This is a genomic window from Peribacillus sp. B65 (genome assembly GCF_058513295.1).
The window spans coordinates 2,779,175-3,009,860 of record NZ_CP195840.1 but is presented as its reverse complement, the minus strand read 5'-3'; the positions used below and the strand labels follow the sequence as shown (position 1 = coordinate 3,009,860).

The following is a 230,686-nucleotide window of genomic DNA, read 5'->3' as shown; positions in this document are numbered from 1 at the left end:
TTTATTTGCAGATGATTTTATATCAGTAATGGACAATATAAATATTTTTCATGTTAAAATGGAATGCGAATTCATTTAATCAGTCCGGGTGGACATAAAAAGGAGCAAAATCATTGTGAAGATACTATTTCCGTTGCTTGCGGTCCTAGGCGGCATCACCATTGCCATACAAGGACAAATCAATGGTGGATTAGGGAAAAAAGTGGGGGTCATTGAGGCTTCTTTCATTTCGTTTGGAATCGGGACACTCGCTTTATTATTTATTGTTTTGTTTGCAGGAAATGGAAATATTTCTGCGGTAGCTTCTGTACCAAAATGGCAATTGATAGGCGGACTGTTAGGGGCTATTTATGTCATTGTTATTATATTGGTTGTCCCTCAGATTGGAGTGGCACCTGCATTGGTCGGGGTTATCGCAGGCCAGATACTAATCGGGGCTGTCATTGACCATTTCGGTTTATTTGGAGGGGTACGCATCCCATTGGACGCGAAAAAGGTGGCAGGCATATGTTTACTTTTCGTGTCATTATATTTATTTAATCATAAATGAAGAAGGGTCATTTTTCATTGAAACGACGGGTACATATAGGGGAGAATGAAGGGATATTTCTATTCTACTATAGTTATTAACTATTATTTGGATATCGATTAAAAAGAACTAAATATTTTAATGAAGTAATGCATTATCCTACTAAAATATATTATTTGAGAGTGGATGGTTTGCTAGGAAGGTGGTCTTAGTAACCAACCTAACATTAATTATTAGAATATTTAGAAATAAATAGACAAGAGAACCTATATGAATACTGATTTAGAGGTGTTTGGAAAAACACCTGGAAGTCGGAAGTCCTTTCAGGTGATCATTTCTATTTACCTAGTATCTAGATCGAATTGATTAGCAATTAATTACTATATTGTGAAAAAGTACTCACTGGTTTATTGATTTTTTGATTTATTCGTAATATACTTAAAATTCAACATCTTTAATTCGAGGTATAGTACCCTTAGCGAGGTTGAAAAGAGGGTGATTTTTAACTAGTAAACTGCATTAATTGCTTTTATAGGTAGAAATACAGATTTATGCAAACGGTTCGCTAGTTGTTTTTTGGTGAATTCCTGCAATGAATGCTTCTAACTTTCCTCGCTGACATTATTTGTACTATACGAAAGATTAATAGGTGTTAGAAGGATAATCTCTTAAATGTGATTATTCTAAGAAAGATTAAAGATGAGGGGGAATATTTTTTGAAAAAGTCTAAATTTTCAGTGCTTGCTCTTCTTATGGCCATCATGCTTATGCTTGCGGCATGCAATGGCGGTTCGAAGGAAACTTCGAATGAAAAAGAAGGTGGCTCGGGTGACTCATCCGGATCAAAGGTATTAAATGTAAACAATTCGAGTGAACCTGGTTCGCTTCACCCTGCAAATGCACAAGGCACTCATGAATCATGGATCCTTGAACATACGTTTGAGGGACTGACAAAGAAAACGGAAGAAGGCAAAATCGTACCTGGTTCTGCAGAATCATGGGAAATCAGTGAAGATGGATTAACTTGGACATTCAAATTGAAAGATGGTTTGAAATGGTCAAATGGAGATCCGCTTACAGCCAATGACTTCGAATATGCTTGGAAATATGCTTTGAAACCGGAAACGGCTGCTGATTATGCTTACCAACTTTATTATCTTAAAGGCGGGGAAGCTTACAACAGTAAGAAAGGGAAGGAAGAGGACGTAGGGGTTAAAGCGACAGACGAACATACATTAGTCGTTACTTTGGAACAGCCTACACCATATTTCCTTGACTTGACTTCTTTCTATACTTTCTATCCAATCAATAAAAAGGTACAGGAAGAAAATCCAAAATGGGCTTTGGATGCAAAAACTCACGTTTCAAACGGGCCGTTCAAATTAACGGAATGGAAACATAAAGAAAGCCTGAAAATCGAAAAGAATGAAAATTACTACGATAAAGATAAAATCAAATTGGATGCGGTTAACTTTGCTCTAATTGAAGATGAAAATACAGCATGGCAAATGTATCAGAGTGGCGAATTGGACCTCGCTTATCCACTGCCAGTGGATATTCAAGGTCAAATGGTCAATTCTGATGATAAAGAATTCAAAATGGGCAAAGAACTTGCCGTTTACTATTACAACTTTAATACAGAAGTGAAACCTTTCAATAATGCTAAAGTAAGGAAAGCGCTTTCAATGGCTATCGAGCGTCAAAAAATCACCGAAAATGTTGCTCAAGGCGGACAAAAGCCTGCTTTCGGCGTAGTCCCTCCGGGTATTCCTGATGCATCTGGAGATTTCCAGGAAAATACAGGTAACCTATTTAAGGAAGATGTTACCGAAGCTAAGAAATTGTTAAAAGAAGGACTTGCTGAAGAAGGCATGAAAGAATTACCTGAGTTTTCAATTTTGTATAACACTTTAGATTCACACAAGAAAATTGCTGAAGCGGTTCAAGGAATGTGGCGTGATAACCTGGGTGTTGAAGTGACACTTGAAAATGCAGAATTCCAAGTTAAGCTTGACCGTGAAAAAGCTGGTGACTTTGAAATTTCCCGTGCAGGATGGGTTGGTGACTATGTTGACCCGATGACATTCATGCTTTGGGAAACGGACGGCGCCTATAATGATGCAGGTTGGTCAAACAAAGAATATGATAATTTATTAAAAGAAGCAAAATCTACAATGGATCCAAAAGAACGCATGGATGCTTTGCATAAAGCAGAGAAAGTCATGATTGACGAAATGCCGATCCTTCCGGTTTACTTCTATACAAAACCATATATGGTTAAATCGAATGTTACTGGAGTTTTTGCTCCGATTAACGCTTATCCGAACTTTATTTACGCGGATAAAAAATAATAGAAGGATAATAGTGAAATGGGAGGTATGTCCGATTAAGGACATACCCCATTTTTCAATTGCGAATTTGAATATTTCATGCATTCATTTCCGTTTTCAACTTCTTAGAAAATCGATGATTGGGGTGATTACCATGTTGAGATATACATTAAACCGTTTTAAATGGGCGATTATTACTTTATGGGCTGTTATTACATTAACGTTCATCATAATGCATACGATTCCGGGAAATCCATTTGCAAAAGAAGGAGCCATGCCTCCTGCTGTTTATGAAAACCTTCAAGTCCACTATGGATTGGACAAGCCGTTGTTGACCCAATATGGGAATTATTTATTGGAAGTCGTTCAATTTGATTTTGGTCCTTCATTGAAATCTTCATCCATTTCCGTGAATGATTACATTTTGAAGGGGTTTCCGGTGTCCTTGCACTTAGGGGCACAAGCTTTGGTGATTGCCATCTTCTTTGGCCTCATTTTGGGTGTCGTGGCATCACTGAAAAGAAATAAATGGCCCGACTATTTATCAATGATCATTGCCATCGTAGGGATTTCCGTTCCTAACTTTATCCTGGCGACTATTTTAATCAATTATTTTGCAATTAAATGGAATATATTCCCTGTTGCTACATGGGCGACATGGCAGCATACCATTTTACCATCCATTGCCCTTTCTATGATGCCGCTTGCTTTCATCGCGAGACTGATGCGGACAAGCATGCTTGAAGTAATGGGGCAGGATTACATTTTGACAGCAAAAGCCAAAGGATTGAAACGGAGCGGTGTCATAATCAAACATGCGATTCGGAATGCGTTATTGCCGATTATCACGATTCTGGGCATCCTTACGGCTAATATCGTGACAGGAAGCTTCATCATTGAACGTATTTTTGGTATTCCGGGCATGGGAGATATGTTCGTAAAGGGAATATCCAACAGGGACTACCCGGTGATTCTTGGTTCCACAATTGTGTATAGTGCGGTGCTTATTCTATTGATATTCATCGTTGACATAGCCTATACGTTGATTGATCCTAGAATTAAAGTGACGGGGGAGAAGAAATAATGGCAGATAAAGTGCATTTAACCGAAGATATGTTCCAACCCGCCGAAGGCAACTTTAAGGAAGCTGAAAAAATAGCAAGACCTACAGTTTCATATTGGTCTGACGTCTGGCGTCGATTTAAAGAAAATAAGCTGGCGATGACTGGATTTGTTCTTATAATCCTCTTGGTCTTGATGGCGATTTTTGGTCCGTACATTAACGGATATACTTATTATGGACAAGATTTCGAGAATAAGAATCTTAGCCCAAATAGCGAGCATTGGTTTGGAACGGATTCATCAGGAAGGGATCTATTTACGCGAGCTTGGTACGGTGCAAGGATATCTTTGTTCATTGGATTGATGGCAGCGCTGATCGACTTTTTAATTGGTGTCCTTTATGGCGGGATTTCTGCCATTCGCGGTGGACGCACGGATAATATCATGATGCGGTTTGCCGAGGTTATCTATGCGATTCCATACCTATTGATGGTTATCTTAATGATGGTCGTATTAAAACCTGGTATTCTGCCGATCATCATTGCGATGTCGATTACGGGGTGGATTCCGATGGCGCGACTGGTACGGGGACAGGTTTTACAACTGAAAGAGAATGAATATATCCATGCTGCAACAATCTCTGGAGCCAATACGAGCTGGACTTTAAGAAAACACATGATTCCTAATACAATGGGACCGATCCTTGTCAATTTAACGTTGACTGTACCTACTGCCATTTTTGCCGAAGCTACACTTAGCTTTTTGGGACTGGGAGTTCCGGCACCTCAGGCAAGCTGGGGAACATTGACAAGTGATGCACTGGGAAGCATTCTGGTAGGGAATTTCTATCAACTGTTAATCCCGGCAATATTGATTTCCTTAACGATGTTCGCGTTCAATGTGGCTGGTGACGGGTTGCAGGATGCCTTAGATCCAAAACTACGGAAATAAATGAGTCCTAACATAATGATTTGATATTACTAGAATAGGAGGGACGATGATGGAGAACCTATTAGAAGTCAACGATTTACAAATCACCTTCCATACTTATGCAGGTAAAGTGCAAGCGGTTCGCGGTGTGAACTTTGGCGTGAAAAAGGGGGAAGCCGTTGCGATTGTTGGGGAGTCCGGATGCGGCAAAAGTGTTACAGCGAAATCTATCATGAGATTATTGGAAACACCCCCGGCAGAGTATGGAAAAGGGTCGATAAACTTTGGCGGTAAAGATCTTCTTAAAATGAGTGAAAAGGAAATGCAGAGGATTCGCGGAAATGAAATCAGCATGATTTTCCAGGATCCGATGACTTCGCTCAATCCAACGACAAAAATCGGCAGCCAGATCATGGAAGGCATTTTAAAGCATAATAAAAATATGTCCCGAAATGATGCATACGAACGGGCGTTGGAAACACTGAAACTAGTAGGTATTCCACAGCCGGAAAAAAGGATGCAGCAATATCCGCATGAGTTTTCAGGTGGTATGCGCCAAAGGGCGATGATAGCGATGGCCCTTGCTTGCGAACCGAAATTACTGATTGCCGATGAACCAACAACTGCATTGGATGTAACGATACAAGCGCAAATTTTGGAACTGATGAAAGATATCCAACGAAGAATGGATACTTCCATCATTTTAATCACTCATGATTTAGGCGTGGTTGCAGAAACTTGTGAACGGGTAGTCGTCATGTATGCAGGCAAGGTTGTTGAGACGGGTACGGTAGAGGCTATATTTTCAAACCCGCAGCATCCTTATACAAGAGGTCTGCTTAAAACGGTGCCAAGGCTGGATATGGAAAAAACGGCTCCGTTGGTTCCGATTATCGGATCACCACCGGATTTATTGGATCCGCCAAAAGGATGCCCATTTTACCCAAGATGTGAATCAGCTATGAAAGTGTGCAAAGACCATGATCCGGAGCTTGAAGTAGTGGAAGAAGGTCAGACAGCCGCATGCTGGCTGCACCACCCGATGGCCAAGGCAGCACAGGTACAAGCACCGACTAATGTATAAAGGAGGAGAACCAATGGTTTCACTGAAAAATAAGGCCGTAAAAGAAAAGACATACAACGAAAATTCTCCTCTTGTTGAAATAAAGAATCTGAAGAAGCATTTTCCTATCGGTTCTCAATCGCTTAAAGCGGTAGACGGTTTGGATCTCAAAATCTATCCAGGGGAAACTGTCGGTCTTGTTGGGGAAAGCGGTTGCGGTAAGTCGACTGCAGGTCGTACAATCACTCGATTATATGAACCGACTGATGGAGAAGTTCTTTTTCAGGGGAAAAATATTTTCGATTACAAACCCGGGGAAATGTCACATATCCGCCGTGAAATACAAATGATTTTCCAAGATCCGTACGCATCCTTGAACCCAAGGATGAAGGTGGAGGAATTGATAGGGGAACCACTTGCCATTCATGGAATTTCAAAAGGTAAAGAGCGAAGAAAACGGGTGGAAGACCTGCTAAAGCTAGTTGGTTTAAGTCCGGAACATATCACTCGTTTTCCGCATGAATTCAGTGGTGGACAACGCCAGCGTATTGGAATTGCAAGGGCATTGGCTTTAAATCCTAAATTCATCGTTTGTGATGAACCAATCTCTGCCTTGGATGTTTCGATACAGGCCCAAGTGGTCAACTTATTAAAAGAACTGCAAAAAGAAATGGGATTGACTTATTTATTCATCGCGCATGATTTATCGATGGTCAAGTATATTTCAGATCGCATTTTAGTCATGTACCTTGGAAGAATGATGGAACTTTCGGATAGTGATTCTTTAACGAAAGATCCGCTACACCCATACACACAGGCCTTGCTATCCGCAGTGCCGATACCAGACCCGACTATTAAACGGGAAAGGATCGTCCTTAAAGGCGATGTACCAAGTCCGATCAATCCGCCGAGCGGCTGTGTATTTCGGACGCGCTGCCCTAAGGCGATGGAGATATGCTCCAGTGCTGTACCTGAATGGAAAGAACAAAAACCAGGGCATTTCGTTGCTTGTCATTTATATTGGTAAACAAAAAAACCAGTTGCATTTGCGACTGGTCTTTTTTTACGCATTTATGTAAAATATTTTTAGAATAGAAACGATTATCAAATTATTTATCAGCATGTCAAAATAAAAAACTAGGAATCTGAAAATAAAACATATAAAATGTAATTATATGTAAATATAAAATTCTGTTGAATGTATCAATTTGTGAGAGAAGGAGGGGCTGTTATTGTATTCCACGATAACTAGTGAGATCGTCGATCGTGTCATGATTGTTACTCTTAATCGTCCAGAGAGAATGAATGCTTTCAATGAAAAGATGTGTGAGGAGATGATTCGCGCTTTTAATGAAGCAGATGAAAATGATGACGTAAGAGCCGTCATATTAACTGGCGCTGGGGATACTTTTTGTGCTGGAATGGATTTGGAAAAAGGTGCAGAAACGTTTATGGATCACACTCCTTTGGTTGAATACCGCGATGCAGGGGGAATGTTGTCATTACGGATTTTCGAGATGAAGAAACCTATGATTGCTGCCATTAATGGAGCGGCAGTCGGGATTGGGATAACAATGACTTTGCCCATGGACATTAGAATCGCTTCAACAGATGCAAATATGGGTTTTGTATTTGCGAGGCGGGGGATAACGATGGAGGCATGCAGCGGCTGGTTCTTACCCAGGCTTGTCGGAATGGGTAAAGCTTCCGAATGGATTTTTACCGGCAGGATGATTTCGGCCAGTGAAGCATATGAGGGAAGGTTGGTAAACAAGATCGTCGAGCCAGAAGAATTGATGTCTGCTGCTATGGAAATTGCAACAGACATTGCGGAAAATACATCTTCCGTTTCTGTGACGTTATCCCGGCAATTAATGTGGACCATGCTCGGTGCAAACCATCCTGTTGAATCACACAAAATAGAATCGAAAATGATTCATTGGACCGGAAAACAAGCGGATGCACTAGAAGGGATCGAAGCTTTCCTCGAAAAAAGGAAAGCTGATTTCAAGATGAAAAGCAGTAGTGATATGCCTCCGTTTTATCCTTGGGGAACGGATCGAACATATGAAGTGGATAAGAAATGATTGAATGGAATGGCCCAGGGAAACCAGGGGAAGTGCGTGATAATTTTTACTTTTCGGATAAATTAGGGTTTCTATTCTTAGTGTGTTATACTGGGTTTACCATTTACTAAACTTGTTTCATGTTCCCTATTCCCCGTGAATAGGGTTTTTTTATGATTGCTTTTTTAATCAAAAAAAACAGACCCTACAAGTAGGGTCCGTTATATATTGTATTTAAAATTATGCTTTTTGAACGTTAGTAGCTTGGGGTCCACGTTGACCTTGCTCAACTTCAAAAGTAACTTCTTGACCTTCGTCTAATGATTTGAATCCTTCGCTTTGGATAGCTGAGAAATGTACGAATACATCGTCTCCGTTTTCGCGTTCGATGAAGCCAAATCCTTTTTCTGCGTTAAACCATTTTACTTTACCTTGTTCCATTGTTGTTGCCTCCTAGTGTGAATCCACACATTGTGTTACTACCCTTGCTCAATCATTAGACGAAAAGTTTTTCACTTATCAATCTTCCCGAACAAAAATAATTCTTTTTAAATATAACAGATAATGTCGGAATCTGCAAGCTAACATGGGAAGATTATTTATGTACACATTCGATGAACAATTTTTAATACCCTTTTTTGTAATCAAGTAAATTTGTTGAAGGTTTTTTACCATTTAGATAGTTCTTTAAATTCGGCATGAAAATATCATGAATGAGCCTTTGGTCGTAAAATTCCGTATTTCCGGATGTGTGCGGAGTGATGATTACATTGTCCAACTCCCATAGTGGGCTATTCTCAGGAAGTGGCTCCGTTTCAAACACATCAAGTCCGGCACCCGCAATTTCTTTGTCCATAAGCGCTTGAACCAAATCGTTTTGAATGACGAGATTTCCCCTTCCTATATTAATGAAAAAAGCGGAGCGCTTCATTAACATGAATTCCTTTTTCCCGAACATATACCTTGTTTCTGGGGTCAAAGGTAATGTCACGACAATATAATCACATCTTGGAAGAAGATCATTCAATTGTTTTTGTGTGAACATCTCATCGACAAATTCTTCTGATTTATCCGAATGGCGCATTCCTAACACTGTCATGCCAAAAGCCTTGGCAATTTTTGCGGTTTCCTTTCCGATTTTTCCGACACCGATGATTCCGATGGTCTTTTCATGAATTTCCTGCTTCATATGTGCGTGATGCCAAGTCTTTGTCTGCTGTTGTTTAATATATGTATCTACTTTTCTTGTTAAGGCAAGCATTAACGCGAAAATAGTCTCTGAAATGGGATACGCATGAACACCGTTTGCAGTTGTAATCTGAACATTCATTTGTTCTAAATTTTCCAGGGGTAAAGCATTCACTCCGGCGCTCCATGTCTGGATCCATTTTACTTCGCTTGCATCAATCGATACAGACATTTCCGCTTTCCAGCCTGCGATCACTTCAGCATCGGCTATATGATTTCTCCATATTTCCGGAGATCTTCCGGTGATAACCGTCCAATCGGGAACCAATTCTTTAATTTTCTGTAGTAAGAGCTCATTCAAATTTTGGCTTATTATTAGTTTTCTTTTTGGCATAACTAACCTCCTGTATCTTTTTTTCTGAATTATACGTAAGTTTTGAAAATCTTTCAATCGGGAAAGCGATTGCTTAACAATCTTGCTATAATACTAATAATCAATGGAATGGGGTGTATTCATGAACGTGAAAGACATATATGGACAGCTGCCTATTATAGAATCAAAACGTTTGGTCATGAGGAAAGTCACCATGAATGATGCCGAAGACATGTTCGCTTATGCATCCAACAGTGAAGTTTCCCGTTACGTCACATGGGAAGCTCATCGTTCCCTATGTGATACAAAAGATTTTATCAGGTTTATCCTGCAAAATTATGAGGATAAGAAAATAGCTCCATGGGGCATAGAACACAAGGAAAGTGGTAAGTTGATTGGTACTATTGATTTTGTTTCATGGCAGGTTGATCATCATAGTGCAGAAATCGGGTATGTGCTAGCACCCGAATATTGGGGGAATGGCTTGATGACGGAGGCAGCGCAAAAGATAATCGCCTTTGGCTTTGAAAATATGAACCTAGTTCGTATACAAGCAAGGTGCTTCGTTGAAAATATGGGTTCAGAACGCGTCATGCAAAAGGCTGGTATGTCTATTGAGGGAATCATTAGAAAAGGAATGTTTGTAAAGGGAAAGCATCAAGACTTAAAGCTATATTCCATTATAAAATGATGGCTTTGGAGTCTGCTGATTAAAGAAGAAATAAGGAAAAATACATCGGTTTTGAAATTATAAATATTGGAAAATCAAAAACAAACAATATGTGCAAATATTGAATCAAAAACTATACAAAACGTCTAATGTAAAAAGTCCGTTTGAAAAATATAATGAAACTATAAAATCGTGTTGAAATGGAGGGTTTCTTTAATGGCAGTAATAAATGAAGTAAAAACGTTGAAAAATTATATCGGTGGCAAATGGGTGGATTCCACAACATCGAAACATGAACAAGTGCCTAATCCGGCAACAGGAGAAGCTTTGGCGATCGTTCCCCTTTCAACAAAGGAAGATGTAAACCAAGCAGTGCAGGTTGCTAAAAAGGCGTATAAAGAATGGAAAAAGATCGCCGTTCCAAAAAGAGCCCGCTTCTTATTCCGTTATCAGCAATTATTGATAGAACACTGGGATGAGCTTGCAAAGCTGGTCACAATCGAAAATGGAAAAAGCTATACAGAAGCATATGGTGAGGTTCAGCGGGGGATTGAATGCGTGGAATTCGCAGCAGGTGCGCCTACCTTGATGATGGGCAGCCAGCTTCCTGATATTTCTCCAGGTATTGAATCTGGCATGTATCGTTATCCTATGGGTGTCGTTGCAGGGATTACGCCGTTTAATTTCCCGATGATGGTACCATGTTGGATGTTCCCGCTGGCAATAGCTTGTGGAAATACGTTTATCTTAAAACCTTCAGAACGGACTCCGCTATTGGCCAACCGTCTTGTGGAATTATTGACAGAAGCCGGTGTTCCGGATGGAGTTGTCAATATTGTCCATGGTGCCCACGATGTCGTGAATGGGATATTGGAACATGAAGACATTAAAGCGGTATCATTTGTTGGATCCCAGCCTGTCGCAGAGTATGTATACAAAACGGCAGCTGCCAATAAAAAACGTGTCCAGGCTTTATCAGGAGCGAAAAATCATTCAATCGTCATGCCTGATGCGGATTTGGATAATGCGGTAACGAACATTACGAATGCCGCTTTCGGATCTGCAGGCGAGCGCTGCATGGCTGCGTCAGTGGTTGTTGCGGTGGGAGAAGTGGGAGATTCGCTCGTTGAGAGATTAAAGGCTGCAGCGGATGACATAAAGATAGGAAATGGAATGGATAAGGACGTTTTCTTGGGGCCTGTGATTCGTGATACTCATAAAAAGAGAACAGAACAATATATTGAAATCGGGGAGAAAGAAGGAGCTGTCCTCCTTCGTGATGGCAGGAATGAAGGTGATCAGGAAAATGGCTATTACGTTGGACCGACATTATTTGATCATGTAAAAACAAACATGAAAATATGGAGTGATGAAATTTTTGCTCCTGTCTTATCCATAGTACGGGTCAATACCCTTGAAGAAGCAATCGAATTGACCAATCAATCAGAATTTGCCAATGGTGCCTGCCTCTATACGGATAGTGCAAAAGCCATCAGGGAATTTCGCGAAGAAATTGATGCAGGGATGCTTGGCATTAATCTTGGGGTACCCGCGCCAATGGCATTCTTTCCATTTTCCGGCTATAAAAGTTCCTTTTATGGAGACCTTCATGCCAATGGGAAAGACGGAGTGGAATTTTACACTAGAAAGAAAATGTTAACGGCAAGATACTGATAGGAAAAAGGGGGTCGGCTCAAATTGTGGTCGGCCTTCCTTTATACATCTTTTTAGGAGGAGTGTAGCTTATGCAGGTTGAAAAGAAGGGTCAGGATCTTAAAGCGATGGATGGTAAATATGTGTGGCATCATATGAAAGGGGCTGAACCCACCCCTGGGGCAATGGTGATAAAAAAAGGGCAAGGAGCATGGATTACGGATGTTGATGGGAATCGATTCCTGGATGGGATGTCAGGTTTATGGTGTGTCAACGTTGGTTATGGCCGCACGGAACTGGCTGAAGCCGCTTACGAGCAACTGAAGGAACTTCCTTATGCCCCTTTAACGAATAGCCACATTCCTGCTATTAAGCTAGCAGAGAAATTAAATGAATGGCTTGGTGGGGATTATGTGATTTTCTTCTCTAACAGCGGTTCAGAAGCAAATGAGACTGCCTTTAAAATTGCGCGGCAGTATCATCAGCAAAAAGGTGAACATGGACGCTATAAATTCATTTCGCGTTATCGTGGCTATCATGGCAATTCAATGGGTGCCCTGTCAGCGACCGGGCAGGCGCAGCGAAAATACAAATATGAACCGCTGGCCCCAGGTTTTCTTCATGTATCACCGCCGGATTCTTACAGAAATCCAGAGGGTGAAAGCGGTGAAGTAAGTGCAGCGGAAATTGAACGTACCATTACATGGGAGCTGAGCGAAACGGTTGCTGCGGTCATCATGGAACCAATCATCACTGGGGGCGGAATTTTAATGCCACCTGATGGTTATATGAAACGTGTCAAAGAAATTTGTGAGAAAAATGGTGTCCTTCTCATTTCGGATGAGGTCATTTGCGGGTTTGGCCGTACTGGTAAGAGATTCGGATTTATGAACTATGATGTAAAACCAGACATCGTAACAATGGCTAAAGGAATTACGAGCGCTTATCTGCCATTATCCGCTACAGCCGTCAAACGTGAAATTTATGAAGCGTATATTGGCTCAGATGTATATGACCGCTTTCGGCATGTAAATACATTTGGCGGCAATCCGGCTGCATGTGCCGTCGCTTTGAAGAATATTGAAATATATGAAAATGAAAAACTTATAGAACGGTCTAAGGAGTTAGGGTTACGTTTTCTGCAAGAGTTTGAAGAAATTAAAACTCATCCCAATGTTGGGGATGTGCGAGGGAAAGGTTTGTTGGTAGGGATTGAACTAGTGGAAGATAAACTGACAAAACAACCGATCGAACTTTCCAAAATCAATAAAGTGATTGCATCATGTAAAGAAAAGGGGCTGATCATAGGTAAAAATGGTGATACTGTAGCGGGTTTCAATAATGTCCTGACTCTTGCTCCCCCACTTAGTATAACTGAAGAGGATTTTTCATTCATCATAACGACGGTAAAGCGAACGCTAGCTGAACTATGAAAATAAGTGGAAAAACCTGAATATTCAATTAAGTTTACGCGTGTACTGTTGATACGCAAACATGCTTTTTAAATGAGACTGATGCGTTTAGTTTTAGCACCGTTTTAGAACTTTGAACGGTGCTTTTGTCTATGATCAAGGAAGAATAAGAGGAAAAGGAATCTAGTAGAAATTATAGGCAATATTTTGGAATCGTTTTCCTTGCTTAGTTATAGCAGATGTTCGAAAATGGAATGATAAGGAGTGGTAGAAACTCAATATTAACCGTCAGAAGAGGTGAGGGACATGAATAATGAAGATATAACAAAAAAACTAACATTACATATCCCTGAAATTTTAGGGAGTGGGAATTTTTCAAAGTATGCTGTATTGGTACCGCTTCTAGAGAAAGAAGATGGAATTCATGTTCTTTTCGAAGAACGTTCACACAAACTGAGGAGGCAGCCAGGGGATATATGTTTTCCCGGCGGAAAAATAGACAAGCTGGACCATGATGAACAGGCGGCGGCCCTAAGGGAAACATATGAGGAACTTAATTTGAGAAAAGAAGATATCGATAATGTCTTTCCTATCGATTATTTGGTATCTCCATTTGGGATGATCGTCTATCCTTATGCAGGGTTTGTTCGTAACCATCAACGGATAATACCTAATCCAGCTGAGGTAGAAACCATTTTTACGGTCCCGCTATCCTTTTTCATGGAAAAACCGCCAGAAATTTACCATGTGGAATATAAAGTGGAACCGCATGAAAACTTCCCCCACGATTTAGTCGTTGGAGGGGAGAATTATAAATGGCAGCCGAAACGGATGGAAGAATATTTTTACTTATATAATGGTCGGGTAATCTGGGGAATGACGGCGAAAATCCTTACCCATTTTATTGAAATTCTTCGTTAGACACTTCTAAAGCACCTTTTTTTTTCAGTCTTTTTCTATTAAGCTTTAATTATGGTAAATGTTAGGTTTTTAATAGAAGCGGGGGGATGAGTGGATGAAGTATAGTTTTGAAGTACTTGAAAAAGAACGGGAAATGGCAATGGCTGCACTAGTCAACTTCAATGAAAACCGCGAATACTATGATGAAACCAAAGATCAGGAACTTAAGCTAGCATACTACAAAGATGGTTCCTTGGACCGGGAAGGATTGAAGGACCTACTTGTGGCAACCCATAAAAACCAGCTGAACTACTCACCACATCGTCATGTTTACCCATGGGTGGACTTACAGGAAAATGGCCAGCTGAAAAGTCTGTATTCCGGTAAAGGGATGGATCCTGTACAAGTGATTGAGGAAGATATCCGTATACTGGAAGTGTTGTCAAGAGGTATTGAATCAATAAATTCGGAGAACATTCTCGTTAATTGTGAACATGTAGTACCTCAATCATGGTTCGATAAAAAAGAACCGATGAGGGGGGATTTGCATCATCTGTTCGCTTGTGAACCAACGTGTAATAGCAGCCGGAGTAACTATCCATACCATGATTTTGAGGATTATATCCCTGAGAGATCGGCTGCCGGTATAAAAGCGGGTTGCGGAAAATCAGACGAAAGTAAATTCGAGCCTGAATACGGAAAAGGGATCGTGGCGAGGGCAACTTTGTATTTTTTACTCAGATATGAGGGAATCATCGATAGCAGCAAAATCGACCTGGCACTGCTTTTGGAATGGCATCAGCTTTTTCCCGTCAGCACTTATGAAAAACATAGAAACCAGGCTATACATGAAATGCAGGGTAATCGTAACCCATATATAGATTTTCCCGAAATGGCGGAGAAATGGAATTAAAGAAGAATATAAAAAAGAGGATTGAAGCTGTAGTACAAGCTTCAATCCTTTTTTTAAGATTATAAGAATTTTACGCAAACAGGGAAGGGAACTTGAACATCCTTTTGCAATAATGTTAATTTTCCGTCATGCTCATTCCGTGCATATAGTGTCAGGTTTCCTGATTGTTCATTAGAAGCGATCAGGAATTTTCCGCTAGGATCCAATGAAAAATCACGTGGCCAGTGACCTTCGGTAGAAACCAGTTCCACGAATGCCAGTTTGCCTGTTTCTTGATTGATTTGGAAAACGGCAATACTGTCATGTCCGCGGTTCGCAGCATATATGAATTGCCCGTCATCAGAAATATGAATTGCACTTCCTTGGTTATTTTCCTTGAAATCTTCCGGGACGGTCCGAACCGTTTGTAATTCAGAAAAACTTCCAGTTTGACTATCGAAGCTCAAAACAATGACTTCGGGTACCAATTCTGCCATAACATACGCGAATTTTCCGTTTGGGTGGAAGGTCAGATGCCGTGGTCCGCTGCCGGGAGCAACAGATAAGCTGTTTACTTCTTCCAAAATCCCACTATGTATTTTATAGGTTATCACTTTATCTATCCCGAGGTCGACTACAGCAATGAACCTTTCATCTGGTGTGAAACCAGCAAAGTGAGTGTGTGCTTTTTCCTGACGTTCTTCATTCGGTCCTTGACCTTTATGTTGAACAGTTGATGAAACAGGCAAAGGGGTCGCATCGTCATGAAGCGGATATGATTCAATCACGCCTTCACCATAACTGGAAGTGACCAAGACCTGTTTCTTGCTGTCAACACTAATATGGCAGGAAGAACCGTTTGGTGTCAGTTGTTTCCCCAAGAAGGTAAGCTCACCTGAATCTTCATTAATCGAATAGGCTGAAACACCTCCACTGCCCGATTCTTTTAAAATGGCGTAGAGATTCTTTTTGTCCTGGCTGATGGCGACATAAGTCGGATCGGTCAATTCTGCTGCAAGAACCGGTGTGCTGAGTTTTCCTTCTGCTGTATCTAAATTAAATCGGTAAACACCTTTGCTGTTTCCTTTTGTGTAAGTGCCTATGTATCCAATAATGTTCTGTTGATCATGTTTTACCATATTTATCTCCTCCAAGAAAGATTTGTGTTTATTTTTATTTTAACATAGATGATACCTTATATCCTTTTCCCGTATTCTGTTGATTTGGAACCTATTTATTTTGGAGGTTTTTGGGTGCGAAGAAAAAAACCCCGACTAGGGGGTCAAATTTAATCGACTGGCTTTGAGGCTTCGATAGGAATATGCCTAAACTCAGAAACGGAAAATAAACCCTGATCCGTCAGTTTGATTTCAGGGATGACAGGTAACGCCAAGAAGGCAAGTGTAAGAAAAGGGTTGAAATGCCTGTTAGCACCGAGTTTCAATAGGGCCTCATCGATTTTATTCAATGAATGGACCACATCCATATAATCACATTCACTCATCAATCCAGCTATTGGCAGGGGAAGGGAAGCGAGTATTTCCCCATTTTGGATTACGGTCAATCCACCCTGCATTTTTTTGATTTCCTTTGCTGCCAGCAGCATATCCTGATCATTCGTTCCGGCAATGATTAAACTAGTGGCAATTGTGCCTGATTTCAAACCGAGCCGTTTGACTACTCCAAGATTCCATGTGATGCCGTTCAATAACAGCAAGCCTGAAGTCGTCAACAAGTTCATAGAAGTGGAATAGCCCATCATGTTTAAGTGCAACCGGTTCAAGCAAATGTTTGGTAATCAAGCTGTTGGATTAATCTAAATAATATTAGCGAGATTACTAATGAATCTTTTTCTGTAATTTTTCTGTTTATTATTAAGGGTAATTTTTATACATAATTTATTCAACTGTGTAAAATTTACCCAATACGAGAGTCCTGTAATTCCCGTAATGACAAGTAAAACATTAATATTATTGAAGTTTAAACAAATATCAATCTTGGCATAATTCTTGCATTATTAATTAGTAATTAGTGAAAATTTTTTTTACAAGGAGGAAGTGAAAGTGAACACAATTGGTGTTTTTAAAAATCCAACTCAAATTTTGTACGGTCTGGGAGTAACGGATCAAATTCGAAAAATAATTGACGAACAAAATTATAAGAATATTTTGATTATTACTGATGCTGGAATTGTAAAGACTGGTCTCATTAATCAAATCACACGTCAATTGGATAATATCAACTATTCAATCTATGATCAAACACAGCCAAACCCAACGGTGAAGAATTGTAATGATGCATTGGGTATGCTTCGTGAAGTTGATGCTGATGCGGTTATCGCAATGGGAGGCGGAAGCTCTATTGATGTTGCAAAAGCAGTCTGTCTGCTTGCCACAAACAGCGGATCCATTGAGGAATATGAGGGAATTGATACGTGCGTCAATGAACTTTTGCCATTAATCGCCATTCCAACAACTGCAGGAACTGCAAGTGAAGTCACGACGTTTACTGTTATAACTGATGAGGTACGACAATACAAGCTGACAGTAGGAGGCGTAAAGATTGCACCAAAATGGGCATTAGTTGATCCATTAGTTACCTTATCGTTACCAAAACATATTACCGCTTCAACTGGATTAGATGCCTTAGTCCATGCGATTGAATCGTATACTTCAAAAATGGCTAACCCAATATCGAAAGCGCTTGCAAGAGAAGCGATTCGAAAAATCAGTAACAATTTAAGGCAAGCCGTTTACAATGGGGACAATATAACAGCACGCGACAACATGCTTATGGGAAGCCTATTAGCCGGATTAGCCTTTAATAATACGAGATTAGGAAATTGTCATGCATTAAGTCATCCAATGAGTGCCATTTATGGTGTGGCGCATGGTGTAGCAAACTCCATTTTAATACCACATGTTATGGAATTTAATACATTAGCAGTACCAGAATTGTTTAGCGATATCGCAGAGGATATGGGAGAAAACCTTGTAGGATTAACATTAATGGAAAGAGCGGCTGCTGCAGTAGATGCTGTAAAAAAGCTTTCAAAGGATATAGGAATCCCTACAACCTTTTCAGAGTACAAAGTTGACGAGTCTCAAATTGACCGTATGGCAAAGGATGCTATGTTAAGTGGAAATATTGCAGCAAATCCTAGAATAACTACATACGAAGATGTAATTGAACTATATCGTAGATCAATCGGGGGTGTGTTAGTTGAAGTTATTTGATTTAAGCGGTAAAACTGCGTTAGTAACGGGTGGGGGTCGAGGAATAGGTAAGTCGATTGCATTGGCATTGGCAGAAGCAGGTGCGAACGTAGCAATAACGAGCAGAACAGAAAGTGAGCTTAAAGAAACCGCTGAGACCATTACAGGATTTTCTAGAAAGGCTTATTATGCAGCAGTGGATGCCCGAAATCCAGAAGATATAAAAGGATTTGTACAAGATATCATGAAACAAGAAGAGAAAATCGATATTTTGGTGAATGGTGCGGGTTCAAATAAACGCCTTTCATTTTTAGATATAACTGAAGAAGATTGGGATTTTGTCATGGGAGTCAATTTAAAAACAGCACTATTTACAACACAAGCTGTAATACCATACATGCAGAAACGAAAATATGGAAAAATCATCAATATTGCTTCACTAACAAGTGAAATAGCTTTTCCTAACATGTCAGCATACGCAGCAAGTAAGGGGGGGGTATCACAATTAACAAAAGGATTAGCAGTTGAGTTTGCAGATGATGGAATCCTGGTCAATGCAATTGGACCGGGCTATTTCAAAACTGAAATGACAAAAGTTCTTTTTGAAGACGAAAAAAAAGTAGCCTGGATGAATTCTCGCATCCCATTAAAGAGAACCGGTGAGGTTGAAGAATTACAAGGAGCAGCAGTATATTTAGCTTCACGTGCTTCTGATTATGTAACCGGTCAAACAATCTATGTCGATGGCGGTTGGTTATGCAGTTAATTATAAGATGGGGGTTCGATTTATGAAGAAGTTTTTTTCTTTAATGGTGATAAGTTTTCTCCTGATATTGACTGCTTGCGGTGGATCAGATCAGACCAGTGGAGAAAACAAAGGCTCCGAGACTCTAAAAATTGGTGCGATTTTTCCTTTATCAGGTGGGTTAGCTATGCTTGGTGAAGAAAGCTATCGCGGAGTAGAGCTTGCAATTGAACAAAGAAACAAAAGTGGGGGAGTGGCAGACGGTAAAAAAGTTGAACTTATTAAAGGGGACGCTCCAGACCCAGACTCTGCACAATCAGAGGCAAACCGTTTAATTAATCAAGAGAATATTAAGACAATTGTTGGTTCTTATTCTTCTGGCATCGCGCAGGCAGCCAGTGAAGTGACTGAAAGAAATGGTGTCTTGTTTTGGGAGTATGGTGCCGTTGCCGATTCAATTACAGACCGTGGCTATAAATATGTGTTACGTACGAACCCTCCTGCATCTTATCTATCAAAAACTCACATTGATTTTATCAAAGACTATGTGGCAGCAAAGCTTGGAAAAGACTTAAGTGAGATAAGAGTAGCGATTGCGCATGAGGATTCCTCCTATGGATCAACAATTGCTGACGAAGCAGAGAAACTAGCAAAAAAAGAAGGTATCAACGTCGTAACAGTTCAGCCCTATAGTGCTGCAACAAACGATTTAAGCTCTGTAGTTCTTAATCTAAAAAAGGCTAAGCCAGATGTACTCATTGCAGTATCTTATTTGAATGACGGAATTCTATTACACAGACAAAGTCAAGAATTAGGGTTAAAAGTTCCAGTTGTTGTTGGTTCAGGAGGTGGCCATGATATGGCTGATTTCAGAGAAGGTGTTGGTGACATGGGAGATGGAATCTTAGATGTAGCATTCCCACAATATCAAATTAATCATGAATTTACGCCTGGAATGGAAGAGTTTATAAATCTTTATAAGGGAAAATATGGAGAAGAACCTCGTTCTGGGCACTCACTCGTACATTTTATGGGTACGAATGTCCTTCTGGATCTAATCGATGAAGTTGGAGACATTAATCCTGACAAATTACGTGAAGCAGCTTTGAACTACAAAGTAGAAGCGGGTAAAACAGTAACAGGATGGGGTGTTGAATTTGATTCGAAAACGGGCCAAAACAAGCTAAGTGAGCCGTATGTGCATCAGTGGATTGACGGAAAGCTATTGACTGTGTGGCCAGAAAAAGTGGCTGTACAGGAACCACAGATAAATAATAAATAGTAATAAAAAGGGGGAAAATACATGAAAAAAATTGTAAGCGCTATTATGGTTAGCTTTCTAATCTTTTTATCCGCTTGTAGCTCTGAAGGTTCAAGTGGTGGAGAAACTGATTCTAAAACATTGAAAATTGGTGCATTATTTCCTTTATCCGGTGGATTAGCACTTCTTGGTGAGGAAAGCTTCCGTGGTGCAGAACTTGCCATTGAATATGCAAATAAAAATGGCGGTGTTGCAGGGGGGAAACAAATTGAACTCGTTAAGGGGGATGCAGTTGATGCAGATGCTGCTCAAGCAGAAGCAAATCGTTTAATCAATCAAGAAAACATAAAAACCATTGTTGGATCATTTTCAAGCTCTATTGCATTTGCAGCAAGTGAAGTAGCTGAAAGAAGTGGAGTGTTGTACTGGGAGCTTGGCGCAGTAGCTGATACGGTTACTGACCGTAAATATAAATATGTACTACGTACAAACCCTCCTGCCTCTTATTTTTCAAAAGTGCATTTGGATTTCATTAAAGAGGTTGTTACAAAAAAACTTGGAAAAGAACTAGGTGATATAAAGGTCGCAATTGCTCATGAAGATTCTTCTTATGGTACAACGATTGCAGACGAAGCTAGTAAACTTGCAAAAAAAGAAGGAATCAACATAATAACAAACCAAGGCTACAGTGCCGGAACGAATGATTTAAGTTCAGTAATATTAAATATTAAAAAAGCTGAACCTGACGTTTTGATTGCAGTTTCCTACTTAAATGACTCAGTTCTTCTTGCTAGACAAAGTGAAGAGTTAGGACTAAACGTTCCAGTTTTTATCGGCTCCGGTGGTGGTCATACAATGACTGATTTTAAAGATGCTATGGGGGAAAAAGCGAATGGAATATTGAATGTTGATTTCCCACAATACCAAATTAATAAAGACTTTACACCTGGAATCGAAGAATTTCTTAAGCTATACAAAGAAAAGTATGGTACAGAACCACGTTCAGGTCATTCTTTAGCAAACTTCATGGGAATGAAAGTAGCCTTGGACGTAATTGATAAAGTCGGCGAAATTGACCCTGACAAGTTAAAAGAAGAAGCTTTGAAATACACAGCTGAAGCAGGTACAACAGTCACTGGATGGGGAGTAGAGTTCGACAAGGAGAGTGGACAAAACCAGTTGAGTACACCTTATGTCCATCAATGGATCGATGGTGAGCTTAAGACCGTTTGGCCGGAAGACGTAGCTGTGGAAGAACCTCAAATAGTAAATCAATAAGGAATTAGTTTTCGAATTTAATAATATATGGGGATAAGGAAACTTAGAAGCATGGCAACATAAGTAGATACACATTGTAAGCTTGAGTATTAGGCTCCTCACTAAAGCGTAACTGCAGATGTATGCCGGGCTTTGTGAGTAATTCCCATAGAAATATCAAATAGTGAGGTGTGAAAATGACATTAGTTCAAACACTTATATCCGGCCTTTTGTTAGGTGGTATCTACTCTTTAATCAGCATGGGCTTGAATCTAATTCTTGGAGTAGTAAGAATCGTAAACTTTGCCCATGGTGAGCTGCTTATGATTGCCATGTATATTAGCTTTTTATTTTATACGACTATGGGGTTAGATCCTTATATATCTGCCATCCTGGTAATAATCTGTTTATTTTTGCTAGGTGTTGTTACTCAGAGATTTATGATACAGCCAATTTTAGATACACCTGCATCAACAAAAATATTTGCAACGTTAGGATTATCAATCGCACTTCAAAACTTAGCTTTAATGACCTTAAGTGCCAACCATCTTTCTGTCAAAACAAGTTATCAAACAGAAGTTATTAATATTGGGGAACTGGCTATTAGTGTACCAAGGTTAGTTGCTTTTTGCACGGCAATTGCTGTTGCTGTTATTTTATATCTGTTTTTACAAAAAACAATGACTGGAAAAGCGATACGGGCGGTCGCTATGCAAAGGCACGCAGCATTTCTGATGGGGATAAACGTAAAAAGAATTTATCTCTTAGCCTTTGGAATCGGGTCAGGTTTAGTTGGTCTTGCAGGTGCAATGCTCATGCCAATTTACTCCGTCTATCCAACTATTGGAACATCATTTGTATTAATTTCCTTCGTTGTTGTTGTATTAGGCGGAATGGGAAGTATGTTCGGTGCATTCTTCGGCGGGTTAATCATTGGGGTAGTGGAAGCTCTTTCCGGTGTCATTTTTGATCCGGGTCTAAAAGAAGCAGTATACTTTGTGATTTTCATTATGGTTTTATTGGTTCGCCCTTCCGGTATTTTCAGTCTTGGTAAAGGGGCAGAGGAGGTTGGCTTAAAATGATGCACCTATTATCTAAACAAAAATTTCTGCTTCTATTTGGGATATTGCTATTTGTAATTCCATTTGTTTTTCAAAATAAATTCTATTTAAATATCTTCATTCTCATCTTGCTATATGCGACTATTGCGGGAGCGTGGAATATCTTAGGGGGTTACGGTGGTCAATTATCACTCGGTCATGCAATCTTCTTTGGATTAGGAGCTTACACCTCGACGATATTATATCTTAACTACGGTGTGAGTCCTTGGTTGGGATTCATAATAGCTGCAGTGATATCCATCATAGTTGGTGCATTAATTGGCTGGCCAGCTTTCAGATTAAGAGGAACATATTTCACTTTAACAACTATTGCATTTGCAGAAGTTATTCGTCATTTAACGTTATATTTCAAAGACCTAACAAATGGTGCTATTGGAGTTAATATTAAATTTGAGCCGAGTTTTACGAATTTGGTTTTTAGGGAATACAGCGCTTACTATTTTTTGGCTTTGGTATTATTCTCCATAAGCATATCCATTGCATTTTGGGTTGATAAAACGAAGGTTGGTTATTACTTGAAAGCTATACGTGAAGATGAAGATGGTGCTGAAACGCTTGGAATAAATGTAACGAAGTATAAAATGATTGCCATGGCTATAAGCGCTGGAATGACAGGGATTGCAGGTGTATTTTACGCTCAATACATGTTGTTCTTTGAACCGACGTCTGTTTTTAACATGAATTTATCCATTGAATTTGCTTTGATAGCAATTATTGGTGGGGTAGGTACGGTATTTGGACCTGTTTTAGGTGCATTCATTATCATCCCATTAAATGAGATTTTACGTTCTACTTTCCCATCCTTGAATGGAATGAATTATCTAATTTATGGAGTTGTATTGATCTTAATCGTTTCGTTTTTGCCGAATGGATTGCTTCCACTTCTTAAACGGATTCCTGGAAAATTGAAAAGTTTGAATAGAAAGAAAAACGAGGTAAAGGATGGTGAAAAAGTTGATTATTCAGGTTAAAGAAGTTTCCAAACATTTTGGAGGGTTAAAAGCAGTGAATCGTATTTCTTTTGATATAAAAGAAAAAGAAATAGTTGGAATTATTGGTCCAAATGGTGCTGGTAAAACCACATTGTTTAACCTGATCTCAGGTTCGCTTCCGGTAACAAGTGGACAAGTAGTTTTTAATAATGAGAATATTACAAGTCAAAAGCCTTATATTATTTGTAAAAAAGGAATTGGGAGAACTTATCAAATCGTAAAGCCATTTGGCAATATTTCTGTACTTGAAAATGTTATGGTAGGAGCGTTTAATAAAGCATCCAGTACTAAGGAAGCAAAACAATTTAGCCTGGAAATTTTATTTAAAGTAGGTTTAGAAAAAAAGAAAGACCAAATCGGAAAAAGCTTAACCATAGCTGATAAAAAGCGTTTAGAGGTAGCGAAAGCATTAGCAACTCAACCTACACTACTTCTGTTGGACGAGGTTATGGCTGGATTGAATCCAAGTGAAGTGAAAGAATTATTGCCGATGATAAAAGGATTAAGAGACAGTGGAATTACTATTATCCTTATTGAGCACATCATGGAAGTTGTCATGACTGTATGTGATCGCATCGTCGTTGTTCATCATGGCGAAAAAATAGCCGAGGGTACGCCGAAGGAGATTGCAAACAATCCAGAAGTAATTAAAGCTTATCTTGGGGAGGAATTGAGCTTTGCTTAAACTACACAATGTAAACTTATTCTACGGCGAAATCCAGGCATTATGGGACTTATCATTAGAAATTAAAGAAGGTCAAATTGCAGCATTATTAGGTGCAAATGCTGCAGGGAAATCAAGTACAATTAATGCTATTTCTGGAATCGAAAAAATTACCAGTGGAAAGATAACATTTTTTGGAAAAGAAATCCATAAAATGAGCCCTAATGAAATTGTTGAAGAAGGGATTATCCAAGTACCAGAAGGAAGGAAGCTTTTTAACTTTATGCCGATTCAAGAAAATCTGGAATTAGGTGCTTATTCAAAACGAGCAAAAAAAGATTACAAAAAAAATCTCCGCTTCGTGTATGATCTGTTTCCAGTTTTAGAGGAGAGAAAAAGTCAAATGGCAGGGGACTTGAGTGGTGGACAGCAGCAAATGGTTGCTATTGCTAGAGGATTAATGTCCAATCCAAAACTACTAATTATTGATGAGCTTTCTCTCGGATTAGCACCAATTTTGGTTCAACAGTTAATAAAGGATTTAGTGAATATACGAAATACTGGAATTACGATTCTATTAGTAGAGCAAAATGTTCAGCAATCATTGGCTATAGCTAGTGAAGCCTATGTGCTGGAAAATGGAAGACTTGCATTATCCGGAAATGCAGAAAAATTAATTAAGGATCCACATTTGAAAAAAGCGTACCTTGGAATGTAGGGGTGACATGTATGAGAGCGGCCATTAAGACAGATAAGTCAGGAGAAATTATCCTTCAAGAAAAAGAACTGCCAAAGCTCAACAGTGATGAAGTGCTTGTTCAAGTAGATTATTGTGGTGTTTGCGGAAGTGATCTTCATGCATATAAGCATTCAAAAGGCTATGAGTTTGTTTCTAAACCCATTATTTTAGGTCATGAATTTTCGGGAGTTGTCGTTGATTGTTTGGATGCTTCTTATGAACATTTAAAAGGGAAAAGCGTAATTGTTGAACCAATGAATTATTGTGGAAAATGCGAAAACTGCGTCAATGGCCGCAAATCAATATGTACTCAAAATAAAGTAATGGGCCTTCATTTTGATGGCGGCATGGCGCAATTTGTTAAAACAGAGGCGCGCTATGTAAGGGAAATTCCAAATGGAATTCCTCTCCAACTAGCAGCATTGAGTGAGCCGATGTCGGTTGCCGTTCATGCCGTTCGTCAATCAGGAGAAATTTCAAAATCTGATACGATACTCGTCCAAGGACCAGGAATTATTGGTTTTTTTGTAAGTGTAATTCTCGCTCTGAAAGGGGCGAAGGTTTATCTTTCTGGACTAGAGAAAGATTATGAAAGCAGATTGTCAAAATGCCAGAAATTCGGAGTGATCCCACACATTGTTGAATCTGGGAGTTTAGGAGAAAAGGTGGATATTGTGTTTGAATGCTCCGGATCAAACGCAGCAGTAAAATCAGGATTTAGCAGCTTGAAAAAAGGTGGAAAAGCAATTTTTGTTGCATTGTATGAAAAAGAAACAGCCCTCTTTTTAACAGAATTAGTAAGAAATGAGGTATTCATTAATACTAGCTATGGTTCAAACCCAGAAGATTTTAATGAAGCGTTTGTAGTGTTGAAATTATTATCTGAACAGTTGATGGACATTATGACGATTTATCCATTAACAGACGTATCTCAAGCCTTTGAAGATGGGCTGAATCAAGTTGTATTAAAACCAGTGATTTCATTATGTTAATAAGTGTGGAGGTAATTGAATGTCTCTTGAGAATCAAATAAATTCAACCCTTAATCTTTTACGAAGTCATACTTCCATAAGGAACTATAAAAAGGAAAGCATTTCGCCTGAAGATCTAAAAAAGATGTTAGTTTCTGCACAGTATGCTGCATCATCAAACTTTGTTCAAGCTTATTCGGTCATTCAGATTACGGATCCTGAGAAAAAAGAAGCAATTGCTACTTTATCAAAAAATAGAAGGCAAATCGAATCTGCACCTGTTTTATTGTTATTCTGTGCTGATATGAAACGCTTGGAGTACGCTTGTAAGGTGCAGGGAACGAGTATCGAACACAAAATCCTTGAAAATTTCCTTGTAGCAGTCATTGATACAGCACTATTCGCTCAAAATTTTGCAGTTGCTGCAGAATCTCAAAAATATGGAATTTGCTACATTGGCGGGGTACGAAATAATCCAGAAGACATTAGTAGAGTTATAGGCTTACCTGATAAAGTAATCCCTTTATTCGGTATGACAGTTGGGATTCCGGATGAAAATCAATCGGTTAAACCGAGATTACCAGTACATGCAATCCTTCATGAAAATGTATATAACGAAGAAAAGTACGATGCGCTTTTGAATCAATATGATTCTCAATTAGAAGATTACTACAAAAACCGTGCTACAAATCAGAAAAAGTCAAATTGGACAAAAGAGATGAGTGACTTTCTTTCCGTACCAAGAAGAGAACATATGAAATCCTTCGTGAATTCAAAAGGTTTTTATTTAAAATAACTTATCTGAAATAAGGTGATCAAATGAATAAGAATAAAGTAGCTCTGGTTACTGGTAGCGGTGCAGGTATTGGCAGAGCGATTGCTCTTCGGTTAGCGAGCGATGGTTTTGATGTAATTGTAAATGACATAAGTGAGGCTTCTATAAAAAATGTATCAAACGAGATTGAACAGCTAGGGCAAAGATCATTGGCTATTGCAGCAGATGTCAGCAACAGGGGCCAGGTTTTTTCCATGGTAGATCAGACGGTTGATTATTTTGGTAGACTTGATGTCATGGTTGCAAATGCTGGGATTGTACAGGTAAAGCCACTAATGGAAATAACAGAAGAAGATATGGAAAGAATCTTTCGTATTAATGTATTTGGCGTCCTTAATTGCACACAGGCAGCAGCAAAACAAATGATAAAGCAAAAAAATGGAAAAATCATTAATGCAAGTAGTACATCTGGAAAAAGAGGTGTTGAATTACTAGCGCATTACTGTGCAACTAAGTTTTCGGTCATTGGGTTAACCCAAGCTTCTGCGAAAGAACTTGCACCACACGGCATAACAGTGAATGCATATTGTCCAGGTATCGTTGGTACGGGAATGTGGGAAGAAATTGATCGTCAAATGAGTGAATACCATAATGTCCCACTTGGTGAGTCTTTGAATAATCGTATAAAAGATATCCCTTTAGGGAGAATTGAGGAGCCGATTGATGTCGCTAACTATGTTTCATTTTTGGCATCCAAGGATTCAAATTATATGACAGGGCAAGCAGTCGTAATTGATGGTGGAATGGTATTTTCATAAAAAGTAATGCAAGGGATTTATATTATAAAAATATTTCCAGGGTTTGATTTGTAAAAAAATGGATCTTGCGATTCGTATAATAGTAGGAGGTTTTACAATGTTGCAAGCTACAAAACAATTATCTTTGATTGACTTTGGAAATGTTAAATTATTCATTAATGGTGAATGGACATCTGCTAGCAATGGTACTACATTTTCAGTGAAAAATCCAAACACTGGTGAAGTCGTTGCTCAAGTTCCAAGAGGAGCAAAAGAAGAAACCAAAGCTGCTATTGAAGCAGCAAATGGAGCATTACCAAACTGGGCAAAGCTTACTGCAAATGATAGAGCGGACTATTTATTAAAAGTACGCGATCTAATGATAGAACATGAGGCAGAACTGGCTACAATTATGAGTATCGAAATGGGGAAGGCATACACGGAAGCTTGTGGTGAAGTAAAATATGCTGCTAGTTTCTTAACTTGGTATGCAGAAGAAGGCCGTCGTGTTTATGGTGAAACAATTCCAGCATCTTCTCCAAACAAAAGATTGTTTGTCGTGAAACAACCAGTTGGTATAATTGCCGCCATTACTCCTTGGAATTTCCCTTTGGCAATGATGACTAGAAAACTTGGCCCTGCTTTGGCTGCTGGTTGTACAGGTATTGTCAAGCCTGCAAGCCAGTCACCACTTTCTGCTCTTGCTTTTGCAGCGCTAGTCAAAAAAGCTGGTCTACCAAAAGGGGTAGTGAATATTGTGGCAGGTGCTACAGCAGAAATTTCTGATGAAATCTTTGAAAACCCTGAAGTAAAGAAAATTTCTTTTACTGGATCCACAGAAGTTGGAAAGAAATTAGTAGAAAAATCCGCGAATCAATTGAAAAAGCTTTCTTTAGAGCTAGGCGGACACGCTCCGTTCATCGTATTTGAAGATGCAGATTTAGAAAAAGCAGCTGAAGGAGCTGTAGCTAGTAAATTTAGAAATGCGGGCCAAACATGTGTGTGTGCAAATCGCATTTATGTTCATGAAAATATTAAAGAAAGATTCACAAAGCTTTTTGTTGAAAAAGTTCTAGCATTAAAAGTGGGAAATAGTTTAGATCAAACTGTACAAATTGGACCATTAGTAAGTAAAGAGGGACTTGGGAAGGTACAAGAGCATGTAGAAGATGCTATATCAAAAGGTGCAGAAGTATTAACTGGAGGTAATGTAACTGGTGATCAGAAAGGTTTTTATTACGAACCGACTGTTCTTGGTAATGTTACAAAAGACATGATTATCATGTCAGAGGAAACTTTCGGACCAGTTGCTCCGATCACTACTTTCCAAAATGACCAAGAGGTTATTTTCGAAGCTAATAATACGGAATATGGATTAGCAGCTTATCTATATACGTCAAACATTCAACGTGCAGTTACAGTTTCCGAAGCATTAAACTTTGGTGTAATTGGACTAAACGATGCAGTTCCTGGAGTTGCTCAAGCTCCATTTGGTGGTATGAATCATAGTGGATACGGACGTGAAGGCGGACACCAAGGAATTAGAGATTACTTAGAAGAGAAGTATATTTCTCTTGAACTATGAGTGATCAGAAAGTTCCTTCTGGAAGGGCAATCGGTTCTTTTAGGAGGATATTTCCCCTCAATTATAGGGGTAAATTAAATATTGTGTTAGCACCTTTTAGAATGAATGGTACACCAATTTTATATAAGCGAGTGGATCTAGAGATGAAAGCACTTATGAAGACGAAGCCTGGTTTTGGAAATTTACATTTACTTGATATACCTGAACCGGTTTGTGATGCTACTGGAATAAAAATAAAAGTGCGGTATTCAGGTATCTGCGGGACAGATATGCATATTTATCATGATAGCTATAAGAGCTATCCACCAGTTGTGATAGGACATGAATTTTCAGGAGAAGTCGTTGAATCCGGTAAGAACGTAAAAAATATTAATCCAGGAGATATTGTAATGGTGTTGCCTTCGATTGCTTGGACTTGTAAGAATTGTAGGTACTGCAAACAAGGCTATTATATGTTTTGTTCTGAACGCAGAAGTATTGGGAGTGGGGTAAATGGCAGCTTTACAGAATATGTGGTAGTCAATGAAGAGATGGTTTATAAGGTACCATCCGCAATCTCATTACAAGAAGCAGCTCTAGCAGAACCATTAGCATGTGCAGTACAGGCGATTGAGGAATTGACAGAGTTTCATGCAGGTGATTGGGTCTTGCTTTCAGGACCGGGACCAATTGGCTTACTTTGTTTGAGTTTACTAGTGAGAAAGGGATGCAATGTAATTGTTACAGGGACAAGTCATGATTTGACAAGGCTGAAAATTGCCAAAGAACTTGGAGCGCATACTATAGTTGATGTTTTTATAGAAGATTTACAGGAAATTGTGGAAGAATTGACTGAAGGTGTAGGTGTTGATATTGCAGTTGAGTGCTCTGGAGCTCCTTCAACGGTCAATGCGGTCATAAAAGCAATAAAGAAAATGGGCAAATATATCCAAGTTGGAATCATCGGAAGCGATGTCGAGATGGATATGGACTCCATTTTGTATAAGCAAATTCAACTATTCGGATCATATGCTCACTCCATGAAAACATGGGAAAAGGTTAAAAAGATTCTTTCAACGAATAAGATTGATTTAAAGCCCATTATTACAGATGTTATTCCGCTTAGCGAATGGGAAAGAGCTTTTGAAATTATTGAATCAAGAGAATGCGGGAAAGTTTTGATGTATTACGACTTTGAATGAAGAGATGGTTTTGATCAAGTATCGTTAAAGCAATAAAAATGGAAATGAGATGGGGGTTTCCCTAATGGAGACAAGCATGTTTGGAAGCTTACAAAAGATAGGAAAAGAAAAATCGAAGGATTTATTATATCAAATGATACTTATTCGCGATTTTGAAGAAGCGGTTGAAAAACAATTTATGCAAGGGAAAATTCACGGAACGATGCATCTTTGTATCGGCCAAGAACCAAGCGCTGTTGGTGCATGTGCGGTATTAACCAATCAGGATAAAATTACGAGTACTCACCGTGGACATGGACATTGTATTGCCAAGGGCTCAGAAGTGAAATATATGATGGCTGAGCTATTAGGGAAAGAAACAGGTTATTGTAAAGGAAAAGGCGGTTCCATGCATATTGCCGATTTAGAAATAGGAAATATAGGAGCAAATGGTATTGTAGCAGGAGGCCTGCCGATTGGTTGTGGGGCAGCCCTTACTTCTAAGAAGAAGGATTTAGGCTTTGTCGTTGTTTGTTTTTTCGGTGACGGTGCGACGAACGAAGGAGCCTTCCATGAATCTGTTAATATAGCTTCTGCTTGGAAATTACCAGTGATCTTCTTCTGTGAAAATAATCAGTACGGAATGTCTAGTTCCATCAAAGAAATGACGAATATCAAGAATTTAGCAGACCGTGCAAGTGCGTATGGAATTCCAGGCGTTACAATTGACGGCATAGATGTTATTGCAGTAATGGAAGAGACAAAAAAAGCAGTAGATCGTGCTAGAAATGGTGAAGGCCCTACCTTAATAGAAGCAAAAACTTATCGGTGGAGAGGACATTCCAAAAGTGATGCTAGAAAATACAGAACCCGTGATGAAGAACAAGATTGGATGACAAATCGAGACGGAATCAAGCAGTTCAAAGAAAAATTATTGAACGAGGGTTTTATCACAAGTGGAGAGATTGTTGAAGTAGAAGAAAAAGTGAAGAAAGTGTTGGCTGAAGCGATTGAGTTTGCGGAAAATAGTCCTGAACCTTCACTTAGCTCGCTTGAAGAAGACATATTTGCATAAGAAAATGTAAGAAGGGAGGAATATTCATGCGTAATATAACATATGCAGAAGCAATTAATGAGGTTATGTGCCAAGAAATTGAATCAAATGAAGATGTTTTTATTTTAGGGGAGGATATTGGGATATATGGTGGAGCGTTCGGATTAACTAGAGGAATGATTGAAAAGTTAGGGCCAGAAAAAGTATTAAATACTCCTATTTCAGAACAAGCCATTACAGGAGTTGCCATTGGGGCAGCCTTAATGGGCATGCGTCCCATTTTAGAACTCCAATTTTCTGACTTTGTGACGGTTGCGATGGATCAAATCGTAAACCAAGCAGCTAAATTACGTTATATGTATGGTGGAAAGGGAAAAGTTCCTATGGTTATTCGTACTCCAGGAGGTTCTGGAGCTGGTTTTGCTGCCCAGCATTCACAAAGCTTAGAGGCTTGGATGACACACATTCCAGGTTTAAAAGTAGTACAGCCATCAACAGCCTATGATGCAAAAGGTTTGTTTAAAGCAGCGTTAGATGATGACAACCCAGTTATTTTCTATGAGCATAAGCTTTTGTATGGAATGAAGGACGATGTACCGGAAGAATCCTATGTGATTCCACTGGGCAAAGCTGATGTTAAACGTGAAGGTAAGGATGTTACAGTCGTTGCTACTTCAATAATGGTTCATAGGGCTTTGCAAGCAGCTGAAGAGCTTGAAAAAGATGGAATTAGTGTTGAGATCATTGACCCACGTACGTTAGTACCGCTTGATACGGAAACAATCGTTAAATCAGTGAAAAAAACTGGGCGTGCTGTCGTCGTATATGAAGCAGTTCAACGAGGTGGATATGGAGCAGAAATTGCCAGTATGATTAACGAAAGTGAAGCATTTGATTATCTTGATGCACGAGTAATCAGAGTAGGTGGAAAGGCTGTTCCGATTCCGTATAATCCAACACTTGAAAAGAAAGCTGTTCCACAAGTTGAAGATATTAAGAAAGCTATTAAATCAACGTTAGTAACGTATGCCTAATGGGGGTGGGAAACAATGGCTGAACAAGTTTTGATGCCAAAGCTCGGAGCAACCATGGAGAGTGGAACGATATTGGATTGGATGAAGAGTGAAGGGGATAGAGTTGAAAAGGGTGAACCAATTCTTGAAATCATGACTGACAAAATTAACCTTGAAGTGGAGGCCACAACCTCAGGAATCCTGTTAAAGAGATTGTTTGATGTTGATGTTGAAGTCCCTGTTTTGGAGGTAATTGCCTATATTGGCGAGCCTGGTGAAAAAGTTGAGGATATACAAAGCTATCAAAAAAACAGTGTCAAAATTGAGGGGGCATCCGAACCAGTAGTAGAAAGTACCGGTTCTTCAAGTTTGGAAATGCAAATGGATATCACGGTTAATAGACCAAGAAGAACACCAGCAGCGAGGAAGTTGGCAAGAGAAAATGGCATTAACTTGCATAAAATTAAAGGTACGGGTCTAAACAAACGCATCCATGTAAAGGATGTTGAATTATTTATCAATAGTCAACAAAGAGTCAGCCCACTTGCTAGTAAGCTTGCGAATGATCAAAATATTGATTTAGCAACCATCCAAGGTACGGGGGTGAACGGAAAAATTATAACAGAAGATGTAGTGAAAAATCGTCTTATCCCCCAGAGCCATACAATTCAATATACTGGCATGAGAAGGGTGATCGGAGAAAAAATGGTACAGAGTGTTACTACTGTGCCTCATGTAACACTAACAACTGAAGTCGAAATGACGGCGGCGACAGAAATAAGAACGAAACTTTTAGACAAAATTAGCAAGGTCACAGGATATCGTTTATCCTATACTGAAATTTTCATTAAAGCGACAGCACAAGCATTAAAAGCACATAAAATGATGAATGCTTCATTAAACGGAAATACAATCGAACTTCATTCCGAAGTCAATGTTGGAGTAGCTGTTGCTATACCCAATGGTTTAGTCGTTCCAGTTATCAGAAACGCAGATATCATGGGGCTCTCAGATCTCACAGAAAAAAACAAGAGGATAGTCAAACTTGCACGGGAAAATAAGCTGGATCCGGAACACTTGGTGGGTGGAACGTTCACCATCAGTAATTTAGGAATGTATGCTGTCGATGTTTTTACGCCAATTATTAATAAGCCACAGTCTGCTATTCTTGGAATCGGGAGAATATTGGAAAAAGTCGTAGCTGACAACGGGTCATTTGCGGCCAAGCAATTCGTAAATTTAAGCCTTTCCTTTGATCATCGAGTGATTGATGGAGCTCCTGCAGCCGAGTTTCTCACTGAACTTAAAAATTTATTAGAAAATCCTTATGAATTAATGATTTGAGGTGATTGATATGAAGAAGTACGATTTAGTAATTGTCGGTGGAGGTCCTGGCGGCTATATTGCAGCAGTGCATGCCGCAAAACAAGGTTTGTCAGTGGCACTCATTGAAAATCAATACCTTGGGGGAACGTGCCTTAATACTGGGTGCATTCCTTCAAAAACGCTTTTACGGCATTCAGAATTTCTCGATATGTTAGAAAAAGCAAAGAAATGGGGCATAGAAACAGAAAATGTCACACTTTCTTTTGAAAAGATGATTCAACGGAAAAAAAGTGTTGTTGAGAATTTGCGCAAAGGCGTAGAATCCCTGCTATTAAGCACTAATGTCGATATATACAATGGGGTGGCAACCGTTCTTCCTGATTATCGCATTGTAATAGAGGAAAAGAATTCACAATCAGAATTGTATGGTAAAAAAATTATCATTGCTACTGGTTCAAAACCATTCATTCCTCCAGTTAAGGGGATTGAACTTGTAAAAGCCCATACAAGTGATACGATTTTTGAATTGGACTATATTCCAAAATCAATCGTCATTATTGGTGGAGGTATTATAGGAGTCGAGTTTGCTTGTATTTTTTCAAGCTTAAACGTGGACGTGACCATCATTGAAATGCGAGACAGGCTTATTGCCACAGAAGATGAAGATGCGTCGAGGTTAATGACCAAAGAACTTAAGAAAAAAGGCATCGCCATTCTTACATCTGCAAAATTGAAAGAGGCAGGAGAAAATGATTCGGAAAAGACATTAACTGTTGAACTTGCGAATTCCGAGCTGTTGACAGTTTCTGCCGAAGAAGTTCTGTTTGCCTCTGGTCGAAAGCCAAATTTAAACGGTACAATAAAGTTGGGGTTGGCAATGAATGGACCGTTTATCGCAGTGAATAAGCAAATGGAAACAAGCTTTCCGAATGTATATGCTGTTGGAGACGTTATTGGTGGCTGGCAATTGGCGCATGTTGCCAGTGCCGAAGGTATAGTGGCAGCCGCAAACGCATCTGGTATATATCAGGAAATTGATTATAAAGTGGTACCTCGCTGTATCTATACTTTTCCTGAAATTGCTAGTGTTGGATTATCAGAAAAAGAGGCAAAAGAAAGCGGATATTCTTATCGGTGTGAAACAATACAGTTAAGAGCAAACGGCAAAACATTGGCAATGGATGAGCCAAGCGGTTTTATCAAGCTTATTGCAGATGACAGCTACGACGAAATTCTAGGAGCGGTAATGGTTGGTCCTCATGTAACCGAAATGATTTCTGAGGTATCAACAGCTATTTTTCTAGAAGGGACTGTAGATGAACTAGCATCGTTGATCCATCCACATCCCACTGTATCAGAAGGAATCTGGGAAGTCGCAAGAACTTGGCTAGAGAAAAAGAAATTTTTAATACATCAATAATCTATTAAATTGGTTTCTTTCTAATAGTTCGTTGTAATAGAGTAATAATGATAGAGGCAATCAACTAAGTGCCTGACACTTTCAGCTACAAGCTACCGAGTGCAGGCTTTTTTGTTTAAGTAATTACTAAAATTACGAAATCCAGGACAAAATTCTTATAAACAGTATTATTAAATAATAAGGGGAATTTCAGTACTTATTAATAGATAATATACTTTTGAAATTGAAGAAAATCTGTTATTATGTGGAAATGTACAAATACATAATTTTTAGTTTAACAAAACCCTATTTAAAAAAGGGGGATATCATTGTGACAACTGAGTACTCATACAAAGAGATGTATAATAGATGGGAAATATTTATTAACGGTGGAAACGATACTTCACATTTGAGGAAAGAAGTTGCTGATTCTTGGAAGCGATGCAAAAAATTGAATGTGAATCCCTTTAAAATACCACCTATAATGGATGAATATGAAATTGAAGAGATCATAAGTAAAAACCAATACTTAATTAATGTCGTAGGACCATTTATTAAGCTAATTAGTGATCTAACTAAAGAAACAAATTTTTTATATGTGTTAACAGATCAAAACGGAAATGTGATAGAGGTTAGAGGTGAAAAACACGTTGTCGAGCAAGCCAAAAAGAGTAATTTTGTAATTGGTGCAAACCGTTTCGAAGGTGCTGGAACAAATGCAATCAGTGTCGCGATTATTACTGGAAAACCTATACACATTGGAGGACCTGAACATTATAACGTCAACTTTCATCAATGGTCTTGTGCAGCAGCTCCAATCCACGATAGCAAAGGGGAATTAAGGGGTGTCCTCACTCTTTCAGGGCATTATTCACTCAAGCACACTCATACTCTTGGAATGGTTGTCTCTCTTGCCAAAGTCATCGAACAAGAACTTCTTTTTAATGAAAAAAATTTAGAGAAAGAAAAGAAGAACAAACTATCATCCAATAACTATTTTACTTTTGAAGACATTATTGGAAGTGGAGAAGGGATTCAATCTGCAATTAATTTGGCAAGAGTGGTTTCGAAAACGAGCACAAGAATACTTGTTGAAGGCGAGAGTGGCACGGGAAAAGAATTATTTGTCCAAGCCATACATCATGCAAGCGAGAGAAGTGAATATCCTTTTGTTGCAGTAAACTGCGGAGCCATTCCAGCTCAACTAATTGAAAGTGAACTATTTGGATACCATGACGGTGCTTTTACCGGAGCGAAAAAGGGTGGAATGCCAGGAAAGTTTGAACTGGCAAATAACGGTACGCTATTTTTGGACGAAATTAACAGTATGCCTGAAGACATGCAAGTTAAGTTACTGAGGGTGTTACAGGAGAATGAAGTGACACGTGTGGGTGGTACAACACCCATTCCAATCAATGTGCGAGTAATTGGAGCATCTAATGAATCACTGGAAACATTAGTAGACAAAAAGGATTTTCGAAGAGATTTATATTATAGATTAGGAATTATTGTACTCCAAATCCCACCATTAAGAGAAAGAACGGAAGACATTCCTGAATTATTTATTTACTTATTAAATAAGATTTGTAAGCGACTAAATGAAAAATGTCCTGAATTCGACCCTGATATTTTGGAGTATTTGAAATTATTCCATTGGCCAGGAAATATAAGAGAGCTAGAAAACTATATTGAGAGGGCGGTAGTGCTATCCCAAGGTAAAAAACTAACAATGGAATATTTTCCATATAAAGTGATTGAACATGTTTTTATGCCTAAAAAAATTGAATTAACCTCTTTGGAAAATATGGAAAAACAATTCATTCAAAAAGCATTAGATGTCTTTGACGGAAATATGTCAAAAACATCTCAGCTCCTCGGGATTACAAGAAAAACATTGTATAACAAAATGAAAACGTTTAATCTACAAAAAAATAGTAGAGAAAGAATTTTATAATTAACTAATACTACTCCTTGCTTCAATGTTTATGACGTTGACATAGATCAGCCCAGCTTACTTGAAAATATCGTTTTTCGTCTGTAGTTGCTTACTGTCTATTACGTAATCATTAACTCAAGTACCGTAAAAATTAGGTATATCCTCTCCCAGCGTAATTTATTTTACTAAGTGTTTGTTTCAGAATTCGGATTAACAAGTTTAATTTTTAATAGAAGTAGTGACTTAGGGCGATGGTGCAATGCATATAAAGTGAATTTTCTTGTAATTCTGTGAAAACACATCCATCATATCTCCATCGTCCATTATTGTCTGAGTACTGACGCACGCGCTGGAATTAAATCATCTACCTTGATTTCAGGAGTTAAAGGCTTTCGTAAATTGCGTATTGCAGAGCGGAGTATTCATCCATCCCTTCTTTCATAAATATACTCGTGCTTTCCCAATCCCCTGTATCTTAACACTTCCATTAAATCTTTAGTATTGAATACTGTTTTGTATTAATCGTTCACTTTTCACGAATAACTCAGCACTTGGCACAGCATTATTTTCTCCGCTAGTCATGCTGGTAAAATACACACCTAAAAAAATAGGAATTGCGGATTAGATACAGGATAAATTAATGTTTAACAAGATAATGTTTTTCTGTTATCAATTAATAATCCTCAGTTCGGATCTGCACAATTTTGGGATTTTATACCCAGCAGATGCAGCTATACAATCACTGTGCATGCTGGTACAGTTAACCACGATATGCGCTTTTAACTTACCGCGACTCTACTCAATCATCGTTTAGTATTTCACTTTTTCAACATAGGTTTCCCAAGTGCGGAATGGTAAATCATGGTCATTAAAAGACAATTGTTTCATTTCAATCGTGCGATTTTCCATTGGCAGGGCAAGTTCTTTGTATATAAAGTGATCATCAAAGCCGATAATTGCAGCGTCTTCTTTAGTGCATGCGTAATAAATGGCTTTTGGACGTGCCCAATAAATAGCACCGATGCACATGGGGCAAGGTTCGCAGCTAGTGTATATTTCACAATCTGTAAGCTGGAAGCTGTCGAGATTCCTGCATGCATCACGAATCGCCTGTACTTCGGCGTGAGCAGTAGGATCGTTGGCTGTTGTCACATTATTACATCCTCTGCCTACGACTTTGCCATCTTTTACGATTATAGCACCGAAAGGTCCTCCGTTCTTTGCCAATACATTTTCATATGCAAGCTGAACAGCCATCTCCATGAATTTTACATCCACTAAAAACACCCCTTCATATATATTTATAACCTAAAGTACTGATGTTACGTTTATTAACGTAAATATAATAAACAATATACCATATGCATGGGGAAATGGAATATTGTTTTCTGAAAATAGAGAAAAGTCAGTTTGTGTTAGAATATATGATGTGCAATCAAAATGGTTTAAAAGAATTTTTACAAATAATAATAAAACTGATATTGTTAAAAGAAAATCATTAAGATTATGAAGGTGAAGTGCATGGGGTTTTTGGGAGTTCTTTTACCGATATTCGGTATTTTTGTTTTAGGGTTCATCGGTCAGAAAAAGTTCAAACTTGATACAAAATCGATTTCCACGATGGCATTATATTTAATGTCACCTTTTCTTGTGTTCCGGACTTTTTATTCCGCAGAATTTACGATTAATTATTTCTACCTGTTCTTATTCACGATAGTACTTTGTCTTTCTCTTATACTGGTAGTCTACATCATATCTTATTTTCGCAATTATACAGTCACTGAGACAAGCGGCATGATATTGGCATCTGCATTCATGAATAACGGAAATTACGGAACACCCGTCATTTTCCTGTTATTCGGAGCCGCAGGACTCGATTATGCAATCATCCTTATGGTGGGACAGCAGTTAGTAATGTGCACGATCGGCATTTATTTCGCAGCGAAGGGCAGCCCGGAAGGTAACGGAGTTCAAACGGCGATTAAAGCAGTATGTCGAATGCCAATTGTTTATGGAGCCATTGCCGGTACAGTATTTCAGTTCGTTAACGTACCTTTAAGCAATTCGGTTATGGAAGCTATTAACCTTGTTGCAAATGCAGCGATTCCCACAATAATGATTACACTGGGAATGCAGCTGGCCAACATTTCGCTGAAAAAAATAGCCTATCGGAAGCTATCAGTTTCGCTGCTCCTTAAACTTGCCGTGTCACCGGCCATTGCCTTCCTGCTATCTCTTGCCTTGCCAGTGAGTGATATGGTCAGGCATATCATGGTCATCGTAGCTGCAATGCCAACGGCGGCCAACACTACGATGTATGCGCTCCAATTCAATACGGAGCCTGAATTCGTATCAAGTGCTACGTTCATAAGTACATCATTAAGCCTGATTACGCTTCCAATCATCTTTTTCTTTGTATTATAGGAGATTATCATTCTAATTATGTGGGCAAACTTATTATATACAAGAAGCGGAAGAATCCTGGCTAATTAAAAGAGGGATCCGGAAAGATTATATGAATTACCTTTGACCTCGCGGTTAGTGAACGACTTGTGGACTTGGATTTAGGTGTCCAAAACATTTTCATTTAAAATTAAAGGGCAAGCTTGTTAACTGGTGTTTACTTTTTTTAATGCCTGTATTTGATTGGAGGGGTTTTATGTTCCAGACTAAAATTGAACTGACTAATACTGGAAAGATTGATGCCATTTTAAAGGGAATCGTTCTGAAAACCTATGAAGAGTCACTGGAAGAAAAACTCTTGCTATGCATGGAGTGCGGTGATGTTGATTTTTATATCGCGTATTCAAATAATGAGGAACTTCAGGATGCGATAAATGAAAACTTTGAAATTGATGAATATGGCGAAATCGTGAAAATAGATGAACATCAGGAACTTATGGATGATTTATACGATTATTTCTTGATCATACATAAGGATAGTGATTTGTTTGATTTTTTTCCAGTAGGTCCATATACTCACGGAGGGGAAACCCGTGAATCGGATACGGATATGCTGGCGCCAAGGGGTTTATATTCAGCGCCATTTGAAGACGCGATAAAGGAATGATGAAAAAGACAGCGATAGCTGTCTTTTTGTATTTTTAAGAGCGTATTAAGCCTTCGGGAAATAAATGCATTTTTACAAAAAGAGGGAATTTTTTTTATGGATATCAGTTTAAATTTATCAGTTTTATGAAATATAGCAATAATATCATGAAATATAATATCGTTTTTAACAATTTAAAGTTTATATGGTAATTTTAAGAAATATTATATATAATAAAAATGTGAATATTGAATATATTATTTGAATTACTAGTTTAAAATAACAATAAAAATGGACTTTTCACGATGAATTATGAAATATTGGGAAATAATTTTTGAAGAAAGGATTATACATAAGATTTGTTTCGAGTTAAGAGAGTGATATATTACGCTTTTAGAATTCTGATTATTATAAATTTTCAGTTTTGGGCAGGGGGCTAATTATGATAGTTTTTGACCGAGTGAATAAGTATTATGGCGATTTCCATGTATTGAAAGAAATTAATCTTACAATTAAGAAGGGGGAGGTGGTAGTGGTCATCGGACCTTCGGGTTCAGGGAAAAGTACACTGCTTCGATGCATTAATCGTCTAGAGACCATTTCGCAAGGTTCCCTTTCAATAAATGGTCTAAATGTAGCGGATAAAAAGACGGACATAAACAAACTTCGTCGGAATATCGGTATGGTTTTCCAGCATTTTCACTTATATCCTCATAAAACAGTGCTCGAGAATATCATGCTTGCTCCCAGGAAAGTTCTAGGGCAATCCGAAGAGGAAGCGAAAAAGATTGCACTGAAGTATCTGGACAAAGTGGGGATTGGAGATAAAGCGAATTCATTTCCTTCTCAGCTTTCAGGTGGACAGCAGCAACGGGTAGCGATTGCCAGAGGTTTGGCAATGGGACCTGAAATCATGCTATTTGATGAACCTACCTCAGCCTTGGATCCAGAAATGATTGGCGAGGTACTGGATGTAATGAAAGCACTTGCCCATGAAGGTATGACGATGGTGGTGGTCACGCACGAAATGGGATTTGCCCGTGAAGTAGCGGATCGAATCGTATTCATGGACGAAGGCAGGGTTTTAGAAGAGGCATCACCGGCTGAGTTTTACGCCAATCCTCGTGAAGAGAGGGCTCGTTTATTCCTTAGCCGTATATTAAATCATTAAAAAAACAGGGGTGAATTACATGTTGAAGAAAAAGAAATGGTTAAAATTATCTTTGCTATCCTTACTGGCTGTCATTTTATTAGCTGGATGCGGCGGGGGGAACGATTCAGACAAAGCTGAAGAGGGTGGAGGCAAAGACAAAGAAAAAGATGTTCTCGCACAAGTGAAGGAAAAGGATAAGATCGTTTTTGGGGTGAAAAATGATACAAGACTATTCGGATTGAAGAATCCTAGTACTGGAGAGGTTGAAGGCTTTGATATTGATATTGCCAAAGCTCTTGCAGCAGAAATCCTTGGTGATGAGAATAAAGTTGAATTTAAAGAAGTGACTTCTAAAACCAGGATGGCATTATTGAATAATGGTGATATCGATGCGATTGTAGCGACCATGACAATCACGGAAGATCGTAAAAAAGAAGTAGACTTCACTGATGTTTATTTCGACGCAGGACAATCTTTATTAGTCAAAAAGGGCAGCGATATCAAGGGTATTGATAGTTTAAAAGGGAAAAAGGTATTGGCTGTCAAGGGCTCTACTTCTTCCATAAATATCCGTGAAAAAGCTCCTGAAGCACAAGTGCTTGAATTTGAAAACTATTCCGAAGCGTTCGCTGCACTTAAATCCGGACAAGGGGATGCATTGACCACGGATGATTCCATCCTTTATGGAATGGCAGATGAAGATCCAAGTTATGAGCTTGTTGGCGGTACATTTACGGAAGAACCTTATGGTATTGCCGTGAAAAAAGGAAATGCTGAATTTGTTGAAGAGTTGAATAAAGCCCTTAAGTCTCTTAAAGATTCAGGCAAGTACGATGAAATCCATGATAAATGGATTAAACATTAAACATTTTAGCAAATGGATAAGGGAAGCTGACCTTAAATAACATTTGAACATTTGTCTATGAGGATGAGCGTTTTGCTCATCCTTACTAGTTAAAGGAGTGTATGCCGTGCTTGATTTCTCCATTTTAACAGAGAATCTGGATATGTATTTATTAGGCTTTAAAAATACGATCATGTCGAGTTTGGTCGCGTTGATAGCGAGTTTGATTCTTGGTGTGCTAATTGCCATCATGCGGATTGCACCATTAAAGCCACTAAACTGGCTGGGTACCGCCTATGTCGAGTTCATTCGGAACATACCGTTATTGATCATAACCTTTTTCTTCTTTCTCGGTCTTAAACTAAGCGGACTATACGCCGGGACATTAGCCTTGACCATTTACACTTCATCTTTCATAGCTGAGGCAATTCGCGCAGGCATACTTTCTGTGCCAAAGGGTCAAATGGAAGCTGCCCGTTCATCAGGTCTGACTTATGGACAGGCAATGAGGCTCGTCATTCTGCCGCAGGCCGTTAAAATAGTCATTCCTCCTTTAGGAAACCAATTTATCAATCTAGTAAAGAATTCTTCCATTTTAGCCGTTGTTGCAGGACTCGATCTTATGTACCACGGGGATTTGATTTCTTCAAGGACTTTTGTCGTGTTTGATGTGTACATTTTCGTTGCAGCGTTTTACTTAATTCTTACCATTCCTTTAAGTTTTGGCGTTGGTTATTTGGAAAAACGTCTGGCTAAGAGTAATTGAGGGAGGTATAAGATATGGATTTTGCAGGTGCCTATACACCAGATAATCTTAAGTTTTTATTAGAAGGATTTTGGGTAACGCTCCAGGTAGCTTTTATATCCATTATTCTAAGTTTCATTATTGGCGGTCTTGTAGGTATAATCCGATACGCAAAAGTGCCGGTGTTATCACAAATATTAGCTTTGATTGTAGAAACGGTGCGTAATTTGCCTCTGTTATTGATAATATTTTTTACCTATTTTGCTTTGCCGGAGATACGGATTAAACTGGAAATCATTCCAGCAGCCATAGTTGCCTTGACAATTTTTGAGTCAGCCATGCTTTCTGAAGTCATTCGAAGTGGGCTAAAATCCATTGATAAAGGCCAAATGGAAGCTGCCCGTTCATCAGGTTTGAGCTATACACAGGCATTGATACATATTATTCTGCCCCAAGCGCTGCGCCGCATGGTTCCTCCCATTGTCAGCCAATTCATTTCTTTATTAAAGGATACCTCTTTAGCGGTTGTCATCTCTTTGCCGGAGCTGACCCATCATGGTCAAATCATATATGGACAAAGTCAAAAGTATTTAATACCGATTTTGATCCTGGTGGCTCTCATGTACTTCATTGTGAATTATAGCCTTTCTTTGGTAGCCCAGAGACTTGAATTGAAACGAACCTAAAAAAACGGCTCAGAAATGAGTCGTTTTCTACTTGTCTACGAGGTTCGGAAGTGTCTCACCCCTAACTATGATTATAAAACTATACTTGGTTATCCTTCATGTAATTTCCTTATGAACCCCAAAAGATTGAAGAAATTTGCGACACTCCTGCCGAATAACTGGCTAGCCGAGACCCCACAGGCACGTGCTTTGATGAGGCTTGGCATACAGTCGGCGGAAAAGGCGTGGATTTCTGGTATGGACTGGAATAATAGTGATGAATGAATACACAAAAAATGAATCTTTTACTTTTAATAACCGTATATATAAAGGAAGAAAGAAGGTGGAATATATGTCGGAAATTAAAAGAAGCAATAGCAAAGCGATTGTATCATTGATCATGGGTGTATTATCTTTGTTTATTCCATTCATAGGCATCATATTAGGTATTCTCGGTTTAATATTTGCATCGAAGAGCAAACAAGAAATTAAGCTTACTGGTGAATCTGGAGATGGATTAGTGACAGCTGGAAAAGTGTGCAGCATTGTTGGAATAATCTTGAATGTTCTCGTGATTCTGATTTTCCTGGTGTTTTTTTATTTCGCAGTAAATACGGACATAACAACCTATTGAGTGCAAAAATTAACTTGACAAACAAAGAAAAGTAAATTAAACCTATATAAAATGGAAATTCATGTTATAATTAATATAAAAACCTAAATTTTGTATGAAGGGATGATATTTTGACCATTCAAATCTTTGAGTACCCAGCCGTATTCTATTATGAAAAACACCCGTTGATTATCGACTCTTTTTCCGTTCAGGTTTGTTTCCCGGATTTTAGGCGAGAAGGAATTATTTCTTCCGTTAGCGGTAGGAATCGGGTAGATGCCTTAGCTTGTGCTCAAGAACTGCTGGAATCCATGGTCGAACATTTTATTCACGATAAAAAAAGAATCCCGGATGCAAGTGAAATGGAAAAGGTAAATCTGGATAGGGGAATCAATATTTGTGAGGCTGCACCCTTCAGGATTGAAATAGAAAATATCACATATGCAAAATAAAAAACCTTGCCGGTTAAAGGACAAGGTTTTTATTTTGCATTTCTTGAGATTCAATGAAAATTTTGTAACCCGGATTGTCAGGCACTTAATACGTACATAGAATATTATTTTTTGTATAAGGTGAACTCGACAGTGACCATTGTATAAAATACTCCGGATTGGCTTCACTTTCATTTATGATTTGGTTAAAAATATGTTATCAGAGTAGGACGCCCAAGTATTTTTCCAGTAGAAAGCGTCCCCATCACCTCAAGTTTTAATCATTCTATTTAAAACAATGAAGACTTTTGGGCAAAAGGGTTCTATCTAAAAGTTAAACAAAGTTGATTGGAGCGGGTGTGCGAGACCCCTGCGGGAAAAGCGAGAGCCTGGTGGAGAGGAAATTAACGTTTAAATTGCACAAACCCCTAAAAAAACAGTAGGCAAACTCGATTTTCATAGGGGATGTCTTCAGTCTGTAACCATCATGACCTGTAGAGGAATGATGGTTTTTTGTTTCGCTTGAAATTTCGATTTAATTATTTTTTAATTTTGGGGAAAGGATATTGCGTTCTTTATAACGAATATGTATAGTATAGGTAACGTAGGTAAAAAGTATCAATAGTTATATATTTTGGAGGTGTATGTGTGAAATATTATATAGCATCAGACGAAAAAAATTTGAAGCAAGTCAAATCATTGATCAAGAAATTGACTTCAAAAGGGTTTACATGTGTGAATGACTTGAATTTAATTACGAATGATGAGAAAAACCAAATAACGGACGGCATTGGAGAATATGAGAAAAAGGGGATTGAGGAAGCCGATTTCATGCTGATCTTCCTAACCGCAGGAAAAGGTAATCTATATGAGCTTGGCTATGCTTTATCTTTAAATAAGAAAATAATTGTGTATTCGCCTGAGAAAGACAATTATCATATTAATAAAAAATCAATATTTCATAATCTGCCCGAGGTAACAATCTGCAGCGGGACCTTTTATAAGCTGGTTAAATTGATACATACGCTTTCTCCGGAAGGATCTGAACAAGATTCACTGCATCTTAAATAAATGTCAAATGTAAAATTTTAAGGATACCCTCTAATAAAATTTCTTTTGAACGAATTGTTTATAGTATTAAAAATGAGGGTAAAGACCATTAAAAAAGGGAGAGGACTGTTTTGGCCATTATTGATATCGACCAATTATTGTTAGCCACTGAAGCGATAGCAGAAGAGTCAGTTCCATTCCATCTTGATACATTTGACATCGATCAACTTTTAGATAAAACGGATAATTGGTAAGGAAAAGCATGCCCAGAGAGGATATGCTTTTTTTCTGACTAAAAATAACCTGAGTACCGGTATGAAAAAAATACAAGTAATCAGGCAAGTGAGGATATTTTAAAGAATTGGATAAAGTTAAAACCGGCGTCCTTTTACGAATCCTAATATCACAAACATCGAGATGGTGCCAATAACAAAAATTGCTTTAATGGAATTTACGAGAATTTCATCGTACATTTGTATTACCTCCTTTTATGTAATGACAGTGCGATTATGATTAGCTGTTGATGTATAAATTATAACATAAAGTCAATAACCGGTGGTGGGAAATTAAAGACGATATGGGTAATAATGTATAGGTTGGAAAGTTAAAACACAAAAAAAGATATCCTCTAAAAGTGGATATCGGCAATGAAAATTATTTAAGTCCAAGCGCTTTTTTCGTTTTTGGTCCGACGATTCCATCAGAAGTAAGCTTTTTGGAGCTTTGGAATTTTTTCACAGCTGTTTCGGTGTTTTTTCCAAATGATCCATCCACTCCTTTAGTGCTGAATCCAAGTTTAGTTAATCTTTTTTGCAGTTCAATTACTTGGGGGCCACTGCTTCCTTTTTTTAGGGTAGAGTTGGTATTTACAGGTAGGCTCACAGATCCGCTCACTTTATATCCATTCGTGGCAGCTATGGTGGCAAATGATCTATTCGAACTGGCAATCAAGACTACAGTGTTCATTCTCACCCTATCGTACAGCCACTGAACTTCATTGTTATACATCCGAATACAACCGGCACTTATATATTTCCCAATGGTTGTAGAATCATTATTGCCATGTATTGCGTACGTATTTCCTGGTGTGTTCCTTGCATTGATCCCCAGCCATCTTTTACCTAGAGGGTTTTTTGGGTCTCCGCCTCTAATGTTGCCTTTATAATAGGGACGATTCACAATCTTTGTCACTACCTTGAACTTTCCTTCAGGAGTGTAGGAGGCTTTCTTTCCTGTCGCCACGATGAATACCCTCACCAACTTATCATTTTCGTAATAGGCAAGCTGATTATTGGCTTTATTGATGATAATCAGTTGTCTTGCTGCCGCACCTGAAGTATTACTGAACCCAACAAAAGTAAAGGCGAATATCAATATAAATACAATTAATTTCCTCATGTTTTTCCCCGTCCCTCATTTAAGCAACCTACTTTTACACATATACTATCCTATGCATGAAGTGGGGCTAAAGTGACAATTTTTTAAAGTGGGGGTAAACTAACAATGGGTATTTTAAACCCAGAGTACTTTCTGATTGTTTGCATACCTAAAGAATGATGGGCACTATTTTTGGCCATATTACATACATTATTGAAGTGAAAGCGGAGGTGGAAAAGAATTGTCACGCCTAAATGTGGAGGACTATCTAGAACAAGGAATCCATGGTCCAAAAGAAATAAAGCCTGGTGAACGAAGGGAATTTCTGGGCACATTACGGGAGCGCGTCGTCATCGTACTAAAAAAAAGCCAAGTCTTTGAAACGAATGTATATCCGGAGATAGAGCAGATGATGAAGCAGTATCCCCGTTCAAATTTGTTTTTAAATGGTCAGATGGACTATCAATATTTAGGGAAATATATAAAATTGGCAATGAGTCATAATATTCCTTATAAAATTGTCCTAAACAAAGATCACAACTCCGATTTGGGTCTGGTATTGGCAGAAAATAATGCCATAAACAAAGAGGAAATTCATATCGAGAAGAAATATCATGCCCAGCAAGTCATCAAAAAGAAAAGCTTCAAAGCGTTTTTCAAGCGCTTTGTTAAAAAATTATTAAACAAACGTTGATAGAATTATCAACGTTTTTAGTTTGTCTATAAAAAGAGGCACGAAAGAGATTTAAAATCAAGAATAGGTTATCCTTCTTGTTTTTTACCGTTATATGTGGATGAACTGGAACGTTTTGAAAAACAAAAAACTGCAGGCAAACTCTCTTATCCTAAAGTTTGTCTACAGTTTGAAAAGTTGATGAATGATTTTTGTTTTATTTTCAAGCGTCTTTAATTAATTGTGTAGACAACCATTCCTGATTATGCAACCCTTTTCCGTAAGCTATAAAACTTCCTGAAATTCCCTATGATTGTTTTTACTACGGAATACGTGGGGATAGCGATTAAAATGCCAATGAAACCGTATATTGATCCTGCAGCAAGCAGCAATAAGATAATGGTAAGTGGGTGAATGTTAAGACGTTTTCCCATAACATTCGGTGTAACCAAGTGCCCTTCGACCTGTTGAACAACGGTAAGGACAATGAGTACTTTCACTGCCAGCCCAATGTCTTGCTGTAAGGCAATGAAGAGGGCAGGGATGATGCTTATTAATGGACCAAGGAATGGTACAACGGTAAAAATCATGGCGAATAGGGCTAGTACAAGTGCATAATCGAGACCGATAATAAGGTAGCCAATATACATCAAAGTTCCAATGACGATTGATATGATGAATTGACCGATAATATAAGTTGAAAGGGTTTTATCGACGTCTTTTAAAATCGTGTTTCCCTCTGATTCTACATCGGTCGGAATATATTTTAATAGAAATGGTCTTAATTTATCTCCATCCTTCAAGAAATAGAATAAAATGAATGGTGTAATGACCAATACTGTTAAAACACTAGTGATCGTGGAAAAAATGGTATTGACATTCACTATGAGTTTTTCGGAGTAATCTTTCAAATGTGTGACCGCTTTTTCTTTCAATTCTTCCATATTGACCATGCCAAAATCATTTTTTTCAATCATGACTTCAGATTCTTTAGACAATGCCTTGACTTTGCTGGGGAGGTTTTCAGATAACTTTTGAAATTGGTCAACGATTACAGGACTGCCAAAGTAACCTACCATCCCAATCATACTAAATATAATTAAAAAAACGGTAAAGATGCTAGCTGACCTCGGGATAAATTCAGTTAAAAAGTTAACGACCGGACGTAATATATAGTATAAAAGCCCAGCCACAATAATAGGGAAAAACATCGCAGCAATGATTTTTTGTAGCGGCTGCAGAACATAATCAATCTTACCTAGTAAAAAAATAATTAAAATAATCAAAATGATCGCGCATGCATATTTGAAAAACGGTTTATTGATCCACAAGACAATCCCCCCTAATTCCATCTCTTACTTGATTCCCTGATTTAGCTTAATGTTAAACTAAATAACTTGTTCTAATTGTTTGGTGTAAAATGATCATTCAACTTTTTTCGATATAGCTGACCAGAAGGAAATGGGAATACAGTCTGTTAATATAGCGGCAAGCAAACAAAAACAGACTTTCACTGAAATATGAAAGTCAACTTTAAAAAAATATTTGGTCACTTTGACTTTTACCTGTCCTCACGATCATAAGTCGATATGCCCAATGAATGCATTTCCCTAGACTACTGCGGTTAAGTTTAAGCAATGCGCAAAACTGCACCAGCAAGAAATCCTGCTGGGATGATAAATCGTAAAAAGTTCCAAAAAGACATCGATCCGAAAGATATCCGAAAGTTTTTTAAAAGCAGCCGCCGGTTAGGCCAAAACAAAAAAGGCATCATCAAAGGTAAATTCCGGTTATGGAACTTTACTTGATAATGCCTTTTTACAAGGTTTTAAATTAGGATATTTTACTGAATGTGTTCGTTACTCCTTGTTTCTGTTCTGTTTGCATTTTTTTAATGTCCAGACGCAACCAGATGGAGATGGCAAATGCTATCGCAATTAATGCTGCGAAAACATAGAATACGGGGATGTAACTGTTCGTACTTTCCCTGATTGCGGTAACTAACATAGGTCCGCAAACCCCGCCTAGAGACCATGTAGTTAAAAGGTAACCGTGGATGGCCCCAATTTCCTTAGTTCCAAATAAATCCCCGGCAAATGCTGGGAGATTTGAAAATCCTCCTCCATAACAACTCACGACCAGCAAGATGAGTCCTTGGAACAATAGTGTATTTGTAGTGGTAGGAAGTAAAAGGAACGCTCCGATTTGAATGATGAAGAAAATGACGAAAACATTTGGACGTCCTATATAATCCGATGCTGCTGCCCAGCCAAGTCTTCCTCCGCCATTAAAGATTCCCATAATACCGACTAATGTTGCTGCACCTGCTACAGACAGACCAACAACGTCTTGAGCCATAGGTGAAGCTACCGAAATCATCATGATCCCTGCACTTGTATTTATCAGTTTCATGGACCATAACATCCAGAAGTGTTTAGTTTTAACCGCTTCTTTTGCAGTTAATTGCCTTAGGTCTTTCTTCAGTTCTTTCTTACCGGACTCAATATCTTTCTTCATTCCTTCAGGTAGCCAGTTGGCCTTTGGAGGTGCAATATAGGATGCTCCTAAGAACATCAATATGAAATAGCCTGCGCCTAAAATATAATATGTAGTATAAATGCCAACGGATTCCATAAGGCTTGCAGCTACTGGGGCTGTAATGAGTGCTCCGGCACCAAAACCTAATACGGCCATTCCTGTTGCCAATCCCCTGCGATCTGGGAACCATTTGACTAAAGTGGATACTGGTGAAATGTACCCAATCCCCATACCAAGTCCACTTAAAACCCCATATGTCATTAGGTAAAGCGGAAGTGAATCAACCATTACTGCTAAACCGGAACCAGCTTGACCTAAACCGAATAATACGGCAGCGACCATAGCTGACTTCCTTGGACCATTTTTTTCTACGAATTTGCCAAAGAAGGCAGCAGAAGTTCCTGCAAGCGCCATCATTATTGTGAATGCTAACGTTACTTCAGTTTCTGACCACCCCATAGTCTCGACTAATGGTTTTTTGTAAACGCTATATGCGTATGCACCACCAATGGAAAGGTGAATGGCGATAGCGGATAAAGCGATTAACCATCTGTTTTTTGTCATGTTGTTACCCCTTTTCGTTAAAAAATAAGAAAGTTGCATGCGTTTTATCTATAATATATCGTTTTGCATGCGTTTTATCTATCTTGTGGGATAAGTATATAAGAATATTATTTAGTAGTAAACTACTAAATTGAATTTCATGTAAAATTTTCCTCTGTGCTTAGAGTTGGGAAAAAACATTTTATGGATTCGGATTAAAAATGTTATATATTCTAAGGATTTTAATATACATATAAGGTTTGCAGGTATTAGCTTAGGTGTTTTATTCACGAATCTGCCAAAAGTCTTTTCATTTATCGATTTTCCTGGTTACAAAAAGGGAAACGATTGAATTTACTCTTAAGGTGCGATGAACCAGAATTATTCTCATTGGCTTTATAGTGATTATTTTGATAAAATTAATCTAATATTCAAGACATCTTAGCGTACCACCCGGAATTGATATTTTTAGTGGTTTCAGGAATAATTGATTCTTTTTTCAGGAATCATAGTCTGGAAATCAAAGAAAAACCCATTTATTTTAAAAAATTCCGAAAATTTCGTCTTAAAGGCTTGAACTATGATTCCTTATAGGAGTAAACTAATTAAAGATAGATTTTATGGAAGTGAAATCTTGTAAATTTAATCAACAAGGGGTTTTGGTAATGAAGGAACATGACATGCAAATCACGCTTAGTACAACAAAGAAAGAAAAACCACAAGCGGACCAGCTTGAGTTCGGTAAGCAGTTTACCGATCATATGTTTATTATGGATTACACACAAGGGCAAGGGTGGCATGATCCAAGAATTGTTCCTTATCAACCGCTCTCATTGGAGCCGTCAGCTATGATTTTTCACTATGGTCAATCCGTTTTTGAAGGATTGAAGGCATATGCAACACCAGAGGATGAAATTATCTTATTCCGTCCGGAAAAGAATTTCCAACGCTTAAATAGTTCGAATAGCCGATTATGCATACCGGATGTCGACGTTGATTTCGCGTTGAAGGCCTTAAAGACTTTAATTAGCGTTGATAAGGATTGGGTTCCCCAGGTAGAAGGGACATCTTTATATATCAGGCCATTCATTATAGCTACTGAGCCTTATCTTGGAGTATCTCCATCGAATAAGTATCAGTTCATCATCATCATGTCACCAGTAGGTTCGTATTATAAAGAAGGCATCCATCCAGTTAAAATTGCAGTGGAGTCAGCTTTTACACGTGCAGTTAATGGAGGTACAGGTGAAGCCAAAACGGGCGGTAATTATGCATCGAGCCTAAAAGCCCAGGAAGTATCCGAAAAGATGGGTTATGCCCAAGTTCTTTGGTTAGACGGAGTGGAGAAAAAGTATATCGAAGAAGTTGGAAGCATGAATGTTTTCTTCAAAATTAATGGTGAAATCATCACCCCTGCTTTAAATGGAAGCATCCTTCCGGGTATTACTCGTGATTCCATTATAGAATTGCTGAAACATTGGGGTCTTCCCGTGTCGGAAAGACGCATTTCGATGGAGGAAGTCCATGAAGCCCATAAATTAGGTCACTTGGAAGAGGCCTTTGGAACGGGAACAGCCGCGGTCATATCACCAATTGGTGAATTTTTGTGGAATGGTGAAGAAATGATTGTTCAAAGCGGGGAAACTGGCGAACTTTCCAGAAAGCTTTATGATACACTGACAGGTGTCCAAACAGGTAAAGTCGCAGACGAGTTGAATTGGACTACGAAAGTAGAAGAAAAAGTGACTCAATGAGACTTAAACAAAAGGGGTTCGGAATTTAAAAATTCCGAACCCCTTTTGAAATTCCCTTTGAATTTTGGCCTAAAATTAAGTGTTGAGGCTCAACGAGACCTCCGTGTTTTCGCTGAATAGAATCATGTTTTAGAAAGCATCCTCTCCTCATCACCTCAAATGAAGACTTTAGGCAAAAGGGTTCTATTTAAAAGTTAAAACAAAGTTGATTGGAACGGAGGGTACGAGACGCCTGCGGGAAAAGTGAGTGCCTGGAGAGGAAATCAACGTTCAAATTGTACAAACCGTAAAAAATTCGATTTTATAGAGTTTGTTTACAGTCTGAAACCTTCTTTGAAGGTTTTTTTTGTTTCACATAATCATTTTGTGTCTTATGGCAACAGCGACGGCCTCGGTCCGGTGATTCACTCCCAATTTCCTGATAGCAGAAGAAATATGATCTCTGACTGTAAATTCACTAACGCTCATCTTTGGTGCCATTTGCTTTAATCCCAATCCATTGGCTAAATATTGAAGGACCTCCACTTCACGTTTGCTTAGAAGGTAAGTGGGAGGGGCGGAATCCAATGTCGAACCTACGGCTAATTTTAAATAATGGGAAAGCTTCATTAAATCATTCTTGGTAACAGGCTCGTTAGCGTGAATGGGATCAACCAACACTAAACCGATGGCCATGTCATTCACAATTACCGGAATGATAGCCAATGAAGAGATGGAAAACCTTTTAACGTATTTTGCAGGGATGGAGGATTTCGCATGTTGGATGGTTAAGTATATGGGTTTGTTATGGATGACTGCTTGGTGGATGGGATATATATCATGAATATTTTCTTTAACATTATGTAATGAAAAGGTATCTTCACTCGTACATGCACATATTCCTTCACCCATTCCTGTTAAACATGAGTAACTGAATAAAGAAGCGCGTTGAAATGAAAAAAAATCCACACAGCCCTTTAAGATCATTTGTGCTTTATTTGCCATATCTTTTTGATGGGAAATCTTTTTTACATGATTCATCATAGTTTCCTCAAGCATTCGACTTTATTCCTCCCTACATTTTCAGTGCTAGGATAAATGCTACTAATATCTTACAATATAATGAAAACTCTTACAAATTTAATAAATCCTTGGATACAAAAGTTTAAAGTTCTTAATTTTAAGGAGGCATTACCATGAAAAGAAAGAATTTAACGACCACCAGCCGGAGTTTTAGAGAAGATACCCTGCCATTTAAACTTTATCAAAAGGCCAAAAGATTCGGTATATGGAATCCTCGTGACATTGATTTCAGCCAGGATAAAGAAGATTGGAAGTCATTTACTGATATTGAAAGGCAAGTGTTATTACGGATCATTTCACTTTTTCAGGGCGGGGAAGAAGCGGTGACTTTGGATTTGCTGCCTCTCATTATGACGATAGCCAAAGAAGGCAGGATTGAAGAAGAAATGTACTTAACGACATTTCTGTTCGAGGAAGCGAAGCATATGGAGTTCTTTCGTTATACATTAGATCAGGTTGGTGAAACGGGTGATTTGACAGTTTATCATTCAGATACTTATAAATCGATTTTTTACGAAATATTGCCTGAAGCGATGGAGAAACTTTTATCCGACCAATCCCCTGAAGCATTGGCAGAAGCAGCCACTGTTTATAATATGTTTACCGAGGGTGTTCTTGCAGAAACTGGATATTTCGGTTTTTATCAGACGCTTGAAGCTAATAAAATGATGCCTGGTTTATTAAAAGGCGTGGGTCTTTTGAAGAAGGATGAATCGCGCCATATTGCTTATGGGACCTTCCTGCTGCAACGTATCATCAGTGAACATCCACATATCTTTAAACAGGTTGAAAAGAGAATGGAGCAACTTTCTCCTCTGGCCATCGCGTTAAATACGGAGGGGTATGATCAGTTAGGAAATCCATTTGGCAATGACCAACAAGCTATATTGAATTTTACCATGAAACAATTGACGGTGCGGATGGAGATTTTAGCCAGGGCAAAAGGGAAGGGGATTGAAGAAATCTATCAAAGTAACGAAAAGGAATATGGGGTTTTGTAAAGCCGGTAAAAGATAAAAGCTTACTATTTAGTATGTTTGTTAATGAATGGCCATCAGGAACTTTGAGACAGGGTATAAACAATCCTTATCTAAGAATATAGACTAATATATCTGAGGTGATCTGTATGAACGTAAACGCTCAATCGAATTTTTGGCTAAGGACTTCGGTTTACAGTGGCACTAACACTCGTTCACTCATTCCAAACCTTTTCAATGGTCTCGGGGCCAAAAGGATTCTACTCGTAAGTGATGCGGGCTTGGAAAATGCAGGTGTCGTTAATAAAGTTGCCGAAACTTTTGATCAGGAGAATTTAGGTGCCAGAGCTGAAATAGTTGGACAGTTTCTGGGTGTTACACAAGACGCAGCGAGTGAATGTGTAAATGAAGCATTGAAATATGCACGCGAAGTGAATGCCGATGCCATACTTGCCATCGGTGGAGGGAGTGTCATTGATACCGCAAAGGCATTGAAATTCGGATTATACAAAGGAATTACGGATATTAAAGATGCCATTCCAAGCGGCTATCTGTATGAGGGTTTTCCAAAAGCCCAATCCATGAATATCCCGCATATTTCCGTAGCCACAACAGCAGGAACCGGTTCTGAAGTATCTCCGATAGCAGTCATATATAACGAACATAAAAAAGTAAAAATGAATATATACAATGTTTTTTTAAGTTCGGATGTTGCCATTCTAGATCCTGAGTTAACAGTCGGACTGCCGAGTGACATTACGGCGTTTACTGGTGCAGATGCATTGACACATGCAATGGAAGCGATCGTTTCACCTGCGGCTACATCAATAACCGATGCTTATGCATTTCAGGCCATCCGAGTTATTGATAGAAATTTACAGGGGGCCGTAAAGGACGGAACGAATATTGAGGCCAGAATGGAAATGCTTCATGGAAGCATGATGGGAATCACTGCATTTTGTAGTGCATTGAATGCGATCCCGGTTCATAACTTTGCCCACGCATATGGGGCGTTATTCCGTATTCCTCATGGATTGGCCAATGCTGTGTTATTACCGGTCGTAATGGAATCAACCCCGGATTTATATCTTCCAAAGGCCCATTTGATAGCCGAAGCCTTTAGTGTGAAAATCCATGATGAAGATTCAAAAAGAACCTTAGCGAAAGTGGTGGAAAAGCTCCGTGTTTTCCTATCCGATCTTGGGCTGCCCTCTGACTTCAGCGCCTATGAAATTAACCAATCCGATATGGAAAGAATTCTTAAAGCAGTAAGGACGGATCCAGCTGCCACTAATTACCCGATGTCGGAGGAATTAATAATGTCAGTAGTTTCAAGAGTTTCACCCGTGAGAATTAGTTAATTTTAAAAAAGCCAGCCCGTTAAGGTTGGCTTTTTTATGGTTTAATGCCATCCAACGTGTTAAGTCCAGTTTCTATATATGAGCTTTTAAAGGGGAGCACTACCAAACGGGATCGAATCTTGTTAATGTTTTTTCCCTAAGTTTTCCTGTGCCATCTTTACAAGTTCCTTGACCATGCCTCCGCCTAATTTTCCGCCTATTTTTCCATTCTGCTTGGATGTCAGTTCACCGTTATAGTCTTTTTTCAGTGGTACGCCAATTTCCTTTGCCACTTCAAACTTTGCTTCTTCGGGATTCTTTGTACCAGCAACTTTGGCTTTTAAATCATCGAGTCCTTTTCTCGCTTCAGATACTAGAATTTTCCTTCTCCTTGCCATTTAGCATCACTCCTATTTTTTTCTTAGGTTATCCTAATGTAAAGAAAATGATTAACATGCAGATCGAATGTTTTTTAATTGAATTCCGATGAACATGGAGGAAGTCATAATCCCTTAAATAAAGAAGTAATTATATAGGGTGCACAGGTCCGTAGAAGTTTTAGTTTATTTAAAGCGGGTAACATATAATAAAACGATTTAAGGAGAAAAATGATGCTGACTGCTAATTCAAGTTTGTTAACAAAAGAAGATATGACAAATCCCGATCGAGTGCCGCAATGGCTAATTAAGGAATATCAAACATTCCATAATACAGTGACCGATAAAACCTTTCCTTGTTATTTTGGTATGAAAGCTGAAAATAAAGGGGAACTTCGGTATGCTTATATCACACAGAAAGATTGGTCCAATCTCCCAAAAGCAGTGGAAAGTTTTCTTGATTTATTTCAGGAACCACCATATATCAGGCACGGTCTTTTCGTCTTTATGGAGCCTGAATCAATAGAGGGTAATATAGAATTTTACCGTGAAAGGTTTTGGGATATCCTGCAATACTTACATAAAGCGGATGAAAAGCCTTGGCCAATTGAAAAGCCGAAAGATCCCGAGCATTATTTATGGGACTATCATTTTGCAGGGGAACCAATCTTTGTCTTTGGTAATGCACCTGCTTATAAACAGCGTAAAACGCGTGATTTAGGAAATAGCCTTGTACTTGGATTCCAACCCCGGATGATCTTTGAAGGCTTGGAGGGAACGGAAAAAGGGGGAATCATGTCACGTGAAAAGGTTCGTGAACGAGTGGAGAAATGGGATAACCTTCCTAAACATCCAGATATCAGTCACTTTGGAGATGTAAATCATAATGAATGGAAACAATTTTTCATAGGGGATGATATAGAACCGATAAAAGGTAAGTGCCCCTTCCATCATAAAGAGTTAACTTAACCGAGGGCAAATTGCTCTCGGTTTTTTTCACGTCCTGCTTATAAAGCCTCGGGATAAAAAAATAAAGGCTCGCAAAATAAAAAACATATTTCTTGCCTTATAAGATTTTCAGATTTATAATGTGAAAGTAGCAATTGCAGTTAATTCGAGATATATGGATTAAATGCTATTTTTAAAAAAACATACAATAATAACAATTGGGGGAACAAAAATGTCTAAAGTATTATTTGTTAAATCAAATGACCGTCCAGCGGATCAAGCAATCAGTGTCAAAATGTATGAAACGTTTTTGAACACATATAAGGAAGCAAATAGTAACGATGAAATAACTGAATTGGATTTATTTAAACTGAACTTACCTTACTACGGAAATACAGCGATTACTGCCCTATATAAACGCAACCAAGGCATGGAATTGACTGAAGAAGAAGTGGAGATTGCCGATATCGTGCAACAATACTTGAATCAATTCCTTGCTGCCGACAAAGTGGTATTTGCCTTCCCGCTATGGAACGCAACGGTTCCGGCACCATTGGTAACTTATATCTCTTATCTTGCTCAAGCTGGAACAACATTCAAATATACAGCTGAAGGCCCAGTCGGTTTAGCTGGTGGTAAAAAAGTGGCTTTACTTAACGCACGCGGATCAGATTATGCATTGCCTGGAATGGATGCTGCCGAAATGGCAGAGAAATACGTAACGATGAATTTAAACTTATGGGGCATAACAAACCCAGAAACAGTTGTAATCGAAGGACATAATCAATATCCAGATCGCTCACAGGATATCGTTGCAGAAGGATTGGCGAAAGTTGCTGAAACTGCAGCAAAATTCTAATTGTAAAAAGAAAAACCAGTATGTATTTTTAGCATACTGGTTTTTCTATGCAGATTTTTCTGAAAGTCGATTATAATAAAGGGTAAGCTATAAAGGATGAAAGGAAGTGCAGATAATATGCAAACGTTTAAATCACGTGACGAAATAAAAATAGAAGAAACATGGAACTTAGAGGATATTTACGATGATCAAACTATCTGGGAAAAGGATTATCAAGAAGTCCTGAAGATGGCAGAAAAATTAAAAACTTATGATGGTCGGATTCAGTCAGCTCAAGATTTGTTCGATTATTTACGATTAAGTGAAGAACTTGGGTATATTTATAACAAGCTATATGTATTTGCCATGCTGCAAGCTGATTTGGATACTCGGGTAACCTCATCACAAGCATTATTGGATCGGGCTGGTAAGTTAGGGCAGAAAATCAGTAATGCTTCTGCATTTTTCATGCCGTTTCTTTTGAGCCTGGAAGAACACACATTAAAAGGGTACATAAATGAAATCGAGGGTTTGAAATATTTTGAGGAGGATTTACTTGATTCCTTCCGCTATAAAGCCCATGTGTTAACGAAAGAACAAGAAGAGGTGCTTTCCCAAATAGGCGAAGCCTTTTCAGCACCTCAAAAAACGTTCGGGATGATAAACAATGCTGATATAAAATTTGGGGAAGTTACGAATGAAGACGGCGAGAGGGTAGAGCTGACAAGGGGAATGTATTCCAAATTGATTGAAGACGATGATCGCGATAAAAGAAAAGAGGCTTATTTCGCCTATTATCAGCCATATGTACAATTGAAGAATACAATCGCTTCCACACTTTCCACTGCAATCAAGAATAATGTGAATCTTTCAAAACTAAGAAATTATCCATCAGCCTTGGAAAAATCTCTATTTGGAGATCAAGTTCCAAAAGAGGTTTATGATAATTTGATTATGTCTACTAAACAAAATATCGGGCCCATGCATAAATATATTCATTTAAGAAAAAAATTGCTTGGTGTAGAGGAATTGCGTGCCTATGATTTAAGTGTGCCATTAGTCGAAGGCGCTAAAGAGGAGATTTCTTACGATGATGGTTTTTCTTTGATGGTTGAAGCACTGAAACCTCTTGGCGAAGAATATATCACAATCCTGAAAACCTTTAAGGAAAAAAGATATATCGACGTAAGGGAAACACCTGGAAAACGGTCAGGTGCTTACAATTTAGGACTTTATGGTGTTCATCCTTTCATTTTATTAAATCACCGTGATGATTTAGACAGTGTGTTTACACTTGCACATGAATCTGGACATGGAATGCATTCATACTATAGTTCAAAATATCAACCGCAAATAAGTGCTGGGTATTCCATTTTTGTCGCTGAAGTTGCTTCCACTGTGAATGAAATCCTTTTGATTCGCCATTTGATTAAGACTACAAAAGACGTGCAGAAGAAAAAACACTTACTTAACCATTTCATAGATAGTTTTAAAGGAACATTCTTCACACAGGTGATGTTTGCGGAGTTCGAAAAGGTCGTACATGAAAAAGCTGAAAATGATGAACCTCTAAATGCCGAGGTTTTTAATACAGCCTATGAATCAATATTTCGTGCTTATAATGGAGATGAAATAATTTTCGATGAAGAAGTGAAGTATGGCTGGTCACGAATCCCACACTTTTATCGTCCATTTTATGTCTACAAATATGCTACTGGTTACGTTTCAGCCATCACCATCGCTGATAAAATCCTCTCAGGGGACCAAAAAACACTTGAAAGTTATTTGACCTTCTTGAAAAGCGGGAGTTCCGATTTCCCATTGGAGCTGCTTAAGAAAACAGGCGTAGATTTAACTAAACCTGATCCAATCGAAAACGCAATGAAGATTTTCAGCGATCTTGTCGACCAATTCACTGAGTTGACAGAAGGCTAATCTAAACCATTTCTTCCAAAAGAGCCCATGGTATGATTTTATAAAAAATGCTATAGTTAAAACATTGGCGTAGGAGAGGCCCAATCTATTGATTGGGCCTTATTTTATATGCTTAAGAAACAGGTATCGCGCAAAAAGTCTTGGTAACAGCGTTATTTCCTACTTCGGAGCCTAGCCAATGGGCCAGTTTCTTTGTACTTCAATGGCATATTTTGTGAGGAAAGTGAAAAATGAATTCGACAGTTAATTATATAAAAGAATGGCAGCAGGCGCTTCAACTTGAAATCCTGCATTTGAAAAAATATGGCAGCACAAAATACCTGATTTCGAACGGCCATCTGCTTACAGGTGGCGATTCTTTCAACTATTATTTCGAAACAGGTTCATCGATAAAAATCCCTGTCGGTTCCCTCGTTCGACTGGAATGGGGAGGGATTAAGCAAGAGGGGAGAATCCTCTCATCGGAAGGAAAAAGTATAATCATTGTTTTTGATCGCTCGCTAGGCGATATGATCGATGAAGCCTTTTTATACCACGATCCTTGGGAATTGCTTGAGCAATTGATCATCCGCCTGGATGAAATCAAGAGAAGCAAAAGGAAAAGGCTTCGGATCAAGCGCCTGATGGATCCGTCCATGCCGCAAAAACATCCTTTAATTGAAAAACAAAGCAGCGTAAAAGAATTATATGCCCGCTCGAAATTCAACCCTGTCACTTTTGTTTGGGGACCCCCTGGAACAGGAAAAACCTATACATTGGCTCGTACAGTAGCCAATCATTATTTACAGGATAAAAAAGTTCTGGTTTTGTCCCATAGCAACCAGGCTGTCGATGTTTTGATGGCTGAAATTTCGTCATTCATTAAAAAGAAAGATCGTTTCAAAGAAGGCGATGTGCTTCGCTATGGATCTCAAATCGGTGAATCACTAGCCATCCATGATGATATTGTTACAGGGCAATTATTAGGTAAACATGAACCGACATTAGTTAAAGAAAAAGAAGAGCTTGGCGAAGAGAAACGTCTGTTAAAGCATGACTTGGCAGGGTCCTTCAGTAAAAGGGATACAGATCAATTAATTGAGATAGAGAAAAAGCTGGCCAAAGTCTTGGAGAAAATCCGCCAAAAAGAGATTCAATTCGTAAAAGAAGCAAAAGTCATCGGAACGACCTTGGCTAAAGCCGCAAATGATGAAACGGTTTATCAAAAGGAGTATGATCTGGTCATTTTGGACGAAGCGAGTATGGCATACGTACCTCAGGTGGCTTTTGCTGCAGCGTTAGCCAAGCATATTATCGTTTGTGGTGATTTCAAACAATTGCCACCTATTGCTTCGGCTCGTGATTCCCTAGTGAAACTTTGGCTGAAGGAAGACATTTTTCATCGCGCTGGTGTCGCCCAGTCTGTTGAAGAAGGAGAACTTCATCCCCATTTATTCCTATTAAAGGAACAGCGCCGCATGCATCCGGATATTTCAGCATTCACTAATCGTGTCGTCTATAACAATTTTGTTGGCGATCATAAAAGTGTTGCGACCAGCAGGGAGGGAATAATGCTGGCGGAACCATTTGCCAATAAGGCAGCGGCACTGCTCGATACTAGCCTAGCAGGGGAATATTGCATCACTGAACGGACATCCCACTCGAGAATGAATCTATGGCAATTGCTTTTATCTTTTCAACTGATTCATGAAGCTTATGTGGGCGGGGCAAGGTCAATCGGTTATGTCGCCCCATATCGTGCCCAGGCAGATTTGATGGAAAAACTATTGGATGACTTATATGACAAAGAACGGCAAACGGCGGATATCATCGCTGCAACTGTACACCGTTTCCAGGGAAGTGAACGGGAGATGATGATTTTTGACACAGTTGATAGTTATCCGCAAAACAGGGCTGGAATGTTATTGACAGGGAGAGAAAGTGAAAGGCTCATTAACGTGGCCATAACAAGGACTAAGGGTAAGTTCGTACATGTATGTGACACTTCATTTGTTAACAAACACGTTTATCGCAGCAAAACACTTCGTCAGCTTGTCGATCATCAAATTCAAAATGATCAGATTGTATCAAAGAAAGACATTGGAAAATGGGTTAAACATCAGCATCCGAAATTACAATGGATGCATGCCCGTAAATTGGGGGACTTTCAGGAAGATATTGAATCAACAAAACTAGAGATGGTTTTTGCTGTTCCGGATTTGAACAGTTTGTCAGAAGAATGGCAGCAATATTTAATGAAACGAAACCCTGCAGTGAAATTGACGATCATTTCAGCAAAAAGAAACCCTGATATCCACTCTGATCAATTTATTTGTTCACCTGTTTCCTTTTCGTTTATCATCTTGGATAAACGAGTTGTCTGGCTAGGGTTGCCCGTAGAGTCCAATAATCGGGTCCAGCCTCCATATATAGCGGCTCGTTTGGATTCAAAAATCATGGCAGATGAATTACTATCTCAATTCAAAAAAAGTGAATAGCTCGGAAAAGGCCCTTAATAAGGGCTTTTCTTCATTTACATATATATACTTAAAAAGACCTCGATAGAATAAAGTGATAAGTCCTTGATCTACCTGCCGTTAATAATATATTAAAGCAAACACCTCGTTAGAATATATGATAGCTCCATACTCCCCAATTTGAATTCAACTCCTTATATTTTTTGCTAAAGGCTGCAAACTAAAATAACAAAGCAAGCATTTCAGGGGACTTTCGAATAGTTATGATTTACCATTAAGCTACGAAAGACAAGAAAGGAGGTAACAAAATGAAACTTAGCATTTTGGATCAATCACCAATTGCATCAGGACAATCAGCACAAGAAGCCTTGCAAGCTTCACTGCAACTCGCACAAGAAGGAGATAGACTTGGTTATAGCAGAATCTGGTTAACTGAACATCATGATCTCCCGGGATTGGCATGTTCCGTTCCAGAGGTTTTGATAAGCTATATTGGTGCACAAACAAAAAATATCCGGATTGGTTCAGGGGCAGTGCTGCTTCCACATTATAAGCCATACCGTATAGCAGAGACTTATAATATGCTAGCTACTCTTTTTCCTGGCCGGATTGATATGGGAATCGGGCGTGCTCCTGGTGGATCTGCCGAAGCAACGATGGCATTATCCGATAATTTTCTGCAGAATGTTTACAAAATGCCTGAACTAGTTCAAGAACTGTTGAATTTTCTAAAAGATGAATTTCCGAATGAACATCCATTTTCAAATGTCTCTGCTGCTCCTATCCCAAAGGTGCCGCCTGAACCATGGATTTTGGGAACAAGCGGGAAAAGTGCAAAACTTGCGGCTGAGAATGGAACTGCATACGCATTTGGTGAATTCATGAGTGAAAATGATGGAGTTCAAAGCTTTCATCAGTACCGTGAACACTTTCAAACAAAAGGGTTTGTTAAAGAACCTAAAACTATTGTTACAGTTTCGGCCATTTGCGCAGAAACGGAGGAACATGCGAAAGAAATCGCCCTTAGCAACATACTATGGAAAATTCAAAGTGGACATGGTGAAAGAAAGCAGGTTCCAAGCATAGAAGAGGTAAGGAACCATGATTGGACTGAAAAAGAAAAAGCACTGATGGAAACCATGCATGAAAAACTGATTTTTGGTACCCCTTCACAAGTAAGGTATCGTCTTTTGGAGATTCAGGAGAAATATCAAGCAGATGAAATCATGCTGATAACCATCACTCATAAGTTGGAGGATAGGCTTAATTCGTTTCGTTTGATTGCCAGGGAAATTCTTAACAGTTAACTCCTTCGAGCATTTTGTGTGCATTTTGTGTGCATTTTCTATATGATGGCTTTGCGTCCAATTTATCATAATTGAAAGAAAGAAGATGAAGATATGAATGCTGATCAACATGCAAAAAAACTTAGCGACATTTCTTTTTCCGTTCTGGACCTAGCTTCTATTGTTGAAGGTGGTACAGTTTCGGGAGCTTTTAAAAATACAGTAGAATTAGCCAAGCATGTGGAGCAATGGGATTATAATCGTTTCTGGGTTGCAGAACACCATAGCATGCCAGGAATCGCAAGCTCTGCAACGTCAGTGCTTATAGGCTATGTGGCAGGAAAGACGGAAAGAATTCGTGTCGGTTCTGGAGGCATTATGCTGCCGAATCATGCACCGCTCGTTATCGCAGAACAATTTGGTACATTGGAAGCAATGTATCCTGGTAGAATAGATTTAGGACTGGGCCGTGCACCGGGAAGCGACCAATATACAGCCATGGCACTCAGGGGTGATGTACGTAATAACGGTCAGGATTTTCCTGAACAATTGGCGCAGCTCCGTAGTTATTTAGATGCGGATTCCAAACATAACCGTGTTCGCGCCATCCCTGGCGAAGGACAGGATATTCCGATTTGGCTGCTTGGTTCAAGCGGCTTCAGTGCAGCATTATCAGCACAGCTGGGATTGCCATTTTCATTTGCAAGCCATTTTTCCCCTGAAAATACTCAACCGGCTTTAGCCCGTTACCGCAATAATTTCCAGCCATCCGACGTTCTTGATAAACCTTATGTCATGGTTGGTGTCAATGTATTTGCAGCTGATACTACAGAAGAAGCGCAAAGGATTGCTACTTCTTATCAACAGCAGTTCTTGAATTTAATACGTAACACGCCCGGTCAACTTGCTCCTCCAGTTGATACAATGGAAGGCCTTTGGACAGAATATGAAAAGGCCATTGTCATGAAGCAGCTGAACGCCTCCATCATAGGAAATCCAAAAGAGGTAAAAGAGCAGTTGCAGGCTTTTTTAAATGAAACACAGGCGGACGAAATGATTATAAACTCTGCCATTTATGATCAGGATGCACGCCTTCGTTCTTATGAAATCATTGCAGAAGTTACTGGAATGAAATAAGTGTCAAAGAATGAGCTTGCAGATTCCGTGTCTGCAAGCTTTTTTATAAAATACATACCGATTTACTTCATAAACAAAGTCAGGAGAGAAGAATGAAACGAGAAGATCCTTTATCCTTAATATTTCACTTCACAGATAAACAAGGTGACAGCAGGCCTCTATATTTTATGAACCCGAAAAAAGTGTTCACCGCCCATACAATTGAGGATGTCATTCCCCAATTCCAAAAAGTCCAGGAAGCGATAGAACAGGGGCATTATGCAGCGGGATACGTTTCCTATGAAGCGGCACCTGCTTTTGAAAAATCTTTTAAAGTAAAAGATGGAGCCAAAATGCCATTATTATGGTTCGGGATTTTCGATAAACCTGAAGAAGAATTACCTGAAAAAATGACAGGGGCTTTTAATTTAGCTGAATGGCAATCAGAAACGGACTCACATAACTATCATTCCGGGTTTCAAAGGATAAAATCGGAAATCGAGAAAGGCAATACATATCAAGTCAATTACACGATGCGTTTACAATCCAGGTTCGAAGGAGATGACTTCGCTTTCTTTGATCGCTTGAAGAGAGCTCAACGCTCAAACTATAGTGCATATTTGAATGTGGGGACACATCGAATCCTATCGGCTTCACCCGAATTGTTTTTCCGTTGGGAAGATGGTCAGCTGATTACTCGGCCAATGAAGGGAACGGTAAAGCGGGGAACGACACTGAAAGTGGATCAGCTTAATGCAGACTGGTTAGCAGCCTCGGAAAAGAATCAAGCTGAAAACTACATGATTGTTGACCTGCTCAGAAATGATTTGGGAATGATTGCAGAACCAGGAAGCGTCAAGGTTCCACAGCTAAAGGCAATTGAAAAATATCCGACTGTTTGGCAAATGACATCCACGATTACGGCCGATACGAATCCAGGAACAACAATCATCGATATATTCAAGGCCCTTTTCCCTTGTGGATCGATAACAGGGGCACCTAAAATTAAAACGATGGAAATCATCGCTGATATCGAGAATTCACCACGTGATGTTTATTGCGGTGCAATCGGGTTCATCACACCTGAATCCGAAGCAATCTTTAATGTGCCGATTCGTACGGTCGTGATCGATAACGAAACTGGGAAAGCCGAGTATGGGGTAGGCGGGGGAATCACTTGGGATTCCGAGCTATCGGAAGAATATGACGAAGCTTTTTTAAAAGCCAAATTATTGACGGTGGAAAGGCCAGCTTACAAACTATTGGAATCGATGAAGCTCAGTGATGGCGAATATTATTTGTTGACTGATCATATCGATCGGATGAAACAAGCCGCTGATTACTTCGATTACCGGTTCCCTGAATTGAATCTTAGATATCAACTCCAAAAGTATGCGGATATGAATCAAGGGACGTTACAAAAGGTGAGGGTATTACTTCATGAAAATGGTGAAATTGAAGTCTCTGGACAAGCAATCAAGCCCCTTGATTCAGAATTTACGGCCATCTTGGCTGAAACTCCAATATCAAGTGCAAATCCATTTCTATTTCATAAGACCACCAATCGTGATGTATATGAAGGCTTTCAAATGAATAATCCTGACTTCCATGATGTTTTGCTTTGGAATGAAGAAGGATTCATAACGGAATTCACGAACGGAAATGTAGTGGTGAAGATAAATGGTGACCTCTATACCCCTCCGGTGGAAGCTGGTCTGCTTGCTGGAACATTTCGTCAAGACCTGATCAGGAAGAAGGAGATCAAGGAAAAGCCCATTTCAAAAGCTGACCTTAATAACGCTGAGGAAATTTGGTTTATTAATAGTGTGCGTGGGAAATTAAAGGTGAATTTGACTTTCTAAGCTGATTATTCGTAAAAAAGTGAAAATTGTAATCTTTATTGCTGTTTGTTGAGTTATAGTAGATGATGAAAACTACATTTCCGGGAGGGACTGCTGTGGAGATGCATAAAATCGCAGGCTTATCGATCATGGATTGGAAAGCGAAGGATCCTATACTTAATAATGTGATAAAGATGAACGAAGTCTTCTGGACGAATCCAAATTACGGTAACAAGCAAGAAAACCCAATCGTCCAAGCTGAACAAGTTAAATCTGCTGAAGAAAGATTAAATAGATTTGCCGATTATATAATTATAGCCTTTCCAGAAACCGAACCACTGGAGGGGATCATTGAATCACCACTAGTCGAGATTCCTTCCATGCAAAAAAACTTGGAAAAATCCTATGGAACTAAAATGGCTGGGAATCTTTTGCTAAAATGTGACAGTCATTTACCAATATCAGGTTCCATCAAGGCTCGCGGAGGTATTTATGAGGTCTTAAAACGTGCTGAGGAAATAGCAATGAAGCATGGTGGATTAAAACGGACTGATAATTATGGGATACTTGCAAGTGATGAATACAAAGAGCTTTTTTCAAAATATTCGATTGCAGTCGGTTCAACCGGCAATTTAGGAATGAGTATTGGAATAATAAGCGCTAAGCTGGGATTCAAAGTAACGGTCCATATGTCGGCAGATGCCAAACAGTGGAAAAAGGATAAATTAACAAGTCTTGGAGTCATTGTAAAGGAATATGATGATGATTATAGTAAAGCTGTAGAAGAAGGCCGTAATGAAGCATTACTTGATCCCGATTGCCATTTTATTGATGATGAAAATTCAATGGATCTACTGCTAGGTTATGCGACAGCTGCAACGCGCCTGAAGAAACAACTGAAAGATATGTCCATACCAGTAGACGAAGATCACCCTTTGTTTGTGTACTTGCCATGCGGAGTCGGCGGCGGGCCCGGTGGTATTACATATGGGCTCAAGCTAGCCTTTGAAGATAATGTACATTGTTTTTTTGCAGAGCCGACACATTCACCATGCATGACGCTCGGATTGATGACAGGCCTTCATGACAAAATCTCGGTGCAGGACTTTGGCATCGATAATAAGACGGAAGCTGATGGTCTTGCTGTCGGAAGGCCTTCAGCATTGGTTTCCCGTATGATGACGACCATGTTAAGCGGTAGCTATACCATAGAGGATAAAAGGTTATTCGATCTGCTCAGGGGAATGGCAGAGACGGAAGGTCATTATTTAGAGCCATCTGCCCTCGCAGGAGCATTCGGTCCGATACAACTTTTTAAAGCTGCAGAAGGAAAGAAATATCTCATGGACCAAAAACTGGTGGATAAAATGAACCAGTCCACACATATCATCTGGGCGACCGGCGGGAGCATGGTACCAAAGGATATGATGGAACAGTATTTATCTAAAAGTTAAAGATTCACTAGAGTTAATTAATCAGACTGTAGACAAACTCGAAGAAAAGCGAGTTTGCCTGCAGTTTTTTTAGCCAAAGCAGTTTATTCGACCTAACCGCAATATATTCGACCGATCACGCAGTTTATTCGACCTACACCACAGTTATTCGACCGTTCACACAATTTATTCGACCTACACCGCAGTTATTCGACCTACACCGTGCATTATTCGACCTACACCGTGCATTATTCGACCTACACGCAATATATTCGACCTTCACCACACATTATTCGACCGTCAACGCATTTTGCGGTCCCCGAGCCTTCCTGCCCAGCCTCCTCGCGGCTAACCAGTCATTCGGCAAGAGTTTGTTCAATCCATTATGGTTTCATTCCAAATAAAAGTCTTGTTTAAAATCATGAAAGGAACCAGAATGAGACCTTTCCGAATCCCATTTTATCGACAAGCTTAAAGAAGCTCACGAAAGTGAGCTTCTTTTTTCTTTATAAACCCCATGAGTTCAATAAAAGGTGAATGGCTTTTTCCAATTCGGATTCAGGAATCCCTGCAAAGCCCAATATAATTTTTGGAGGATGTTCGTCAATTTTCTCGATTGAATATGTTGATAATCCATAAATTTTAATATGGTCTTCGTTTGCCTTTTGAATAAGTGTCTGTTCATCCATGCCGTTCTTAACGATGAGGACTATATGCAATCCTGACCGCTCTCCAATGATTTTTATTTGTTGATGGGGTTTAAATAGATCAATCACTTTATCCAACTTCCGACGGTACACTTTCCTCATCCGATTTAAATGCTTTTCAAAATCCCCTTCCTTCATGAACTGTGTCAACACATGCTGATCAATCCGTGAAACGGTTGAATGGTAAAAAGATAATTCCTGTTGATGCATTTGTAACAATGGAGCGGGAAGAACCATATAACTGATCCGAATTGATGGCATCAATGATTTTGAAAATGACCCTAAATAAATCACCTTATCACCAGCATCCATACTTTGTAAGGAAGGAATTGTTTTTCCACTATAACGAAATTCACTATCATAATCGTCTTCGATAATATAGCGGTTTGCTGCCCCTTGAGCCCAGTTCAACAATCGCGTCCGTCTGTTAACGGATAGGATTGTCCCATTGGGGAAGTGATGTGAGGGAGTGACATATACAACGTCGATGTTTGAATCTTCAATTTGGTTCACCTTTACGCCTTCTTCATCAATTTGCAGTGGATGGACTTCATTTGGGTAGCTGCGTAAAATCCGATGAATCAAGTGATACCCGGGATCTTCAACACCATAGATGGCATTTTTATCGAATAGAAGGACAAGCTGCTGTAATAAAATTTCCATTCCTGCACCGATGATGATCTGTTCTGGAACACATTGTACACCACGTGCATGATACAAATAATGGGCAATTTCACATCGTAATTCATATTCCCCTTGAGAATCCCCAAGTAATAGAAGATCTTGATGTGATTCATCGATTTTGCTTTTCATGTATTTTCTCCATTTTTCAAATGGGAAATGTTCCGTGTCAATTTGGCTGGGATGAAAATGATATAGCAATTCCCCTTCTTTATGATTGATTTGTTCCACTACTTGGTTAGTTTGTGTATACTCTAAATCCTCGAATGTTTGAATATAGTACCCTTTTCTTGGTATGACTTCAACGTATCCTTCAGCAGTCAATTGTTCATATGCAGTCTCCACAGTATTTTGACTTATTTGAAGGAACTCTGCCAATTTCCGTTTGGAAGGCAGTTTTGTGCCGTAAAGAAGACGGCCTTCAATGATTTCTTTTTTAATATATGAATATAATTGTTCGTACAAAGGTACTTCACTTAACCGATTTAAATCGCAAGAAAGCATATTCATTTTGTTGCCACCTTTTTGATAAATTTTTACTGACCCCATTAAATTTATTAAAACTGACACTTTCAATGCGGTCAACTCTTTTTTATACTAAGCCTAACAAATCTAAAAAATGCAAATATTAGGGGGAAGAAAAAAATGGAAAAATTATTAGGAACTGACACAGTAAAAAGAGGAATGGCACAAATGCAAAAGGGTGGCGTAATCATGGACGTCATTAACGCAGAACAAGCAAAAATCGCAGAAGCATCTGGTGCTGTCGCTGTCATGGCATTGGAAAGGGTTCCTTCTGACATCCGTGCGGCTGGCGGCGTAGCAAGAATGGCAGATCCGCGTATTGTCGAGGAAGTAATGAATGCAGTGTCCATCCCGGTCATGGCTAAAGCAAGGATTGGCCATATCGTTGAATCAAGGGTCCTGGAATCAATGGGAGTGGATTATATAGATGAAAGTGAAGTGCTGACTCCTGCGGATGAAGAATATCATATTCTAAAAAGTGATTTCACAGTACCTTTCGTTTGTGGCTGCCGTGATTTAGGCGAAGCTGCGCGACGTATTGGTGAAGGAGCATCAATGCTTCGTACAAAAGGAGAACCAGGAACAGGTAATATTGTGGAAGCTGTGCGTCATATGAGAAAGGTACAGTCACAAATTCGCAAAGTGAGCATCATGAGTGATGATGAATTAATGACAGAAGCAAAAAATCTTGGAGCCCCTTATGAAATTTTAAGAGAAATCAAACGCACAGGTAAATTGCCTGTAGTTAACTTTGCAGCCGGCGGAATTGCCACTCCAGCAGATGCTGCATTGATGATGGAATTGGGAGCAGATGGCGTTTTCGTTGGGTCTGGTATTTTTAAATCTGAAACTCCAGAAAAATTCGCCTCCGCAATCGTTCAAGCGACTACATATTTCACGGATTATGAATTGATTGGCCGGTTGTCCAAAGAGTTAGGAAGTGCAATGAAAGGAATTGATATTTCCAAACTAGCTCCGGCAGAACGGATGCAGGAACGTGGATGGTAATATGATAACTATCGGTGTTTTGGGATTACAGGGAGCGGTTGAAGAACACTTGAATCAAATCAAAGCTGCCGGCGAACAAGCAGTTATAGTAAAAAAGCCGGAGCAGTTACTTGAAATCGATGGTTTGATCATTCCGGGCGGAGAAAGCACGACGATGAGGAAGCTAATGGATCGTTATGGATTTATGGAACCGGTCAAAACTTTCTTCGAAGATAAAAAGCCAATTTTCGGTACATGTGCTGGGATGGTATTGGCGGCCAATGAATTGACTGGCGATGAGAAGGCCTATCTTGGACTAATGGACATTTCCGTGAAAAGGAACGGATTTGGACGTCAAAAGGATAGTTTCGAGGCTGAACTATCAATCAAAGGAATGGAAACTCCTTATAAAGCAGTTTTCATCCGGGCGCCATTTGCTGATGGAATTGGAGAAGGTGTAGAAGTATTGGCTGTTTATGAAGAGAATGTAGTGGCTGCGAGACAAGACCATGTCCTCGTTAGTGCGTTTCATCCAGAATTAACAGGTGATGATCGTTTTATGCAGCTTTTCATTGAAATGGTGAAGACATCCATAAGTAAGGCCGAATTGAAAACCTGTTAAAAAATGAAGCTGTCCTATTAATAGGACAGCTTTACTTTTGAAAGCTCAAAACCCTATATAAATACATATTGCTTGAATTAAATATTCCTTACTTTTATAATTAAAAAAAGTAAGTAAACACTCACTAAATTTTGGTGTTGAAAGGGGAATGTATATGACAACAAGAGTTGCAGTTATTACAGGAGGAGCAAGCGGTATTGGCCGAGCCACATGCTTGAAATTCGCAGCAAAAGGGGACAAGGTCGTTGTTGCGGATTTTAATGAAGAAATGGGACAGGAAACCGTTGAACAGATAACAGCGGATGGCGGAGAGGCCATTTTTGTAAAAACGGATGTTTCTAAGCAGGAGGATGTTGAATCCTTAATCAAAAAAGCAGCGGAAAGATTCGGAAGGATCGATATCATGTTTAATAATGCCGGCATCGGTGCAGGCGGTATGATCCTCGATCAAGATATGGAGGGTTACTTCAAAACGATTGGAGTGAATCAGCACGGAGTTGCCTTTGGAATCATGGCAGCAGGACGGAAAATGAAGGAGCTAGGTAACAAGGGGGTCATTATTAATACCGCTTCTGTGTTTGGCTACTTAGCTTCCCACGGAACCTTTGCCTATCAGGCGACTAAAGGAGCTGTAAGAATGATGACACAGACCGCCGCTTTGGAATTGGGTGCTTATGGCATACGGGTAGTGGGCATTGCGCCAGGCGGGGTTGACACTCCTATTATTCAAGGCTATAAAGATATGGGAATCATCGATAAATTGAATGCAAGTCAAATGCGCGGTAAATTAATTAAGCCAGAAGCCGTTGCAAATGCCGTCTATCTATTATCGTTAGAGGAAGCGGATGCGATCAATGGAAGTGTAGTCATGGTCGATGATGGCTATGCATCCTTTAAGTGATTTTCTGTAAAAGAAAACTTCGTCCCAATTTAGACGATGTTTTCTATTTATGATATATGGGAATATTGAATTCTAATGAATCAAAGGTAATATTGACCGATTGATACCATCGGGATATCATGTTAAATAGATTGGTGACACCGGTCTTATCATCATAAAAGAAGGTTGATATTTTTGAAAAAAGGGCAGCAAACGAAAGAACGAATCATAAATGTAGCCCGGACTCTTTTTGCCACTAAAGGTTTTGACATGACAAGAACGAATGAAATTGCCTCTGCATGCAATGTTTCCGAAGCTACTATTTACAAATACTTTGACAGCAAAAAAGATTTGCTATTAGCTACAATTACCCCTGATGAGAAAGAGGAAACTGAAGATGGGACTAGCCATCTATCCACGGATGATCTAGTGGAGAATCATGTTTGCACCATGATAAATAAAATTCTTGATAATAAAGAACAATTTTCGATACTATTCAGGGAAACACAATTCGATCAAGATATTTCGAAGCAATATGTAGATCAGATTTTCAAGCCGAATGCCAGGCATATTGAAATACAGAAGAGAATAGATAGTGGAGAGATACAATATATCTCTGATATTATCCTATTTAATGTAGGGATCATTTCTTTTACATTGGCATTATCTACACATTATGAGATCCACCAGCAGAAAAAGGAGCCATATTTTACTTCTGAACGAATTAAGAGCATTGCTCAACTTTTGGTATATGGTATTCATGGCAAACAAAAACATACATAATGAAACGGTCATATTTAAGGGCATGAGCATCAAGCCGTAAATATGACCGTTTCTTGTTTCATTCAGAGTAGATGTCCAGAGTGTAAGATTTGACTTATATTTTTCAGACTATTACGATAAATGCATACTGTACGAAATGCTTTACGAAGATTTTATCTGGCAATCATGTAATATTGGAGGGGTATATTAAATGAGCGATATCGTAATTTTATCAGGAAGTCCGGCTATTCAGTCCAGAACGGACATTTCACTAAAACATATTCAATCATTAGTCGAAAACGAAGGATTTACCACAGCTTATTTCTCAATCACGGATTTCTCAGCAGATGATTTATTCCAAGGCAAATATAATAGCGAAGATATCTTAAAGCTTTCAGAGAAAATTCAAGCAGCTAGAGGTGTCATTATTGGTTCACCGGTTTATAAGGCTTCTTATACAGGTGTATTGAAGGCCTTGATTGATTTGCTGCCAGAAGGTGCTTTTAAGGGTAAGCCAGTACTGCCAATCATGATTGGCGGAAGTAACAGGCATCTATTGGCGATTGACTATGCACTTAAACCATTAATTTCAATATTAAAAGGCGAGCCGCTGCAGGGCATTTATTTTGTTGATAAGGAAATAGATAAACAGAATTCAGAAAAACAGATAAATGATTTGCATTTAATTGATCGGGTCCAGAGTCAAGTTCAAGAATTTGTAGAAGCGATACAGTTAAGAAATTAATGAATTCGAGTAATCCCTTCGTTTAAAAGGACTGGAATTCGAGAAATTATTTTTTCAGATGATGACTGGCGCCAATTATAGGCTTGTTAATGAAAATAGACTCATTTTTTTGGAGTCTTTATCTAAAAAGACGAGTCTATTTTCATATTTACATGAACATAAAATCATAATCGGAATAGTGTGTATAAAAATAACAGTTCATCCATAATATTAAACCAAGTTATTTTATAAGAAAACTCCATTGACAAGGATTAAATATATGTTAATATTTAAAATAATAAAACTTATCCAGAGCGACGGAGGGAATTGGCCCTTTGAAGTCCAGCAACCTGCATGGTCGATGCAAGGTGCTACCTCCAACAAAATGTTGATCATTTTGGAAGATAAGGTAAAGATATTTACCTTGGGATCTTTCCATCATGGAAAGATTTTTGTTTTTTGGAAAGTTGTAGGCAAACCATAACAATGTAAGGTTGTTTGGAATTATATAAATCTAAGAAATTCATTTGATCAGCGGTGAAAATAAGAAATTCGCGGATTTTCTTAAAGGAGGAACAGGCTTGGATAAAGAGAATCAGCTTGAAGAAATATTTGAACGACTTCAAGAAATGCTTAATTCTATGAAATATGGGTCCATTACACTTATTGTCCAGGATGGTAAAATCATTCAAATGGAAAGAAATGAAAAATTAAGAATTAAATAAGGTATCTGCTGACTAGAAAAACTAGAGGCGGATTTAACTGATATAAAGAGAGTATTGGTTAGATTCGTCTCTTTTTTCCTAGAGTCAAATAAACTGGAGAAGATTACAACGGGTATTGATCAACAGTTACTCTAACCTGATACAGCAAGTTTTAGAGGGGGCTACAAAGTTGGCTGCATTAATAAACTATGAAAATTTCAACACTGGGGATTTCCCTGTATTTCCCGAAGACAGTGAGACAAAAGGTGCTTTGGAAGTTCTGCAATGGGCGAATGACCATTATGGAAACGAACTGATTTATGCTTGCAGTTTTGGCATTGAAGGCATCGTGCTTACGGATTTATTGGCGAAGGTCAATCCTTCTGCCAAAATAGTTTTCCTTGATACAGATGTTCATTTTGAGGAAACTTATCAATTGATCGAGCAAGTGAAAAAGCGATATCCAAAGCTTTCGATAGAAATGAAGAAACCTGCCTTGACGCTTGAGGAACAAGCAGCGGAATATGGGGATGAATTATGGGTTAGAGATTCAAATAAGTGCTGTAACATCCGTAAAATCATTCCGCTTACCGATGTGCTTTCAACGGCAACAGCATGGCTTTCGGGACTGCGGAGGGAGCAATCCGAGACAAGGGCTTCGACCGAGTATATCAATAAGGATAATAAGTTCAAGTCAGTTAAAATATGTCCACTCATACATTGGACATGGAAAGATGTTTGGCGCTATGCCCATAAAAACGGACTTCCATATAATATCCTGCATGATAATGGATATCCGAGCATTGGATGTAAAACATGTACAGCACCAGCCTTCAATGCAGATGATTTACGCTCTGGCCGTTGGCAAGGAGCTCAAAAAACGGAATGCGGATTGCATTTATCTTAAATAAATAGAAACCATAGGGGGAAATTAGCATGACAATCAGTTTACCGCACGGAGGAACACTAATCGATCTTTGGGAACCAAATTATGATATTAGTAAAATAACAAAGTCAATCGAAATCGATGAAATTGCTTTAAGTGATCTTGAATTGATAGGCACTGGTGCCTACAGTCCAATTAAAGGATTCTTTACAAAAAGTGACTATGAGACAGTGGTCAAGGATATGAGGCTTAGCAGCGGTCATGTATGGAGCATCCCGATTACGCTGCCTTTGACCGAAGAAACTGCCGAAACCCTTACTATAGGTGAAGAAGTAACGTTGACTCATGAAGGTGAAACATACGGGGTTCTCTCCGTTTCCGATATATACACACCAGATAAGCAATTGGAAGCGACACTAGTTTATCAAACGGATGATGAGAAGCATCCAGGAGTGAAAAATTTATATAACCGCGGTGATGTATATGCCGGCGGGGAAATAAAGTTGATCAAGAGAATAGAGCGTCCGCAGTTTCAAGCTAATTATTTGGACCCGGTCGAGACAAGGAAAGCTTTTGCTGAAAAGGGCTGGGAAACGGTTGTCGGCTTCCAAACCAGGAACCCTGTTCACCGTGCACATGAATACATTCAAAAGACAGCATTGGAGATTGTCGACGGCTTATTCTTAAATCCTCTCGTAGGTGCCACTAAATCAGATGACATTCCGGCAGATGTAAGAATGGAAAGCTATAAAGTGCTGCTTGAAAAATATTATCCTAAGGATCGCGTCTCCCTTGCAGTTTTCCCTGCTGCCATGCGTTATGCAGGACCTAGAGAAGCCATTTTCCATGCCATGGTCCGTAAAAATTATGGTTGCACCCATTTTATCGTCGGACGTGATCATGCGGGTGTGGGCGATTATTATGGCACATATGATGCTCAAAAAATCTTTGGGAATTTCAACGCAGATGAGTTAGGGATCACGCTATTATTCTTTGAACATAGTTTTTATTGTAAAGAATGTGGCAATATGGCTTCCGCTAAAACTTGTCCTCATGGCAAGGAAGACCACGTCATCCTGTCTGGAACGAAGGTAAGGGAAATGCTGCGTAACGGAGAAATTCCTCCAGCTACCTTTAGCCGTAAAGAAGTCATCGAGGTATTGATCGAAGGTCTAAAAAAGAATGAAGTTTATAACTGATCGGACATAAATTGAAGGACCACATGAAGAGGGGGATTATTAATGAGTAAAAGTACGAATGTCACTTGGCATGAAACGTCATTGACCAAGGAGCTCCGCCGGAAGCAGAACGGCCATGAAAGCACAGTTCTATGGTTCACTGGTCTCTCGGGCTCCGGAAAATCAACGATTGCGAACGCGGTCGCTAAAGAGTTATATAATCGGAATATTCGAAGTTATGTTTTGGATGGTGATAATATCCGCCACGGATTAAATAAAGATTTAGGTTTTTCTGAAGAGGATCGAACCGAGAATATTAGACGAATAGGTGAGGTTTCCAAGTTATTCGTGGATAGTGGGCAGTTCGTATTGACCGCCTTCATATCACCTTTCAGGGCAGATCGGCAGATTGTACGTGATTTACTCGATGAAGGGGAGTTTATTGAAGTATACATAAAGTGTCCGATCGAAGAGTGCGAAGTGCGTGATCCAAAAGGTCTTTATGACAAGGCGCGTAAAGGAATCATTAAAGATTTTACCGGAATCGACTCTCCATACGAAGAACCTGAACAACCGGAAATCACTTTAGAATCCGACCAATACAGCATTGAAGAGTGCGTTGAACAAGTAATCGGCTATTTGACAGCAAAGAAAGCGATCTAATCAAGGAGGAAATGTAATGGTTTACGAGAAATTTTGGTCGGAAAATCCACTAATCGCTAAAAATAAAACGGAAATCTGGAAATTAGAAAAAGATGGATTGAAGATATTCGATGATATTCCACATTACGCTGTAAATGGTTTTGATTCCATCCCTAAAGAGAATTGGGATATGTTCAAGTGGGCAGGTCTATACCTGCAACGGCCAAAAGAAGCAGGTTACTGGATGATGCGTGTCGTTATTCCCGGAGGTATCCTGACTTATGATCAACAGATAACTCTTGCTAACATCGCTAAAGATTATGGGAGGGGTGTATATGACATTACAACCCGTCAAGCCGTTCAATTCCACTGGTTGACCATCGAACAAGTCCCGGATATCTTAAACCGTTTGGAAAAGGTCGGAATGACTACGGCCGGTGCATGTGGTGATATCACACGTAATATCATCGGTAATGCATTGGCAGGCATCGATCCTGACGAACTTTTTGATACACGCGAGGTACTTTATGATGTATTTGAGTATTTCCGCCTTAACGAAGACTATTCAAACCTTCCGAGGAAATATAAAATGTCCATAAGTGCTAATATCCATAATGCTTCAAATGCTGAAATCAACTGTGTTTCATTCAATCCGGCTACTAAAGTAATTGATGGAGTAACGGAAGTTGGTTTTCACGTAAAAGTAGGCGGTGGGCTATCCTCCGTTCCGATGCTGGCAGAAGAACTTGACTTATTCATTTTACCTGAAAAAACAGTCGAAGTAGCGGCCGCCATCACGACGATATTCCGTGACTTTGGGTACCGTGAAAAACGTCATCGCTCGCGTTTGAAATTCCTTGTAGCTGATTGGGGTCCTGACCAATTCAAGGAAAAATTGCTGGAGTACACCGGTCCGCTTCCTGAAAAGGGTGAAAGTGCGGTGAAGGAATGGAATGCAGGTTATTTCTACGGCATCCATAAACAAAAACAAGATGGTCTGAACTATGTTGGTGTCAATATACCAGTTGGTCGTCTAAATCCAGACGAAGTGATTGAGTTTGCCGAACTTGCGAAGAAATATGGAAATGGTGAAATCCGCAACTGTAATTCTCAAAATCTTATCATTCCAAATGTGCCGGATGCAAAACTTGAGGAATTAAAACAGGAATCCATCTTTGAAAGATTTCCATACCACCCAAAAAAATTCATTGGTTATTCCGTTTCTTGTACAGGCATCGAGTATTGCAACCTGGCACTCGTTGAAACAAAAGAACGAATGAGGACCATTTCTGAATCATTGGACAAGGAAATAGATCTCGATGTTCCTGTAAGGATGCATATGGTGGGTTGTCCGAATAATTGCGGTCAAAGAGCCATCGCCGAAATTGGACTGCAAGGCATAAAAATGAAAAACCAGGACAAAAAGATGGTCGAAGCTTTTGAGATATACGTCGGGGGAACGCTGAATGAAGGCGGTAAGTTCAATGAAAAACTTAAAGGGAAAGTGGAAGCTGAACAGCTCTATCATGTTCTGAAAGAACTGATCCTATTTTTCAAACAAACAAAACTTCTATCCGAAACCTTTCTTGATTTTGTGGAAAGGGTAGGGATATCCCAGTTACAAAGTAAGCTAGATGATATATTAACGGAAGTGGCCGTTTAATAGGGGAAGGTAAGCAATCCATGAATCTATACCGTTTCGAAGTCACTATCAAGGAAAAACCAATCCATGTCATCATTGTTGCCGATTCGGATGAAAAGGCGTTTGACCTTGTTGATATCGAGCTGGAAAAACATTTTTTGAAAATGCCTGAAGTGGATGACATCTCATTATATGAAAAAAGGAAAATTAAAAATGGAGCAGGTTTCGTTTTATCGGAATTCGAAACGATTCTCTAAGGGAAGGCAGGTTGCATAAATGGGGAAAGTATATCTAGTAGGAGCCGGTCCCGGAGATCCAGATTTAATTACATTAAAAGGATTAAAATGCATTCAAGAAGCTGATGTCATTTTATATGATCGACTTGTCAATAAAGAACTTTTGAATCATGCAAAAGATGGTGTAGAGCTGATTAATTGCGGTAAACTGCCGGATTATCATTTATTGCAGCAGGATACCATCAATCGGTTCCTGGTCAAATATGCAAAAAAGGGAAAAGTGGTCACCCGTTTGAAAGGCGGAGATCCATTCGTCTTTGGGAGAGGCGGGGAGGAAGCGGAAGCCCTTGCCAAAAGTGGCGTGAGCTTTGAAATCGTTCCAGGAATTACGGCTGGAATCGCCGCTACAGCTTATGCGGGAATCCCAGTTACACACAGGGACCACGCTTCATCTTTTGCAATTGTTACCGGCCATCGGAAAAAGGATGAAGAGGATAATATCAAATGGGAATCCCTTGCAAAAGGAATCGATACATTAGCCATTTACATGGGTGTTAAAAACCTGCCCTATATTCAAGGGAAACTTTTGGAGCATGGAAAAAATCCAGAGACTCCGGTAGCCCTTATCCATTGGGGGACATTAAAAACACAAAGAACAGCTGTCAGTACGTTGGCTAATGTAGTGGAAACCGCCAATAACGAACAGATTTCCAATCCTTGCATGATAGTCGTGGGCGATGTCGTTAATTTACGGGAAAAAATCAAATGGTTTGAAGGAAAACAAACCGAAAATTTGTTGGCGAATGAGGCCTTTTAATGGAAGCCATTTTATATATTTGCCATGGAAGCCGCGTTAAAGAAGCTTCAGCCCAAGCCATTGATTTTATTAAAGTTTGTATGCAAGCACAGCCGAATTCCATTCAGGAGTATTGTTTCCTGGAATTGGAAACTCCTACGATAGAAGAGGCCTACGACCGATGCGTACAAAAAGGTGCGACGAGAATCATTGCCATTCCAGTTCTATTGCTAACGGCTGTACATGCAAAACATGATATTCCGGTCATCCTGAACAAAATGAAAGAACGGTACCCTGCCGTTGAATTGAAATACGGAAGGCCGATTGGTGTCAGTGATAAAATGGTTGACATTTTAGTGGAACGGTTGGAGGAAACAAATGTAAGGGTTACGGAGGATTCCTTGGTTTTATTGGTTGGAAGGGGCAGCAGTGATCCCGACGTGAAAAGGGATTTGTCTAGACTGGCCGATTTGCTAAGGAACAGGTTTCCTAAAATCCGAGTGCAAGAATGTTATTTGACAGCTGCCACTCCAAGCTTTGGAGAAGCATTGGAATTAGCAGGGGAATCTCGATCAAACCAAGTATTTATCATTCCTTACCTATTGTTTACCGGTCTCTTAATGCAGTCGATTGAAAAAAGTATAAAAAAGCTCCAAAAAAAGGGGAAGCAAAAAATCATTCTTTGCCGATATCTAGGTTATCATCCAAAGATCGAACAAGCAATATCTGAACGAATTCAAGAAGTGAGTGGGGAGGGAGCCTATGTATCCAATTACGCTTAATATTGAGAACAGAAAGTGTGTCATCATCGGCGGTGGTAAAATAGGTTACTTTAAAGCGGGCCCCTTATTGGAAGCAGGTGCCGAAGTGACCGTCGTAAGCCCCGAGATATGCACGGATTTTCAACTGTTGGGGAAAGAAGGTAAGATTCGAGTCTTACTTAAAGAAGTGGAAGAAACTGACTATAAAGATGCGTTTTTAATCATTGTTGCAACGAATTCTACGGAAGTTAATGAACGAGTGTACGAGAATGCATCCCAAAGTCAGCTGGTGAACGTAATCAGCAATCATGAGCTGGGTAACTTTCATATACCGGCCACATTGAATAGAGGCATGCTTTCCATTAGTGTTTCTACAAATGGAGCAAGTCCAACTCTCGCTAAAAAAATTCGGAATGACCTAGGTAAAGTATATGATGAATCTTATGAAGATTATCTTGAATTCCTTTTCGAAGCAAGGATGATCATTAAAAGTGGTTCCTTTTCAAAAGAAGAAAAATCTAAGTTATTGAAAGATTCAATAGAGGATATTTATAAATATTCCCTAAAAGAAAGATATCGTTTCTTAGCTAGGCTTATGCCAGTAGAAGCTGAATAAAAAAATCATGGGCTGATCAGAAAAACTGAAGGCACCTAACCAACATGTTATTTCATTTTGGTTAGGTGCCTCTTTGTGTCTTAAAGATCAAACTGATCTATACAGGCAAACGGTGGTCGATGTTATCTAGGTTCTATTTTAGTTGAAAAAGGGGAATGTCATGAAAAAGTTAATCGTTTTAGCCTTTATCGGGTTTTTAGCCCAATTAATCGATGGTTCGCTTGGAATGGGGTATGGAGTGAGTTCCACCTCCTTATTGTTGACATTCGGAATTGCCCCTGCAGTAGCATCAGCATCCGTACATTTATCGGAAGTAGTGACCACAGCAGTTTCCGGAGCTTCACATATAAAGTTTGGGAACGTGGATAAAAATATGGTCTATCGCTTGATCATTCCAGGTTCAGTTGGTGCATTTGTAGGTGCATGTTTCCTGAGCAACCTGCCAGCAGAATTAGCTAAACCGTATATTGCCATATTTTTATTTGGCCTTGGTGTATACGTTTTATTCCGCTTTTTATTTATTTTTAAACCGTCAAAGGACACTGAAACCGTAAGGCCATTGACCGCAAAACAATCCATTCCGTTAGGCCTTTTTGCAGGCTTTTGTGATGCAACAGGCGGAGGCGGTTGGGGACCTATTGCAACGCCTGTTTTATTGTCAAAAAAAGGAATGACGGCGAGAAAAGCCGTAGGGACTGTTGATACGAGTGAATTTGCCATTGCTTTCTTCGGAAGTCTTGGTTTTATCATTTCGCTTGGATGGGAAGCAGTCAATTGGCTTTGGGTCGTAGCGTTGATAATTGGTGGGGTGGTTGCTGCACCAATTGCAGCCTGGTTAGTCCGGATGCTTCCTGCTCAATTAATGGGTGTTTTAGTCGGTGGTTTCATTATTTTGATTAATGTACGAACATTATTAGCTACATGGATTCCGATTGAAGCACACATATATATTTATACAGGCATCGTGATTATATGGCTTTCTGGAATACTTCTTACCATCAATAAGATGTCCAATGCGAGAAAATATGATCATATCGAACAACGGCAGAATGTTTCCTGAACCCCGAGTTTGATAGAATCGAATTTGCGATACGTAACATAAAAACTCGTAGGTACATAAATACCTACGAGTTAAGCCATTTGACAAATGGGAGCGCCTTTAAATTTTTATAAGGTTCTAAACTCTATTTAATAGATTAATTCATTTTCTAGAATCATTTATTGGCTGTTATTAATCGAGAGATCTATGCCTCCAATTTCTATGTAGTTTATTCCCCTAATAAAGAATTAATAGAACCCTTGATGGCCATTGTGAGAGATTGAATAGCAGCAGAACCATTAATTTATGGCCTGCTGCTGTTCAAATGATTGAATTGTACTTTCATATAATTCAATTAGCGGTAATATATTTTTTTTACTATCGAATTGTTTCAATACCAATTTCCTTAAATCCCTGCCTGTTTGAACCCCGGCGTTTGATTGATGAAGGTTGCGTAAGTCCCGATAAAGAATGGCTTGGCTGCAAGTCTGTTTTGCAGCGTGATCCCCAAAGTAGCATTCCCAGGCTTGTTGAAAGTTTTTCTTATTCACTTCCCCAAAATACCCTAGATTTCCACATGAAATAACGGGTCTTTCACATGCCATAGCCTCCAAAGCAACCCTGCCCGTACCTACAACATAGTCTGCAAGTGCATAATAGTCTCTCACATTCTTTTGTTCCCCAGTGAAATGAATGAACTCTTCTTTATATAAAGATTGGATGCTCGCAGCCACATTCTTAATGTCCTTGAGCTGGCTGCCGTTACCGATGATGATTACATGAAGGTTGGGGATATCCTTTAATTTTAAATCCCTGCAAGCTTTGATTAAAAGCATGCAGATTTTTGCTTTATGCCGAGTTATCCTGCTGCAGTAAAGAATTACTTTTGCATTCAAGGGAATATTCATTTTTTTTCTTAATTCCAAAGAAGGGGAAGGGGAAAAATCGGCTGTATCAATTCCATTTGCAATGACTGAAATATTCTTAGGGAAAAATGGCTGAATATGTTCTTTTACCGGTTCACTAACTGCAACCGCAGCATCTGTAAACTGTAACACACTTTTTATATCCGATTTCTGGAAGTATGTCCCATGCAGGGTGAAGACGAAGGGAATATTGTAGAGCTTAGCTGCCTTTGCAGAGAGGTAGCCGGATATAATTTGGTGCCCGTGCACTAGTGTAATCTGTTCTTTTCGTAACAATTCTACCAAGCTATTCAATAATGGAGATTCCTCATTCGAGTTAATCGTCAATGTTTTAGGGAAATTCATTTGGTGAACTTTACATCCCGTTTCTCGTAACCGGCTAATCATACTGCCTTTTCCAGTAACAACTGCTGTATATATTCCTTTAGACTGTAATTCATTCACAAGACTCAATACATGCGTTTCCGTTCCGCTTACATCCATTGTATCTAACACCATCAGGACTCTTATTGATTTCATGATGCCTTACCTCTTTGGGAAAATTCATCAGATCCAGTAACTGTATGATGATGAATTTTATTTGAATTTAATGGTGAAAGTAACAATTTAATGTGGGAACCTGGCTCATTTATTGATGCACAACAATTAGTATCGTCCGCTTCAGAAAAACCTTTATTAATAGGAAGTGAACAATTGAAAAAAGGGGATTTTGCTTGTTCCATACGTTCTGCTTTTAATGCAGACTTTTTGTGACATGAAGGGATTACAATGCCTATGTAATCCTTTTTTTGTTTGTTCGTCATAGTTATCACCTCAACCGTATCATATTCATTCATTAGAGAAATGGACATGATTTCGTAAAACCTTCAAAAAAAAGTAAAGTAATTTAAAAAAAGGTTGATTAGTCCAAGCCGAAAACATCAGTCATCAATATACTACTTTTGAAGCGATATAGAAGCAGCAGCAAATTGTCAAGATCCTCAAAGGAATCAAATGTATCTGGTGGATCAATGAATTCAGGGGAAATCGAATCAAGGCAAAAATATTAGCAAGGTCGAAAATTCATTTTCGGTTTGAACCATACCAGGATTCACATTATCGATCGACAATGAGTTCAGTGCTGCATGAAAGATAAGAAGGGGGGACCGTTTCAAAAAGGAGAAGGTAAAGAAATGAGAGCATGGGGATGAAGGAAAAAAGAAGAGAACCATGACGAAGGTAATAAAATAGACAATATAAAGGTGGTAAAATAATGAGCACTGAGAAGCAAAGTGAGAAGCAAAGTGAGAATCAAAGTGAGAAGCAAAGTGAGAAGCCATGTAAAAAGAATAGTTACGACTATCTCTACTATAAATGGCTTGTTGAAAATGGTAAACCAAGACCAGGAACACCTGACACTTCAGGAGATCCATTCATTGATTTAAGAGGTGCTTTAGCAGCATTACTAGGAAGAACGGTAACGGTTTCAACTGATTTTGCCCCGGTAACGGGAATATTGAGTTCAATTCAAACTAATTATATCGTAATTACTGAAGCTGCGGGAACTGTAGTATTTGTTCCGTTCAATTCCATCAATTCTTTTAGAGAGCCTATATAAGGAGGAGAATGCATTGTTAGCTAGTATTTTTTATGTACAATTAAAACATTACATTGGGAACACGGTCGAAGTGGCAACGAGCAGTGATTTATTCGAGGGAGTGCTATTTGAAGTAACAGATGATATTTGTCAATTAACAGAAACCTCTCCAGGTTATGAAGGCAATCTTGATATCATAACCATTCCACTAAGTGAAATAAGCTTTGTTCGCGTTAGTCACGCACAATAAGATATATGAAGAAGCAGCCATCTATAAGGTGGCTGTTTCTTTTTGAACGTGTAAAATGCTTGTAATTTAAAAGCGGAATCATATGTCATCAATATTAGAGTTATTAATTTGAAACAATCATCCCACATTCTACAAGAAACGTGTTTGAATTTTGGATATATGTTGTGAAAATGGCGGAAAAGGTAGTTAATTATTTTTCAGTTTTGTACAATGATTAAATATGAATTTGAAAAGGAGTTTTAAAATGGAAGGCATCTCTGATCATTTAAGGGAAAATTTGGATGTTTTGTTCGTAGGTTTCAATCCAAGCATCCGTTCAGGCGAGACTGGCCATCATTATGCGAATCCAAACAACCGCTTTTGGAAAATCCTCTTCGAGTCCGGGCTGACACCAAGGAAATATGCTCCAACCGAAGACTCGTCATTACTGGATTTAGGTTATGGTTTTACCAATATCGTTTCCAGGCCTACAAAAGGAGCGGAAGATATCACTAAAGAAGAGTACATAATAGGAAGGCAGCAATTAAAAAGGAAAATTGAAAAGTATGAACCTAGACTTGTCTGTTTTGTAGGCAAGGGTGTTTATCAGGAATACCGTCAATTACGAAAAATCTCTTGGGGGCTGCAAGAAGAACCTTCATCGAATCAATCCATGGAATTCGTTGCCCCTTCTTCCAGCGGCTTAGTTAGAATGCCGATAGATGAGATCATCGAAATATATAGTGAGTTGCCCATTCTGCTTGGCAAGCTGAAAAGCAATTAAAGGCACTTATTAATATAAGGGTGGATTGGAAAAACGATGACTTTTCCGATGATGGGGAAGGCTTTTTGCAAGGAGTAAAGGATTGTATACCTAAGTATCGGTTTTGCTGAAGGGGTCGCGAAAGAAAGTCATGATTAAGTATGATTGAAGTGGCACTAATGTCGCTTTTACTCTATGCAGGGTCTGGACAATTCATGGCGGCATGGATTATGGCCGCAAGTCATCCGATCTCGGCCATGATTTTTACGTATATTTTTGTTAACAGTCGTCATCTATTGCTGCATTAGCTCCTTAATTCAGGCAGCAAGGTTTGAAACAAAAACTGATAACTGGAGCCTTACTAACGGATGAAACATTTGGAGTTGGCGGCCACAACGGCACAGAAGAGGAAACGGTTTGATTTTAGTATGCTTGGTACAATCTTGAAGCCTATATAAATTGGTTACTAGCAAAAGCGGTTTCTGCCCTGACAGCCATGTTTACCGGCCTTCTTAGTTTTGAATATTGAGTAAAAAAGACTTTTTTATAGATCTTGCAGTCGTTTTTTGGCAGCATATTAATCGTTGTTGCATTAGGGTTTCTTCTTTCCTGGCAGTACTGGCGTCATAGTTGCAACGGTTATAGCTTCAGCGATAGGGGATGGTGATTGACAGATGGAAATAAGCAGGTATATCCTTGGGGCTTCATTTGTGACTTTCATACCTAGAATCGTTCATTTGATGCTGAGATTAGTAATATGCAGATTCCAAGGGCATAGATTGGCTAAAGCATGTACGGTGGCCGTAATGGAGGCGTCATTGGTTCAAGAACTTCTATTATCGGAACAGGTTTTTTTAATTAAGGGTAATGCTTTAAATTTGGCCTCAGCTTTTACCAGCTTTCCTGGTTGCCATGTTTACGAGAAGTCTATGGAGTACGGTAATGATTGGCATGCTTTCAATGATGATACGATTATTCTTTTAATAACTACTAAACATTTGAATGATAGGCCGATATAACCAGTAATGGATTGCCATTACTGGTTTTTTATTTTCCAAAGAACATATTTCATAACGGCAACTTCATTACGGGTAGGCAAATGACGCTTTTTTATTGAACATTGGAAGCTTGATTATCAAAAACGGCAGTGATTACATAAACTGTGGTGAATGAACTTCTGAAAAAGTCGTTATGGCTAGCTGAATTGAAAGCGCTTTTAATTGAAAAATGAAACAACCAACGTTTAGAAAATGGGAGTCTGTCAACAATGGGAATAAGCAAATAACTATGGAGGTGTTCAATTAATGAATGTAAATGGTGCCCTAGAGGTTCTTGATCGCATGCGGCTTCCTAATGGCGCATATACTGCAAGTGTTTCCGATGATTATAATTATGTCTGGATAAGGGATGTCGTTTATACAGTAATACCTTTTATAAATGATCCGTCCAATCGTTACGAGAAAGCATATCATGCTTTATTCGACTTATTTCAATCCTATGAGTGGAAGATAGATATTCATACGGAACAGAAACCCCAATTTCTATTTGAACATATCCATGCACGGTATTCCACTGAGCTTAAAGAACTGCCAGATGAGTGGGGCCATGCCCAAAATGATGCGATAGGTGCGTTTTTATGGGGTGTCGGTGAAGGATATAGGCATGGGAAAAAGGTGATAAGAAATCAACGTGATTTAAAGATCGTTCAAAAGTTGGTCAGTTACTTGGAATGCCTGCAATATTGGCAAGCGGAAGATAACGGGATGTGGGAAGAGAATATCGAAATCCATGCTTCAAGCATAGGGGCATGTGTTGCCGGTTTGAATTCAGTCAAAATGCTGGTCAACGTCAAGGAAGGACTCATTAAAAAGGGAGAAGAAGCTCTTCGTTTCCTGCTTCCAAGGGAAAGTTATTCAAAAGAGACGGATTTAGCCCTTTTATCCTTAATTTATCCTTATCGTCTGGTAGACCGTGAAATAGCACTTAAAATATTGAAGAATGTCACAGGGCGCCTAGAAAGAACAAAAGGTTGCATTAGATATGAGAATGACCTTTATTACAATGACGGTCAAGAAGCGGAATGGTGTTTCGGGCTTCCGTGGCTGGGATTATGCTACCTTGAACTTGGCATGATGAACAAAGTTAAGGAATATATAGATAAAACGAAAATGATCATTCCAGAAAATTGGGAAGTTCCTGAGTTATATATAGGAGGCAGTAATATACCAAACAGGAATACTCCTCTGGCATGGTCAGTCTCATTATCCTATTTATTCTTGACGAAGACTCACAGTATTCGAACTGAACAAATAACATGAAGCATTCATACTTGATACCTTAAAGCTCTTCCTAAAAAATGGGAAGGGTTTTATTGGTATAATAATATTTTTACAATAAATGACTATTTTTCACAAAAAAATGTTTTATTTATTAAAAAAACGGGCATTTATTACAATAACTTCACCTCCATTTGAAGGATTAATACCATTTTTACCGAATATATATAATAACTGGGGAAGGATGGGTAAAATACTATCGAGTTAATACTGATGGAGGGGTTTTATTGAGTACAATTATGGACCAGCTGCAAGAGAATTATCCAAGCGATTTCGATTTATATTTGTTTCATGAAGGCACCCTTTATGAAAGCTATAAGATGCTTGGGGCACACATTATGACATCATTAGGTAATGAAGGAGTACGCTTTGCCGTTTGGGCCCCCCATGCGAAGCAAGTTTCAGTAGTCGGTAATTTTAATAATTGGGACGGAAAAGATCATGCGATGAAACGGATCGAGTGTTCAGGTATCTGGGTGTTGTTCGTACCAGGACTACAAGAAGGGGAACTCTATAAATATGAAATACATACACCTGGAAATAAACGTATCCTAAAAGCCGATCCATATGCCTTTTATTCGGAAGTCAGACCAAATACAGCCTCTGTCATTAAAAAGCTGGATAATTTTGAATGGCAAGATTCGAAGTGGATAGCCGATAGGAAAAAGGAAAACATTTATCATAAACCCATGTCCATTTATGAAGTGCACCCAGGAACATGGAAACAGAAAGAAGATGGCGAATTTTATACGTACCGTGAATTGGCTGATAGATTAGTTGATTATGTGATTGATAATAGTTTTACACATATTGAAATCATGGCCATAATGGAACACCCATTTGATAAATCGTGGGGATATCAGGTCACGGGCTATTATTCCGTAACCAGTCGGTACGGTTCACCTGAAGATTTTAAATATTTAATTAACCTTTGCCATCAAAAGGGCATAGGTGTAATCCTTGACTGGGTTCCCGCCCATTTTTGTAAAGATGCGCATGGACTTTCCCGTTTCGATGGTACGCCTCTCTATGAACCAATTGAACATACTAGAGCAGATCGCCCGTTATGGGGGACGTACAATTTTGACTTTACCAAACCGGAAGTAATCAGTTTCCTTATTTCAAATGTTATGTTTTGGATGGATGTATACCATATAGATGGGATCCGTGTCGATGCGGTATCATCCATGGTTTATCTTAATCATGATAATCCGTTGCCGGTCAAGCTGAAAAACCAGTTTGGCGGTGAGGAAAACCTTGAAGCTATACAATTTTTGCAAAAACTTAACGAAGTGGTTTTCAAAAAATATCCCAATGCATTAATGATGGCTGAAGAAGCAACAGACCGGCCGCTCATAACTTCTCCTACCGATATAGGCGGACTGGGCTTTAATTACAAATGGAATATGGGATGGACTAACGATATCCTTCGTTATATGAAACTTGAAACACATGAAAGGCCATATCATCATAACCTATTAACATTTTCATTTTTCTATGCTTTTTCAGAAAATTTCGTCTTGCCCTTTTCACATGATGAAGTGGTTCATGGCAAGAAGTCGTTATTGAATAAGATGCCAGGTGACTACTGGCAGAAATTCGCAAATTTACGGTTACTCTTTGGGTATTTCATGACGCATCCTGGAAAGAAGCTTCTATTTATGGGCAGTGAATTTGGCCAATTCATAGAATGGAAAGATGAGGAACAATTGGATTGGCTGCTTTTGGAATATGAATCACACGAAAAGCTGGCCCATTACTTCCGAACTCTCCAGGATTTTTATCGGCAAACTTCCTCACTTTGGAGATTGGATCATGTCCCGGAGGGTTTTGAATGGATAGATCCGAACAATAGTAATCAGAGTGTCATTACCTTTATGAGAAAAGGTAAACGGAAAGGCGATTATTGCATCGTTGTCTGTAATTTTTCTGCGCAGGCTCATGCTCAATATCTAATAGGTGTACCATCCCAAGGCAAATATATAGAGGTTTTCAGCAGTGATTCAGCCGCTTTCGGAGGATCGGGTCAAATCAATGAAGAACCCATTAATGTCAAAAAGGAACCATACCATAATCAACCATACAGCATGGAAATAACTGTACCTCCATTAGGCATTTCTATTTTTATGAAGCAAACAAAAAAAAGACGGGGGAGAGTGAACGAATAATGGGAGCAAAAAAATGGATAGCAATGTTATTGGCAGGAGGCCAGGGTTCAAGGTTAGGTGAATTGACAATCGGTTTGGCAAAACCAGCTGTTCCCTTTGGCGGTAAATATAGAATCATCGATTTTCCATTAAGTAACTGCACTCATTCTGGTATTGATACGGTTGGGGTACTAACCCAATACCAGCCATTGATTCTAAATGATTATGTTGGTAATGGGAAAGTTTGGGACCTTGATCTTGATGTTGGCGGAGTTTCCGTACTTCCTCCTTATCAAGGGAAAGAAGGCGGTGAATGGTATAAAGGGACGGCAAATGCTGTTTATCAAAATATCCAATACATTGATAACTATGATCCGGAACATGTATTAATTCTTTCTGGTGACCATATTTACAAGATGGATTACAGTAAGATGCTGGATTATCACATCGAAAAAAATGCCGAGGCGACCATAGCTGTCATTCAAGTGCCGTGGCAGGAAGCAAGTCGTTTCGGAATCATGAATACCAATGATGATGATAAAGTCACTCAATTCGATGAAAAACCAAAGTATCCAAAGAGTAATCTTGCTTCCATGGGAGTTTACCTTTTTAATTGGAAAACCTTAAGACGGTATTTAATAAATGATGAAAAAGATGAAAATTCTTCCAATGATTTCGGCAGCAACATCATTCCAAAGATGCTTGAAGACCGAAAAAAGCTATATGCCTATCGTTTTAATGATTATTGGAAAGATGTTGGAACGGTCGAAAGCCTTTGGCAGGCCCATATGGACTTATTGGAGGATAAGCCGAATTTCCAGTTGGATGATCAGCAATGGAAAATTTTTGCCCGCAATGCAAATCACCCGCCGCAATATATATCACCGGATGCTAAGGTCAGTCAGTCGCTTATCAATGAAGGGTGCATGATTCATGGGAACATTGAACATTCGGTTTTATCCTATAATGTACAGGTGGGCTATGGGTCAACCATAAAAGATTCTGTCATCATGCCTAATGTTACGATTGGTGAAAATGTTCATATAGAAAGAAGCATCATAGCCAGCAATTGTGTTATTGAAGATGGTGCCGTAGTTGGCAATTCAGCGGTTACATCAGATATTACCTTAATTGGTGAAAATCAGACCATTATCAATCCAAACAAAAAAAAGATTACTCTTAACTAGAAAAAGGGGAAGATGCTATGGAAAATGTGTTGGGTATTATTAACTTAATCAATGAAAGACAACATTTAAAAGATCTGACTGCTCACCGTAATGTAGCATCCGTGCCATTTGGTGGACGCTACCGTTTGATTGACTTTACGATGTCGAACCTCATTAATGCAGATGTATCAAAAGTAGCCGTTTTTCCAAAAGAAAAGTATCTTTCAGTTATGGATCATCTGGGCTCAGGGAAAGAATGGAACTTGGATCGGCGTGCAGGAGGCTTATATATCTTGCCCCCTATCCATCCGGATGAAACGGTAACAGGCGATATGAAGCAATTTTATGATCATCTCAGCTTTTTCGAACGTGCAGAGGCAGATACTGTCATCATTTCCCCTGGCAGCCATGTATGCAAATTGGATTTTAATGATGTGCTTGATTATCACAAAAAACATAAAGCGGATATCACGGTCGTATATAAGGATTATGAAGGGGAATTGATTGAAAAACCAATCTATCACACCTGCTCGGTGGATTCGGATGAAGACATTACTGACATTAGCTTTTATACCATCCCTAGACCTGGTGACCATGTTTGTCTGGAAACCTTCATCATAAGTAAAACGCTATTGGTGAATTTGATCAAAAGCTGTGTTGCGAGTGGGGAATATGACTTTTTGAAAGACGCCGTGAAAGCCAATCTTCATCGTTTTACCGTCAAAGGCTACAATTTTACTGGAGATATGCCATTCATCCATTCCATTGAAAGCTTTCATTCCAGTAATATGAATTTCCTGAACCCATCGGTAATCCGTTCTTTCTTCGGGGATACTTGGGATGTTTATACAAAAATCAAACATGAGGCACCGACCAAATATTCAAGTTCTTCGAAGGTTACCAATTCATTGATAGCAAACGGTTGTGATATTGAAGGGACTGTGGAAAACAGTATACTCTTCCGTGGGGTAAAGGTGAAAAAGGGAGCGATTATAAGAAATAGCATCATCATGCAAAAAGGCGTGATTGAAGAAGGAGCTATCGTTGAAAATATCATAACTGATAAAGAAGTGAGAATTACTAGTGAAAAATCAGTTATTGGTTTAAAACAACCTACTGTAATAAAAAAAGCGAAAGTAATTTAATAGAGGAGGTGCGGCAATGAATGTTGTATTTGCTGCTTCAGAATGCGCCCCTTTTATAAAAACGGGAGGGCTCGGAGACGTTATAGGCGCGCTCCCGAAAGCGCTGAAAAAACAGGGAGTCCATGTAAGTGTCATCCTTCCTAAATACGGGGATCTTCCTTACCGATTCAAACAGGAATTGGAACATATGACGAGTATTGAAGTTCCTGTTGGTTGGCGCCAGCAATTTTGTGGCATCGAAAAACTTGTTGCTAACGGAATTACATATTATTTTCTGGATAATGAATATTATTTCAAAAGACATGGTAGTTATGGTTTCTTTGATGATGGCGAAAGGTTCGCCTTCTTTTCCCGTGCAGTTTTAGAGGCTTTACCTTATTTAGAAGTAAAACCGGATGTCATACACTGTCATGATTGGCAAACGGGCCTTGTCAGCGTTTTGCTGAAAGCTCATTATCATAACCATCCATTCTATCAGGATATTAAAACGATATTTACCATACATAATTTACGCTATCAAGGAGTTTATCCTAAAGCTGTTTTAGCGGAATTACTCGATTTGAGTGAGTTATATTTTAATATCGATGGTCTTGAATTCCATGGGAATGTCAGTTATTTGAAAGCCGGCCTTGCATTCTCTAACATAGTCACAACTGTAAGCCCAAGTTATGCGGAAGAAATTCAGAGTCCTTATTTTGGGGAAAATCTTGATGGGTTTTTACGCAAAAGAAATGGTGACCTTAAAGGGATCATAAACGGAATCGATTATGAGGAATATAATCCTGCGGCAGATGAACATCTTGCAGTTCCGTTCGATTCCTATGACGATAAAATGGAGAATAAACGTCAGCTACAGGAAACACTGGATCTTCCTGTCAATGATGGGGTCCTGGTTCTATCCATGGTGACCAGGCTTGTTGATCAAAAAGGAATAGATCTTATTCTCCATGTTTTTCATGAAATAATGAATCAAGGAGTTCAATTCATCCTTTTAGGTACGGGTGAAGAGCAATATGAATCGGCATTTCGCCATTTAGCTGACCAATATCCAAATCAGGTATCAGTCAATACTTATTTTGATGAGGGGTTAGCAAGACAGATATATGCAGGTTCTGATATATTCCTGATGCCGTCCCAATTCGAACCATGTGGCATCGGCCAGCTATTGGCACTCCGTTATGGTACCCTGCCTTTAGTGAGGGAAACTGGCGGACTTCGTGATACGGTCATCCCGTATAATCAATTTACTGGTGAAGGCAATGGCTTCAGTTTTACGAATTATAATGCACACGATATGCTTCATACAATTGAGCAATCTGTTGGCCTGTACAAATTCCAGCCGAAAAGATGGAGGGAAATGTCCGAAAGTGCAATGAAGTTAGACTTCAGTTGGACATCATCTTCCAGAAAGTATATTGAGCTATATGAAAGTTTGATTCCTGTCATGAAGTGATAATTGGATAGGTAATACACAAAAAACACTTACGAATATTGTTTTCGTAAGTGTTTTGTTTCTTTTACCATCAAATATGGGTATATGTTTAGATATATAAAATATTGCTGTGTAGGAGAATGAAACGATGAAAAGAAGAAGAATGGAATTTGTATTTTTATTTATTTTGATTGCTGCAGTTTATATGATCCTGTTCACTCATGTTAGCTTCGACGTGAAGCTATTTTTTATTGGATTGTATATTTTTGTGATGTTTATTACCTTGTTTTCACTCATGCTGGAAAATAGATTTGCCCACGAGACCCTTTTATGGATGTATGTACTATTGTTTTTCCCGGTATTTGGATATGTGTTTTATCTATTTTCAGGTCAGCTTTATTTAAAAGGGTATTTATTTCGAAGTAAAAGGAAAAAAGATCGCGAAGAATGGAAGAGTCTTGTTACACATGTATCATCGCCAAATCTATCATTCTTGAATAATCATCAGCAATCATTCGCAGCTTTTGCCAAAAATGCTTCTGAGACCACCATTAGTACATCATCGCAAACGGAAGTGTTGAAAAATGGTAACGAAACGTTCAGCGAAATCATTAAACAGTTAAAAAAAGCTGAAAAGTTCATTCATATAGAATATTATATTTTTCGTTCCGACAGGCTTGGTACTGAAATTATAGATATCCTTATTGAAAAAGCAAAAAATGGTGTTGAAGTTTTATTCATTTTTGATGCTGCCGGTAGTTTAAGCCTTTCAAATAATGAAGTTAAACGGATGAAAAATGCAGGGATAAAGGCTTATCCCTTTTCACCATTGAAACATGGTTTTTTTAATCAAAAGTTTAATTTTAGGAATCACCGGAAAATAATCATCATAGATGGGGAAGTTGGCTTTGTTGGAGGCTTAAACGTAGGAGAGGAATACTTGGGGCGAAATAAAACGATCGGATTTTGGAGAGATACACATATGGTCCTTAAAGGTGAAGCGGTATATATGCTTCATACTGTTTTCCTTTTGGATTGGGAATATGTCAGTGGGGAAGATGTATTAGAAGAGCGTCCAGAAATCAACAATACAGTGGAACAAGGGGATGGAGCTGTCCAGGTGGTGGCAAGCGGACCTGATACACAACAGGGAATCATGAGTGATTTTTACTATTCACTTATTACTAGCGCCACAAAATCAATCTGGATTGCAAGTCCATACTTCGTACCAAATCAAGCGATTAAAGCAGCAATTAAACATGCCGCAATTAAGGGGATACAAGTTAGGCTTATGGTTCCGGCAGTAAATGATGGGTTTTTAACACAATACGGCAGTCGCTCCTATTTCGGGGAGCTGCTTCAATTCGGTGTAGAGGTATACACTTATAAAAAAGGATTTCTACATCAGAAACTTATTATCGTAGATGGTGATATGGCTTCCATAGGCACGGCAAACATGGATATGAGGAGTTTTCATCTGAATTTTGAAGTGAATGTCTTTCTAATGGGCAGCCGTTCCATTGAAGATCTCATCACTCACTACAAAGAGGATATGCTGGATAGTGACAAACTAGATCCTATTAGGTATAACAATCGGGGGTTGCTGGAACGTTCAAAAGAATCATTTGCCAGATTGTTTTCGAATGTACTCTAATGGGAAAAATAGCAGATAAATAGTATAGTTGAAATGTAAAGAAATTAATTGGCCATAAGGAGAATTTAAGAGAATATGAAATTGGTTTCCTGGAATGTGAATGGAATTAGAGCTTGTGTTAAAAAAGGATTTTTAGATTACTTTAAAGATGTGGATGCAGATATTTTTTGCCTGCAAGAAACTAAGCTTCAAGAAGGACAGATTACACTTGAGTTGGAAGGGTACCATCAATATTGGAATTATGCACTGAAAAAAGGGTATTCAGGTACAGCCATTTTCACGAAGGAAAAACCGCTTTCCGTGAAATATGGTATAGGGGAGCTGGACGAGGAGCCGGAAGGCAGGATCATAACACTTGAATTCGAAAATTTCTATATGGTGAACGTTTATACCCCAAATGCTAAAAGGGATTTATCAAGGCTTGATTACCGTCTCGAATGGGAAAATCGGATGATAGATTATCTTAGTGAACTGGACTTGGTGAAGCCGGTTATCTTTTGTGGGGACCTCAATGTTGCTCATCGGGAAATCGACTTAAAAAACCCAAAATCCAATATTGGAAATTCCGGTTTCACTAATGAAGAGCGTGGAAAGATGACTGAATTACTTGATGCAGGGTTTATCGATACATTTCGCCATTTTTATCCAGACCAGGAAGGGGCCTACTCTTGGTGGTCATATATGGCAAAAGTTAGGGAGCGGAATATAGGGTGGAGAATCGATTATTTCATTGTTTCAAAACGTCTGGCGGATTCTTTAATAGATGCTAATATTCACTGCGATGTCATGGGCAGCGATCATTGCCCGGTCGTCTTGGAAACAAATCTATAAATGGAATAAATTCGGTTAAATGGGGATACTAATGGTTATCCATATTCAACAGGGGGTTTGATTATGAACACATTTATCGTGGGCTTTCATCAAGAAGATAATGTAGACAGCATGCAAGTGCAAAAATTGTCGGCGGCTGAGTTTGAAAAAGCAACATCACGCGGTTTTCGCAGACTATTTGAACTGGATACAAATATCGGATATTTTGTATTTTTTGATGCTGAAGATGATGAGGGTGATTTATCTCATCTAGTTTTACAGTATGAAGAAGATAATCAGGATCCAAGTGATTGTTACTCTTTTACTAAAAATGATTTTTATGAGTTCATGGCACTTTATTTACAAGGCATGGATGAAGTGGAAGTGGAAGATGAAGAAGATGATGCCAATGAAGAGTATGGACCAATCCATCATCTTGCCCATTTGATGTTTCATATTGTTGAAGAAGGAAAATCCGTTAAGCCTTAACGGCCGATCAATGAGATGAAAGGTACTTGTGAGCTTTGTGACAGGGGTGAGATAGAACTGACCATCCATCATTTAACACCTAGAGAATTAGGTGGCAGCCATTTACCCATTGCCTATCTCTGTAAATCTTGTCACAAACAGATTCACGCACTGTATTCAAACCGAGAGCTGGCCATCCGACTATATACCGTGCCTTTGTTAAAAGATGATGAAGCACTAAAAAAATACTTAAAGTGGATCAAAAAACAGCCGGTAACGAGGGCAGTGAGAATTAGAAAATCAAAAACGAAATAATGCAAAAGCCCATCATAACAAGATGGGCTTTTGCATTTCATTCAGCTTGCTTTATTTTTCAACCGGTCCAATAAAAAACCACCTTTAAAATAACGTGGTTCATATGAAATGATGAAAGCCTTAGGTTCAAACTTTTCAACGGTTGCTATCAATTCTTGTTCCCGATTGCGTTTTGTCAAGATTTCCATCCGATAACGGTTGCTATCCCTGCCCTCGCCCGTATAAAGAGTTACACCAAATCCGTTATTCCTCAATGTATCTACCAAAAGTTCATTTTTGGTTTGAGTATTAACGGTTACATTAATAAAACCGATGGCAAGTTTTTGCTCAATTTTCGTACCAAAAATTATTCCGATTCCAAAACCGACTGCATATACAACCATGGCGAGTATGCTTTGGTCACCGCCAAATACTAAGGATAATCCAAAAACGTATATTAACATTTCTGCGATACCCAGTATCGAGGCAAGTATGGTAATATTTTTTACTAAGAAAATGGTTCGCAACGTATAAATCGGAACATAAATAAGTTGTAATAGTAGAATCAGAAGTATTTCTTTCACTTGAGCACCTCACCAACATCTTCCAGTTTGATTAGACGTTCACCTTGGGGATTGTTCATTCCATAAGTAACATCTTCCATAATCTAACCACATCATAATAGGGGAATTCAATGGGGAATATTATGTATTTTTTGTGTCATTTTCTGGACACAGAATTAACAATCCTATAAGATTTTTGAATATTCATTTTTTGATTAATTTGGTATCATTATCCTTATTAATTCATATGGAGGAATGATGATGTTTAATTATGATGGTAGGATTTTCAAAGCTCTAGTCAATTCTGAAAATGGAGAAGTATCGGGAAATACTTCCTTCCACTATTCACAAGAAGGCTCAATTCTTTCAGCAAGTTATCATGGTGGTGAGATTGTTAAAGGAACTTTAATAGGGCTTGTCAATATGGATGGTTCCTTGGAATTCAGGTATAATCATATCAATGAAAAAGGTGAAATTAGAGGCGGCAGCTGTCTTTCCACTCCTGAATTATTGCCAGATGGCAGGATACGCTTGCATGAAAAATGGAAATGGTCAGATCTAGATCAGACTGAAGGACACTCCATCATTGAAGAAGTGAAAAAATAACAATCTACATAGAAGGGTTTGAGGACAATTACTACTATCTGTTTAGTGCGGCATGGTCAAACAGATTGGAATGCACTAGGGAAACTGCAGGGGCAGACTGATATTCCTTTAAATGAACTAGGAAAGATACAGGCACGGCAATGTGGTGAATTCTTGTCAAAAGAAGCTTCTTGGGATGTGATTATTTCGAGCCCTCTAAAAAGGGCAAGGGAAACGGCAGATATCATTTCGCATTATATTGAAGTCCCGGTCATTGAAAAAAAGGAATTCATTGAAAAAAACTTTGGCGTTGCCGAAGGAATGACAGCAGCTGAAAGGGCGTCAGCATTCATTGATAAAGAATATCCTGGTCAGGAAAATCAGGAATCTTTACGAAACAGGCTGATGAATGGGCTTCAGGGAATTCAGAAGGAGTATCCTGAGAAAAAAGTTATACTTGTTGCACATGGTGCAGTCATTCATTTTATTTTACGCTTGATGTCAAACGAGTCAATCGTATCAAATGAAATGCGCTTGTTCAATGCATGTTTGAGTACGATAAGATTTGAAGTCGATTCTTGGATAATTGATGATTTCAATCAAGTGCATCATTTATCTTAGTCCTATATTATTAAGCAGCTAATGAAGGAAAGTGGGAAATCATGATTAATAAGACGGCATTGATTTTAGGCGCTACAGGTGTGGTAGGCACCCAGTTGGTTAAACAGCTAAGCAACAGCAAAATCTATAGTGAAATCCATTTGCTGACAAGAAGGGAAATGAAATTCACGGAGCCCAAGTGCACAGGACATGTTGTGGATTTCGATAATTTGTCCCAGTATGCCTATTTATTCAACGTCACCGATGTTTTCATTTGTTTGGGTACAACGATCAAAAAGGCTAAATCAAAAGAATCTTTTCGTAAAGTTGATTATGACTATATAATCGAAGCAGCTAAAATGGCGAAGACATCGAATGTTGAAAAATTACTCGTCATTACGGCCATGGGAGCCAATTCCAAATCAAAGTTTTTTTACAGTCGTGTCAAGGGAGATCTGGAAGGAACACTACAACGCTTGGAAATGAATACTGTACATATATTCCGCCCTTCCTTACTTCTAGGAGAACGCGAGGAATTCAGGGCAGGTGAAAAGATTTCTGGGCTGCTAAGTACTTTTGTGAAATTTGTCTTTGTAGGCCCTTTACGTCCATATCGTGCAATAGAAGCAAACAAAGTAGCTGCTGCAATGTACGCTGCAGCCCAAACGACGGCAAAAGGATATCATTTTTATAATTCTCATGAAATAGAGAAACTTGCACAAAGGGTTAACTAGTGAAACGAGCCTGCAAAAGGCTCGTTTTTTAATCTAAAACGCTTAAAAGGAAAAAGGAACGGATGAACATTGCTACAGAAAAAAGGGAGTGGAGTGTAATAGAGGTGGTTAACCAGAAGAAACAGCAAGGTCAAAAGATTTTTAAGTTGCTGCCATTAGCTGGGTTAGCTCAATAAGAAAACCGGGTAAAAAACCCCTCATCTGTTAGTACTATTAAATCTGTATTAGCTGTTGCAATGATACATCCGTTAGCTTCTGTCTTTTTTATATTCATCTTCAATCCTCCATTCAAATATAATTATATATTTCTTATCTATACAAAAAATTTGAGGAAATGGAGGACAAAGGATTACTATTAATTATTGAAACGTGCCTGTAAAAGGCTCGTTTCAGACTGTAGTCAAACTCGAAGAAAAACCAGTTTGCCTACTGTATTTATTTATAACGTTCAAATCTTCCAGATGAAACTTGATTGTAACAGTGATATCCACTACAATTTGTAGTGGGAGGTGGTAAAGGATGAATATTAAAAATTTTAAATATGATGAAGTTGGACTGAATCGTTTCTTTGGTCCATTGGAAGCAAATATCATGGAATATTTATGGGATAAAGATGAACAGAGCATCAAAGCGGTTCAGCAATCATTGGAACTTGACAAACCTATCAATTTCAACACTGTAATGACCGTCATGAATCGTTTAGTCGAAAAAGGCATTCTTGAAAAGAGGTCTGAAGGAAGGCTCTCATTATTTCGCCCAGTTCAATCCAAAGCGGAGTTTTTAGAAGAGCAGTCAAAGAAACTGACTGAGAATTTGCTCGATGAATTTGGTGGAGCGGTCATAAGCCATATGCTGGATGCCATGAAAGATGCTGACCAAGGTTTAATTGAAAAATTGGAACAAAAAATTCAATCGTTAAAAAAGGATAAATTATAATGTGGAAGAGTAAGTCTTATTTTGTGATAAGCCTGAGTCTTTTAATTGCCTGTGTAGTATGGTGCCAAATGGGAGCGTTTTTGGTACATATCTTTTTTGGTGTGAATATTAAAGCCAACTTTTTTAAATTTTGCTTTAGTCTATTCAAGGAAGATTCAGTATACTATTTTGTAGTCGTCACCCTGCTCAGTATAATAATATCCTATAGCATATTGAGCACCCTTTTCAAAATTGCAGAGCAATATTTCTTATCCAGAAGGTTTAAACAAAAGCTTTTTCTTTCCAAAAATTTTGAAAAGACAAGGTTTATAAATGAAACATTCAACCGGGTCAACAATGATATCTTAGTTGTGAATGCTGATCAGCCTCTTGCGTTTACGCTTGGTTTTTGTCGGCCATTCATTGTGTTTAGTTCTGGTTTAATTAAATTATTGGACCAGGATGAGCTAGAAGCGGTAGTAGAGCATGAAGCCTTTCACCAAAAAAAATATCATCCGCTGGTAATATTTATTTTACAGTTGATATCAGATGCTTTATGGTTTGTCCCACTTACAAAATGGTGTCATAAAAATTACAAAATAATAAGTGAATTATCAGCCGATGAAAATGCGATAAATAAAATGGGGACTGAATTAGGCATAAGTACTGCTTTGTTGAAGTTAATTAAACATGGTTACACTGATAAATCCTCGCCCGTCCTTGTCCACTTCTCCAATGAATCAGTTAACTATAGACTTCAGCAATTAATCGATCCCCATAAAAAAATTCCTTTGAGGGCTGAAACTACTACGATTTTTGTTTCTATTTATGTTTTGCTTATACTTTTGGGAATGACTATAGTGATTGTCTGATGACTTTCACTTGATTTTTTTACCACTCTGCACTACACTTTGTAGTGTGAAATAAAAAAAGGAGATGTGACATGAATAAACAAGAGATCGGTACCTTTTTATTAAGAGTTATGTTGGGAATTTCATTTTTGCTACATGGATTGTCAAAATTCCAAGGTGGGTTGGAGAACACATCAGGATGGTTTCAAAGTATAGGCATACCGGGATTTATGGCCTATGTAGTCGGTGTTATTGAATTGTTTGGAGGAATTGCTTTAATATTAGGTCTTGGAACAAGAATAATATCTGCCCTCCTTGTATTCATCATGGCTGGTGCAATTGTTTATGTGAAATTCCCTGCAGGTTTTATGGGGAATGGAGAAGCTTCAGGGTACGAACTGGATCTCGTTCTTATGATTATTGCACTTCATCTAGTTTTAAATGGAAGTCGATTCCTATCGATAGATTCTAAGTTACCTAATCTTAAAAGAGGACAAGATTCAGAAATGAAAGCAAGTTAATAAAAATAAACAATATCACAGTGTTAAGTTTATAGCTCACCAAATTGAAACGAATAGACTAAAGTCAAAAAGGACCTAATCGATTAGGTCCTTTTTTTTGATGGAGCGTTATTCTGTTGAAATGCACCAGAACCTCTGATTTTTTCTACTATTGTATGCAAATAATCGATAAAGAAAATCGAGTCAGGGTTTAATGGTTTGGAATTTCAAAATTGGGCTATTGTGTTTTTTCCTTTGTAAAAGGTTCTACATTCTCATTTCACTTTTCTATGTTCTAAAAAATAATGGACTTTAAAATGATGATGAATGCTGTTGCGAAGATTGTACTTGCTGAATAAATTAATAAATAGATATGATTGTGTATTACACTTTTTCTTCCTATAACACAGCATATTATTAAGGAGGATTTATAATGAAAAAAGTTGAATTCAATAATGAATATTTGGAAATAATAGGAAATTTACCTGATTCTCTTGAGGAGTATCAGTTTTACCTTGGACTGAAAGAACGGAAAATTTATTATAATTATGATGTGGATACAACCATTGTAAATAAAATTGTTTATTGGATTCAAGAATGGAATCGAGAAGATGAAGAGTTAAATATTCCAATAGATAAAAGAACGACAATACAAATATATGTAACATCTGATGGTGGAGATGTAGTGGCTGGTTTTTCTGCCATTGATGCAATTAAATCAAGTAAAACGAAAGTTGAAACCATTGGTGTAGGATCTTGTGTTTCTATGGGTGCGTTACTGTTGATTAGTGGACATTATAGAAAAGCATATCCCAATACAATAATTCTTATTCATGATGGAAGTATGTCTGTTCAATCAACTTCTAAGAAGGCTAAAAATACAATGAATTTCTATGACCGTTTAGATAATCGTATTAAGAAGTTTGTTGTGGAAAATACCAACATTTCAGAAGAATTGTATGCTGAAAAGGAAGATGAAGAATGGTACATGTTTGCAAATGACGAAGGTTTGAGTTTAGGAATTGTACATGAAATAATTTAATACTTATAGTTAATTGGGAAGTGAAATTGGTTATAATTCTTCTATTATTTTTAGAAGAAAAACTTTGATTTTTTTCGGTTATATAGTTATATCTGTACTACAAACAATAAATATCTTATTTTTTCAAGATTAATTACCTCTTATATCAACATTCTATAGCTATTTTCCATCTTTTTTAGAACGTGAGAATTTAAACGAGATGGGTAACTTATATAATAGTGGGATACAAATTTAGTCTGAGAGCCATTAATCAACCAGGGGCAAATTAGCATGATTCTAAGCTACAAAAGATAAAAGACTAGACAAACTTTCAAAAATTCAGGAATGAAAAGAACTGATAGTCCGAATATATGACTGACTACTCAGTATTTAAGTAAACGTCAAATAGCCCCAAAATATACTACATAAGTGGTGTATTTCGGGGCTACTTTTTGTTCGCTTCATTTTTTTATTGGTACTCTGCATATGGAAGGCAAAGTGCAGGAGAGAAAATCTAGCATTTACCGGGCGGGGAATTTTAAGACGAAATTGCTGCGGAAGAAAAAGAATTGATTGGTCTATGCAATCCATCAGGTTCCTTTTTTAGTTAAGTAAGGCTAAAAGAGAAACACTGAAGGATTTTTCTATTAGTCCAGCAATGAGATTCAAGAACTTCCATATTAAACGTAATTGGGTGTTATGATCATTAGGCTTGATAAGGACCGTGGTTTCTCCTGCTTCTATAGCTAAAATAGATTATTTTAATGCAAAAGCATTTGTTGGTGTTTAATCGAAGAAAATTCCAAGGTAAATGGTTCAGTTTTTGTAACAATGTGGTCATGAACAAAACAAACACTTTAAGCTAGTGGGATAATCATTTAATATTTTATTTACACCAGTCTGTCATCTGAAAAATTGTTAGTATTCAAGTGATTTTCGTTGACGAACACACGTTCTTTGTTATAAAATACAGTCATGGGTAATAATGGTTATTGTCCACAACTTCAAAAAGAGGCTTGGAAGTTACTCATGCTTTCTAACAAAAATTAAAACAAAAGGAGCTATTTATGACCATGCGACTGTCTCCCTATTTAATGATGAACGGAAATGCAAAAGAAGCGATTCAATTTTACGAAAAAGCACTTGATGCAAAAGTCCTTTTTAATCAAACTTTTGGAGAAATGCCTGAAAACCCGGAATTTCCTTTGCCAGAAGAAGCAAAAAATCTTGTGGCACACGCAATGTTAAGGGTTGGGGAAACGGATCTCATGTTTTCCGATACGTTTCCAGGTCAACCTAGTCACTCTGGAGATCAAGTCACGATCTGTATTTCAATAAACGATATTGAAAAATCAAAAAGAATCTTTGAAACATTGTCTCAAGGCGGAGAAGTGACAATGCCGCTGCAGGAAGCTTTTTTCAGCCCTGCATATGGAATTGTAACAGACAAATTCGGTGTAACCTTTCAAGTGTATACAGAGGGTAAACAATAATCTCTAGTTAACTAATAGCAGCTGCTTTGGTGACTTAGTTGCAAACCCAATTTCTCAATTATATATCACTGAGAGATTGGGCTTTTTAATATTGGCATATCCTTAACATTGTAAATCCACGTGTTGCTTGCGGTACTCCTTATGGAATTATAGGTATGATACCTATCGTTTTTCCTATGCTGTCTAAGTTCATTCCGCCCCTTCAGAAAGATTCAAAAATAAAACACTTTTCCTCCGGGTCAATTCACGTGCTTTCTTCACTGCCATACGGGGTCTTGCTGTCATTTTCCCTTTATCTACAATTTTACGGGCCATGTTCTGGTCCCACTTTTAAGTTTGATACCTTATCGTTATCTCTCTGTGATATTCGTCATATATTCTTCATCTGTTTGTTCTTTGTTTAGAAAATGGCTATGCTATCATTTAAAACATTGGTATATAAATTAGCCGCATTGTTTGCAAAATATATTCCTTTTAATAGGCTAATATCAATCGAAGTAATATTACGTTGCGTAATAAGGGGGAAGGGGGAACAACGTGAACACAGATCAAGCTTTCGACCTGTTAAAGGACGCAGGAGTAACAGAAAGCAGCAGTATACAAACTGTTAGACGTTGGCTCCGTGAAGGTAAGATTAAATATGAGGGAGGAAACGGGATTAGAGAAACTGGATACATATTGGATGACACAGATCAAGCATTTGAAATGTTAAAAGATGCAGGAATAAAAGAAAGTAATAGCATACAAACTGTTAGGCGCTGGCTTCGTGAAGGTAAAATTAAAAATGCGGGAAACGGAAAGAGGAACACTGGATACATAAGCGATGAAACTGCTTCAAAGCTGGCCATAAATGATTTCATAGATCAAAATAAGGACGAAATCATACATCGATTAAAATTGAAAATACAAACTCAAGATAAGCATATAGAAGGAATCGAAGAACTTCATGAAACTGCAAAAAGAATATTGATTCAGCAAAGGGATATGTTCAAAAAGGAAGTTGCCATACTAAAGAATGAGAAAAGTGAATTACAAAATGAAACAAAGGATTTATTAAAAGAAAATATTGAATTACGTAATGAATTGATAAAATTAAAAGAAAACATCAGAAATAATTACAATATTGATTCCACTGCTCAATCAAATGATTATAGTAAAAAATTAGGGCTTTCTAAAATGGCGAGCAATAAAGAAGTGTTAGCAGAATATAAAGGGTTATTAAAAATAACTCATCCTGACCATAATGGCAACGCGAAGGTATTTCATTACATTAAGACTGATTACGATAATTTTAGAAAGAGCAACAAAGGTAAATGAGAGCGTTTTAAAAAAAAGTATAATCAAATCAAACTTAACGAGAATTCCAGGGCAAAAGTATGTTTTGAAACGAATCAATTGTTTAGGATCAAGAAAGCTATGAAGTTCAAGGGAACATTATTTTTTTGATTCCATTCGTTTGGTCATTTTAAGTAAACAGTTTCCAAATGAACAAATAGGTGCCTTAGATCATTTGGCACCTAAAATTGAGGTATTTATAGTCCAGCGTTTACATTATCAAGCTGCAGACTATTTTTTTTGTCGCCTCATCCATTGTGTTGCAACCCATTTTTCACCAGTGATAACTGGCGCTCCACTGTGTAAAGTTAGTTCGTTTAGGTTTTTATCGTTATAGAAATATTCGAAATATACAGCCATTCCTTTTCGCGGTGACACTGAAAAATTCAGTTTAGGAAAAAAAGTTTCCCCTCCATGCTCCACATCATTTAAATACATGATGATTGTGCTAATTCTATTATTTTTTGCTGCCAGACTTGTAGATGTGAAAAAATCAAAATGAGCTTTATATTCTTGACCAGGAGTATATTTAAGAATTTGAATACCATCTCCATGTTCAATGGGGATACTCATGATGGATGATATTCTTTTTTCAATTTTAGTTATGACGTCATATTCTTTTTCTTGAAAAAACATGCTACTGCTTGTTCTTATTTCATTTACCTCGTGTGTAACTCCAATTTTGGAACGGTGCATTTTGTCTTTTGACAATCTAATAAGTTCGTCACATTCATCGTCACTTAAAACATTTCCTAAAACTACAATTAAAGGTTCTTCTAATCTAGCAATTACGTTAATTTCTCGATCTTCTGTTATAATTTTATTTCCAATATGATTAAAGATGGTTTGTTCTTTAACTGTCAACTTTCATCGACTCCTAGAAGAATGAATTTTCCGAACAATTAGTTTCTCTTTCTTTGTAAACGTTTTCTCTGTTAATTATACCATAAACGTTGTTATATAACTGTTTCTTATTCTGCTAACCTCCATATTGAGTTAATTAAAACGAACATTTTGACGAAAAAAAGGGATAATTGATTTTTACAAAAGAAGTCGTTTTATTGTAATCCCGGCAATATTCCAAAAATAACCTCGGTAGAATATATGGAAAGCCCATATTCAAAGCAGTTAAGTAATACATAATTAAAATGGTAAAAAATAGATTTGTTAAAGGGAATTCAATACTTTTGTTGAACATGAATATTGTGGAACATTTTTACTGTTTAATGATTTGTTATTGTAATCGTTTACATCGAGGCGTTTAACATATTTTCATGGAAGTGATTATAAGTTATTTTGACATTGATGTATTTAATAAACCCATTAGCGAATGGAGGTTAACCTATGGTTAGCACACTGGCAATCAATAAAGATGATTCCCGTTCCTTCCTAACGGAAGAACACTTATTATTTAAACAATCAATTCGTGAATTTCTCGCAAAGGAGGCTGTCCCCTTTTATGATCAGTGGGAAAAAGAGGGGGGAATACCTCGCTCCTTTTGGAAAAAAATTGGAGATAATGGGTTTTTATGTCCTTGGCTTGATGTGGAATTCGGTGGAATAGGAGCGGACTTTGGATATTCAGTTGTGCTGGCAGAGGAATTGGAAATGGTTGGTTCAGCTTTAGGGGGAATATCCATTCATTCGGATGTTGTAGCCCCTTATATAGCTACATTCGGAACAATAGATCAACAACAAAGGTATTTACCAAAGTTCTTTACAGGAGAAATGATTTCCGCCTTTGCGTTCACAGAGCCGGGAATGGGTTCGGAAATAGCGGATATTCAAACCACTGCCATCAAGAAAGATGGATATTATAATGTTAATGGAGCTAAAACGTTTGTCATAAATGGCTTTACAGCTGATTTCATGATAGTAGCATGCAAAACTGATCTTAATGCTGTTCCTTCTCAGGACGGTATCAGTTTGCTGCTCATTGATAAAGATACGCCAGGATTTTCGCGAGGAAGAAAGCTTGGTAATGCAGGACAGGGAAGTTCAGGCATAGCCGAGCTATTTTTCGATGATGCTTTAGTACCTGTTGGCAACCTCCTTGGTGAGGAAGGGAAGGGTCTTTCATATATCATGCAAAAACTGCAACAGGAAAAACTAATGTGTGCGATTGGGTCTTTAATAGCAGCGAAGGACATGCTTCACTTAACGATGAATTTTATAAAAGGACAAAAAGCATTTGAAAAGAAAATAAGTAAATTTAAAAATGCACAGTTTACCATTGCTGAAATAGCGACCGATATTCAACTGGGAAGGACGTTTGTTGATGGGTTGATCTGTAAACATATGACTGGGGAGAATATCATAACTGAAGTATCGATGGCTAAATATTGGATAACAGAGATGTCTAAGCGAATATCTGAAAAGTGCATGCAGTTACATGATGGATACGGACATATGGAAGACGATAATATTACCCGGCGTCACCGGGACATTCCTTTTTCAAAATTCTTTACAGGGACAGATGAAACCGTAAAAATTCTGATTGCTAAAAATATCGGGTTTTAATTCATTATTAATACTTTAAATCAATCAACTGCCTCAATTAATATGAGGTAGTTTTTTTATGACATTTTTTCAATATAATTACATATGACTAGTTTTTTAAATAAAAAGGTTTATACAGCTTATCTAATGGGTACAAGAGACTGTGCATATGAAAAATTAATATATTTGTAAAATTTGTAATTGTATGCGAATGATGGAGGTGCTTGTTATGTTAAAAATCGAAAATGTATCGAAAATCTATAAGGGAGGAAAGAAAGCTGTAAAGAATATATCTTTGGATATTAAAAAAGGGGAGTTCATTTGCTTCATTGGTCCGAGTGGATGTGGTAAGACAACGACAATGAAAATGATTAACCGCCTTATCGAACCATCGGAAGGCAAAATACTTATTAATGGTGAAAATATCATGGATAAAGATCCAGTCGAGCTAAGAAGACAGATTGGGTACGTTATCCAGCAAATCGGACTTTTCCCTCACATGACGATTCTTGAAAATATCACCCTCGTTCCAAAACTTCTAAAATGGAATGAACAGAAGAAAAAGGAACGCGCACTGGAATTGCTTAAGCTTGTCGATATGGGGCCTGAATACCTGGAAAGGTATCCTTACGAATTGAGCGGCGGGCAGCAACAAAGGATAGGCGTTCTCAGAGCACTTGCTTCCAATCCTCCACTCATTTTAATGGATGAACCTTTTGGCGCATTAGATCCAATCACCCGCGATGCTCTTCAGGAGGAATTTAAAAATTTGCAGCGCACACTTGATAAAACGATTGTTTTTGTTACCCATGATATGGATGAAGCCATTAAGCTAGCCGACCGGATCGTCATCTTAAAGGCTGGTGAAATCGTCCAAGTGGGAACACCGGATGAAATCCTCAGAAACCCAGCCAATGAGTTCGTGGAAGAATTTATCGGAAAAGATCGTTTGCTTCAAACAAGACCGAATGTTGAGTTGGTCGAACAAATCATGAGTCGAAATCCAATATCCATTACAGAAGAAAAATCCCTTACCGATGCAATTACAATAATGCGAGATAAAAGGGTCGATTCTTTACTTGTGGTTAATGAGCAAAATATTTTGAAAGGGTTCGTTGATGTTGAAACGATCAGTGAATATCGAAAAAAAGCTAAATTTATCAGTGAAGTCATCAATACTGAAGTCTACTCAGTCAAACAGGATACTTTAATCCGTGATTCCGTTCAGAAGATTTTAAAGCGAGGGTTCAAATATGTGCCGGTGGTCGACCAGAATAAACATTTGGTCGGAATTGTCACTAGGGCAACATTGGTCGACATCGTATATGACAGCATCTGGGGAGAGGAAGAAAATCAAATGGCAGAAATGGCAGAAATGTTTTAGGAGGTGAATCAGATGGAAGCTTTGCTCAATTTTTTACAAACGAACTGGCAAGAATTGATTTATAAGGCGTGGGAGCACTTATATATATCCATGATCGCTGTTTTCCTCGGAATAATAGTTGCCGTGCCACTAGGAATTATGTTGACCCGAATGAAAAGGAGCGCTTCGATAATAATCGGAATTGCAAACATAATGCAGACACTGCCGAGCCTAGCAGTCCTGGCCTTTTTCATTCCTTTCCTCGGTGTTGGGAAAACTCCCGCAATCATTGCGTTATTTTTCTACTCTGTTTTACCCATACTCAGGAATACATATACAGGCATTAAAGGCGTGAATGAAAATCTGCTTGAATCCGGCCGCGGCATCGGGATGACAAGCTGGGAGAGGATTCGTCTGGTAGAATTCCCGCTAGCACTTTCAGTCATTATGGCTGGTATCCGTACGGCTTCCGTCTATTTGATCGGGTGGGCCACCTTGGCTTCCTTTATTGGAGGCGGAGGACTTGGAGATTACATTTTTATCGGTTTGAATTTATACCAAACAGAATATATCATCGCAGGTGCAGTTCCGGTAATCATCATGGCTATCCTTGTGGATTATGTATTCTCGATCATTGAACGAAAAGTCGTTCCAAAAGGATTGAAAGGTATGAAGGAAGTTGCTTGAGGAGGATTACCATGTATAAAAAAATGAGACGTACAATTTTAATGGCCCTTTTAGTTTGTTCATTAATGATCACCGGCTGTTCTTTGCCTGGTTTAGGGTCATCTTCTGAAACTACTGTAAAGATCGGTGCCCAAAGCATGACCGAATCCGAAATACTTGCGAACATGATTGCTCAACTCCTTGAAAGGAATACGGAACTTGATACGAAAATCATCAAAAATCTAGGTTCCAATTTCGTTCAGCAAAAAGCGATGGAGACCGGTGATATAGACATAGCAGCAACTCGATATACAGGGACGGATTTAACGAGTGTCCTGGGACAGGAAATCGAAAAGGATCCAGTAAAGGCGTTGGAAATTGTTCAAAGGGAATTCAAAGAACAATATGGGTTCAAATTTTTTGATTCCTATGGGTTCGATAACACGTATGCCTTTACGATTTCAAATGAATTGGCTGAGGAAAAAGGGTATCAGAAAATATCTGACCTAGAAAAGGATGCAGATAATTTAAGGTTAGGTGTAGATAGTGCTTGGCTGAAAAGGAAAGGGGATGGTTATAGAGGGTTCGTCGATACATATGGATTGGAATTTGGAGAAACTTATCCGATGCAGATTGGCCTGGTATACGATGCAGTCAAAAATGGACAGATGGATATTGTTCTTGCATACTCATCAGATGGACGGATTAAGGTTAATGATTTGAAGCTTTTAGAAGATGATAAAAAATATTTTCCACCATATGACTGTTCACCGGTCGTTACCGAAGAATTATTGGAGCGATATCCTGAAATTGAAGATGAACTTAACAAGTTAATTGGCGAAATCACTACTGAAACCATGCAGGAACTGAACTATGAAGTTGATGGGAACTTGAAGGAGCCATCGGTCGTAGCTTCAGAGTTCCTTAAAGCACATAAATATTTTGAATAAATGGGAGGTGCAAACTAATGGAAACCTTGCAACAGCTGGGAACTTATTATTCACAGAATTGGATGTATGTACTTACTGAATTTTATCGCCATTTTTTAATGTCAGCTTATGGGGTTTTATTTGCAGCAATTGTAGCCATCCCGATAGGCATTTTCATTGCAAAACATAAGAAATTGAGTAATTGGGTATTTTCGATAACGAATGTCATACAAACCACACCAGCATTGGCTATGCTCGCACTCTTGATGCTAGTAATGGGGTTAGGAACAAATACAGTAATCTTATCATTGTTTTTATATTCCTTACTGCCGATCCTGAGGAACACTTATGTCGGTATTACAAGTATAGATCATGCTTATTTGGAATCTGGAAAGGCAATGGGGATGACGAAGCTGCAGTTACTTAGAATGGTCGAACTGCCATTATCTCTGTCTGTCATCATGGCTGGCTTACGTACAGCGCTTGTCGTTGCAATTGGAGTAACTGCTGTCGGTACATTCGTAGGGGCAGGCGGACTGGGGGATATCATTGTCAGGGGAACGAATGCCTCAAATGGAACGGCAATCATACTTGCTGGAGCAATCCCGACGGCATTGATGGCCATTCTCTCAGATCTTGTACTCGGATGGCTGGAACGAATTCTTTCACCGATAAAAAAGAAAAAAATTCATACTGCATAGAACAAATCAGGATAATAAAAAAGCCGTTGCATGTTAATGTTATGGCTTTTTCTTGGCTTATCGATAAAAAGGCAGAAGCTTAGGCTCGCAGACTTAGTTTTTTATTTCAGAAAAAGGGTAACTATAAGGATAGTCCTAAAAAAATATAAGGGGAATCAATCATGAAACTTACACCAGAGCAGCGTATTGAACTTCATGGATTTAATAATCTTACGAAATCTTTAAGCTTTAATATGTATGATATTTGTTACACAAAAACCAGGGAAGAGAGGGAGGCCTACCTGGATTATATCGATGAACAATATAATGCAGAGCGGCTTTCGAAGATCTTGCACAACGTTTCTGATTTAATAGGGGCACATGTTTTAAATACGGCCAAACAGGATTATGTCCCTCAAGGCGCCAGTGTAACCATTCTTGTTTCAGAAGGTCCTGTCGTCGAGGTACCTATGGGGACTTATGAGGAATCACCAGGGCCTTTACCTGATAATGTGGTCATGCAACTGGATAAAAGCCATATTACCGTACATACATACCCTGAATACCATCCGAATGAAGGCATTAGCACATTCAGAGCCGATATCGATGTCTCTACTTGTGGGGAAATATCACCACTTAAAGCCCTTAATTATCTCATTCATTCCTTCGATACCGACATTATCACGATCGATTACCGAGTGAGGGGCTTTACGCGAGATAAAGATGGGCAAAAATTGTTCATTGACCATGATATTAATTCCATTCAAAACTATATTCCTGATGAAGTAAAGGGTTTATATGACATGATTGATGTGAATGTATACCAGGAAAATATATTCCATACAAAATGTAAGCTGAAAAGGTTCGATATTAATAATTACTTATTCGGTTATACAGAGGAAAAGCTGAATAAAGAGGAAAGGCAAGAAATTATAGAAAGACTTCAAACGGAGATGGATGAAATTTTTTATGGTGCCAATGTTCCGCATCCAATAGTAAAAAACAAGCATGCCGATTAAGGGATGCTTGTTTTTTTGAAAAGTTAATTTAAATGGAATGCCTGCACCAATACATACCCGAGGCATGTCAATAAGATAGAGCCGATCAGTCCAGCTAAAAAAGGTTTACCGCCATATTTTCTAAAAGTTACAAGGTCAATATTCAATCCTAGTCCTGCCATGGCCATAGCCATGAGGATATAGGAAAGCATAACAAGTTTATCAGCTAAAGGTTCGGGAACTGCACCAGTAGAGTAAATGGCACTCATTAATAAAAATCCAAAAATGAACCACGGTATCTGAATGGACTTCCAGGAAAATTTCTTTCCGGTAACTGTTGATCGGTCTTTCCAATTCATGATGAACCCAATCAAAATGGCGACGGGAATGAGCAGGGCCACCCTTGTCAATTTGACCACCACTGCCAAGTCGACTGCCTCATTTCCCCCTGGTGCTGCAGCAGCGATGACATGAGCAATTTCATGAAGTGTCGCACCTGAAAAAATACCATATCCTTGATCGGATAACTCCAATAATGGATATAGGATCGTATATCCGAAAGTGAAGGTTGTGCCTAAAACAGCAACCGTCGCTACAGCTATTGCTGTATCTCTTTCCTTTGCTTTTATTTGGGAGGAAATTGCCAGGATGGCAGCAGCTCCGCAAATACCCGTTCCGCAAGCTGTCAATATGCCTAGCTTTTTCTCGACTTTAAATATGCGGGTCATTCCATAAACTACTAATATAGCAAATACCAGACTAATGGCACCAACTGCAAATGTTTTCGGACCGGCATTAAAAATATCCTTTAGGTTCAAGCGCATGCCCAATAAGATAATGCCCACTCTCAAAAGGACTTTACTTGAATAATTTGTTCCTGCAATGGCGTAGGCTGGGACGCCAATCAGTGATTTCCAAACAACACCAATCAGTATCGCAATGACTAACTGTCCCATTATATGAAGGAATGGAAGCTCTGCTAAGTATTTTGCTGCAATGGCAATTAGCAAAGTCAATGCTATCCCTTTTGTAAAACCGAGTTTTTTAGTTTCAACGTTTGTTTGTTCCAGTGTGATCACTCCATCTATGTTGATGGCTTAACTTTAAAGCTAAATTAAAAATAAGTGAAATATATTTTTGCTATTTCAATGATTACTTCTACTTATGATAAAATGAAAGGCATAGGTATATAGGGAGGTAACCATGGATCCATTAAAAGTATTCGTAACCGTAATCGAACAGAAAAACTTTTCAAGGGCTGGGGACATTCTGAACCTGTCGCAGCCAGGAGTCAGTCTTCACATAAGGAATCTGGAAAATGAGTTAGGAACAAAATTAATTTATCGTTCTCCCAAACAAGTTCAAATAACAGAGCCGGGAAAAATTTTGTATAGACATGCAAAGCAAATGCTTAATCATTATGAGACAGCAAAAAGAGAAATAAATGAATTTAATAACGTGGTTAGCGGAACGATGAAAATAGGAGCAAGCTTCACGATAGGGGAATATTACCTTCCAAAAGTATTAGCAGAATTTGCGGCTCAATATCCGATGGTGGACATACAAATCATCATCTCGAATTCAAATGATGTCATTCAAGGAATACGTTCGAATAAGCTTGATATAGGCTTGATTGAAGGTGAAACGAATTATAAAGATATAGATGTCAGGCCATTCATGAATGACGAGATGATAGTTGTCGTTCCCCCGGATCATCCACTTTCACAAATGGATCTCATCGAGGGCAATATGCTCCAAAACCAAACATGGGTACTTAGGGAGCAAGGATCGGGGACCCGTACATATTCCGATAAACTTCTAAGCAGTCTGGAGTTAAACATAAAGAAAACCTTTATTTTCACCAGTATTCAAGGAGTGAAAGAAGCGGTGATGGCTGGGCTTGGCATTGCCCTTTTATCCCGATTGACTGTACAAAAAGAATTGAAGTCCAATGAATTGAAAACCTTTCATTTGAAAAATGAACCCATTATAAGACCTTTTTCGATCGTGAAAAAGTTGGACTTCGAAGCATCAAAAGCCATGGAGTTGTTTTTAAGGAAGGTCGAAGAATTTGCGATAAAGGGCCGTCCTAAATAAAACCCTAAACATTTGCTCAACCTTTCATTTTCAATGAAGAGGTTGGGCATTTTTAACGGCGAAATATTATTAATTTTAATGAAAACGTCGAAAGTAAATTGGAATATGTCAATGATTAAACGAATTATACGTATTTTAACATAATAGCAAACATATAAATTTAATAGGCAGTCTCCAGGAAGTTTTAAGTCCCTGTAGACTTTTCCTGATATTAATAATCTTAAAAGGAGCAACCACATTGGCTATAGAGGAGCAGAAAGATAAACGGGTTTCTGTTTTCGACAGGATTATTGGATTCATGCCAAAATTTTATGTGATTGGAACAATTTTAATTTTTGTTTATACACTAGTTGCGATGGCTCATTTAGGTATCCAAACTTTGAAAAAGCCAGAGGAAACCTTTGTACCTGCGCCACCTGTTTCTCAGGGCTTTGAACATACATTGATATCGTTAATCATCGAACCGATCGTAACGTCTGAATTTTATCAAATCATCTTTAACACGTTATTTCTTTACCTAGTTTGGATATTGCTTTTCCTATTAGCACCGATTGCTTTTTACCGTTTAAAACACTTTAAATTTTTTAATATCGAAATTGAAATTGAAAAACAAGATGCAGCCGTTTATGAAGTATTCAGCATGAGCAGTTCAAAGATGAAATTTGCTGCGTATTTAACATCCGAGGAATTTCAATTGGAGATATCAGAGGAAATTGCCAACAGCAAGGACTTTAAAACACCATTAATCTATACATTGGACTGTGCCGTGGATTTTTATTCCAATCAATTAGGACTTTCCTTTACCTATGATATCTATACCCTGAACCAGTTCAAAAAAGCAAAGCTGCCTAAATCCATCAAAGCGATGCTTGATAAGTCCATTCAAACCGGCGATCCGTGCATTACGAATAAAAGCAACAGCGATAGTGAATATTACAAGAATTTCCTTCTCTTTTATTTCGAAAACATGGAAGGGAAATTCGTCACTGTCTTAAATAGTTATCAAACTGAATTCGATACATTCGATAAATCCCTGCTTAAAATCCTGCAAAACGTCATTTACGATTACTATTTACAATATAACTATATTTACGAAGCGAGCGAGAAGTTGGAAAAGAATGAAACCATTTCCCATAATAATTAAAAAAACCACCCTACAAGTGGTTATTTTTTTTGGAAAGGTGATTGTTAATTATATTCTGGACAATTTCATTGTTCCCAATGAGCTCAGACGATTTATTTACATGCTGTTCCCGAAAATCCATGTTCTTTATTTTCTTAGACTTTTTCCCTTTTTTAAAATTATTGAAGGCATTTAAAAAAGCTATCTGAATCACTCCCCTTATAGATTAGTATATTCATATGATGGATAAAATTTCATGAAAAACCTCAATTTAGAGAAAAATATTTTGCGGATTTAGAGTGTGGAAATTACCTAAACAAAGCAATTATAGAAATTTAGAAGAATTGTTTTTAATGTATAACTATTGGTTATCCTGGCTTTTTTACAAGAATTAAAGAAATTTCCCCCAAAATATTGTATAGTTAGAATGTAGGGATTCGAACAAACATTCGTTTCTTGGGAACAAATTACTTCTTTGAGGGACAGGAGAGAGACAGTGAACGGTACAGCACACATGGCTATAGGGGCCACAGTTGGATTCTTGACGGCAAACACACTTCAAACAGATCCGACCACCACTTTATTCTTGGTTGGCATTGGGGGTGTTTCTGGCCTTATGCCCGATATGGATATTGATGGGAAGTTAAGTAATAGGATTACTTTTTCACATAAGTTTATCCGAACGATAGCACAAACGATTGGGATATTAATGATCATTTATAGTCTATTGGAAGGCACAAATACGGAAAAGTGGATCGGTGTAGGAGCAGGAATCGGAATCATCATTATTTCATCATTCATTAGACAAAGGCATATGCTGACCCTGTCTGGATTAGCGGTTTTAGGTGGCGGTTTATCTTTGCAGGAAAGCTGGTTGTGGCTGTTAGGCGTCTATATTATCCTGGCATCCTTTACACCACATAGAAGTTATACCCATTCGATTGCCGGTATCGCTTTCTTTGGTATCATTGCCTTTCAATTCGAAGCCTTTATGGGGATTGACGGAATTTTCGCCACTTGTTCATTAGGATACATAAGTCATTTAATTGCAGATTTGAAATGTTTACCTTTTAATAAACGTGGGGTGAAATTATTTCTTCCATTTTTCTCAAAAGAATTTTAACAGTGTTTTTTTTATCGCTGTTCAGACTGTAGACAAATTGGAGAAGAGCCAGTTTGCCTGCAGTTAGTTGATACCAGAAATCCGCTCCGTTTCCACGACCATTTGCCAAGCCCATCAAAGCAAGCGGCTATGGGTTCTCGGCTAGCCAGTTTTGCTGCAGGAGTGTCGCAAATTTCTTCATTCTAGAGCGGGATCCATTCGTATAAACAAAAAACATGAATGATATTAATATTCTCTTTTAAATCATGGTTCGGGGTGAGTGCATTCCTAATCTTCCTTAATCGATAAATGCACAGTGGTTATCTAACTACTGTTTTTTCTATGAGAAGCTAAATGGACACATCATTCGACTAATTTTTATGTTTTATATGGTCATTCTTCCTGAATCTACTAAATGTAACATATTTGTAAAGATCCTGTGATGCGAGTGATATACCTTTTCTAGTATATTAGGTTTAGCAAATACATCAGGGGGTAAAATAATTTGTTTAAGAAAATTGTCGTCGGATTGTCATTGGCTATTACGCTTTTAACCGCCTCCTTTGCTGGAGACCAAGTGGAAGCTGCTTCATATCATACAAAAGCGATTAAAGTGGCTAAAAGTGAATTAGGTACTAAATATAAAATGGGTGGCATTTCTTCTTCAGGTTTTGATTGTTCCGGTTTAGTGAAGTATTCATATCAAAAAGCTGGTAAGAATTTACCAAGAACTGCTGCTGACATATATAAAAAAGGTAAGAAAGTTAAAAGCCTGCAAAAAGGTGACTTAATGTTTTTTGCACCAAATAAAGCGAAAAAACCTACACATGTGGCTATATACATAGGAAACAATGAATTCATTCACTCTTCATCATCTAAAGGAGTGTCATACGCTAAAACCAATAATACCTATTGGAAGCCAAAGTATATTGGTGCGAAACGTATATAATAGAAGAAAATCAATCTTAATATAAAAAAGCTAAGAGACTTAATGAAGTCTCTTTCAATTTGTAGACAAAAAGGTTTCGGAAGGTTTCATTCCGAAACCTTTTTGATTTTTTATTGGAATTGAAGCAGCTATAGCGGAAAGGAAAGCATGGCATGGGTTGAACAACGAGGGGACTTTTAAGAAAGTATCGATATCACCTCAAGTATTAATACTACTTAAAAACAAAAAAGACTGTAGGCAAAAGAGTTCTATCTTAAAATTAAAACAAAGATGATTGGAACGGAAGGTGCGAGACTCCTGCGGGAAAAGCGCGTCAAGGGGAGACCCCACAGGTGCGAAGACGCCGAGGAGGCTCCCCGACCGCCCGCGGAAAGCGAGTACCTGGAGTGGAAATCCAACGTTTAAAAATTGTACAAACCTTAAAGAGACTTAATAAAGTCTTTTTTTGTTTTAAAAAATAAGAGTGAATGAGGCACATGGACAAGAGAATTGGCGTTTTGTTAATAGTTTAAGGTTATGGTGAGTCCTGAAGTGGGTGATCAATACTAATTGAATATTCTAAGGGGCATACATAGAATCTTTTTATTTGACTGGAAATCGATAGTTTAATATGCTTAGCAAACCAATTCAAGGTAATTTCTTTTTTATCAAAAAAATTCCCAAACAAAATTATTGAAAGTCAAAGAAGGTCAATGTATAATAAAGTCAGAAAGTCAAAGAAGGTCAAAGTTTTTTAAATTCATTTTTTAAAGGAGGAGTACTACATGCTTTGTGAAAAATGCCATGTAAACCAAGCTAATATTCAAGTTCACCTAAATATGAATGGTCAGGAGCATGATGTGAAACTGTGCTCCACTTGTTATAAAGAAGAGCGAAACAAACTTGGAGCAGCTATGGGCGGGATGGATATAGGGAAATTCCAATTTAACGGAACTCCAAATTCATTCAATCCATTTAATTATAATGGTGTACCAAAACCGGATTCAGCTGAACATGGCGATGACGGAGGATTGCTTGAGGAGTATGGCCGAAATTTGACCGATGCTGCTAAAGCAGGACTTATAGATCCGGTTATCGGACGAAGTGAAGAAATTAAACGCGTCATTGAAGTTTTAAATAGACGCAATAAAAATAATCCAGTTTTAATCGGTGAACCTGGTGTCGGTAAAACAGCCATTGCTGAAGGTCTTGCTTTAGCGATTGTTGAAGGTTCAGTGCCAGTTAAATTACGTAATAAGCTTGTATATATGCTTGATGTAGCGTCCCTTGTGTCGAATACTGGAATTAGAGGGCAATTCGAAGAACGTATGAAGCAATTGATCAGCGAATTACAGGAAAGAAAAAATGTCATACTATTCATCGATGAAATTCATCAACTTGTGGGAGCTGGTTCGGCAGAAGGATCAATGGATGCAGGAAATATCCTGAAGCCTGCACTTGCACGCGGCGAACTTCAGCTTGTCGGAGCAACCACTTTATCAGAATATAGGAAAATTGAAAAAGATGGTGCCCTTGAAAGGCGCTTCCAGCCTGTACACGTTAATGAGCCGACAACGGCTGAGGCACTTGTCATCTTAAGGGGATTAAAGGATAGTTACGAATCTTATCATGGTGTGACATATAGTGAGGAAGCCCTTAAAGCTGCTGTTGAACTTTCTAACCGCTACATTCAAGACCGCTTCCTGCCTGATAAGGCAATAGACTTAATGGATGAAGCTGGTTCAAAATTGAACTTGACCATCGAAGACGGCCAAGTAGAAAACATGAAAGAACGTTTGGCTCAAATCTATAGAGAAAAAGAAATGGCCTTAAAAGAAGAAGCATATGAAAAAGCTGCTATTCTTCGTGATGAAGAAGAAAAACTGGAAAAGTCATTGCAGGCTGGGGAAGATGCAATTAAGCCAACCGTTACCGTTGAAGACATTCAAAACATCATCGAACAAAAGACTGGTATACCTGTAGGTAAGCTCCAAGAAGATGAGCAAGAAAGGATGGTTCACCTCCAAGCGGAGCTTATGAAAAAAGTAATCGGGCAGGAGGAGGCTGTCAAAAAGGTTTCCAAGGCCGTTCGAAGAAGTCGTGCCGGGTTAAAATCAAAAAACCGTCCTACCGGTTCTTTCCTTTTCGTTGGTCCAACAGGAGTAGGTAAAACCGAATTGGCAAAAACTCTTGCTGAGGAGTTATTCGGGGACAAGGAAGCGATGATTCGTCTTGACATGAGTGAATTCATGGAGAAACACAGTGTTTCTAAATTAATTGGTTCTCCTCCTGGATATGTAGGACATGAGGAAGCTGGACAATTGACGGAAAAAGTTCGCCGCAAGCCTTACAGCATCATCTTATTGGATGAAATCGAAAAGGCGCATCCGGATGTAATGCATATGTTCCTGCAAATCATGGAAGATGGCCGCTTAACCGACAGTCAAGGACGGACCGTTACTTTTAAAGATACCGTGATCATCATGACGAGTAATGCTGGAGTCGGTGAGAAACAAAAAGTAATGGGATTCGGTACAAGTTCAGCTGTGGAGGAAGCATCAATCCTACAATCTTTAGGCAGCTTCTTCAAACCGGAATTCCTGAACCGATTCGATAGCATCATTGAATTCTCGGCTTTGAAGAAAGAAGATCTTCTGCAAATCGTTGATATCATGATTCACGAGCTTGACGAAACACTTGCTGCAAATGGTTTATCGTTAGATGTAACTAATGAAGCGAAACAAAGGCTAATTGAACTCGGATATCACCCAACTTTCGGAGCGAGACCGCTTCGCCGTGTTCTACAAGAACAGCTTGAAGACGGCATCACTGACTTTATCTTTGAGCAACCTGAAATTAAGAACTTCACTGCAATTGTTGAAGATAACTCTGTGAAAATTATTAAAACACCATAAAGAGTACTAGAAATGCCTCCAAGACCGTAAAACTGTTATGGAGGCATTTTTTTATCTTTTTTGGCTTCGTTTTCATAAAAGGATAGTTAAGGTTCAGCTAAATGACCTACAGCTTTCGCTCAAAATATAGATTTCTGAATTTTCGACATAATTTGCCGATCGAATGTTTTGATGGGTAATGCCTGTGGAATCATAACATAAGGGAAAATTCGCTCATGATTATAAAAATTAATAATTCCTGTTCTAAAATGGGAATTTCAATGGAGGAATGACCTATTAAAGATTCACTTTCTTATTTTGAAGAGGAAAATAAAAATAATCGAAAACCTACGGGTAATGAAACGGAAAATCAGTTGGAATCCCTGCCGATTGCAAATATTAATCCAGTAAACCCGTCGGAATTGGATGAACTATATTTCTATGAAGGCAAAGATTTAGGAAATTCCTATCTTAAAGATAAAACGGCATTCCGGTTATGGGCACCACTTGCATCTGAAGCTAAGCTAGTTACTTATAAACATTGGGAAGATTCAGATGGAATAGAGATTCCGATGGTGCGTTCGGAAAAAGGTACCTGGACGATTGAGTTGAACGGTGATCAGGATGGATTGATTTATACATATAAAGTGAGAGTGGGAGAAAACTGGAGTGAAGCCGTCGATCCATATGTTCGTGCAGTTACTGTTAATGGTATTAAAGGAGTCGTGATAGATATAACAGATACGAACCCTGAAAGGTGGACACGAGATAAACCACCTCTCGAAAAAGCTGAGGACATAGTCATTTATGAATTGCATACACGGGATTTATCTATTCATCCTGAAAGCGGAATCCATCATAAAGGTAAATTCTTAGGAGTGATTGAAGCCGGAACCAAAGGTCCAGAAGGAGTGAAAACGGGTCTTGATCATATTAAAGATCTAGGCGTTACCCATGTTCAGTTTATCCCGATATTCGACTTTGCCACAGTCAATGAAATGAAATTGAATGAACCACAATATAACTGGGGATATGATCCACAGAATTATAACGCTCCCGAGGGCTCTTATTCGTCTGATCCGTATCAACCAAAAGTCAGGATTCGTGAGTTAAAGGAAATGATTCAAGGTTTACATGATCACGGTTTACGAGTAATCATGGATGTTGTCTATAATCACGTTTATTCTGTGGAGCACTCAAACTTCCATAAACTCGTTCCCACTTACTTTTTTCGCTATAACGCTGACGGCTCCTTATCTAATGGAACTGGTGTAGGAAATGACACCGCGTCTGAACGTAAAATGATGCGCAAATTCATTGTTGAATCCGTAACCTATTGGGCGAAGGAATTTAACCTTGATGGTTTCCGTTTCGATTTAATGGGGATTCATGATGTGGAAACGATGAATGAAGTGAAAAAGGCACTGGCAGAAATTGATCCGACCCTCATTGTTTTGGGTGAAGGCTGGGATATGGATACCCGCTTGGCCCAAGAGCTGAAAGCAAATCAAAAGAATGCTTTTAAAATGCCTGGAATCGCTCACTTTAATGATGCGATCCGTGATGGTTTAAAAGGGTTTGTAATGAATGAACATGATAAAGGATTCGTGAATGGAAAACCAGGAATGGAAGATATTATCAAAAAAGGAATTGCTGGTGGTTTGAAATATGATGATGATATCGCAACATATCAAAGACCAGATCAAGTGATCAATTATGTTGAAGCACATGATAATTATACTCTATGGGATAAGCTTCTCATCACTAATCCAGATGCGACGGAAGAGAAAAGGAAACAGATGCATAAATTAGCTTCGGCAATTGTCTTACTGTCACTGGGAATTCCAATGATACATGCTGGACAAGAGTTCATGCGCACGAAGGATGGAGATGAAAATAGCTATCAATCTTCTGATTGGATTAACCGATTGGATTGGAAAAGAAGAGCGGAGTTCAATCGGGAAGTGGAGTATATGAAAGGGCTAATTTCGCTCAGGAAAAATCATTCTGTTTTTAGGTTAAGCACACCCGAAGAAATAGAAAAGCATTTACAATTCTTTGATGCTCCGCCAAATGTGGTTGCATTCTCTTTAATAACTGAAGATTCAACAATTGCAGTGATTCATAATGCAAATTGGGACGCGATTACGATTTCTCTTCCCCACGAAGATAATTGGACCGTTTTAGTGGATGGACAGCGGGCTGGCCTGGAAGAAATAGAAAGGATTAAAGGGAGTCAGATAACCGTTGCCCCTTTAAGTTCTTTTGTATTGAAAGCAAAATCTAACCAATGACGATAAAGTCGAAGTGAGTGAATACTATGTCTCACTTCGACTTTGTTCATTTCTGATATGAAATTGGTTAAAAGGAGTCTTCCATTTTTTACTTTCGCAAGTTTGAGAAAAAATGTGCGGGGGTAGAAAATATAAAATGATGAATTTTTTCGTTGTGTAAGAGGGGAGCGATTAGTTTGCCAGAGAAAGTGCATATAAAAATCAATGGTGCAGAGACCAGTCTGGAAGGTAATCAAACAATATTACAAATGCTGACGGATAGCTCCATTGAAGTCCCGAATGTTTGTTACCATCCTAGCCTAGGTCCTATCGAAACATGTGATACATGTTTAGTGAGCGTTAATGGAGAACTTGTAAGGTCTTGTTCAACCAAGATCAACGATGGTGATGTAATTGATACAGTTGCACCTGATGTAAAAGAAGCACAGGTCATGGCTATGGACAAGATATTGTATAACCATGAGCTTTATTGTACGGTTTGCGATTATAATAATGGCGGCTGTGAAATACACAATACGGTTAAGGAAATGAAGGTAAATCATCAAAGTGTTCCTTTTGATCAAAAACCATATGAAGTGGATCGGTCGAATCCATTCTATCGATATGATCCTGATCAATGCATCCTTTGCGGCCGTTGTGTTGAAGCGTGTCAAGATGTACAGGTCACCGAAACATTGACCATTGATTGGGAAGCAAAACGCCCGCGTGTCATTTGGGATGATAATGTTCCGATCAATGAATCTTCATGTGTGTCATGTGGACACTGTTCAACTGTATGTCCGTGTAATGCAATGATGGAAAAGGGAATGGAAGGGGAAGCCGGATTTTTAACCGGCATTGCCAAACAAACACTTCGACCAATGATAGAAATCACGAAAAATGTTGAAACGGGTTATGGTTCGATTTTAGCGATTTCAGATATGGAATCCGCCATGAGGGATGCAAGGATCAAGAAGACAAAAACAGTTTGTACATACTGTGGGGTAGGATGCAGCTTTGACGTTTGGACCAAAGATCGTAAAATCCTTAAGATCGAACCGCAAGTGGAGGCACCTGCAAATGGAATTTCGACTTGTGTAAAAGGGAAATTCGGATGGGATTTCGTGAATAGTGAAGAAAGACTCACAAAACCATTAATTAGGGAAGGGGATGCGTTCAGGGAAGCTGAATGGGAAGAAGCCCTTGAATTGATTTCCCGTAAATTCACTGAAATCAAAGATTCTCACGGTCCGGATTCGATGGCTTTCATAACGTCTTCCAAATGCACCAATGAAGAGTCCTATTTAATGCAAAAGCTGGCTAGGGGAATCATTGGCACCAATAATGTGGATAACTGTTCCCGGTATTGTCAGACACCGGCTACTTTAGGACTATTCAGAACGGTTGGATATGGCGGAGATACAGGGGGCATAAAGGATATCGAAAAGTCCGAACTTGTATTGATCATAGGCTCCAATACATCCGAATCACACCCCGTGTTGGCTACAAGAATCAAACGTTCCCATAAACTAGGTAAACAGAAGCTGATAGTGGCGGACATCAGAAAGCATGAAATGGCTGAACGCTCCGACCTCTTCATCCAGCCTGCTCCGGGAACGGATATCATTTGGCTGTCGGCCGTGTCTAAATATATCGTCGACAAAGGATGGGCAGATACAGACTTCATCAAAAATCGTGTAAATGGAATGGAAGAATACATCAAGACTTTGGAACCTTACACAATGGAATATGCAGAAAAAGTAACAGGTGTAGCTAAGGAAGATTTAATTACGTTGGCAGAGGCCATTCATGATGTGGAAAGTGTTGCAACGCTTTGGGCCATGGGAGTTACCCAGCATGGAGGAGGAAGCGATACAAGTACTGCAATTTCCAATCTAATGCTAATAACAGGCAACTACGGAAAACCTGGAACAGGTACTTACCCATTACGCGGCCATAATAATGTTCAAGGAGCCAGCGATTTTGGCAGTATGCCGGATCGCCTGCCAGGTTATGAAAAAGTAACAGATGAAAAGGTCCGCTTGAAATATGAAAACACCTGGGGTGCAAAAATACCAGAAAACCCTGGCCTGAATAATCATGAAATGGTCGAAGGGATACATGCCGGTACCATCAAAGCAATGTACTTAAAGGGTGAAGATATGGGTCTGGTCGATTCGAATATCAATCATGTCCATAAAGCATTTGAAAAACTGGACTTCTTTGTGGTACAAGATATCTTCTTATCAAGAACGGCTGAATTCGCGGATGTCGTCCTTCCCGCAAGCCCAAGCTTTGAAAAAGAAGGTACTTTCACGAATACGGAACGCCGTATTCAACGTCTTTATCAAGTCTTTGAACCGCTTGGCGACTCAAAGCCTGATTGGCAAATCATAATGAATGTCGCTAATTCGTTAGGAGCCGGCTGGAATTATGAGCATCCAAGTGAAATTATGGAAGAAGCCGCTAAACTATCACCGTTATATGCAGGAGTAAGGTATGAACGCTTGGAGGGTTATAACAGTCTTCAATGGCCAGTGACGCCAGTTGGTAAAGATACGCCACTGTTATTCACGGAAGCTTTTCCTTTCCCTGATGGAAAAGCAAGGTTATTTCCAGTCGAATGGACCAAACCGATTGACTTTGGGGATGAGTTCGATATCCATGTGAATAATGGCCGTTTATTGGAACATTTCCATGAAGGAAACATGACCTATAAATCAAAAGGCATCACTTCCAAAACGCCAAAAGTCTTCCTTGAGGTATCCAGGGAATTGGCAAAAGATAGAGGGCTTGAGGATGGCACTCTTGTTCGGCTTACTTCACCATATGGAAATGCAAAAGTGCAATGCCTGATTACGGATCGTGTAAAAGGTAAAGAAGTTTATCTGCCAATGAACGATTCAGGTGACGGGGCAATCAACCAATTGACAAGCAGCCATTCAGATAAAGATACTGATACTCCTGCCTATAAGGAAGTTCAAGCAAAAATGGAAGTGCTCAGGGTTAAAGGAGACAATCCATTACCGAGTATCAACCATCGTAATGGTAATCCACAACCGCAGATAGGTGTACAAGTACAAAAAAAATGGGCTCGCAAAGATTATATATTCCCTGGTGACCTCTTGAAGATCAAAAAGGAGGAGAGGAACCGTGGCTAAAGCGACAAAAGTGATCAATCGAATCTCCATTAGCGATGAAGAAAGAAGAAGAATTGAACTCGAGGATATCGAGCGTACCCTTTTGGAAAATAAAGAAGTGATTAAAGAAACGTTTGAAGTCATGAAGGGCATGCGGGATCGAGGGATTTTATCAATGGTTAACAGCTTGTTGAAGGAAGGGGACAAAGTGCTGAACATTCTTGTCAAGACAGCAGACACCCCAGAAACGGCAAATACGCTAAAAAATCTGCTTCTCATACTTGGCACGTTAGGAACACTTAATGTTCAGCAGCTTGAACCGCTTATCCTCAAGATCAATTCAGGGATTGCCCGTGTGGCAGAGTCTGATAAAATGCCGGAAAAGCCAAGCTACCTATCATTGCTGCGTTCCTTGAATGACCAAGAAGTCAAACAAGCTATGACTTTTCTGATGACCTTTCTTAAAGGAATGGGAGAAGATACAAGCGATTTGGAAAGAACAACCCAATTACCAGAGAATCAGCATTTGCATAAAGCGAATGAAATAGCGGACATAGAACGGCCGACCTCCAGAAAATCATATGGGTCGAGTATACCCAGTAAAAGCGGAAGCGAAAAAAAACGAAACACCAGCTTGTTTTGGATCGCAGCAGGAGTTTCTCTTGTAACCATTCCGCTAGCCTTATCTAAAAGTAAGAAATAAAGTAGCTCGTTAATATTATTGAAACGGACGTAAAATCGAACTTACTTTGACTTGAGAGATGGTGAATAATTCCCACCAAAATATAAAAGCCGATGATTCCCTTATACGGAAACATCGGCTTTTATATACCCTTACTCATTGGAATCCCCATTTTATTATTGATAACCGCATATATAAAACAAAAAATTAAACCAGCTGCTTCATGAAGAGGGAGGCTGCCGGTTTTTGATGGCTGAGATTAAGATCAAATATAAAAAGATTATGGTGAATAACAAGAGCAGAAAGTAATCTTCTCCACGACCTACTATCAAATATTGTTTGATGCTATAGAAAGAGTGCAATATATTCAAGCCCTGTAGGTCATCAAGGAGGATAATAAGGAAATATGTGCCTAATAAAATTAACAATGATGGTAGTGGCGCTCTCACAACAATATCACCTCATTCTTTTTTTCTTAAAGTGTGTGGTTAATACTTTAAAATATGCACGAAGTCGTGTCATTTTAAATCCTTATATTTAGGAACCTTATGCTTGTAATAAGCCTTTGTGTGCCATAAAATGGGAGTATGAAAATGACCAAGGAGTGTATAAATGAAGCTAAAATTAATGACCGTCACTTTGGGAATCTGTTCTTCATTAATACTTTCAGGCTGTTCAAGTGAAGAGGGAAATGTTGTGAAAAAAGAAAGCAGTCATGAAGGACATTCAGAGCATACGGTATCTGGAGACCTTCAGGAGGAGACCAGCAGTAAGGAAATAGCACCGGATTTCTTAGCTGAAAAACCGGAGGATATGAAGACAATCTATTTAGCTGTTGCACAAAATAAAGATTTACTAGAAAAAATACCTTGTTACTGCGGTTGCGGAGAGTCAGCTAACCATAAAAATAATTACGATTGTTTTATCCATGAGAATAAAAAAAATGGTGAAGTGGTTTGGGATGACCACGGGACAAGATGCGGAGTTTGCTTAGAAATTGCTGCGCAATCCATATTGGACTTGAATGACGGTATGAGCGTCAAAGAGATCCGGAATAAAGTCGATGAAAAATATAAAAGCGGATATGCCAAACCAACTCCTACTCCTGAAGTGTAAGTACAAAAAAAGTATGAAAAATTCAAGCGAAAATGAGTGTTTGGAAAATACGGCTTTTGCCCGATATTCATTCGGAAAAAGGCCGTTTTTTTAATTTCTCGGAGTCATGGATGCTTTCACATTTATAATATTGGTCTCATAGGGGAATACTTCCATTAAACATTCAACGTGAAAGGAGCTATACTTTGACATTAATCCGTCTTGGTTATGTAGCCATGAGTAATCATGTGCCAAACTGTTCACCATCCCAAACGATGACTTTTGCTCAGTTTTCTAAAATTAAGGACAGAGATGCAGCGATAAGGAAGCTCGAACGCATTTCAATATCCAATCTTCATAATTGCTGGCGTTTACTGATTCATAACGAAGCTAATAATATTCAGTTCTTCAGGCTTTCTTCAAAACTTATCCCTTTAGCCAATCATCCAGAAATTCCAGAATGGGATTACATAGATCCTATTTCAGAAGAACTGGCTAAATTAAAAACATTCATAAAGAATCACCCAAAAATGAGGATAGATTTTCACCCAGATCATTTTGTCATCTTGAATAGCTCAAATATCGATATACTGAAGACATCCTTAAAAACATTAAGGATGCACTTTACTTTATTAAAAAAAATGGGAGTGGATCCCGAGCACCGCTGTGTTTTGCATGTTGGCGGCGGTTATGGCGAGCATGTACAGGCATTAGAGCAGTTTATCCATAATTGGGGTTTGATTCCGGAATCGATTCAAAGAATGGTCATTCTTGAGAATGATGATACTACCTATACTTTGTCGGAAACACTTTATTTATGTGAAAAATTAGGCATACCAATGGTTTTTGATTATCACCATTACCTTGCACATCAGTTACCAAATGAAGATTGGAAAGATCATTGGGACCGAATATTGAATACCTGGAGTAATTCCAAGCTACCCCCTAAAATGCATATTTCAAGTCCAAGGTCCGATAAAGAATTTCGAGCACATGCTGATTTTGTGGATACTGGAATGTTCATGGAATTTTTGCAACAAATAAAGGGAAGCTTACCACAGCTGGATTGCATGATTGAAGCAAAACAGAAGGATGGAGCACTTTTCCAGTTGATGGATGAGCTGAAAAGTCACAAAGACATAGAGATTATTGATAATGCCAGTTTTTATATTCATTAATTGATTGGGGGAATATATGACAAAGGGAAGTAAATAAGATTCTCTTTATCAAATATCCAGTGTTTACATAACATTATTATCGTCAATAGATTGGTCGCTATTCCTGTATTCGAATTCCGTTATCAATGAAAAATTGTTTAGAAAGAGCGAGGGGGTAAAAAGTCATAAAAGTTATTGCAAAACTTCTTCATTAACAATCTGGTTAGCAGGGGGGCAGTGGCAATTTTTTTATAATTGAGGATACGATAGTTGTTCTGTTGTCTGTTTGAGCAGCTTTCATTTTCCTTTGGAAGAAATCGCTGCCTCTCTCCAAGGTTCATTTGTTTTTACAGGAATATATTGAAATCAAGGCCGAATATTCCATTGCATGGTGAAATCGAAATTTTTTTATATAGAAAGCAGACTATGTTAAAAATTGGGAAAATAGTTATTTTTAATAGTGCATGTACAAAAATATAATAAATGTCATAAAAAACAAGCTCCATATTTAGCTTTTAAAGCGTTGTTTTACTTTATTGGAGTCATAAATCAAGAAGGAGTTAAAAAGGCTCTATGAATCTATATAGCCGGTTAATGGCGGTTGGTAGATTATAGGTGCTTTCTGGTTTATTTTTATAAGAATATTCTGAATGTAACAAAGGACCTGTATTGATACATTCAAAAACGCATTAAATCAAGGTTTATAAGGGTATTAAAATTTATAAAACTTGCCTTTTTTTCACCTGTTCACGTACAATGAAAGAAGGGGAAAGGAGAATGAGCCATTCATGCAATCAGCCTCTCAAAGAATTAAAAATGTCCAGCCTATACGCCGGTTGGATCACATAGAAAAAATGAAAAAGTCACTATTAAAATATTGCAGCTACAGGGATTATATGATGTTTTCAATCGGGATAAACATCGGGTTACGTATAGGGGATCTTTTACAATTGCGAGTGAAAGACATTCTTGAGGGTACGCATATTGTCATTGTGGAGCAAAAAACAGATAAAATTAAGCGGTTCCTTGTCAATCCTCAACTTCGTAAAGAAGTTAGGAAGTATGTCCGGAAATTGAACCTGAAAAATGATCAGTATTTATTTCCAAGTCGAAAGGGTAATGGTCCAATCACCAGGGTACAGGCCTATCGGGTTCTGAACAAAGCGGCTGAAATGGCAGACATTCCGGATGTAGGTACACATACCCTTCGAAAAACCTTCGGCTACTTACATTACCAAAAATTCAAGGATATCGCTTTACTGCAGCAAATCCTTAATCATTCCAATCCAAAAGATACGATGATTTACATAGGACTCACACAGGATTTAATGGACGAAACATTAATGGATTTCTATTATTAACTGAAAAGGACGAAGTACAACTCCTGTAGTACTCATTATTTTTATATGGATATCACATTCCTTCAATGGGGAGTTATTTCGGAGAAAACATTATTTCGATATATCTGAATGGGTAGATAAAACTAGAATCATTGGTGTGGATAGGTGAAAGGGCACTCGGAATGAGATACGCGCCTTTTGCTAGGAAAATCTACTTCACTGAGGATTTTGAAAATTATAAGAGTTTTGGCCAGGTAATGGACAGAGTTTTAAATCAACCGAATGACTTCTCAAAAAAGACTAGAATACATAGTCTTTTTTTTTGATACCACCGTACTGATTTTTATAAAGAGTCACTCGATTTAGTATATTAAAAACATTTACTTTTCTGAAATTCTGTTATTTTCCTGTTTAAAAAATAATGAAACAGAAAGTTATCAGAAATGAATGGTTGCTGCAAAATGAAATCACCATAATAATATTATGTTAACTAAAACTCGATATTCTCCTACTGTCAAAGGACTCGAACTGCACCTCAATCGTTATAGAAAATCTCATAATTGGGGTGCAGTATGGAGTGGTTACCACTAAAATAGGTAATTAGTTCGGTTATAAGGTACTCATATTCGTCATCTTATCTAGCTCCAAAGGCAAAAAAGCATATTCTCCGTCCTTGATTATCTCACATTTACGAACGGTAATTGGCTGTTTAAAAATGGGCCCGTCTATTACGGTCGTATGGAACTCTCCGCCTTCTCCGCAGGGGTCAATACCGCGAGCTTCAAGTTCCTTCACGTATTCATGGGTTAACGTTCGCCCTAAATCATCCTCTGTCATTCCCAATGATAAATTAACGGTTACGATGATCGTTACAAATCCCAGATTCATGAACTCTTCGACAGCTTCACGATGATTCATTTCCCATAAAGGCATTCCAAGCTTCAACCCGGCATTCTTCGTAACCTTATCATGCCAACAGCCATGGGCAGGCATATCCAAGTCTCCTGTTACTAAAACTTCTGCTCCTTGATTTTTAGCATTTTCTAAAAGGTGCATAAATACTTTTTCATAATCAGTCCAACTGGCAGCTGCAGTATATACAGGCAATCCTATTGATTCAGCTTGGGCATGTATGAGTTCCGGAGGCATTCCATGGGATCTGGAACGTTTTCCTTCTTCCTCCAGCATGACGATAAGTCCTACAGCTTCTCCAATCTTCATTGCTTTATAAAGGGCTAAGACACTATCCTTTCCTCCGCTAAAAGATGCTATGAACTTATGACCGCGAGCACTATTTTTCCAATCGATTAATTCTGACATTCATATTTTCCCCTTTATTCTAATGACTTTTTGCCAATTTCCTATTTTATAGATGAATTATGATAACTATATTTGTTTGATTTTATCACGGTTGAAGCCTTCAGATAAGATATTAATGCATCCTGATACAAAAAACTTGATTTAAAGGGAAGTTCTTCCCGAAAAAACTACTCTATAATGAACTGAACAATATAACGTGATTAATCCCTAGGGTACAAAGCTGAAATAAAAAGGCATGAGTCTCGGTGGGGGACCGATTCATGCCCTTAAGGCTAGCTAAATTGTATAGCTATTATGGGTTTATTTCACATAGTAGCTTCTTTTTATAAAACTGCAATATGTATTTCCACTTTTCCATCAGGGTAATATTTTTCAAAATCCAGGCTATATTTCCTGTTTATTTTTTTCTCTTCCTCCAGCTGCCATATCTTTTTCCAGGTTTCACCTATGGAATGTTCATCTTGTAAACACTCAAACACCGCGTATTCTTGATCTGGAATGACAAAATTTTCATTCGATACGGGGGTTTCGGTGGCTATAGCTAATGTATAATCTCCACGATAGTTACTTTCGTACTGATGGTATATCCCATATTTCATATCATTTTCAATATTATAATCATTTATTTTGCTCCAAAGGGATCCGATTTTCTCGAAAAGATTTTTATCGGTGAAATTATTAGTCCTTATTTCGCCAATCATGTAGACTTCTTTACTCATTAACTAGCAACCCCTTATTTAAATAAATTTGAATACCACAATAATGATATCATAATGATGAGATTTTTTGGAAAGTTTTGGCGTTAGTTCCTGGTTTGGATTTTGTGAATTGAAGTTAAATATAAATGGAGGAACCAATTTATATTCAGATGTGAATTAGTTGTTTACCCTATTTATTGTATCCAGTGTTATTTAAATTGGATACAATATATTAAAAATTTAGTATTGTAATCGCTTTATATAGTTGATATAGTTTAAATTGTATCCAATATCGAAAGGTGGACGCTGAATTGGATAATGCTAATTCTAAAAGAGATAAATCTACAATCGTAAAAAATGTAACGAAAAGTCTTAGGAAGGCGATTTTGAATGGGACGTTGAAAAAGGGGGAGCGACTCATTCAAGAGGAGTGGGCAGATCGCCTGGAAGTAAGCAGAATGCCCATTCGTGAAGCCCTTACACAACTTCAAATGGAGGGGTTGGTGGAAATGGTTCCTCATAAAGGAGCAATCGTCACACCGATTACCCGGGATGATATTGAAGAAATTTATCATACCAGGTCTCTGCTTGAAGGCCTTGCTGTAGAAAAGTCGCTTCCTTATTTAACAAAGGAGGATAAAGAAAAATTAAAGGGAATTTTGATTGAAATGGAAGGGATTCAGTTATCTGATGAAACCAATGAACATTATATCCTTTTGAATGCGGCTTTTCATGAAACCCTCCGAAAAGGGTGCCCGTGGCCAAGAGTTCAAAAAATGGTAGAAACGTTGGGTATCTCACCCATTGCGCCGAATTTGCTGATTGATTATTACCCAGAAACGCAACGGGAACACCGGATGATATATGAAGCGGCACTAAGAGGGGATCCTGCAGAACTAAGGGCAGCAGTAGAATTTCACATCTTACGGACTAAGAACAATTTAATTACGTATATGGAGTTGCTGAATACTAATAATCATCAATAAAAGGAGTGTTAATTGTGTATGATTTCGCAATTGTTGGCGGGGGAATTGTAGGTTTATCGACGGGAATGGCCCTTTATCAGCGGTTTCCTAATGCTAAAGTGGTAGTCATTGAAAAAGAGGCTGTTGTTGCAGATCATCAAACGGGGCATAACAGCGGCGTCATCCATTCAGGAATTTATTATAAACCAGGCAGTTTCAAAGCACGGTTTGCCCGTCAAGGAAGCAAATCAATGACGGAATTCTGTAGGATGCATGGAATTGATCATGATATTTGCGGTAAGGTCATTGTTGCAACAAAACCAGAAGAGTTGCCCCTTCTTGATGATTTATTTTCACGCGGTTTACAAAATGAGCTAGCTATCCAAAGAATCGGTGTGGAAGAGTTAAAGGAAATTGAACCGCATGTTAATGGACTTGGAGCGATTCGCGTCCCGCAAGCTGGCATCGTCAATTATCGTCAGGTAAGTGAAAAGATGGCGGATATCATCCGAGGCAACGGCGGTGAAATCAAGCTGAATACAAAGGTGGAGAAGATTGACGAGGATTCTGATGAAGTCATCATCGCTACGAACAACGGGACAATAAAAGCAAGGATAGTCATTAATTGCGCTGGATTGCACAGTGACCGTATCGCAGCAGCCGCGGGGTATAAAACTGATATGAAAATTGTCCCGTTTCGCGGTGAATATTTTAAATTGAAGCCCGAAAAGCGCTTTCTTGTCAATCATTTAATTTATCCGGTACCTAACCCTAAGTTTCCATTTCTAGGAGTTCATTTCACACGGATGATTAGCGGCGAAGTAGATGCTGGCCCAAATGCTGTACTAAGTTTCAAACGTGAAGGTTATAAAAAAACTGACTTCAATGCGAAGGATTTAACTGAAGTTTTAAGCTATAAAGGTTTTTGGAAACTGGCCAGTAAATTCATGAAGGAAGGGATGGATGAATATGTCCGTTCTTTTAGTAAAAAGCAATTTACGAAAAGCCTGCAGGAATTGATTCCGGAAATTCAAGAAGATGATTTAATCCCTGCACCTGCCGGAGTCCGGGCACAGGCGTTACAGGATGATGGTAATATGGTGGATGATTTTCATATTATAATGGGGAAACGGACCATTCATGTTTGTAATGCACCGTCACCTGCAGCAACAGCCTCCATTGAAATTGGAAAAGAGGTTGTTACCCGCATTCCGGAACAATCACACTTATTGGAAGCAGTATTGACAAAATAATATTCGTTAAAGAGAGGAAGAGGCCTCATGTTCAATGGTAAAACAATTTTTATTGCAGGTCACGCACGTTTACCTCAAGGGATGGCGGCGAAAAGTGTCTTTGAAACATTGACCATCACCGCGGAAGTCGATGCTAAATATGGTGTTGTCCTGGAGGCTTCTTGTACACTGGCAACAGAGCATGGACGGGAATTTATTGGGCGTTTATTAAAAGGGATCAGTTTAAATGATGGTGTTGATGAAGCGATAGAATCGATTACATCTTATTATCGGGGGAAAGCGGCTAATGCATTGATTGCTGCCTTGAAGGACCTGGATCTCCATTTTCAGCAAATTAAAGCGGCAGAAAAAACGAAACTACCAAGTTAGTAAAATGATTTATCAGAATAATTTGTAAAAGATGTTGACATTTTTACGGAAAAACGTTTTAATGTAATTAAGCCAATATTATGACATTAACACCTTTTGGAAAATACCTTTTCAGAATCGTGTAAAGATCTTAATGATTGGAAACAGGAAAAATAAATCATACATAAACTGCATATTCGCTGTGACTCTATTTGCATAGAGCAGTGAAGTGAATATAAGCCAGTTGTACAGTTGGATTCCCATTTTATTTGGGGATCATGTGCGACTGGCTTTTTATATTTCCTGTTAACTTTGTCACCTATATTACAAATAACAGGAGGAATCATTCATGAACATTGCAGAAAAAAAGAGAGCGAAGTTTGAAAGGAAAACAGAAAAATACGAGGTGAAAGTTCACCCTCAATCCAGCCGTTTATATCATATTGAAATTTCAAAAGAGGCGATTGCTGCTTTTTTAGAAACGGTATCCAAGGATAATCAGTCTGTTCAACATCTGGAATATACGCCATATGCACGACTCATCATTGCTTCATATCTTTTGGATCAAGTGGGGGAAGACTTTGGTGAATTGCTTCGTAACATCGTTCATGATCGAGAATCCGGCGGCTTCACCCTTGGCTTGGAGGGTGTCACGGAGAATACAGATGAATATGTCATTTTTGCAACGGCCATTTCATACTTGCTCGGAACTCCAAATCATGATGCCATGTCAGGAAAATATTATGCCCGTTTTAGTGTTCAAGACACGGATAGCAGTGATTCATATTTGCGTCAGGCCTATCGTTTATTTACACTTCATACGGACGGAACCTTTGTTGATGAACCAACGGACTGGTTACTGATGATGAAGATGATCGAACAAAATGCCCGCGGTGGCGAATCACGCTTATTGCACCTAGACGATTGGAAAGAGCTTGATATGTATGTAAATCATCCATTATCAAGCCAGAAATTCACGTATAAGGCACCGAAAAGCAAGAACATTGATCAGGAAATTGAAAGATTGACATTCTTCAATCATAATAACAAACCTGGTATATGTTTTATCGATCAATTTGTTTATCCTGATTCGATTAAACAAGCCAAATACTTACGCGATTTATCCAATTCATTAGAAAACGATGAAAGTGTACTTGAACTGGAACTGCCAGTTGGAGATTTAGTTGTCGTCAACAATATATTTTGGCTTCACGGCCGGGCTGCATTTGAAAAAGATCCGAACCTGAATCGTGAATTGCTTCGCCAGCGCGGAAGATTCAATCAATAGTTTCATTTTGTAAACCCAAATTTTTTCATCCCCAAATACCATTTTTAAGATAAATTCTTTTCAACCCAAGGGTTGGAAGCAATTTATCTTTTTTTTTGAAAAGGTTCATTCTTTTAACTTTATCTCGTCTGAGTAAAACTTTTTAAGTACGGTATCAGGCATACTACATTACGTTTTTATCATGATGGAGAGATCAAACAACACTTTATAAACGACTAGTATTTTCAATTTCCGTTAAGGAATATACGGATTCAAAAAGATTCATAATGCTCCAATGTTCGGTGCGAAACTGAATTTCTGATATACTGATATGGCCAAAATATATAGAAAGAGGGGATAGTACTTTATGGGGATCGCTAATTTTTCTAATTTTACGCAATTTAAAAACTTAATTAATGCTTTACCTGCTGCCTATACAGATGAAATGATACTGAGCGAGCAATTTTTGCTTGAAAGAGATGAAAAGAAGAAGCTCGAAATCTATTACGCACCTTTTGAATATGTAAATGAACGGGCCAAAGTGGTGATTGTCGGAATCACTCCTGGATTACATCAAATGAAAAAATCTTATTCTACAGTAATTAATGCAAAAGGGCACATACATAGTGATGAAGAGATCCTGAACGAAGTAAAAAAGAATTCCAGTTTTGAAGGAACGATGAGAAAAAATTTGATTCAAATGTTAGATGAGCTTGGATTACACACATACTTAAACATATCGTCCGCACTGGATCTTTTTAACGAAGCAAATCACCTCGTTCATACTACCTCTGTTTTAACCTATCCAGTTTATAACGGTAAAAACTACAGTGGGACAACTCCGAACATATTAAAGACCGAGTTGCTTAAAAAAAATATAATGGAGGGCTTTGCTGCCGAAATAGGTACGATTGAAAGCCCGCTTATTATTCCTTTAGGCGTTAATGTTTCCAAGGTCTTAAATTATTTAGCAGGTCAGAATTATTTGGATGCTAACAACATGCTTCTAGGATTTCCTCATCCATCTGGAGGAAATGGTCATCGTCATAAGCAATTTGCAGCAAATAAAGAGCAAATGAAAATGATGTTACAGCACTATTTTTCAAAGGGAATGACCGTTGGTTAAATGGGGGCTGTATGCTCACTAGTAAAATTAACTATTTACTAGTGATATTTTGGAGATTATAATAAGAACAAATGTTCTTTATTATAGGAGGCATTAACATGGATGAACTAGAGGAATTTTTAAAATCACTTACTATTGAAGAGTTAAAAGTTATTTATGAAGAAGTAAGTGAATCAGATATTAATAAATAAATGAAATAAATTGAAATTGAAGATTCTTATTTTTTCATTTCAAAGAACAGCATGATTTTTTCCGAACGTGGAGTAGGAGGTACTTTATCATGAAAACCATAGCCTAAGAACCAGCGGTAAGCCATATTAATCGTTTACCCAGGGAACGAATACCGAATGTACATTGAATAAATGTCAATTCAACTAAAATACTGGATTAATACTTGGGCGTCCTAACTTTGAATACATATCTTTCACCAAGTCATAAATGAAAGTGAAGTCAATGGAAGCCTCCATTTTACGAACCAAATGGTTCGCCGGCACCAGTCGATCTAAAGTAATCATTTCAAGTTGATCTCGCTGAATAGAATCATGTTTAGAAAGCATCTTCATCACCTCTAGTTTTAATACTTCTATTTTAAAACAAAAATGACCCTAGGCAAAAAGTGTTCTATCTAAGAGTTAAAGCAAAGTTGATTGGAACGGAAGGTACGAGACTCCTGCGGGAAAAGCGCGTCTAGGGGAGACCCCGCAGGCGAAAGCCAAGGAGGCTCCCCAACGCCCGCGGAAAGTGAGTGCCTGGAGTGTAAATTAACGTCCAAATTGTACAAGCCATAAAAAATAGACAAACTCGATTTTCCTCGAGTTTGTCTACAGTCTGAATCAAGGACTCATTAAAGGTCCTTGATTTTTCTTATGAAAAGGACCCATTTGAAAAAAACTGATCTAGTGATTTTCAGATCAGTCGAAGTTCATACAGCAAGTTAGGTAATGGGAAGCTAAATTTATAGAGCACCTCTGACATCATAATTTTCTATATCGATTTCGATTTTTCTATCAAGTGCGAGATTTGCCAATAGTGAGCCTATATATGGGCCCATTGTTAAACCGGATGCTCCAAGACCATTGGCTACGATTATTCCTTCCCAGTCAGGCAAGGGACCAATGACCGGAAGGAATCCCGGCGTGAATGGACGAAATCCGACCCTTGCTTCAACAAACGTACTATCTGTCAAACCGGGAGCGGTTTGCAAGGCTTTATCGAAAACCTCCTGGAGTCCTCCTGCGGTCATTCGAGTATCGAAAACTTCCGTATTTTCGTGAGTCGCCCCAGCAACGATTTTATTATTATCGAAAGCCAAAAGATATTGATCACTGGGAGGCATGACTACAGGCCAGTCATTAGTATTGTCATTTGGCGTTTCCAGATGAATGATTTGAGCCTTTTGGAAGGTGACTTGAAAATTCACGCCGAGTGGCTTCAGTAATTGCGGTGCCCAAGCGCCAGCACAAACAATCACTTTATCGGCAGATATGAATTCATCTCCAAGTGTTACACCTGTCACTTGTGCACCGTTATATGTAAGTATGGCCTCACCATACATAAGTTTTGCACCGTTTTTTTGTGATGCCCGCAATAAGGAATCACGTAGTGCGCGTCCATCCACCCGGGCGGCACCACTCACGTGAACGGCTGCATATTCACTGGAAAGAGGCGGAAATAAGGCACGTGTTTCCTCTGCAGAAAGTATTGTGATCGTCCCTATCTCCGGTGCATCTTCTTTCCGTTTTGCAGCCCGGTTCTTCATGGCATTCAGTTTATCTTCATCGGTATGTAAACTTATAGCTCCGACCTGGGCATACCCAGTCTCGGTTTCCCCGTCCCGTTCAAGTTCTTCAATTAAACCCGGATAAAAAGCAGCACCATTTTTGGCAAGGAGATACCAAGCTTGGTTGCGTCTTTGCGAAATCCAAGGGCAAACGATTCCTGCAGCTGCAGATGTTGCCTGACCGATATCTTGTCGGTCAATAATGATCACTTCAACCCCATTTTTAGCCAACTGATAGGCAGTGGAAGCTCCCAAAATTCCTGCACCAACTACAATGATTTTTTGCATGATTCAACATCTCATTTCTCTCATATGTATAAACGCTTACCACTACTATATCGAAGACACGAAATGATTGCCACAACTGATATTGTAATTTCTTTCACAAAGTTATTTTATCTATAGTGAATATGCTATGATTGATATTGCGAAAGCTTGAAAAGATACTAGGAGGACATATCATGCTAAAAAAACAAATGGAATCATACATATCAAAATCCGTAATCGAAAACAAGGTTGAGTTATTTAAAGAAGAAAAGGATTATGTCGAAAAGCATAAATTAATCGCCGATGATATCATTTTAGTGGAAAAAGAAAATGCATCCCGTTTTACAGATGCTTATATGGAGCGAAGTAATAAAGAAAGCGAAGAGTTAATCTCTGAAGAGAACTCTGCATTTTTATCACAACCGATCGAGTATTTGAAAAATAACAAAGATGAGTTCCTTTACTTTGAATCACAATGGTTCGAATTAATCGGTGTTGAGGCACTTTCTTTAGAAGTCGATGATGTTTTTGGTACGTATAACGCGATGTTCGGATTGAAATTCCAGAAAAAAATGGGAGAAGTTTTAAAAACGTATTTAACTAAGGAACTTCAAGCTGAAATAGGTTCGTTCAGTTTAATGTTTAACCAGGGCGACGGGCTATGGGATGTGAATTTAGCCCTGGATAACATAAAAGGATTCCGAGAAGACATGACATTAGAGGAAGCTTTTAATTTAATCTATCATTTTCTTTTTATCCTTGTTCAAACAATCGAGGAAAATATGTAAAACGAGGTGCCGCCATAAATTTTAATGGCGGTTTTTTTTATTTCTTGATTTAACCAATGCCCCTAGGCTTTGCTTCTGGATTTTAATCGCTGGCTCTGGATATTGATAACAGGAAATCGAAAAAATTCGTCGAATTGATTAATGATATACATTTATTTAATAAACTTAAATGTTTTGTTTTTAGCAATTTCGATTTTTTGTTTTATGTAAATGAAGTTACATCGGAAGGGGAAGTTATACTTGCTGAATGAACTGAAAGTAACTCAAGTTACCATTCCATTGCCTTTTAGGTTGGATCATGTCCATTGTTTCCTAGCGGAAGGTGAAAAAGGGTGGACAATCATTGATTCGGGATTAAATAACAAAACGACAAGGGATTTATGGAACCCGATTATCGAAAAACACGATATTACCGATATTATAATCACCCATTATCACCCTGATCATTTCGGGTATGCAGGGACATTACAACAATTGACCGGTGCGGATGTTTGGATGACACAAGTGGATGAACAAGCGGGAACTACGTATTGGGAAGCGGATTCGCTGAATCTGCTTAAAGAAAATTATAAAGCATGTGGTATGGAAGACGATTTATCCGTGGCCTTATCCAGTGACGAAAGCGGATTCATGCCACAAGTAAAACCCTATCCTACCGTAAATCATCATCTTGAAGAAGGAATGAAACTGCACTTTGGCAAATATGAGTATGAAGTGATTTTCACGCCGGGACATTCTGATGGCTTGATATCCTTATACAATAAGGAAAAAAGTGTCCTTTTTTCGACAGATCATATATTGCCCAGGATATCTCCAAATATTTCTTATTGGTTTAAAGGTTTCAGCAACCCATTGGAAGAGTTTTTTAATTCTTTGAAAAAAATACAAAAGCTGGACGTTGAATATGTCATCCCTTCACATGGGAAACCGTTTCAAAATGCCAATAAAAGAATTTTTGAATTGTTGGAACACCATCAGGACCGTTTGCATATTATTCATGAAAACATGAAAGAGCCGATTTCAGTAAATAGTGCTTGCCAGATCTTATTTAGAAATCTGTCCATTCACGAGACCAGGTTTGCAGTTGGTGAAACATTGGCACACCTAGAATACCTTCTTTTAAATGACCAATGCAGAAAGTTTAAACGTGATGGCAAATGGTATTATCAATCCATTTGATATTTTAGATGACAACGTATCGAAACTGATTTTAGCTCATGTCATCTAAAACTGCTTAAATTGCTGCAGCTAATGTTTATTATCGCCATGGGGAGCTAATGGGGAAGGGAAAAGTGGAGATATTCCCATTACATGCCTGATACATTTTTGCAGCCTATAATGGCTTCATTCAATTGTTTTCAAGAAAAATCCACCGCCCATCAACATGAGCGGTGGATTTTTCATTGCCTGACACCTATTTGTCCCTTAACTTCATTCATAATATCTTCAAGGGATGTGACAATTCCTTTATCGTCCTTATAGCTAATGTGCTTAGGTTGAAAATGGATAGGCGAATCTAAACCAGCAGCGGCTGAGATTCGAAATAGTCCTTTTCTAAGGGTTACAAGAAAGTTAACAACGCGGTATTTCTTTTCATCGATGACAAGCGCTTTTTGCAATTCCGGATCAGTGGTGGCTACTCCGACAGGACAAGCATTGGAATGGCATTTCATCGTCTGTATACATCCTATCGCAATCATGAAACCTCGAGCTATGTTTACAAGGTCTGCTCCCATGGCTAGGGCTATCGCAATTCTATCAGGCGTGAACAATTTACCGGAGGCGATGATTTTAACGCGATTGCGTACACCGTATTTTTCCAATGTCGATACTAAAATCGGCAAAGCGGATTTTATCGGCAAGCCTACGCTATCGATCAATTCCTGATAAGATGCACCCGTGCCGCCTTCACCGCCATCCAATGAAATGAAATCCGGACCTTTCCCGGTTTCTTTCATGTAGCTAGCAAGCTCTTCAACACTGTCAGTGCCGCCGATGACCATTTTGATGCCGACCGGGATTCCTGTATGTTCCCTGATTTTTTCGATAAAATCGCACATGGATTTTACGTCATGGTATTGATGAAACCGATTCGGACTATCAATTGCTTTATACGGAATGACCTTACGGATTTCAGCGATTTCCGGATTCACTTTTTCAGCATCGATATGCCCTCCGCGAGTTTTGGCACCTTGAGCCAATTTGATTTCAAATGCTTTGATTTGGGGTATTTCACTTTTTCTTTTTAACTCATCCCAATCCATTTCGCCGTTACTATCACGAACTCCAAACATGGCTGGACCGATTTGCATGATTATATCGACACCGCCGATTAGATGATAAGGAGACAGTCCGCCTTCACCTGTATTCATCCAGGTGCCTTTTGCTGCAGCCAACCCCTCAGAAAGTGCAGTGATTGCGTTCTTACCCAAAGAGCCATAACTCATGGCGGACATGCCGATAAGACCTTTTAGTCGAAAGGGATTCTTAGTGTTTGGGCCGATGATCACGGCGTCCTCATCATCCAATAAGAATGCAGAGGATATTTCATCTTCCCATTTTTCTTCTCGTTGTGAGAAAAGCGGGTCTTTCAATAGAATGTATCTTTTCGTCGTCACTTTAGTTTCACGATCATATTTTTCTTCTTCGGCCAATTTTGGAAACATGCTATTTTTAACAAAGAAGCCTTCTTCATCAAAATCCCGTTTTGAGCCAAAACCTATGACATCCCGTAAATATTTTGAACTTTTTACCATATGTTCATAGTCATCGCGGGAAAATGGTTTTCCTTCGTTATCACTGTTAAACCAATATTGCCGCATCTCAGGTCCGATTTTTTCCAGAAAGTATCGCATTCTCCCAAGCACGGGGTAATTCCTTAAAATTGCATGATGCTTCTGCATGCGATCAAAGAAAATCATATAAAGTAATAGTAAGACCAAAACGATGATAATGATGAAAACTACGGTAAATCCAAGGATAATTAAAAGATTTGCGATGCCACTCATTCAATCCCTCCTGATATGCAAAAAAAATCATGTATTTTTAATCTACTCGGTAATTCGATCAATTATACAGAATTCCAACGCAAGGTTTTTATAGGGATGGAACGAAAATAATTTAAATAGGCAATATTGTTCTCACAATTTCTTTCAACTTCTCCTTTTCGATTGGCTTACCCAAATGGCTAACTGTAAAGTTATGGCATCATGCAGCACCTGTGGATTATATCCGGTAATGTCCTTGATTTTTTTTAATCGGTATATAAGGGAATTACGATGGATATACATTCTTTTTGCACATTCCCCAATATTTAAGTTACTAAGAAAAAATTGTTGCAGAGTCTCAATCAACTTTTCGGATAAGCTGCCTAAAATTCTTTCCTGAAATTGCTGTTTGGTCCGCTCATCTATCCTTTCCAACAGTGCTTTTGTTTCCACTTCAGTATATCTAGTTAAAGCTTGATCGGCTTCACCTAGTAAAAGTGCCGCTTCAGCTTCGCGGAAAGAGTGGACGATGTATGATTCCTTATCCACAATAGAGCCCAAACCGATTCGTATAACGAAACCTTTTGCTTTAAATTTTTTGATGGCTGAATCCAGGCATTTGTCAATGTTATTTCCGCTAAGCGCCGTAGTGAGAATGAAAACCCGATTCACATTCAGGAACCCAACAAGGGCTTGATGGGAACCAAAAACAGTTTCAGTCATTTGAATCAGCTCATTCTTATTTAACGGATTTAATTTCATTTCCATTACCCCCACTTGATAGCGAGGTTCTAATTTCATTCCAATCAGTTCAAGTCTCTGATCAATCGAATGCTGATTGATATCTTCCTTTAATAAGTCTTCAAATACCAATTCTTTCAAGTGTTGTTTCCATTCGAGTTGTTCCGCCATAAAAGCTTGATGAAGCATCATTTCCGTTATCATTTTCACCAATTCGCCGAATTCCAAAAGTTCAGTCGGATCTCCGGTGATTCCGATGACTCCTATAATTACATTTTGAAAATTAATAGGCAAATTAATTCCAGGAAGGACACCTACCCATTGATGACGATCAGTTTCGGGAATGATTAACGGCTTTCCCGTTTTCAGTACTTCCATTGCTCCTAAATGCAATTGGTCGATGCGTTCATGATTTCCGGAAGCGATGATGATTCCTTTATCATCCATAATATTAATATTTCTGTTAAGTCTATTGGTGGTTTGTTTGACAATTTCCATTGCAATTTCTTGGGTCAGCATTCAAGTCATCCTTCTAGAGTTTTTTTATTTGCTAACAGAATGGTGATCATATTTCATGCAAACAAGCTATGATTTTTCATGTAAAGGGGGATTGTCGATAGTTTAAACCTTTAGCTATCTTATACTTTAGGAAAATGGGAAAATAACAGAAAACTTTCCAGAAAGATCATTTTTTATATATAGTATAGCCAAAAAAATCCAATATGTCATACTAATTTTCGTTTAGAATGAACGATGATTAAAATATTTCTGAAGATTATAATTAAATTGATATAAAAATATATTCAAAGGGGAACTGAGCATGAAAATTGTTATTGCACCAGATTCCTATAAAGGAAGTTTATCAGCAACAGAAGCTTCAAAAGCTATTGAGCGAGGAGTCAGGAAGGCACTGCCGGATGCGGAGACAGAATTGGTTCCTGCGGCGGATGGCGGGGAAGGCACGATGGATAGTCTTGTTGCAGCTACAAATGGACGAAAAGTTGAAGTGACCGTTAAAGGACCTTTACTTGAAGATGTTCAGGCAGCATATGCAATCCTGGGCGATAAAAAAACTTGTGTGATTGAAATGGCTAATGCATCTGGTCTTTGCCTTGTCGATCCAGCTGAGTTGAACCCATTGATCACTACTTCATACGGGACAGGGGAGCTTATTCAAAAAGCATTGAATGATGGCTGTCGAAAGTTCATTTTAGCGATTGGTGGAAGCGCTACCAACGATGGCGGTGTCGGTATGCTCCAGGCTTTGGGAATGAAGGTGTTTGATGAAGAAGGTAAAACTCTGGGATACGGAGGTGCCGAATTATCACGGATATCAGACATTAATACAGAGGATTTTGATTCCAGAATAGCGGATTCCGAATTTTTGATTGCCTCGGATGTCCAAAATCCGTTAGTCGGTCCAGATGGGGCATCAAGGGTATTCGGACCTCAAAAAGGGGCGACTCCTGACATGGTTGAAATGCTTGATAAAGCTTTATCATCATGGGCTGATTTGGTGGAAATCAAAACAGGCATACACTTGCATGATAAAGCAGGTGCTGGTGCTGCAGGAGGAATTGGAGGTGCATTTCAAGCCTTTTTCCGTGCAGAAACAAAAAGGGGCATAGATATTGTCATGGAGTATACGAAACTGGGTGAAAAATTGTTCGGTGCCGATTGTGTCTTTACCGGTGAGGGCCAAATCGATTACCAGACTGCTTCAGGCAAAACACCCATGGGAGTAGCGCAAGAAGCCAAAAAGCATGGTATTCCGGTATTTGTTTTGGCTGGATCGATCGGAACAGGTATTGAAGTTTTATATGACCACGGAATAACGAGTGTTCATAGTTTGGTGAACGCTCCCATGCCATTAAAGGAAGCTATGGAAAGAGGAGTTGAATTGTTGGAATTTTCAGCCGAACAAGTAATGCGGGCTTTTTTGGCAGCGATCAAAAATAGGGGGTAATTTTTTATGTTATTTATTGTTTTGGCCATCGGCGTGTTCTTAATTGTTTTTGCTACAACTAAATTCAAGCTGCATCCGTTCTTATCGCTTCTATTGGGTACTTTATTTGTTGGTTTTGCTTCCGGAATGCCTCTGGATCAGATCGTTGAGAATATCAACGGCGGTTTTGGCGGATTGATGACGAGCATTGGACTTGTAATCGTTTTCGGTACAATAATCGGAACCATTTTGGAAAAGGCCGGGGCCGCATTGCGAATGGCCGAAGTCGTATTGAGGATTGTCGGTCCTAAAAGACCGCAGCTTGCCATGAGTATGATTGGCTTTATCGTATCCATACCCGTTTTTTGCGATTCAGGTTTCGTTATTTTATCGAGCTTAAGAAAAGCATTGGCAAGACGCGCAAAAGTGGCGGTTGCTTCCATGTCAGTTGCGCTTGCAACTGGTTTGTATGCGACACATACACTTGTACCCCCAACTCCGGGGCCAATTGCGGCAGCCGGGAATATCGGAGCGGACGGATACTTGGGGACCGTCATTTTGATAGGTCTTATTACCGCCATTCCAGCTGCACTTGCTGGTTATATATGGTCAATGAAAGTAGCGACCAAGATAGAAGTTGAAGATGACCGAAGTGACCTGGATTACGATTATGATGAAATTGTCCGTTCATTCGGCAAGATGCCTTCTGCCTTACAATCATTTTTACCGATCGTTTTACCGATTGTCCTGATTGGAGCCAGTTCTGTATTAACGCTATTTGGGACGGAAGGGGGGATTGCCGCATTTTTCGTATTCTTGGGCCAGCCGGTCATCGCATTGCTCGTCGGAGTAATTTCCGCTTTGACATTGCTGCCTAAGTATGATGAAGAAACATTAACAAACTGGATAGGAGCCGCCTTATTGGATGCTGCGCCAATTTTATTGATTACCGGGGCGGGCGGAGCATTTGGTACCGTCATTAAAAATACGGGGATTGCAGACATCATCCAAAGTTGGGATATGGGCAGCATCTTTAGTGGTTCCTTGTTCCTGTTGGTCCCGTTCCTAATTGCTGCTGGGCTGAAAACGGCCCAGGGTTCTTCGACAGCATCACTGGTCATCACTTCATCTTTGATTGCACCCATGCTTCCAACGTTGGGTATTGAAGGGGCTGTTCCTCTTGCATTGGTAGTCATGGCTGTTGGAGCAGGTGCGATGACAGTAAGCCATGTAAATGATAGCTTCTTCTGGGTGGTCACCCAATTTAGCGGGATGAAAGTGACGGATGCCTATAAAGCTCAAACAATGGCAACCTTAATACAAGGAGTGGTCACGATTATCACGACGATGATATTGTGGGTCATTCTTGTGTAATATTAATATTTGCAAAAAGGAGAGGCGTGAAACGCTTCTCTTTTTTATGCTTTAAATTAAATATATTTTAATTTTTATGGTGTTGTAAGAACTAAAATAGTGTATGATGCATAGTATAAGGTATGGTGTACGTCACATAGTATAGGGAAGAGGTGATTGGATGAGCACTTTACTGAATTCATTAACCACTGAGCTGCGCAGAGGCACTTTGACGTTAGCTGTTCTGAGTCAGCTCAAAACCCCTCAGTATGGGTACTCGCTTGTCCAGCGTTTAGAGAAGTCGGGAATTACCATTGATCAAAGTACTTTATATCCTTTACTTCGACGCCTGGAAAAACAAGAATTGGTGACCAGCAGCTGGGATACTTCTGAAAGTAGACCGCGCAAGTACTATTCTTTAAGTGATTATGGGGGAGAAATCTTCACTCAGTTAAAGGAAGAATGGGAAAAAACTTCTCAAGAGCTTTATATATTATTAAAAGGAGAGGGAGAAGATGGAGCTGATTGAACTTTATATTCAGGAAGTGACCCGCAGGCTGCCTGAAAAAAACCGGGAGGATATTGGGCTTGAGCTTCAATCTACAATCGCAGATATGCTTCCGGAGGATCACACGGAGCAAGACGTGAAAGCGGTTCTATTAAAATTAGGAGATCCGGTTACACTGGCAAGTGGTTATCGCGATCGGCCGATGCATCTGATTGGACCGCGTTATTATGATTTTTATATCAGTCTGTTGAAAATGATTTTACCAATTGCTGCAGTCATTTCACTGATTGGATTAGTAGGGGATAATCCGTTTCGAGAAATGGGTGATAATACGGTTATGGATGCGGTTTTCACCATAATCGGGAAAGCGATAGCAGGTATCATCAGTACAGGTATCCAAGTGTTTTTCTGGCTGACGCTCTCATTTGTCATTTTAGAACGCATGGATACTTCAAAAGATCAGTCCCCTTTAACCAAAGACTTGAAACCATGGACACCGGAAAACCTAAAACATATTCCGAACATTTCAAAGCAAAAAGCGATTTCCATGATCGAGATATTTGCAAGTTTGTTAGGTCTTTCTGTATTCGCGGCCCTTTATTTCAATGCAGCAAACCTGTTAGGCGTCTATGAAAAAAGAAATGACAGTCTCATTTTCGTAACACCTTCTTTTAATCAAGAGGTATTGAATACCTATTGGCTGCCGGTATCTTGCATCGTTATCATTGGGGTTCTCTTGGCGATTTATAAATTATTTTTAAGACAATGGACCCTGAAATTAGCTTTATTTCATGCTATATACCAGCTGTTGTCCACTCTGATTTTCATCATCATCATTAGTAATCCTAATTTATTGAACCCCGAATTCATTGCATACCAAAAAACACTATTTTCAATCGATGATTGGAAAACCTCGATTTACTGGGGTCTCATACTCATCACAATCTTTTTTGCCTGCTATGATTCCTATCAAGGCTTCCGAAAGGCAAAAATCCGTTAAGGCACAGCAACCTAGCTGTGTTTTTTTGTTTTTAAAGTTCCATGATGTGAAAAGATTTCTCAAGATAAGAGGGAAAACAGAAAAACACCTCATATGGAATATAGTTTTTAACCAACTATACGGCATATGAGGCGTTACATTTAAACCAACTTTTTATTGAACTGCATCGAACTGATTGACTTTCCAAGTGGATCCGGATTTATAAAAGGTAACCGTTCTTTTTACTGACTCACCGTCGACTGTAGGTACAGTTAAGTTGTAGGACCTAACGTTCAGTTTTTGATAAACCAATTTAATTTTTGCTTTTCTCCACTCCAACATGCTGAAGCCGTCTCCGATTGGGCGGGCTAATTTCCCTTTATGGGTAATGTAATTATATTTGGTCAGACCCTTTTCAACTGCATTATTAGTAAATGTCTCTGCTAAGTAGGTAGTCAATTTATCTTTTGTATTAAACTCTTGGCAAAGGTATGAATACTCTGTCCCTTTATAATTGAAAGTTTTTTGTGAACATGAACGGGTTTTATATCCATGTAAAGCATTCCAAAAATGTTTGCTGGCATTATCGGCTATCTTTAATGCATTTGCATCAGACAAATTCTGTGATGTCGTTTTTGCGGTAACCTGACCACTTAGAGTGAAAAATAAAATAATGGATAATAGCATACCTAAAAATTTTTTCATAATTAATCTCCCCAATCCCTAATAGGATACTTATGTAACGAAAGTTTAATAAATATTACAATTGTTACATTTATATTACAACATGATTGGCGCAAGTAAAAGAGAAATCTTGTTAATTTTTAAATATAATTTTAGTTTTCCATTAAATATACATAGTTTGTTCATTTTATTCTTTTTGAAAGCGGCGTTTTAAATAGAAGGTCACTGCTGTTACATACTTCATATTCCACGAACTTGCCTATTTAAAACCCAGAAGTTCATTCTTTTTCAATAACGGGACAAGTTGATTCATTATATTTTCATTAATATCAAGATATGTACAAAGAATTCGAATTTCCCGGGAAGCGCCTAAAAAAAATAAAATATAAAGGTTTGACAAACTTTCTAGTCCTACCGTATTATAAATTATATACTTGAATACATTCTCCAAAGGGGAGTAGCTTTTACAACAACGTCGTCATTACGGGGCTCTTTGCTCTCGGTGTTGTTGGCAGCATATTGTTGTTAGCCAGACCTTACCTATTGGTAAAGGTCTATTTTCTTTTAGTAAACCTTTACCAAAATGGTAAAGGTTTTTTTGTAGTCCAGATCAGGCTGCCCTTACGGAAATGTATAAACATGAGGGTTTAGTAGAAAAACAAATAAATATAAATGGAGTGTATTAGTTGATACTGAGAAAATCTTTGTTACTTTTAGGGATAGGTTCTGCACAAATAGATTTAATCCTTCCGAAAAATACGTATAAATCTGGTGAATGCATAAATGGGTATTTCTTGATTAAGGGTGGTACCCTTGCGCAAAGAATAAGGAGGATCGAATGTGATTTGATCATGGATACTCATTCTACAGGATTGGAAGAGATCCTTAAAACGAGCACCATTTTGTCTTCAAGGGAGATAAATTCAGGGGAAAGCAATGAAATTCCTTTTAACTTTTGTCTTCCTATATTGAAGGAGCCTTATAAACGAGGGGTTTCCTACCGTCTTAAAACAAGACTTATCCTTGATAAAGGGATAATAGGCAAGGATGATGACTGGATTTTAATTGATTCTGAATAAAAGTGAAATTGGAGTTGGGAACATGAATGTCTTGAAATTTACAGAGCGGGCTATGGATTATTTGCAAGAATTTTTGTTATTGAGGCTTTTTATATTGGCTTTACTTTTATTGGCCGTTTATTATATTTTGAATAAAATGGTTGAATGGTTCTTTAAAAGATCTAATTTTTTTGTGGAAGAAGTTGAAAGAACGATACAGGGAGTTACCCGGTCTGCTCTTAGATACGGCATAGCAGGACTTTTCCTCATTTATCTGATTGGACAGTTTATAGACATAAAAGGAATCATGGCTGGAGCTGGAATTGTAGGGGTCGTTATCGGATTTGCGGCTCAGCAAATGCTTAAGGATATCTTATTGGGATTTGTAAGGCTTTCAGATAATGAATTCCGGGTGGGAAATTTCGTTACATTCAATGGGACAAGTTCAGGGACAATTGAAGAAATAGGTATCCGGTTCATGCAGATCAGGGAATGGTCAGGAAAATTGCTGACAATCCCTCACAGTGAAATCAGGACAATTCAAAATTTTAATAAAGGGAGAATGCGAATCATTGAGCGTATCACTGTAAGCTACCAAGAAAGTCCAGAAAAGGTAAAACGGCTGTTGGAGGATATATGCCTTATCTGTAATGAGAAGTATGGTGAAACCCTTCTAAGGCTAGAGGATGGTACACCTGAAGAGGATTTTAGATACATCGGCATTACGGATTTAAATCCGAATCTTAAATATGTTGGATATGAACTATGCATTGTGGGACTTGTGAAACCTGATGATTACTTTGAAACATCAAGGAGTGTGAGGTTTGAAATGATGACTGCTCTTCATGAGCATAAAATTCTAATGCCATCTTCCCATTTACTTGTACAGGGAAATCCTAAACAAGAACATATATTGGAGAACTAAAAGAAGAAACACAATTGCCTGAGGTATTCCGGGAATTATCATGAACTAATGATGGTGAGTGTAAGAAAGGACCGAAATTAGTGACAGTACCCGGGAACTTAAGGATATTAAACGCCTTCTTATAAAGAAAGTATTCGAACGTTGATTGGACCGTATAGCATTCGCTTTCCGCGGGCGGTCCGCCCTTTGCGCCTGTGAGGTCTCCTTTGCACCGCTTTCCCCACAGTAGTCTCGAACTCCCGATCAATAAACTGGAACGTTTTTAACTAAAAAATCTAAAGGCAATCTTGCTTTTTTCGAGTTGTCTCCAATCTGTGGCTTTCTTTTAAAGGGAGCCTTTTTTTATGCGGGGAATTGCACAAACTTTTCTGAAAAATGTTTTTGTTTATAAATTTCACCTTGATTTATCAGATTAAATAGATTATTATCGAATTAGCATAAAATGGAAGGGTGACCTTTAAACAATGATCATTTAATCCTATTCTTTAAGAGAAAAAATGCGTGCTAAATACGAACTTTTTTTCTGGATAGGATTAGTCTGTACTAAAATACAAACAAAGATCATTGTGTTCCGTCCATTAGGGATCTTTTAGTTTGTTAATTTTGTATTGTACTGCCTCCTGTCCAGAAATCTCACAGGAGGTTTTTATATGGAAAAAAACACATCTGTAACATTAAGTAATAAGGAACCTAACATTTTTAAAAATCGTGTATTCCGGGCCATTATCTTTTCTGGCCTGTTTTTACAAATAGGGATATGGGTACGGAACTTTGCAGTTTTGTTATTCGTCATGGAAAAGACAAACGGGGATGCTTTTGCCATTTCCATGATATCAGTAGCGGAATTTGCTCCCATCTTTATTTTTTCATTCATTGGAGGGACGTTTGCGGACCGCTGGAGTCCGAAAAAAACGATGGTTTGGTGTGATATATTAAGTGCAATATCTGTATTTGCTGTGCTAATCTCGCTCATCTTTGGCAGTTGGAAAATGGTATTCTTCGCAACTTTGATTTCGGCGATACTTTCTCAATTTTCTCAGCCATCAGGCATGAAGCTATTTAAGATGCATTTGCCTGAAAGTCAAATTCAGACAGGGATGTCCGTTTATCAGACCGTCTTCGCAGTATTTATGGTTTTAGGTCCGATTCTCGGTACATTTGCCTTCCAATCATTCGGGATAAACATCTCGATTGCGATTACTGGCCTGGCGTTTTTACTTTCAGCTGGAGCACTCGCCTTTCTTCCAAAAGATCGTAAACTGAATGAAGAGACAGCAAAAACAACGTTATGGCAGGAAATGAAAAGCGGAGTGAGCTATGTGTTGCGAAAAAAAGAACTAAGTTTGCTTGGATTATGTTTTCTGGCAGCCGGGCTTGGACTGGGCTTCATTCAGCCACTTTCTATATTTCTCGTTACCGAACAACTGGAACTTCCTAAGGAAAATTTGCAATGGTTATTTATGGTGAATGGGTTTGGTATGATTTTAGGCGGAGCTGGGGTGATGATTTTTGCCAAAAAAGTGGCACCTCAGAGATTATTAGCATTCGGAATGCTTGTGAATGCCATTGGATTAGCGGTAATGGGACTTTCGACAAATCTTTGGATTACACTTACTGCCGAGTTCTTTAATGGACTAATGCTGCCTTGTATCCAAATCGGTATCAATACATTGATATTGCAGAGGACCGAAGGCGAGTTCATCGGAAGGGTCAATGGAATTTTAAGCCCATTATTCACTGGATCGATGGTTTTGACCATGAGTGCGGCAGGCGTGCTGAAAGAGCAATTTTCACTCGTCGCCATATTTGAAACCGCCGCTTTCTTTTTTATTATTGGAATGTTTTTCATTTTGCCATTGTACAATCAAAAGGCCGAATCCAAACCACTGGAAATCCAATCGTAAGTATCCTGCGGTGTGCCCACACCTCTATACAGCAATAGCCAAGAAAAGCAGCCTTATCGGCTGCTTTTCTTTTTACTGTTCAACTAACAAATTCTGGTTTAACAATTATTTTTAGAGTACTGGTAAATACTAAAAATGGCATGTTGGAACTTATGCATTTCATTTTCAAAAAAAGTTAGGTGAATAGCTTAAATGAAAAAGGAGAAAAGTTAATGATCCTTAAAGACATATTGAAAGATGCGATCAACTGGGATTTGCCGAAGGACGTTGAACATATATCCATCGCAGGTGTAACCGATAACTCTAAAGAAATAAAAAAGGGATACCTTTTTGTTGCCGTAACCGGATATAAGTCAGATGGCCATAATTACATTAAAGATGCAATTCGTTTAGGGGCATCAGCTGTGATTGGTGATCGCGATATTAAGGGTTTGGAAATTCCTTATTTACGAGTGGAGAACAGCCGTAAAGCGTTAGGGCTAATCGCCAAAAGGTTTTATGGAGATCCAAGCAAGCAAAAAATAATGATAGGAATTACAGGTACCAATGGAAAAACCACAACGAGTTATATGCTTCAGCAAATATTGAAAGAAAATGGGGTAACCTGTTCCGTCATTGGTACGATACAGCATATTATCAATGGAAACAAAGTCGATTCCCATAATACGACTCCAGGTAGCATGGAGTTGAATTCCTTACTGGCTGCAAGTAGGGACATGGTTGTCATAATGGAAGTGTCTTCACATGGATTAGCTCAATACCGTTTAGAAGGAATTGAATTTGATTTCTGTGTCTTCACGAATTTGTATCATGACCATCTCGACTTCCACGGTACGATGGAGGATTATTTCCTGGCAAAATTACTTCTATTTGAAAAATTGAAACCTAATGGTCTTGCGATCATCAATGGGGATGATTTCTGGGGAGAAAGACTACAAGAATACTTACGGGAAAAGAACGTCAGTGCCTTTGTCTTTGGAAAATCCAATCGCTTCGATTTAACAATCACCAATTATAATACTGCAACAAATCCCTTTATTTTATTGAATGAGAATCATGACTTTGTGAAAATTGAGTTACCTTTACCTGGACTTCATAATTTATATAACGCAACTGCCGCCTATTCCGTAGCGAAGATGTTTCCAATTTCAAAAAAAGAAATTCTCACATCATTGAAACAATTTTCCGGTGTGCCTGGAAGGTTTGAAATGTATAAGAAAGAATATGGACCGACAATCGTCATCGATTATGCACATACTGCAGATGCCATACATCACATGCTTCAAACTGCCAAAGAATGCGGAGCCAAAAAAATTTATCATATCTTTGGTTTCCGAGGTGGACGAGATACAACCAAAAGGGCTGAAATGGTTAAAGTATCATCGGAACATAGTGATGTTTCCATTTTGACGATGGATGATCTGAATTCGGAGGGAATGGAGGGGATGGAATCGACACTAAATAAACTGAAAAGCGATTACTCTGCTGGAAATGGGAAGGTTATTCCTGATAGAACACTTGCTATACAGGAGGCGATACAAGCTGGAAAGGAAGGGGATTGGATTATAATTACAGGTAAAGGAATTGAGAGGTATGAACAAAATTTTGGACTGCCTACTATTTCTGACAAAGAAACGGTATTATATCTGCAAAATAAAGACGAAGGGGATTTTATCGGTTATTTTGATCAATAGTTTGATTGTAACGAATGCTATTATAAAGGGCTAATACGACGTCCATTCCCTTAGTCAGCCATAGGTTATTAATATGGTGATAATTAACATTGTAACATATGAGGAATTCAAGTATTATAACAATACAAGCTGCACTGTTCGTAATGATAATAAAGTTTTAACCTTTAAGCTGTAATAGGGAGTTTTATATTGAAACAGGAATGTTATGCCTCGTCACTGACTTGGACAACAGGATTATTTCTGCAAACACCCACTTTGAGGAGTGGTGGTTTAAAACTTTCTTACTGAATACGGCAATGGCGGCTTATATCTTTAAATGTTGAAGCCGGTCTCGGTCTGAGGCCGGTTTTTTGCTGTTTTCAAATACCGTACAATAAGAATTGTCTTGATTTATTTTCACAGCCCTTTACAAATTCAGTGTAGGTTGATTTGGAATATTACATTTTCTAAAGACATTTACTCTTGTTTTGTATATCGGTTGGCATAACTTGAAGCGACGAAAGCATTGGGTTTGATTTTCGGTTCCACGCCCATGGATTCCATCCTGGCTACCATTTCTTTTACAAACTCACTGGTTTTGTTCCGCTTTCCAATCCCGATATCAATATGCCCCTCCATCGTGAACGTTGCCCCTTGGTATACAGCAGGCAGGACAATATCGATTAATTGGTTTTTTCTTTCTTCTGTAAACAGTGACACGATCTCCTCCGTTAACGACAATTCTTGGGAAATACGTTCATGTAAATGCAGCATCCTTCTAGGAATCATCACTTTTCTTATACAACCCCATACACCTTTTCCGACCTGCCGTATCACGATGCCCGTAATGAAAACAGTATGTTTTTTATGTACTTGCGAATCTGTACCGACCATTAATCGATAGTTACCGGAAGGGTTCAATTTCATGAACTCAACAATATGAACGAATACCTCTTCAAATGACATGTCTTTTTTCTGAAGATTTTGAAATGGGATGTTATGAAATGGATATTGCTTCATATTATTGCACCCAACCTTTCCCCGGATATAATCAGATTATTAAATCTCATGCCGCTCATAACACATCATATGAAAAAGTTCCTAATTTCGTGCTGTGTGAAGAACCCGCCTTCTAATGAAGATTCAATCATCATTTAAAGCTAATCTCGCTGAATAGATATCACCCCTAGTTTTATTTCTTCTATTTTAAACAAAAAAAGACTGTAGGCAAAAGGAGTTCTATCATAATAGTTATAACAAAGTTGATTGGAGCGTGTGTTCGAGACCCCTGCGGGAAAAGTGTGTGCCTGGAGTGGAAATTAACGGACAAATATTAAAACTGTAAACAAACTCAATTAAATAGTCGTGTTGATCTACAGTCTGGAAGAGAAGCTTAAGCATTAGGCTTCTCTTTTTTTGTATGGAGATAATTGAAAAGTTATTGGAGGTATCTTTGGTATATCTCCTGCCATAACTGAAAAGTTAAACAAGCTTGGGACTACACCTCACCTAAGTAAACCACATTATCATTCGATTTATATAGGAAAAACGAAATGAAATTATTAAATTTTAACCAATAACGACTTCAAAGTATTCACATTTTATAACTTACAAAAAAAGTGTGTAATGTTTTCTGACATAAACAAAGAAATCTTGCTTTTATAAGAGTAAAATAAACGAATATTCAATTAATAAAGTATTGGAGAGATGAAAAGTGAAAATATCTGAATTGAAAAAAAGCGGTCATGCTCCGTCATTATTAGCTTCATTCCTTTATTTTGATATCAGTTTTATGATTTGGGTATTATTAGGTGCACTTGGTGTCTATATTACAAGGGATTTCGGGCTTTCCCCAGCTGAAAAAGGCTTGATTGTGGCTATTCCGATTTTGGGAGGCTCGTTTTTTCGAATCGTCCTAGGTTTTTTGACTGATCGCATCGGCCCGCGGAAAACAGCGATCGGCGGGATGCTTGTTACGATGATTCCGCTTTTTTGGGGTTGGTTATTCGGAGAAAGTTTAGCCGAGCTTTATATAATTGGGATTTTGCTCGGAGTGGCAGGTGCAAGTTTTGCTGCAGCACTTCCAATGGCCAGCCGTTGGTACCCCCCGCATTTGCAGGGTCTAGCGATGGGCATTGCGGGAGCCGGTAACAGCGGAACTCTTTTTGCGACATTGTTTGGACCGCGTATTGCAGAGTCTCTTGGCTGGCATAATGTTATGGGATTGGCTTTGATTCCTTTAACCATCGTGTTTGTCATTTATATTTTAATCGCAAAAGACGCACCATCTCAACCGCCTGCAAAACCGCTCAAGGAATATTTCAATGTATTTAAAATAAGGGATACGTGGTATTTCTGTATTCTTTACAGTGTGACTTTTGGGGGCTTTGTCGGGTTTACAAGCTTTTTAAGCATCTTTTTTGTTGATGAGTATGGGCTAACACGAATTAGGGCTGGGGAATTTGTTACATTATGTGTCATCGCCGGAAGCTTCTTTCGTCCCGTCGGAGGATATATTGCCGATAAAATAGGTGGAGTTAAGCTGCTTATGTTTTTATTTATTGGACTCACATTATGTATGTTTGGGATTAGTTTTCTTTATTCCCTTACTGTCGTTACGATTCTGTTGTTCATCGGAATGCTATTTCTCGGTATGGGCAACGGGGCTGTCTTTCAGTTAGTTCCACAGCGGTTTTCTAAAGAAATTGGTTTTATCACAGGAATTGTAGGAGCTGCCGGAGGTGTTGGCGGATTCTTGGTTCCAAACATACTAGGAACGTTAAAACAGATTACTGGCACATATGCTACAGGATTTTTAGTATTTTCCGCAGTTGGAATCGTGGCGTTGCTTATCCTGGGTCTAGCTCAGCTTTCATGGAAAAAAACGTGGGTACTCGGAAAGAATTCAGTTAAGATTTAGAATTTTGTTTACTAATTATATCGGCTTGTTTCAGTACTTATTTGGGGGGATAAAATGTTTAAACAAAAACTGGTCCTTATAGGGAACGGAATGGCGGGATTACGCTGTGTTGAATCAATTATCAGGAATGATCCGGCTGCTTTTGAGATTACTGTTTTCGGCAGTGAACCACACGTCAACTATAACCGAATCTTATTGTCGACTGTGCTCCAAGGCAACACTTCTTTTGAAGATATTACGATAAATGATCGAAACTGGTATACGAAGAACAATATCCAATTGTTCACAGGGGAAACGGTTGTAAAAATTGATAAAGAGACTCGGAAGTTAAAAACGGACAAAGAACGGGAAGTTTACTACGATAAGCTGATAATTGCCACAGGTTCTGTCCCGTTTATTCTTCCTGTTACCGGTGTTGATAAAGAAGGCGTCATTGCATTTCGGACGATTGAAGATTGCCAAAAGATGATTGAAACTTCACGCAAATATAAAAAAGCTGTCGTTATTGGAGGTGGTTTATTAGGTTTAGAAGCAGCGAGAGGGCTGTTAAACCTTGGTATGGAAGTGCATGTCGTTCATATTGCTGACCATTTAATGGAAAGGCAGCTTGATTCAAAGGCATCACTTTTGCTGCAAAAAGAGTTGGAAAACCAGGGAATGAACTTTCTTTTGAAAAAGGAAACACAGGAGTTAATCGGCAACGAACGTGTAGAGCGCGTCCGTTTTAAAGACGGAACGGAGCTGGAAGCAGATTTGGTCGTTATGGCTGTGGGAGTCAGACCGAATATTCAGTTGGCCAAAGAAAGCGGAATTGATACAAATCGTGCCATTATTGTAAACGATTATTTAGAAACCAGCAGCCCAAATATTTATGCGGTTGGTGAATGTGCTGAACATCAAGGCATTGTTTATGGACTGGTGAAACCTCTATATGAACAGGGTGAAGTGCTGGCAAAGCATATTTGTGAGATGAAATGCAACGGATACCAAGGCTCGGTCCTGTCCACCCAGTTGAAAATATCAGGAGTTGAGTTATTCTCTGTTGGAGATTTCATTGGTGATGTAACAACGAAATCAATCACAACTATTGATGAATTAGATGGTGTTTATAAAAAGGTGGTTTTTCAAGGGGAAAAAATAATAGGTGCTGTGCTGTATGGAGATACAAACATCAGCTCGCGATTACTCGATATGATTTTAAAGCGCCAAGTAGTATCATCAGAGGAAAAGCGTGCACTGTTCCAATCACCAAGTACGGGTGAGGGAATAATCGCTTCGATGTCAAACCATGAAATCATGTGCAATTGTAATGCTGTTTCAAAAGGTGCAATCATTGAAGCTGTTCAAAAAAAGGGATTAACAACAGTGGAACAAGTTAAAGAATGCACAAAGGCTACCGGTTCTTGCGGTGGATGTAAGCCGGCAGTTACCGAGCTTTTGACCTATATTCAAAGTAATCTCTCTACTCAGGATGAGAAACAAACTGCGTTTTGCTCATGTACGACATTAACGGAAGATGAAGTCGTGTATAAAATGCAGCTCCAAGACTTAAAAACTGTCGAAGAAGCGATGGATGTTCTTCAGTGGGGAAATGACGGAGGCTGTTCAACTTGCCGGCCGGCCCTTAGCTATTATTTAGGGATGATTCACCCAGAATACGAGATCAGGCAGCAAACCCTATTCATAAATGAAAAAAAGAATGCAACAGTTCAAAGTGATAATCGATACTCTATTATCCCGCAAATGTACGGCGGGATGACGAATGCGAAAGACTTGCGAAAAATTGCAAATGTTGCAGATAAATATGATATATCTCATGTGGCGGTAACAAGTGAACAAAGGATTCATTTAATGGGTGTGAAAAAAGAAGACCTTCCAGGTGTGTGGGCTGATTTAGACATGCCGTTAAGTTCGAAATATGGTAACACCGTTCAAAACGTCAAAACATGTATCGGTGAGAATGTTTGCTCTTGTGAAAAACAGCAATCCCTTTTACTTGCTGTAGATTTGGAAAAAAGATTGGAGCATGTATCAACACCTTATCGTATTAAGATGGGCATATCTGCTTGTATGCATAACGGTGCAGGATCAACAACGAAAGATATAGGTGTCATGGGCGTTGACAGGGGCTGGGAAATATATGTGGGCGGAAGCAGCGGACGTAATATTCGTGCCGGTGAACTGTTATGTGTAGCCGGGACAAATGATGAAGCAATTGAAATCATCATCGGCTTTATTCAATATTATCGTGAAACAGCCAATTACTTAGAACGGACTTGGCAATGGATTGAACGAGTGGGCTTAATTCATGTTAGAGAAGTTTTGTTTGATAATGAACTTAGCCAGCAACTATCTCAACGATTGGAAATGGCGTAGATGAGTGAATGAACTAAGTGGAATTACCTTTAGATAAACGGATAATGTTTGTATCAGAAGAAATCAAAGAGTAGAGGGTGAGCAGCCTTGACTGAATTATTATTAAAATATTTCCGCGCGAAGCAACAAGAGGTCCAATCAGAAAAACGATATGAAACACAATGTCCATTTTGCAGTATGCAATGTAAGATGCAGCTGTTGGAACAAACAATAGTGACAAGAAAAAAGTATATGACGATTGGAAAAGATAATCCAACCTCAGAGGGGCGCTTATGCATTAAAGGAATGAATGCACACCAACATGCATTGCATAACGACCGAATCAAATACCCATTACTTAAAAAAAATGGTGAATTTATTCGAATATCTTGGGAGGAGGCATTAAATCACATTAAGGAGAATTTCACAAGAATTCAAGCGGAAGATGGTGTAAATGCCTTATCTGTATATGGAAGTGCATCCATTTCAAATGAAGAAGCATATTTGCTTGGAAAATTTGCAAGAGTAGCTTTAAAAACAAAGTATATAGATTATAATGGCCGATTGTGCATGTCCGCAGCTGCTTCGGCAGCAAGCCAAACGTTTGGAATGGACAGGGGCCTAACCAACAGCTTATCAGAGGTTCCGTTCACAAAGTGCATTATCTTGGCGGGCACGAATATTGCGGAATGCCAGCCGACAATCATGCCATACTTCGAAAAAGCGAAACAAAATGGGGCATATATCATTGCTGTAGATCCAAGAGAAACAGCAACAACGAAAATGGCCGACTTACATCTAAAAGTAAAACCAGGGATGGATGCCGCCTTGGCAAACGGATTATTGAAAGTGATCATTGAAGAAGGTTTTACTGATGAAGCATTTATCCGGGACCGTGCAAATGGCTACAACGAAGTTAAAGAGTATGTTACATCTTTAAAGTTGGAGGAAATTGCAGAAATGACAGGGGTGCCTATCGACCAAATTCAAAAAGCGGCTGCAATGTTCGGTAAAGAAGAATCAGGAATGATTTTTACAGCAAGGGGAGTTGAACAGCAAACAGATGGTTCGGCCGCCGTTCGTAATTTTCTTAATATTCTTATTGCTACAGGGAAAATTGGAAAAGTGAATTCCGGTTATGGAGCTATCACTGGACAGGGAAATGGGCAGGGAGCAAGAGAACATGGCCAAAAGGCTGACCAGCTGCCGGGGTATCGTATGATTGAAAATGAGGAACATAGATTACATATTGCAAGAATATGGGGAATTGATGAAGCCGATTTGCCGCGTAAAGGCGTATCGGCATACGAATTGATAGAGAAGATAAATGAAGGTGAAATTACAGGCATGTTTTTAATGTGTTCCAATCCAATTGTTTCAAATCCCAATGCTAACTTTGTCAAAAAGGCTTTGAAAAAATTAAAGTTTCTTGTCGCAGTAGACATGTTCGTTTCTGAAACTGCTAGATTGGCAGATTTAATTTTACCTACTTCGTCTTATTTAGAGGATGAAGGAACGATGACAAATTTAGAAGGACGGGTGACCTTGCGGGAAGCCAGTTTTTCCTCCCCTGGGGAAGTGAAGCATGATTGGCAAATCATTTGTGATATAGCAAAAGCTCTTGGAAAAGAGGAGTATTTCCCCTTTCAATCTGCGAAAGAGATTTTCGAAGAATTGAGAGTGGCAAGCCGCGGGGGGACCGCTGATTATTATGGTATAACATATGATCGATTAAGAAAAGAAGGAGGCATATTGTGGCCATGCCCAACCATTGACCATAAAGGGACAAAAAGGTTATTCGAAAAGTCCTTTGCCCATCCGGATGGAAAGGCGGCCATGGTTGTGGTTAATAATGTGCCTCTTGTTCCAAAAGAACAGCCATGTACGGATTTCCCCCTTTATTTAACAACAGGGAGAATCATGTCACATTATTTAACAGGAGTACAAACGAGAAAAAGCTCATCATTAGCCGCAAGAAATTTCGAATCATATATGGAAATCCATCCGGAAACAGCAAAGAAATATCATATTCCAGACAATACATTGGTGAAAATCGAATCAAGGCGGGGAAGTATTGTTGTAAGAAGCAAATGGTCAGCAACCATTCGCCATGATACAATTTTCGTTCCTTTTCATTGGGCAGACTCACAAAATGTCAATCGCCTCGTTTCACAGGATTTAGACCCGACATGCAAAATGCCTGGCTTTAAAGTCAGTGCTGTAAAAGTTCATCCAATAGTTGAGTTAACGTCTCATTAAGGGAGGTTTTCTTCCCGTTCATCATAATGTATTTTTGGTTTTATCATAATTGAACAGCAGAGCCTAATTACACAGGGCTTTCATGACTAAACAACAAAAGGGGAAAAAGGATGCAAAAAGGTAAGGTCTATATTGTTGGTGCCGGACCTGGTGATCCGGACTTAATTACTGTCAAGGCAATCAAATGCATCGCGGAAGCGGATGTCATCTTGTATGATCGATTGGTAAATCGTGAATTGCTTTTATACGGTAAACCTGAAGCTGAATATATTTATTGCGGTAAAGCGCCTGGTAAACATTATGTCCCTCAAGAGGACATTCACCAATTGTTAATTAGTAAATCAATGGAGGGAAAAACGATTGTTCGTCTAAAAGGGGGAGATCCTTTCATCTTTGGACGAGGCGGTGAGGAAGCAGAAGTACTAGTGAAGCACGGAATTCAATTTGAAATAGTTCCTGGAATCACGTCTGGAATCGCTGCGCCAGCTTATGCTGGAATTCCCGTGACTCACAGGGAATGGGGGAGTTCCTTCGCAATTGTCACGGGACACTGCGTGACCGGCAAACCTGATAACATCAATTGGCATCATTTGGCACATGGTGTTGACACCATTGCAATTTATATGGGTATTAAAAACCTGCCATATATCTGTAAACAATTACAATCCTGCGGAAAGAAGCCTGAAACCGCCATCGCTGTCATTGAACAAGGAACGACAGGTTTTCAACGAACTTTTACAGGAACAATCGACTCAATAGTGGGGATTATTACAAGAGAGCAGGTTGCCAATCCCGCAATGATTGTAATAGGAGAAGTGGTGAAATTATCCGAGAAGCTATCATGGTTTTCAGAGAAGACAAAAGATAAGGAGTTCGCTTAGAAGAGGAATGATTACCCCAAAAACTTTTACTGTAATGAAAATGAAAACTGGACATGAAAGTCATCATGTCCAGTTTTTATAGATGTAAAGTGAATTTGTTACCTGGCTAATCGAAGTTTGAAATATGCATAGTTACGGTATGTAGTGAATCGGCTTATAATTACGGTTGCTTAGCGAAAATCAATTGCGTAGGCCAAAGTGTGCATTTAATTGGCCCTGCAGCATTTTTTTTCGCATTTTTTCCTGTTCAATTTTTCTGTTCTCTTTTAATTTTTCCTGCCTAATTTCATTGGTTTGCACTCCATCCTCTATTTTATCGGCAATTTCCACTAATGCCTTAACGTCGGAAAAAGAGTATTTACGGTTACCCCCCTTAGATCTTTCGGGGAAAACGAGTTTTCTTTCTTCATAGTAACGGATTTGTCTATCGGATAGTCCGGTTAATTCTCTGACCACCCCTATGGAAATTACTTTTCTGTCTAAATAAGTTTCATTTTGCTGGACGATGAAAATCACCTCATTTTGGATTTATGCTAGATCAATAAGGATATTATATCCTAATTTTCTGAATATTTGTAATAAAAACTAACATTAATTATTAATTTTTAAAAACTATGTAAGATTTTATTACACACTTGTGGCGATAAAAAGTGACGTCACCTATAATCAATCATATCATCCTTTCAAAAAAATCTTATTGGAGGACAAAACATGGCTAAGCAGAAATTGGCACTCATTGGGAATGGTATGGCTGGAGTAAGATGTATAGAAGAAATTTTGAAAATTCAACCGGAAAGGTTTGAGGTGACTGTCTTCGGAAGTGAGCCGCATCCGAATTATGATCGAATCCAACTATCGAATGTATTGCAAGGGGCTACGACGATAGATGATATAACAATAAATGATTGGAACTGGTACAAAGAAAACAATATTACACTTTTTTCAGGTGAAACTGTCACGAACATCGACACCACTAAGCAAATCATATATTCAGATGCAAATCGTGAAGTCGCATATGATCGATTAATTTTAGCTACCGGATCAATTCCATTCATTTTACCGATAAACGGAGCTGATAAAAAAGGAGTGACAGCCTTTCGAAATATTGAAGACTGTGAAAAAATGATCGAATATTCAAAAAATAACAAAAAGGCTGCTGTCATTGGTGGAGGATTACTGGGTCTTGAAGCAGCCAGGGGTCTTTTGAATCTAGGTATGCAGGTAGATGTTATTCACCTTTCGGAATATTTGATGGATAGACAGTTAGATCCAGCAGCAGGAAAAATGCTGCAAAGGGAACTTGAAAGCCAGGGGATGAATTTTTATCTTGGGAAACAGACTCAGGAGGTTTTAGGTGAAATTGATGTCAAAGGATTGCGCTTTAGTGATGGCGAGGAAATCAGCGCTGATTTAGTGGTCATGGCCGTTGGGATTAAGCCAAATGTTGCTATGGCCCAAGATTGCGGCATCCCTGTCAATCGAGGAATTATCGTGAACGATTATATGGAGACAAGAATCCCGAATATTTTTGCAGTCGGTGAATGTGCGGAACACCGTGAAATGGTATATGGTTTGGTCGCTCCCCTATATGAACAGGGCAAAGTATTGGCCAAAAGGATTTGCGGCCTCGAAGACAAAGCTTACGAGGGTTCAGTGCTGTCTACTAAGTTAAAAATATCTGGTGTTGATGTATTTTCGGCTGGAGAAATTTTCGAGGATGAACAAGCTAAATCAATCAAGGAATTTAATGAATGGAATGGCACTTACAAAAAAGTAATGATTCGAAATGGAAAAATTTCTGGTGCGGTATTATTCGGGGATACAAAGGAAAGCAATAACCTATTGAGCATGATCAATAAAAATGCCGAGGTTTCCGAATATTTAAACGCTGGAACGAGTGAAACTAGTGTTAGTCTTGTCACTGCGATGTCAAATGAGGAAATCATCTGTGGTTGTAATGGAGTAACCAAGGGCGATATTATGACGGCTATCGAATCTAATGGGTTAACAAGTATTGAGGAAGTAAAAGGCTGCACAAGTGCTTCGAGATCATGCGGAGGGTGTAAGCCGTTAGTCGGTGATATTCTCGAGCTGACATTAGGCGCTGAATTCAGTAAGTCAAACCAGAAGGAATCCATATGCACGTGCACCACATTATCCAGAGATGAGGTTGTTGCTGAAATACGCGAAAAAAATCTGACCCATACTCGGGAAGTCATGAATGTTCTCGGCTGGAATACAAGTGATGGTTGCTCGAAGTGTAAACCGGCACTGAACTATTACTTAGGCATGATCCATCCTGTTGAATATGAAGATGAAAAAGAATCCCGCTATGTCAATGAAAGGCTACATGCAAATATTCAAAAGGATGGTACATTTTCCGTTGTGCCAAGAATGTATGGAGGTGTCACTAATCCTGATCAATTACGGAAAATAGCAAATGTTGCCGATAAGTATAATGTTAAGTTACTTAAGGTTACAGGCGGGCAAAGAATAGATTTGTTCGGCGTTGAAAAAGAAGACCTTCCAAAAGTATGGGCTGACTTGGATATGCCTTCTGGATATGCTTATGGAAAAACCCTTCGAACTGTGAAAACATGCGTCGGTGAAAACTTTTGCCGCTTTGGCACCCAAGATTCAATTGGGCTGGGCGTTGCCCTGGAGAAGAAATTTGAACGTGTAGGCACACCGCATAAGGTTAAGATGGCTGTGTCGGCATGTCCTCGTAATTGTGCTGAATCCGGTATCAAAGATCTTGGTGTTGTCGGAGTGGACGGTGCATGGGAAATTTATATTGGCGGCAACGGCGGAACCCATTTAAGAGCTGCTGAATTATTATGCAAAGTGAAAACAAGTGATGAGGTAATTGAAATTACGGGTGCATACATCCAACATTATCGAGAGACTGCCAATTATTTAGAAAGAACATCTGTCTGGGTTGAGCGTGTAGGGTTCGATACCATTAAGGCGATTATTGGTGATAAGCAAAAAAGGATGGAGCTTAATCAACGCTTGGATGAGGCCTTATCCGTATTGCAAGAACCGTGGAAAGAAATCATTGAGAGCAATGCAATCCAAACCGGTTTATTCCAAAAAGTGAAAATTCCAGCTATATCAAATAAATGAATATGGGGGCAGCCTAAATGGGGAAAACTCTTCAAAAGATAAAGGTTTCAACAGTAAATGAGATGCCAAAAAACCTGGGGAAAACAGTAACCATAGGCTCTCATGAAATTGCTCTTTTTCATTTGGCAAATGGTGAATTCCGGGCAATTGAAAATCGTTGCCCACATAAAGGTGGGGTTCTAGTGGAAGGCATTGTAAGTGGTGATCACGTCTTTTGCCCGATGCATGACTGGAAAATCAGTGTCAAGAATGGAGAAGTCCAAAAACCTGATAATGGTTGCGTTAGGACATTCAATGTTGAAATAGAAGATGATAATGTTTATATCGTTTTATAACCAGCTGCTCTGGATAGTCTCTTATACTATCCATCTTGTAGACAAAAGGGTTCTATCTAAAAGTTAAAACAAGTTGATTGGATCGGGTGTTCGAGACTCCTGCGGGAAAAGCACGTCCAGGGGAGACCCCGCGCAAAGGCGCCGAGGAGGCTCCCGGACCGCCCGCAGAAAGCGAGTGCTGGAGGCAACATTCATTGCACAAACCATAAAAAAACTAAAGACAGACTCGATTTTCATTGAGTTTGTCTACAGTCTGCTGGATAGTCTCTAAGACTATCCATTTTTTCTTTGCTGTGTTTTGAACTAAATTTCCCTGGCAGAATAATTGATAAATATTTCCAAAGGCAATATACTTTCTAGTATAGGAATTCCTTTATTAAAACGAATGAATGTAAGCGATTTCGATGAACAAATGAATAAAGTTATAGGGGAAGGTTGGCGTTTTTATGAACAAATTATCTGTTGGCGTTTTTACCTTTATGCTGTATTTTGTTCCTTTATCAAATACACCTGGAATAGCAGAAGAAAAACCAGATTACAAGCTTTATGTAATGGCCCCATTGGGTGAAATAACAGATTGGGAGGCATTTGAAGCACAGTTAACCCAGTTGAAGGAAAATGGAGTATATGCAATAACGACAGATATTTGGTGGGGATTAGTCGAGAGTAAAAAAGATAATCAGTTTGATTGGACTTATTATAAAAAATACGCTGAAACCGTAAAAGCTTCTGGTTTAAAATGGGTGCCCATTTTGTCTACACATCAATGCGGCGGTAATGTGGGGGATGATTGCAACTATCCCATCCCGAGTTGGCTCTGGAATAAAGACACTCTAGAAAACATGGCATTCAAGAGTGAAAGTGGTTTCTGGAATAAGGAGGTACTTGCTCCATGGTGGGAAGGTACAGCCGATCAGTACAACGAATTGTATAAATCCTTTGCAGTGAACTTTGCTGATAAGAAGGATTTAATAGCTAAAATATATTTAAGTGCAGGGCCAGCTGGGGAACTAAGATACCCCTCCTATCAAAATGCTGATGGCTGGGAATATCCTGAAAGGGGAAAGCTCCAAGCTTATACAGAAGGAGCGAAACGTGATTTCAGGCTTAACATGAGAGAAAAATATTCAACAATAAAAAAATTAAATGCTGCCTGGGGCAAAACGTATAAAAACTGGAAAGAGGTTCAGCCGCCAGGAAATGGGGATGAATTTTTCACCAGGGGCGGAGCAATCGACACTCAATTTGGATACGACTTTATGCAGTGGTATCAAGGTGCACTCGAAAAGCATCTTGCAAAAATCTCTAAATTTGCCCATAAACATTTTGATGAAGTCTTTGGCGTTCCAATTGGAGCTAAAATCTCAGGCGTCCATTGGAAAATGAATGATCCAGTACTGCCGCATTCAGCAGAGTATAGTGCAGGGTATTATAACTACTCCCAATTATTGAATCAATTTAAAAAATCGAAGATGGCCCTCACGTTCACCTGTTTGGAAATGGGAAATCAAGATGCACATACTGCGCCTTCATATAGCGCTCCTAAGACGTTGGTGACCCATATTGCTTCTTTGGCTAATGAAAAAGGAATTTCATTAAACGGGGAAAATGCACTCCCGCTGATCAACAATGAAGCGGGCTTTGACAATATAGCAGAAATGGTTTTTAACCATGATTTTGAGGGATTTACCTTGCTAAGGATGTCCTATTTATTCGACGATGAAGGAAATCCAACAAATGAGTTCAGGATGATGGCTGATAAATTGAAAGGCATGTCCATTCCAGTTACATTCACAGTTGAAAATGTACCTGCCACACATGGAGTTTACTTAATTGGGGATAGAGGAGAAATAGGCAGATGGAATCCTGAGGATTACGAATATAAACTCACTCAAAGCACAGAAGGCAGCTGGAGTGGAACATTTCTATTAGCCGAAAATCGATTTTATGAATTCAAGTTCGTCCTAAAAGATGAAAATGGCAATATCACATGGCAAGATGGGGAAAATAATAGTTATAAAACTCCTTTGAGTGGAGAAGGAAACTATAAAACTGCTTGGTAAATGAAGAAATGATGTCTTTCATTTTGCAAGCTTAAAATGTTTCTATCGAAATTTTAAAACCATTATATCCAAAAATGGCGGTTCGAAAAGCTCTCACAACCATGTTCTATAGGTAAACTTAGTTATCCATCTTGTTTTTTACACATAAATATATGGATGAACCCCTGAATAGATTGAAGAAATTTGCGACACTCCTGCCGAAAAACTGGCTAGCCGAGACCCCACAGACGCTCGCGTCGAGAAGGCTTGGCAGGCAGTCAGCGGAAAGGTAGCGGATTTCTGAAATCACCTGGAATGTTTTTTTTTGAGTGTTTCAATCTAAAATTTAATACAAAGGTCGATTGGAACCAGTGTTCGAAACTCCCGCGGGAAGGGCGCGTCCTGAGGCGCACTGGGCGCAAGACCACCCATGGAAAGCGAGTGCCTTAAGGCCAATGTTCAAATTTTACAGTATGACTAACTAATTAGGTATTGTGGGAAGAATATAAGGTATGGAAAGTCATCAAAAGTTAGAGTTTAAGAAATCCAGAAGCCCAGTGCACTGTATATTTACGCACTGACCCCATTGGGGAAATATTTTTTAATACTTAAATGAAATGCATTTACGTTAAATGGAAATACGGACTATTTTTAGAACAGAACAAAACAACAAGAAAGGGAGGAATTGAAATATATGAAGACAATGATTACATGGACAGGGGAACTGGCATTTTCTGGCACAACTCCGTCGGGACATGAAATTAAGATGGATGCTGCCGAAGAAGCAGGAGGAAAAAATAGCGGAGCCAGACCCACGGAGTTACTTTTACATTCTCTTGCTGGGTGCACAGGTATTGATATTGTAATGATATTAAAAAAAATGCGATTTGAAACAAAGGCCTTTCAAATAGAAATAGAAGGGGCACGATCGGAAAATCATCCTAAACGGTTTACCGATTTTCATATTCACTATTTATTAGAGGGTGATCTGCCTGAAGATAAAGTGGTCCGTGCAATTCAATTATCAAAAAATACGTACTGTTCAGTATATCACTCATTAAATGCCAACATTAAAATCAGCTATTCGATAAATGGTGTTAAAGGAAAACAAGAATTATAATTTAATGGCTTTAACTGAAAGTAGTTTATTCATTTTTCATATAAGAAAAACAGCCTTCATTTCATAATCAAATGGAGGCTGTTTTCGACTGAAATGAACATCCTTGTTTCACGGATAATCATCAATACCAAAACGTGCAAATCTCAGAAAATAATCCCTCTACATGTTAATCCTAGTCGTATTTTTAAAAAAAATCATTCTCCAATTTATTTTCAAGGTAACATAACTCCATTTTTTAGAAGGAAAGGGTTTATTTAGTCAGCAAGTAATCAAAATGTAATGGTTTGTCATTGGAATGCCCTTGATGTTATGAGTTTATCCATATAAACTTTAGATACTATTGAGGAGTGGTTAAGTTGAAAGAGATAACAATTGACAAATTAATTTTTAAAAATCATTTATCGATGATTGAACAATATTCATTGAAAGATTTCATGTTTAAGTGGCTCGGCAGCCCTGAAGAAGGATTAGATGATCTTCTTCCGCTTACATACACAGATCAAGTTTTTGCAAAAATGGAAACGACATTGGAGACAAAAATAAAGATTCACGGCGAAGAAACCTTCAGATATGTCACCATTACGGAAGATAATCAAATTGTAATAGGGGGCTTAGACTCGAATCAAGAGTTAAAGTTTAGAATTGTGTCCCTGGAGGAGCGATTGAAAAGCTACTAAAACTTTAGACTTAGCATTCTATACTTATCAAACTGAATCATATTTTTTAGATAAATAATTAAGGCCGTTCCTGTTTTTTAAGGAACGGTCTTTTTAAGGTATTTTTATTTTATTCACCATGTTAAGAGCAGCGTCAATACCATATAGGGTTGTTAACTGTTAAAGGAAGCCTTTACCTTATGCCAGTTCAGCGAGTAATTCTATAAACTCGCGTTATTTCTGGATTAATTTAACAAAATAAAACGATTAATGGTTTCTCTTAGTGTATTATAAAGTAATGAAGTCGATTAAATTAATTGGGGGGATTTGAGATGAGCGAGATGTTGAAAAGTTCGATAAAAATGCTTTTGAAAGAAACGTTTGAAGGACCGGGAAATGATGGGAGCTATTATACAGATTCAAGACCGAATACAGGGATTTTTGGGACACTTGATGGTTTAACCGCAGAAGACGCTTCACGTTCCATAAATGGATCAACCATTGCTGCTCACTCAGACCACACACGGTATTATTTATGGGTAATCCGAACAATGATTAGTGGCACAGACTTTGAAAAAGACTGGGACGCAAGCTGGACCATTGCTCAAGTTGATGAGGTGAAATGGGCGGAAATAAGGGAGGGATTACATAAGGAATATGTAACTCTTTTCAAAGAAATCGATACAATCGATTTAGGAAAATGGCTGACAAATGTAAATGCGACCATTGCCCACTCAGCTTATCATCTTGGAGCATTACGTCAAATGTTAAAAAGTCTTGAAATAGACAAATAATTTATTATATCGAGGGTTTGTAATTGATTTCCTCTTCAGGCACTCGCTTTCCGCGGGCGGTCCGGGAGCTTTCTCGGCGCCTTTGCGCCTACGGGATCTCCCCTGGACTAGCTTTTCCCGCAGAAGTCTCGCACACCCGCTCAAATCAATATGAAAGCTGAATTTAAAATTTGTCCACCATTAATTCCCCCGTATCACCCTCACCCTCTGGATTTCCTCCTATCAAATGTGTCTCATATCTGCTTTCGGATATCGGGGGATATACTTCCTTTCTCGAATGATACGATCATAATCTCTACCCAATTTGTCTAGTGAATCAAGGAATAATAAACCTCCGCCCTCGCGGATGATTAAGAGCATTGCCTGATATTGAGGCCGGTTAAATTCTTTCCACTTTGCTTATCAATGAGGATATATCGCTGCTTACTTCCAAGTTTACGAAGTTTTTTAGGATGCCCGTTTTCGATTCTGATCTTTTGCAAAAAAAGCGGCTAACAATTGGTTATTTATGTATAAGTGTTAGTTTCTTAACAAATGTACTGTATCAAACAGGGAAATTTAGTTGTAAAAGGATTTAATAAGGTTGAAGCTTAATCTATTGAACAACTAGTAAATAAGGAACCTATATACTTGATGATAGGAGAATAAAACAAATACCATGTGTCAATACTAAAATTGACAGGACACCAATTGGTGTCATATAATAAAAGACACCAATCGGTGTCCAATTAAAAGGGGGGGGTGATTTTGAACGAGAAAAATCAAGAGCGTGATATTTATGCAGCCATCGCTGACCCAACAAGACGTAAATTGCTACGTTTGTTGGCGGACGTGGAAGAATTGCCACTCAATGAGTTGACTATACATTTTGAAATGGGCCGTACTGCGGTTTCAAAGCATTTGACAATCCTTAAAGAGGCTGGTCTCGTAATCAGCAGAAAGATCGGCAGGGAAACGCGTTATCGGCTGAATGCTGCCCCGTTGAGGGAAATTGAGGATTGGGTATCGTTTTATAGGAAATTCTGGAGTGAAAGAATGCTGCTTTTAAACCAAATATTAGAGGAGGAACAAAAGATGAATTTAACAGTATCACAAGATTTTAATTTTAAGAGCCCAATCGAGAAGGTGTGGCTCGCCTTAACGGATGCAAATACTCTTGCGAAGTGGGTAATGGCTAATGATATTAAACCTGTCGTCGGACATAAATTTCAGTTCCGGAATGAACAGTGGAATTTAGTTATCGATTCCGAAGTTCTTGAAGTTGAGGAGCCTTATAGATTATCTTACACTTGGGTAGGTGGCGGGATAAACACTACAGTCACATGGACATTAAAGCACGAGGATGGAACAACCTATTTACATCTTGAACAATCAGGATTCGAAAAAGAAGATCAAGCGTTCAATGGTGCGAAATATGGTTGGGCGAAAATGGGCGAAGATCTTAATAAATTGTTAGAGGAAATGTAAGATCAAATCTCTGAACCTGTTTTTTAGTTTTTAGCTAACGCATAAGAAAAGCAAACTGCTCGGAAAGAGGAGTGTTCCGTGATGTCAAATAGTAGAATGAATCCTAAGGTTGATGAATTTTTAGGTAAAGCTAAAAAGTGGAAGGAAGAATATGAGACGCTGAGAAATATCGTTCTTGACTGTGGGCTGACCGAAGAATTTAAGTGGATGCATCCTTGTTACACGTTTGAGAAAAAAAACATCGTTTTAATACATGGATTTAAAGAATATTGTGCGCTTCTGTTTCACAAAGGTGCCTTGTTAAAGGATCCCCATGGGATTCTAATCCAACAAACGGAGAATGTACAGGGGGCGCGCCAGATTCGGTTCACCAATCTTCAAGAAATAGTAGCAACGGAAACCATTCTGAAAGCCTATATTCATGAGGCCATTGAAGTTGAAAAAGCCGGTTTGGAAGTGAATTTTAAAAAGAACGAAGAATTCATTATTCCTGATGAGCTTCAAAACAAATTCGATGAAATCCCTGCCTTGAAAACGGCTTTTGAAGCATTGACCCCGGGACGGCAAAGAGCATACATTCTTCATTTTTCTCAACCGAAACAATCTAAAACTCGAGAGTCAAGAGTTGAAAAATGTATGCAGAATATTCTCAATGGAAAGGGATTAAAGGATTAGTATATTCGATAAGAAAAAAAAGTAATGATCCTTAAAGAAACTAAGTAATGAAAATAATGTGTTATTCCATTATAGGGACTTTTATCGAGTAACAAAAAAGCCCAATTTCTCAATTTAATACTGGGAAATTGGGCTTTTTTTGAAATTTCGATTTAGGAAAATGGCTGACAAATGAAAATGCGACCACTGCCCACTCAACTTATCATCTTGGAGCGTTACGGCAAATGTTAATAAGCCTTGAAATGGAAATTACTTTAACATAAAAATGCCAATGCATCTATATGTTCCGAAGTGTCTCAATGCCAACCATGATTTTAAAGAAAGACATGTTTATCCTTCATTTTTTTAGAATGAAACCCCCATTAGATTGAAGAAATATGCGACACTCCTGCCCGAATAACTGGCTAGCAGAGTCTAAACAGACGCTTGCTTCGAGGAGGCTTGGCAGACAGGCGGCGGAAAGGGAGCGAAATTCTGAAATCAACTGGATTTTTAAAAAACAAACTGGCTCTTCTTCTAATTTAAAATAAGAAGTCTATCTCTAACCTAAACCCCAGCAAAGGTTGCTGGGGTTAAATTTATTTGTTAAGACAGAATTACACAACTTTTTGTAGGAAATTGTTAGATTGTGTCAAGAATTCTTTGCATTTTAAAGGGTTCAAGCCCTTATTGGAGAAGTATATTATCATGGTGTTTTAGCCGAGAAACACTGACTGCAAGGATTTTGACACAGAAGGAGGGCTCTTAATTAAAAAGCAGCTGTTTAAACTAAGTATATTTTGCATGATAGTCTATGTTCAAACGCTTTGGTCTCCCGCTGTTTTTGCTGAACAAAAGACTTTTATAATTGCTGGAGAAAGTGCTCTTCCTCCATTTTCATTTGAAAATGAAGCTGGTGAGCTGACAGGCATCAATATTGATTTAATGGAGGAAATAGCAAAATATAATGGCGTAGATTTCAAATATATTCCGATGAGGATGGAAGAAGCCGAAAAAGCCTTGAGTAACGGAACAATTGATGCCATTGTTGGAAGTACCTATAATACCGAAAAAGATAACCGACTTGATTTCACTCAATCCTATTTTACAATGTCCCAATCAATAATCATTCCTAGTAAAAGGAAACAGGAAATTCATACGTTAACGGATCTACGTGATTCACATGTTGTCCTTGACCATAACACTCCAGTAATCAGTACTTTTCTCAATATGAGGAATACAAATTTAACGACCGTTTCGAATCAATACTCGGGTATTTTAACATTATTGAACAACCGTGCAGATGTATTCATCGGAAACAAATGGACTGCTGATTTCTATTTAAAAAAATTCCGCCAAGAAAAGAATTACATCATTCTTGATGAAGTCATTGAACCGGCGGATTATACGATTGCAGTAAAAAAAGGGAATCAATCGCTTCTTTTCATGATGGATAATACACTGACAGAACTTAAAGCAAACCGGAATATCAATGGGATAATTGATAAATGGGTCATGCCACAATCCAATCAAAAAATTGCTAGGCTGGAGCAATTCATATTCTGGTTGATTATCAGCTTAACTGCAGTAGCCCTTATCCTACTATTCATTTACATATGGAATCAAAAGCTAAAAAAATCCGTTCATAACCAGACGTTAAAATTATATTTATTAAATAAGGATTTAGAGAAACAAAGGCAAAACATCGCTAACGCTGAAGCATTTAAAGATCAAATCTTAAACAATATCAATAATGGAATCATCACATTCGATCTCGATTTCGTGATTACCAGCTGCAATGCAAAGGCATCGGACATTCTCAACATTTCCAAGGAAATGATTCTGAATCTTATGAATCATTCACAATTAATGAAGAATTTCGAAGCTTTACATCAAGAACAAAAGGAGAATAATCGCACGGGTTCTTTTCGGATCTTGGTACTTAATGAGGAAAATGAACAGAAGATGATTTCATATTCGATGCATAAGATGTTCAATTCTGAAGATATACAAACCGGATATTTGCTTTCCATGAGTGATGAGACGGAAAAGAAAACATTGGAGAAAAAATTGGTCACACAAGAAAAGCTGCACGCTCTTGGTCAACTCGTTGCAGGCGTCGCACATGAAATAAGGAATCCTTTGACATCGATAAAAACATTCATTGATTTACTTCCGAGTAAATATGATAATCCTCAATTCCGACAAGTTCTAATGGAACACTTGCCTACAGAAGTTAATCGTTTGAATGCGATTGTTACCGATTTAATTGAATATGCACGTCCGCGTCCGCCAAATATTACCAATTGTCACGCTCATGAACTTATATCATTACTTGCTTTTCATAAGGTGACAATGGAAAAAAACCAAATAAATTTCGAGCAGACGATTGAGGAGGACCTTATTTTTTATATAGATTTACAACAAATTCAACAAGTACTTCTTAACTTGGTGTTGAATTCGATTCATGCCGTTGAAGAAACAAAGGAAAAGACCATTAATATCACCATTGATAAAGAGAACGAAAAGACAGGGCGGATTACCATATCCGATACAGGAAAAGGGATGAAACAGGAGGAACTGTACCATATTTTCGAACCTTTTTTCACAAATAAAGAAAAGGGAGTCGGTTTGGGACTTACGTTATCGTATAGGCTAATTAAAGAGAATAACGGAGATATCCATGTGAAGAGTTATCCTAATTCAGGAACGAAATTCACCATTTTACTACCTTTATATATCGAATAGAAGCCTGGAAAGAGGAGGAGTAATATGAAAATGCATGTATTGGTGATTGATGATGAACCTGCTATTTGCACCGCTCTTAGCTTTGCATTGGAAGATTCCTATCAAGTCGTAACAACTACTGACCCCGATGAGGGTCTTCGAAAGATCGAGAATCAGCACTTTGATATTGTGTTACTTGATTTGAGAATAGGGAATAAAAGTGGACTTGATGTCCTACAGAAAACCAAACAAATAGCACCTAACGTGACAGTCATCATGATGACTGCCTATTCATCCATTGAAACTTCCATCGAGGCTATAAAAAAAGGAGCCTACTACTATATTGAAAAGCCAATTAATATTGAAGAACTTTCTTTGCTGTTGATGAGGGCAGCCGAATTCAAACAGATGTCCAATCAATTGGAGACATTACATGAAGAATTAGAGATTCAAAAGGGATTCGGTAACTTCCTTGGTAACAGCAAAGCGATGCAACGTATTTTCTCAATGATAGAAAGAGTGAAAGATATTGATTCCAGTGTTCTTATCACGGGTGAGAGTGGTACTGGTAAGGAGCTTGTAGCCCGAAACATCCATACGCTGGGAAGAAGGAAAAACAATCCCATGCAGATTGTCAATTGTGCAGCAATTCCTGAGATGCTGCTGGAATCTGAATTATTCGGTTACGAGAAGGGAGCATTTTCCGGTGCAACTCAGAGGAAGGAAGGGAAATTCGTTGCTGCTAATGGAGGCATCCTTTTTCTGGATGAGATTAGTGAAATGCCCCTTCCTCTTCAAGTTAAATTATTAAGGGTATTGCAGGAACGGGAAGTGACGCCACTGGGATCTAATACAAAAATCTCATTGGATGTCCGGATTATAAGTGCAGCCAATAAAAACCTGGAGCAAATGGTGATGGAAGGGGAATTTAGGGAGGATTTGTATTTCAGGCTAAATGTCATTCCCATCTCGATGCCGCCTTTAAGAGATAGAAAAGAAGATTTACCGATCCTTATGGATTATTTTTTAAAAAAGCACGCTAAGGATATGAATCGTGAAGAAAAGACATTCTCGGCAACCGCACGTCGAATTTTACTGGATTATCATTACCCTGGGAATGTCCGTGAGCTTGGTAACATTATAGAATATGCTGTGGCCCTATCAAACTCGAAAAGAATGGAAGAAACCGATTTGCCGCAATATGTACAAGAACAGAAGTTCATTCTCCAGCCGGATGGCAATGACGACGATTTTAACAGTTTTAGGATTCCCATTGGCATTTCCATGAAAGAGATAGAAGAAAAGGTCATAACGGCCACTCTTCAATATTGTAAAAACCATCGACAAAAAACAGCTCAAATCTTAAAAATTTCCGAAAGAAGCCTTCGTGATAAAATCAAGCTCATTTCAAAAGGAGAATAACAGGATTATCGTGTTAACCGGCATTTTTTTCTGTGTAACCGGAAAAAATTGCCGGTTTATACTTGAGTAACACACAAAAAATCGGCAGGATTTGCGTATTAAAGCAGAAAATCGACTTGGCATGATATTTGCATCTAAATTCGTTAAGAAAGGAGGGCCAAGATGAAGAATGGAGCACTCTTTATAAAAGTCGCTTTGTTATTTTGTTTCATGACGGGATGTTCTTTTATGAATGAGCAGCAGGAAATTTCTAAACCTGCTTCTACCTTGATTCAGAGTCAACTAACTTCTGAAGGACAGGATTTAAATAATAGGATGCTAATCATTGGGACTGGAGATATGACAGGTGTTTATTTTTCATTAGGACAAAGATTATCAAATATGTATGAAAAATATAATGGAGCTGTGTCAGGAACCCAGGTAACCGATGCTTCCATCGAAAATACTGAATTGGTTAGCCGCCATCGGGCAGAAATTGGTTTTACCACAGTGGATGTACTGGATTTGTCAGAGACGGATAAATCCAAGTTAAGAGCTTTAACGGCCCTATATTCCAATTATGTTCAAATTGTTACTGCTAAACAAAATGATATGGATTCCTTAGAAGATTTAGTTGGTAAACGCATTAGTGTGGGAACGGCAGGAAGCGGTACAAGGCTTATTGCAGAGCGGGTATTGTTAGAATCTGATTTACCGATTGATCAATTGAATTTATCTTATCTTTCTTTTTCACAATCCGCAGAAGCATTACGAAATGGTACCATTGATGCAGCTTTCTTTTCTTCGGGAATTCCGAATAATGAAATCGCTTTCATATCCAAACAAATGGAGCTATCTTTCATTCCAATACCAGGAGACATCATTGAACGTCTTCAGAAACAATATGGAGTTTATACTCATGATGAAATTCCTAGAGATACATACAGGGGAATGAAGAAAAATGTCCAAACTATTTCAATTAAAAACGTCTTGGTAACCTACAAGGAAATGTCTGACCCTCATGCATACAATCTTGTGAAAACATTATATGAACATCTGCCTGAACTACAGCATACACATCCGGCTGCTTCTGATATTTCAATAGAGGAAGCAACCAAACAAGTTCCACTCGATTTTCATCCAGGAGCCATGAATTATTTTACCGAACAAGGAATTATTGAAAATCAATGAAAAACGGGAGGCAATGACAATGAAAAAACTGATGAGTCTATTATCGATAATAGTATTGATCGCTCTTGCGGGTTGTGGTAACCCCACTCCTCAAAAACCGGGGGAATCCGTACAAACAAGTGCAGGGGAAAAAGGAGAGAAGAAAATTACGATAGCCGGTAATGGCGGTGTCATTGAAAGTGCCATCCGAGATGTGATTGCACCAAAGTTCAAAGAAGAAACGGGAATCACTGTTAATTATATTTCCGGTTTATCAGGTGAAATCCTATCCAAAGTGGAATTACAGAAAAACGCTCCGCAAATAGATGTTGCCCTTTTTGTACCGGTTGATGTAATTCGCGCTCAGGAGAAGGAACTGATCGTACCAATTGATGAGTCCAATGTTCCCAATATGAAATCGGTGGACCCGCGTTTCATTCCGGTTGAAAAGGCGGCCGCGCCAGCATTCGGTTTAGTCATTGCACCAGCTTATAATACGGAAACCTTCAAAAAGAAAGGGTTAAAATCAATTGAATCCTGGAATGATCTTGTCTCTCCTGAGTACGAGGGTAAAACGGCATTTTCAGATATTACGAATGATTGGGGCTTCAATACCCTTAATGGTCTGGCGATATCAAACGGCGGCAGTACGGAAGATATGGAGCCGGGTCTAGAAAAGGCTAAAGATCTTGCAGCGTATTCCAATACATTTTATAAAAACTCAACGCAAATGATGCCAGCAATCCAACAAGGAGCTGCTGACGTAACGGTCATGGGAAGTTATTCCATAGGTGAACTAGCCGTTTCAGGTATTCCGATTAAGATGGCCGTGCCTAAAGAAGGCGTGCCGCTTCAAGCCTTCAGCGCAGGTCTAGTGAAAAATACGCCTAATAGCAAAGAAGCCCTTGAATTCATCAACTATGTAATCAGTGAAGAAGCTCAAGCATTAATTTCCGAAAAAGGATTTTATCCTACGGTAGAAGGCATGAAAATCCCAGAGAAATATGAAGAGTCAATCGGTCTTGAAGCAAGTGATAAAACATTCAAACCTGATTTCGCCAAGTTTGCCGAAATCCGTGCCGAGGTGTCAGACAGATGGGCGAAAGAGGTTACTCCTGAATTAGGGAAAAAACTCAAATAAAAGGAGCGTGTTGATCACATGGAAGTATTAAAAAAAGATGTGGAAATTAATAGGCAGCACCTGGAGGCAGTTCAGGGGTTCGGTTCAAATAAAAATGATGTAGAGATAAAAGGCGCGTTTAAACAATTTGGAGCGAATGTTGTCCTGAATGGCATTGACCTGGAGGTGAAACAAGGAGAGTTACTCACTCTTCTTGGGCCTTCCGGGTGCGGAAAGTCAACAACCTTGAACCTCATTGCAGGGTTCCTCGATGCAGATCGGGGCGAGGTTCATATTAAGGGCAATAATGTTACGAAGGTTCCGCCTTATAAGCGAGATTTAGGAATGGTTTTTCAAACTTATTCGCTTTTTCCTCATATGACTGTCTATGAAAATCTTAGTTTTGGCTTGAAGCTGCGCAAGGTCGGTAAAGCTGAGCAAAAAAAGAAAATAAGTAAAGCGCTTGAATTAGTGAAAATGTCAGGATTGGAAAATCGTTATCCACGGGAATTATCTGGAGGGCAGCGTCAGCGTGTTGCGATTTCCAGGGCACTTGTAGTTGAACCAGAGCTCCTTTTGCTTGACGAACCGCTTTCAAACCTTGATGCAAAGCTGCGCCATGAACTCAGGGCCGAGATAAAGCGTTTACAAAAGGAAATTGGCGTAACGACCATTTTTGTGACTCATGATCAAGAAGAAGCTCTTTCCATGTCTGATCGGGTCGTGGTCATGAATGCAGGGAAAATTGAACAAATCAGTACACCGACTGAGATTTACAATCATCCTAAGACAGAATTCGTCTTTCAATTCATCGGGAAATCGAATTGTTTTGAAGGGAATGTGTCTGCTGTGGATAAGCGGAAAGTTTCAGTCAAGATAGGGCCTGATATCACTCATGTTGATGCAAATAACATCATGGGAAATGATAGTGATTTGAAAACCGGGGATGAGGTGAAGCTTTATATTAGACCAGAAAAACTGCAAATTGTCTCTCTTGATGAAAAAACTACATCTCCTTTGGATTTCCACCGTGCTAAGATCAGCCAAATTAATTATCTTGGTACCTCATGGGAAATCAATGTTCTATTACAGGGGAAAAGTATTCAAGTATTGACTTCCGCTTTCGATTCATCATGGCAAAATGGAAGTGAGGTGTTGATTGGATGGAGCCCATCAGAAGTTATGCTAGTCAAGAAATAGAAAAGGATACGAATCCTATTGAGCCGCAAAAGAAACCTAAAATCAAGAAAAGGAAAGTATGGGTGCCAGGATTACTCCTTTTAACGCCTATTCTACTTTTCATATTCGGTTTCTTTGTCATCCCGATGTTATACATTTTATATTTAAGCTTCATATCCACAGATAATCTGGGAGGAGCGGAGGCAGTTTATAGCCTGAAAAACTATACACAATTATTTTCCGATAGCTATTATTTATCTTCTTTATGGCTGACAGTGAAAATCAGTTTATATTCGGTCTTGGTTGCTTTATTTCTTGGATATCCGGTAGCCTTGACGATGGCCAAAAGTTCAGCGCGGGTCAGAGGGTATATCACTCTCTTGATCGTGTCACCGCTCTTGGTAAGTATTGTTGTCCGTAATTTTGGCTGGTACCTCCTGCTATTGCCTAACGGAACGATTAATCAAACCTTGATGGCCCTTGGCATAATAGATGCACCATTGAAACTATTGTTTTCGGAAATCGGAGTTGTGATCGGGCTTTCCAATGCATATCTTCCTTTCATGATCTTATCCATCGTTGCGAGTCTTTATAATATCGATCCTTCTCTCGATAAGGCAGGAGCCATACTTGGGGCAAGTCCATTCAGAAGGTTCTTTTCGATTACATTGCCGCTAAGTATCCCTGGTATCGTATCTGGCTGCATTCTCGTATTCAGTTTGTCAATGAGTGCTTATGTAACCCCTGCACTGATGGGGGGAGCCAATGTGCCAGTGATGCCTGTTGTCATCTATGATCAAATAAATAACCTGCTGCATTGGACTTTCGGATCTGCACTTTCTTATATTCTATTAGCAACCACTGTCATATCAGTAGCCGTATTTACCAGAGCGTTTGAAAAAGGGAAATTCAAGGAGGTATTCCGATGATGAAAACGTTTGGCGGCCTGCGGATTGCTGTTGCCGTGTTGGCCATTATCTATATCTTGATACCGCTCATTGTCGTTATTCCCGCTTCTTTTACAAGTGCCAATTATCCAAGTTTTCCGGCTGAAGGCTTCTCACTTCAATGGTATGCCAAAATCTTGGAACGTCCTGAATTTTTGGAAGCATTTTTGAACAGTGCGAAGTTCGCAGCATTAGCTGCCCTTTTCTCCGTCATATTCGGAACTTTGGGTGCCCTTGGCATCGCAAAGTATGATATACCTGGAAAATCGTATATTACGGCCCTTTTAACTTCACCATTAAGTGTGCCGCAATTAGTCTTAGGGATTGCACTTTTAATGTACTTTACACCAATGATGCTTGCCGGTACGTCTACAGGATTTTTAATTGCCCATATCGTCATTTGCATACCTTATGTTATGCGGCTCGTCTTAACCGGTTTAAGTGGATTTGATTACAATCTCGAACGGGCTGCTGCCATTCTAGGAGCGAATCCATTAACAGTATTCATGAAAGTGACTCTGCCGCTAATTGGATCCGCGGCCATCTCAGGGGGATTATTCGCATTTTTGACATCATTTGATAATGTAACGGTCTCTCTCTTTATGGTATCACCGGAAATGAGAACGCTGCCGATCGAGATTTTCTCGCAAATGCAGGATGCCTACAATCCAATCGTTGCATCCGTGTCAAGCGTGGTTATTTTCATATCAGTCCTTCTAATCGTAATACTTGAAAAAATTCAAGGTGTCGGGAAAGTTTTTGGCGGTTCCCATCATACAAACGGTTAAAAACGATATATAAGATGTGACAAACGATCATGCTTGCTAAGCTCTGATTTTTTTCGAAGAAAACTCAACTGTACGTTCCATTCAAATGATCGAAACACCTTTTGGCAGCCAATAGAGGTGCCGTTAGGACAGGGACAGAAGGATTAACCTGCTTTGCAATATGTTCCATACTATATTGTGAAAGCAAAATCACTTCTGTCTTTCCATCCAATTGTTCCACCATCTTTTTAACCCGATCGTCATGTTCCTTTCTTTTTCCTTGTGATAATAAATGGATGATCCCTGGATCGACCAATGACTCGATCATACAGTCCGGATTCTTATTTAATAAGTAATTTTGAAGGGCGATCGGTGTTTCTTTTACGGTTGAAACCAGGCCGATGCTAGTGTAGCGAAGTGCTTCATCAAGCATGGCTTCATCTGAACGAAATAACTTTACAGGATATAGAGGTTGTAAAATTGCAGTGATGTCATTAAAGGCGGAGCAAGTAAGTTGGATGCATGAAACGTCAGACCCATAGGCTATATTCACTAATGAAGAAAAGCGGCGGGTGATTTCCGGAGTTAACTTGCCGCTCTTTTCCATCAAGGGGAGAAGACCCGTGTCCATGAAATGAAGGAGTTCAATGTTCGGAGCAACTGTCCGAAAGGCCACTTCAATGGGTTTTAGTGCAGTTGTGGTTGCGTGAATCAATGCAATTTTCAAAAAAATAACCTCCTTTTTTCATCATTATATCTAGCAGGATCATAAAATTCCATTATATTACATACAAATAGTTCTTTTCCAACTTACTATTAAGAAAGGAAGTGAAAAGCATGGAGAAAGAAGCCTTGGACGATCTTAGTCAGGTAATACCAGGTGACAGAATGTTCCTTGATTTGGCAGAAAGGTATTGTTATAGCTATGACGCTTCTTTTGGGGAATATTTACCTGAAATCGTTATACAGCCAAAAAATGCGGAGGAAATCAGTGAAGTGGTTAAATTGGCTAATACTCACAAAATACCTGTTTACCCTAGAGGATCTGGAACTTCGCTAAGTGGCGGCCCTTTACCTGTTAAAGGGGGGATGGTTCTTGATATGACCCTTTTACGGGATAAATTGATCATTGATCGGGAAAATATGCTTGCCATTGTCTCTCCAGGTGTAATTACGGCAAATATTCATAAAAAGGCTGAAGAAGCCGGCTTGTTCTATCCGCCGGATCCAAGCAGCTCCAATGTAGCCACTATAGGCGGGAATCTATTAGAAAACTCCAGCGGGCCAAAGGGATTGAAATACGGAACGACAAAAGAATATGTGATAGGCCTGGAGGTGGTAACCCCGACGGGAGAAATCATTCGTACTGGCGGAAAGACCGTAAAAAATGTAACAGGGTATGATTTGACCCGATTGATCGTGGGATCGGAAGGTACTTTGGGCATCGTTACTGAGGCAATCATCCGCTTAATACCAAAACCTCAATCTAAACAAACATTTGTCGCCCATTTCAATCATTTGATAGACTCTGGCCATGCCATTACCAGCATTTTATCGTCAGGAATTCTACCATCTGCACTGGAATTGATGGATAATGCTTGCATCCGTGCAGTTGAAAGCTATCTCCCTTCCGGTTTGCCTCTTCAGGCAGAAGCCATTTTGATCATAGAAATAGATGGTCACCCATTGGCGATTGAGGAAGAAATCAATAAATGCGCCAATATATGCAGGGCGGAAGGTGCTTCCTATGTCAAGATAGCGGAAACAGAGGAGGAACGACAAACGATTTGGAGTGCGCGTAAATTGGTCTCCCCGGCCATTACACAAATGGGTCCTACAAAAATTTCTGAAGACGCGACCGTTCCACGCAGTCAAATACCGGCGATGATGGAGAGATTAAACAAGATCCGGGAGAAATACGGGTTGAACTTGGTTGTATTCGGCCATGCAGGGGATGGCAATTTACATCCTAACATCATTACTGATAAACGAAATATTACGGAAATGAAAAAAGTGGAGCTTGCAGTCAGTGAAATTTTTGAAGCAGCAATCGAACTAGGCGGAACCCTTTCCGGGGAACATGGCATCGGTACTTTAAAGTCACCATATATGGAAATGGAATTAGGAATAACAGGGGTGAATATGATGAAAAAAATAAAAGAAGCATGGGATCCCAATAATATCTTGAATCCAGGTAAGATTTTTCCTGATAAAGGCCAGACAAGGGTCGTGTTGGTTACATGAATCTACCTGTCAAAGCGAACGAGACAAATGCAGCGCTCCAAAATTTATATTCTAATGCCTATGATTGGACAAACCAATGCGTAAAATGCGGTTACTGTTTACCAGCATGTCCTACATATGAATCAATGGGTGTAGAATCCGCCTCTCCACGCGGTCGAATCAATCTAGTGAAAATGGCAGCCGAAGGAAAAATAGATTTCCAAAAAGATTTAGCTGAACCGATCGACCTATGCTTGGGCTGTCGTGCTTGTGAAACAGCATGTCCTGTCGGAGTGCCATACGGACATATACTGGAAGCGGCAAAAGAAGCCATTGAAAACTCCCCATCAGCAAACCAAAAAAATAATATGACCAAGATCAAAAAAATGGCATTGGTTCATCTTTTTCCATATCCAAAACGAATGAATAGGATTGGAAGTGCAGTACATCTCTATCAAAAAACAGGCTTATCCAAGCTTATCCGTTCAACAAATGTACTGCAAAAGGTTTCCCCTGCCCTTGCACATTTAGAACAAGCACTACCAGCCATCGAGCCGTCCTCCAAACGAATCCGGACAGGTATGATAATGCCAGCAAAAGGGGAAACGAAATTAAAGGTGGCTTTTTTTACTGGGTGTATCATGGATTCCATGATGTCACGAATAAACCGCCTTACCATTGAGTTGCTCACCTTAGCGGGTTGTGAGGTCATTCTCCCTGAAAATCAGAATTGCTGCGGAGCCCTGCATTCCCATCAAGGTGAAATAAAACAAGCGAAAGCGTTGGCAAAGAGGAATATCCAGGCATTCATGAAAACAGATGCGGATGTCATTGTAAATAACGCAGGAGGCTGCGGCGCCTCGCTTCTTGAATATGGACATCTATTGTCAGATGATCGCGAATGGGCTGGGGCGGCAAGGGTTTTTTCGGAAAAATCAAAAGATATCAGTCAAGTTCTTCATCAATTGGGGCCGCTTCCCTTTACTGAGGAATGGCAAGGCATCGTATCTTATCAAGATTCATGTCATTTACGCAATGTTCAAAAGGTCCAAAAGGAACCTCGTTTATTATTGCAATCCATACCAGGGGTTTCCTATGTGGAAATGGAAGGGTTTGACCGCTGCTGTGCATCAGGAGGTATTTACAATCTTCTCCACTTTGATGATTCCATGAAAATTCTTGATGAGAAGATGAAGAACTTAAAAGAAACCAAAGCAACAACCGTAGTGACGGTTAATCCTGGATGTCAAATGCAAATGAGCATTGGCATCCAGAGGGAGGGAGCGGCGAACCAAATGAAAAGTATGCACCTTGTTGAAATACTTGCCAAGGCTTGTGGCTTGGATTGACAGGATGCTTAAACTTCATAGTAGGGATTACCCGTCAGTATTTTCTTCTCTTATGAGAAAATACTGACGTTTTTATGTTAGGAACTTGATCATTCTAGATTGATAATGTAAGGCGAAAAATGTCTTTGCAGATCAATATTGCAGCGCCATATATACGGATGGAAGATTTTAAGGAAGCTTTTTCTTTAAAACCATCGGTGCAGGTTAGTTTACAGTATGTTAGCTGTACGTTACATACTTATAAAAAAACCGTTCAATTTTCTGAACGGATGGAATCAAATAAGATGTGTTGGTAAATGAAATTAAATTCCTGTTTTTATGCCAAAACCAATTAATATTAAGCCTGTTGATTTTTGGAATGCTTTTTGGAATTTGGAGTTGTTCATCCATTTTTTTGCATAATCAATTAGATAAACAAGAAATAAAAACCACAATACAGCGAGTAAGGTTAATATGAAAGCTAATATAATCAATTGCTGGTTTACATTTCCATTCAAATTGATAAATTGCGGCATGATTGTAATATAAACTAAAACGGTCTTTGGATTAAGAATATTATTAAGTAATGCTTGCATAAAGGAATCTTTATTATGCCGATTTGAATGCTTTGCAGGTGTATTTGCTTGTGCTTGAATTTCCTTTAAAGAAAATACGCTTTTAGCAAAAAAACTTTTTATTCCTAAATAAATTAAATAGGCAGCTCCCAAATATTTGATTGCACTGAAAAGAATCACAGACTTTGCAATCACAACAGATAGTCCAAGAATTGCAATAAGCGTCCAAAAAGAAAGTCCCGTTGCCATTCCGAGAACCGTATACCGACCCGCTTTTGTACCATGGCTAAGCGTGTTTTTCACTAAGAGCATAGTATCTGCTCCTGGTATAATAACCATCATTGCAACAATTGATATGTATGTAAGTAAGCTATCCATACTATTTCTCCCTTACTTCTTATTAGTTGCTACTTAAGTAACTACTTATGTAAGTATATTAGATGAAAATGGAAAGCGTCAACAGATTTTGTTAAAATATTAGTTACAAAGGTAGCGACTAAGGTTGTTTTGGAGGGATTATGAAAGAAAACATTTTAGAAACATTAAAAAATCTAAATTTTACCGAATATGAAGCGAAAGCATATCTTACCTTATTGGAAGAATCGCCATTAACAGGCTATGCAGTCGCAAAAAACTCCGGTGTACCACGTTCTAGAATATATGAAATTCTGGACAGTCTTGCAATAAGAGGAGATATTCTGGTTAGTCCTGGAAACACACCTCAATATACGCCTGTACCTGCAAAGGAGCTAATAAAAAACCGTCGGATAAAAGCAGAAGAGAATTTTGAACGGGCAGAAAAATCATTAGCGGAGTTTGAACGTTCTGCAAATGACCGTGAAAATATATGGAATATCATGGGACGCAATGAAATACTCGATAAGGTAAAAGCTTGTATATTATCCGCTAAAAAAAGAATACTTTTAGAGATATGGGAAGACGAATTCGAAGAATTAGAGTATGAACTGAGACAGGCAGCAAATAAAGGAGTCAATGTAACAATTATTGCATATGGGGAAATCGTCTGTGATTTTGCTAATGTTTACCTCCATTATATGGGCTATGCAATTACAGAAGAGTATGGCGGACGATGGCTTGTTATCAGTGGAGATGATTCAGAAGTAGTAGCAGGCATTGTTTCGCTTGGCAAAGATAGCCGTGCAGCATGGACCATGCATGTAGGATTAGTGATGCCCATTACAGAAGTTATGATCCATGATTTGTATCTGATGGAAATCATGGAGAAGCATAGAGAACTATTAGAAGAAAGTTTTGGTGAAAACCTCGCCGATTTACGTAAAAAGTTTTCTATCCATCCAGATTATAAAAAACATTACGTGGACTAGATTTGTGCTTTTAATATCTGCATACTTCATAGTCAACTATAGGGGCATGAATCCAGGCAGGATTTATGCCTTTTACTGTTGAAGCTACTTATTGAGCTATAGGTGCAGGTAAGTTTGTAGAAGCAAAGCATCACACCCCCGGCACCCGACTGATTGAGGATACAACAGATGAATAACAAATTTAACTATATTAAAATATAGAAAAGGGTATAATAAGGAATGTAATAAACCATTCCTGGTAATGGGATTATTGTAGTATCGGATTAACATTTTTGATATCCGGATTACTAAGACAGAAGGAGAAATGATTCATTTGAACAACAAAGAAACAAAGGGTATCGAGTTACCTGCCAACTATGAGGAATTAAAAAAATCTGCCAATCGCAAATCTAATTGGAGAGAACGTTTAGATGCGATCGAAGAATTAGGTCAGTCAAAAAATAAACAAGTAATCGACATTCTCACAAATATCATGAGTAATGATTCTGTATATAAAGTTCAAGAGGCCGCCTACCGTCAATTGAAAAGTTTAGGTGAAAATGTTCAATTGCCAGCAAGGAAAAAAGGCGAGTTGGTTAAAGGTTTGACCAAAATCTTAGTCAGGATCAAGAAGAGTTTACCAGAAAATCACACATATACTGAATTCAAAGAGAAACTCCAGAAGATGAGAATGGATATATATGATACATATGAGGGTGAAAAAGGAGCTGACTTTGATAAATGGCTTGAAAATACGTGGTCAGCTTTATCGAAAAGATAAAAGTTTAAACAAATAAGCAATTGTTGATAAAGGAGCAAAGTTTTTGCTCCTTTTTCTTATGTGTAAAACAAAGTTTTAGCTATAGTATGCTAATATATTTAAAAGAGGAAGTATTTGGCTGTTTACTTTAATTTGAAAACCGATAAATACATACGAATTCAGGGGAGAAAAGATGACAGATTATATTGAACTTTGGAAACAGGCGATGGCAGATCATACAGGAAACATACCTAACAGGCTAAAGGATGATGCTGCAGAAGAAGCTTTTTGGGCTTCCAAGGTTGCAGCGAAAAAACAACATAAAGCGGACCCTTATGCAAAACTTGTGCAGCAAGAGTTATTGGCATTATTAAAACAGGATGATCATGTATTGGAAATCGGCCCTGGATGGGGTAATTATACATTTGAAATTGCAAAAGAAGTCAGGAAGCTAACTTGTATAGATAGTTCCAAAAGCATTATTAATTTTTTGGAATCCCAGGCGAACGAAAAAGGTTTCGAAAACATGGAGTTGATTCATGATAAGTGGGAAAGTGAGACCAAAAAGGTCAAATATGATGTAGTATTTGGTTTTAACTGTTATTACCGTATGACAGAAATCGGTCAAACCTTATTAAAAATGAATGATTCTGCAGCTCGATTAGTGATAGTAGGTATGACAACCGGACCAGAAAAACCTCATTATATGGAATTGAAGCAACGAGGATATACGATCAATTTAAGAAAACGGGATTACATACACATCTTGAATGTTTTGTATCAACTTGGAATACTGGCGGACTGTAAGATCGTTAAATTGAAAAGCAAAAAAATCTATTCCACCTATGAAGAAGTGATCCGAGATAATACCACAAAAATTCTTGATGATCATTTTTCTTATGATGAAGTAAAAACGGTCTTAAATAAATATGTGGTGGAAAAAGAGGGAGTTTTCGAATACGAATATCCGTTTCATGCAGCTTTGATGTATTGGAATCCAAGGTTAAATTAACAATTTGATTACCTTTTTCACTGAGTTCTTTACCTTCTTTTTGAGGTACTTCAGGAAAAAGGTATTTTTTCTGTTGGATATTCGCAAAATAATATTAACAAGGCTACAAAAATTGATGATAAAACGGAGTGTGAATGATAAATGAAAGAAATATCCGAAAAGAGATTTTGTGAAACTTGTAAAAAAGAGACAGTTCATACAGTAACTGAAGATGCATTGGAAATAGAATATTCATGTAATGAGTGCGGTCAGCACCAAGACATTTTCAAGACATTTTTTTAGAAACACCGAATTTCACATGATATGGACAGTAAATTGAAGAAGTATCCATTTCATTTGCGAAAACTATCTAATCTTTGTGAGTTCCAGGAGCATTAAACTAAAATGCCGTAAGTCTCAGTCTAGTGTTCTAAGAATTTAAAAATACATACTATGGATATACAGAAAAATAGAACTTTTTTTCAGTGAATCGTAGTAAATCTTAAAGCTTGAGGACTCATGGTAGAAGGATTACTTTCATCATTCCAAAAGAAATGTTTTTACTATGGAAGGATTCCCTTTTATCATGTGAAAATGTGCTTGATGTTTTAAGAAAGGATCAAAGATTTAAATTTTCTATAATTTCTTTCTACGGCATGCAATATGTGATATATTGCATATTATATATCTGTATTTTAAGGAGGTATAGCCGTTGAAGCATACAAATTCATCTCAAAAAATAAAACGTACTTCTGTACGTGAAGAAGCATACATGATCTTGCGGGATTGGATTGTGCAGGGAATCCTAACGCCAGGCCAGCAATTACGCGATAAAGAATTAGCCGAGCAGTTGGGAGTAAGCAGAACCCCAATAAGAGAAGCACTATTAAGGCTTGAGGATGAGGGATTTGTCGAGACCAAGCCGAGCCGTTCAACTATTGTTTCCCCTATTAGATTCGATGGGGTATTAGACATATACTCCATTGTTTGGACACTGGAAAAGCTGGCTATGGAACAGGCTTTTGATTTCATTGAAGAAAAACACTTAATAGAAATGGAAGCCATCAATCATGAAGTGAAAAAAGCAATCGACGAAGGAAATCAAATAGTCGCCGTTCAGAAAGATAATGACTTTCATTCCATTTACATCAATCTTTCTACAAATGATGAATTGAAGCGGATTCTATCGGGACTTAAACAAAAACTTATACGAATGGAACTTTTTTATTTCAATCAGGTAAGTGATGTTCACCTTTCCGTTGAGGAGCATGATCAGATTATACAGGCATTAAGGAATGAAAATCTCACTATGGTGCTTAAGGTGATAGAAAAGAATTGGAAAGAAAGTTATTTAAGAATTCAAGCCCATACGGAACGTGTAAAAAGCGGGGTAGAAAAAAATGAGTAATGATACTTTAGTTGCTATATCACCTTCAAGAAACAAAGGGATTGCACTAGTACTGACTGGCGCTGCGTTATGGGGAGTGTCAGGGACGGCAGCTCAATATCTGTTTCAGCAGCAAGGTTTCAGTCCTGAGTGGCTCACTGTTGTACGCTTGTTGCTATCTGGAATCATCTTATTGGGTGTCGCTTATAAGAATGAAAGGCTGAAAGTTTTTGAGATTTGGAAAACCAAAAAAGAGGCGCTTCATATTATCCTTTTTGCCATTCTGGGAATGCTCGCTGTTCAATACACATATTTTGCAGCGATTGAACATGGCAACGCAGCCACTGCCACTGTCCTTCAATATTTGGCACCGGCCCTAATCACTTGTTATTTAGCGATTCGCTCCAAACGTTTTCCAAGCATTACAGTGAGTGTAGCTGTGATCATAGCGATTTTAGGCACCTTTTTGCTTGTGACGGGAGGAAGCATACGTACATTATCCATTTCCGGGTGGGCAGTATTTTGGGGAGTAACATCAGCCTTTGCATTGGCATTCTATACATTGCAGCCGTATAAACTCCTTTCTAGATGGGGAGCGATGATTGTTGTGGGATGGGGCATGTTGATTGGAGGCATATGCTTTAGCATCATCCATCCCCCATGGGCATTTGAAGGCAATTGGACGTTACCTTCATTTTCAGCGGTTTTATTCATCATCATTTTTGGTACGATCATTGCTTTTTATTTTTATTTGGAAAGTACCAAATTCATCTCGGCTGCTGAGGTAAGTTTATTTGCTTCGGTTGAACCATTATCCGCAACCTTAATATCCGTTTTCTGGCTGAATGTAACATTTGGCTTTGCCGAGTGGCTTGGCACGCTTTGCATTATTAGCACCATTACGATTTTATCGATCGTAAAAAACAAGTAATGTCAGATCTAATTAAACTAAGCGGAAAAAACTAATAATCCACCATGTGATTGGATGAAGCACGAACATATATTTCTTAAAAAAGCAATTACACTTCATGTGAATTGCTTTTTTTGTATTTTACGAGTATTACGCAACATTTGGCTATTCAAAGGCCGTTATCGAAGAAAAGGAATCTTCAGCAATAAATGGGACGCAGACTGAGGTCATTCAACAACTGAAAATGGACCTATTTGAATTGTATAGAGATCCTGAACTTAATGTTAAACCGGCTCAACTAGAAAATCGCGGTGGAGCGTATTACAGCGAAGCGGCCTGCAGTCTCATCAATTCGATTTACAATGATAAGCGGGATATTCAGCCAGTCAACATACGCAATTACGGGGCGACAGCGAGTATTCCAGATGAATCAGCCAATGAATCTGGTCACCAAAGAAGGACCAAGACCAATCAGTATTGGCGATCTGCCAGTAGCAGTCCGGGATTGGTCCAGCAAATTAATTCTTTTGAAAGGATCGCTGCTGAAGCTGTCACAGGAGATTATCATAAAGCTTTAGTGGCGATGACCATAAATCCTTTAGTACCATCAGACACCATTGCCAAAAAATACTGGATGAAATGCTCGAAGCGCATAAAGGAGACCTGCTGAAATTTTAATGAAGTGAAATCATGACTTAAATCAACACTTATGGCTTTTGGACCAAAATAGATCACTCCCTGTTAGATTCTGATCCGGTAGTGATCTATTTTATCAAGGATTCCTTCTATCTGCACTACTGATATCCCAAGTGAGTCATTATATTAAGATTCATGGACAGTAACTATCTCCCAATAAAATTAATGGGACAATTGTGCAAACGTTCTAGCAAGGGCCTTCATATACTAGCCTTAACGGAGACATTACATCAAAGATAAAGAGGAGATTAAAATGAATAATAAGAATGGGATGCAAGACGAAAGCCGAACGTTTAACGGCGGAGATATCTGGGACCAAATTGGTCTCAGGGAAATTAAGGCACTCAAGCATAAAGTCCTTCATGAAGGGATTAGCAAATATCAGGATATCAATGTAGTGGAAGCTAAAGATATAAGAATGTATCTCAATGAACAACTGCAGTTCTCATCATTGGATGAACGCATCTATCATGAGGCACTCGTTCATCCTGCGATGGCTCTGTCTAAAAAACGGACACGCGTCTTAATTTTAGGGGGAGGAGATGGACTAGCCCTTCGAGAAGTCCTCAAGTACAGTGATGTCAAACGTGTTGATCTTGTTGATATCGATTCGGAAATCATTAAAGTAGCAAAGAAAGTTCGCAAGATTGTAGAGCTTAACGAGGGATCATTCCTTGATAAACGTGTAAAAGTTCATATCCAGGACGCCCAGAAATACGTTTCGTCAAATACTCGCAAATATAATGTGATCATTGTGGATTTCCCGGACCCAGCAAATGAAATCTTAGCCAAATTATACACAAAAGAGCTTTTTAGCCATCTATACAGTTTCCTTACAGATGAAGGCGTACTCGTCTGTCAATCCAATTCACCGGATGATGCCCCGCTCGTTTATTGGAGTATAGGACAGACAATCGGGAGTGTTGGGTTCGATGTCATGAGTTACCACACAATCGTTCCATCTTTTGGTGACTGGGGCTTTCATATAGCTGCAAAGAAATTCAGGACGAAGCGCATGGATAAACTATCAATTAAAGTCCCCTATGGAACTCTTCCAAAAGATTTATCTTCTTTGTTTCAATTTAAGAATTATCACCTTTATGGGCGTATCTATGCCAAAGTAAATACACTTGATCAACTCACACTTCATCGCTTTTATCAGCAGGAAATGGATAATTGAAATCTATTTTAGGGATTCGCCAACTTTTATTTATAATGTTGGCGATATTTTTGAATAATTTTAAAGATATCTCCAAATGTTATACATACTCCCGTAAGTAAATAAATGACTTAATTATTTGTGATTTTGCGGATTTTTAAAAAGGTTGTCCAACCGCAATCACTCGTACATGCATAAACTGTAATAATTAAATAGTAATGGAGTGTGCCACACTATGGATTTAAGTTATTTGGGCCCATTGATTGATAGAGAAGGGGGAACAAACATTGGAAACTAAAGGATTCCATGTCATTATTGATGCGTTTAACTGTAAATCTAGTATTCTTGATGACGCAAAGGAACTAGAAAAACAATTGAATCATACAGCAGAGCAGTTGGAAATGATTGTCTTGAATCGAAGCTTTCATAAATTTGAACCATATGGTGTTACAGGAACGCTAATACTATCCACCTCACATATGTCCATTCATACATGGCCAGAGAAGAATTATGCTGCCATTGATATTTATACTTGCGGAAAAAAGAATCCATTTCATGAGATACAAAATATTCTACAATATTTAGGTGCTGAATACGCAGTCGTATATAATGTTTCCAGAGGAGCGGAGTATATGGCAGAGCAGTCTGTCCGCATAATCCGAAATGAAAAAAACTAGTCACAAACCGTGAAAAACCTCACCAGCTCAAAAGTAATATTAGTGTTGGAACGGATTATAACGAATCCCTTGTTGTGATTATTTCAAGCGAGGGGAGAGGGTGAATGTTTTTCCCTTTCCCAAATACATAAAAATGTTTGCGGCGATAGGCGTAAACTGCAGGAAACTTGTTGTATGCATGTACTAGTAATCTATCTACTAGAGTGAACTCCATCATGATAAATGGCAACAACTTATAAAATGAAGTTGCTGCCATTAAAGGTCTTATTTTATTAGGGAGGACTTGGAATTCCTTCTAAGATATTGTTATTTGGAAAGCTTTCCTACCCCTACTAACAAATTTAATAAAATCATTACGAAACATTGAGATTGAGTTTTAGAAGGGTTTATCGTATATCTATATAATGTTGCAGTACCTTTGACGGGAAGAATTTGAGGGGCAATGGTCGTAAGGATACAATAATGGCAGGGGGCATAGTTAAATTCTGTTGTGCTTGCTTTAAACAGTTGTACATTGCTTTACCGCCAACTGAATTGGCAGAGTGAATAGTAATGCGATTGGCAAATAGTTTTTCTTTGACCATCTTTTGAACAAGCATAAAACCATTCCTGGTTTTATTTAATAAGTCATGGTCCAAAGAGAGATGTTCAATATCAAAGTTTTGCAATAGCTCTATACATTCGTCAATAGTCTCGACTAACACATAGCCATCGGGTGCTTTCCGATAGTCATCCAGAAAAACGCTGATTTTCTCCATTTAATGCACTCCTTTCCTAATACATGTGTGACTAAGAAAAGTCAATTAAACCCAAGAAAATATGGTTTTATCTATTAAGTCTAACACAACAAAGTAAGAAGGGGGCATATTCGACGTTAAAGACTAATATACGACAGGTTTCCAATAAAAAACTTATTGTCCAACTCCAGCTAAATATCCTTTGTTAAATATGGTACAAAACATCTAAAAGTTAATGTTTGTAATAATTTGGGTAAAAGGTAATATCTTGACTAAAAGGAGAAGTGATATGTTACATCCAGACGAGATTTACCTTGTACTTAGGGACAAAACGCTGCTGTTGGAGTTAAAGGAACAAATTAATGACTATCATATTTCCTACTTATCAATGATTAATGATCAGCTTATATTGATTGATGATGCACTAAAAGAATGTAACGTTGATTACTACACTATGTCAAAAGGATAAAAACAACATTTACTTATATAGGGGATCAATTTTTTAACTATAATAAAACCAGCTTAGCGCCCTCTGAGAAAGGCGCTTTTTTAATGTCAAATTTAATTGGTCACCTAAAAAGATCAGGTATACCTCCATGTTCTGGTTAGTTATATCGCGAGCGGACGCTTATTTATCACCTTCAGCATTACGTTGATGGTCTTTTTCATTTTGATAAGCAGCAATTTTGGCGTCATCTCCAATGCTTTCAAGTGTAGCCGTGGCCATCTGTTCTCTAATGCGTAGGATATGGGCATCCATTAATTGCTTGGCTTTGTCCGCTTCTTTTAGTGCGATAGAATGGTAGATTTCTTTATGTTCTTGAAGCGTTTCTTGAAAATGACCCGGTTTTGCGAAACGATGTCGCCTGGTGGCACGGATAGTATCTTTCATTTGATCACTAAGGGTATGGACCAATCCAGCAAATATGGAATTGTTTGTGGCTTGTGCGATACTATAGTGGAAATGTAAATCTGCTCGCAAACCTAATTCTTCATCATGTTCCGACCGTGCCATTTCTTCTAGAGCTTTAAGGATATTTTGTAAATCAAGAGAGTTTGCTCTCTGTGCAGCAAGAAAAGCACATTCGGTTTCAATTACTCGACGGACTTCAAGCATTTCATAGACCATGTTGTCTTCAGCTTTGATGATTGAGGTGGATAGCTGTTCGATCAGTGACTGAACATCAGATTTTCTGATGAATGTCCCATCACCTGGTCTGACCTCAATGACTCCGTTAATTTCCAATACTCGAAGGGCCTCTCTGATTGATGTTCGACTCACTTTAAAACGGTTGGACAACTCCCGTTCAGGGGGTAATTTATCTCCTGGTTTCAATTCACCGCTAATAAAAGATTCCCTAATTTGATTGAAGATGATTTCGTACACTTTTGGGGATTTAACTGGTATAGAATCCATTACTTCCTTCACATCCTTCAACATCAACCCTAAAATCATGTTGGTACGACTAATAGTCGAATAATTTTAACAAGCATTCTTTTATGAATCAAGGGGAAGCGCAATTTTATAACAAAACAAATAATTATTTTAAAAAATCAAACATTAAAATTGGTTAGACCAATAATAGATATAGTTTCAGTCATTCTCGTTCATTTGGCAATTCCAGGTGATTTCATTATGCTAATACGGGTGGGGAACCATCTATAATCACTAACATTATAAGCATTTGTGCATGGAGAATTCTAATAAAAGGATAATTGTTGAAAAAGTCAAAAAATTTAGTATAATGAAAATTGGTTAGACCAATTATGTAATGATAAAGAATGGTCCATGTCGAACCATTCATAAATGGAAGCGATATCAATTTAAGTTAGTAAGGAGGGGGAAACCATTTATTAATACAATACTAATTCTTGGTATGGAGCGACCAAAACTTTTGATAGGACAAAAATAGAGGTTATAGCAGAAAGAAGGAGAATTGAATGGAAGCGGCTAGTGTAAATTTGATCAATGCTTTAAAGGAAGTTCTTTCGGAAAATCAAGTGACAGAAAACCAGACTGTGAGAGAATTACACGGAAGAGATGAGTCATATCATGCTGTAAGTCTTCCTGATATTGTTGTTTTTCCAGAAACAACACAGCAAGTAAGTGAAATTGTGAAATTAGCAAATATGTTCAAAATCCCGATGGTTCCTTTTGGTTTGGGATCAAGCCTCGAGGGGCATGTCATACCTTACCATCAAGGCATAACCATTGATTTTTCACTAATGAATAAAATCCTTGAAGTGCGTGAAAACGATTTTCTCGTTAAGGTTCAGCCTGGCGTAACGCGATCGCAACTAAACAAAGAACTGAAAAAATACGGTTTGTTTTTTTCAGTGGATCCGGGTGCTGATGCAACTCTTGGTGGAATGGCTGCAACAAATGCCAGTGGAACGACATCAGTTAAATATGGTGTGATGCGTGACCAAGTCCGCGATCTAGAAGTGGTTCTTGCAGATGGTTCCATTATTCATACTGGCAATTTGGCCGCTAAATCGTCATCTGGTTACCATCTAAACGGTCTTTTTGTTGGATCTGAGGGAACGCTAGGCTGCTTTACGGAATTGACGTTGAGAGTTTACGGAATTCCTGAACACGTTATGGCGGCAAGAGCATCATTTCCGGAATTGACCAATGCGGTAGAAGCTGTTGTTTCCATTTTGCAGTCAGGTGTTCCAATCGCAAGGGTGGAGCTTGTCGATGAACCATCAATGAAGCAGGTTAACCTCTATAGTGATACAAGCTATAACGAAGCGCCTACACTATTTTTGGAGTTTCATGGTAATGAAGCAGGTTTGAAGCAAGATGTAGAGTTCACTAAAGAAATAGTAGCAGAACATAATTGTCTCGATATTGAATTTGAGACAGATAATGCTGCCAGGAACCGCCTATGGGAAGCTCGCCATAATCTTGCCTATGCTTATATTCAAGGCAATCCTGGAAAAAAACTGATGGTGACTGATGTCTGCCTTCCGATTTCAGAGCTATCTGGTGCAATTCACCATGCAAGGGAAGCTGTTGATTTACTAGGCCTTACCGGTGGGATCGTCGGCCATGTAGGCGATGGGAACTATCACGTGCTCTTAATGATCGATAACAAAAATCAGGAAGAATTTAAAAGAGCTGAACAGCTAAATGAACAAATTGTCCTATATGCCCTTGAGCGTAAGGGAACATGCACTGGTGAACATGGAGTTGGGGTCGGTAAACAAAAATATCAGAAAAAAGAACATGGGAACTCTCTGTTTGTGATGGAAAAAATTAAAGAAGCCCTTGATCCAGATAATTTATTAAATCCTAGTAAAATATTCATGCAAGAAAGAGTGTGATGAAATGAAAGTATTGGAAGCATTCAGTGCATTAGCAGGCAAATATTTTGCTGTCTGGGTTATCTTAATTTCCGTCATTGCCTTTATTTTTCCAGAGCCATTTTTGGGATTGGGGGGATATATTACAATATTGCTTGGCGTTGTAATGTTTGGTATGGGGCTTACATTGAAGGCCGTTGATTTTAAAATCATCATTACTAAACCACTGCCCGTGATAATTGGGGTTTGCGCCCAGTTTATCATCATGCCATCTGTGGCATTCCTTATTGCGAAACTCATGAATTTACCAGCAGAATTAGCTGCAGGACTGGTTTTGCTCGGCTGTGTACCAGGCGGAACAGCCTCTAACGTTATGGTTTATCTGGCAAAAGGCAATGTACCTTTGTCGATAGCTATGACTTCGGTATCAACTTTACTGGCTCCAATCATGACGCCACTGCTTCTGCTTTTGCTCGCAGGACAATGGATGCCTGTTGATTTTTTTGATATGTTTAAGTCCATTATCCAAGTCATCCTTCTTCCGATTGTTTTAGGTTTGGCCATTAAGCGGTTTTTCCCTGTAATAGTTGAAAAAAGCTTAACCGTTTTACCGCTTATTTCGGTAGCAGCTATCATTACGATTGTAAGCGCAGTAGTCTCAGGCAATGCAACTAGCATTGCTGCATCCGGGTTCCTGATTTTCACTGCCGTAATGCTTCACAACGGATTTGGGCTGCTGTTCGGTTACTTAGCAGCGAAAGTGCTTGGACTTGATGAAGTGAATAGAAGAGCAATTTCGATTGAGGTAGGCATGCAGAACTCAGGGTTGGGCGTTGCGCTTGCTACTGCACATTTCGGTCCTCTGGCGGCACTTCCAAGTGTCCTGGCTGCTGCATGGCACAACATATCCGGACCAATTCTCGCGACTTACTGGTCTAAAAAGTCTGCTGACGACAGTAGTATAGAGGAAGCGCCAGTTCATCCGGTGGAGAACAAACTTTAATTATATTTAAGTTAAAAAAGATCCTATGCTTCCAGCTGGGATTTTTTTTGCTGCTGCAATTTTGTCCAGGAAGGCATGTGGAGGGGCAAAAAACCATGAATGAATTCTAGAATTCATCAATGAATAAGAGAGCCATTCTGTTCATGCTCTCCTATATCAAGCGTGTAGTAAATAGTTTTAACAGGCAGAATACAAATATCAATAAAAAAAATTAATGAAGTACTAGAACAAAATTATCTTTTATAGGAAGTTCCAAGTGACAGAATCAATCAAAAAGACATTAAGATATTGAGAAGAAGGGGGAGTCTAATTCACCTTTTACTCTAAATAAAATTCGTTTGATTTTCTATATTAATTTGCTCCCATATTAAATCCACTATTTCTTGGCACCTCATTCTTGAAGTTTCAATTAATTTAAACATTAATTCATCATATTTTAAGTGCAAATTGCGACGTTGTAGTGTCCGTGTATTAATACTTTTATAGAAAAACAGCTTACATAGGACGATGTGAGCTCATCTTAGTCCAATTTACCGTTTAACAGGGTAAGTAGAATCATTATCATGAATATTAAAATCCCATATATCAATAATAAAAAGGTGTTTTTAAACTTTGGAAGGGGATGGTGTTATGAAAAAATTATTGTTGATGGGTTTCATTTTTTTATTTCCTCTAAACATGGTGTCTGGAACAACCAGTGCATACGCTAAACCGCAGGTGCAAAGTGTTAGTCAATCTGAGGTAAAGTTCGCAAATGAATTCAGGAAACTTTGGATTGATCATGTATTGTGGACAAGTAATTACATTACAAGTGCAACGACAGCTGGAGCGGAGGATCAAAAACAGATATTGGCCAGGCTTCTGAAAAATCAGGAGGATATTGGCAATGCTATAAAGCCAGTATACGGAGAGAAAGCTGGGAACAAACTTACGGATTTGCTTAAGGAGCATATTGTTATTGCGGGAAAGATTGTAGATGCGGCTAAAAGCGGAAATGAGGTCTTGGTGAAACAGCTAAATAAAGAATGGTATAGAAATGCTGATGAAATAGCAGCTTTCCTTAGCGGTGCCAATCCCTATTTGAAAAATGAAGATCTAAAAAATTTGCTTTATATGCATTTGAAATTAGTGACAAATGATTTAACTGCAAGCTTAGCAAAAAATTGGAACGGAAGAATCGTTTCAATTGACGAAGGGGTCACACATATAATCCTAATGGCGGATACTATCTCTGCGGGAGTTGTAAAGCAGTTTCCGGATAAGTTTAAATGATAATGAAAAAACCTCCAGCATTCTGTTGGAGGTCTTTTCATTATGAGAGGCATTTACCTTTGTTTATATAACTGGTTCAAGCAAATACCGCATAGTTGATATGTATGGGATAGTATCCTATGCATATCAACTAAACAATATCTATTAGATGGATCGTATACTAGTGTTTACGATAATCTGTCTTTAGTGGAGTAGAAGGAAAACAAATAATAAAATAAAGTAGGGGTTGCAAGGGATCATATTTATTTTTTTTTGAACAAACGGGTATGTTAATTCAGTAAAATTTCATCCAGGACTAAAACGGCAGTGTTGTTAGTATATTTCCAAAGAATAAGCGTCAAAAAGGGTGCTTTTTTTATAAGCCAACGCGTAAGTATACTCGTATTAAGAAAGCATGGACCTATGGTTTTTCAAGCGTAAATTTTAAGAAGAAGCATCGGGACTTCAGGACTCATGCTCCTTTATCGTTGTAACTTTTCACTATCTGGTTGTTATCAATTTGCTTAAACTCCTTTTGAAATATTGAAGTAGGTCATAAGATATGTACGACATAGAAATTATAAGGAGTGTCTCAAATAGTTTTAACAATAAATTGTCGGATATATGATCCATTTTTGCTGCCGATATAATTAAATCAAAAATATCGATGAAGACTACATGAACAATGTATATACCCAGGGCTCTTCCTCCTACTTTAGTAATGAACAAATCCTTCCCCAATGTTTTATTATTTAATGCAAATAAAAAAAGAAATGCAGTTAAAAAGATGGTAGAAATAAAATATTCCCCATGACTTCCTGATAATATCTTTTCTAATAAGTATCCTTCTACCACTTGGATAGTAAAGAAGATCAAAATTAATAATAAATTGTTTTTGGCTGTTATTGCTCTTGACTTTTTAAAGAATTTATCATGCCCAAAGAAGAATCCCAAAGTTGTATAAAAAAGACCAATGAATAAAGCATCCCGTGTACTTAGAGGAAGATCATAGAACACCGTATACGATTGTCCGAAAAGACCTAACAAGTTGAATATTAGGCTAATGGTTAAAAGAAGCCTTGCTTTATTTAACTTAAAAAAACCGAATAGAATGATAACACTCCAAATTAATGCGGTTAAAAACCACAATTGGTATCCGCTAGTCCCAGTTCCGTAATATATAAGGTCAAGAAATGAAAATTGATTAATGTATTGCGCAAATTCCTTTGGGACATCGGCAGCAGCTTTATAAAGAATAAGAACATCATACATCATATAAAAGAAGAGCCAGCACAAATACAGTTTTAAGATTTTTATAATGTACCTTTTAAAATAATCAATGGAATCCCTTGTGTGTATCATCTTTTTACCGAACAAATAACCAGAGGCAGTAAAGAAGAATGGCACCGCAAACCTTGAGATGTTATCGAGAATAAATAGACCAATTTGGCTATCCCTTGGGAATACATGAATGACTACAACAGAAAAAATTGCAAAAAATTTAATAAAGTCAATCGCGCTATTTCTTTCCATTTGTTCACCCTTTTCATAACACTTTTACTATCATTGGTTATTCCCTATATTATGTACACCAAAGAAAAATTTATTTTACTTTTTCTGAATCCAATTCCGAGATACTGTAAGACTTAATTAATGAACAGCTAATCGTTCAGGAGCGTGGACTGTTTGTAATATTAGCTTCATCATTCGGATAGTAATCATATGAATGTCTATGTTCGTGTTAATCTGGCTATAACAGCAGAAAATCATGTAATCGAGCTTTTGACAAAGGGAATTGTGGGGGACTTTCTGATTGTAAATTGATATTATGCCTGTAGCTTTGTATAAACGCTGGACTAAACTTTTAGAAAGTGTAGATCCTGCTGATATTGAAGAACAACGGAGAGCGGATTTTTTAAATTATAAAAGCGGATTACTGTATGTTTTTGCTGCTCTAAAGAATTGCTTAATAGTCTTGAATTAACGGAAAGACAATGGGATGAAGGGGAGGGAAGCGTTCTTTTCTCTTTTTCCTCGATCTAAAATCGTTTGATTTGCTAAATTAACTTTCCCCATCATTAATTCACTAGTTATTAACGTCGGATCATATTTAGGTATTAATTTGTAAGCTCCTGTAAGTTCACCAAATTAGAGAATTCTCCTTATTAAGATTTAAGTACCATCTTTTTTTGTCGATGCTTACTGCAAACTTTTTATTCTCGAATTTTTCAAAAGATGATCTATGATGATGAATTACAAAAGAATTTCACCTATCAAGTAATATAGCTAGAAATTCTTTTGTTTCCGCAAGCACCTTCATTAATAATTATACTCTTCACTTATTCTATGAAGATCAATATTTTCCGGTGAAGTTTTGATGAAAGTTATCATGCATCTTCTTTTCTGTTTATTTCTAAATTTCTGTGGTTTTTCCATTAAAGCGACCAATTTCATTTTTCGAGGAGAAAATTCCGCTGATTGAACTTGGAGAAAATACACGAATGAACAGTCAATTAAACGAATCTGCTATATATTGTAATAGTAAGTTTTGAGAAAGGGTGAACAGAATCAATGATACATCCAGATACTGAGATTCGGTTTGTCAATGAAAAGATTGGTGTGGGCGTTTTTGCCACAAAAATGATTCCCAAAGGAACGATCATCTGGGCATTGGATGATTTGGACATCATCCTCGAGGAAGATGAGATTGAATCGCTTGAGCTAATGAGAAGGGAAATCGTCTATAAATATGCCTACCTCAACGATGACGATCGCTACGTGCTGTGCTGGGATCATGCCAGATACTTAAATCACAGCTTCAGTCCAAATGTGGTATCGACTGTCTATGAGATTGAATTAGCGTCGAGGGATATTCTCCCCGGAGAGCAAATCACATGCGACTATGCTACACTCGGGTTAGACGAACCGTTTGAGTGTGAACCGGAGGAAGGGACGTCTAGCACCGTAGTGATGCCGGATGATTATCTGCATCGCTACAAGGAATGGGATGATTTGGCTCGGGAGGCATTCAAACGATTGAATCAAGTAGACCAGCCTCTGCGTCATCTGATTCTACCGGAATTCGTCGACAGTGTAAACGCGATCGCAGAGGGACGTGCCGAGCCGGATTCCTTTCTTACGCTCTATGAAGAGGAGTAAAGGCAACAAACAACTATCAGGACTGACAGATCTGTTCTCAATTCATTCAACCAGCTTTTTCGATCCAGCAAGATAGAACATGAATCATCAATGTAAGGGTTTAAAACCCTAGAAAAGACCGCCCCTCTGAACTTTATATCGTTTACCTAGAATGGAAATTTTTATCCAGCGAGGAGGTATAGGTTGAAAGGGCAACACACATACCACCGTTCATTAATTTATGAACGGTGGTATGTGTGTTTACAGTTAAATTGATTGTATTGTTTATAATGTACTCGATTTTGTATATCAAAACAGATATAGTGAAGTAGTGAGGTTTTAAGTGGATTAATAACACTATGTACTCAAATTAATGACCCAAATGAATGTATTAAACTTTGTGTCTGTGTACAAAAGAGGAATATGAAGCTGTGATCATTTTGTATAATTCTTTATTCTAGTTTACATAATATATATTATAGGAAGTTATATTTTTAATGTTAATTTCGTCTCATATCTTAAGAATACTTAACTCAGTGAGACAAAATGCAAATTTTTATATTTAATCATGGTTATTATTTATCTATAATCTTTTTATCTAATTACAGATACATTTATCGGCATACAGTTTTTCTTGGATTTAAATTAATTTGTTTTGCACTTTTTTTCATACTTACTGATTAAAAATAATATTGGATAATACATATTGATGATTATTAATATGTATTATCCTTTACGTGTTTTCAATGTAACTTTAAAATCCACTTTCAACAAAAAAACAGTCATTCCTTTATTCTCCTTCTTAATCACCTAATTAATGTATGATCCAACTATCTATGAATCCGAATAATACCAGGCTCTAATCAATTTGTGAAGAGTTGGCAAAACTAAATGTCCCCCACTCTGTCCACCATTTTAATCGAGAGATAAACACTAACTACTCCTAATGAACATAGCACTGTGTTCACAATATTGGTATTAAGATTGACATTCAGTAAAAAAGAGAAATTTTGAAATTGCATTAGAAATATCGCACAAAGAATTGTCGGTATCGTTTCTCTTTTCCAAATACCAAAGAAAAAGAGCGGTATTAAACTAATAAGCGTAACAATTAAAGAATGAACAATCATCTTACTAAAATATGAGGTAATATCTTCAGCAGTCGGTTGCCCGTTAATGATATGAAATGCCTGATCAAGTAAATAAGTTGTCACTCCAGATAACAAAAAGGATACTATCGTACAAAGGAAAACAAAAAGTGAGATAAAAAGAGCCTTTGCCATAACTAATTTTTTTCGACTTATCGGATATCCGAATGAAAGAGATATTGTTTTATTTTTATATTCATCGATTACAACCTGATTAATAAGAGAAGCTCCGAAAAGGACAAATCCCAGCTGCATTGACATCATAAGCTGGATGATGGTTGAATAACTTTGACCGAATTCCTCACTGACCATTTTAATAAAAAACATGGGCAAAAACATCAATATACCCCAATATATAATCAGCTCACTAAGGATCATTTTTCGCTTTAACTTTCTCCACTCCAACTCCATTAATTTAACCAACTTTTCCACCTCCATGAATTTGTTGATAAAAATAATCTTCTAAAGTACTTGTATGCTTTTGTATTTCCTCGATATCTACATCATGCATAATTAGTTTTTTTGATATTTCGCTTTGCGGCAAAGTGAGATCATATATTCGAATCCTATTATCCTGCACAATTTTCATATTGGAAATTTGTAGTTCATACTCAAGTAAATAGATTGATTTCTCCACATCTTTTGTGACAATTTCAATATAGTCTGTTCGTTGCTTACTAATATCCGCTAAAGTCACTTCGTTCACGAGCTTTCCATCCTTAATGACACCAATTCTGTCAGCTACTTGTTCAATTTCCCCTAAGATGTGACTGGATAGAAGGAAAGTAATTCCATATTCCTTATTTAACATTCGAATTAGATCTCTTATATCTTTTATACCAATTGGATCAAGGCCGTTTGTAGGTTCATCTAATATAATCAGTTCGGGCTTCGTAATAATTGCTCTTACAATTCCCAGTCGCTGCTTCATCCCAAGCGAAAAATCGCTCACCATTTTTTCTTCAATCCCAGTTAGATGAACTATCTCCAACGCTTGTGTAATTGCCTTTTTATCATAAAAACCTAAGTATTCACAATGAAGCTGAAGATTTTCCATCGCAGTTAAATGTTCAAAAAAGATTGGGTACTCAATAATACTTCCGACCCGATTCAAGCCAGACTTCTCGGTTTTCGTTAACTTCTGGCCAAACAATTCAATCTCTCCTGTGGTTGGAATTATTATTCCTGTTAGCATTTTCATGATTGTCGTTTTCCCTGCACCATTTTGACCAAGGAAACCATAAATTTCACCCTTTTTTATATGAAGATTCACATTAGATACGAGCAATTTCCCTTTTACCTTTTTTGTTAAGCTATTTGTTTTAACAACATAATCCATCATCTTTGCCTCCCTAATTGCTATCTACTTCTATCTTAGTCAGAGAAAGTATCTTTTTTCTTTCTCAATCCTTACATGTTCCTTAAGTTTAGAAAAATGAGGTAAAAGCTCATATCAATCCCGAAGCTAAAAAAGAGCTGTTCCGTTAGAACATCTCTTAAAGAAGTTTTAATAGGTTATTTGTTTGAAAATACAGGTAAAGCTCGTTTTTTCATAAGGCTTACTGTATAAATGGATGGTACCCTTCATCTCTTCTGTTAAGCGTTTTGATATGCTTAGACCCAATCCGCTCCCTTGAAATTTTGGATTTCTGGCATCATCTAATGTATATAACCGGTCAAACACCCTATCTTGATGGATTTCGGCAATACCCTTACCTCTATCCCAAATCTCTACAGAAACAGCTCCATCACCCTCTCGAAGTGTTAATCCGAAGACCCCTCCATCACTGCCATATCGAATTGAATTTGAAATAAGGTTATTAAATATACGATTTAAGGCTTCCTCATTACCTAAGATGTAAAGATGCTGATCTGGGATATCAACTTCTACCTGAAGTCCTTTTGCGAGCAGTAAATCATAAAACTCCAATACATTTTTTCTGCATACCTCATTGAGTGAAAGTTTACTTAAAGGAATCACATAATCGTCTGATTCTATTTTTACCAGATCAAAAAACTGATTAAGTAATCCAGTTAAGTTCAATACTTTTTCATGCAGCCTTACCATTAATACCTTCTTTTCCTCTTCAGTAATCATTTCATTCAGTTTCAATTTTTCTACATAACCTAAAATAACCGTAAGTGGTGTTTTTAAATCATGAGACATATTGGATATTAATTTTCTTAAGCTATCTTTTGTTTTTACATAATCCGCAATAACTTTTTGATTGAAATCCAATAGCCTGTTTATTTGAATGAGTAATTGCTGAATGGCTTGCTGATCGGTCGGCATCAATACTTTTTCAGATGTTTCATATTGGATGATATCGCTTAATTTTCCACTTATTTCATAAAGGTTTTGCTTAAGTTTTCTTCGGGACAAATACTGAAAGACATTTATGATTACTAAAAAAATAATCATTGCAAAAAGAATGGTTATCATGAGCTACACACCTAATTTATAACCAATCCCCCATATCGTTCTAATATATTGTGGGTTGGATGGGTCCTTTTCAATTTTTTCACGAAGTCTCCTTATATGTACGTTAATGACATTTTCATTCCCGTAATAATCATCTTCCCAGATAAAGTGGTATATTTGTTCCTTTGTAAATACTCTGCTTTGATTGGTCATAAACAACTTTAATATGTGAAACTCCTTTGATGTCAGTTGGACAGTTCTCCCTCTAACATTTACAGTAAATGAATTTAAGTCAAGGGTGAGCCCTTCATAATGAAGAAGATTTTGGGTGGAGTTGCTTTCGGATGTATGATATTGCGTTGCCCTGCGAATGGCAGCATGAATTCTAGCTGTTAATTCAATCATCGAAAATGGCTTGCTTAGATAATCATCGGCGCCAAATCCAAGACCAAGCGCTTTGTCGAGATCACTTCCTTTTGCAGAAATAATTAATATAGGAACCATGCTCGTTTCTCTTACTTTTTTCAATAAATCCATACCAGTCAATTTAGGAATCATTAAGTCAAGGAGAAGCAAATCGGGTTCTTTATCATGAAAGAGCGCTAGAGCCTCTTCCCCGTCAAACGCGGCATGTACTGTATAATTCTCCTGCAATAGGGCACTTACTATTAATTGACTAATTTCTACATCATCCTCAATTAGCAGAATACTCTTCTGCATACTTCCACTTCCTTCTGAGTGTTGAATTGTAAATGTACCTTATTTCTATATACGCACTATAAATTTTAAAAAGCACACAAAATAGTTATTGGTTCGATTATTCAATTAATACACTTTAGTTGACTTATTATTTATCATTCTTAGTCATTTACTCTAAGAATCTCTAATTGGTTTGTTGTAGTAAGCAAATCTATTGTATTATTTCCCTTCGTGTAAAAAACGGAAGCCCCTTCACTTTTCCCCTTTTTCCATCCATTCGCTTTAAGGGCTAAGTCATATCCATATGGTATGCCATTTTCTTCAGAAGCCCTTGACCATTCATATCGATTCCCTTGCTCATTTATCTGAACCAATTCAGCTTTTCTAGGTACAGGGAATTCATATAAATCTTCTGTAGTTGTGTATGAAGAAGAAATGAAGTAATAAATGATTGCCCCGCCTATTATTGATAAAGCAGCTATGGTGAGTGCCCCACTAATCCTTTTCTTCATTTGCTTATCCTTTCCTAAAGACATAGTTATAAAAGCGTTATCTAATAATTCTGTAGTAATCTAAATTAATCCTGCTTAACTGACTTGATCTACCAATTTTGTTATTCTGATATATAAAATAAATGGCAAAATGAGAAAAATCACGGGGTAACACTTCCATAAATTTATATAAATATAATTTATCTCGATGGCAATTCAAAGGGTTTTATCATGAAGGTTCCGCTTTCTTCCTGAGATTGATGATAGATCCTCTGTTTAACCACGTATCTCACCTATAAGACATATTCACTTAACTTATAGCATCATTATGCTTTGACCGCTTTCATAAGTGCAACAACATGCTGAGAATCAGTAGGTGCTGAGAGTTATAAGGTAAACCTTTAAAACGAATTGATTAGAAACACTGCCTGCCTTCAGCAATCAGTTCTTGGGTATCATGAGTGCAATTCATTTATATGTAAATCGTAAAACTCGATTTTTACATATTATAAAAAAGTATTTAATAAATTTCTAAAATCATTGAGAAATGCCAAATCACATTTAAAGGGTTTAAAGATCTAAGGTAGTCTGATTAAGCGGAACACTAATCACGAAATGTTGATTACCTATTTCTTTGGTTTCTTTACATGTGAATGTCTTTATTAAGAAGTTGCTGAAAGTTGGTTAGCAAGTCATTGATGAGTATACCTTTTTTTCTGTCTTGAGATGGCTTTTCAGATTAGAGTTGCGAAAAAACCAGTCTTTCCTTCAACCTTCTGTTATAAATAAGGGTAATGCACTTTTAAAAAAAGCGTATCCTTGGGCACCTATGGAACCTATGCCCAATAGATAAAAAGGAACAAGAAATCGCACTTGATCTCTTGTTCCTTTTTGTAAGATAGGCTATTTATGTTCGAATGGATTCGATACGGCTTTGGATGAATTCGAACGAGGTTTTTGCTTCTTGGACGATTTGGTTTATTAATTCATTGACGGTCAATATTTCTTTTATCAGTCCTACGGATTGACCGCATGACCAGATGCCTCCGTCTAAATTTCCTTCAAAGTATACTTTCTTGCTCCTTTGTCCCGTAATTAGCGGAATCAATTCCTCTATAGTGGCACCTTCATTTTCAAGTTTATCCACTTCTGTACTGACGGCATTTAATGCTACACGCGACGGACTGCCTATATTCCGTTGGATGACGACAGTATCCGTTTCATTGGCCGATACCATCCAATGCTTCACATTATCATGAATCGGCGCTTCTTGCGTTGCCATAAAGCGAGTACCCATGACGATACCTTCAGCACCGAGTGATAAGGCACTGATAAGGCCTCTGCCATCCGAAAATCCCCCGCCTGCTATTACTGGTATAGTAACGGAGTCAACCGCTCGAGGGAGCATGACAAGTGTTCCTACATCACCCATGCCGGGATGTCCGCCTGTTTCATTCCCTACAATAATAATGGCATCGACCCCTAATTTCTCTGCCGACATTGCGTTTTTGACGTTCGCTACCTTATGTATCACGGTAAAGCCGTGCTCTTTAAGTCTGGGCATTAAACTTTCTGGGCTTCGGCCACTCGTTTCAACAATTTTTACATCTTCGTCAATTAAAATATCGATGAACTCATCATTAGGGGTTGCCGTTTGACTTGGGAACAGGTTCAGGTTGACAGCAAAGGGTTTCTTGGTCAAAGTTTTCACTTTCCTTATTTCATCACGGAGACCTTCTGGTGTCACCTGTGTTTTTGAAGTGATGATGCCGAGTCCCCCCGCTTCTGAAACAGCGGCTGCGAGCGGGGCTCGGCCAACTTGAAACATCCCGCCGCATATAATCGGATAATCAATCCCCAATAATTCAGTAATTCTCGTTTTCATTTGCCATACCCCTTTCATTTTTCAAGGATTTCTATAAGTCTGCTTTTCTTACATAATGTACACACGCATGTCTAAATACCATACTTATGGAGCCGCTTGTAAAATGTACTTCTTGGTATATCCATAAGCTTTGCTGCAGCAGTGACATTCCCTCTTGATTTTTGTAATGCCTCTATCATTAGATCACGTTGAATTTTTTCACGGATCGTCAGTTCATTTCCCTTGATCCCATTTTTACCCGGTTCTTCCCATGCAGGAAAATCATCATGCCGTGTAACGGTCTGGGAATGCATGGAATTCAAAACTTTAACATAATCAAGAGGTCCTTCTGCAAGTAAGATGGTCAATCGCTGAAGTACATTCTGCAACTCTCTAATATTGCCTGGCCAATTGTACTCCTTTAAACGGTTCAATAATTCTTCAGTTAATGGAATATTCCAATTATTCTTCGAACACAAGTAGTTGACTAAATAAGGAATGTCTTCAACCCTTTCCCTTAAGGGAGGTACATGAATGGGGTAAACGTTCAGCCGATAGTATAAATCCTTACGAAAGGACCCTTCATTGACAAGCTCTTCAAGATTACGGTGTGTTGCAGTGATAATGCGAATATCCAATGAAATGCTTTTTGTGCCGCCGATCGGAACGATTTTTCTTTCCTGAAGAACACGCAGTAAGGCAACCTGCATCGCTGAAGGGATTTCACCGATTTCATCGAGAAAAATGGTCCCTCCATTTGCCTGCTCGAACTTCCCTTTGTGCCCTTGCCGTTTAGCCCCAGTAAAAGCGCCATCAACATACCCGAATAATTCACTTTCCATTAAATCTTTAGGTATGGCTCCGCAATTAATCGTGACGAATGGTCCTTTTTTGCGCATGCCATTTTCATGGATAGCCTTGGCAATAAGCTCTTTCCCGACCCCTGTTTCACCGGATATATACACATTTGCTTCTGTCGGTGCAACAAGCTTCACTTTATTTAATGTGTTATGAAAGGACTCACTAATCCCTCCTTCCCCTTTGAAGGCAAACCTTTCTAAAGACATTGAAGCAGGAAAAAGCCTATTGGTTTCATGACCATAATTCTCTGATAAGAATAAACACTTACCGGAAATCCTATTATCCTCTTTGGATAGAAGCGGATTCTCCTTTACGATTCGATATCCATGATTTAACAGATCGACCAATGCCATACCAATGGATTGAGGGATTTTTTTGCGAACCTGTTTACTGGCGGAGATAATCATTTCTTTGTGATTACAGACGATAAAAGGCAGATCTGGATAGGTTTCTGCAAGTTCTATCGAGTGCTGGGTCAGTGCCAGCTCCTTTTTATAGGAACGGACCCCCATTTCCTGTTCGATCGTATAAGCCAAATTGGCTACCATACCCAGCATGGATGGATGGAAATATTCTACTGGACATGATATATCCAAAACTCCCAATATCTTACCGTCTTCATTTAAAATAGGCATCGCAGCGCAACTCCATTTGTGTGAGGCAATTGAATAATGCTCGGTCCCTTGAATCATTACGGCTTCACCCGTTTTCAACGCTGTTCCAATTGCGTTCGTTCCGACTTCACCCTCCGTCCAGCATACGCCCTCCACAAAATTTATTTTGCCTGCCTCATCGAGTATTTTCTCGTTTCCGGAAAGTGAAAGGACATATCCATCCGGATCGACCAATAAAGCCATCATTCCCGATTCTTTTATCGATTGATTCATCCTGGATAATTGGGGGGATGCCACTTCTAATAGAAACGAGTTTTTTTCTCTTTGAATGTCCAATAATTCATTCGTCAAAATATGTTTGCCTTTATTAAGGTATGGATTGACTTGATCTTTTTTGCAGCGATGCCAGGATTCCATTATTCTCTTGTTCAGACGATTTGAATCGAGAACGCCTTCACTGACAAAGCGTTCCCAAGTACGTAGATAACAACTAGTGGATAGCATATAATCCTCCTCTAATCATTTGGTTTAAACCTTCACTTGACCAGTCTATCTAGAGGAAAAATACCATGGAGTATAAAATAGGATGTTAATCGAGGTCTTTTTAATTATAGTAGATTATGTATTCGCTTACAATATATAGATTGAGTTTGCAAAAAAAGCATCATGTGATCATTCACATGATGCTTCTCCATTGAACAATATAGTTTATGAGAAAATAACTCCTCCATCAATCATGATGGATTGCCCTGTCATATAATCCGAATCCGGTGATGCAAGATAAGAGACGAATTTCGCCACATCTTCTGGGGTTTCGGAGCGTCCTAAGGTTATGGAATCTGTAAACTTTTTAAATGTTTCCCCTTTAGCAAGATTCATATATTGACCCATTTTTTCATCGATTAAATCCCACATTTGCGTCCCGACAATTCCTGGACAGTATGCATTCACCGTAATGCCAAACTGGGCTAATTCCTGTGCTGCCGCTTGTGTAATTCCTCTTACGGCAAATTTCGTGGCCGAGTATGTACCTAGTAAGCTAAATCCTTTATAACTGGCGATGCTGGCAGCATTTATGATTTTCCCGCCTTCTTGCTTTTTCATTTGTTCAGCCGCGGCTTGCAGACAAAAGAGGACACCATTTACATTTATATTGAAAATCTGTTCAAGATCCTCTTGAGTTACTTCCAATAGAGGCTTTATTTGTGCAATTCCTGCATTTGAAACCATAACATCCAGTTGTCCAAAACGTTCCACAACTTGCTTCACCATTTCAAATACTTCCCGTCTATTGCTTACATCCGCTTTAACGGCAAAGCTTTCACGTCCAAGTGCCCTAATCTCATTCACGACCGATTCAGCCGTATCCAGATTGACGTCATTAATGACCACATTCAACCCATCTTGAGCTAATCTTATTGCAATGGCACGTCCGATACCACGACCTGCACCAGTGACTATCGCCACCCGTTGACCGCTAGCCATACAAATTCCCCCTTCAGTTTTAGCAATGCACAGCTTGACCTACAACATTTAAAAGAGCTTCATGTATGGATTCCGACAAGGTTGGATGTCCTGCTACTAAATCTTCTATCATATCTGCCGTTATTTCTGCATGCAGCATGACCGTTCCTTGACCAATCAATTCTGTTGCATGCTGACCAACAATGGAAAAACCTAAAATTTCATTATATTGTGGGTTCACAAGAACTTTGACCTTTCCTACCGGTTTATTGGAAAGGACGGCTTTCCCGTTTGCAGAAAAAGCGAATTCACCAACCTTAATCTCTCCATATTTATTACGCGCTTCTTTTTCGGTCAAGCCTACACTGGCAATCTCCGGGGAGGTATAAATGCAGCGAGGAATTGCCCGGTAATTCACTTGTGCAAATTGACCGCAGGCATTCAGAGCCGCCACCCGTCCTTCATGAAAAGCTACATGGGCAAGTTGTATGCCCCCTATCACATCACCACAGGCATAAATCGATGGATTGCTTGTTTGCATTCGATCATCCACCGAGATGCCAAGTCGGGAAAAATCAATATCGTTTCCCTCTAAGCCCATTCCGTTCACTCTTGGTTTTCTCCCTATTGATACGAGTACGTAATCAGCATGCATTTCATCCAATTTGCCATCGCTATTCTCTAAATATACCGTCTTACTGGTTGCATTGATGTTTTTGACAGATGTGGAGGTATGGACTGTAACGCCTTGGTTTTTCAATTCGTCATGCAGAATCCTTGTGATATCATCATCTTCCCCTGGAAGCAGCTTTTCCCCCATTTCGATAACGGTGACCTTGGTGCCCATCCTGCTATAAATACTGGCAAATTCACATCCAATGACACCACCTCCGACAATTATCAGCGAATCGGGAATGGCAGGAAGTGACATGGCATGGCCGCTGTGGATGATCCATTCACCATCAAACGGCGCAAAAGGTAGTGGAATCGGTTCTGACCCCGTTGAAATGATGATCTTACTTGCCTCGATTACTTCATTTTTATTTCCGTTCTCGATCAGCAGTCGATTACTTGGAAGGATGGAAGCCCTTCCCTGAATGACTTTTATTTTATTCTTACTCATTAAATATCGAATGCCGTTCACTAGTTTAGATATGACCTCTCTCTTTCGTTCCTGTACGGTATCCCAATCGACTTCAATCGAATTGGAGGGAAGGCGAATTCCCATTTGCCCGGCATTTTTCACCAAGTCATACGTATCGGCACTTTTCAATAATGACTTCGTTGGCATGCAGCCTTCATTTAAACAGGTGCCCCCCAATGGCCCATCCACTACCAATATGACTTCGTTATCCTGCTGGGCAGCAGTGATTGCCGCTACATACCCTGCAGGACCTCCGCCTATAATTGCTATACGATTCAAGAGTTTCACTCCTTTTCTATAAAATCACGGTGATCGGCTCTTCTAAATACCGTTTTAGTGTTTGTAAAAAGGCAGCCGCGGGTGCCCCGTCGAGTACACGGTGATCAAAAGTTAAACTGAGTGGCAGGATCGTTCTCTTCTCCAAATCTTCGCCAATATAAAGCGGGGTATCGTAAGCAGAGCCAATTCCGAGTATCCCCGTTTCCGGTGTATTGAGAATAGGTGTGAAGTGCTCAACTCCATATGCCCCGAGGTTACTGATAGTAAAAGTGGACCCTTGCATGTCTTCAATAGGCAATTGAAAGTCACGTGCACATCGCGCCAATTCCTTCCCCTTATTCGATAACTGTCTTAAGGTATAATTTTCGGCATTTTTTATGACGGGAACAACGAGTCCATTCTCCAAGGCCACCGCTAATCCAAGATGGATATGCTCATACAAAATGATGTTATCTTCAATATAAGCACTATTCATTTTAGGATGCTCTTTAAGTGAAAGCACGACAGCCTTCGCAACAAAGTCCGTTATAGTCAATTTAGTTGATTCATATTTTTGCAGTGTTTCAGCAGTCTGTTTTTGCAAAATGACTAGATCAGTGACATCAGCTTTCATCGTTATAGTTAATTGGGCACTGCTTTGCAAACTCTCCTTCATACGTTTAGCGATGATGTTCCTCATTCCGGTCACAGGAATCTGCTGCGGTCTCTCTAAAGTAGGTTGGGGTGGGGGAACTATGCTTTTTTCTGTATTTACCGGCATCAAATCCCTTTTCTCGATTACTTTCTGTACATCTTCTTTTGTGATTCTTCCGCCTGGCCCGGTACCTTGTATCGTCTCGATGTCAAGATTCGCTGCCTGTGCCATTTTTCGTGCAACCGGGGTGATCATCAATCGATCTCCCATTGGCAAAATGGGTGACTCTATTGTTTTCGGCTTTTCTTGTACAGCAATTTTCGACTGTGTTTCTTCAGCAACAGGTTCATCGATCTTTATTTTTTCATTCGGATTTCCAATATGACAGATAACGGTTCCTGGAGGTACTCCTTGTCCTTCTTGAACAGCTATATTCAGAATCGTACCTTCAGCTGGAGATTCAATTTCCATTTCTATTTTCTCTGAATTGATGCTGGCTATTGCTTCACCTTTTTCGACTGGATCCCCAACAGCCTTACTCCATAACGAAACAGTACCTTCTTTCATTGCCATGCCCAATTTCGGCATTACCACTTCGACAGCCATATCTTATTTCTCCCTTCAGAATGGTTTGTTTGTCCATCATTGGTTTTGTTGCTCCAACTTTTTCAGTTCTATAAAAGCTGGAGCATGCATCATATGGATTTATTTACACCCCTAGGATGGAAGGCTCCCCCAATAATTCTGAAACGACTTGTATCACTTTTTCTGATGTAGGAAGGTAAATATCTTCAAGCGGTGGAGAAAAAGGTACAGGTGTATGTGGTGCCGTAATCCTCTTAATTGGCGCATCGAGCGTGTCAAATCCCTTATCAGCCACCAGTGCGGCAATATCCGTTGCGACGCTGCATCTTGGGTTCGCTTCATCGATCACGATCAAACGATTTGTTTTTGCCACAGAGGAGAGAATCGATTCTTCATCCAGTGGTGACAAGCTCCGCGGGTCAACAATCTCAACTTCAATGCCTTTCGCTGTGAGTTTTTCAGCAGCCTCCATCGCGGTGTGAACTTGTTTACCGATGGCAACGACCGTCAAATCCGAGCCTTTCCTTTTAATTTCAGCTTTGCCGATTGGGATTGTATAGTAGCCTTCCGGAACCTCCCCTACCATGTTGTATAGCGTTTTATCTTCAAAAAAGATGACAGGGTCATTATCTTCAATGGCTGAAAGTAAGAGCCCTTTTGCGTCATAGGGGGAAGAGGGAACGACGACCTTCAATCCTGGAATGCTAGTGAACAAGGCATAGAGACTTTGTGAATGCTGAGCTGCAGCCCTGAACCCTGCACCATGCATCGTACGGATCGTCACGGGAACCTGTGCTTTACCGCCAAACATATAGCGGAACTTTGCACCTTGATTCAATACTTCATCCAAACAGCTGCCAATGAAATCGTTGAACATTAACTCGGCAATCGGTCGTAAGCCTGTCGAAGCTGCTGCCATTGCCGCTCCCATATATCCTGCTTCCGCAATAGGTGTATCAAGAATTCTATCCCGGCCAAACTCTTGAACCAATCCTTTTGTGACACCTAAGACACCACCCCATGCTTCGTCATCCTGCAAATGATCAACTTCTGCACCGCCGGCTACATCTTCTCCCATAAGGATGACATTTTCATCTTTTCTCATTGCCATGGCCATTGCTTCATTTATTGCTTGTGACATACTGATTTTTCTACTCATCTCAATTCCTCCTTTTATAGTTTAATAGGATACATAAACATCTTTTAATAAATCGGATGCCTCTGGATACGGGCTATCTTCACTGAACTTGACTGCTTGTTTAATAGATTCCTCAACGGCATTCTCAAGAGAAATCAGTTCTTTTTCCGCCAGCAGATTCTGATTCAGCAAGTAATTCCTAAATAGGGCAATCGCATCTTTCTCTTGTTTATGCTCTTTTTTGTCTTGTTCTTTTTTATACTTCTGTGCATCTCCCTCGAAGTGGCCATAATTACGATAAGTAACACATTCGATCAATGATGGGCCTTCTCCCCTGCGAGCTCTCTGAACGGCTTCTTCAGCAGCCTTATACACAGCCAATACATCTTTCCCATCCACCCGGACACCCGGGATATTGTAGCTTATCGCCCGATCGGCTATCGTTTTGCAGCTTGAAGCATAGTTGAAAGGCGTGGCTTCCCCGTACCCATTATTTTCAGCGATGAATATAACGGGCAGCTTCCAGATTGCCGCCAGATTTATCCCTTCATGGAATGTTCCATGATTGTTGGCACCATCACCAAAAAAACAAACACTAACATGATCGGTCTTTTTATATTTGGCAGTTAATGCTGCACCGCATGCGAGCGGAAAGCCACCACCGACTATCCCGTTCGCGCCTAACATCCCTTTATCCAAATCGGCAATATGCATGGAACCGCCTTTTCCCTTGCAAAGCCCTGTCACTTTCCCATAGATTTCAGCCATCATCCCGTTAAGGTCACATTCTTTTGCTATACAATGACCATGCCCCCTGTGAGTGCTTGTAATGCTGTCCTTTTCGGATAGGTGAGCACATACTCCGACAGCTACCGCTTCTTCCCCAGCATACAAATGGACAAACCCTGGCAATATCCCCTTTGCAAAAGATTCATGAACCTGGTCTTCAAATTTTCTGATTTCCAGCATTTTTTTGTACATCCAATAAGCCTTGTCCTGAGATAACTTTATTTCATTCGATTGAACCGTTTCCATTTTTCAGCCCCCAATCATTAATAATGAGTCAATTTAATATATTGCAATTGCCGTGCCAAAATGTGGGGCGGTAAAATTGGGACTTTATCTATTTTCAGTCGAAACAAAACGAGACAAAATGAGATTGTTGTCTCGTTTTGTCTCGTTTTTTAAAAATATACTATCCCAATTCACTAATCACAGAATTGAAAAGATGGTATGAATGCGGAAGCAGCGTGTTTAAGATTCATTTAGGGTGTTAGTACTACTATCATGGATTTTTGCAAGTAAGGGAGAAATAGAAAACTTAACAGGAATTTGACCTCGGTCCTATTAGACTCTACAAGTCATTGTCATACACCAGTTGTTCAGCAATTCGAGGAAAGAGATGATTTACTAATTATCATTAACCCACTTGTTTTATAGCGAGAAAAGAGCTCATCTCTACGAAAAGTAAAGACAGATGTGATTGATGCTTGCTATCTCTGCGAGCTGTATAATAACGTAGATTTGGAGCCAATACCTAATATACTGTTCAATCAAATCTTTTTCGCTATCATAGATATTAAAATATGGATTAAAAGATTGAATAATATTTAATGAATTAAAGTTATCATTTTTCTCAATAAAAACGTTTCTAACCATTTTAGATATATTTGATCCGAATCTAGATGTTTCGGCAATTTCCAAATACGGTACCTCTACTTCTTGCGAAGGTACCCATGCATCATTATTGCCTTCGAAAATAGTATATAAAGCTTGATATGGATCTCCAAATGTTACCGAGTTACTGAGTGTTTTTGTTTTAATCTTTGAAAGTGCATTTGGATTAAGGGAAGTGGCTGGCGGAGCACTAGGCGCTTATGTTGCAAGTAATCAAGAGGGTCTATTTTCAAATGAAGCCGGATGGGTAGTGCCCCTATTGCTGGTGCGACTGCAGATGTCAGTCATCCCGTTTAAACAAGGACTCAATCAGTCTCTAGGTGATTTTTATCGATACGCTTGTCATTTGTAGTTCGACAGCCTACATCATTTTGTTTTCAGGCCTGTATATATCGAAGGAAACAGATGATTTCATCCTTACACAAAATGGACTTGATAAGATATTAGGATCTTGGGCAGGCATTTTGGCTTGCCATTATCGTACTGTTATTCACATTTAGTTCCATTGTTGGTAACTACTATTATGGAGAATCGATATCAATGAAAATAAAGTTTGGTTAAACATATATACAATACAAATCGTTACCAATGGAGCCTAAATAGAATGGCTCCCGCACAACGCAAAAAAGGACAGAAAAGAGTAATGGCATCATTCCCTTCTCTGTCCTTTTAACTGAGAGTTTAACTCTATGCTAAAAAGAGTCTTCCCTTTGGTGGCGTTTTATAAACGCGCTCCCCAGAGTTGCGTCCTATTATGTTTCTTTTACCTGAGAGATTTGTTCCAAGTTTTTATTGGAACTTGCTCCTTCGTTGGCTGTCTACATTGCACTCTCCCACAATCGTCATCCTCTATACTTTTTTAGATACTCAATATATTCAAAATAGACAATTATTTACATGAGTATTTTTTATGATATCGCATATATTTATACATATTTAGGAAACTAAGAGGAAAATCACTTTATATCAGCAAACGCTTTCAAATTTAACAGACTAATGCTTCTTTATGAAGTTCTTCTCTTGATGATCGCTTATTGCAGCCTGGTTTTTCTCTTTTTCTTTTAATACATAACTAAGCAAGTCTAATGAGAGGCGCGCTGCCACTTGTCCAGTTATTCCCGTATGATCGTAAGGTGTAGCTACTTCTACCATATCAAAACCGATTACTTCTCCTCTTTTTGCAATTCCATGGAGTAATTCGTTGACTTCATCATAAAGCAGGCCTCCAGGAGAAGGTGTGCCTGTCGCAGGGGCGATTGATGGGTCGAGGCCATCAATGTCCATGGTAATATAATATTTTTCACCTGCTGGAATAAGTTCCAGAACTTGTTCAAATCCCATCTTTCTCATTTTGCGGGGAGACAAGATGACACTTCCGTATTCTCTGGCAGCATCAACATCTTCTTTTTTACTGCTGCTGATTCCACGAATGCCCAATTGGAAAATCTTTTGAACATGATTCATTTCAGATAAGCGGCGGATGCAGCTTCCATGTCCAACCCGCATTCCTGAACGGTGATCTGCCCAGTCTAAATGCGCATCAATCTGGATCACATGAAATGGCCCGAGTTCATCCAAGCCCTTTCCTACTGGAATTGTAATGGAATGATCTCCACCTAAAACAACTGGCATTGCACCTTTTGAAACGATTTTTCGAATGGCTTCTTCCGTATTATCATGGGATTGCATCATATCCCCATGTACCATGTCTACATCACCGCAATCAACAACTTTCCATTTCGGGCCAAGATACATGATATCATTTTCAATATCATAGGCTCCATCTAACCCGAAACTATATAATGTAGAGCCTTCACGAATTCCTCTTGGACCCATTCTTGCGCCTGACTTCCATTGTGTTCCCATATCATTTGGAACTCCAATGACAGCTACATCTGCATCTAGCTGGTCTAGATCAGGACATACGGGATATTTCCCGAAAGTACAGATTCCGGTAAAAGGTAAATTAAGGTGTTGTTTTTCATTATTCGACATGTACGTTGCCTCCCATTTGTATTACGATCTCGATAATATATGCAAGCTTCATGCCAACCTATAAAACTAGGAGTCAATAATGACTAATAGGAACCAACATATTTTCTGATTACTCGATTTTTCTTAGTAAACGCCACTGAGAAAGAGCTCGGAGAATATAATTCATATACTATGCTGTCTTATTAGGTCTTAAAAAAGACAAATCTTGATGAACTGGTCTTTTACTCGTAAAATAATCAAGTAGACTGACAGCTTTCTTTCTGTTAAAGCCCATCTTCAGAATTAATATTTGAAAATTATTAAATTTTAAATATTGGCAAATTCAAAAAAATGCATCCTCTATTATTAGTCAAAAATTTCTTCGATGTAAGCGTTACTCACTCTCTTTTACTCATTTATCTTTACTTCTCCATTTTTAATGATCAAACCACTTGGTTGGCTCCACTTCTAAATTAATGTTGATTTGTTTTACCTCACTAAACTCATCTAAACCAAAAGTTCCTAACCCCCGGCCAATTCCGCTCTGCTTGTAGCCTCCCCACGGTGCTTCGTTGTAGGCTAGATTGTAGGCATTAATCCATGTAATTCCGGCTCTTATTTTCTTAATCACTCTTAATGCCTTCGCACCGTCTTGGGAAAATACACCTGCTGCGAGGCCATATGGGGTATCATTCGCAAGCTGGATGGCTTCTGCTTCATCTTTAAACTTTTGCACAGTCAGTACCGGACCGAATATTTCTTCCTGAACAATTCTCATGTCAGGTTTAGTGTCAACAAATATCGTCGGCTCAACAAAATAACCATTTTCAAGCCCATCGCTTGTGATACGCTTGCCTCCGCAGGCTAGTTTCGCCCCTTCTTCTATACCTAGTTGAATATAGTTGAGGACCTCATTCATATGGTCTTCACTGACAAGCGCCCCCATTTCTGTAGACGGTTGATCGCCAGGGCCGACCCGGATTTTTTTCGCCTTCTCTACCAGTCTCTCGATAAACTTGTCATGAATGCTCTCTTCAAGCAGTAAACGAGATCCCGCATTACAAACTTGGCCAGAATTTACAAAAATTCCATATAAAGCATAATCCACAGCTGTTTCAAAATCTGCATCAGCGAAAACAATATTAGGTGACTTGCCACCTAATTCAAGTGCAATGTTTTTAATATTTCCAGCTGCTGTTTTCATGATGTTTCTGCCTGTTTCTGTGCTGCCAGTGAACGAAACCATATCGACTTTATCGCTTTCCGCTAGTTCATTTCCTACTGTTCCCCCGCCGCCCATAACTAGGTTGGCAACGCCATCCGGTATGCCGACTTCTTGGATAATCTCAAATAATTTAACAGTCGTAATCGGAGTGATCCCGGCTGGTTTAAACACAATCGTATTTCCTGCAGCAAGGGAAGGGGCAATTTTCCAGGCTCCTGTCAGTAAAGGGAAATTCCATGGAGCGATTAGTCCGCATACCCCTACCGGCTCCCGAACAACCATAGCCTGTACAGGACCGGAAACCGGGTATGTTTGTCCATCGGGTTTAGTGACTAAACCGGCATAATATCGAAAACAATCCACTGCATCCGCAATGTCAAATTCCGCTTCTCTAAGAGGTTTTCCGGTATTCGCTGTTTCAAGCTGGCTAAGCTCAGATGCACGTTCTTCAAGTGTCTCCGCTATTTTAAATAGGTAGGAAGCCCGTTCTGAAGCTGGCAGATCTGACCAAATCCCGGAATCAAATGCGGTTCTCGCCGCATCAATGGCCATTCGGGTATCTTCTGCATTTCCCTTGGGAGCCTCTGCAATGAACTTGCCGTTTGCAGGGTTTACAACTTGACTCTTTTGTTTACTTAAAGAATCCATCCATTCACCGTTTATGAGCATTTTCAGATTTAACAATGTAAAAACACCTCCAGTTTTTATGTAAGCCATAGTGGCCGCCCAATTAAAACTCCTATCAAGCTGACCACCGATTCAAAAACTCTTAATCCACATGAACACTTAATAACTCGACACATCTTCATTCCATCGAGGAACATTTAGAATCGGTCATGTCAAATTTTCTAAATCGATCTATATAGTTAAATTAATGTTGTGTTTTTCGCCTCATAAGTCTTTTGGAATAATGCCAAATAATCTTCGCGTGTCACTTTTCTTGAATTCGTCTGTGTACATAAATGAACTGCTGCCCCTTCAGCAAGGAATGGGAAATCTTCAGGATTGACATTATTTAAATCTCGAAAATCAGGAATCCCAATTTTACGAGCAAGCTCTTTTAACAATACAACACCTTCATAGGCAGTTTCTTCAATTGTTTTACCTTCTTTATTTGCTCCAAGTTTTTCAGCTACAATTGCATGCTTTTCAGGGTTTGAAGGAATATTAAATTCAAAAACATGTGGAAGAAAGATAGAATTTGCTACCCCATGTGGAGTATCATAAAGACCTCCAAGTGGTTCAGCCATAGCATGTACAGCACCAAGATCCGCGTGATTAAATGCCATACCTGCAATTAAACTGGCTACAAGCATATTTTTCCGTCCTTCTAAGTCGTTCCCATTTTCTACAGCTAACGGAAGGTACTTAGCAATTAATTCAATTGAATAAAGACTGAGAGCATCGGAAATGGGTTCAGCAATATTGCTGGTATAAGCTTCGATAGCATGTGTAAGTGCATCCATTCCAGTAGCAGCAGTAATAGATTTAGGCAGAGTTAGAGTTAATTCAGGATCCAAAATTGCTAGTTTCGGAGCCAATCTTATGTCAAGTATAGCCTCTTTCTGTTTTGTAACTGTATCTGTAATGACAGAACCTGTTGTAACTTCACTTCCAGTACCTGAAGTTGTAGGAATACAAATAAGTGGAGTGATTTCTCTCTCTAGTAAATTAAAACCGTAACGATCTCTAAGCTCTCCTCCATGTGTTAAAAGTGTACCAATTGCTTTGGCTGTATCCATTGAACTTCCTCCGCCAAGACCAATTAAAAGATCTATTTCCTCGTCTTTAAATTGCTCATAGGCTCTTTGACAATCTACATCTTTTGGATTAGGAGTAATTTCATCAAAAACAATATAATTGACACCTTCTTGGTCTAACGAATCGGTAACCTTTTGTAAAATTCCAGTTTGCGCCAGTCCTTTATCGGTAATAAGAAGTGCCTTTTTTCCTCCTAGCTCTTTTGCTCTTTTCCCAATATTTTTAACTTTTCCGTTCCCGAACTCTATAGAGGTAGGAATATTGAAATTAAAATCCCAGATCATGATTAATTTCCCCTTTCAATTTTTCAAATATTGTAATAGTATAGTGACTCACACTCTTTTACTCTTTTATATCTACTTCTCCATTTTTAATGATCAAACCACTTGGTTGGCTCCACTTCTAAATTAATGTTGATTTGTTTTACCTCACTAAACTCATCTAACCCAAAGGTTCCTAATCCACGGCCAATTCCGCTCTGTTTGTAACCTCCCCACGGTGCTTCATTGTAGGCTAGGTTATAAGCATTAATCCACGTAATTCCGGCTCTTACTTTCTTAGTCACTCTTAAAGCCTTCGCGCCGTCTTGTGAAAATACACCTGCTGCGAGGCCATATGGGGTATCATTAGCAAGCTGGATGGCTTCCGCTTCATCTTTAAACTTTTGTACAGTCAGTACTGGCCCAAATATTTCTTCCTGAACAATTCTCATGTCCGGTTTGGTATCAACAAATATCGTCGGTTCAACAAAATAGCCCTTTTCAAGCCCATTGCTTGTGATACGCTTGCCGCCGCAGGCTATTGTCGCCCCTTCTTCTATGCCAAGTTGAATATATTGGAGTACCTTATTCATATGTGCTTCACTGACAAGGGCACCCATTTGTGTAGACGGTTGATCGCCAGGACCGACCCGGATCTTTTTCGCTTTCTCTATCAGTCTATCGATAAACTTGTCGTGAATGCTCTCTTCAAGCAGTAAACGAGATCCTGCATTACAAACTTGGCCGGCGTTGACAAAAATCCCATATAAAGCATAATCCACGGCTGTCTCAAAGTCCGCATCGGCGAAAACGATGTTAGGTGACTTGCCGCCTAATTCGAGTGCAATGTTTTTAATATTTCCAGCTGCTGCTTTCATGATGCTTCTGCCTGTCGATGTACTGCCAGTGAACGAAACCATATCAACTTTATCGCTTTCCGCTAGTTCATTTCCTACTATTGCACCACCACCCATAACTAGATTTGCAACGCCATCTGGTATGCCAACTTCTTCGATAATCTCAAATAATTTAGTAGTCGTAATCGGAGTGACCTCGGATGTTTTAAACACAATCGTATTTCCTGCAGCAAGGGCAGGGGCTATTTTCCAAGCTCCAGTCAGTAAAGGAAAATTCCACGGAGCGATCAGTCCACATACCCCTACTGGCTCTCGAACAACCATAGCCTGTACAGGACCAGAAACAGGATACGTTTGGCCATCCGGTTTAGTAACTAAACCGGCATAATAACGAAAACAATCCGATGCATCCGCAATGTCAAACTCTGCTTCTTTTAGAGGTTTTCCGGTATTGGCTGTTTCAAGTTGGCTAAGCTCTAATGCATGTTCTTCAATTTTCTCTGCTATTTTAAATAAATAGGAAGCCCGTTCCGAAGCCGGCAGGTCTGACCAAATCCCGGAATCAAATGCGGTTCGTGCCGCATCAATGGCCATCCGGGCATCTTCTGCATTTCCGTTGGGAGTCTCCGCAATGATCTTTCCGTCTGAGGGGTTAACAACATTACTCTTTTGTTTACTCAAAGAATCCATCCACTCACCGTTTATAAACTTTTTCAGCTTCAACAATTTGAAAAAACCTCCTGTTCGTTATTCTTACTCTAACGATCTCGCTTTAAAAAATAGGTAACGCTTTCATTTTTCTTTATTTTCAAAATATTCACACCTCTTTTAGTTACATACACTTACTTCAGTGTAAAAAACATTTAAAAGTCTTCTACCTTTTGGGAAAGAATTTTTTCATTTATACCTTCTACCTCTTGAGGTAGGATCTCTTCATCAAAATGAAACTCCGGAAGAGGCTTGCGAAAAAATTTTGTCATGTAAAGAAGATATGCCAAGCCGCATGCGACCCAGATGCCTCCAAGGATCAAAGCATCCATTTCTAAGTATGACCATAACCACATAGTAAATGCTGCACCTATGAGCGGTAAAAATAGATACCTTATGCAGTCGTTAAAAGAACGTTTCTGATTTCTTATAAAATAATGGGCGATGACAGATAGATTAACGGATGTAAAAGCAATGAGCCCTCCAAAATTGATAAACTTGATGACTTGCTCCAAGGTCAACAAGATACCTAGTAAAGAAACTGTGCCTATCACGATAATGCCGTGTGACGGTGTATTAAATTTGGGATGAATATAACCAAATAGATTTTTAGGCAATACAGAATCCCGTCCCATAGCATATAACACACGTGATGCGCTTGTAATTGCAGCAACTCCCGAAGAAAAGTTCCCAACAATTACTCCAGTAATAAATAATGATTTAAATACGTTTCCTCCAACAAGTATCGCGATTTCCATGGCTGCAGAATCAGGGTGTTCGAATGAAAAGCCTGGCTGCACCAATTGTGCTAAGTAGGAAGAGCCAATGTACAAGACCCCTGTAAACAAAAGCATTATGATAATAGCTTTTGGGATCGTTTTTTCGGGATTAATTGTTTCTTCTGACAAGGTAGTAAGTGAGTCAAAACCAAGGAAACTAAAACAAAGAATCGAAGCTCCTGCTAAGATAACGGACAAGGGAACATCTGAATTTAACAATGGTTTACTTGAGAAAAGAGTGCCTGTCCCTACTCCTTCTATTAAACTTTTGACGGTTAATAGCCAGAAAAAACAAACGAAAATGATTTGAGCAATAACAAAAATTTTACTTGTGGATGCTGATATCGTTACACCTAGTATGCTCGGTACCACTATGATAGCAGTCAAAAGAATAATCCACACATAATGCGGAATCCCCGGAAACACTGCATTTAAAAAGACAGTGGACATCAAGCACGTCACCATAGGTGTTAAAATATAATCAAGCATAATTGTCCAACCTACAAGAAACCCAACTTCAGAATTAATAGACTTTTGAGTAAATGTGTAAGCTGAACCTGAGATAGGATATGCCTTTGCCATCTTTCCATAGCTGAGGGCTGTAAACAGTATCGCTAGAAATGCAATAATGTACGCACCCGTAATTACACCATGTGAGGTTACGGTAGCTATTCCATAGGTATTAAAAAATACCATGGGGTTATTCCAAGCAATTCCTAAAAAAACAACCTGTGACAAAGTAAGCGTTCTAACAAGCTTCTTTCTTTCCATAATCAGCTCCCTCCTATTGATAAAGAATACTTAGAAGTTTTAGAATATTTTGTATCTTGATTATAAAGGTTTTTGTTACACAAAGGTCAATACTGTATTATATTATTTAAGGAGGTGGTTAAACTGAAAGAAAAACTAACCATCAGTGAGATGGCAAAGTTAAGAGGGATGACTGCGGAGACCTTGCGCCACTATGATCGGATTGACTTATTCAAGCCGCAATATATCGATCCAAACTCGGGGTATCGCTACTATTCTATTTTCCAGTACGAGGTTTTAGGAACCATTAAAGAGTTACGGCAACTTGGAATGAGTACGGACGAAATAAAGGATTATTTCAATGAACGCAATTTTAGTAAGTCTTTGGACATTCTTAAAGCAAAGCACGCGGATCTTGTTTCAAAACTGAACGAATTAACTGACTTGGAGGAAAATATCCGGGAAAAAATTGTATATTTGGATCATGTAGCAAGAGAAAAGGAACTTCAAACGGTTATGTTTCGTGAAATAGGACGCAGAAAGTTAATTACATTGAATGAAAAAATCAATAATAATTTGGAACTTTGTTATGGTGTTATCAGTCTAGAAAATATGCTTGCTGAGAAGACACCGATTCTGGCCAGTAACAGACTAGGCATTCTCATCCAGGAAGCAGATCTTAGAGCTAAACGTTTTGAAGAACCATCAGTCATTTTTGTTGTGGCAAAAAGTAAAGAAAAAATACCAAAACAGTACCAACGGATCGTTCCGCCTGGGTTATTTGCGTGTACCCGTTATAACGGAGAATTACTATGGAACCGAAGTGAAAGCTTGAGTAAAATATTGGATTATCTTGATGAAGGTGGTTATCAAATTACCGGCGATGCGCTGCAAATTATGCATGTTGATATTACGATCACAGATAAACCAAACGAGATTACCTTTGAAATTCAAGTTCCCGTTCAAAAGGTCTGACCTATTTTCGCAGGACTAATGTTTATGTGTATGGTTTAGACGAAAGATATAGGAGAAGTTTTGATATGGAAAAGAACTAGCTAATTGCTAGTTCTTTTTTCAGAAATGATGCCAACGAAAAAAAATTAAATGGGAATCTTCACTCTTCGCGTTGTGAAATTTACATTTTATACTAATGTTTAACAGTAGTTATTTAATTATTTGCTTTAATATTTAATCCAAAAAAGATGTCTACCAAAAACGCTCCCATCTGGCTCCATACTACACAGGCAATTAAAAGACTCAGGCTTAACACGAAATAAGACTTTTTCTTCCACATTATAATTTATCCTTTTTTAAGGATTGAATTTTTTGTTCCAATTTTTCAATTAAACTTTGTTGGACGTGATTTCATAACTGAGCTCAAGGTATAGGTTTATTTATATGAACCGAAAATTTCCTTTGCCAATCTACGCCCAGTAGGAGTCGCAGCCAGCCCGCCTTCTGCCGTTTCGCGAAGTGCAACTGGCATGGTCAATCCTATTTTATACATGGCATCGATAACTTCGTCACATGGAATGCGGCTCGTAATGCCTGCAAGTGCCATATCAGCTGCCGTTATTGCGTTGGATGCACCCATTGCGTTACGTTTCACGCAAGGAACTTCAACCAATCCTGCCACTGGATCACAAACCAATCCAAGCATATTTTTCAATGTGATCGCCATCGCTTCTGCAGCTTGGCTTGGTGTACCGCCGGCCAGTTCTACTATCGCAGCTGCGGCCATTCCACTTGCCGAACCCACTTCTGCTTGGCAGCCACCAGCGGCTCCAGAAATGGAAGCATTGTTTGCAACCACGAATCCGAAGGCAGCGGAAGTGAAAAGAAATTCAATCATCTCTGCTCGGGTCGGGTTTAATTTTTCTTTAACGGCAAATAATGTACCGGGAACAACACCTGCAGAACCTGCAGTCGGAGTGGCACAAATCATTCCCATTGCAGCATTCACTTCGTTCGTTGCAACAGCTTTACTGACGGCATCCAATAATAAATCGCCTGCGAGTGCCTTGCCCGACTTGATATAATTTTGCAAAAGAACAGCGTCTCCGCCCGTTAGGCCTGTAACGGATTGCACCCCTTTTAGGCCTCTTTCCACAGCTTGTTCCATCACTGTCAAATTCCTGTCCATCTTTTCAATGATCTGTTCTCTCGACAGGCCCGAGAACTCCATTTCTTGTAAAATCATGATTTCCGCGATTTTTACCTGTTTACTTTCAGCAAGTTCAACCAACTCTGCTACATTTCGGAACATGTTTTTACCTCCATATCTATGCCAGCACTTTTAATGATGATCATTCAACCATCCTTATGACTTGTGACACGTTTTCCAATCGTTCAATTTCCTTCATCACATCGCTCTG

General features: G+C 38.7%; 208 protein-coding genes, 1 other RNA gene, 6 pseudogenes and 2 riboswitches. Of the genes and pseudogenes, 165 read left to right on the top strand and 50 right to left on the bottom strand.

Annotation, left to right across the window (positions count from 1 at the left end; genetic code table 11):
* Positions 1-115: 115 nt before the first annotated feature.
* The 7 genes from ACSR9O_RS14725 to ACSR9O_RS14695 all read left to right on the top strand — a co-directional run bounded on the left by ACSR9O_RS14725 (position 116) and on the right by ACSR9O_RS14695 (position 8,001).
* The gene (locus ACSR9O_RS14725) at positions 116-550 is read left to right on the top strand and encodes a DMT family transporter (protein ID WP_137017639.1); all 435 of its coding nucleotides are present in this window, start codon (positions 116-118) and stop codon (positions 548-550) included.
* 695 nt (positions 551-1,245) lie between these two features.
* On the top strand, positions 1,246-2,880 hold the full coding sequence (locus ACSR9O_RS14720) for a peptide ABC transporter substrate-binding protein (protein WP_230175882.1): 1,635 nt from the start codon (positions 1,246-1,248) through the stop codon (positions 2,878-2,880).
* A 133-nt stretch (positions 2,881-3,013) separates the two neighbouring features.
* Positions 3,014-3,943 carry an ABC transporter permease gene (locus tag ACSR9O_RS14715; protein WP_063235007.1) on the top strand — a complete coding sequence of 310 codons (930 nt, stop codon included), beginning with the start codon at positions 3,014-3,016 and terminating at the stop codon, positions 3,941-3,943.
* Positions 3,943-4,872 (top strand): ABC transporter permease, encoded by a 930-nt coding sequence (locus ACSR9O_RS14710; protein WP_101225426.1) that lies wholly within the window; start codon positions 3,943-3,945, stop codon positions 4,870-4,872. Before ACSR9O_RS14715 ends, ACSR9O_RS14710 begins: the two co-directional genes overlap by 1 nt.
* A gap of 49 nt (positions 4,873-4,921) precedes the next feature.
* A complete protein-coding gene (locus ACSR9O_RS14705) occupies positions 4,922-5,935 on the top strand; it encodes an ABC transporter ATP-binding protein (protein WP_034307038.1) in 1,014 nt (337 codons plus the stop codon).
* A gap of 13 nt (positions 5,936-5,948) precedes the next feature.
* Entirely contained in the window at positions 5,949-6,941 is a 993-nt protein-coding gene (locus ACSR9O_RS14700) for an ABC transporter ATP-binding protein (RefSeq protein ID WP_048679436.1), read from the top strand.
* Between the two features lie 205 nt (positions 6,942-7,146).
* Positions 7,147-8,001: a crotonase/enoyl-CoA hydratase family protein gene (locus ACSR9O_RS14695; protein ID WP_230175883.1), complete on the top strand. Its 855-nt coding sequence runs from the start codon at positions 7,147-7,149 to the stop codon at positions 7,999-8,001.
* A 219-nt stretch (positions 8,002-8,220) separates the two neighbouring features.
* On the opposite strand, the gene ACSR9O_RS14690 is transcribed toward ACSR9O_RS14695, so the two are convergent.
* Together ACSR9O_RS14690 and ACSR9O_RS14685 are read right to left on the bottom strand one after the other, a co-directional pair.
* Positions 8,221-8,421, bottom strand: coding sequence for a cold-shock protein (locus tag ACSR9O_RS14690; protein WP_029714163.1), 201 nt, complete (start codon positions 8,419-8,421; stop codon positions 8,221-8,223).
* Positions 8,422-8,605: 184 nt separating this feature from the next.
* The gene (locus tag ACSR9O_RS14685) at positions 8,606-9,562 is read right to left on the bottom strand and encodes a D-2-hydroxyacid dehydrogenase (RefSeq protein WP_402937198.1); all 957 of its coding nucleotides are present in this window, start codon (positions 9,560-9,562) and stop codon (positions 8,606-8,608) included.
* A 121-nt stretch (positions 9,563-9,683) separates the two neighbouring features.
* On the opposite strand from ACSR9O_RS14685, the gene ACSR9O_RS14680 reads away from it, so the two are divergent.
* The 5 genes from ACSR9O_RS14680 (at position 9,684) to ACSR9O_RS14660 (ending at position 15,089) form a co-directional block, all read left to right on the top strand.
* Positions 9,684-10,232, top strand: coding sequence for a GNAT family N-acetyltransferase (locus ACSR9O_RS14680; RefSeq protein WP_491724607.1), 549 nt, complete (start codon positions 9,684-9,686; stop codon positions 10,230-10,232).
* Positions 10,233-10,427: 195 nt separating this feature from the next.
* Entirely contained in the window at positions 10,428-11,885 is a 1,458-nt protein-coding gene (locus tag ACSR9O_RS14675) for a CoA-acylating methylmalonate-semialdehyde dehydrogenase (RefSeq protein ID WP_491724606.1), read from the top strand.
* 71 nt (positions 11,886-11,956) lie between these two features.
* The gene (locus ACSR9O_RS14670) at positions 11,957-13,297 is read left to right on the top strand and encodes an aspartate aminotransferase family protein (RefSeq protein ID WP_491724605.1); all 1,341 of its coding nucleotides are present in this window, start codon (positions 11,957-11,959) and stop codon (positions 13,295-13,297) included.
* A 285-nt stretch (positions 13,298-13,582) separates the two neighbouring features.
* The gene (locus ACSR9O_RS14665; RefSeq protein WP_260357760.1) at positions 13,583-14,197 is read left to right on the top strand and encodes an NUDIX hydrolase; all 615 of its coding nucleotides are present in this window, start codon (positions 13,583-13,585) and stop codon (positions 14,195-14,197) included.
* A gap of 94 nt (positions 14,198-14,291) precedes the next feature.
* Positions 14,292-15,089, top strand: a complete 798-nt coding sequence (locus tag ACSR9O_RS14660; protein WP_260357759.1) for an endonuclease I family protein — start codon at positions 14,292-14,294, stop codon at positions 15,087-15,089.
* Positions 15,090-15,148: 59 nt separating this feature from the next.
* Here the strand turns inward: ACSR9O_RS14660 and ACSR9O_RS14655 are convergent, their stop codons facing one another.
* The gene (locus tag ACSR9O_RS14655) at positions 15,149-16,207 is read right to left on the bottom strand and encodes a lactonase family protein (RefSeq protein ID WP_491724604.1); all 1,059 of its coding nucleotides are present in this window, start codon (positions 16,205-16,207) and stop codon (positions 15,149-15,151) included.
* Between the two features lie 149 nt (positions 16,208-16,356).
* A complete protein-coding gene (locus ACSR9O_RS14650; RefSeq protein ID WP_491724603.1) occupies positions 16,357-16,809 on the bottom strand; it encodes an adenine deaminase C-terminal domain-containing protein in 453 nt (150 codons plus the stop codon).
* 322 nt (positions 16,810-17,131) lie between these two features.
* On the opposite strand from ACSR9O_RS14650, the gene ACSR9O_RS14645 reads away from it, so the two are divergent.
* The 18 genes from ACSR9O_RS14645 to ACSR9O_RS14560 all read left to right on the top strand — a co-directional run bounded on the left by ACSR9O_RS14645 (position 17,132) and on the right by ACSR9O_RS14560 (position 37,096).
* Complete coding sequence (locus tag ACSR9O_RS14645; protein ID WP_491724602.1) at positions 17,132-18,304, top strand: iron-containing alcohol dehydrogenase; 1,173 nt, start codon at positions 17,132-17,134, stop codon at positions 18,302-18,304.
* Positions 18,291-19,049, top strand: coding sequence for an SDR family NAD(P)-dependent oxidoreductase (locus ACSR9O_RS14640; RefSeq protein WP_491724601.1), 759 nt, complete (start codon positions 18,291-18,293; stop codon positions 19,047-19,049). The genes ACSR9O_RS14645 and ACSR9O_RS14640 overlap by 14 nt, the downstream gene beginning before the upstream one ends.
* A 22-nt stretch (positions 19,050-19,071) precedes the next feature.
* Entirely contained in the window at positions 19,072-20,310 is a 1,239-nt protein-coding gene (locus ACSR9O_RS14635; RefSeq protein WP_491724600.1) for an ABC transporter substrate-binding protein, read from the top strand.
* A 21-nt stretch (positions 20,311-20,331) separates the two neighbouring features.
* Entirely contained in the window at positions 20,332-21,567 is a 1,236-nt protein-coding gene (locus tag ACSR9O_RS14630) for an ABC transporter substrate-binding protein (RefSeq protein WP_491724599.1), read from the top strand.
* Between the two features lie 176 nt (positions 21,568-21,743).
* Entirely contained in the window at positions 21,744-22,628 is an 885-nt protein-coding gene (locus ACSR9O_RS14625; protein WP_144476624.1) for a branched-chain amino acid ABC transporter permease, read from the top strand.
* Entirely contained in the window at positions 22,625-23,638 is a 1,014-nt protein-coding gene (locus ACSR9O_RS14620; protein ID WP_491724598.1) for a branched-chain amino acid ABC transporter permease, read from the top strand. Before ACSR9O_RS14625 ends, ACSR9O_RS14620 begins: the two co-directional genes overlap by 4 nt.
* Positions 23,610-24,344: an ABC transporter ATP-binding protein gene (locus ACSR9O_RS14615; protein WP_491724597.1), complete on the top strand. Its 735-nt coding sequence runs from the start codon at positions 23,610-23,612 to the stop codon at positions 24,342-24,344. Before ACSR9O_RS14620 ends, ACSR9O_RS14615 begins: the two co-directional genes overlap by 29 nt.
* Positions 24,337-25,041 (top strand): ABC transporter ATP-binding protein, encoded by a 705-nt coding sequence (locus ACSR9O_RS14610; RefSeq protein WP_491724596.1) that lies wholly within the window; start codon positions 24,337-24,339, stop codon positions 25,039-25,041. Before ACSR9O_RS14615 ends, ACSR9O_RS14610 begins: the two co-directional genes overlap by 8 nt.
* A gap of 11 nt (positions 25,042-25,052) precedes the next feature.
* Positions 25,053-26,054, top strand: coding sequence for a zinc-dependent alcohol dehydrogenase (locus ACSR9O_RS14605; RefSeq protein ID WP_491724595.1), 1,002 nt, complete (start codon positions 25,053-25,055; stop codon positions 26,052-26,054).
* A 37-nt stretch (positions 26,055-26,091) separates the two neighbouring features.
* Positions 26,092-26,829: an oxygen-insensitive NADPH nitroreductase gene (gene nfsA, locus ACSR9O_RS14600; protein ID WP_491725471.1), complete on the top strand. Its 738-nt coding sequence runs from the start codon at positions 26,092-26,094 to the stop codon at positions 26,827-26,829.
* 23 nt (positions 26,830-26,852) lie between these two features.
* Positions 26,853-27,626, top strand: a complete 774-nt coding sequence (locus ACSR9O_RS14595) for an acetoin reductase (protein ID WP_491724594.1) — start codon at positions 26,853-26,855, stop codon at positions 27,624-27,626.
* Between the two features lie 97 nt (positions 27,627-27,723).
* Entirely contained in the window at positions 27,724-29,190 is a 1,467-nt protein-coding gene (locus ACSR9O_RS14590; RefSeq protein WP_491724593.1) for an NAD-dependent succinate-semialdehyde dehydrogenase, read from the top strand.
* Positions 29,191-29,291: 101 nt separating this feature from the next.
* Complete coding sequence (locus ACSR9O_RS14585) at positions 29,292-30,371, top strand: zinc-dependent alcohol dehydrogenase (RefSeq protein ID WP_491724592.1); 1,080 nt, start codon at positions 29,292-29,294, stop codon at positions 30,369-30,371.
* A gap of 64 nt (positions 30,372-30,435) precedes the next feature.
* Entirely contained in the window at positions 30,436-31,425 is a 990-nt protein-coding gene (locus ACSR9O_RS14580) for a thiamine pyrophosphate-dependent dehydrogenase E1 component subunit alpha (RefSeq protein ID WP_491724591.1), read from the top strand.
* Between the two features lie 26 nt (positions 31,426-31,451).
* Positions 31,452-32,438 (top strand): alpha-ketoacid dehydrogenase subunit beta, encoded by a 987-nt coding sequence (locus tag ACSR9O_RS14575; protein WP_491724590.1) that lies wholly within the window; start codon positions 31,452-31,454, stop codon positions 32,436-32,438.
* 15 nt (positions 32,439-32,453) lie between these two features.
* Entirely contained in the window at positions 32,454-33,761 is a 1,308-nt protein-coding gene (locus ACSR9O_RS14570; RefSeq protein WP_491724589.1) for a dihydrolipoamide acetyltransferase family protein, read from the top strand.
* Positions 33,762-33,771: 10 nt separating this feature from the next.
* On the top strand, positions 33,772-35,163 hold the full coding sequence (gene lpdA / locus ACSR9O_RS14565; RefSeq protein ID WP_491724588.1) for a dihydrolipoyl dehydrogenase: 1,392 nt from the start codon (positions 33,772-33,774) through the stop codon (positions 35,161-35,163).
* A gap of 310 nt (positions 35,164-35,473) precedes the next feature.
* Entirely contained in the window at positions 35,474-37,096 is a 1,623-nt protein-coding gene (locus ACSR9O_RS14560; RefSeq protein ID WP_491724587.1) for a sigma-54-dependent Fis family transcriptional regulator, read from the top strand.
* Between the two features lie 792 nt (positions 37,097-37,888).
* On the opposite strand, the gene ACSR9O_RS14555 is transcribed toward ACSR9O_RS14560, so the two are convergent.
* On the bottom strand, positions 37,889-38,341 hold the full coding sequence (locus tag ACSR9O_RS14555) for a nucleoside deaminase (RefSeq protein ID WP_427574486.1): 453 nt from the start codon (positions 38,339-38,341) through the stop codon (positions 37,889-37,891).
* A 258-nt stretch (positions 38,342-38,599) separates the two neighbouring features.
* Between ACSR9O_RS14555 and ACSR9O_RS14550 the strand changes: the two genes are divergently transcribed.
* From ACSR9O_RS14550 to ACSR9O_RS14500, 11 genes are all read left to right on the top strand, one after another.
* Complete coding sequence (locus ACSR9O_RS14550; protein ID WP_230175887.1) at positions 38,600-39,502, top strand: AEC family transporter; 903 nt, start codon at positions 38,600-38,602, stop codon at positions 39,500-39,502.
* A gap of 235 nt (positions 39,503-39,737) precedes the next feature.
* Positions 39,738-40,148, top strand: a complete 411-nt coding sequence (locus ACSR9O_RS14545) for a hypothetical protein (protein WP_491724586.1) — start codon at positions 39,738-39,740, stop codon at positions 40,146-40,148.
* Between the two features lie 421 nt (positions 40,149-40,569).
* Complete coding sequence (locus tag ACSR9O_RS14540) at positions 40,570-41,298, top strand: amino acid ABC transporter ATP-binding protein (protein WP_048687119.1); 729 nt, start codon at positions 40,570-40,572, stop codon at positions 41,296-41,298.
* 19 nt (positions 41,299-41,317) lie between these two features.
* Positions 41,318-42,145 (top strand): transporter substrate-binding domain-containing protein, encoded by an 828-nt coding sequence (locus ACSR9O_RS14535; protein ID WP_101225415.1) that lies wholly within the window; start codon positions 41,318-41,320, stop codon positions 42,143-42,145.
* Positions 42,146-42,251: 106 nt separating this feature from the next.
* On the top strand, positions 42,252-42,890 hold the full coding sequence (locus ACSR9O_RS14530) for an amino acid ABC transporter permease (protein ID WP_048687123.1): 639 nt from the start codon (positions 42,252-42,254) through the stop codon (positions 42,888-42,890).
* 14 nt (positions 42,891-42,904) lie between these two features.
* Positions 42,905-43,555: an amino acid ABC transporter permease gene (locus ACSR9O_RS14525; protein WP_034307000.1), complete on the top strand. Its 651-nt coding sequence runs from the start codon at positions 42,905-42,907 to the stop codon at positions 43,553-43,555.
* Between the two features lie 111 nt (positions 43,556-43,666).
* Positions 43,667-43,819: a hypothetical protein gene (locus tag ACSR9O_RS14520; protein ID WP_232783025.1), complete on the top strand. Its 153-nt coding sequence runs from the start codon at positions 43,667-43,669 to the stop codon at positions 43,817-43,819.
* Positions 43,820-43,886: 67 nt separating this feature from the next.
* The gene (locus ACSR9O_RS14515; RefSeq protein WP_101225483.1) at positions 43,887-44,168 is read left to right on the top strand and encodes a DUF4190 domain-containing protein; all 282 of its coding nucleotides are present in this window, start codon (positions 43,887-43,889) and stop codon (positions 44,166-44,168) included.
* A gap of 110 nt (positions 44,169-44,278) precedes the next feature.
* The gene (locus tag ACSR9O_RS14510) at positions 44,279-44,599 is read left to right on the top strand and encodes a type II toxin-antitoxin system HicB family antitoxin (RefSeq protein WP_101225412.1); all 321 of its coding nucleotides are present in this window, start codon (positions 44,279-44,281) and stop codon (positions 44,597-44,599) included.
* A gap of 627 nt (positions 44,600-45,226) precedes the next feature.
* Positions 45,227-45,649 carry a nucleoside 2-deoxyribosyltransferase gene (locus ACSR9O_RS14505; RefSeq protein ID WP_157831145.1) on the top strand — a complete coding sequence of 141 codons (423 nt, stop codon included), beginning with the start codon at positions 45,227-45,229 and terminating at the stop codon, positions 45,647-45,649.
* Between the two features lie 110 nt (positions 45,650-45,759).
* Complete coding sequence (locus ACSR9O_RS14500) at positions 45,760-45,882, top strand: hypothetical protein (protein WP_272492815.1); 123 nt, start codon at positions 45,760-45,762, stop codon at positions 45,880-45,882.
* Positions 45,883-46,282: 400 nt separating this feature from the next.
* Here the strand turns inward: ACSR9O_RS14500 and ACSR9O_RS14495 are convergent, their stop codons facing one another.
* Complete coding sequence (locus ACSR9O_RS14495) at positions 46,283-47,026, bottom strand: L,D-transpeptidase family protein (protein ID WP_101225410.1); 744 nt, start codon at positions 47,024-47,026, stop codon at positions 46,283-46,285.
* Between the two features lie 220 nt (positions 47,027-47,246).
* On the opposite strand from ACSR9O_RS14495, the gene ACSR9O_RS14490 reads away from it, so the two are divergent.
* A complete protein-coding gene (locus ACSR9O_RS14490) occupies positions 47,247-47,699 on the top strand; it encodes a YueI family protein (RefSeq protein WP_230175890.1) in 453 nt (150 codons plus the stop codon).
* A 242-nt stretch (positions 47,700-47,941) separates the two neighbouring features.
* On the opposite strand, the gene ACSR9O_RS14485 is transcribed toward ACSR9O_RS14490, so the two are convergent.
* Positions 47,942-49,009 (bottom strand): AI-2E family transporter, encoded by a 1,068-nt coding sequence (locus ACSR9O_RS14485; protein ID WP_101225409.1) that lies wholly within the window; start codon positions 49,007-49,009, stop codon positions 47,942-47,944.
* Positions 49,010-49,315: 306 nt separating this feature from the next.
* Here ACSR9O_RS14485 and ACSR9O_RS14480 point away from each other — a divergent pair, with 306 nt between their 5' ends.
* Complete coding sequence (locus ACSR9O_RS14480; protein ID WP_260357752.1) at positions 49,316-49,486, top strand: hypothetical protein; 171 nt, start codon at positions 49,316-49,318, stop codon at positions 49,484-49,486.
* A 25-nt stretch (positions 49,487-49,511) separates the two neighbouring features.
* On the opposite strand, the gene ACSR9O_RS14475 is transcribed toward ACSR9O_RS14480, so the two are convergent.
* Positions 49,512-50,780 (bottom strand): L-lactate MFS transporter, encoded by a 1,269-nt coding sequence (locus ACSR9O_RS14475; RefSeq protein ID WP_230175891.1) that lies wholly within the window; start codon positions 50,778-50,780, stop codon positions 49,512-49,514.
* A gap of 644 nt (positions 50,781-51,424) precedes the next feature.
* Here ACSR9O_RS14475 and ACSR9O_RS14470 point away from each other — a divergent pair.
* Positions 51,425-52,513 carry a branched-chain amino acid aminotransferase gene (locus tag ACSR9O_RS14470; RefSeq protein ID WP_101225407.1) on the top strand — a complete coding sequence of 363 codons (1,089 nt, stop codon included), beginning with the start codon at positions 51,425-51,427 and terminating at the stop codon, positions 52,511-52,513.
* A gap of 351 nt (positions 52,514-52,864) precedes the next feature.
* Here ACSR9O_RS14470 and ACSR9O_RS14465 read toward each other — a convergent pair whose 3' ends face one another.
* Positions 52,865-53,551 carry a response regulator transcription factor gene (locus ACSR9O_RS14465; RefSeq protein ID WP_101225406.1) on the bottom strand — a complete coding sequence of 229 codons (687 nt, stop codon included), beginning with the start codon at positions 53,549-53,551 and terminating at the stop codon, positions 52,865-52,867.
* Positions 53,552-53,688: 137 nt separating this feature from the next.
* Here ACSR9O_RS14465 and ACSR9O_RS14460 point away from each other — a divergent pair, with 137 nt between their 5' ends.
* Together ACSR9O_RS14460 and ACSR9O_RS14455 are read left to right on the top strand one after the other, a co-directional pair.
* Entirely contained in the window at positions 53,689-54,576 is an 888-nt protein-coding gene (locus ACSR9O_RS14460; RefSeq protein WP_230175892.1) for a R2-like ligand-binding oxidase, read from the top strand.
* A gap of 125 nt (positions 54,577-54,701) precedes the next feature.
* Positions 54,702-55,913 (top strand): iron-containing alcohol dehydrogenase, encoded by a 1,212-nt coding sequence (locus ACSR9O_RS14455; protein ID WP_230175893.1) that lies wholly within the window; start codon positions 54,702-54,704, stop codon positions 55,911-55,913.
* A 122-nt stretch (positions 55,914-56,035) separates the two neighbouring features.
* Here the strand turns inward: ACSR9O_RS14455 and ACSR9O_RS14450 are convergent, their stop codons facing one another.
* The gene (locus ACSR9O_RS14450) at positions 56,036-56,290 is read right to left on the bottom strand and encodes an alpha/beta-type small acid-soluble spore protein (protein WP_101225403.1); all 255 of its coding nucleotides are present in this window, start codon (positions 56,288-56,290) and stop codon (positions 56,036-56,038) included.
* A 213-nt stretch (positions 56,291-56,503) separates the two neighbouring features.
* Here ACSR9O_RS14450 and ACSR9O_RS14445 point away from each other — a divergent pair, with 213 nt between their 5' ends.
* The 8 genes from ACSR9O_RS14445 to dsdA all read left to right on the top strand — a co-directional run bounded on the left by ACSR9O_RS14445 (position 56,504) and on the right by dsdA (position 68,143).
* Entirely contained in the window at positions 56,504-57,238 is a 735-nt protein-coding gene (locus tag ACSR9O_RS14445) for a YqcI/YcgG family protein (protein WP_491724585.1), read from the top strand.
* Between the two features lie 163 nt (positions 57,239-57,401).
* Complete coding sequence (locus tag ACSR9O_RS14440) at positions 57,402-58,076, top strand: FMN-dependent NADH-azoreductase (RefSeq protein ID WP_286141462.1); 675 nt, start codon at positions 57,402-57,404, stop codon at positions 58,074-58,076.
* Between the two features lie 117 nt (positions 58,077-58,193).
* Complete coding sequence (pepF, locus tag ACSR9O_RS14435; RefSeq protein WP_230175895.1) at positions 58,194-59,990, top strand: oligoendopeptidase F; 1,797 nt, start codon at positions 58,194-58,196, stop codon at positions 59,988-59,990.
* A 230-nt stretch (positions 59,991-60,220) separates the two neighbouring features.
* Positions 60,221-62,467: an AAA domain-containing protein gene (locus ACSR9O_RS14430; protein ID WP_491724584.1), complete on the top strand. Its 2,247-nt coding sequence runs from the start codon at positions 60,221-60,223 to the stop codon at positions 62,465-62,467.
* 287 nt (positions 62,468-62,754) lie between these two features.
* Positions 62,755-63,753 carry an LLM class flavin-dependent oxidoreductase gene (locus tag ACSR9O_RS14425; RefSeq protein ID WP_260357747.1) on the top strand — a complete coding sequence of 333 codons (999 nt, stop codon included), beginning with the start codon at positions 62,755-62,757 and terminating at the stop codon, positions 63,751-63,753.
* Between the two features lie 93 nt (positions 63,754-63,846).
* Positions 63,847-64,869: an LLM class flavin-dependent oxidoreductase gene (locus tag ACSR9O_RS14420; protein ID WP_491724583.1), complete on the top strand. Its 1,023-nt coding sequence runs from the start codon at positions 63,847-63,849 to the stop codon at positions 64,867-64,869.
* A gap of 92 nt (positions 64,870-64,961) precedes the next feature.
* Positions 64,962-66,710, top strand: coding sequence for an aminodeoxychorismate synthase component I (gene pabB, locus ACSR9O_RS14415; RefSeq protein ID WP_491724582.1), 1,749 nt, complete (start codon positions 64,962-64,964; stop codon positions 66,708-66,710).
* 101 nt (positions 66,711-66,811) lie between these two features.
* Positions 66,812-68,143 (top strand): D-serine ammonia-lyase, encoded by a 1,332-nt coding sequence (dsdA, locus tag ACSR9O_RS14410; protein WP_260357992.1) that lies wholly within the window; start codon positions 66,812-66,814, stop codon positions 68,141-68,143.
* Between the two features lie 485 nt (positions 68,144-68,628).
* On the opposite strand, the gene pdxR is transcribed toward dsdA, so the two are convergent.
* On the bottom strand, positions 68,629-70,020 hold the full coding sequence (gene pdxR, locus ACSR9O_RS14405; protein ID WP_491724581.1) for a MocR-like pyridoxine biosynthesis transcription factor PdxR: 1,392 nt from the start codon (positions 70,018-70,020) through the stop codon (positions 68,629-68,631).
* 135 nt (positions 70,021-70,155) lie between these two features.
* On the opposite strand from pdxR, the gene pdxS reads away from it, so the two are divergent.
* From pdxS to ACSR9O_RS14330, 15 genes are all read left to right on the top strand, one after another.
* The gene (gene pdxS / locus ACSR9O_RS14400; RefSeq protein ID WP_101225395.1) at positions 70,156-71,043 is read left to right on the top strand and encodes a pyridoxal 5'-phosphate synthase lyase subunit PdxS; all 888 of its coding nucleotides are present in this window, start codon (positions 70,156-70,158) and stop codon (positions 71,041-71,043) included.
* 1 nt (position 71,044) lies between these two features.
* A complete protein-coding gene (gene pdxT, locus ACSR9O_RS14395) occupies positions 71,045-71,644 on the top strand; it encodes a pyridoxal 5'-phosphate synthase glutaminase subunit PdxT (protein WP_260357991.1) in 600 nt (199 codons plus the stop codon).
* A gap of 154 nt (positions 71,645-71,798) precedes the next feature.
* Positions 71,799-72,545, top strand: a complete 747-nt coding sequence (locus ACSR9O_RS14390; protein ID WP_491724580.1) for an SDR family NAD(P)-dependent oxidoreductase — start codon at positions 71,799-71,801, stop codon at positions 72,543-72,545.
* A gap of 174 nt (positions 72,546-72,719) precedes the next feature.
* The gene (locus tag ACSR9O_RS14385; protein ID WP_101225392.1) at positions 72,720-73,307 is read left to right on the top strand and encodes a TetR/AcrR family transcriptional regulator; all 588 of its coding nucleotides are present in this window, start codon (positions 72,720-72,722) and stop codon (positions 73,305-73,307) included.
* Positions 73,308-73,497: 190 nt separating this feature from the next.
* Positions 73,498-74,031: an NADPH-dependent FMN reductase gene (gene ssuE / locus ACSR9O_RS14380; protein ID WP_491724579.1), complete on the top strand. Its 534-nt coding sequence runs from the start codon at positions 73,498-73,500 to the stop codon at positions 74,029-74,031.
* Between the two features lie 281 nt (positions 74,032-74,312).
* Positions 74,313-74,421, top strand: a riboswitch (SAM riboswitch).
* A gap of 170 nt (positions 74,422-74,591) precedes the next feature.
* The gene (locus ACSR9O_RS14375) at positions 74,592-74,735 is read left to right on the top strand and encodes a YezD family protein (RefSeq protein WP_072273036.1); all 144 of its coding nucleotides are present in this window, start codon (positions 74,592-74,594) and stop codon (positions 74,733-74,735) included.
* 181 nt (positions 74,736-74,916) lie between these two features.
* Positions 74,917-75,621, top strand: coding sequence for a phosphoadenylyl-sulfate reductase (locus ACSR9O_RS14370; RefSeq protein WP_397315072.1), 705 nt, complete (start codon positions 74,917-74,919; stop codon positions 75,619-75,621).
* Between the two features lie 29 nt (positions 75,622-75,650).
* On the top strand, positions 75,651-76,799 hold the full coding sequence (gene sat / locus ACSR9O_RS14365; RefSeq protein ID WP_101225389.1) for a sulfate adenylyltransferase: 1,149 nt from the start codon (positions 75,651-75,653) through the stop codon (positions 76,797-76,799).
* 42 nt (positions 76,800-76,841) lie between these two features.
* Positions 76,842-77,441, top strand: coding sequence for an adenylyl-sulfate kinase (cysC, locus tag ACSR9O_RS14360; protein WP_230175904.1), 600 nt, complete (start codon positions 76,842-76,844; stop codon positions 77,439-77,441).
* A gap of 16 nt (positions 77,442-77,457) precedes the next feature.
* Complete coding sequence (locus tag ACSR9O_RS14355) at positions 77,458-79,083, top strand: nitrite/sulfite reductase (protein WP_491724578.1); 1,626 nt, start codon at positions 77,458-77,460, stop codon at positions 79,081-79,083.
* Between the two features lie 20 nt (positions 79,084-79,103).
* Positions 79,104-79,319: a DUF3906 family protein gene (locus ACSR9O_RS14350; RefSeq protein WP_101225386.1), complete on the top strand. Its 216-nt coding sequence runs from the start codon at positions 79,104-79,106 to the stop codon at positions 79,317-79,319.
* Between the two features lie 19 nt (positions 79,320-79,338).
* Positions 79,339-80,115, top strand: coding sequence for a uroporphyrinogen-III C-methyltransferase (cobA, locus tag ACSR9O_RS14345; RefSeq protein ID WP_402937146.1), 777 nt, complete (start codon positions 79,339-79,341; stop codon positions 80,113-80,115).
* Positions 80,115-80,876 (top strand): sirohydrochlorin chelatase, encoded by a 762-nt coding sequence (locus ACSR9O_RS14340; protein ID WP_491724577.1) that lies wholly within the window; start codon positions 80,115-80,117, stop codon positions 80,874-80,876. Before cobA (ACSR9O_RS14345) ends, ACSR9O_RS14340 begins: the two co-directional genes overlap by 1 nt.
* A complete protein-coding gene (locus tag ACSR9O_RS14335) occupies positions 80,857-81,471 on the top strand; it encodes an NAD(P)-binding protein (RefSeq protein WP_491724576.1) in 615 nt (204 codons plus the stop codon). The genes ACSR9O_RS14340 and ACSR9O_RS14335 overlap by 20 nt, the downstream gene beginning before the upstream one ends.
* 160 nt (positions 81,472-81,631) lie before the next feature.
* The gene (locus ACSR9O_RS14330; protein WP_101225382.1) at positions 81,632-82,531 is read left to right on the top strand and encodes a sulfite exporter TauE/SafE family protein; all 900 of its coding nucleotides are present in this window, start codon (positions 81,632-81,634) and stop codon (positions 82,529-82,531) included.
* A 278-nt stretch (positions 82,532-82,809) separates the two neighbouring features.
* On the opposite strand, the gene ACSR9O_RS14325 is transcribed toward ACSR9O_RS14330, so the two are convergent.
* Positions 82,810-83,955, bottom strand: coding sequence for a glycosyltransferase (locus tag ACSR9O_RS14325; RefSeq protein ID WP_491724575.1), 1,146 nt, complete (start codon positions 83,953-83,955; stop codon positions 82,810-82,812).
* Complete coding sequence (locus tag ACSR9O_RS14320; RefSeq protein WP_491724574.1) at positions 83,952-84,272, bottom strand: hypothetical protein; 321 nt, start codon at positions 84,270-84,272, stop codon at positions 83,952-83,954. The genes ACSR9O_RS14325 and ACSR9O_RS14320 overlap by 4 nt, the downstream gene beginning before the upstream one ends.
* A 416-nt stretch (positions 84,273-84,688) precedes the next feature.
* Between ACSR9O_RS14320 and ACSR9O_RS14315 the strand changes: the two genes are divergently transcribed.
* The 14 genes from ACSR9O_RS14315 to hlpB all read left to right on the top strand — a co-directional run bounded on the left by ACSR9O_RS14315 (position 84,689) and on the right by hlpB (position 97,477).
* Entirely contained in the window at positions 84,689-85,033 is a 345-nt protein-coding gene (locus tag ACSR9O_RS14315) for a DUF2642 domain-containing protein (RefSeq protein WP_101225379.1), read from the top strand.
* Between the two features lie 13 nt (positions 85,034-85,046).
* On the top strand, positions 85,047-85,262 hold the full coding sequence (locus ACSR9O_RS14310; RefSeq protein ID WP_101225378.1) for an LSm family protein: 216 nt from the start codon (positions 85,047-85,049) through the stop codon (positions 85,260-85,262).
* A 244-nt stretch (positions 85,263-85,506) separates the two neighbouring features.
* Positions 85,507-86,025 (top strand): mismatch-specific DNA-glycosylase, encoded by a 519-nt coding sequence (locus tag ACSR9O_RS14305; protein ID WP_101225377.1) that lies wholly within the window; start codon positions 85,507-85,509, stop codon positions 86,023-86,025.
* Between the two features lie 140 nt (positions 86,026-86,165).
* Complete coding sequence (locus ACSR9O_RS14300) at positions 86,166-86,312, top strand: AzlC family ABC transporter permease (protein ID WP_363320533.1); 147 nt, start codon at positions 86,166-86,168, stop codon at positions 86,310-86,312.
* 432 nt (positions 86,313-86,744) lie between these two features.
* On the top strand, positions 86,745-87,023 hold the full coding sequence (locus tag ACSR9O_RS14295; RefSeq protein ID WP_491724573.1) for a hypothetical protein: 279 nt from the start codon (positions 86,745-86,747) through the stop codon (positions 87,021-87,023).
* A gap of 285 nt (positions 87,024-87,308) precedes the next feature.
* On the top strand, positions 87,309-88,322 hold the full coding sequence (locus tag ACSR9O_RS14290) for a glycoside hydrolase family 15 protein (RefSeq protein ID WP_101225374.1): 1,014 nt from the start codon (positions 87,309-87,311) through the stop codon (positions 88,320-88,322).
* Between the two features lie 257 nt (positions 88,323-88,579).
* On the top strand, positions 88,580-90,508 hold the full coding sequence (gene glgB / locus ACSR9O_RS14285; RefSeq protein WP_491725470.1) for a 1,4-alpha-glucan branching protein GlgB: 1,929 nt from the start codon (positions 88,580-88,582) through the stop codon (positions 90,506-90,508).
* Positions 90,508-91,674: a glucose-1-phosphate adenylyltransferase gene (locus ACSR9O_RS14280; RefSeq protein WP_101225372.1), complete on the top strand. Its 1,167-nt coding sequence runs from the start codon at positions 90,508-90,510 to the stop codon at positions 91,672-91,674. Before glgB ends, ACSR9O_RS14280 begins: the two co-directional genes overlap by 1 nt.
* 17 nt (positions 91,675-91,691) lie before the next feature.
* The gene (glgD, locus tag ACSR9O_RS14275) at positions 91,692-92,798 is read left to right on the top strand and encodes a glucose-1-phosphate adenylyltransferase subunit GlgD (protein WP_491724572.1); all 1,107 of its coding nucleotides are present in this window, start codon (positions 91,692-91,694) and stop codon (positions 92,796-92,798) included.
* A gap of 16 nt (positions 92,799-92,814) precedes the next feature.
* Positions 92,815-94,251, top strand: a complete 1,437-nt coding sequence (gene glgA / locus ACSR9O_RS14270; RefSeq protein WP_491724571.1) for a glycogen synthase GlgA — start codon at positions 92,815-92,817, stop codon at positions 94,249-94,251.
* Between the two features lie 127 nt (positions 94,252-94,378).
* Positions 94,379-95,884 (top strand): cardiolipin synthase, encoded by a 1,506-nt coding sequence (gene cls / locus ACSR9O_RS14265; protein ID WP_491724570.1) that lies wholly within the window; start codon positions 94,379-94,381, stop codon positions 95,882-95,884.
* 75 nt (positions 95,885-95,959) lie between these two features.
* Complete coding sequence (locus ACSR9O_RS14260) at positions 95,960-96,715, top strand: exodeoxyribonuclease III (RefSeq protein ID WP_101225368.1); 756 nt, start codon at positions 95,960-95,962, stop codon at positions 96,713-96,715.
* Between the two features lie 63 nt (positions 96,716-96,778).
* Entirely contained in the window at positions 96,779-97,183 is a 405-nt protein-coding gene (locus ACSR9O_RS14255) for a cytosolic protein (RefSeq protein WP_230175911.1), read from the top strand.
* Positions 97,184-97,198: 15 nt separating this feature from the next.
* On the top strand, positions 97,199-97,477 hold the full coding sequence (hlpB, locus tag ACSR9O_RS14250; RefSeq protein ID WP_101225366.1) for an HNH nuclease-like protein HlpB: 279 nt from the start codon (positions 97,199-97,201) through the stop codon (positions 97,475-97,477).
* Between the two features lie 41 nt (positions 97,478-97,518).
* On the opposite strand, the gene ACSR9O_RS14245 is transcribed toward hlpB, so the two are convergent.
* Positions 97,519-98,040: a DUF2179 domain-containing protein gene (locus ACSR9O_RS14245; protein ID WP_101225365.1), complete on the bottom strand. Its 522-nt coding sequence runs from the start codon at positions 98,038-98,040 to the stop codon at positions 97,519-97,521.
* Positions 98,041-98,280: 240 nt separating this feature from the next.
* Here ACSR9O_RS14245 and ACSR9O_RS14240 point away from each other — a divergent pair, with 240 nt between their 5' ends.
* The 8 genes from ACSR9O_RS14240 to ACSR9O_RS14205 all read left to right on the top strand — a co-directional run bounded on the left by ACSR9O_RS14240 (position 98,281) and on the right by ACSR9O_RS14205 (position 104,718).
* Entirely contained in the window at positions 98,281-98,625 is a 345-nt protein-coding gene (locus tag ACSR9O_RS14240) for an avidin-fold protein (RefSeq protein ID WP_101225364.1), read from the top strand.
* Positions 98,626-98,652: 27 nt separating this feature from the next.
* On the top strand, positions 98,653-99,225 hold the full coding sequence (locus tag ACSR9O_RS14235) for a histidine phosphatase family protein (protein ID WP_101225479.1): 573 nt from the start codon (positions 98,653-98,655) through the stop codon (positions 99,223-99,225).
* A gap of 41 nt (positions 99,226-99,266) precedes the next feature.
* Positions 99,267-99,938, top strand: coding sequence for an NAD(P)H-binding protein (locus ACSR9O_RS14230; protein ID WP_232783024.1), 672 nt, complete (start codon positions 99,267-99,269; stop codon positions 99,936-99,938).
* 519 nt (positions 99,939-100,457) lie between these two features.
* Positions 100,458-100,874 (top strand): BlaI/MecI/CopY family transcriptional regulator, encoded by a 417-nt coding sequence (locus ACSR9O_RS14225; protein WP_101225362.1) that lies wholly within the window; start codon positions 100,458-100,460, stop codon positions 100,872-100,874.
* Entirely contained in the window at positions 100,874-101,725 is an 852-nt protein-coding gene (locus ACSR9O_RS14220) for a M56 family metallopeptidase (RefSeq protein WP_230175913.1), read from the top strand. The genes ACSR9O_RS14225 and ACSR9O_RS14220 overlap by 1 nt, the downstream gene beginning before the upstream one ends.
* Positions 101,726-101,796: 71 nt before the next feature.
* Positions 101,797-102,225, top strand: a complete 429-nt coding sequence (locus ACSR9O_RS14215; protein WP_101225360.1) for a DoxX family protein — start codon at positions 101,797-101,799, stop codon at positions 102,223-102,225.
* 412 nt (positions 102,226-102,637) lie between these two features.
* Positions 102,638-103,246: a ClpP family protease gene (locus ACSR9O_RS14210; protein ID WP_491724569.1), complete on the top strand. Its 609-nt coding sequence runs from the start codon at positions 102,638-102,640 to the stop codon at positions 103,244-103,246.
* Positions 103,247-104,292: 1,046 nt separating this feature from the next.
* Positions 104,293-104,718 (top strand): VOC family protein, encoded by a 426-nt coding sequence (locus ACSR9O_RS14205; protein ID WP_260357723.1) that lies wholly within the window; start codon positions 104,293-104,295, stop codon positions 104,716-104,718.
* A 219-nt stretch (positions 104,719-104,937) separates the two neighbouring features.
* Here the strand turns inward: ACSR9O_RS14205 and ACSR9O_RS14200 are convergent.
* Positions 104,938-105,030 (bottom strand): annotated as a pseudogene (locus ACSR9O_RS14200) (hypothetical protein); the annotation flags it as partial.
* A 225-nt stretch (positions 105,031-105,255) separates the two neighbouring features.
* Between ACSR9O_RS14200 and ACSR9O_RS14195 the strand changes: the two are divergent.
* Positions 105,256-106,035 (top strand): hypothetical protein, encoded by a 780-nt coding sequence (locus ACSR9O_RS14195; protein WP_230175915.1) that lies wholly within the window; start codon positions 105,256-105,258, stop codon positions 106,033-106,035.
* Between the two features lie 249 nt (positions 106,036-106,284).
* Here ACSR9O_RS14195 and ACSR9O_RS14190 read toward each other — a convergent pair whose 3' ends face one another.
* On the bottom strand, positions 106,285-106,917 hold the full coding sequence (locus tag ACSR9O_RS14190) for a 2OG-Fe(II) oxygenase (protein WP_101225356.1): 633 nt from the start codon (positions 106,915-106,917) through the stop codon (positions 106,285-106,287).
* A 480-nt stretch (positions 106,918-107,397) separates the two neighbouring features.
* On the opposite strand from ACSR9O_RS14190, the gene ACSR9O_RS14185 reads away from it, so the two are divergent.
* The 6 genes from ACSR9O_RS14185 (at position 107,398) to speD (ACSR9O_RS14160) (ending at position 113,209) form a co-directional block, all read left to right on the top strand.
* Positions 107,398-108,573, top strand: a complete 1,176-nt coding sequence (locus ACSR9O_RS14185; RefSeq protein ID WP_101225355.1) for an acyl-CoA dehydrogenase family protein — start codon at positions 107,398-107,400, stop codon at positions 108,571-108,573.
* A gap of 208 nt (positions 108,574-108,781) precedes the next feature.
* Entirely contained in the window at positions 108,782-109,936 is a 1,155-nt protein-coding gene (locus ACSR9O_RS14180; RefSeq protein WP_427574284.1) for a betaine/proline/choline family ABC transporter ATP-binding protein, read from the top strand.
* 12 nt (positions 109,937-109,948) lie between these two features.
* Positions 109,949-110,602, top strand: coding sequence for an ABC transporter permease (locus ACSR9O_RS14175; RefSeq protein WP_133346510.1), 654 nt, complete (start codon positions 109,949-109,951; stop codon positions 110,600-110,602).
* An 11-nt stretch (positions 110,603-110,613) separates the two neighbouring features.
* Positions 110,614-111,531, top strand: a complete 918-nt coding sequence (locus ACSR9O_RS14170) for an osmoprotectant ABC transporter substrate-binding protein (protein WP_286141459.1) — start codon at positions 110,614-110,616, stop codon at positions 111,529-111,531.
* 17 nt (positions 111,532-111,548) lie between these two features.
* The gene (locus ACSR9O_RS14165; RefSeq protein WP_230175916.1) at positions 111,549-112,211 is read left to right on the top strand and encodes an ABC transporter permease; all 663 of its coding nucleotides are present in this window, start codon (positions 111,549-111,551) and stop codon (positions 112,209-112,211) included.
* Positions 112,212-112,372: 161 nt separating this feature from the next.
* Positions 112,373-113,209: an adenosylmethionine decarboxylase gene (gene speD, locus ACSR9O_RS14160; protein ID WP_260357721.1), complete on the top strand. Its 837-nt coding sequence runs from the start codon at positions 112,373-112,375 to the stop codon at positions 113,207-113,209.
* A gap of 23 nt (positions 113,210-113,232) precedes the next feature.
* Here the strand turns inward: speD (ACSR9O_RS14160) and ACSR9O_RS14155 are convergent, their stop codons facing one another.
* Positions 113,233-114,258, bottom strand: a complete 1,026-nt coding sequence (locus tag ACSR9O_RS14155; RefSeq protein ID WP_260357987.1) for a YeiH family protein — start codon at positions 114,256-114,258, stop codon at positions 113,233-113,235.
* A gap of 133 nt (positions 114,259-114,391) precedes the next feature.
* Here ACSR9O_RS14155 and ACSR9O_RS14150 point away from each other — a divergent pair, with 133 nt between their 5' ends.
* The 8 genes and pseudogenes from ACSR9O_RS14150 to ACSR9O_RS14115 all read left to right on the top strand — a co-directional run.
* Positions 114,392-115,285 (top strand): selenium metabolism-associated LysR family transcriptional regulator, encoded by an 894-nt coding sequence (locus ACSR9O_RS14150; protein WP_230175918.1) that lies wholly within the window; start codon positions 114,392-114,394, stop codon positions 115,283-115,285.
* 238 nt (positions 115,286-115,523) lie between these two features.
* Positions 115,524-116,429, top strand: a complete 906-nt coding sequence (locus ACSR9O_RS14145) for a hypothetical protein (protein ID WP_101225349.1) — start codon at positions 115,524-115,526, stop codon at positions 116,427-116,429.
* Between the two features lie 475 nt (positions 116,430-116,904).
* The gene (locus tag ACSR9O_RS14140; protein WP_101225347.1) at positions 116,905-117,531 is read left to right on the top strand and encodes a metal-dependent hydrolase; all 627 of its coding nucleotides are present in this window, start codon (positions 116,905-116,907) and stop codon (positions 117,529-117,531) included.
* A 484-nt stretch (positions 117,532-118,015) separates the two neighbouring features.
* Positions 118,016-118,459 carry a C40 family peptidase gene (locus ACSR9O_RS14135; RefSeq protein ID WP_491724568.1) on the top strand — a complete coding sequence of 148 codons (444 nt, stop codon included), beginning with the start codon at positions 118,016-118,018 and terminating at the stop codon, positions 118,457-118,459.
* Between the two features lie 764 nt (positions 118,460-119,223).
* Positions 119,224-121,353: an ATP-dependent Clp protease ATP-binding subunit gene (locus ACSR9O_RS14130; RefSeq protein ID WP_101225346.1), complete on the top strand. Its 2,130-nt coding sequence runs from the start codon at positions 119,224-119,226 to the stop codon at positions 121,351-121,353.
* Positions 121,354-121,739: 386 nt separating this feature from the next.
* Positions 121,740-123,626 (top strand): annotated as a pseudogene (gene pulA, locus ACSR9O_RS14125) (type I pullulanase); the annotation flags it as partial.
* A 176-nt stretch (positions 123,627-123,802) separates the two neighbouring features.
* Positions 123,803-126,766 (top strand): formate dehydrogenase subunit alpha, encoded by a 2,964-nt coding sequence (gene fdhF, locus ACSR9O_RS14120; RefSeq protein ID WP_491724567.1) that lies wholly within the window; start codon positions 123,803-123,805, stop codon positions 126,764-126,766.
* A pseudogene (locus tag ACSR9O_RS14115) lies at positions 126,759-127,280 on the top strand (helical membrane plugin domain-containing protein); the annotation flags it as partial. The gene fdhF and the pseudogene ACSR9O_RS14115, both read left to right, overlap by 8 nt.
* 368 nt (positions 127,281-127,648) lie before the next feature.
* Here ACSR9O_RS14115 and ACSR9O_RS14110 read toward each other — a convergent pair.
* A complete protein-coding gene (locus ACSR9O_RS14110) occupies positions 127,649-127,876 on the bottom strand; it encodes a YczF family membrane protein (RefSeq protein WP_491724566.1) in 228 nt (75 codons plus the stop codon).
* Positions 127,877-128,039: 163 nt separating this feature from the next.
* On the opposite strand from ACSR9O_RS14110, the gene ACSR9O_RS14105 reads away from it, so the two are divergent.
* From ACSR9O_RS14105 to ACSR9O_RS14095, 3 genes are all read left to right on the top strand, one after another.
* Entirely contained in the window at positions 128,040-128,543 is a 504-nt protein-coding gene (locus tag ACSR9O_RS14105; RefSeq protein ID WP_402937101.1) for a PCYCGC motif-containing (lipo)protein, read from the top strand.
* A 185-nt stretch (positions 128,544-128,728) separates the two neighbouring features.
* Positions 128,729-129,700, top strand: a complete 972-nt coding sequence (gene uvsE, locus ACSR9O_RS14100; protein WP_491724565.1) for a UV DNA damage repair endonuclease UvsE — start codon at positions 128,729-128,731, stop codon at positions 129,698-129,700.
* Positions 129,701-130,467: 767 nt separating this feature from the next.
* A complete protein-coding gene (locus tag ACSR9O_RS14095; RefSeq protein WP_491724564.1) occupies positions 130,468-131,040 on the top strand; it encodes a site-specific integrase in 573 nt (190 codons plus the stop codon).
* Positions 131,041-131,628: 588 nt separating this feature from the next.
* Here ACSR9O_RS14095 and ACSR9O_RS14090 read toward each other — a convergent pair.
* Entirely contained in the window at positions 131,629-132,339 is a 711-nt protein-coding gene (locus ACSR9O_RS14090; protein WP_101225340.1) for a Dph6-related ATP pyrophosphatase, read from the bottom strand.
* Between the two features lie 323 nt (positions 132,340-132,662).
* Entirely contained in the window at positions 132,663-133,058 is a 396-nt protein-coding gene (locus ACSR9O_RS14085; protein WP_491724563.1) for a GyrI-like domain-containing protein, read from the bottom strand.
* A gap of 290 nt (positions 133,059-133,348) precedes the next feature.
* On the opposite strand from ACSR9O_RS14085, the gene ACSR9O_RS14080 reads away from it, so the two are divergent.
* From ACSR9O_RS14080 to ACSR9O_RS14060, 5 genes are all read left to right on the top strand, one after another.
* Positions 133,349-134,023, top strand: coding sequence for a GntR family transcriptional regulator (locus ACSR9O_RS14080; RefSeq protein ID WP_133346415.1), 675 nt, complete (start codon positions 133,349-133,351; stop codon positions 134,021-134,023).
* Positions 134,024-134,037: 14 nt separating this feature from the next.
* Entirely contained in the window at positions 134,038-135,255 is a 1,218-nt protein-coding gene (gene lhgO / locus ACSR9O_RS14075; protein ID WP_260357708.1) for an L-2-hydroxyglutarate oxidase, read from the top strand.
* A 27-nt stretch (positions 135,256-135,282) separates the two neighbouring features.
* Positions 135,283-135,624: a DUF3870 domain-containing protein gene (locus tag ACSR9O_RS14070; protein WP_053535078.1), complete on the top strand. Its 342-nt coding sequence runs from the start codon at positions 135,283-135,285 to the stop codon at positions 135,622-135,624.
* 328 nt (positions 135,625-135,952) lie between these two features.
* Positions 135,953-136,891, top strand: a complete 939-nt coding sequence (glaH, locus tag ACSR9O_RS14065; RefSeq protein WP_491724562.1) for a glutarate dioxygenase GlaH — start codon at positions 135,953-135,955, stop codon at positions 136,889-136,891.
* A 346-nt stretch (positions 136,892-137,237) separates the two neighbouring features.
* Positions 137,238-137,996 carry a uracil-DNA glycosylase family protein gene (locus tag ACSR9O_RS14060; RefSeq protein WP_491724561.1) on the top strand — a complete coding sequence of 253 codons (759 nt, stop codon included), beginning with the start codon at positions 137,238-137,240 and terminating at the stop codon, positions 137,994-137,996.
* A gap of 242 nt (positions 137,997-138,238) precedes the next feature.
* On the opposite strand, the pseudogene ACSR9O_RS14055 reads toward ACSR9O_RS14060, so the two are convergent.
* Positions 138,239-138,553 (bottom strand): annotated as a pseudogene (locus tag ACSR9O_RS14055) (transposase); the annotation flags it as partial.
* A 398-nt stretch (positions 138,554-138,951) separates the two neighbouring features.
* On the bottom strand, positions 138,952-140,064 hold the full coding sequence (locus tag ACSR9O_RS14050) for an NAD(P)/FAD-dependent oxidoreductase (RefSeq protein ID WP_491724560.1): 1,113 nt from the start codon (positions 140,062-140,064) through the stop codon (positions 138,952-138,954).
* Positions 140,065-140,237: 173 nt separating this feature from the next.
* On the opposite strand from ACSR9O_RS14050, the gene ACSR9O_RS14045 reads away from it, so the two are divergent.
* Together ACSR9O_RS14045 and ACSR9O_RS14040 are read left to right on the top strand one after the other, a co-directional pair.
* Positions 140,238-140,831 (top strand): branched-chain amino acid aminotransferase, encoded by a 594-nt coding sequence (locus tag ACSR9O_RS14045; RefSeq protein WP_101222207.1) that lies wholly within the window; start codon positions 140,238-140,240, stop codon positions 140,829-140,831.
* A gap of 240 nt (positions 140,832-141,071) precedes the next feature.
* Positions 141,072-142,010, top strand: coding sequence for an MBL fold metallo-hydrolase (locus tag ACSR9O_RS14040; RefSeq protein WP_491724559.1), 939 nt, complete (start codon positions 141,072-141,074; stop codon positions 142,008-142,010).
* Positions 142,011-142,231: 221 nt separating this feature from the next.
* Here ACSR9O_RS14040 and ACSR9O_RS14035 read toward each other — a convergent pair whose 3' ends face one another.
* Together ACSR9O_RS14035 and ACSR9O_RS14030 are read right to left on the bottom strand one after the other, a co-directional pair.
* Positions 142,232-143,839 (bottom strand): FMN-binding glutamate synthase family protein, encoded by a 1,608-nt coding sequence (locus tag ACSR9O_RS14035; RefSeq protein ID WP_491724558.1) that lies wholly within the window; start codon positions 143,837-143,839, stop codon positions 142,232-142,234.
* A gap of 144 nt (positions 143,840-143,983) precedes the next feature.
* Positions 143,984-145,078, bottom strand: coding sequence for a CdaR family transcriptional regulator (locus tag ACSR9O_RS14030; protein ID WP_491724557.1), 1,095 nt, complete (start codon positions 145,076-145,078; stop codon positions 143,984-143,986).
* 301 nt (positions 145,079-145,379) lie between these two features.
* Here ACSR9O_RS14030 and ACSR9O_RS14025 point away from each other — a divergent pair, with 301 nt between their 5' ends.
* The 4 genes from ACSR9O_RS14025 to ACSR9O_RS14010 all read left to right on the top strand — a co-directional run bounded on the left by ACSR9O_RS14025 (position 145,380) and on the right by ACSR9O_RS14010 (position 149,365).
* A complete protein-coding gene (locus ACSR9O_RS14025) occupies positions 145,380-146,525 on the top strand; it encodes a glycerate kinase (protein WP_491724556.1) in 1,146 nt (381 codons plus the stop codon).
* A 6-nt stretch (positions 146,526-146,531) separates the two neighbouring features.
* A complete protein-coding gene (locus tag ACSR9O_RS14020; protein ID WP_101222202.1) occupies positions 146,532-147,878 on the top strand; it encodes a GntP family permease in 1,347 nt (448 codons plus the stop codon).
* 160 nt (positions 147,879-148,038) lie between these two features.
* Positions 148,039-148,386, top strand: a complete 348-nt coding sequence (locus tag ACSR9O_RS14015; protein ID WP_034306796.1) for a PadR family transcriptional regulator — start codon at positions 148,039-148,041, stop codon at positions 148,384-148,386.
* On the top strand, positions 148,373-149,365 hold the full coding sequence (locus tag ACSR9O_RS14010) for an HAAS signaling domain-containing protein (protein WP_491724555.1): 993 nt from the start codon (positions 148,373-148,375) through the stop codon (positions 149,363-149,365). The genes ACSR9O_RS14015 and ACSR9O_RS14010 overlap by 14 nt, the downstream gene beginning before the upstream one ends.
* A 153-nt stretch (positions 149,366-149,518) precedes the next feature.
* Here ACSR9O_RS14010 and ACSR9O_RS14005 read toward each other — a convergent pair whose 3' ends face one another.
* The gene (locus tag ACSR9O_RS14005) at positions 149,519-150,049 is read right to left on the bottom strand and encodes a DL-endopeptidase inhibitor IseA (protein WP_230175935.1); all 531 of its coding nucleotides are present in this window, start codon (positions 150,047-150,049) and stop codon (positions 149,519-149,521) included.
* 665 nt (positions 150,050-150,714) lie between these two features.
* On the opposite strand from ACSR9O_RS14005, the gene ACSR9O_RS14000 reads away from it, so the two are divergent.
* From ACSR9O_RS14000 to ssrS, 5 genes are all read left to right on the top strand, one after another.
* Positions 150,715-151,107 (top strand): sporulation protein, encoded by a 393-nt coding sequence (locus tag ACSR9O_RS14000; RefSeq protein ID WP_230175936.1) that lies wholly within the window; start codon positions 150,715-150,717, stop codon positions 151,105-151,107.
* A 22-nt stretch (positions 151,108-151,129) separates the two neighbouring features.
* Positions 151,130-152,011 (top strand): mechanosensitive ion channel family protein, encoded by an 882-nt coding sequence (locus ACSR9O_RS13995; RefSeq protein ID WP_491724554.1) that lies wholly within the window; start codon positions 151,130-151,132, stop codon positions 152,009-152,011.
* A gap of 650 nt (positions 152,012-152,661) precedes the next feature.
* A complete protein-coding gene (locus tag ACSR9O_RS13990) occupies positions 152,662-153,915 on the top strand; it encodes an MFS transporter (protein WP_101222199.1) in 1,254 nt (417 codons plus the stop codon).
* A gap of 212 nt (positions 153,916-154,127) precedes the next feature.
* Complete coding sequence (locus tag ACSR9O_RS13985; protein ID WP_230175938.1) at positions 154,128-155,609, top strand: UDP-N-acetylmuramoyl-L-alanyl-D-glutamate--2,6-diaminopimelate ligase; 1,482 nt, start codon at positions 154,128-154,130, stop codon at positions 155,607-155,609.
* Between the two features lie 123 nt (positions 155,610-155,732).
* A non-coding RNA gene (gene ssrS, locus ACSR9O_RS13980) (6S RNA) lies at positions 155,733-155,919 on the top strand.
* A gap of 146 nt (positions 155,920-156,065) precedes the next feature.
* Here ssrS and ACSR9O_RS13975 read toward each other — a convergent pair.
* Positions 156,066-156,608 carry a ribonuclease H-like YkuK family protein gene (locus ACSR9O_RS13975; protein WP_230175939.1) on the bottom strand — a complete coding sequence of 181 codons (543 nt, stop codon included), beginning with the start codon at positions 156,606-156,608 and terminating at the stop codon, positions 156,066-156,068.
* A gap of 694 nt (positions 156,609-157,302) precedes the next feature.
* Between ACSR9O_RS13975 and ACSR9O_RS13970 the strand changes: the two genes are divergently transcribed.
* The 4 genes from ACSR9O_RS13970 to cobA (ACSR9O_RS13955) all read left to right on the top strand — a co-directional run bounded on the left by ACSR9O_RS13970 (position 157,303) and on the right by cobA (ACSR9O_RS13955) (position 164,003).
* Entirely contained in the window at positions 157,303-158,508 is a 1,206-nt protein-coding gene (locus ACSR9O_RS13970; protein ID WP_491724553.1) for a nitrate/nitrite transporter, read from the top strand.
* A gap of 54 nt (positions 158,509-158,562) precedes the next feature.
* Positions 158,563-160,884, top strand: a complete 2,322-nt coding sequence (gene nirB, locus ACSR9O_RS13965; protein ID WP_491724552.1) for a nitrite reductase large subunit NirB — start codon at positions 158,563-158,565, stop codon at positions 160,882-160,884.
* Between the two features lie 87 nt (positions 160,885-160,971).
* Positions 160,972-163,122: an assimilatory nitrate reductase catalytic subunit NasC gene (nasC, locus tag ACSR9O_RS13960; RefSeq protein WP_491724551.1), complete on the top strand. Its 2,151-nt coding sequence runs from the start codon at positions 160,972-160,974 to the stop codon at positions 163,120-163,122.
* Positions 163,123-163,232: 110 nt separating this feature from the next.
* Positions 163,233-164,003, top strand: a complete 771-nt coding sequence (cobA, locus tag ACSR9O_RS13955; protein ID WP_434166956.1) for a uroporphyrinogen-III C-methyltransferase — start codon at positions 163,233-163,235, stop codon at positions 164,001-164,003.
* A gap of 180 nt (positions 164,004-164,183) precedes the next feature.
* On the opposite strand, the gene ACSR9O_RS13950 is transcribed toward cobA (ACSR9O_RS13955), so the two are convergent.
* Positions 164,184-164,519: a MerR family transcriptional regulator gene (locus ACSR9O_RS13950; RefSeq protein WP_491724550.1), complete on the bottom strand. Its 336-nt coding sequence runs from the start codon at positions 164,517-164,519 to the stop codon at positions 164,184-164,186.
* A gap of 195 nt (positions 164,520-164,714) precedes the next feature.
* On the opposite strand from ACSR9O_RS13950, the gene nirB (ACSR9O_RS13945) reads away from it, so the two are divergent.
* From nirB (ACSR9O_RS13945) to ACSR9O_RS13870, 16 genes and pseudogenes are all read left to right on the top strand, one after another.
* Positions 164,715-167,129 carry a nitrite reductase large subunit NirB gene (gene nirB, locus ACSR9O_RS13945; protein WP_491724549.1) on the top strand — a complete coding sequence of 805 codons (2,415 nt, stop codon included), beginning with the start codon at positions 164,715-164,717 and terminating at the stop codon, positions 167,127-167,129.
* A gap of 17 nt (positions 167,130-167,146) precedes the next feature.
* Positions 167,147-167,464: a nitrite reductase small subunit NirD gene (nirD, locus tag ACSR9O_RS13940; RefSeq protein WP_101222192.1), complete on the top strand. Its 318-nt coding sequence runs from the start codon at positions 167,147-167,149 to the stop codon at positions 167,462-167,464.
* A 446-nt stretch (positions 167,465-167,910) separates the two neighbouring features.
* Positions 167,911-169,527, top strand: a complete 1,617-nt coding sequence (locus tag ACSR9O_RS13935; RefSeq protein ID WP_491724548.1) for a family 14 glycosylhydrolase — start codon at positions 167,911-167,913, stop codon at positions 169,525-169,527.
* Positions 169,528-170,200: 673 nt separating this feature from the next.
* Complete coding sequence (locus ACSR9O_RS13930; protein WP_101222189.1) at positions 170,201-170,626, top strand: OsmC family protein; 426 nt, start codon at positions 170,201-170,203, stop codon at positions 170,624-170,626.
* 356 nt (positions 170,627-170,982) lie between these two features.
* The gene (locus ACSR9O_RS13925; protein ID WP_063593579.1) at positions 170,983-171,303 is read left to right on the top strand and encodes a hypothetical protein; all 321 of its coding nucleotides are present in this window, start codon (positions 170,983-170,985) and stop codon (positions 171,301-171,303) included.
* Positions 171,304-171,614: 311 nt separating this feature from the next.
* Positions 171,615-172,076, top strand: a complete 462-nt coding sequence (locus ACSR9O_RS13920; protein ID WP_230175945.1) for a hypothetical protein — start codon at positions 171,615-171,617, stop codon at positions 172,074-172,076.
* A gap of 747 nt (positions 172,077-172,823) precedes the next feature.
* A pseudogene (locus tag ACSR9O_RS13915) lies at positions 172,824-173,150 on the top strand (ArsR/SmtB family transcription factor); the annotation flags it as partial.
* Positions 173,151-173,543: an SRPBCC family protein gene (locus ACSR9O_RS13910; RefSeq protein WP_232782906.1), complete on the top strand. Its 393-nt coding sequence runs from the start codon at positions 173,151-173,153 to the stop codon at positions 173,541-173,543.
* Between the two features lie 81 nt (positions 173,544-173,624).
* Positions 173,625-174,218: a YdeI/OmpD-associated family protein gene (locus tag ACSR9O_RS13905; RefSeq protein ID WP_101222186.1), complete on the top strand. Its 594-nt coding sequence runs from the start codon at positions 173,625-173,627 to the stop codon at positions 174,216-174,218.
* A 783-nt stretch (positions 174,219-175,001) separates the two neighbouring features.
* Entirely contained in the window at positions 175,002-176,945 is a 1,944-nt protein-coding gene (locus tag ACSR9O_RS13900; RefSeq protein WP_491724547.1) for a transporter substrate-binding domain-containing protein, read from the top strand.
* Positions 176,946-176,969: 24 nt separating this feature from the next.
* On the top strand, positions 176,970-178,346 hold the full coding sequence (locus tag ACSR9O_RS13895) for a sigma-54-dependent transcriptional regulator (protein WP_491724546.1): 1,377 nt from the start codon (positions 176,970-176,972) through the stop codon (positions 178,344-178,346).
* A gap of 162 nt (positions 178,347-178,508) precedes the next feature.
* A complete protein-coding gene (locus tag ACSR9O_RS13890) occupies positions 178,509-179,516 on the top strand; it encodes a TAXI family TRAP transporter solute-binding subunit (RefSeq protein WP_491724545.1) in 1,008 nt (335 codons plus the stop codon).
* Positions 179,517-179,535: 19 nt separating this feature from the next.
* Positions 179,536-180,636 carry an ABC transporter substrate-binding protein gene (locus tag ACSR9O_RS13885; protein ID WP_101222183.1) on the top strand — a complete coding sequence of 367 codons (1,101 nt, stop codon included), beginning with the start codon at positions 179,536-179,538 and terminating at the stop codon, positions 180,634-180,636.
* A gap of 18 nt (positions 180,637-180,654) precedes the next feature.
* Entirely contained in the window at positions 180,655-181,815 is a 1,161-nt protein-coding gene (locus ACSR9O_RS13880) for an ABC transporter ATP-binding protein (RefSeq protein ID WP_459734675.1), read from the top strand.
* Positions 181,779-182,723, top strand: a complete 945-nt coding sequence (locus ACSR9O_RS13875; protein WP_260357687.1) for an ABC transporter permease — start codon at positions 181,779-181,781, stop codon at positions 182,721-182,723. The genes ACSR9O_RS13880 and ACSR9O_RS13875 overlap by 37 nt, the downstream gene beginning before the upstream one ends.
* The gene (locus tag ACSR9O_RS13870; RefSeq protein WP_094246734.1) at positions 182,723-183,529 is read left to right on the top strand and encodes an ABC transporter permease; all 807 of its coding nucleotides are present in this window, start codon (positions 182,723-182,725) and stop codon (positions 183,527-183,529) included. The genes ACSR9O_RS13875 and ACSR9O_RS13870 overlap by 1 nt, the downstream gene beginning before the upstream one ends.
* A gap of 64 nt (positions 183,530-183,593) precedes the next feature.
* Here ACSR9O_RS13870 and ACSR9O_RS13865 read toward each other — a convergent pair whose 3' ends face one another.
* A complete protein-coding gene (locus tag ACSR9O_RS13865) occupies positions 183,594-184,235 on the bottom strand; it encodes a hypothetical protein (RefSeq protein ID WP_101222180.1) in 642 nt (213 codons plus the stop codon).
* A 110-nt stretch (positions 184,236-184,345) separates the two neighbouring features.
* On the opposite strand from ACSR9O_RS13865, the gene ACSR9O_RS13860 reads away from it, so the two are divergent.
* Both ACSR9O_RS13860 and ACSR9O_RS13855 read left to right on the top strand, forming a co-directional pair.
* Positions 184,346-185,752, top strand: coding sequence for an FAD-binding oxidoreductase (locus tag ACSR9O_RS13860; RefSeq protein ID WP_491724544.1), 1,407 nt, complete (start codon positions 184,346-184,348; stop codon positions 185,750-185,752).
* Positions 185,749-187,080: a (Fe-S)-binding protein gene (locus ACSR9O_RS13855; RefSeq protein WP_101222178.1), complete on the top strand. Its 1,332-nt coding sequence runs from the start codon at positions 185,749-185,751 to the stop codon at positions 187,078-187,080. The genes ACSR9O_RS13860 and ACSR9O_RS13855 overlap by 4 nt, the downstream gene beginning before the upstream one ends.
* Positions 187,081-187,382: 302 nt before the next feature.
* On the opposite strand, the gene ACSR9O_RS13850 is transcribed toward ACSR9O_RS13855, so the two are convergent.
* Positions 187,383-188,012 carry a homoserine/threonine efflux transporter gene (locus tag ACSR9O_RS13850; RefSeq protein ID WP_101222177.1) on the bottom strand — a complete coding sequence of 210 codons (630 nt, stop codon included), beginning with the start codon at positions 188,010-188,012 and terminating at the stop codon, positions 187,383-187,385.
* 140 nt (positions 188,013-188,152) lie between these two features.
* On the opposite strand from ACSR9O_RS13850, the gene ACSR9O_RS13845 reads away from it, so the two are divergent.
* The 8 genes from ACSR9O_RS13845 (at position 188,153) to speD (ACSR9O_RS13810) (ending at position 195,539) form a co-directional block, all read left to right on the top strand.
* On the top strand, positions 188,153-188,980 hold the full coding sequence (locus ACSR9O_RS13845; protein ID WP_101222176.1) for a TrmB family transcriptional regulator: 828 nt from the start codon (positions 188,153-188,155) through the stop codon (positions 188,978-188,980).
* Between the two features lie 304 nt (positions 188,981-189,284).
* Positions 189,285-189,740 carry a HEAT repeat domain-containing protein gene (locus tag ACSR9O_RS13840; RefSeq protein ID WP_101222175.1) on the top strand — a complete coding sequence of 152 codons (456 nt, stop codon included), beginning with the start codon at positions 189,285-189,287 and terminating at the stop codon, positions 189,738-189,740.
* A 172-nt stretch (positions 189,741-189,912) separates the two neighbouring features.
* Entirely contained in the window at positions 189,913-190,731 is an 819-nt protein-coding gene (locus ACSR9O_RS13835) for a class I SAM-dependent methyltransferase (RefSeq protein ID WP_491724543.1), read from the top strand.
* A 691-nt stretch (positions 190,732-191,422) separates the two neighbouring features.
* Positions 191,423-192,118: a GntR family transcriptional regulator gene (locus ACSR9O_RS13830; RefSeq protein WP_230175955.1), complete on the top strand. Its 696-nt coding sequence runs from the start codon at positions 191,423-191,425 to the stop codon at positions 192,116-192,118.
* Entirely contained in the window at positions 192,111-193,028 is a 918-nt protein-coding gene (locus ACSR9O_RS13825; RefSeq protein WP_402937033.1) for a DMT family transporter, read from the top strand. Before ACSR9O_RS13830 ends, ACSR9O_RS13825 begins: the two co-directional genes overlap by 8 nt.
* Positions 193,029-193,131: 103 nt before the next feature.
* The gene (locus tag ACSR9O_RS13820) at positions 193,132-193,677 is read left to right on the top strand and encodes a family 4 glycosyl hydrolase (RefSeq protein WP_491725469.1); all 546 of its coding nucleotides are present in this window, start codon (positions 193,132-193,134) and stop codon (positions 193,675-193,677) included.
* A gap of 279 nt (positions 193,678-193,956) precedes the next feature.
* The gene (locus ACSR9O_RS13815) at positions 193,957-194,883 is read left to right on the top strand and encodes a spermine/spermidine synthase domain-containing protein (protein ID WP_491724542.1); all 927 of its coding nucleotides are present in this window, start codon (positions 193,957-193,959) and stop codon (positions 194,881-194,883) included.
* Between the two features lie 266 nt (positions 194,884-195,149).
* Positions 195,150-195,539, top strand: coding sequence for an adenosylmethionine decarboxylase (gene speD / locus ACSR9O_RS13810; protein WP_491724541.1), 390 nt, complete (start codon positions 195,150-195,152; stop codon positions 195,537-195,539).
* 386 nt (positions 195,540-195,925) lie between these two features.
* On the opposite strand, the gene ACSR9O_RS13805 is transcribed toward speD (ACSR9O_RS13810), so the two are convergent.
* Complete coding sequence (locus tag ACSR9O_RS13805; RefSeq protein WP_096339513.1) at positions 195,926-196,297, bottom strand: cyclic-phosphate processing receiver domain-containing protein; 372 nt, start codon at positions 196,295-196,297, stop codon at positions 195,926-195,928.
* Between the two features lie 268 nt (positions 196,298-196,565).
* Between ACSR9O_RS13805 and ACSR9O_RS13800 the strand changes: the two genes are divergently transcribed.
* Positions 196,566-196,745: a hypothetical protein gene (locus tag ACSR9O_RS13800; RefSeq protein ID WP_101222167.1), complete on the top strand. Its 180-nt coding sequence runs from the start codon at positions 196,566-196,568 to the stop codon at positions 196,743-196,745.
* Between the two features lie 159 nt (positions 196,746-196,904).
* Here the strand turns inward: ACSR9O_RS13800 and ACSR9O_RS13795 are convergent, their stop codons facing one another.
* A complete protein-coding gene (locus ACSR9O_RS13795) occupies positions 196,905-197,732 on the bottom strand; it encodes a FadR/GntR family transcriptional regulator (RefSeq protein WP_260357678.1) in 828 nt (275 codons plus the stop codon).
* 485 nt (positions 197,733-198,217) lie between these two features.
* Between ACSR9O_RS13795 and ACSR9O_RS13790 the strand changes: the two genes are divergently transcribed.
* The 3 genes from ACSR9O_RS13790 (at position 198,218) to ACSR9O_RS13780 (ending at position 201,860) form a co-directional block, all read left to right on the top strand.
* Positions 198,218-199,606 (top strand): FAD-binding oxidoreductase, encoded by a 1,389-nt coding sequence (locus ACSR9O_RS13790; protein ID WP_491724540.1) that lies wholly within the window; start codon positions 198,218-198,220, stop codon positions 199,604-199,606.
* Between the two features lie 4 nt (positions 199,607-199,610).
* Entirely contained in the window at positions 199,611-200,588 is a 978-nt protein-coding gene (locus ACSR9O_RS13785) for a bile acid:sodium symporter family protein (RefSeq protein ID WP_101222164.1), read from the top strand.
* Between the two features lie 630 nt (positions 200,589-201,218).
* Positions 201,219-201,860: a glycosyltransferase gene (locus ACSR9O_RS13780; RefSeq protein WP_491724539.1), complete on the top strand. Its 642-nt coding sequence runs from the start codon at positions 201,219-201,221 to the stop codon at positions 201,858-201,860.
* 480 nt (positions 201,861-202,340) lie between these two features.
* Here the strand turns inward: ACSR9O_RS13780 and ACSR9O_RS13775 are convergent, their stop codons facing one another.
* Positions 202,341-203,372, bottom strand: a complete 1,032-nt coding sequence (locus tag ACSR9O_RS13775; RefSeq protein WP_230175960.1) for an acyltransferase — start codon at positions 203,370-203,372, stop codon at positions 202,341-202,343.
* Positions 203,373-204,410: 1,038 nt separating this feature from the next.
* Between ACSR9O_RS13775 and ACSR9O_RS13770 the strand changes: the two genes are divergently transcribed.
* Complete coding sequence (locus ACSR9O_RS13770) at positions 204,411-204,998, top strand: SET domain-containing protein (protein ID WP_260357674.1); 588 nt, start codon at positions 204,411-204,413, stop codon at positions 204,996-204,998.
* Between the two features lie 866 nt (positions 204,999-205,864).
* On the opposite strand, the gene ACSR9O_RS13765 is transcribed toward ACSR9O_RS13770, so the two are convergent.
* The 12 genes from ACSR9O_RS13765 to ACSR9O_RS13710 all read right to left on the bottom strand — a co-directional run bounded on the left by ACSR9O_RS13765 (position 205,865) and on the right by ACSR9O_RS13710 (position 219,355).
* A complete protein-coding gene (locus tag ACSR9O_RS13765) occupies positions 205,865-206,557 on the bottom strand; it encodes an ABC transporter permease (protein ID WP_491725468.1) in 693 nt (230 codons plus the stop codon).
* The gene (locus ACSR9O_RS13760) at positions 206,541-207,464 is read right to left on the bottom strand and encodes an ABC transporter ATP-binding protein (protein ID WP_491724538.1); all 924 of its coding nucleotides are present in this window, start codon (positions 207,462-207,464) and stop codon (positions 206,541-206,543) included. The genes ACSR9O_RS13765 and ACSR9O_RS13760 overlap by 17 nt, the downstream gene beginning before the upstream one ends.
* 168 nt (positions 207,465-207,632) lie before the next feature.
* Positions 207,633-208,568: a sensor histidine kinase gene (locus tag ACSR9O_RS13755; RefSeq protein ID WP_101222158.1), complete on the bottom strand. Its 936-nt coding sequence runs from the start codon at positions 208,566-208,568 to the stop codon at positions 207,633-207,635.
* Positions 208,569-208,571: 3 nt separating this feature from the next.
* Complete coding sequence (locus ACSR9O_RS13750) at positions 208,572-209,267, bottom strand: response regulator transcription factor (protein WP_491724537.1); 696 nt, start codon at positions 209,265-209,267, stop codon at positions 208,572-208,574.
* A 140-nt stretch (positions 209,268-209,407) separates the two neighbouring features.
* Positions 209,408-209,758, bottom strand: a complete 351-nt coding sequence (locus ACSR9O_RS13745) for a hypothetical protein (RefSeq protein WP_101222156.1) — start codon at positions 209,756-209,758, stop codon at positions 209,408-209,410.
* An 886-nt stretch (positions 209,759-210,644) separates the two neighbouring features.
* Positions 210,645-211,622 carry an NAD(P)H-dependent flavin oxidoreductase gene (locus tag ACSR9O_RS13740; RefSeq protein ID WP_491724536.1) on the bottom strand — a complete coding sequence of 326 codons (978 nt, stop codon included), beginning with the start codon at positions 211,620-211,622 and terminating at the stop codon, positions 210,645-210,647.
* A 71-nt stretch (positions 211,623-211,693) separates the two neighbouring features.
* Complete coding sequence (locus ACSR9O_RS13735; RefSeq protein ID WP_230176290.1) at positions 211,694-213,580, bottom strand: sigma-54-dependent Fis family transcriptional regulator; 1,887 nt, start codon at positions 213,578-213,580, stop codon at positions 211,694-211,696.
* Positions 213,581-213,784: 204 nt separating this feature from the next.
* Positions 213,785-214,561: an acetoin reductase gene (locus ACSR9O_RS13730; RefSeq protein WP_230176291.1), complete on the bottom strand. Its 777-nt coding sequence runs from the start codon at positions 214,559-214,561 to the stop codon at positions 213,785-213,787.
* 19 nt (positions 214,562-214,580) lie between these two features.
* Complete coding sequence (lpdA, locus tag ACSR9O_RS13725; RefSeq protein WP_230176292.1) at positions 214,581-215,963, bottom strand: dihydrolipoyl dehydrogenase; 1,383 nt, start codon at positions 215,961-215,963, stop codon at positions 214,581-214,583.
* 16 nt (positions 215,964-215,979) lie between these two features.
* On the bottom strand, positions 215,980-217,203 hold the full coding sequence (locus ACSR9O_RS13720) for a dihydrolipoamide acetyltransferase family protein (protein WP_491724535.1): 1,224 nt from the start codon (positions 217,201-217,203) through the stop codon (positions 215,980-215,982).
* 103 nt (positions 217,204-217,306) lie between these two features.
* Positions 217,307-218,341 (bottom strand): alpha-ketoacid dehydrogenase subunit beta, encoded by a 1,035-nt coding sequence (locus ACSR9O_RS13715; RefSeq protein ID WP_101222150.1) that lies wholly within the window; start codon positions 218,339-218,341, stop codon positions 217,307-217,309.
* A 21-nt stretch (positions 218,342-218,362) separates the two neighbouring features.
* Positions 218,363-219,355 (bottom strand): thiamine pyrophosphate-dependent dehydrogenase E1 component subunit alpha, encoded by a 993-nt coding sequence (locus ACSR9O_RS13710; RefSeq protein ID WP_230176294.1) that lies wholly within the window; start codon positions 219,353-219,355, stop codon positions 218,363-218,365.
* Between the two features lie 303 nt (positions 219,356-219,658).
* Between ACSR9O_RS13710 and ACSR9O_RS13705 the strand changes: the two are divergent.
* The 4 genes and pseudogenes from ACSR9O_RS13705 to ACSR9O_RS13690 form a co-directional block, all read left to right on the top strand.
* Positions 219,659-219,853: pseudogene (locus ACSR9O_RS13705) on the top strand (IS110 family transposase); the annotation flags it as partial.
* Between the two features lie 271 nt (positions 219,854-220,124).
* Positions 220,125-220,349 (top strand): alanine:cation symporter family protein, encoded by a 225-nt coding sequence (locus tag ACSR9O_RS13700; RefSeq protein ID WP_491725467.1) that lies wholly within the window; start codon positions 220,125-220,127, stop codon positions 220,347-220,349.
* A complete protein-coding gene (locus ACSR9O_RS13695) occupies positions 220,318-220,497 on the top strand; it encodes an alanine:cation symporter family protein (RefSeq protein ID WP_491724534.1) in 180 nt (59 codons plus the stop codon). Before ACSR9O_RS13700 ends, ACSR9O_RS13695 begins: the two co-directional genes overlap by 32 nt.
* Positions 220,472-220,558: a hypothetical protein gene (locus ACSR9O_RS13690; RefSeq protein WP_491565738.1), complete on the top strand. Its 87-nt coding sequence runs from the start codon at positions 220,472-220,474 to the stop codon at positions 220,556-220,558. Before ACSR9O_RS13695 ends, ACSR9O_RS13690 begins: the two co-directional genes overlap by 26 nt.
* Before the next feature lie 184 nt (positions 220,559-220,742).
* Positions 220,743-220,843, bottom strand: a riboswitch (glycine riboswitch).
* 147 nt (positions 220,844-220,990) lie between these two features.
* Here ACSR9O_RS13690 and speB read toward each other — a convergent pair.
* From speB to ACSR9O_RS13665, 5 genes are all read right to left on the bottom strand, one after another.
* Positions 220,991-221,992 carry an agmatinase gene (gene speB, locus ACSR9O_RS13685; RefSeq protein ID WP_491724533.1) on the bottom strand — a complete coding sequence of 334 codons (1,002 nt, stop codon included), beginning with the start codon at positions 221,990-221,992 and terminating at the stop codon, positions 220,991-220,993.
* Positions 221,993-222,407: 415 nt separating this feature from the next.
* A complete protein-coding gene (locus tag ACSR9O_RS13680; RefSeq protein WP_252270086.1) occupies positions 222,408-223,880 on the bottom strand; it encodes an aldehyde dehydrogenase family protein in 1,473 nt (490 codons plus the stop codon).
* 182 nt (positions 223,881-224,062) lie between these two features.
* The gene (locus tag ACSR9O_RS13675) at positions 224,063-225,241 is read right to left on the bottom strand and encodes an iron-containing alcohol dehydrogenase (protein WP_491724532.1); all 1,179 of its coding nucleotides are present in this window, start codon (positions 225,239-225,241) and stop codon (positions 224,063-224,065) included.
* A gap of 86 nt (positions 225,242-225,327) precedes the next feature.
* Positions 225,328-226,800 carry an aldehyde dehydrogenase family protein gene (locus ACSR9O_RS13670; RefSeq protein ID WP_491724531.1) on the bottom strand — a complete coding sequence of 491 codons (1,473 nt, stop codon included), beginning with the start codon at positions 226,798-226,800 and terminating at the stop codon, positions 225,328-225,330.
* 137 nt (positions 226,801-226,937) lie between these two features.
* The gene (locus ACSR9O_RS13665) at positions 226,938-228,332 is read right to left on the bottom strand and encodes an APC family permease (protein WP_491724530.1); all 1,395 of its coding nucleotides are present in this window, start codon (positions 228,330-228,332) and stop codon (positions 226,938-226,940) included.
* A gap of 150 nt (positions 228,333-228,482) precedes the next feature.
* On the opposite strand from ACSR9O_RS13665, the gene ACSR9O_RS13660 reads away from it, so the two are divergent.
* Positions 228,483-229,286, top strand: a complete 804-nt coding sequence (locus tag ACSR9O_RS13660) for a MerR family transcriptional regulator (RefSeq protein WP_491724529.1) — start codon at positions 228,483-228,485, stop codon at positions 229,284-229,286.
* A 415-nt stretch (positions 229,287-229,701) separates the two neighbouring features.
* On the opposite strand, the gene sdaAA is transcribed toward ACSR9O_RS13660, so the two are convergent.
* Positions 229,702-230,577, bottom strand: a complete 876-nt coding sequence (gene sdaAA / locus ACSR9O_RS13655; RefSeq protein ID WP_491724528.1) for an L-serine ammonia-lyase, iron-sulfur-dependent, subunit alpha — start codon at positions 230,575-230,577, stop codon at positions 229,702-229,704.
* Positions 230,578-230,686: the final 109 nt, after the last annotated feature.

What these genes read in the sequence shown, in the direction of transcription:
- ACSR9O_RS14625 (WP_144476624.1), top strand. Translation starts at nt 21,744, where the DNA reads ATGACATTAGTTCAAACACTTATATCCGGCCTTTTGTTAGGTGGTATC.
- ACSR9O_RS14165 (WP_230175916.1), top strand. Translation starts at nt 111,549, where the DNA reads ATGGAAACCTTGCAACAGCTGGGAACTTATTATTCACAGAATTGGATG.
- glgA (WP_491724571.1), top strand. Translation starts at nt 92,815, where the DNA reads ATGAATGTTGTATTTGCTGCTTCAGAATGCGCCCCTTTTATAAAAACG.
- ACSR9O_RS14425 (WP_260357747.1), top strand. Translation starts at nt 62,755, where the DNA reads ATGAAACTTAGCATTTTGGATCAATCACCAATTGCATCAGGACAATCA.
- ACSR9O_RS13990 (WP_101222199.1), top strand. Translation starts at nt 152,662, where the DNA reads ATGGAAAAAAACACATCTGTAACATTAAGTAATAAGGAACCTAACATT.
- glgB (WP_491725470.1), top strand. Translation starts at nt 88,580, where the DNA reads ATGGACCAGCTGCAAGAGAATTATCCAAGCGATTTCGATTTATATTTG.
- ACSR9O_RS13845 (WP_101222176.1), top strand. Translation starts at nt 188,153, where the DNA reads ATGAAAGAAAACATTTTAGAAACATTAAAAAATCTAAATTTTACCGAA.
- ACSR9O_RS14010 (WP_491724555.1), top strand. Translation starts at nt 148,373, where the DNA reads ATGGAGCTGATTGAACTTTATATTCAGGAAGTGACCCGCAGGCTGCCT.
- ACSR9O_RS14475 (WP_230175891.1), bottom strand. Translation starts at nt 50,780, where the DNA reads ATGACAAAAAACAGATGGTTAATCGCTTTATCCGCTATCGCCATTCAC.
- pdxR (WP_491724581.1), bottom strand. Translation starts at nt 70,020, where the DNA reads ATGAATATGCTTTCTTGCGATTTAAATCGGTTAAGTGAAGTACCTTTG.
- ACSR9O_RS14665 (WP_260357760.1), top strand. Translation starts at nt 13,583, where the DNA reads ATGAATAATGAAGATATAACAAAAAAACTAACATTACATATCCCTGAA.
- ACSR9O_RS14085 (WP_491724563.1), bottom strand. Translation starts at nt 133,058, where the DNA reads ATGAGTAAAGAAGTCTACATGATTGGCGAAATAAGGACTAATAATTTC.
- ACSR9O_RS14315 (WP_101225379.1), top strand. Translation starts at nt 84,689, where the DNA reads ATGAGCACTGAGAAGCAAAGTGAGAAGCAAAGTGAGAATCAAAGTGAG.
- ACSR9O_RS13730 (WP_230176291.1), bottom strand. Translation starts at nt 214,561, where the DNA reads ATGGCTAGCGGTCAACGGGTGGCGATAGTCACTGGTGCAGGTCGTGGT.
- ACSR9O_RS14220 (WP_230175913.1), top strand. Translation starts at nt 100,874, where the DNA reads ATGTGGAAGAGTAAGTCTTATTTTGTGATAAGCCTGAGTCTTTTAATT.
- ACSR9O_RS14320 (WP_491724574.1), bottom strand. Translation starts at nt 84,272, where the DNA reads ATGAATGAATATGATACGGTTGAGGTGATAACTATGACGAACAAACAA.
- ACSR9O_RS14060 (WP_491724561.1), top strand. Translation starts at nt 137,238, where the DNA reads ATGGGGATCGCTAATTTTTCTAATTTTACGCAATTTAAAAACTTAATT.
- ACSR9O_RS14470 (WP_101225407.1), top strand. Translation starts at nt 51,425, where the DNA reads ATGAAGGAACATGACATGCAAATCACGCTTAGTACAACAAAGAAAGAA.
- ACSR9O_RS13935 (WP_491724548.1), top strand. Translation starts at nt 167,911, where the DNA reads ATGAACAAATTATCTGTTGGCGTTTTTACCTTTATGCTGTATTTTGTT.
- ACSR9O_RS14460 (WP_230175892.1), top strand. Translation starts at nt 53,689, where the DNA reads ATGAAAAGAAAGAATTTAACGACCACCAGCCGGAGTTTTAGAGAAGAT.
- ACSR9O_RS14520 (WP_232783025.1), top strand. Translation starts at nt 43,667, where the DNA reads ATGAACCCCAAAAGATTGAAGAAATTTGCGACACTCCTGCCGAATAAC.
- ACSR9O_RS14280 (WP_101225372.1), top strand. Translation starts at nt 90,508, where the DNA reads ATGGGAGCAAAAAAATGGATAGCAATGTTATTGGCAGGAGGCCAGGGT.
- ACSR9O_RS13740 (WP_491724536.1), bottom strand. Translation starts at nt 211,622, where the DNA reads ATGAAAACGAGAATTACTGAATTATTGGGGATTGATTATCCGATTATA.
- ACSR9O_RS14225 (WP_101225362.1), top strand. Translation starts at nt 100,458, where the DNA reads ATGAATATTAAAAATTTTAAATATGATGAAGTTGGACTGAATCGTTTC.
- ACSR9O_RS14670 (WP_491724605.1), top strand. Translation starts at nt 11,957, where the DNA reads ATGCAGGTTGAAAAGAAGGGTCAGGATCTTAAAGCGATGGATGGTAAA.
- pdxT (WP_260357991.1), top strand. Translation starts at nt 71,045, where the DNA reads ATGATAACTATCGGTGTTTTGGGATTACAGGGAGCGGTTGAAGAACAC.
- ACSR9O_RS14545 (WP_491724586.1), top strand. Translation starts at nt 39,738, where the DNA reads ATGTTCCAGACTAAAATTGAACTGACTAATACTGGAAAGATTGATGCC.
- ACSR9O_RS14705 (WP_034307038.1), top strand. Translation starts at nt 4,922, where the DNA reads ATGGAGAACCTATTAGAAGTCAACGATTTACAAATCACCTTCCATACT.
- ACSR9O_RS14030 (WP_491724557.1), bottom strand. Translation starts at nt 145,078, where the DNA reads ATGCTGACCCAAGAAATTGCAATGGAAATTGTCAAACAAACCACCAAT.
- nirD (WP_101222192.1), top strand. Translation starts at nt 167,147, where the DNA reads ATGGGGAAAACTCTTCAAAAGATAAAGGTTTCAACAGTAAATGAGATG.
- ssuE (WP_491724579.1), top strand. Translation starts at nt 73,498, where the DNA reads ATGAGCGATATCGTAATTTTATCAGGAAGTCCGGCTATTCAGTCCAGA.
- cobA (WP_434166956.1), top strand. Translation starts at nt 163,233, where the DNA reads ATGCAAAAAGGTAAGGTCTATATTGTTGGTGCCGGACCTGGTGATCCG.
- ACSR9O_RS14255 (WP_230175911.1), top strand. Translation starts at nt 96,779, where the DNA reads ATGAACACATTTATCGTGGGCTTTCATCAAGAAGATAATGTAGACAGC.
- ACSR9O_RS13750 (WP_491724537.1), bottom strand. Translation starts at nt 209,267, where the DNA reads ATGCAGAAGAGTATTCTGCTAATTGAGGATGATGTAGAAATTAGTCAA.
- ACSR9O_RS13780 (WP_491724539.1), top strand. Translation starts at nt 201,219, where the DNA reads ATGAAAAAATTATTGTTGATGGGTTTCATTTTTTTATTTCCTCTAAAC.
- ACSR9O_RS13870 (WP_094246734.1), top strand. Translation starts at nt 182,723, where the DNA reads ATGAAAACGTTTGGCGGCCTGCGGATTGCTGTTGCCGTGTTGGCCATT.
- ACSR9O_RS14025 (WP_491724556.1), top strand. Translation starts at nt 145,380, where the DNA reads ATGAAAATTGTTATTGCACCAGATTCCTATAAAGGAAGTTTATCAGCA.
- ACSR9O_RS14045 (WP_101222207.1), top strand. Translation starts at nt 140,238, where the DNA reads ATGCTAAAAAAACAAATGGAATCATACATATCAAAATCCGTAATCGAA.
- ACSR9O_RS14455 (WP_230175893.1), top strand. Translation starts at nt 54,702, where the DNA reads ATGAACGTAAACGCTCAATCGAATTTTTGGCTAAGGACTTCGGTTTAC.
- ACSR9O_RS14215 (WP_101225360.1), top strand. Translation starts at nt 101,797, where the DNA reads ATGAATAAACAAGAGATCGGTACCTTTTTATTAAGAGTTATGTTGGGA.
- ACSR9O_RS14570 (WP_491724589.1), top strand. Translation starts at nt 32,454, where the DNA reads ATGGCTGAACAAGTTTTGATGCCAAAGCTCGGAGCAACCATGGAGAGT.
- ACSR9O_RS13995 (WP_491724554.1), top strand. Translation starts at nt 151,130, where the DNA reads ATGAATGTCTTGAAATTTACAGAGCGGGCTATGGATTATTTGCAAGAA.
- ACSR9O_RS14150 (WP_230175918.1), top strand. Translation starts at nt 114,392, where the DNA reads ATGGATCCATTAAAAGTATTCGTAACCGTAATCGAACAGAAAAACTTT.
- ACSR9O_RS14260 (WP_101225368.1), top strand. Translation starts at nt 95,960, where the DNA reads ATGAAATTGGTTTCCTGGAATGTGAATGGAATTAGAGCTTGTGTTAAA.
- ACSR9O_RS14700 (WP_048679436.1), top strand. Translation starts at nt 5,949, where the DNA reads ATGGTTTCACTGAAAAATAAGGCCGTAAAAGAAAAGACATACAACGAA.
- ACSR9O_RS13905 (WP_101222186.1), top strand. Translation starts at nt 173,625, where the DNA reads ATGTCAAATAGTAGAATGAATCCTAAGGTTGATGAATTTTTAGGTAAA.
- ACSR9O_RS14615 (WP_491724597.1), top strand. Translation starts at nt 23,610, where the DNA reads ATGGTGAAAAAGTTGATTATTCAGGTTAAAGAAGTTTCCAAACATTTT.
- ACSR9O_RS13860 (WP_491724544.1), top strand. Translation starts at nt 184,346, where the DNA reads ATGGAGAAAGAAGCCTTGGACGATCTTAGTCAGGTAATACCAGGTGAC.
- ACSR9O_RS14595 (WP_491724594.1), top strand. Translation starts at nt 26,853, where the DNA reads ATGAATAAGAATAAAGTAGCTCTGGTTACTGGTAGCGGTGCAGGTATT.
- ACSR9O_RS14130 (WP_101225346.1), top strand. Translation starts at nt 119,224, where the DNA reads ATGCTTTGTGAAAAATGCCATGTAAACCAAGCTAATATTCAAGTTCAC.
- speD (WP_260357721.1), top strand. Translation starts at nt 112,373, where the DNA reads ATGAAACTTACACCAGAGCAGCGTATTGAACTTCATGGATTTAATAAT.
- ACSR9O_RS14575 (WP_491724590.1), top strand. Translation starts at nt 31,452, where the DNA reads ATGCGTAATATAACATATGCAGAAGCAATTAATGAGGTTATGTGCCAA.
- ACSR9O_RS13835 (WP_491724543.1), top strand. Translation starts at nt 189,913, where the DNA reads ATGACAGATTATATTGAACTTTGGAAACAGGCGATGGCAGATCATACA.
- ACSR9O_RS14300 (WP_363320533.1), top strand. Translation starts at nt 86,166, where the DNA reads ATGATTGAAGTGGCACTAATGTCGCTTTTACTCTATGCAGGGTCTGGA.
- ACSR9O_RS13790 (WP_491724540.1), top strand. Translation starts at nt 198,218, where the DNA reads ATGGAAGCGGCTAGTGTAAATTTGATCAATGCTTTAAAGGAAGTTCTT.
- ACSR9O_RS14015 (WP_034306796.1), top strand. Translation starts at nt 148,039, where the DNA reads ATGAGCACTTTACTGAATTCATTAACCACTGAGCTGCGCAGAGGCACT.
- ACSR9O_RS14240 (WP_101225364.1), top strand. Translation starts at nt 98,281, where the DNA reads ATGTTTAATTATGATGGTAGGATTTTCAAAGCTCTAGTCAATTCTGAA.
- ACSR9O_RS14465 (WP_101225406.1), bottom strand. Translation starts at nt 53,551, where the DNA reads ATGCTTGAGGAAACTATGATGAATCATGTAAAAAAGATTTCCCATCAA.
- ACSR9O_RS13885 (WP_101222183.1), top strand. Translation starts at nt 179,536, where the DNA reads ATGAAAAAACTGATGAGTCTATTATCGATAATAGTATTGATCGCTCTT.
- ACSR9O_RS13785 (WP_101222164.1), top strand. Translation starts at nt 199,611, where the DNA reads ATGAAAGTATTGGAAGCATTCAGTGCATTAGCAGGCAAATATTTTGCT.
- ACSR9O_RS13800 (WP_101222167.1), top strand. Translation starts at nt 196,566, where the DNA reads ATGTTACATCCAGACGAGATTTACCTTGTACTTAGGGACAAAACGCTG.
- ACSR9O_RS13665 (WP_491724530.1), bottom strand. Translation starts at nt 228,332, where the DNA reads ATGGAAAGAAAGAAGCTTGTTAGAACGCTTACTTTGTCACAGGTTGTT.
- lpdA (WP_491724588.1), top strand. Translation starts at nt 33,772, where the DNA reads ATGAAGAAGTACGATTTAGTAATTGTCGGTGGAGGTCCTGGCGGCTAT.
- ACSR9O_RS14105 (WP_402937101.1), top strand. Translation starts at nt 128,040, where the DNA reads ATGAAGCTAAAATTAATGACCGTCACTTTGGGAATCTGTTCTTCATTA.
- ACSR9O_RS13675 (WP_491724532.1), bottom strand. Translation starts at nt 225,241, where the DNA reads ATGATCTGGGATTTTAATTTCAATATTCCTACCTCTATAGAGTTCGGG.
- ACSR9O_RS14325 (WP_491724575.1), bottom strand. Translation starts at nt 83,955, where the DNA reads ATGAAATCAATAAGAGTCCTGATGGTGTTAGATACAATGGATGTAAGC.
- ACSR9O_RS14185 (WP_101225355.1), top strand. Translation starts at nt 107,398, where the DNA reads ATGGTTAGCACACTGGCAATCAATAAAGATGATTCCCGTTCCTTCCTA.
- ACSR9O_RS14590 (WP_491724593.1), top strand. Translation starts at nt 27,724, where the DNA reads ATGTTGCAAGCTACAAAACAATTATCTTTGATTGACTTTGGAAATGTT.
- ACSR9O_RS14305 (WP_101225377.1), top strand. Translation starts at nt 85,507, where the DNA reads ATGGAAGGCATCTCTGATCATTTAAGGGAAAATTTGGATGTTTTGTTC.
- ACSR9O_RS13875 (WP_260357687.1), top strand. Translation starts at nt 181,779, where the DNA reads ATGGAGCCCATCAGAAGTTATGCTAGTCAAGAAATAGAAAAGGATACG.
- ACSR9O_RS13825 (WP_402937033.1), top strand. Translation starts at nt 192,111, where the DNA reads ATGAGTAATGATACTTTAGTTGCTATATCACCTTCAAGAAACAAAGGG.
- speB (WP_491724533.1), bottom strand. Translation starts at nt 221,992, where the DNA reads ATGTCGAATAATGAAAAACAACACCTTAATTTACCTTTTACCGGAATC.
- ACSR9O_RS14430 (WP_491724584.1), top strand. Translation starts at nt 60,221, where the DNA reads ATGAATTCGACAGTTAATTATATAAAAGAATGGCAGCAGGCGCTTCAA.
- ACSR9O_RS13755 (WP_101222158.1), bottom strand. Translation starts at nt 208,568, where the DNA reads ATGATAACCATTCTTTTTGCAATGATTATTTTTTTAGTAATCATAAAT.
- ACSR9O_RS14515 (WP_101225483.1), top strand. Translation starts at nt 43,887, where the DNA reads ATGTCGGAAATTAAAAGAAGCAATAGCAAAGCGATTGTATCATTGATC.
- ACSR9O_RS14290 (WP_101225374.1), top strand. Translation starts at nt 87,309, where the DNA reads ATGAATGTAAATGGTGCCCTAGAGGTTCTTGATCGCATGCGGCTTCCT.
- ACSR9O_RS14585 (WP_491724592.1), top strand. Translation starts at nt 29,292, where the DNA reads ATGAATGGTACACCAATTTTATATAAGCGAGTGGATCTAGAGATGAAA.
- ACSR9O_RS14210 (WP_491724569.1), top strand. Translation starts at nt 102,638, where the DNA reads ATGAAAAAAGTTGAATTCAATAATGAATATTTGGAAATAATAGGAAAT.
- ACSR9O_RS13900 (WP_491724547.1), top strand. Translation starts at nt 175,002, where the DNA reads ATGATAGTCTATGTTCAAACGCTTTGGTCTCCCGCTGTTTTTGCTGAA.
- ACSR9O_RS14680 (WP_491724607.1), top strand. Translation starts at nt 9,684, where the DNA reads ATGAACGTGAAAGACATATATGGACAGCTGCCTATTATAGAATCAAAA.
- sat (WP_101225389.1), top strand. Translation starts at nt 75,651, where the DNA reads ATGACAATCAGTTTACCGCACGGAGGAACACTAATCGATCTTTGGGAA.
- ACSR9O_RS14450 (WP_101225403.1), bottom strand. Translation starts at nt 56,290, where the DNA reads ATGGCAAGGAGAAGGAAAATTCTAGTATCTGAAGCGAGAAAAGGACTC.
- ACSR9O_RS13795 (WP_260357678.1), bottom strand. Translation starts at nt 197,732, where the DNA reads ATGATTTTAGGGTTGATGTTGAAGGATGTGAAGGAAGTAATGGATTCT.
- ACSR9O_RS14710 (WP_101225426.1), top strand. Translation starts at nt 3,943, where the DNA reads ATGGCAGATAAAGTGCATTTAACCGAAGATATGTTCCAACCCGCCGAA.
- ACSR9O_RS14020 (WP_101222202.1), top strand. Translation starts at nt 146,532, where the DNA reads ATGTTATTTATTGTTTTGGCCATCGGCGTGTTCTTAATTGTTTTTGCT.
- ACSR9O_RS13985 (WP_230175938.1), top strand. Translation starts at nt 154,128, where the DNA reads ATGATCCTTAAAGACATATTGAAAGATGCGATCAACTGGGATTTGCCG.
- ACSR9O_RS13895 (WP_491724546.1), top strand. Translation starts at nt 176,970, where the DNA reads ATGAAAATGCATGTATTGGTGATTGATGATGAACCTGCTATTTGCACC.
- ACSR9O_RS14635 (WP_491724600.1), top strand. Translation starts at nt 19,072, where the DNA reads ATGAAGAAGTTTTTTTCTTTAATGGTGATAAGTTTTCTCCTGATATTG.
- pabB (WP_491724582.1), top strand. Translation starts at nt 64,962, where the DNA reads ATGAAACGAGAAGATCCTTTATCCTTAATATTTCACTTCACAGATAAA.
- ACSR9O_RS13760 (WP_491724538.1), bottom strand. Translation starts at nt 207,464, where the DNA reads ATGGATTATGTTGTTAAAACAAATAGCTTAACAAAAAAGGTAAAAGGG.
- ACSR9O_RS13880 (WP_459734675.1), top strand. Translation starts at nt 180,655, where the DNA reads ATGGAAGTATTAAAAAAAGATGTGGAAATTAATAGGCAGCACCTGGAG.
- cls (WP_491724570.1), top strand. Translation starts at nt 94,379, where the DNA reads ATGAAAAGAAGAAGAATGGAATTTGTATTTTTATTTATTTTGATTGCT.
- ACSR9O_RS14605 (WP_491724595.1), top strand. Translation starts at nt 25,053, where the DNA reads ATGAGAGCGGCCATTAAGACAGATAAGTCAGGAGAAATTATCCTTCAA.
- ACSR9O_RS14340 (WP_491724577.1), top strand. Translation starts at nt 80,115, where the DNA reads ATGGAAGCCATTTTATATATTTGCCATGGAAGCCGCGTTAAAGAAGCT.
- ACSR9O_RS14655 (WP_491724604.1), bottom strand. Translation starts at nt 16,207, where the DNA reads ATGGTAAAACATGATCAACAGAACATTATTGGATACATAGGCACTTAC.
- ACSR9O_RS13930 (WP_101222189.1), top strand. Translation starts at nt 170,201, where the DNA reads ATGAAGACAATGATTACATGGACAGGGGAACTGGCATTTTCTGGCACA.
- ACSR9O_RS14295 (WP_491724573.1), top strand. Translation starts at nt 86,745, where the DNA reads ATGCTGAGATTAGTAATATGCAGATTCCAAGGGCATAGATTGGCTAAA.
- ACSR9O_RS14330 (WP_101225382.1), top strand. Translation starts at nt 81,632, where the DNA reads ATGAAAAAGTTAATCGTTTTAGCCTTTATCGGGTTTTTAGCCCAATTA.
- cysC (WP_230175904.1), top strand. Translation starts at nt 76,842, where the DNA reads ATGAGTAAAAGTACGAATGTCACTTGGCATGAAACGTCATTGACCAAG.
- ACSR9O_RS14685 (WP_402937198.1), bottom strand. Translation starts at nt 9,562, where the DNA reads ATGCCAAAAAGAAAACTAATAATAAGCCAAAATTTGAATGAGCTCTTA.
- ACSR9O_RS14525 (WP_034307000.1), top strand. Translation starts at nt 42,905, where the DNA reads ATGGATTTTGCAGGTGCCTATACACCAGATAATCTTAAGTTTTTATTA.
- ACSR9O_RS14690 (WP_029714163.1), bottom strand. Translation starts at nt 8,421, where the DNA reads ATGGAACAAGGTAAAGTAAAATGGTTTAACGCAGAAAAAGGATTTGGC.
- ACSR9O_RS14175 (WP_133346510.1), top strand. Translation starts at nt 109,949, where the DNA reads ATGGAAGCTTTGCTCAATTTTTTACAAACGAACTGGCAAGAATTGATT.
- ACSR9O_RS14630 (WP_491724599.1), top strand. Translation starts at nt 20,332, where the DNA reads ATGAAAAAAATTGTAAGCGCTATTATGGTTAGCTTTCTAATCTTTTTA.
- cobA (WP_402937146.1), top strand. Translation starts at nt 79,339, where the DNA reads ATGGGGAAAGTATATCTAGTAGGAGCCGGTCCCGGAGATCCAGATTTA.
- ACSR9O_RS14090 (WP_101225340.1), bottom strand. Translation starts at nt 132,339, where the DNA reads ATGTCAGAATTAATCGATTGGAAAAATAGTGCTCGCGGTCATAAGTTC.
- ACSR9O_RS14715 (WP_063235007.1), top strand. Translation starts at nt 3,014, where the DNA reads ATGTTGAGATATACATTAAACCGTTTTAAATGGGCGATTATTACTTTA.
- ACSR9O_RS14005 (WP_230175935.1), bottom strand. Translation starts at nt 150,049, where the DNA reads ATGAAAAAATTTTTAGGTATGCTATTATCCATTATTTTATTTTTCACT.
- pdxS (WP_101225395.1), top strand. Translation starts at nt 70,156, where the DNA reads ATGGAAAAATTATTAGGAACTGACACAGTAAAAAGAGGAATGGCACAA.
- ACSR9O_RS14230 (WP_232783024.1), top strand. Translation starts at nt 99,267, where the DNA reads ATGATTAATAAGACGGCATTGATTTTAGGCGCTACAGGTGTGGTAGGC.
- ACSR9O_RS14555 (WP_427574486.1), bottom strand. Translation starts at nt 38,341, where the DNA reads ATGGAGATGGCTGTTCAGCTTGCATATGAAAATGTATTGGCAAAGAAC.
- ACSR9O_RS14445 (WP_491724585.1), top strand. Translation starts at nt 56,504, where the DNA reads ATGCTGACTGCTAATTCAAGTTTGTTAACAAAAGAAGATATGACAAAT.
- ACSR9O_RS13710 (WP_230176294.1), bottom strand. Translation starts at nt 219,355, where the DNA reads ATGGAAACGGTTCAATCGAATGAAATAAAGTTATCTCAGGACAAGGCT.
- ACSR9O_RS13805 (WP_096339513.1), bottom strand. Translation starts at nt 196,297, where the DNA reads ATGGAGAAAATCAGCGTTTTTCTGGATGACTATCGGAAAGCACCCGAT.
- glaH (WP_491724562.1), top strand. Translation starts at nt 135,953, where the DNA reads ATGAACATTGCAGAAAAAAAGAGAGCGAAGTTTGAAAGGAAAACAGAA.
- ACSR9O_RS14675 (WP_491724606.1), top strand. Translation starts at nt 10,428, where the DNA reads ATGGCAGTAATAAATGAAGTAAAAACGTTGAAAAATTATATCGGTGGC.
- ACSR9O_RS14070 (WP_053535078.1), top strand. Translation starts at nt 135,283, where the DNA reads ATGTTCAATGGTAAAACAATTTTTATTGCAGGTCACGCACGTTTACCT.
- ACSR9O_RS14095 (WP_491724564.1), top strand. Translation starts at nt 130,468, where the DNA reads ATGCAATCAGCCTCTCAAAGAATTAAAAATGTCCAGCCTATACGCCGG.
- ACSR9O_RS13720 (WP_491724535.1), bottom strand. Translation starts at nt 217,203, where the DNA reads ATGGCTGTCGAAGTGGTAATGCCGAAATTGGGCATGGCAATGAAAGAA.
- ACSR9O_RS14580 (WP_491724591.1), top strand. Translation starts at nt 30,436, where the DNA reads ATGGAGACAAGCATGTTTGGAAGCTTACAAAAGATAGGAAAAGAAAAA.
- ACSR9O_RS14205 (WP_260357723.1), top strand. Translation starts at nt 104,293, where the DNA reads ATGACCATGCGACTGTCTCCCTATTTAATGATGAACGGAAATGCAAAA.
- ACSR9O_RS14390 (WP_491724580.1), top strand. Translation starts at nt 71,799, where the DNA reads ATGACAACAAGAGTTGCAGTTATTACAGGAGGAGCAAGCGGTATTGGC.
- ACSR9O_RS13975 (WP_230175939.1), bottom strand. Translation starts at nt 156,608, where the DNA reads ATGAAGCAATATCCATTTCATAACATCCCATTTCAAAATCTTCAGAAA.
- ACSR9O_RS14480 (WP_260357752.1), top strand. Translation starts at nt 49,316, where the DNA reads ATGCGCAAAACTGCACCAGCAAGAAATCCTGCTGGGATGATAAATCGT.
- ACSR9O_RS14660 (WP_260357759.1), top strand. Translation starts at nt 14,292, where the DNA reads ATGAAGTATAGTTTTGAAGTACTTGAAAAAGAACGGGAAATGGCAATG.
- ACSR9O_RS14170 (WP_286141459.1), top strand. Translation starts at nt 110,614, where the DNA reads ATGTATAAAAAAATGAGACGTACAATTTTAATGGCCCTTTTAGTTTGT.
- ACSR9O_RS14420 (WP_491724583.1), top strand. Translation starts at nt 63,847, where the DNA reads ATGAATGCTGATCAACATGCAAAAAAACTTAGCGACATTTCTTTTTCC.
- ACSR9O_RS13745 (WP_101222156.1), bottom strand. Translation starts at nt 209,758, where the DNA reads ATGAAGAAAAGGATTAGTGGGGCACTCACCATAGCTGCTTTATCAATA.
- ACSR9O_RS13855 (WP_101222178.1), top strand. Translation starts at nt 185,749, where the DNA reads ATGAATCTACCTGTCAAAGCGAACGAGACAAATGCAGCGCTCCAAAAT.
- ACSR9O_RS13770 (WP_260357674.1), top strand. Translation starts at nt 204,411, where the DNA reads ATGATACATCCAGATACTGAGATTCGGTTTGTCAATGAAAAGATTGGT.
- ACSR9O_RS14335 (WP_491724576.1), top strand. Translation starts at nt 80,857, where the DNA reads ATGTATCCAATTACGCTTAATATTGAGAACAGAAAGTGTGTCATCATC.
- ACSR9O_RS14440 (WP_286141462.1), top strand. Translation starts at nt 57,402, where the DNA reads ATGCTATTTTTAAAAAAACATACAATAATAACAATTGGGGGAACAAAA.
- ACSR9O_RS14050 (WP_491724560.1), bottom strand. Translation starts at nt 140,064, where the DNA reads ATGCAAAAAATCATTGTAGTTGGTGCAGGAATTTTGGGAGCTTCCACT.
- ACSR9O_RS13890 (WP_491724545.1), top strand. Translation starts at nt 178,509, where the DNA reads ATGAAGAATGGAGCACTCTTTATAAAAGTCGCTTTGTTATTTTGTTTC.
- dsdA (WP_260357992.1), top strand. Translation starts at nt 66,812, where the DNA reads ATGCATAAAATCGCAGGCTTATCGATCATGGATTGGAAAGCGAAGGAT.
- hlpB (WP_101225366.1), top strand. Translation starts at nt 97,199, where the DNA reads ATGAAAGGTACTTGTGAGCTTTGTGACAGGGGTGAGATAGAACTGACC.
- ACSR9O_RS13715 (WP_101222150.1), bottom strand. Translation starts at nt 218,341, where the DNA reads ATGAGTAGAAAAATCAGTATGTCACAAGCAATAAATGAAGCAATGGCC.
- ACSR9O_RS13850 (WP_101222177.1), bottom strand. Translation starts at nt 188,012, where the DNA reads ATGGATAGCTTACTTACATACATATCAATTGTTGCAATGATGGTTATT.
- ACSR9O_RS14355 (WP_491724578.1), top strand. Translation starts at nt 77,458, where the DNA reads ATGGTTTACGAGAAATTTTGGTCGGAAAATCCACTAATCGCTAAAAAT.
- ACSR9O_RS14495 (WP_101225410.1), bottom strand. Translation starts at nt 47,026, where the DNA reads ATGAGGAAATTAATTGTATTTATATTGATATTCGCCTTTACTTTTGTT.
- ACSR9O_RS14535 (WP_101225415.1), top strand. Translation starts at nt 41,318, where the DNA reads ATGTTGAAGAAAAAGAAATGGTTAAAATTATCTTTGCTATCCTTACTG.
- ACSR9O_RS13815 (WP_491724542.1), top strand. Translation starts at nt 193,957, where the DNA reads ATGAATAATAAGAATGGGATGCAAGACGAAAGCCGAACGTTTAACGGC.
- ACSR9O_RS13840 (WP_101222175.1), top strand. Translation starts at nt 189,285, where the DNA reads ATGATTCATTTGAACAACAAAGAAACAAAGGGTATCGAGTTACCTGCC.
- pepF (WP_230175895.1), top strand. Translation starts at nt 58,194, where the DNA reads ATGCAAACGTTTAAATCACGTGACGAAATAAAAATAGAAGAAACATGG.
- glgD (WP_491724572.1), top strand. Translation starts at nt 91,692, where the DNA reads ATGGAAAATGTGTTGGGTATTATTAACTTAATCAATGAAAGACAACAT.
- ACSR9O_RS13660 (WP_491724529.1), top strand. Translation starts at nt 228,483, where the DNA reads ATGGCAAAGTTAAGAGGGATGACTGCGGAGACCTTGCGCCACTATGAT.
- ACSR9O_RS14350 (WP_101225386.1), top strand. Translation starts at nt 79,104, where the DNA reads ATGAATCTATACCGTTTCGAAGTCACTATCAAGGAAAAACCAATCCAT.
- nirB (WP_491724549.1), top strand. Translation starts at nt 164,715, where the DNA reads ATGGCTAAGCAGAAATTGGCACTCATTGGGAATGGTATGGCTGGAGTA.
- ACSR9O_RS14540 (WP_048687119.1), top strand. Translation starts at nt 40,570, where the DNA reads ATGATAGTTTTTGACCGAGTGAATAAGTATTATGGCGATTTCCATGTA.
- ACSR9O_RS14650 (WP_491724603.1), bottom strand. Translation starts at nt 16,809, where the DNA reads ATGAACTTGTTGACGACTTCAGGCTTGCTGTTATTGAACGGCATCACA.
- ACSR9O_RS14550 (WP_230175887.1), top strand. Translation starts at nt 38,600, where the DNA reads ATGGGGTTTTTGGGAGTTCTTTTACCGATATTCGGTATTTTTGTTTTA.
- ACSR9O_RS13920 (WP_230175945.1), top strand. Translation starts at nt 171,615, where the DNA reads ATGAGCGAGATGTTGAAAAGTTCGATAAAAATGCTTTTGAAAGAAACG.
- ACSR9O_RS14035 (WP_491724558.1), bottom strand. Translation starts at nt 143,839, where the DNA reads ATGAGTGGCATCGCAAATCTTTTAATTATCCTTGGATTTACCGTAGTT.
- ACSR9O_RS13910 (WP_232782906.1), top strand. Translation starts at nt 173,151, where the DNA reads ATGAATTTAACAGTATCACAAGATTTTAATTTTAAGAGCCCAATCGAG.
- ACSR9O_RS13735 (WP_230176290.1), bottom strand. Translation starts at nt 213,580, where the DNA reads ATGCTATCCACTAGTTGTTATCTACGTACTTGGGAACGCTTTGTCAGT.
- ACSR9O_RS13775 (WP_230175960.1), bottom strand. Translation starts at nt 203,372, where the DNA reads ATGGAAAGAAATAGCGCGATTGACTTTATTAAATTTTTTGCAATTTTT.
- ACSR9O_RS14180 (WP_427574284.1), top strand. Translation starts at nt 108,782, where the DNA reads ATGTTAAAAATCGAAAATGTATCGAAAATCTATAAGGGAGGAAAGAAA.
- sdaAA (WP_491724528.1), bottom strand. Translation starts at nt 230,577, where the DNA reads ATGTTCCGAAATGTAGCAGAGTTGGTTGAACTTGCTGAAAGTAAACAG.
- nirB (WP_491724552.1), top strand. Translation starts at nt 158,563, where the DNA reads ATGTTTAAACAAAAACTGGTCCTTATAGGGAACGGAATGGCGGGATTA.
- ACSR9O_RS14620 (WP_491724598.1), top strand. Translation starts at nt 22,625, where the DNA reads ATGATGCACCTATTATCTAAACAAAAATTTCTGCTTCTATTTGGGATA.